Raw genomic sequence first — 187,847 nt, 5'->3', positions numbered from 1 at the left:
TCCCCGGCTGCGGTGCCGGACCCGGCGGCGCACCCGCCAGCCCCGGCGGCCCCGAGCGCAGTACCGGGCTCGGCCGCGCATCCGGCACCCGCCCCGGCACGGCCCCCGGGGGCGTACCCGACCCCGGGCTCGTACCCGGCTCCGGCAGCGACGCGGTCCCCGGCTGCGGTGCCGGACCCGGCGGCGCACCCGCCAGCCCCGGCGGCCCCGAGCGCAGTACCGGGCTCGGCCGCGCATCCGGCACCCGCCCCGGCGCGGTCCCCGGGCTCGTACCCGGCTGCCGACTCGTACCCGGCCTCGGGTGCGGTACGGCCCCCGGGCTCCTGTCCAGCCCCAGGGTCGTACCCAGCCCCAGACTCAGTGCGGTCCCCAGGCTCGTACCCGGCTCCGGACGCGTATCCGGCCTCGGCCCCGGCGCGGCCCCCGGCCGTCTGACCGGCCCCGCGCCCGGCGCCGGACTCGGCGCGGCCCCCGGGCTCAGGCTCGTACCCGGTGCCAGCCCCGGCGCGGCCCCCGGCCACGCCTCCGGCCCCGGACCCGGCGCGGTTCCCCGGCTCGTACCCGGCCCCGGGGCCGGCGCCGAAACTCGCCCCCGCCCCGGGGCCGAATCCGCTTCGGGTGTCGAGCGCCTGGCGGTGCAGGCGTTGCAGCTCCTCCCCCGGTTCGATGCCCAGCTCCTCGGCGTACCGCTGCCGGGTGGCGCGGAACAGGGCGAGGGCGTCGACCCGGCGCCCCGACCGGCACAGCGCCTCCATCAGCAGGGCCACCGAGCGCTCGCGCAGCGGGTGTTCGGCGACGAGCGCGGACAGCTGGGTGACGGCCTCGTGGTGGCGCCCGGCTCGTACGTCGATCGCGGCGCACTCCTCCACCGCGGCCCGCCGCTCCTCCTCCAGCCCGGCCCCGACGGTGTCGGACAGCCAGTCGCCCGCCACGTCGGCGAGTGCGGGTCCGCGCCACAACTGGAGCGCGGCGCGCAGCAGTTCCGCGGCCCGGTCGTCGTGCTCCGCACGGGCCTCGCGCACCAGGTCCCGGAAGCGGTGCAGGTCGACCGCCGCACGCGGGGCGGTGAGGCAGTAGCCCTTGGCGGAGGTGGTCAGTTCGGCCTCGGGCAGTGCGGCGAGGATGCGGCGCAGCTTGGATATCTGGACCTGGACGGCGTTGCGCGCCGAGCCCGGCGGGTCCTCGCCCCACACGGCCATCACCAGCCGGTCGACGGAAACCACCCGGCCCGGTTCCAGCAGCAGCATCGCCAGAACGGAACGCTGTTGCGCGGCGGTCGGGCCCAGCAGCTGGTCGTCCCGCCATATCCCCACGGGCCCCAAGAGGCGTAACCCGGTCCCGTCCACGCGCTGCCCCCGTCGGTACCAGAGATTCACTTCGACAATGCAGCCTACCCACCGGCCAGGTCAGCGAGGCATCAGCCGCACATCAGCGGCTCGTAGGACGCTGGGCATCATGACCACGGCCGGACGCACCCGCCGCAGCCCCCGGATAGGGGATCTCGTCTACGACATCGAGCGCGAGGCCATCGGCCGCGTGGCGTACATCGACACCGGTGGCAATATCGCGTGGGTCAAGCCGCGCAACGGCGGCCCCGAGTGGACCGCGCTCCCCGAGCAACTGCGTCCGGCGGCGGATGGAGAGGGCTGACCACCCTCCCCTGATTCGGGTGTCCCGTGTTCTGCCACGGGGGGAGGACGCGGGGCACCGATGCTGTGAACAGGCCGGACACGACCGCGGCCCTGCCCCGATTCAGGAGGGCAGGGCCGCGGGGGCGTGGGGTGTCAGGCAGGCACGTGCTCCTTGGCCGTGTCACTGTCACGCTGCTCGGGGAGCGCCTTGGTGTCGGCGTCCTCGGAGCCGTCGGCGGCCGGGCCGTGGCCGCCGCCGTTCGCCGCGAAGGCCGCGGTGTCGAACGGCAGCTCTCCGGCGAGGACCTGCTTCATCCGGTCCTTGTCGATCTCCTTGGTCCAAGTGCCGACCAGGACGGTGGCGACCGCGTTGCCCGCGAAGTTGGTGAGGGCGCGGGCCTCGCTCATGAAGCGGTCGACGCCGACGACCAGGCCGACGCCGCCGACCAGGTCGGGCCGGTGCGACTGCAGACCGCCCGCGAGGGTCGCCATACCGGCGCCGGTGACACCGGCCGCGCCCTTGGAGGCGACGATCATGAACAGCAGCAGGGATATCTGCTCGCCGATCGCGAGCGGCTTGCCCATGGCGTCGGCGATGAACAGCGACGTCATGGTCAGGTAGATCGCGGTGCCGTCCAGGTTGAAGGAGTAGCCGGTCGGCACGGTGATGCCGACGACGGGACGGCTGACGCCCGCGTGCTCCATCTTGGCGATCAGCAGCGGCAGCGCCGACTCCGAGGAGGACGTCGAAAGGATCAGCAGGAACTCCCGCGCCAGGTACTTCAGCAGCGAGAACAGGTTCACGCCGGCCACCAGGCGCAGGATCGTGCCGAGCACGACGAACACGAAGAGGATGCAGGTGGTGTAGAAGCCGATCATGATGACGGCCAGCGCCTTGAGCGCGTCCAGACCCGTCTCGCCGACCACCGCGGCGATCGCGCCGAAGGCACCCACCGGGGCCAGCCACATGACCATCGACAGCAGCTTGAAGACGAGCTGCTGTATGTGGCCTATGCCGCGCAGCACCGGCTCACCGGACTTGCCCATGGCCTGCAGACCGAAGCCCACGAGGAGGGCGACGAACAGGGTCTGGAGCACCTGCTCCGAGGTGAACGCGGAGACCAGGGTGGTGGGGATGATGCTCAGCAGGAACCCGGACAGGCCCTCGGTCGTTCCGCTCTCGACCTGCTCGTGACCGGTCTTCGCCACTTCCTGGCTGAAGTGCAGCCCGCTGCCGGGGTCGAGGATGTTGCCGACGATGAGGCCGATGCCGAGGGCGACGGTCGACATCACCATGAAGTAGCCGAGCGCGAGACCGCCGACCTTGCCGACCTTGGCGGCCTTCCGTACCGAACCGACGCCGAGCACGATCGTGCAGAAGATGACCGGCGAGATCAGCATCTTGATCAGGTTCACGAAGCCGTCGCCGATGGGCTTCAGCTCGACCGCCGTGTCGGGGGCGACGAAGCCCACGAGGATCCCCAGCGCCACCGCGCCGATCACAGCGAGGTAGAGGTAGTGGATCTTTTCCTTCTTCTTCGCCTTCGGCCGCTCCGGCTCTGTACGTCCCGATGCGGGCGGCGTGATCTCCGCAGCCACGGTGCTGCCTCCTTCTCTATGGCCGTCCAACTGTCCCGGCGCTGTACCGTGTGCGGCTCGCACACCGCCTTGAACGGTTCCGGCGACTATGCCCGACGCCTGTGACGGGGGTCACCCTTCCGTTCATTTCGTTCACACAAAGATTCGTGTGCAGACTGATGGACATGCGCATCCCCCACCCGCGGAGCCTGGCCGGGCAGCTCTTCGCGATGCAGGTCGTGCTGGTCGCCGCGCTGGTGGCCGGATGTGCCGTCTTCGCGTACATCACCGACCGCAACCAGGCCACGGCCGCCGCGCGCAGCCAGGCGACGGCTGCCGCCGCTGCGATCGCCGACTCCCCCTCGGTGGCCGATGCCGTACGGACCGACGACCCCACCGCCCGGCTCCAGCCGTACGCGGAGAAGGTGCGCCGGGACACCGGCGTCACCTTCGTGACCATCATGAACCCGCGTGGCATCCGTTGGACACACCCCGATCCGTACAGGATCGGGGAGCGCTACCTCGGCCACATCGAACCCGCGCTGCGCGGCCGGATCTTCCCCGAGACGTACACCGGCACCCTCGGCGCCTCGGTGCGGGTGATCGCCCCGGTGCGCGACCAGCGGGCCGGGGGCCGGATCACCGCGCTGGTCAGCGCTGGGATCACGGTGGAGACCATCAGCGCCCAGGTGCGGCGCCAACTGCTGGCCCTGCTCGGCGTCGCGGCCGGCGCGCTCGCCGTCGGGGGCCTGTGCGCGTACGTCATCAACGCCCGGCTGCGCCGCCACACCCACGGTATGAACGCCACCGAGCTGAGCCGCATGCACGACTACCACGAAGCGGCGCTGCACGCGGTGCGCGAGGGGCTGCTGATGCTGGACGGGCAGCGGCGGATCGCGCTCATCAACGACGGCGGCCGGGAGCTGCTCGGGCTGCCCGACAACGCGGTCGGCCGCTACGTCTCCGAGCTGGGCCTGCCCAGCCCGCTCACCGGAGCCCTGCTGGCCGCCGAGCCGCGCGTGGACGAACTGCATCTGACCGCGGAGCGGGTCGTGGTCGTCAACACCTCCCCGGTGAGCAGCGGCGAACAGCGTGGCACGGTCGTCACGCTGCGCGACCACACCGAGCTGCAGGCGCTGTCCGGCGAGCTGGACTCCGTACGCGGCTTCGCCGAGGCGCTGCGTTCCCAGGCCCATGAGGCGGCCAACCGGCTGCACGCCGTCGTCTCGCTGATCGAGCTGGGCCGGGAGGACGAGGCGGTCGAGTTCGCGACGGCCGAGCTGGAGCTGGCCCAGGCCCTCACCGACCAGGTGGTGGCGGCCGTCGCCGAACCCGTGCTGGCCGCGCTGCTGCTGGGCAAGGCTGCCCAGGCCAGCGAGCGCGGCGTCGAACTCGTCCTCACCCCCGACAGCCGTATCGACGACGGTCTGCTGCCGCCCGGGCTGGCCGCCCGCGACCTGGTGACCATCGTCGGCAACCTCGTCGACAACGCGATCGACGCCGCCACCGAGGGCGTCGGCAGCGGCGCCGCCCGCAGCGCCCGCGTCACGGTCACCGTCCACGCGGAAGACGACGAGCTGACCCTGCGCATCGCGGACACCGGCGCCGGTCTCGACCCGGCGGCGACCGAGGACGCGTTCCGCCGCGGCTGGTCCACCAAGTCGCAGGGCCGCGGCCTGGGACTGGCCCTGGTCCAGCAGGCCGTACGGCGCAACGCGGGCACCGTGGACGTGGCCGGAGCGCCCGGCTCCGGCGCCGAGTTCACCGTCCGCCTGCCGCTCGCCACCGGGGCCCCCGCGCCGTGAGCGCCCGCCGATGACCGGGCCCGGGACCACGCCCGGGACCACACCCGTCGGATTCACCGGGCCGTAACCCTGGCCACCCTTCATTACGCTCCGTAAATTGGGCCCCCGAGCTTTTTGCCTGCCCCTGATCTACCCGCCCCCGACCTGCACGCCGCTGATCCGCCCGCCCCCGAGCTGCACGCCGCTGATCTGCCCGCCCCGAGAGGAACCCGACCCATGAGCCCGCCGCAGGCGAACTCGGCGACCCCGACCCCGGGGCCGATCCGGGTACTCGTCGTCGAGGACGACCCCGTCGCGGCGGACGCGCACCGGATGTACGTCGAGCGCGTCCCCGGATACGCCGTCGTCGGCACCGCGCGCACGGGCAGTGACGCCCAGCGGCTGCTGGAGCGGACACCCGCCGACCTCATCCTCCTGGACCTCTACCTGCCCGACGGGCACGGCCTCCAGCTGGTGCGGGCGCTGCGCGCGGCCGGGCACGCGGCGGACGTCATCGCCGTCACCTCGGCCCGGGACCTCGCCGTGGTCCGGGACGGGGTCTCGCTCGGGGTCGTCCAGTACGTGCTGAAACCGTTCACCTTCTCCACCCTCCGCGACCGGCTCATGCGGTACGCCGAGTTCCGGTCGACCGCGGGCGAGGCCAGCGGGCAGGACGAGGTGGACCGGGCGCTGGCCGCGCTGCGCGCACCGCAGCCCGCCTCGATGCCCAAGGGCCTGACCCAGGCCACCCTGCACGCGGTCACCGAGGCGCTGCGCGGCGCCGATGACGGCGTCTCGGCCGCGGCGACGGCGGAGGCGGTGGGGATCTCACGGATCACCGCGCGCCGCTATCTGGAACACCTGGTGGAGGCGGGCCGCGCCGTCCGCACTCCGCACTACGGGCAGATCGGACGCCCGGAGCTGGTCTACCGCTGGCTCAACGAGCACTGAACACCCTGCCGGGCGAAACGCCGAGCGCGTCCACCGGGCGACCATTAGGAAAGTTTCCTATCCGCCATCTTGTCGCAGACATGACGGCTCGCTACGTTCAGTCGCACATCCCCCAGGAGGACGCCCCATGCAGCTCCCCCGGCGACACCACAGACGCACCCTGGCCGCCGCGGCCACCGGGCTGGCCGCCCTGCTCACCACGGGCGCGGCCACCACCGCGCAGGCCACGTCCCACCCCCAGGCGACGGCCGCGGCCGTCGGCCAGACCGGTCCGTATCTCTACCTCGGCTGGGGCAACCCGCCCAAGGCCACGGACGTGATGTCGGCGACCGGCACCCGGCAGTTCACGATGGCGTTCATGCTCTCCGACGGCGGCTGCGCCCCCAAGTGGGACGGCTCCCGCGCCCTCACCGGCGGCACCGACCAGTCCACCATCAACGCCATCCGCGCGGCCGGTGGCGACGTCACCATCTCCTTCGGCGGCTGGAGCGGCAACAAGCTCGGCGAGAAGTGTTCGTCCGCTTCCGCACTCGCCGCCGCGTATCAGAAGGTCATCGACGCGTACCGGCTCAAGGCGATCGACATCGACATCGAATCGACCGAGTTCGAGAACGCGACGGTCCGGCAGCGGGTGATCGACGCGCTGAAGACCGTGAAGCAGAAGAACAGCGGCATCAAGGTGTACGTCACCTTCGGCACCACCACGACCGGGCCCGACGCCAACGGCACCGACCTGGTCAAGCGCGGCGCAAGGGCCGGGCTCGACGTGGACGGCTGGACGGTCATGCCGTTCGACTTCGGGCAGGGCTCCGTCGACATGGCGGCGGCCACCAAGTCGGCGGTCGACGGCCTGAAGACCACCGTCGCGAGCGCCTACGGCCTCTCCTCGGACGCCGCCTACCGCAAGGTCGGCCTCTCCTCGATGAACGGCAAGACGGACGTCGCGGGCGAGACGGTGACCCTGGCGAACTTCAATTCCATGATCTCGTACGCCAAGAGCCACCATCTGGCCCGGGTCAGCTTCTGGTCCCTCAACCGCGACCGCAAGTGCGGCTCCGGCACGGACGCCGACGCGTGCAGCGGCATCAACCAGGGGACGTACGACTTCACCAAGGCGCTCGCGGGCTATACCGGCTGAACTGCCGCTCACCGCACCCGAGTTCGACCGACAACATCCCGGTTCACGGGGATTGACCTTGCGTTGAGGGCGACCTTACGGTCGGCCCGCAGCCCATAGAGGCCAGCAAGGAGGTCGTGCCGTGCGCCCCACCACCGCCCCACTGATCCTCACCGCCGCCGCCCTCGTCGCCACCGCCGGGCTCACCGCCTGCGGTGGCGGCTCGGGCAGCGACCCGGACACCGTCAAGGTCGCGTACAACCGCAGCACCGACAACAAGATCCGCTTCAAGGACAACCACCTCGCCGCGGTGAAGAAGCAGTTCGAGAAGGCGAACCCCGGCAAGAAGGTCAAGCTGATCCCGATCCAGGCGCAGGACAACGACTACGCCACCAAGGTCCAGCAGATGATGCGGTCCCCGAAGACCGCGCCCGACCTGGTCTACGAGGACACCTTCCGGATCAACGCGGACATCAAGGCGGGCTATCTGCGGCCGCTGGACGACTATCTGGCCAAGTGGAAGAGCTGGGACCAGTTCGTCGACACGGCGAAGACGGCGGCCAGGGCCGAGGACGGCAAGACGTACGGCGTCCCGGACGGCACCGACACCCGCGGGCTGTGGTTCAACAAGGACATCTTCGCGAAGGCCGGGCTGCCCACCGACTGGGCGCCGAAGAACTGGGACGACATCCTGAAGGCCGCCCGCGCCATCAAGAAGAAGGTCCCCGGCGTCACTCCGCTCAACGTCTACACCGGCAAGGCCCCGGGCGAGACCTCCGTCATGCAGGGCTTCGAGATGCTGCTCTACGGTACGGGCAAGGCGGGCGCCGAACCGCTCTACAACCCCCAGGCGAAGAAGTGGGTCACCGGCGGCCAGGGCTTCCGGGACGCCCTCGCCTTCCAGCGGACCGTCTACTCCGAGAAGCTCGGCCCCGACATCTCCGACGCCCTCGACCCCAACGTCGGCACCACCGTCTTCAGCGAATGGCTGCCCGAGGGCAAGCTCGCCATCGCCCTCGACGGCTCCTGGCTCGGCCAGAACTGGCTGAAGACCGGCGGCAAGCCATGGCCCGAGTGGTCGAAGACCCTCGGCCAGGCCCCGATGCCGACGCAGCACGGCCAGGCGCCCGGCAAGGTCAGCATGTCCGGCGGCTGGACGTGGGCGATCAGCTCGAAGTCCAAGAACCCCGATCTGGCCTGGAAGTTCATCGAGCAGTTCCAGACCAAGGAGAACGCGGTCCGGTGGGACATCGTCAACGCCCAGATCGCCGTCCGCGAGGACGTGGCGAAGGACCCCGCATACCTCTCCTCCATGCCCGGCATCCGCTTCTTCACCGGCCTGGTGAAGTACACCCACTACCGCCCGGCGCTCCCCGTGTATCCCCAGGTCTCCTCGGCCATCGGCGAGGCCATGGAGGCGGCGACCACGGGTGACTCCTCGCCGAGCGGCGCGGCGAAGCGTTACGACGAGCAGCTGAAGTCCGTCACCGACGGCGCCGTGGGCCGATGACCACCGCGGCCAAGGTCCCGGTGGCGGTCTCCCCCGTACGCCGGGGCCGCCCCCTGCGCTGGCTCCCCCTCGCCCCCGCGACCGCCCTGCTGCTGCTCTTCCTCGGCGGGCCGATCGCGTACTGCTGCTACATCGCGTTCACCAACATGCAGCTGACCGGCACGGCCACCACGGAGTTCACCGGCCTCGCCAACTTCCGCCGCGCCTTCGGGGACGACGACTTCCGCAACGCGGTCGTCCTCACCCTCGTCTTCACGGTCGTCTCGTCCCTCCTCGGCCAGAACACCCTGGGCCTGGCCCTGGCCACCCTGATGCGGCGCGCCTCCAAGCCGGTGCGCACGCTGATCGGGTCGGTCGTGGTCGCGGCCTGGGTTCTCCCCGAGATCGTCGCGGGCTTCCTGCTCTACGCGTTCTTCCGCCGCGAGGGCACGCTCAACGCGCTCCTGGACGGACTGGGCCTGCCGTCCCAGAACTGGCTCTACACCCTGCCCATCCTCGCCGTGTCGTTCGCCAACGTCTGGCGCGGCACGGCCTTCTCGATGCTCGTCTACTCCGCCGCCCTGTCGGAGATCCCCCAGGAGATCACCGAGGCGGCGGAGGTCGACGGCGCGGGCGGCCCGCGCCGCTTCTGGCATGTCACCCTGCCGATGATCCGCCGCTCCATCGGCACCAACCTGATGCTCAACACCCTGCAGACGCTGTCGGTGTTCGGCCTCATCTGGGCCATGACCCGCGGCGGCCCCGGCAACCGCAGCCAGACGCTGCCCGTGTTCATGTACGACCAGGCGTTCAACAAGTCCCTGATCGGCTACGGCACGGCGGTGGCGCTGTTGCTGCTGCTGGTGGGTGCTGCGTTCTCGGTGGTGTATCTGCGGTTGATGCGCGAGGAGGTCTGACGTCCACCGGGGCGGTGACGGGTCCCGCCTCTCGTACGCCGAGGCCGGACCCGGGGGCCGCGAGCGCGGCCCCCGTCAGCGCCGCCGAGACCAGCAGGGTGCACAGCGCGGCCGTGGAGGTCTTCGACGGCATCGTCATCAGCCCGCCCGCGAGGGCAGCTGCTTGTTGCCGTCGACGACCGCGCGCTGGGTGATGGCACTGGTGAAGGTGACCGTGCCGACCTTGAACACCCCGCTCTCGTCGGGCTTGACCTGGACGCTGCGCTCACCGAGGAATTCCAGGCTCTTCTTGTCGAAGATCCACTCGGTGCGCCGGCCGTCCTGTTCGTTCAGCCGCGCCACCGCGATCCCGTGACGGCCCGTGGCGTCGACCGCGTCGTCCACCGTGACGACCCCGGGGATCCTGGCCGCGGCCCGGTAGATGGCGGCGGTGAGCTTCGCGGGCGGGTAGCTCTCGGTCAGCAGATCGCCGAGGGCGACGAAGGCCGCCTGGTCGTGGGGGACCTCCTTGTCCCGGTTCTTCTCGACGTCCTGGTTGATCTGCTTCAGCAGTGCGTCGGGGGTGGTGGGCAGCTTGGCGAGGCTGTCGTACGCCGAGCTGCTCGCGTATTTGCCGGCCAGGGTGATGCCCTCGTCGCCGGTCTCGCCTTGCTCGATCAGCCAGCCGTCCTTTCCGTCGCGGGACTGCCAGACCTGACGGTCGTGCAGCTCCTGGCTGACCACCGTGGTCCTGTCGTCCACCGTCCTGGGGTACGTGTTGGCCACCTTCGAGGCGATGTAGACGAACTGGCCGTCGCGCACCGTGGGCCCGGAGGCCTCGGCGGCGGCCAGTGAGATGCGGTCCAGCAGCTGGGGGCCGCCCTTGGCGTCGACGGTGCCGAGCGGTGTCGTCAGCGCGGGGCCGGTGGCCAGGGGCGTCGTACCGTCCCCGCTGTTGTCTCCGTACAGGGCGAAGCCGCCGGCGACCGCGCCGGCCAGGGCGCAGGCCGCGGCGGGCAGCAGGATCGTCCGCCGGAGGAACGGGTTGCGCTGCCGCACGGGGGTGGGGGCAGGGGTTCCGGTGTTCCGGATGTCGTCACGGATCTGGGCCATCAGGTGCTCCTTGTGCAACGCATGGCGGCCCGCCGGCAGACCCCGCTCCTCGGTGTCCCGAAGCTCTCGGGCCTCCGGCCACTCAGCCGGGTGCGGCTGGGAGGGGCTGGCGTTCATCGGTTTCCTTCCTCTGCGGACCGGATCGCGTAGCCGCGATCACCTCTTGTCTGCCGGGCGGGAGAGGTGAGTTCCCGTTTTCGCACCTGAAGTTCGGCATCGGCGAGTTTGCGCAGCTTGGTACGGGCGCGCGACAGTCTGGAGCGGACGGTTCCGATGGGGATGCCGAGGGTGCGGGCGACGTCGGCGTACTCCATGCCCTCCCACAGGCACAGCGTCAGCACCTCGCGCTCGGCGCGCTTCAGCGAACCGAGCGCGGTCAGCGTGGCGTTGATGCGCCGCCGGTCGTCCACCCGGCCCGCCGTCTCCTCGGCGTGGTCCGGAATCCGCTGGGCCTCGGGCCCCGCCTCGGCGGCAGCGGCGGCAGCGGCCCGGTAGCGCCGGTTGCTACGGCAGTGGGAGCGGGCGACGTTGGTGGCGACCCCCAGCAGCCAGGGCCGCAGCGAACCCCCTTCGGCCTCGACCGACGCACGGCGCCGCCACGCCTCCAGGAACGTCGCCGACATGACGTCCTCGGCCACGGACCAGTCGGCCGTCAGCCGGAAGGCGTGGTTGTAGACCGCGCGCGCGTAGTCGTCGAACAACTCCGCGAAGGCGCCCGGATCCCCGGCCCGCACCCGGGTTCGCATCTCTGTGGTCACACCTTCAACTGGCGTGCCGCGGCAGGTGAGTTCCGGTGACGTGCGTCACATCCCGGAGTCGGCGCCGGCGATCCGGTCGAGCCATTCCCGCATGAGGGCGCTCTCGGACGCCGTCAGGGCGTTGGTGCGCGGCAGTACGGCGCGGAGGGTGACGGCGGCCGCGGCGGGTCCGGGCTCGGGGGCGGCGGGGGCGTCGGTGGTGATCGCGGCAAGGACCGCCTCGCGGGCGGCGCGGGAAAGCTCCGGGTCGCGCGCGCCCTCGGGCGTGGCGATGAGCGCGAGCGTCGTACCGGATCCGGCGGCGTGCACGAGGGCCGCGGCGCGGTCCTCGGGGATGCGCAGCCGGCCCGCCTCGGCGATGCGCCGGATGTGCCCGGCGAGCACGTCGAAGGCGGCGAGGGCCGCCGGGGAGGACGCCCCGGAGCGCTGCTGACCGTACATCAGCCCGTACAGCGCCGGGTTGGCCAGACCGAGGCCGACGTGGAGATCCCAGCCGGCGCGGAGATCCTCGACCGGGTCGCCGGTGGGCTCCGCGGCGGTCTTCTCGGCGAGGTACGCGGCGAAGCCGTGCGCGACGACGGCGTCGAGCAGGCCCTGCTTGTCGCCGAAGAGCCGGTAGATGGTCGGCGGCTGCACCCCGGCCGCGGTGCTCACCGCCCGGGTCGAGACCGCGTCGGACCCTCCTTCGGCGAGCAGCCGGGCGGCGGCCGCGACGATGCGTTCCCGGTGTCCGTCAGTCTCCATGTTTCCAACGATAACAGGATCGCGTTAGCGACCCTTCGTTTCCGGTGCTACGCTTCCGACGTTATCACTGGAAACACGAAGGGATGCATCGTGATCATCATCACCGGAGCCAACGGCAAGCTGGGCCGGGCGGTCGCCGAGCGACTGCTGGAACGCGTCCCCGCCGAGGAGATCGGCGTCAGCGTGCGCGACGTGGAGAAGGCACACGACCTCGGCGACCGGGGCGTTCGGGTCCGCCGCGGCGACTTCACCGACCCGTCGAGCCTCGCGCACGCCTTCGAGGGCGCCTCGCAGGTCCTGCTCGTCTCCACGGACACCACCGGCGAGACGGCCCTACGCGCGCACCGCGCGGCCATCGAGGCCGCGGCGGCGGCCGGGGCGGGCCGCATCCTCTACACCAGCCACATGGGCGCGGACCCGTCCTCGCCCTTCGCGCCGATGCCCGACCACGCCGCCACCGAGGCGGCGTTGCGGGCGTCCGGCGTCCCGTTCACCTCGCTGCGCAACGGCTTCTACGCCTCGACGACCCTGATGCTGCTCGGCGCCGCCCTCGACACGGACGAACTGGCCGCACCCGAGGACGGCCCGGTCGCCTGGACCGACCACGCCGACCTCGCCGAGGCGGCGGCCCTCGCCCTCACCGGAGGTTGTGACGACTTCGACGGCGCGACCCCCGCCCTCACCGGCCCCGAGACGATCGATCTGGCCGGTGTCGCGGCCCTCGCCACGCGGCTCACGGGCCGCCCGGTCCGCCGAGTCGTCGTCTCCGACGCCGACTACCGCGCGCGCCTGCTGGCCCACGGCCTGCCCGAGGCGCAGGCCGACCTGCTCGTCGGCCTGTTCGCGGCGAGCCGCCGGGGCGACTTCGCCCCGGCCGACCCGACACTCGCCCGCCTGCTGGGGCGGCCGACGACTCCCCTGGCGGACATCCTGAAGGCGGGCCTGAAAGAGACGGCCACGCCGACCGGATGAAACGGCCCTATGCCGAGTGCTCGACGTACTCGAAGACGACGCCGCCGGGGTGCCGCACGATCGCGTTGCGGCCGGTCGGCACGTGGTTCGGCCCGGACAGAAGCTCACCGCCATGAGCGTCGAGCAGTTCCGGCAGCCCGTCCAAATCGTCCACGAGGACCGTGCTCTGCACCTGACGGAACGGGGCTAGCGCTTCATCGCTGCCGGCCACCACCAGAAAGCCGCCGATGCTCGCGACCTCAACACCGCCATGGTGGAATCGCATACGCGTCTCCTGGCCGGTCAAACTGCGCAGCGTGGGCAGCGCACGGTCCATGTCGTCCACGTACAGCCGGGCCAGCGTCGCCAGCGTCCTCATCCTGCCCCTCCCGAGGTCAATTCGATTTTTCTCGCATTGTCCCTGCGCCGGACCGAACGCGACGCCCGCTGGCGGGGCGGGTCAGGGTCCGGCGGAGACGGGGGTGCGGGACAGGGCGGTGCGCAGGGCGAAGGCGCCGAGCAGACCACCTGCCGTGAACCGTTGGGCGGCCATGACGCGGGGCCGGGCGGCCAGGAACCCCGAGACCCGTGCCGCACCCAGCATGATCAGCGCGTTCACGGTGACCGCCACGACAATCTGCACGCCACCGAGCTGGAGCAACTGCGCCCAGGCCGGGCCTCCCTGAGGGTCCAGGAACTGGGGCAGCAGCGCGGCGTACATCAGAGCGATCTTGGGGTTGAGCAGGTTGGTCAGCAGCCCCATCGAGAACAGGCGGGCGTCGGAGACCGGGGGCAGATCCTGATCCGGGGCGAAGGGCGAGCGGCCGCCGGGCTTGACCATGCCCCAGGCGAGGTAGGCCAGGTAGGCAGCCCCGGCGAGCTTGACCACCGTGAACGCCACCGGCACCGCGGCGAACAACGCGGACAGGCCCGCGGCCGCGGCCAGCAGGTAGCACAGGAACCCGACGGCGGTCCCGCTGAGGCTGACCAGGCCCGCCCGTCGGCCTTGGGTGATCGCGCGGGAGACGAGGTGGACCATGTTCGGTCCCGGAATCAGGACCATGCCCAGTTCCACCAAGGCCACCCCTCCCACCGCGGTCAGAGTGATCACCGGTCAACCTCCTGGTCGCTCCTGACTGGCCTGCTGCAGTTTACGGCCCTGCCGCCCGGGACCTACCGATCGTTTGCGCGCGATGTGACTCACCAGTTGGTAGTAAAGAGTTCGCCAAGAAGGGCCAGATCGGCCACGTGCGGCGGCCCTATCTTCTTCCCTCGTGACCAGTCGGCGACGCTCAACTCACCACCCATTCGACCTTCTTGATGAAGGAGTAGTTGTGGAACGTCGCAATTTCCTGCGCGGAGCAGTCATCGGAGCCTCCGCCGCCGCCTTCGGCGGCACCCTCATGCACGGTGCCGCCTACGCGGCCCCCGCGCAGACGGGCCCCGGCCCGTACGGTGCTCTGCTCGCTGCCGACGCCAACGGCATCGCGCTGCCCAGCGGCTTCACCAGCCGGGTGATCGCCCGGTCCAGCCAGACGGTGTCCGGCACCTCGTACACCTGGCACAGCGCTCCCGACGGCGGCGCCTGCTTCGCCGACGGCTCGGGCTGGATCTACGTCTCCAACTCGGAGATCAACCCCAGTGGCGGCGCGAGCGCCGTCAAGTTCAACTCCTCGGGCTCCATCACCGGCGCCTACCGCGTCCTGTCCAACACCCGGCAGAACTGCGCGGGCGGCGCCACCCCGTGGAACACCTGGCTGTCCTGCGAGGAGGTGTCCCGCGGCTACGTCTACGAGACCGACCCGTGGGGCGTGAACGCCGCCGTCCGCCGTGACGCCATGGGCCAGTTCAAGCACGAGGCGGCCGCCGCCGACCCGGTGCGCAAGGTGATCTACCTGACCGAGGACGAGACGGACGGCCGCTTCTACCGGTTCGTCCCGACCACCTGGGGCAACCTGGCCTCCGGCCAGCTCCAGGTGCTGGTCGCCGGCACCGCCACCTCCGGATCGTTCAGCTGGGCGAACGTGCCCGACCCCGACGGCTCCCCCACCGTCACCCGCGACCAGGTCTCGGCCGCCAAGATCTTCAACGGCGGCGAGGGCTGCCACTACGCCAACGACACCGTCTGGTTCACCACCAAGGGCGACAACCGCGTCTGGCAGCTCAACCTGGCCAACAGCACGTACGAACTCGCCTACGACGACAGCCTGGTCAAACCCGGGCCGGCGCCCCTGACCGGCGTCGACAACGTCACGGGCTCCTCCTCCGGCGACCTGTTCGTCGCCGAGGACGGCGGCAACATGGAGATCTGCATCATCACCCCGGACGACATCGTCGCGCCGTTCCTGCGCATATCCGGCCAGTCCGGCTCGGAGATCACCGGCCCGGCCTTCTCTCCCGACGGCAAGCGGCTGTACTTCTCCAGCCAGCGCGGCACGACGGGCAGCTCGTCGGCCGGCATCACCTACGAGGTCACCGGGCCGTTCCGCGCCTCGGCCTGATCGTGATCCGGTGATGGTTGGGCGGTACGGCGGTGCCGCCCAACCATCAGGATCGGGGGTCTCGCTCGTTGAGCGCGTCGAACTTGCGTACCTCATTGCGCATGCGCGGGCCCCACTTGGCGAAGAGCGCCATGACCTCCGGTGTGGCAAGGTGCCGATCGAGCGCCTTCTGGGAGGCCCACTGCTCGAGCACCGTGACGGTCCCGGCCGCCGCGTCCTCCACGCAGAACGAGATCAGTACGTTTCCCGGATTCGCCGCAGCGATCGGGTAGGTGGCCTGCGCCTCGGCGATGAACGTCTCGATGTCGTCGGCAGGGACGAAGACCCGGCCGGCAACGATGATGGACGTCTGCTCCATGTTCAACGTTTCTACCTTCGCCTTCCGATGCGGAGCGGGACCGGCCCCGCGCCCGTGCAAGGTAGACCCTGACGTCAGCGTCAGCCGCAAGAGCCCAGTTGTGCCGCCCCGATCCGCCCGCCGACGAGGGCATCCCGGAAGTCCGCCCAGGCGGCGGGGGTGAGGCGGAGTATCGGCCCGCCGGGGTGCTTCGAGTCGCGTATCGCCACGGTGCCAGGCATGTTGGTCGCCACCTCCACGCATTCGCGATCGGCAGTGCTGAAGCTGGACTTGCGGTACACCATCCCGGTCACCGCTCAACCCTCCCGTGCAACCGCGGCCTGGAAGGCCGCCCATGCGGCAGTCGTGAAGCGGAGTATCGGCCCGTCCGGGTTCTTGGAGTCGCGTATCGCCACGGCGGCGGGGATGTTGGTCGCCACCTCGACGCATTCGCGCTCGGGGTCGCTGTAGCTGGACTTGCGGAAGGTGAAATCAGACATCGTCACAGTTCTCTACTGAGGCGGGTGATGAGTTCCAAGGAGTCGCGCTCACTGAGGGCTCGCGTGGCGATTCTCTCGAACAACTCGTCGTGCTGTGCAGCCGCTTCCCCGCCTTCCACCCAGAGCCGGTTGAACGGGACTTCCATGTAGACCACGTCCATGGCGCCCGGCTCGGCAAACGAGATGATGTTGAAGGTGCAGTTCATCCCGTGACGGGCTCCCGTGCTGAACGGAAGCACCCTCAAGCTAACGCTGTCCTTCGCTGCCGCGTTGGCCAGATGGTCCAGTTGCTCCCGCATCACATCCGCGCCACCGATCAGGTTCCGCAACGCGGCCTCGTAGACCACCGCCCGCAGTGAGAGCTGCGGCGGCTCGTCGAGGCGCCGCTGGCGTGCGAGCCGCGCCGCAACGAACTGCTCGTGGTCGCTACCTTCCGCCGATGGGGCGTCATCGCGAAGTGCGTGAATGTAGGTGGGAGTCTGCAGCAGTCCTGGGATGAAGGTCAGCTGCCATGCCTTGATGGCGGTCGCCGCGCTCTCCAGAGCGACGTACTCCTGCATGTCGCCGAGGTTCGGGAACTCGTTCCACCAACCCTTCGCCTTGCGACGCTCGCGGTCGACGCGGGCCAGCTCCAGCAGCCCGCCCACGACCGCCGGATCGCTCACGCCGTACAACTCGCACAGCGCACGGATGTCCGGGTCCCGCATCGGAACCCAGCCGCCCTCCATCTTCGCGACCTTGGTCGTGGACCCGGTGAGGGCCTTGGCGGCGTGGGTCTGCGTCAGGCCCGCCGCCGCGCGGAGCATCGTCAGCTCCCCGCCAAGCCTGCGTCCCAGAACGGTCGAGGTGCTGTTCCCCTGCATGGGCTGACTCGTCGTCACGCGCACAGTCTGTCGGCCTCCAACCGCCGCCGCAAACCAGATCGGGGGAATTCCTCCAAGAGGAACTTGTGCGGATGTCGCACCCAAGGCTACGGTCCGTGATGAACCGCTTGCACAGGGACGTCAGTTGGCGGATGTGCTCCGCCCTGCCCGCACGGAGGTACGCGATGGAACTCGCGCCCCAAGACCCCGTCGTCCACGAGGACCGCATCGACTACGTCCCGACGCCGATAAGCGTGACCCGCGCCCGGCGGCACGCCGCACGGTCGCCGAGTGGGGCCACCCCGCACTGGCCGACGACGTCGCGCTCATCGTCTCCGAGCTGGCAGGCAACGCCGTACGGTACGGCCGCATCCCCGGGCGACTGTTCCGCGTCCACCTCACGCTGACGAAAACCGCGCTGCGCATCGCCGTCGCCGACCCAAAGGGCGAACGGCTCCCCCAGCCCCGTCAGCCCACCCCCGACGACCGGCACGGCCGCGGGTTGCTCATCGTCCGCGCGCTCGCGACCCGCTGGGGCGTACGGGAGCGCACCGTCGGCAAGGAGATCTGGGCCGAACTCGACCTGACCACCTCGCTCCCCACCGACCAGTGCTCCGACAAGCCGTAGTCAGCCGCGTTGTCGGCGAGCGCGCAGGGCGGCCCAGTGGCGCAGGTGCTCGGTGATCTGGGCCTCGTAGCCGTTACGGGTGGGCTGGTAGTACGTCTCGCGGTCCATACCGCTGGGGAAGTAGTCGGCGCCGGAGAAGCCGTCGGCGGTGTCCGGGTCGTACTGGTAGTCCTTGCCGTAGCCGAGGTTCTTCATCAGCCGGGTCGGGGCGTTGAGGATGTGGGCGGGTGGCATGAGTGAGCCGGTGCGGCGGGCGGCGCGGTGTGCGGCGTTGAAGCCGCGGTAGACGGCGATGGATTTGGGGGCGGTGGCGAGGTAGACGACGGCCTGGGCGATCGCCAGCTCGCCCTCGGGGGAGCCGAGCCGCTCGTACACGTCCCAGGCGGCGAGAGCCTGCTGGACGGCGTGCGGGTCGGCCATGCCGATGTCCTCGTTCGCGAAACGGACCAAGCGGCGGGCGACGAACAGAGGGTCCTCGCCGCCGTCGAGCATGCGGACGAGCCAGTACAGGGCCGCGTCCGGGTCGGAGCCTCGCATCGACTTGTGCAGCGCGGAGATCAGGTTGTAGTGGCCCTCCTGCGCCTTGTCGTACAGCGGGGCGCGTTGCTGGATGTGGTGGGCGAGCGCGGTGGTGTCCATGGTGGTTTCGGTGTCGGGGAGGGCCTGGAGCTGTTCGGCCATGTTGAGGAGGTAGCGGCCGTCGCCGTCGGCCATGGCGATCAGGGCGCGGCGGGCGTCGTCGTCCAGGGGCAGCCGGTGGCCGGTGAGCTGCTCGGCGCGGTGGAGCAGCGTGGACAGGGCGGCTTCGTCGAGGCGTTTGAGGACGAGGACCTGGGTGCGGGAGAGGAGGGCGCCGTTGAGTTCGAAGCTCGGGTTCTCCGTGGTGGCGCCGATCAGGGCGATCGTGCCGTCCTCGACGTAGGGAAGGAAGCTGTCCTGCTGGGCGCGGTTGAAGCGGTGGATCTCGTCGACGAACAGCAGGGTGCCCTGGCCGATGCCACGCCGGCTTCGTGCGGCGACGAAGACCTTCCGCAGCTCGGCCACGCCGGAGAAGGTGGCCGACACCGGTTCGAAGGCCAGGTTGCTGCCGTCCGCGAGGAGCCGGGCGATGGTCGTCTTCCCGACGCCGGGCGGCCCCCACAGGATGGCGGAGCCGAGGCGCTGCTGGGCGACCATGCGGCCCAGCGGGGCGTCCGGGGCCAGGAGGTGGTCCTGTCCGACGACATCTTCCAGCCGTGTGGGGCGCAGGCGGTCGGCAAGTGGCCGGGCGGGCTCCTCGTCGAAGAGCGGCAGGGTCGGTTCCATCGGTCTCTCGGATCGGTGGCGGACATGTGCGGGCGTGGCGAGCCTTGCACGGGGCACTGACAGGCGTTGGCTCAGCCGCTGGTGGGAAGGCTCGTGGTGCTCATCGGGCTCGGGGGCGGTCGCGTCGTGGCAGCCGCTCGACGACGAGGTCGTAGGAGTCTTCGACCGCCTCGGTGACCAGTCGCTCGGTGATGCCGGGGCCCGGCCCCAGCGAGATCCAGTGCCGTTTGTCGAGATAGCGGCCCGGTGTGATCGAGGCGTAGCCGTGTACGTGCGCGCGGGCGTGTTCGGGTTCGCACTTGACCGTGATGATCTGCTCGTCCGGGTCGTCGGTGACGATCAGGAACACCTTGCCCGCGACCTTGTACACGTCGAGTCCGGGGGTGAAGGGGCGTCCGTGGCTGACGTCGGGGAGGGCCAGGGCCGCCCGGCGGGCGGTGTCCTGGAGCCGGTCACCGTCCGCGCTCACCGGGCCGCTCGCGTTCCGCTGCCGTAGGTGTGCGGGTCGACGGGCTGCTCGGCCCTGGGCAGGTGAGCCACGACGAGCCGGTAGGACTCGGTGACGAGCTCCCTGACGAGCGACTCGTCGATGCCGTCCCCGCCCTCCAGCGTGATCCAGTGCTTCTTGTTCATGTGGTAACCGGGGGTGATGTGCCTGTTGTGTTCCCGCAGGGCGAGGGCCTCGCCGGGGTCCGACTTGAGGATCACGACGGGACGCCCGGGGACCTCGGTCATCAGCATGAACACCTTGCCTCGTACCTTGAAGACCTCCCAGTCGGGGCCGAAGGGATGCTCCAGCTGGGCTCCGGGAAGTTCCTCGGCGCTGTCGGCGGCGGTCTGCTGCAGGGTCGGTCCGTTCATGGGGCGTTGTCTTCCTTGATGGGGTGACGGGGTGCGGCGTCGAAGGACGCGGAGGGCGTGCCGCGCGGTCGCGGCGGCACAGCCCATCCTTTCCCTGAACCAGACGAAACGGGCAGTAGGCTGCGGACACGTGATGGTCGACAAGCGACACCCCGGGCCGAGCGGCCAGGCCGGACCGGCCGCGGTTCCGCTGTACGGTTTCCAGCCCCCGGTCGGCACTCCGTACGGGCTGGAGGTGAGTACCATCGAGGACTTCTTCGCCCAGCACGACGACTGGCCGTGGAACCCGCCCCGTCCGGGCCGCGCCACCTTCCACTACCTCATCCTGGTCACCGAGGGTGAGCTGCGGCACGACGTCGACTACGTCACGCGGACCGTCGCCCCCGGCCAGTGGCTGTGGGTGCGTCCCGGACACACGCAGTGCTGGCATCCGCCCGGCGCCGCCCGCGGCCCGTTCATCTTGTTCGAGCCCGACGTGCTGCGGTCCGACATCGCCCGCCTCCTGGCCCCGCTCACCGCGCACGAGGCCCCTGCCGTACTGAGCCCGCACCCCGGCGACGCCGCCTGGCTCCAGCAGACAGTCCTCCAGCTCCTGGACGAACACCGAGCCCTCGGGCGCCGCCCCCTCGATGTCCACCACGCCCTGCGCCGCAGCCTGCTCGAATCACTGCTGCTGCGCCTCGCCAGCGCCCCCGGCATCACCCCCACCGACACGTCGGCCGGCACGGGCCGCGGTGACACGTACGGACGGTTCGTGGACGCCCTTGAGCTGCACTTCCGCGAACTGCACCGGGCCGCGGACTACGCCGAACTGCTCGGCTGCTCGGTCCGTACCCTCAGCCGCGCCGCCCGGGACACCACCGGCAAGGGGGTGCGTGAGCTCATCGACGAGCGGCGCCTCCTCGAAGCCCGGCGCCTGCTGGGAGGCGCCCGGTGGGACGCCCGGGCTGTGTCTGTTCATCTCGGTTTCTCTGATCCCGCGAACTTCGGCCGCTTCTTCCGCGGACACACCGGTCTCACCCCGGCCGCCTTCGCGGCCGACGAAGGGAGGACCGGTACGTGAGGCGAGCGCGGCGGAGGCCCGCCCCCCCACATGGCCGACCCGGACCTGCTGCCGCAGCGGACCGTCACGACCCGACCGGCCGAGCCGGAGAGTCGAGCGCCTCGCACGCCTCTGGACAGCGGCGGGATACCGGTGTGCCTGACGGAGAGGGCGGTGGCGCCGTGGAGGTTCCGGATCAGGCCCTGATCGGTGCGGCGATGAAGTCGTCCAGGGCGGTTTCGGCCGCCTCCAGGGCGTCGGCTCCGTTGTCGATCGTGTCGTAGGCCACGCGCGCCGTGGCGTCCTCGACACCGCAGTACCGGGAGATACCGGCGGTCAGGTGGTGTTCGAGCAGCCCGTGCACGCCGCCCTCGACGAAGGTGTCCTCCGCTCCGCCCGCCAGGCCCAGCCACAGCAGGCGCTTGCCGCTGAGCCGGGACGGGCGTACACCGTACGCGAAGCCGTGGTTCCAGACCCGGTCGATCCAGCCCTTGAGGAGGGCCGGGAGGCCGTACCACCAGACGGGGAAGATCACGACGATCTCGTCGGCGGCCTCCACGCGCCGCATGTGCGCGCGAACCTCGGCCGAGTAGACCTTCCCGGGCGTGGAGAAGTCGGGTTCGTCCTCGAGGGACATCCGCGGGTCGAAGCCCTCCGTATGCAGGTCGAGGAAGTCAACCGTGCGGCCGCCGGCCTCCAGCCGGCGCAGGGCCCGGTCGGCGACCTGCGCGGTGAGGGACGACTCGCGCGGGTGGGCGAGAACAAGCAGGGTGTGCATGGAATGCCACATTTCCGGTGGTGGGGATCGCTCCGGCTCGAAGGCCCGTAGGCCCCGTCGCGGTCAGGAAGCGATCTTTTCGGTCACGGTCTGGGAGAAGGCCCAGTTGGAGTGCACGATGCGCCACTGGCCGTCGATGAGCTGGTAGCCGTGGGAGGCGTTCCAGGAGCGCAGCTGCTTCTCCTTGCCGTTCTCGTCGAGGACGTAGGTGTGCAGGTTGTACGCCAGGACGGCGACGTCACCTTCGTCGCTGACGTGCACCTGCGGGTTGAGGTATTCGCTACGCACGATGTGCGGGTTGGAGTAGAGGGAGTTGATCCATGCGATGACCTTGTCCCGGCCGACCAGAATGTTCTCGAGGATCGGGTCGAAGTAGCTGACCTCGTCGGCGAACGCGTCGAGGTAGCCGGTGTTGTCGCCGGCGCTCCACCGCTCGTTGAACGACTTCTCCAGTTCGATGATGGTCTTGCTGATTTCTTCCTTGTGGACGCCCATGGCGTTTCCTCTCGTACAAGGCCCGACCGGCCGGCTCTGGCCTGAGGGGCGCGTCAGATGTGTGTTCTCAGTCGTCGAGGAGCACGACGTGCTTGCCCGGTGAGGTACCGGCCTCGACGCCGGCCTGAGCGGAGCGAACCTGCTCCAGGCCGTGGTAGACCTTCGCCACCGGGCCCTTGAGCCGCCCTTCGGCGATGGCTTGCAGCTGGTGCTGGAACACCTCCGCGGGCAAGTCACTGGCCTCGCCCGCGTAGGCGGTCAGCCGCACTCCGCCCGGGATCATGAACGGGGTGAAGTCGGGGATCGTCCATTGGCCCGCCAGTGCGCCGGTGAAACAGACGGTGCCGTGCGCGCGCACGCACCCGAAGGTGTCCGGCAGGACTGTGCAGCCCACCAGTTCCAGCGCGGCGTCCACGCCCTTCGGCGCGAGGTCCCGGACCTTCTCGGCGATCTTCCCGTCGTCCACGATCGGATGGTCGATGCCCATGGCCCGCAGTTCGTCGGCGCGATCGGCCTGACGCGTGGTGGAGATGACCGTGACGCCGAGGTCTTTCGCGATCGTGGCCGCGCTCAGCCCGACCGTGGAGGTGCCGCCGCGGATCAGCAGAGTCTGCCCGGCCTTGAGGTCCAGGCCGGTGGTCAGCGATCCGTACGCGGTCTGGAACATCTCCGGCAGCGCGCCGACCACGTCCCACGGCAGGCTGGTCTCGAACGGGATGACCTGAGTTACGGGGACGGTGACGTACTGGGCGTAGGAGCCGTCGAAGGAGCGGCCCATGCCGCCCATCATGGTCGCCACCTGCTGCCCCGGGCGCAGCCCGCTGTCCTCCGGGGCCTGATCGATTACCCCCACACCCTCGATACCGGGGACGCGCGGGTAGGTGACCTCCGGGTCCGACTCGCCCTTGCGGGTGGTGACCTCGGATTCGTTGACGCCGAACGCCTTCACCTTGATCCGCACCCAGCCCGGCCGGAGTGCGGGCACCGGCGCATCCTTGATCTCGAGTGCGTCGAGGTCGCCGGGCCGGGTGACGACGACGGCTCGCATCGTCGCAGGTGCGGCGTCGCCGACGGCTGTCGGTTGGCTCATGGCAAGCTCCTTGATCGGCCGGCGGCGGCCTTGTGCGGTTCCGTATCGCCTGAGGACCGTCAGGGGCGGTCGATGCCCTCATACCGGTCGAGGACGGACTGGTAGTGCTCGCCGGCCTCGACGGGAAGGTTGCCGACGCCTTCCGCGCTGGGGCGGTCGATGACGGCGGGCCACAGCCGGGTCCGCCGACCCGTGGCGAAGTCGAGCACGATGTCGCGGATACGCGTGTCACGCTCGGCCTGCTCGGCGCTGCGGCCCGGCTGCTCCTGGCCGACCAGGGCGTACATCTCGGTGCCGTGCACGGCGGGCGCGCCCGCGGAGGGTCCCATCAGGAGGAGATGGGCGTTTCCGCCCGCAGCGGCGTGGGCCAGGGCGCCGCGGGCCGCGGACACGGCGTAGGTGTAGTCCGTCAGGTAGGCGGCGCGGACCTCGGCCGGGGTGCGGCCGTCCCTGTCGTAGGCGTCGACGATCTTCTGGGCGCGGGAGCGGGCGATGCGCCATCCGGCGATTTCGTCGACGACGGCCTCGACGGTGTGCGGGTCGAACCGGTCGAGGTCGTTCGCCACCCACCAGCCCATCTCGTCACTGGCCACGCTCAGCAGGATGTCCACGTCCCGGTGTGTACCGGAGGCCAGCACGTCCATGGGATGGGCACGCAGCACCGCTCCGGGCTGTCCGGCGTCCAGGACGACACCGATGCTCGTGCCCAGCATCCCGCCACGGATGCCCATGTCTGTCGGGGTGACCTTGCGCACGGCGGCCACCAGCGTGGCCGTGTCGAGGTCGAGGAGCTTTTCCGGGTTGTCCGCGACTCCGAGTTCGGTGACGAACCGGTGCGCGTGCTCCTCGGCCCACCAGGCCGGCTGGATACGCGAGGGGCCTCCGGAGAATCCGGCCAGGCGCGTGTACAGGCCGTTGGCGGCAGGGGCGCCGAGGAGCCCGAAGGCGGAAAAGGCGCCGGCGCTGTGGCCGTAGACGGTGACGTTGCCGGGGTCGCCGCCGAAGTGGGCGATGTTCTGCTTGATCCAGGTCAGCGCGGCGATGACGTCCTGCAGACAGAGGTTGCTGGCCTCGGCGAGAGCGCCGCCGTATTGCGACAGCGAGACCGCGCCCAGGGCGCCGAGCCGGTAGTTGATCGACACGCCCACCACGCGCCCTGTCGCGGCGAGACCGGAGGCGTTCGAGGTGATCTGCGTGTTGGCGCCGTACTCGAATCCGCCGCCGTGGATGTACACGGCCACCGGGAGTGCCTCCCCGGCAGGCTCTTCGGGGGCCCACACGTTCAGGTTCAGGCAGTCCTCGCCCGTCCCGCTGTCCGCTTCGAGCCAGTCGCCGCTGTCGGGCTGCACGGAGACGACGCCCTTGCGGTCGTAGGGGAGGCCCGGATCGAAGTCCGCGACCACGGGGCGGCGGTATCGCTCGGCGGTGGCATACGGGATTCCCCACCAGGACCGCACCCCTGGTGCGGTCGGGGCCTTGGGTGCGGTGTTGGTCATGGGATGTCCTTCCGGTGCGGTGCAGGAGTTCCGCGAGGTGTCGGCGGCGGGTTGCGCGCTCTCAAATCGTCACCCGGGATCCGCCGAAGCGTCCGGCGGACAGCGGTCACCCGGTGGTCACCAGGTGACACTTCTCTGATCCCTCCTTTCGTAGCCCAGGCCGCCGCGGGTCCGCTGGGGCGACCCGAGGTCTGCCGTCAGCGGGCCCGCTGGATCTCGGGCCGGGCGAAGCCGGGCTAGCAGGCACAGCGCGGCGGGCGTGGGGCGGTCGTGGCGGCTGACAAATCCCAGGGCGGGTGGACTACTCGAACTCAGGCCGTCGCGTCGGACGGGGACCGGAAGATCAGGTCGCGCTGCCACCCGTCCTCCAGCCACTCCCGGCAGATCCGGAGGTACTCGACCGGCCCGCCGGGATACCCGGAGCTGATCAGTCCCCCGTAAGGGGTGGGTGCGCAGCCGAAATCCACTGCGGGAATGCCCGCGGCCCTTTCCTTGATCTGCTGCGCCCAGCGCTCCTCCGCCTCCGGGTGGACCTCGACGCTCGTGAAACCCTCGTCGAGGCAGCGCTTGACGAGGGTGGAGACGTAACTTCCCTGCCCGTACAGGAGATACGCGTAGTTGTTCGGGAACGCGGCCTGGGCGGGGCTGCCGACCAGGAACAGATTGGGAAAGCCGACGGCCAGGATGCCGTGCAGCGTGCGTACGCCGCCGGCCCACTTGTCGGACAGCGACTCCCCGCCCCGTCCGGTGATGGGAAAGCGGGCGGCGTCCAGCACGAAGCCGGTGCCGAAGATGACGCAGTCGACCTCGTGCTCGACACCGTCGACCACCAGGCCCTTGGCGGTGAGCCGTTCGATGCCACGGCCCTCGGTGTCCAGCAACGTCACGTTGGGGCGGTTGTACGCCTGCAGATAGGTGTCGCTGAACTGGGGACGGTTGCACCCCAGGTTGTAGTACGGCATGAGCTTCTCCGCCGTGTCCGGGTCATTGACGATCGATGCCATGCCGGCCCGGATCTTCTCCATGGCCGCGTAGTTGGTCGTCAGCGCCCGGGTACCGTAGTCGGCTCCCTCGAGGAGGCCGGACAGCTCCGGCGGCGGGGTGCGGGTCATCTTGCTCAAGCTGGTGGCCGAGTCGTTGATGATGTCGTGCTCGGGTGGCGTCTCTCCCGGGGGAGTCTGGGTGATCGCGCTGAAGTTCTCCGTCCGCTCCATCTGCCAGCCGCGGGGCTGGCCGCGGAACCAATCGGGATCGGTGGGCTTGTTGTTGCGCGGCATGACGACGACCGGGGTGCGCTGGACGACGGTCACCTGCCGTGCGTACTCGGCCAGTTCCGGGATGTACTGGATCGCGGAGGCGGCGGTGCCGACGACCGCCACCCGCTTGCCCGCGAGTTTGGTCAGGTGTCCGTGTTCGTTGCCGCCGGTGTAGTCGTAGTCCCAGCGGCTGGAGTGGAAGACATGGCCCTCGAACTGGTCGAGGCCGGGCACATCCGGGATGCTCGGATTGTCCAGCGCCCCGCCGGCCAGGCAGACGAACCTCGCGCGGATCTCGTCTCCGCGATCCGTCGTGACGGTCCAGAGGTCGGCCGGCTCGTCCCAGCGCATCGCGGTCACCCGGGTCTGCAGACAGGCGGCCTCGTCCAGGTCGAACGTCTCGGCGAGCGCTTGGCAGTGCGCACGGATCTCGTCCCCCATGGTGTACTTCTCACTCGGCATCGTGCCGACGTCCTCGAGCATCGGCATGTAGATGTAGGCGTCGATGTCGCAGCGGATGCCGGGGTAGCGGTTCCAGTACCAGACTCCGCCGAAGCCGCCGCCCTTCTCGATGAGGCGCACCAGCGGGACACCTGCCTTGCGCAGGTGAGCGCCCGTGACCAGACCGGTGATGCCACCGCCGACGACCACGACATCGACCTCGTCGCGCAGTGGCTCCCGCTCGAATCCCGGTTCGACGAAGGGGTCCTCGACGGAGGCGACAGCGCTCTCCGCGACCGCCCGCCTCGTCGGCGGACTCGCCGATCGCCGCTTCTCACTCTCCTCCAGGTACGTGCGGCGAATCGCCTCAGGATCGAAGCCCGGACCCTCTCCGACGGGTGGAGTGGACCTGCTCATGCTCATCTCCTCGGGGTCAGCGTTGATGTGCGTACGCCGAGGGGATCCGCGGACCGTTTCACGCGGACTCCACCCACGTTCGTGGCGTGCCGCTCGACGTGAGCCCCACTCTCACCGCTGACCAGGGCTCTGGGGAATGAGAGATCGCCGATGACGCACATCGACGAAACCGATACCGCCATGGGGGCCGGCCCAGTGGCCTGCGCGAGGCCCTCCGCGCTCTTCCGGAGCAGGGGCAAGGATCAGCCGTGTGATGTGCCCGGGTGTGCGGTCTCTGTCGTGCTCGTGGCGACCAGTCGGCCGGCCTCGCTCGCTGTCTTCCGCAGCCAGATGTGCGCGGGGTCACGTTCGTACTGGGGATGCCACCACAGGGATTCCACCAGCCGCCCCAGGTCGAAGGGCAGCTCCAGGACGACCGTGCCGCTATCGGCGGGAAACAGGCGGGCGGCGCGTTCGGGGACCACACCCACCCGGTCGGTTCCGGCGACCAGGTGCGGAATGGTGAGGAAGTCCTCGACGGCGATCTCGACCCGCGGTTCGATGCCCCGGATGTGCAGCTGGTGCAGAGCCGAGTAGCCCTTCGTCGGGACCTGGTAGGGCAACACCCAGGGACGTGAGGCGAGTTCCTGCGGAGTCGGCGGCGCCGGTGTGACGGTGTCGGACGCCACGACGCACACCCAGCGGTCCTCGTACAGATCGACGGCCGGTACATGTGCCAAGAGGCCCTGCGGCAGCAGCATGCCGTCCACGGTGCGCAGATGCTCATCAGCGCGGCGGATGATCTGCGGGATGAGGTGTTGGAAGCGCAGCCGCACCCCCGGCGCCGTGTCGCGCACCAGGGCGGCCAGCGTCCGGCCGAAGGTCGCCAGATGCACGTCGGTCACCACCAGGGTGAACTCGCGCCGCGCTTGGGCGGGGTCGAAGTCGGGGCGGGTCTGGAAGACCCGGTCCGCCGAGCCGAGCGCCTGCGCGGTCTGCTCGGCCAGGCGCTCGGCCAGCGGGGTGAGCTCGTAGGCGTTCCCCACGCGGGTGAGCAGTTCATCGCCGAAGTGGCGGCGCAGCCGGGCCAGTGCGGCGCTCACGGTGGGTTGGCTCAGACCCAGCCGCTGGGCCGCCCGCGTCACACTGCACTCCTGCAACAGCGCGTCCAACGGCACCAGCAGGTTCAGATCCAGACCCACGACGCCAGCCTCCGCCCACTATCGATCTTGCCCGGACCAGCTTAGGCGGGACGGGTGCGGTTCCTCCCGAAGACACGGGTGCTGCTGACCCACCGGACGGTGCCGACCGGGAATGAGCCGAGCAGGATCTGTCGCAGCTCGCCACGCCGCACCTCGGGGCGTCCGCCCGCGCCGTCGTCTGCCGTGTCGAGCAGAACGGTCCGCCACTATGCGTGGCACCTTCCGGACGGGCGCCGTCGGCCTCTGTAGACCTCGTGGTCGCGACTCCTTACCGGGCCGGGGCCCCGCGGCCCGTCGCGGAGGCGAAGCCCAGCCAGGTGTGCCGGTTGCCCGCCCAGCACCAGCCGACCTTCGGGGCGTTGCGGCGCTCGCGGCCGTCCCGCCCGGTGCCGTTGCTGATCCAGATGGCCGGGGTACGGGCGTCCAGGGCGCCGCCTGCCTTGCGCAGCCGGGAGCCGATGGTCATGAAGCAGCGGTTGCGCTCCAAGGCGGCGGGTTGCTGCATCACCCAGTGGATGCCCTCGGTGAGCAGCAGCGGGGTGCGGGCCTCCGCGGTGAGGGCGGGCAACGCCTCGTTCGGGCTCCAGTTGGCCATGTGGTCGCCGCGGTCGAGGCCGGTGAGCAGGTAGAGCGGGGCGTCGGGTACGGCGACCGTGTCGAGCGGGGCGAACAGGTCGACGTCAGGCATGTCGGTGACGACGAAACCCGGCATGCCGTCGTGGCGGAGCAACGGCGCGAGGGCCGAGGCGGGGGCGCGGTCCGGGTGCACGGCGAGCAGGGCACCGTCACCGCCCGCGTGGGCCTCGGCGGCCGCGGCGAAGGCACGAAGCTCGGCGGCGGGCAGCCCGGCGATCTCGTGCACCCCCAGCTCGATCAGCCGCTCGGCCTGCGCGCTCAGGGCCGGGAGTGCGGGGAGAACGGTGGAGGCGGCGGGCGTGGTTTCGGGCACGATGCTCCTCGGGTCAGCGACGCGTACGGCCCAGGGCCAACGGGCCGACCCACCCGGAACGTTCCCCACCGCCGTGTCAGGAGCAACTGCTTGAATCCCCCGCATGGAACCGAACGCCACGCTCACCGCCCTGCGCGACTTCTGCGCCGAACGCCTCGGCGCGGACCTCGCGGACCGCTTCGTCCGCCTCGCCCGCCCCGGATTCGTTCTCACCGAGGCCGGGCCGGGTGAGGCCGCCGGGCGCAGTCGGTTCGGTGGGCGGGCGTTGCTCGAACCGGGCACGGAGTGGCCGACCTGCGACGGCTTTCCGCTGAGCCTGCTCGCCGTCCTCGACACCGACGCCCTGGCCCCCTGGCTCGACGGCGTCCTCCCGGCCGGGACGGGCCTGCTCAACTTCTTCTCCCTCGACAGCGACTCCGAGAACGCCGGTCCGGCCTCCATGGACCTCTCCCTCAAGTACGGCTGCCTCGCCCCGGAGCTGGGGCGGGTGATCGCGGCCCGCTCCGCGCACGCCGTCGAGACGGAGCCGCCCGCCCGGTCGAGCGTCTTCGCACCGGTCCCGTGGGCGGCGGCGCCCGGCTTCGCCTTCCCCGACTCCTTCGATCCCGCCTGGGACGACCTCGACCTGGGCCCCGGGTTCGACGACATGGCCCGGGCCATGCCCGCCATGCACCTGGAGGGCCTGTTGACCGAGTGGTCGCAACGACCGGGCGCGCTCGACTCGTCGGAGGACCTCGCCTTCGGCAGGCCCCAATTCCCCACCGGAAGCTCACCGATGCTGCCGAACCACGAAGACCCGAACCTCTACCACCACCTGCTCCAGCTGTCCGGGCAGGACGAGTGGTACATAGGCGGCGACGGCGGCTGGATGCACTGGTCGATCCCCACCGAGGCGCTACGGGACGGAGACTTCAGCCGGGCGATACCGACCCCCGACATCTGGTGACAGCTCCCTCATAGGCCCTCCACAGCCGGCAGCGGAATGGCCTATACCTCCGTCACCGGTGGCCAAAATCGGGCTTGTTGCATGTCACCGCCCGGTTAAGCATGGTGCTCAAGATGCTCAGTGAGCATTTCGAGACACATGGGGGAACAAATGATGCGAAAGATGCTTAAGGCGGGCGCCGCCTGCATGCTCGCGCTGGGCGCCGTGGCGGCCACCCAGGCCACTGCCCAGGCCGACGACGGGAAGCCCAAGCTCAGCTACGTCGTCAGACCGCACGTCGCCCAGAGCCCGTACGTCGCGGTGGACATCTACGCCAACGGTGCCTACGCCGGGACGGGCTTCTGGAGCCAGGACCCGGGCGGTGACATCAACGGGGACGGCAGCACCGACCCCGGTGACGCCCTCATCGCCTACGACGGCGCCGCCGACGGTTGGGGTGTCGAGGCCCGCCTCGACACCGGTCGCGTGGCCTCGACGCGCGGTCACGGCTCGCCCTACTGGAGCCCCTGGGCCACCGGCAACCTCGCCGAGGGCTCCAGGCACTCCATGAAGGTCTGCGTGGTCAAGGGCGATTCGGAATCCTGCCTCTCGGCGGTCAGCGTCACCGCCTAACCCCGGCGTCAGCCGGCCCGCACGCCGCGCGCCCCTCCGCTTCTCCGATACCGGGAAGCGGAGGGGCGCGCGGCGTTGAGTGGCCGAGGAGAGCGCGAGGGACTACGGACCCGAGGGCGGCGCTCCCCCGGTATCGGCGCTTGCCGGATTCGTCAGGATCGCGCTCGCGACGACGTCGAAGAGGTGGTCGGCGCGCGACGCGAGCGAGGGTTGATCACCGAGCCAGGCGAGCGCCGCGATCAGCGCGAAGAGATCGGTGCCGTCGATGTCCGTCCGCGCCGCGCCCGCGTCCTGGGCACGGGTGAGCAGCCGCGTGCCGGCCGCGCGGAGGGTGACGCACGAAGCGTGGAGTGCGGATTCGGTGTCCTCGATGGCGGCTGCCATCAGCACGGTCACGCCCCGGTACTCGGTTGTCCACGCGACACAGTCGCGCACCCACGACACCAGCGCGTCCTCGGGCGCACTCGACGTTTCGAGCTGACCCGCCCGTGCCGTCAGCTCGTCGAAGCTCGTGCGCAGCAACGCCTCGAGCAGCGCCTCGCGTGTCGGGAAGTGACGGAGCAGCGTCGCGAGCCCCACGTCGGCCCTGCGTGCGATGTCGCGCAGCGACGCGTCGACGCCCTGCTCGGTGATGACGGTGCCCGCAACGGCGAGCAAGTGGTCGCGATTCTTCCTGGCGTCGGCCCGCATCTGCCCCTCTTGACTATCCGGATCAGCGACCCATATATTCGGACCACTGATCCGGATAATATGGATCACTGATCCGATAAGCGTATCCCCCGGTAGGGGCAGGAGAGAACTGTGCCGACACACACGATGAGGGCGATCCGGCTGCATGAGTACGGCGGCCCCGAGGTGCTGCGTTATGACGAGGTGCCGATTCCCGAGCCGAGGCCGGGTGAGGTGCTCGTGCGCGTGCACGCGGTCGGCCTCAACCCGCCCGACTGGTACGCACGCGAGGGAATGCCCGACGTGCCTGCCGAGCTGAAGCCCCCGGTCGATCTCCCCCTGATCCCCGGGACCGATGTCTCCGGCGTCGTGGAAGCCGTCGCCGCCGACGTCGACGGCTTCGCGGCCGGAGACGAGGTGTTCGGCCTCCTGCGCTTCCCCACCGCCCTCCAAGGCAGCGCGTACGCCGAGTACGTCACCGCACCGGCGTCCGACTTCGCCCGCAAACCGGCCGGCGTCGACCATGTGCACGCCGCCGGCCTGCCCATGTCGGGGTTGACCGCGTGGCAGTTCCTGATCGAGCTGGGGCACGACCATCCCTCGCCGTTCCAGGAGGCCCGGCACCGCCCGATGGCACTCGACGGCGGGACCACGGTGCTCATCAACGGCGCCGCCGGTGGCGTGGGGCACCTCGCTCTCCAGCTGGCCAAATGGAAGGGAGCGCACGTCATCGCCGTGGCCTCCGGCGCCCACGAGACGTTCCTGCGCGAGCTGGGCGCCGACGAGTTCATCGACTACACCAAGGAGCGGCCCGAGGACGTCGCCCGGGACGTCGATCTCGTCCTGGACACCGTCGGAGGCCCCGACAGCAGGCGCTTCCTGCGCACTCTCAAGCGCGGCGGATCCCTCTACCCGGTGTACTTCGGCGCGTTCGACGACGAGGAGAACGCGAGGCTGGGCGTCACGGTCACTGCCACCCAGGTCCGCTCGAACGGCGCGCAGCTCGCCGAACTGGGACGCCTGCTCGACGCGGGCACGGTGCGCGTCGCGGTGGACAGCACGTATCCGCTCAGCGATGCCCGGGCGGCACACGAACGCGCCGCCCGAGGGCACATCCAAGGCAAGATCGTGCTCACGGTCGCCCAGCGCGTCAGCGGCGGGTGAACCAGGTGACCGTCACGCCGTTGTCGAACGACTCGCGGTCGGTCACCCGGAAGACGGTGGGGTCGAACTCACCGCGGAAGGCGGGGATTCCGGCTCCGGCGACCACCGGGTAGCTCTTGACGATCAGCCGGTCGATCTCCGGCAGCAGCGCCCCCGCGAGTCGGCCTCCACCGCACAGCCAGATGTCCTGGCCCTCCTCCCGCTTGAGGCCGCGGGCCAGGGCGAGCGGGTCGCCGTCGACCACGGTCACCGCCGGGTCGGGGCTGGGACCGAGGGTGGTGGAGACGACGTACTGGCGCAGGTGGGCGTACGGGCTGGTGATGCCGGCGTCCAGCGCGGGGCGGTAGGCGCCGAGGCCCATCAGGATGGTGTCGAAGTGCTGGTTGGGCGCGTCGGCGACGCCGTGGGCGGCGCGCAGGGCGGTGGGGACGGTCTCGGGGTAGCGCTTGTTCATCGAGCCCATGTAGGCGGCGGTCTGCGCCTCGTCACCGCTGGGATAGAAGTCGTACTCCCCGCCGGGTCCGGCGATGCAGCCGTCGATGCTGACGGCGAGGTAGTAGACGAGTTCTCGCATGTGGTGAATCACTCCATTCGTAGTACTCTGGTCGAGGTGGTGTGAACGTAGTACTACAACTGGAGTGGTGTCAATGGTGCGCAGGAACGACGAGCGAAGGGCGGCCCTCGTCGACGCCGCGATCGAGGTGCTGGCCGCGGAGGGCGCGCGGGGGCTGACCTTCCGGGCGGTGGACGGCGAGGCCGCCGTGCCCGCCGGGACGGCCTCCAACTACTTCGCCAACCGCGACGACCTGCTCACCCAGGCCGGTGCCCGGGTCTACGAACGGCTCCAGCCCGACGAGGCGACCATCGCCCGGCAGCGGGCGAGCACCCGGGACCGGGAGGGGTACGCGGCGCTGATGCGCGAGCTGGTCGGCCGGATCAGCGCCTTCCGCACCGGCTATCTCGCGCTCCTCGAACTCCGGCTGGAAGCCACCCGGCGGCCCGCCCTGCGCGCGGTGCTGACCGAGCGCGTCCGCGCCGACCTGGAGGCCAACGTGGCCTATCACGAGGAGTCCGGCCTGCCCGGTGACGCGACGGCGGTCCGGCTGCTGTACCTGGCCCTCAACTGGCTGATCGTGGAGCAGCTCACGCTGCCGGACGTACTCTCGGAAGGCCAGCGGGACGCCCTCGTGGCGGCCGCCGTCGAGCGCATCGTGACGCCGTAGATCCAGCACGTCGTGGCGGCGGCGATGAGTTTCCCCGGGCCGGGCGGTCCCACCATCGTCGACCCCCTACAGGAGGACCTCCATGACGCAGCTGCTGAGAGTCCAGAACTTCAACGTCTCGCGGGACGGGTTCGGCGCCGGTGAGCACCAGACCCTGGAGAGACCGTTCGGCCACGCCGATCCCGGGGAGATGTTCGCCTGGGCCGGGGCCACCGCGAGCTGGCCCCTGCGCACCGACCCGGGTGGGAGCCGTGGTCTGGACGACTACCTCACGCGGGACTATGCCCGGAACATCGGCGCCGAGATCATGGGCCGCAACAAGTTCGGGCCGCAGCGCGGGCCCTGGAGCGACTACGAGTGGCGCGGCTGGTGGGGCGACGAGCCCCCGTTCCACACCCCGGTGTTCGTCATGACGCACCACCCGCGCCCTTCGTTCACGCTCTCCGACACCACGTTCCACTTCGTGGACGCCGACCCGGCCACCGTCCTCGCCCAGGCGCGGGAGGCGGCGCAGGGCAAGGACGTGCGGCTCGGCGGCGGGGCCACGATCATCCGGGCGTTCCTCGACGCCGATCTTGTCGACACCCTGCATGTGGCGGTCTCGCCGTTGGAGCTGGGGTCCGGGTCACGGCTCTGGGAGTCCCCCGATGAGCTGCTCGACCGGTTCCACCTCGACATCGTGCCCAGCCCGAGCGGCGCCGTGACCCACCACCTGTTCTGGCGGACGTAGGCCGGGGGTGTCCCTCAGCTGAGCGCGGCGGCGAACATGCCGGTCTCGTACGACCCTCCCCGCTGGTGGACGATCACGGCGAGCCGGTTGGCCGCGTTGATCAGGGCGACCAGCGAGACCAGCGCGGCGACCTGGTCGTCGTCGTAGTGCTTGCGCACCCAGGCCCAGGTCTCGTCGGACACGCCGGGGTGGGCGTCGGCGAGCCGGGTGCCCTCTTCGGCGAGCGCCAGCGCGGCCTGCTCGGCCTCGGTGAACACGGTGGACTCGCGCCAGGCGGCGACCAGGTGGAGCCGGGCCGCCGTCTCTCCGGCGGCCGCGGCCTCCTTGGTGTGCATGTCGATGCACCAGCCGCAGCCGTTGATCTGGCTGGCGCGCAGCGACACCAGCTCCTGCGTGGACTTCGGCAGCGACGACTGGTGGATCACCAGACCGGCGCCTGCGAACCGCTTGGCGAACTTGGCGGCCAGCTCGTTCTCGAACAGGTTGAATCGGGCGTTCATGGCTGCGTTCCTCTCTCGTGGTGTCGCACTGGACGAACACGAGATGCCGCCGCCCCGCTCCGTGTGACGGCGTGGCCGTGTGACGTGCGCCACCGCCCGTGGATGTCACAAAGGCGCGGCGACCGGCGTCCTGTGCGCGTGACACCATCGCGAGCGAGCAGGCAGGAGCAGCCGGTGAAGAGCGAGCACACACAGGACACGGCCACCGAGGTGTTCGTCGCCCATCGCAATCTGCTGTTCACCGTCGCCTACGAGATGCTCGGCTCGGCCGCCGACGCGGAGGACGTCCTCCAGGAGACCTGGCTGCGGTGGGCGGGCGTCGATCTCGGCGCGGTACGGGACCAGCGCGCGTACCTGGTCCGGATCACCACGCGCCAGGCGCTGAGCCGACTGCGTACGCTCGGCCGCCGCAAGGAGTCGTACGTCGGCCCCTGGCTGCCCGAGCCGCTGCTGACCGCCCCGGACGTGGCCGAGGACGTCGAGCTGGCCGAAAGCGTCTCGATGGCGATGCTGCTGGTGCTGGAGACGCTGGCGCCGACCGAGCGGGCGGTGTTCGTGCTGCGCGAGGTGTTCGACCTCGGGTACGACGAGATCGCCGAGGCGGTCGACAAGAGCCCGGCCGCGGTCCGCCAGATCGCGCACCGGGCGCGGGCGCACGTCGCGGCGCGCCGGCCGCGCGGGGCGGTGTCCCCGGCCGAGACCCGCGACGCGCTCGACGCGTTCCAGCGGGCGGCCGACACCGGCGATCTGCAGAGCCTGCTCGACATCCTCGCGCCGGACGTCGTCTTCCTGGGCGACGGCGGCGGGATCAAGCAGGCCGTCCCGCGGCCCGTCGTGGGGGCCGACAAGGTGGGCCGCCTGCTGGCCGCCGGTCTGGGCAGGATGGCCGCCGTGGGGTCGCTGCTGCCCGCGCAGGTCAACGGCCATCCGGCGCTGCTTCTCCAGCAGGACGGCGCGGTCGACACCGTCCTGGCGATGCGCATCGACGACGGCCTCATCACCGGGCTCTACGCGGTGCGCAACCCCGAGAAGCTCTCGCACATGCGGCAGGAGACGGCCCTGCGCCGCTGAACCCGGATCCGGGGCCGAGCGGCCATGGCCGGGCCGCCGACGAACGATACGTGATCGGGCAGCCCCCAAGGGCGGCGTCGGCGGATTCTTATCCGTTGCCGCCGGTTCGGCCGGGCCGCTGAGCCGCCCTCACTACGGTGAGACCGTCTGAGCCGCGTGGGGCGGCCCGACCACCCGACCCAAGACATGCCACGGCGGCCGTGGCTCACGCGACCCTGACCCCTGGGGGACGATCCAGCCGATGAGCCACCCGATCCGAGGAGGCCGACACAGCCGGCCCCGTGACCCGCGCGCGCACTGGCTGCTGCTTTCCCTGATCCTCCCCATCATGTTCGGCCTGCTGATGTTCCAGGGCTGGACCACTCACGAGGTCGACGCCGCGAAGTCGCGGCCCGCCTGCACCACCCCGGTGCCGAAGGACATCGTCGGCGGCGGCCCGGTGGTGCAGATCAACAACGGCCAGGTCAGGACGGCGCGCATGCCCGCCGGGACGGTGGCGCTCACCTACGACGGCGGGCCCGACCCGCAGTGGACGCCGCGCATCCTCGACCTGCTGCGCAAGCACAAGGCACGCGCGACGTTCTTCCTCTCCGGCGCCAAGGCGGCCGAGCATCCGGATCTGGTGCGGCGGATCAGGGCCGAGGGCCATGAGATCGGCTCGAACACCTACACCGGCGCCGACATGGGCACGGCGTCGTCCGTGCGCTCCTCGATGGAGCTGTCGCTGACCGAATCGGCGCTCGCGGGCACCGTGGGCAGTGAGCCGCGGCTGATGCGGATGCCGCTGACCACCGACGTGGAGACGCTGTGCGGCGTCGAGTGGCAGGCGGCGCGGCGCGTCGCCTCGCAGGGGTACGCGCTGGTCGCCGCCGACAAGCCGTCGCAGCGCCCGTCGCAGGGGCTGGTCCGGCAGTTGCCCCAGACGGACACCGCGTACCAGGAGACGGAAAAGCTGCTGAAGAACCCCCGGGTGCAGAGGTTCACCACCGTCACGGGCGGGCTCGGGGTGCCTCCGGTCGAGGCCAAGTCGTCCACCCTCGGCCGCTGGCAGGGCCAGGCCCTGATCTGGCTGTCGGCCGTCGGCCGCGCCTTCGTGACGATCATGACGTGGGTGCTCGGCATCGCGGGCGCGCTGGGGGTGCTGCGGCTGGTGCTGCTCGTGGTGTTCGCCCGCGCCCATGTCCGGCGGCTCACCCGTTACGGGCCCGACGACCCGCCGCCACCGGTGGTGAACGAGCCGGTGACGGTGCTGGTGCCCGCGTACAACGAGGAGGCGGGCATCGAGGGCACCATCCAGTCGCTGCTGGCCTCCACCCACCAGAAGCTCCAGGTCATCGTGATCGACGACGGGTCGACGGACCGAACCGCCGAGATCGCCGCCGCGAGCAACGACTCCCGGGTGCTGGTGATACGCCAGCCCAACTCGGGCAAGCCGACCGCGCTCAACTCCGGTCTCGCCCACGCCAAGCACGACATCGTGGTCATGGTCGACGCCGACACCATCTTCGAACCGGACGCCATCCGCCAGCTCATCCAGCCGCTCGGGCAGCCGGACGTCGGCGCGGTGAGCGGGAACACCAAGGTCGGCAACCGGCGCAGCCTGCTGGGCAGATGGCAGCACCTGGAGTACGTCTTCGGGTTCAACCTCGACCGCCGGATGTTCGAGGTGCTGGAGTGCATGCCGACCGTCCCCGGCGCCATCGGCGCCTTCCGGCGGGAGGCGCTGACGGAGGTCGGCGGGGTCAGCGAGGACACCCTCGCCGAGGACACCGACCTCACCATGGCCCTGTGGCGGGCCGGCTGGCGGGTGGTGTACGAGGAGACCGCCGTCGCCTGGACCGAGGTCCCCACCTCGCTGCGCCAGCTGTGGCGGCAGCGCTACCGCTGGGGCTACGGCACCCTCCAGGCCATGTGGAAGCACCGGCGCGCCGTCATCGCCCGGGGCTCGGACGGGCGCTTCGGCCGCCGCGGACTGACCTATCTCGCGCTGTTCCAGGTCGTGCTGCCGCTGCTCGCGCCCGTGATCGACCTGTTCGCGGTGTACGGGATCCTCTTCCAGAACCCCACGGAGTCGGCCTGGGTGTGGCTCGCGTACCTCGGCATCCAGGTGGTGTGCGCCGGATACGCGCTCCGGCTGGACGGGGAGCGGATGCGGACCCTGTGGTCGCTGCCCTTCCAGCTCTTCGCCTACCGGCAGTTGATGTATCTGGTGGTCATCCAGTCCGTGGTGGCCCTGCTGCTCGGCACCCGGCTGAAGTGGCACCGCATCCAGCGCTCCGGGACGGCCGGCCAGACGCTCGGCGACTCGGCCGCGTATCAGAGAGCGTGACGCTGAAGAGCGTGACGTCAAAGGGCGTGACGCAAAGAGCGTGACATCACACCGCGCCTCGCGTCGAGATAACCGGCGGCCGCAGCCGTACCAGTAGTCAGCAGGCACAGGCATACGGACGTTTCCATCCGAAGGGAGGCTGCCCCCATGAGTGACCGTCGGAAAGGCTGGGCAGACGCGAACCGGCAGCAGGCCGACGGGGACCCCCCGTCGCACGCCACCCCGGGCGGGCAGCGGCGAGGGACGGCGGCGTACCTCCAGCAGCAGCCGACGAGAGACCGGGGAGAGGCATCCGCCCGGGAGACGGCCAACGCCCCGACCGAGTCGTTCCCCGCCGTGCCGCCGGCTCCCGCCCCGCCTCCTCCCCCGCCGCCGACTCCGGGCGTCGCCGGGCCTCCCCCGGGCGCCGCCGGGCCGGGGCCGGGCGCCACCCAGCGGGTCCCGGGCGTGTCCCGGCCGGACCCGGGCGCCCGGTCGATCCCGGCCGTCACCCAGCCGGTCCAGACCGACGCCGGGCTGTGGCGCCCGGACATCCCCGCGCGGCGCACCCCCCACCGGGGCGAGGTGGACGAGGAGCCTCCCGTTCTGCGGCGGCGCGCCCCCAAGGAGCCGCTGAGCCGGCGCCGCCGCCTCACCCGTATCGCGCTCGTCGCGGTGTCGGCGCTGCTCGTCGCCACCGGCAGCGCCTACATCTGGGTCGACACCCGGATGAACCGCGACGTCGACCTCGACGCGGCCCCCAACCGCCCTCCGCTCGGCAAGGGCACCAACTACCTCATCGTGGGCTCCGACAGCCGCGCGGGCCTGTCCGCCTCGGCCAAGCAGAGCCTGAGCACCGGCTCGGCCGAGGGCGGCCGCACCGACTCGATGATGGTGCTGCACACCGGCGCCAACGGCACCACGATGATGAGCCTCCCGCGTGACTCCTGGGTGAGAGTGCCGACGTACGTGCGCCCCGAGACCGGCAAGCGCTACGGCGAGGAGCAGAACAAGCTCAACGCGGCCTATTCGCGGGGCGGTCCCGGTCTGCTCGTGCAGACCATCGAGCGCAACACGGGACTGCACATCAACCACTACGCGGAGATCGGCTTCGGTGGCTTCGTGGACATCGTGAACGCGGTCGGCGGCGTACGGATGTGCGTGGACCGCGACATCAAGGACCCGAAGTCCGGCCTGGACCTGAAGAAGGGCTGCCAGACCCTCGACGGCGGCAAGGCGCTCTCCTTCGTACGGCAGCGCAAGCAGGAGGCCAACGGCGACCTGGGGCGGACCGCGAACCAGCAGAAGTTCCTGGCCGCCCTCGCGAAGAAGGCCGCCACCCCGGGCGTGCTGGCCAACCCCTTCGCGGCCTTCCCGACAGTCAGCGCGGGTCTCGACACGCTCATCGTGGACAAGAAGATGAACCTGGAGACCCTGATGTCCCTGTTCAAGGCGATGAAGGGCATCACCTCGGGCGCGGGCAAGCAGCTCAACGTCCCGGTGTCCAACACCAACCTCAAGACCTCCAAGGGCAGCGCCGTGCAGTGGGACACCGCGCAGGCGAGGCGGCTCTTCGACCAGATCCGCAACGACCAGCGGGTGGACGTGCCGTCCTCCCTGCCCGGGCGCCCGGCAGCGGCGGTGCGGTAGGCCGGAGGGGCGGGAGGGGTGCCGTTTTTCCGCGGACCGCCGTCTTCCCCTCCCGGCCCGGCGACCGCTTTCATGGGACGGGACTGCCGATCGACTGCGCTCGCGGGCGCGCGAGGAGGTCCCAGGGTGTCGGTGCTCTCCGTCCGTCCACGGTCCCGTCCCTCCCGGTCTCCCCGCCTCTGGTCCCCGCGGCTGCGCCGCCGGCTGGCGGCCGACGCCGCGCTGCTGGTCGTCGCGGCGGCCTTCGTCCTCCCGCTGGCCTGGCTGGTGCTCGCCTCGGTCGACGGCGACGCGACGTTACGGGTCTCGGCGCCCGGCACCCCGACACTCGACAACTTCTCGGCGGTGTGGACGGACGAGATCACGTTCACGCCGATGCTCAACAGCCTGGTGCTGTGCGGCAGCGCCACCGCGCTGACGGTCGCGTGCGCGGCGCTCGCCGCGTATCCGCTGTCGCGGTTCCGGTCGCGGCTGGTGCGGCCGTATCTGATGACGGTGCTGTTCACGACGTGTCTGCCGATCACCGCGATCATGGTCCCGGTCTACGGGCTCTTCGTGCAGGTCGACCTGATCGACACCATGTCCGGCACCGCGCTCTTCCTCGCCGCCTCGCAACTCCCCTTCGCGATCTGGCTGATGAAGAACTTCATGGACGGCGTGCCGGTGATCCTCGAAGAGGCGGCCTGGACGGACGGCGCGTCCTGGACGCAGAGCCTCACGCGGGTCATCCTGCCGCTGATGGGCCCGGGCATCACGGTCGTGATGATCTACAGCTTCATCATGATGTGGGGCAACTTCTTCGTCCCCTTCATGCTGCTGCTCACCCCCGAACAACTCCCGGCGTCCGTCTCCATCTTCACCTTCTTCGGCAACCACGGGCAGATCGTCTACGGGCAGCTCGCCGCGTTCTCGATCCTCTACTCCACCCCGGTGGTGCTGCTGTACGTGCTCATCGCCCGGCGGCTCGGCGGCGGCTTCGCGCTCGGCGGCGCCGTCAAGGGGTGACCTGTCAAGGGGTGACGAGCGCTTCGCAGCCGTGGTCCTCGGCCGACCGGGCGGCGAAGGCGGCCAGGGCCTCGCGTTCGTAGGCGAGGTCCGGGCGGGCGCGGGCGTCGCCGTCGGCGTCGTCGGCGCGGATCAGGTACAGGGCGCGCGAAGCGCCGCCCCCGCAGTCCGCGCCGGCCCAGTACGCGCTCCGGCCGAGCCGCCCGGCGGGCTTCTCGACGGGGGTCACGCCCTCGCCGTGGTCGCGGGGGTACTGGGCGCGGGCGTCCTCCGCGTACGGCCCGTAGTAGGCGTCCAGGCGGTAGCGGGGCGAACCGTCGCGGGCGCCGAGCGCGCAGATCTCGCGCGGGGCGCGGGCCCGGGCGGTCTCGCGGGCCGTGGAGACGGCGGAGCGGGCGGCGGTGGGAACGGTCGCGCAGGTGCCGGTGGCGCCGAGCAGCGGCTCGTACTCGTCCTCGTTCACCGGCAGGTCCACGCCGCGGACCGGCTTGCCCAGCCGGGCGCCGCACTTCCAGCGGGCGTCGGCCCGCCGCGCGGTCGCGAGGGCGGTGCGGACGAAGGCGGGACGGGTGGCGGGGTCGTCCAGGGTGGCGCCGCCGAGCGCGGTCTCGACGGTGATCAGCAGGCTGCGGCCGCCCCCGGCGCAGTCGAGCAGCACGGCCGCCGTCGCCTTGCCGTCCCCGGGGTCGCCCTGGCGGGCGTTGTCGGTGGCGAAGAGGCCGGACCAGCCGTGCCCTACGGGTACGGGGAGGGTGCCGCGGGCGGGTACGGCGGGGTACAGCTCGCCGGTCCCGTACGCGGCGCGGGGGCGCGGCGCCCCGTCGATGGTGACGTCGACCCGGCCCTTGCCCTCGACGATCGCCTCGCAGCGCACCTCCAGGGAGGTGCCGCGGTCGCCGCCGAAGGCGCCCTCGGTGCTGCTGGTCACGTCCACGCCGCTGTCGCCGAGCACCGAGCGGACCTCGTCCGCCGCGAGCGCCCCGCCGCACGCCTCGTCGAGCGCCCGGTCGCCGCTGCCGGCGAACCAGACCAGCACGCCGGTGAGGAGGGCCAGCGCGAGCGCGCCCGCCGTGATGCCGCGCACCTGCCGCCGGGTGAGCAGCGACCGCGGCCCGGTCGTCAGTGCCACTCCTCCACCTCTCCGAGCACCTTCGTGTCGCGGCAGCCCGCCGCCTTCGGCCAGCCGCCCTCGGCGCCCAGGTAGCGGGCCAGCAGCGTGTGCGCGGTCCCGGCGAGCGCGGCGCGCCGCGCGGGGCCGAGCGGGACCGTCTCGCCGTCGGGTATGTGCAGCCGGGGCAGCACGGAGACGCGGTGGTAGGTGACCTTGCCGCCGCACACCGACTGGGCCCACAGGGCGAGTTGGGGATGGGTGAGGTAGGACGGGACCCGGTCCACCCGGCCCCCCGGGTCCGGTTCCGTGTCGTCCGTACCCAGGGGTTCGGCCTCCGCGAGCCCGTTCTCCTCGCCCGCGCCCCAGCCGGGCACATGGCCCTCGCGTTCGTACGAGTCGTACGCGGACCGGCCCAGGACCCCCGTCCAGCTGGCCGCCTCGACCCCGGTGATCTGCCAGTCCCGCGGCGTCTCGCCCGCGTTGTGCCGGGCGCCGGCGTCCCAGTCGCCGACGCAGGCGCTCAGGGCGGTGGAGTTCTGTGCGTCGCCGCGCGTGGCCCACGCCCCGGACCTGAGCCCGGGCACCGAGGACGGGCTGATCCAGTCGCAGCGCCGCGAGGCGGGTCCGGCCATGCCCTCGCCGCCCCGGTCCGCGGCCGGGGCCACGACCTGGGACGGCGGATCCAGCGGGGGCCCGCCGCAACGCTGCGCCCTGGTGATGGCGTTGGCGACGTGGACGGCGGTACGGAAACCGGTGAGCGCGGTTCTGCGGTCGGCCCCGGCCGCTGCCCCGGCGCTTCCGTCGGTGACCTTGGCGGTGACGTACAGGTCGGTCGTCGGGCGGACCCGGCCGTTCAGCCCGCCCCGGCAGTCGGCGACCAGCCAGGCGCCGCGCGCGCCGTACCGGCCGGTGGTGCCGGGCGCGGTGAAGGTGCCACCGGGGCCCGGGTTCACGAGCTGGCGGGTCTCCATGCCCTGGGGCACGTCCGAGACCAGCGCCTCGGCGTGGACGGCGACTTCGTTGCCGCCGCCCCAGGACAGCGAGCAGTCGAGCAGGGAGCGGCTGTCCTGACCGGGGGCGAGCATCGTGCCGTGCTGCCGCAGCTCACCGGGCCGGGCGTCCCGCACCAGCCGCTCCAGGTCACCGTACGGCAGGGCACCGTCGCACGCCTTCCGTAACTGGTCGCGGTTGGCGGCGAGATGGCCGCCGCCCTTGTTGCCGATCGCGAGGACGGCACCCGTGACCAGTGCGGTGATCAGTGCGAAGAGGATCGCGTAGCGCAGCCACGTACGGTCCGTTAACCCGCCCATCCGCCGGTAACTCCCTCACCCCCTGTTCGACTCCGTCCCCCCGGGTCAAGGCGGGGACCGTACCAGGTGGTGCTCAGAAGACGGATTCGGCCTCGTCCATGCGGTGGGCCGGAACGGTCTTCAGCGCGGTGACGGCCTCGGCGATCGGCACCATGGTGATGTCGGTGCCGCGCAGCGCCGTCATCATGCCGAAGTCGCCGCGGTGGGCGGCCTCGACGGCGTGCCAGCCGAAGCGGGTGGCCAGCACGCGGTCGTACGCGGTGGGCGTGCCGCCGCGCTGGACGTGGCCGAGGATGACCGGGCGGGCCTCCTTGCCGAGCCGCCGCTCCAGCTCGGCCGCCAGCCGGTTGCCGATGCCGGCGAACCGCTCGTGCCCGTACTGGTCGATCTCGCCCTTCTGGTAGTCCATCGCGCCCTCGGCGGGGTGCGCGCCCTCGGCGACGCAGATGACCGCGAACTTCTTGCCGCGCGCGAAGCGCTCCTCGATCATCTTGACCAGCCCGTCGACCTCGAAGGGCCGCTCCGGGAGGCAGATACCGTGGGCGCCGCCCGCCATGCCGGACTCCAGCGCGATCCAGCCCGCGTGCCGCCCCATGACCTCGACGACCATGACCCGCTGGTGCGACTCGGCGGTGGTCTTGAGGCGGTCCATGGCCTCGGTGGCGACGCCGACGGCGGTGTCGAAGCCGAAGGTGCGGTCGGTGGAGGAGATGTCGTTGTCGATGGTCTTGGGGACGCCGACGATGGGCAGCCCCGCGTCCGACAGCATCCGGGCGGCGGTCAAAGTGCCCTCGCCGCCGATCGGGATCAGCACGTCTATGCCATAGTCACGGGCGTGGTCCTTGGACGTCTCGCAGGCCTCGCGCAGCCGGGCGCGCTCCAGCCGGGAGGAGCCGAGGATCGTGCCGCCGCGGGCCAGGATGCCGCTCACATCGTCCAGGTCGAGCTTGCGGTGACGGCCGTCGAGGAGGCCCTTGAAGCCGTCCTCGAACCCGATCACCTCGTCCCCGTGACCGGCGACCGCACGGTGCACCACCGACCGGATCACAGCGTTGAGGCCGGGGCAGTCGCCGCCTGCGGTGAGAACTCCGATGCGCATCGTGCTGTGTCTCCTGCTCCCTCAGGGTAGATGTGAGCCAGTCCGATTGTTTCATGGGCGGGGTGGTGCTGTGTCCCCCATGCCGCCGAGCGTCATAACCATGGGCGCAGGTATTGTCAAGAGGACTGGGCCGTAGAAAGTGGCCAATTTGTGTCCGAAAGGATGCATGTAAGGAAAACGCCGAGGAAACGGAGAGCACGCGTGACGCGCAGCGTGTACGTGACCGGGATCGAACGGGGTGACGGCAGGCAGGTCGTCGAGCTGGGGGTCATGGAGCTGCTGACCCGCCATGTCGACCGGGTCGGCGTCTTCCGCCCCCTGGTGCACGACGACCCCGACCGCCTCTTCGATCTGCTGCGGGCCCGCTACCGGCTCAGCCAGCCGCCCGCCTCGGCACGCGGCATGAGCTACGAGGAGGCGGCCGCCCTCCAGGCCGAGGAGGGCTCCGACGAACTGGTCTCGCGGCTGGTCAACCGCTTCCACGAGGTGGCCCGCGAGTACGACTACGTCCTCGTCCTGGGCAGCGACTACGCCGACACCAGCCTCCCGGACGAGCTGGGGCTGAACGCCCGGCTCGCCAACGAGTTCGGCGCCGCGGTGATCACGGTCGTCGGCGGCCAGGACCAGAGCGTGGAAGCCGTCAACGCCGAGACCCACAACGCCTACCGCGCGTACGAGGCGCAGGGGTGCGACGTCGTCGCCATCGTCGTCAACCGGGCCGCGCCGGGCGACCGCGCCGAGATCGCCGAGCGGCTGGCCGCGCGGCTCCCGGTGCCCGGCTACGTCCTGCCCGAGGACGGGGCGCTGTCGGCGCCCACCGTCTCGCAGATCGTGCGCACCCTCGGCGCCGACGTACTCCTCGGCGACCACGCCGGACTCTCCAGGGACGTCCGGGACTTCGTCTTCGGCGGCGCGATGCTGCCCAACTTCCTGCCCGCCCTCACCGAGGGCTGCCTTGTGGTGACGCCCGGCGACCGCGCGGACCTGATCGTCGGCTCGCTCGCCGCGCACAGCGCGGGCGCCCCCGCGATCGCCGGGGTGCTGCTCACCCTGGACGAGCGGCCAGGTCCCGACATCCTGGCGCTGGCGTCCCGGCTGGCCCCCGGCACCCCGGTGGCGGCGGTCGCGGGCGGCTCCTTCCCGACCGCGGCCGAGCTGTTCGCCATCGAGGGCAAGCTGAACGCGGGCGCGCCGCGCAAGGCCGAGACCGCCCTCGGCCTCTTCGAGCGCCACGTGGACACCGCCGCGCTGACCGACCGCATCGCGGTGGCCCGCTCCGGCCGGGTCACCCCGATGATGTTCGAGCACGAGCTGATCGAGCGGTCCCGGTCCGGCCGCCGCCGGGTGGTGCTGCCCGAGGGCTCCGAGGAGCGGGTGCTGCGCGCCGCCGACGTCCTACTGCGCCGCGATGTGTGCGACCTCACACTGCTGGGCGACGAGGACGCGATCCGCAAGCGCGCCGCCGAACTGGGCATCCAGCTCGGCGAGGCGCAGATCATCGACCCGGGGACCTCGCCGCTGCGCGAGCGGTTCGCGGAGATCTACGCGAAGCTCCGCGCCCACAAGGGCGTCTCCCACGAGCTGGCGTACGACGTGGTGGCCGACGTCTCGTACTTCGGCACCCTGATGGTCCAGGAGGGCCTGGCCGACGGCATGGTCTCGGGCGCGGTGCACTCCACCGCCGCCACCATCCGGCCCGCCTTCGAGATCATCAAGACCGCGCCGGGCGCGCAGATCGTCTCGTCCGTCTTCTTCATGTGCCTGGCCGACCGGGTGCTGGTGTACGGCGACTGCGCGGTCAACCCGGACCCGGACGCCGAGCAGCTGGCCGACATCGCCATCCAGTCCGCGACCACGGCCGCCCGGTTCGGGGTGGAGCCGAGGATCGCGATGCTGTCGTACTCCACCGGCACCTCCGGCTCCGGCACGGACGTCGACAAGGTGCGCAAGGCGACCGAGCTGGTCCGCGAGCGCCGCCCGGACCTGCTGGTCGAGGGCCCGATCCAGTACGACGCCGCGGTGGACGCGGCGGTCGCGGCGACCAAGCTGCCCGACTCGCAGGTGGCGGGCAAGGCCACCGTGCTGATCTTCCCGGACCTCAACACCGGCAACAACACCTACAAGGCCGTGCAGCGCTCGGCGGGCGCCGTCGCGGTCGGCCCGGTGCTCCAGGGTCTGCGCAAGCCGGTGAACGACCTGTCCCGCGGGGCACTCGTTTCCGACATCGTGAACACCGTCAGCATCACCGCGATCCAGGCCCAGTCCCAGACTCCCCCGATCACCCCGGCGGACCCCGCCGGCCCGACCGACCCGACACAGAAGGTGCACACCGCGTGAACGGCTCCCGCGTCCTGGTCCTCAACTCCGGCTCCTCGTCCGTCAAGTACCAGCTGCTGGACATGGCGGACGGCGCCCGGCTCTCCTCCGGCCTGGTGGAACGGATCGGGGAGGGCCCCGTCGCCGATCACACGGCCGCGCTCAAGCAGGTCGCCGAGGAGCTGGCGGGGCAGGGCCTGGGCCTGGACTCGCCCGAGCTGGCGGCGATCGGCCACCGAGTGGTGCACGGCGGCACCCGGTTCACCGAGCCCACCCTGATCACCGACGAGGTGGTCGAGGAGATCGAGAAGCTGATCCCGCTGGCCCCGCTGCACAACCCGGCGAACGTCACCGGCATCAAGGTGGCCCGGGCGCTGCGCCCGGACCTGCCGCAGGTCGCGGTCTTCGACACCGCGTTCCACGCCACGATGCCGGAGTCGGCGGCCCGGTACGCGATCGACACCGAGACCGCCGACCGGTTCGGCGTGCGGCGGTACGGCTTCCACGGCACCTCGCACGCGTACGTCTCCCGGGCGACGGCGAAGCTGCTCGGCAAGGACGTCGCCGAGCTGAACACGATCGTGCTGCACCTGGGCAACGGCGCCAGCGCCTCCGCCGTGCGCGGCGGGGTGTGCGTGGACACCTCCATGGGGCTGACCCCGCTGGAGGGCCTGGTCATGGGCACCCGCGCGGGTGACATCGACCCGGCGGCGATCTTCCATCTGTCCCGGGTGGGCGGGATGTCGACGGACGAGATCGACACCCTGCTCAACAAGCGCAGCGGGCTGCTCGGGCTGTGCGGGGACAACGACATGCGCGAGATCGGCCGCCGCATGGCCGAGGGCGATCCGGCCGCGCAGCTCGCGTTCGACATCTACATCCACCGGCTGCGGAAGTACGTCGGCGCGTACACCGCGGTGCTGGGGCGGCTGGACGCCATCGCGTTCACGGCCGGCGTGGGGGAGAACTCCGCGGCGGTGCGGGAGGCCGCGCTGCGCGACCTGCCCGCGTTCGGCATCGAGGTGGACGCGGTGCGCAACGCGGTGCGCGGCTCCGCGGCGCGGCTGATCTCCACCGGGGCCAGCCGGGTCGCGGTGGCGGTGGTGCCGACGGACGAGGAGCTGGAGATCGCGAGCCAGACGTTCGATCTGGTCGACTAGCCTTCGCCTCGGCTTCGACTGGACCTGAAAATATTCCGCTCCGAAACAAACCGATAGGATCAGCCACATGCGCCGTTCCAAAATCGTCTGCACGCTGGGCCCCGCCGTCGACTCCTACGACCAGCTCAAGTCGCTGATCGAGGCCGGTATGAACGTGGCCCGCTTCAACATGAGCCACGGAAGCCACCCGGAGCACGAGGAGCGCTACCACCGCGTTCGCAAGGCGTCCGAGGAGACGGGGCACGCCGTCGGCGTCCTCGCCGATCTCCAGGGCCCCAAGATCCGACTGGAGACCTTCGCGGACGGCCCGGTGGAGCTGGTCCGCGGGGACGAGTTCATCATCACCACCGAGGACGTCGACGGCGACCGGACCATCTGCGGCACCACCTACAAGGGGCTGCCGGGCGATGTCTCCAAGGGCGACCAGATCCTGATCAACGACGGCAACGTCGAGCTGCGGGTCACCGCGGTCGAGGGCCCCCGGGTGCGGACGATCGTCATCGAGGGCGGGGTGATCTCCGACCACAAGGGGATCAACCTGCCGGGCGCGGCGGTCAACGTGCCCGCACTGTCCGAGAAGGACATCGAGGACCTGCGGTTCGCCCTGACGATGGGGTGCGACATGGTCGCGCTGTCCTTCGTCCGGGACGCGGCCGACGTCCGCGATGTGCACCGGATCATGGACGAGGTGGGCCGCCGGGTCCCGGTGATCGCCAAGGTCGAGAAGCCGCAGGCCGTGGCCAACATGGCGGATGTCGTCGCCGCGTTCGACGGCGTCATGGTGGCCCGCGGCGACCTGGCGGTGGAATACCCGCTGGAGAAGGTCCCGATGGTGCAGAAGCGGCTGATCGAGCTGTGCCGCCGTAACGCCAAGCCGGTGATCGTGGCGACCCAGATGATGGAGTCGATGATCACCAACTCCCGGCCGACCCGCGCCGAGGCGTCCGACGTCGCCAACGCGATCCTGGACGGCGCGGACGCGGTCATGCTCTCCGCCGAGTCGTCGGTCGGCTCGTACCCGATCGAGACGGTCAAGGTGATGTCCCGCATCGTCCAGGCCGCCGAGGAGGAGCTGCTGTCGCGCGGCCTCCAGCCGCTGGTGCCCGGCAAGAAGCCGCGTACCCAGGGCGGTTCGGTGGCCCGCGCGGCATGCGAGATCGCCGACTTCCTGGGCGCCACGTCGCTGGTCGCCTTCACCCAGTCCGGCGACACCGCGCGGCGGCTCTCCCGCTACCGCGCCCAGCAGCCGATCGTGGCCTTCACCACGGACCCGGAGACCCGCAACCAGCTGACGCTGAGCTGGGGCGTGGAGTCGTACGTGGTGCCGTACGTGGAGCACACCGACGCGATGGTGGACCTCGTGGACGCCGAGCTGTCGAAGCTGGGCCGCTATACCGCGGGCGACATCATGATCATGACGGCGGGCTCGCCCCCCGGCGTCCCCGGCACCACCAACATGGTCCGGGTGCACCACCTGGGCGGCGAAAACCGATAGCCGGTTTGCTTGAGTTGAGCGGCCGGGCCCCTTTCGGGCCCGGCCGCTCAGCTCATGGCCCAGATGTAGCGGTCGTCGACGGACGGCTCATCGGCGGCCTGGTCCGTCCGGTCCGCGAACGACTCCGCGATGTGCCGCGCGTCCACGGTCTTCGCGACCCCGTCCGCGATCCGCACCCTGGCCCCCGCCTCGTCCAGGATCTCCACCTCGTCATGGGTGGGCTCGCCCACCGGAACGGTCTGGACGTACGCGCCGATGCCCTGGAGGGTGAGGTAGCTCGTGGGATCGGTGACGGCGATGATCCGCGGCTTCTGCCGCACGAGCCAGCGCAGCGCGTCGGCGTCGCCCGCCCGGACGTCGTCCAGGAACAGCACCGTGCGGTCCGGGTCCTCCACCGTCTCCTGGAGGGCCGTCGTGATGTCGACGGCCCACAGCCGCACCTCGGCCAGGCTCGCCGGTACGTCGCCCTGGGCGATGCGCTGGGCCAGCCCCGCGACGATCGACGTCCGCCCGGTGCCCGGCTCCCCCACCAGCAGGGCGTTGTTACGGGACTTGCGCATCAGGATCCGCATGATGTGCTGGATCTCCCGCTCGCGCCCGACGACCACGGGCGGCGGCTCCGGGGACCGGAGCGGGGGCGGGGGCGGTAGACAGGGTTTGAGGATGCGGAGGACCTCGGCCCGCACCTCAGACTGGGCGGCGAACCTGCGCAGCAGTTGCGCCCCGGTCCCCTCACCATCGCGTATCAGCCCCAACAGCAGATGCTCGGTGCCGATGTAGTCGTGGCCAAACGTCAGGGCGTCCCTCAGCGCCATCTCCAGCGCCTTCTTGGCCCGGACCGTGAACGGAATCGGGCCTTTCGGTTTTTTCGTACCGAATCCTGCCGTCTGGAACAGCCGCTCGTGGACCGCCTCTTGTGAGACGCCGAGGTTGCGCAGTGCGGTGGCGGCAATCCCCTCCACCGCGAACAGACCGAGCAGGATGTGCTCGGTCCCCAGATGGTTGTGCTTGAGCTCCCGCGCGGCCTCCTCCCCCTCCATCAGGGCCCGGCGCGCCCGGTCGGTGAACCGCTCGAAGAACTCGCCGGTCTCGCGGACCCGCTCCCGCATGGCCTCCAGATCGATGCCGTAGGCGCCCAGGACCCGGGTGGTGATGCCGTCCTGCTCCCGCATGAGGCCGAGCACCAGGTGCTCCTCACCCATGCGGTTCATGCCGAGCGCGATGGATTCCCGCATCGCGTCCTCCAGCGCCCGCTTGGCCTCGGGAGTGAAGGGGATTTGCCCGCTCAAGGACGTCGTGCCCTTGGGAAGGGTGTCCTCCACCATGTCACGCAGTCCGTCCACGTGCACCCCGAGGCTCGCCAGGAACTCCGCGCCGGGGCTCCGCTCCTCGCGGATCAGACCAAGCAGCATATGCGCCGTGCCGATGTACTCGTGCTTGTGCTCCCGGGCCTCTTCCTGGGCCAGAACCATCGCCCGGCGCACCCGGTCGGTGAGACCCTCGAACATCCCTCACCCCGCAGCCAGGAGTACGGACAGGTCCCGCCGGGCCCGCAGCGTGTGCGGATGGTCCGGGCCCAGCACCCGCTCCCGGTCCGCGGCCAGTTCGCGCAGGAGCGCCACCGCCTCGTCGCGCTCGCCCGTGCGGGCCAGGTTGTGGGCCAGGACGTGGCGGGTGCGCAGGGTCGCGGCGTCGTCGTCGCCCAGGACGCGCCGCCGGTCGAGCAGCAGCAGCCGCAGTATCCGTATCGCCTCCGGCCGACGCCCCGACTCGCCCAGGTTGACGGCGAGGAACTGGCGGCTGCGCAGGCTGTCCGGGTGGTCCGGGCCCAGCAGCCGGGCCTGCCGGGCGTGGATCTCCCGCAGCCGGTCCGCCGACTCCCCGGGCGCACCGGCCCCGCCGCGGGTGTGTGCGAGCCACTGGCGGGTGCGCAGCGTCGCCACGTGGTCGGCGCCCAGCAGGCTCTCCTGCTCCTCCAGAAGGGCGCTGAACGCCGCCACCGCCTCCGCGTACTTCCCCGCCTCGCACAGCGCCACCGCGGCCTCGTGGCGGGCCGGGTCGTCGGGGAGCCGATGGGCGCGGTTGCGGGCGAGGGCGAGCAGAGCGGCGTTCCGGGAGCCGCGCTGGAGGGGCGCGGGCAGGCCCTCCGCGGTCATGGTGGTCTGGAGCCGCCGGTAGAGCTCGTCGATGCTGAGCAGTTCGGGCCCGCCGGCCACGCCGTCCCGCAGCAGCCGGATCAGCCGGCCGGTGAACGCCGTGTTCTTCTCGCCGTCCCGGATCAGGGAGGGCTCGTTGCCCTGGGAGGACGCCATCACGTACGTGCCCGCCACATCGACCTGCCCCATCACGGCGGCCTCCGGCCCGGCCATGGTGCCGCTCAGCGCGCGGCCGGAGAAGCAGCAGTCGAGGATGATGACCTTCGAGGTGGCGCGGCTGTCGAGGACGACGTCGCGCAGTTTGCGGTATTCCAGGGAGCCGAACTCGGGATCCTCGTATTCGCTGTCGGCCAGCGACAGATACAAGTCCTGTCTGCGGGGCGCGATCAGGCCGTGGCCGACGTAATAGACCAGCAGCAGGTCTTCCGCCGCGGCCGCCGTCGCCCGTAAGGAACGGCCCACATGCTGGATGTCGCCCTTGTCCAGCAGCACGGTGCAATGACGGTCCGAGAGGCCGCCGTACGCGGGATCGGTGAGAGTCGCGGCCAGATCCTCGACGGTGTCGCGCACCGCCGGAAGGTCCGGAAGTTTTGGGTCGGAATAGCGACTTGTGCCGATCAGGACCGCCCGGGAACGCTCGGAATCGGGCAACCGCATGGGCTATTCCTCTTCCGCGCGCAGCGCCTGCCGGAGAATCTCCTCGACGGATTCCTTGGTCACATGCCGGGCGTCGATCTCCAGCCGCCGCCCGTCGGGGCGGTGGACCATGATCTTGATGCCGGAGCGGCGCGGCTGGGACAGCCAGGCCCGCAGCGAGCCCGCGAGGACGGAGAGGGCTCCGCCCGCGCCCAGCGACACCACGAGCAGTTGCGCGGCCGATCCCATCTCGCCGTCGCGCGGCGGCGGCGCCTGCGGCTTCACCCGGCCGGCCAGTTCGGGCTCGCCGCGCAGCCATTCGGCAAGCTGCTCCAGGCTTTCGTCCGGCTCCGGGCCGTCGACCGAAATATGGCTCTCCACCGCTGCCCCCGTTTCCCCCCGGCGCGCGCCAAGCGGCATGGTGCGCGTCCACGCGAACACTCAAGGTAAGGATAGAGCCAGGCACGGACAAACGCGCCCGCGGGCGCCGGGCCTTCGGCCTGGTGCCCGCGGGCGGTGCCCTCCGAGGAGGGCCTTGCGGCTCCCGAACAGGTATGTGGTTTTCCGGGTTATTCCCCGGTCTTGTACACGTGCATTCCCGGGATGGTCAGTTCGCCGCCGAACTGACCGGCCTGGGTGACCGTCACATCGGTGAAGAACACCTCGGGGATGTTCACCGGCGGCGGGGTCTCCGGGCTGAAGGTGATCGGGATGATGCCCAGGAGGTTGCCCTTCAGCTCCTCGGTGTACATCGTGACCGTGCCGTTGCGGAAGGTCGAGGTGGAGCCCTCGCGCGCCGCCACGTTGGTGGTGGTCCCGGCCGGGCCCTTGACCATCTGGTGGAGATCCTTGATGTCCACGCCGTCGGCGGTGAACTTGAGGACCTTCTTCGTCTGGCCGTTGTTCGTCTTGACCTCGACGATGCCCTTGTAGTCCAGGCCGTGCAGGGAGAGCATCGTGCTCTTGAGCACCCAGGGGTCGTCGGGCAGCGCGTTGGCGGTCGGCTCGTCCTTGGCGTTCTTGTACGCGTCGGCGTCGAACTCGGGGCAGGGGTAGCCCACCTTGCCGCCGTCCGCGGCGTCGTCACCGGCGGACGGGGAGGGCTTCGGCAGGGCCTTGTCGGCCTTGTCCTTGGCGTTCTCGGCGGCCTTCTTCGCCTTGTCCGTGGTGTCCTCGACACCCTTGCCGACCTTGTCCACCGTGTCCTTGACCGGGTCATCGGCCTTCGCGTCGGTGGACGGAGTGGACGGGGAGGGGCTGGGCTTGGCGGAGGACGGGGAGGGGCTGGGTGTGGCGCTCGGCTCGGCCGAACCGCCGTCCCCGTCGCCCTTGTCCGGGTTGAGGATGTCGCCCAGCTTGTCCCCGATGCCCAGCGGGTCCAGCGGGTTCTTGGTCTCGGACTCCGACGGGCTCGGCGACGCGCTCGACTCCGAGGACTTGTCGTCCCCGGAATCCGACGTGCCGGACGGGCTGGGGGTCGGGGTCGGCTTCGACGGTGCGGCGTCCCCGTCCCCGGACGGGGCCGAGGGGGCCTTCGACTCGGAACCGGACGTGCCGTCCTGGTCCCCGGAGCCCTGGTCCTTGCCGTCCTTACCGTCGGCGTCCTTGCTGTCGGACGCGTCCTTCTTGCCCTCGGCGTCGCCCTTGTCGGCCTCGTCCGGCTGGGAGACACACGGTCCGGCCTTGTAGCGGTCCTCGGCCCGCGTGTTCGCCGACGCCAGCTGCGGGGTCAGCCCCATGCCCATGAGTACGGCCGTCGGCATGGCGGCCAGCGCTATCGCTTTTCCCGCGGGCACCTGAAGGCGAGTGAGCATCGACTTCCTCGGCGCCGCATGCCGTGGGCCGGTTCTCGCCCGGCGCGGACTTCCGTCCGCGGCCTGCTCCGCTTCACCCCGCACGGTGCCTCCCATTCGTGGCTTCCTGGTCCGGCCCGGGTCCGGCCCCGGCCGGCTCCGGCACACCGCCATCGTCGGCGTCGCCCTCGGGCGTGGTTCCCGGGCCCTCGGCCGGCTGTGCCGAAGGGGCCTCGCCCGGTGCCCAGGCGACGCCCATGCCGCCGCCGAAGAGGGCGAGCAGGAATCCGATCAGGAAGCCGCCGATGTTGGACACGGGCAGCGACACCAGGCCGAGCAGGATCGAGGCAACCCCCGCGAACACCCGCACCATGGGCTGGAACCACATGGTCAGACCCAGCATCACCAGCAGTACGCCGATGATGAGCGAGGCGGATCCGGCGGTGGTGGACAGGTTGATCGTGAACCCGCCCGCGTTGAGGCTGTTGTACGGGAAGTACATGATCGGCAGCCCGGCCAGGGTGGTGAGCAGCCCCGCCCAGAACGGGCGCTGCCAGCGCCATGCCCTGAAGGTCTTCCGCCAATGGCTGATTCGGTCACGCGCCCCCGGCGACTCGGCACTCATTGAAAACAGCTCCCTGGGGCTGGCGATCCAGTCGAATCGCACGTCGTTCTACTGCGGTACTGAACTGCGCGGCGCGTCAGCGCTGCTGGGCGATGCCGGGTGAGGGGCAGCGCCGCGGCCCCCCACCCTTCCAGCTCAGCGCCTCAGAAACACTCGCTCTTGCCCTTACTGACCTTCATCGAAAGTCCGGAGAGCTTGAACGTGCCCGCGCTGGTCGCCCAGGCGGTCTGCTTCACACCGGTCAGCGTCGCCGAGTCGGCCTGCTGCGCGAACGAGCCGGGAAGGGCCTTGTCACCCTTGTTGATCCCCGGACCCTTGTTCGCGTCGCCTGCCGCCACACCGATGTCGATGCCACGGAACGTCGCGTCGGCATCGAGCTGGTCGAGGTCGATGAAGAGGTTCTTCGCCTCGACCGTCTTGCTGCCGTTACCGGCCGACAGCTTCAGCGACACGTCGCCGAAGACCGGGACCGGGACGACCACCGACTGACACAGACCCTTGAGCTTGGCGCTCTTGAACGCGGACACCGCGACCGGGATGTTCTTCCCGCCGTGCTGGGTGTCTATCGCGCCGTACTGGGCGAAGCCCGTACCGTCGAGCCGGTCGACCGCCACCTTGAACTGCTGGCCTGACACGTTGAACGAGGCCGCCAGCGCACCCTGTGACAGGGCGACGCCGATCGCGGCCGTGGCAGCAACGCTCGGGACCATGACAACGGCGAACCGCTTCCATCTGGTCCCGCCACGAGCCAGGGACTCCATGACTTTCCTCCTTCTCGGACGTACATCTCCGGCCGGGGCCGCGGCCCCGAACTGGGATGGGAGAAGTGCTACGTCCTCGGGAAGGAGAGCGCCCACGTCTCACAGGCGCTGACTGCACCCGCCGAAACACCGGCGATCACCCCCGAGCGACAACCACTGGCCACGCTTCTCGCGCAACCTCCTGGACAGGCCCTGCCCGTTGGGCAGGGACCCCCCTGTCCAAGGCCGACGCCACTGCCGCCGGCCTGCCCGGTGGGGACCCACCCGCAGCACCGCACCGACCGGTTGCCGGGCTTCGTTGAGGATGGACCGAGCTTGGCCGATCGTGGTCCATTCACGGCCGGGGCACAAGGGGTTCGTTACTAGCGAGTAACGGACCGATAACCGATCTGCGGCAGGGAGGTCGAGCCCGGGTACGCAGGGTCGCCGCTCGACTGCCAGAAAGAGCGGGAGATTTGACGCCAAGAACGGACAAAGCCCTGGCGTTCACTTACTACCAGTAACAGCAGCCGCGTTTACCAAGTTTTGGTAAAGCGCGGCCGCTGTTCCGTTTGAGAGCCGCGAGGTCAGAACAGGACGCGCGCCAACGCGCTACGCGCCGTGACCACTCGGGGATCGTCCACGCCGATCACATCGAAGAGGCTGAGCAGATGAACCCGCGCCGCCTCCCGGTCCTCCCCCACCGTGCGCCGCACCGTGTCGACCAAGCGACCGAAGGCGTCCTCCACATGACCGCCCACCAGATCCAGATCGGCCGCCGCCATCTGCGCCGCCGGGTCCGCCGGGCTGTCGGCGGCCTCCTTGCGCACCTGCTGCGCGTCCAGACCCTGCACCCGCTCCAGCAACTGGGCCTGGGCCAGACCGAGCTTGGCCTCCGCGTTGGCCGGGTCGTCGTTCAGCACGTTCTGGTACGCGCGGACGGCACCGCCCAGGTCGCCCGCGTCCAGCGCCTCATGGGCCGCGGCCAGCGCGCTGTCGTACGGGCCCGCGGGCACCGGGGCCTCCTCCTGCTCACCCTCCGCGTCCGCCGCCTCGGCCGGCGCGCCGACGATGCCGAACTGCTGCTCCGCGGCCTGGATCAGCTGATCCAGCACCTGGCGGATCTGCGCCTCCGGCGCCGCGCCCTGGAACAGCGGCACCGGCTGACCGGCGACCACCGCGAACACCGCGGGGATCCCCTGCACGCCGAACTGCTGGAAGAGCATCTGGTTGGCATCGACGTCGATCTTCGCGAGGACGAACTTCCCCGCGTACTCCCCGGCCAGCTTCTCCAGGATCGGTCCGAGCTGCTTGCACGGCTCGCACCACTCAGCCCAGAAGTCGATGACGACCGGTACTTCGGTGGAGCGCTGCAGGACCTCCTGCTGAAACCCCGCCTCGTCGACGTCGAAGACCAGACGCGTGGGCGCGGGCGCGCCCGTGCGGGCGGCGTCGGCCCGCGCCTTCTCCGCCTTCTGCTTCGCTTCCCCGGCCGCCTTCACCGCGGCGAGGTCGACCACTCCACTCATGGACATGTTCCGTGGCTGCATGGTCCTATCCTCCCCTCTCGACGCGGTGAATGGAAAAGCGCGTCGGCCGATCCGCCGGACAGACCGGTCTTACGCTACGAGCCGTAGCGTAACCGGCCGGGACACCGGCGTCTACCTGCGAGTAGGGTCATGCGCCATGAGCCCGCTCCAGCGGCGCACAGGGCGCCCACGCAGCGTCGAGGCGGACCGTGCCATCCTCGGCGCGACGCGCGCCGCCCTGGTCGAGCTGGGCTGGGGAAAGCTCACGCTGGGCGACGTGGCGGCCCGCGCCGGAGTCGCCAAGACGACCCTCTACCGCCGCTGGGCGGGCAAGAACGAGCTGGTCGTGGACGCGGTCGCGGCGGTCTTCGACGAGCATCTGAGGTCGGCCGACTGCGGCAGCCTGCGGGCGGACATCGAGAACGTGGTGGTGCGCTTCGCCGAGCTGCTGGAGCTGCCCGAGACCAAGACGGCGCTGATGGCCGTCCTCGCCGAGGCCACCCACGACGAGGCGCTGGGGGCCCGGGTGCGGTCCGCGATCGTGGACCGGCAGAAGCGGCTGGTACTGATCGGCCGGGAGCGCGCGCAGCTGCGCGGCGAACTGCCGCGCGAGGAGGATCCGGGTGCGGCGGCCCGCAACGCGGATCTGATCTTCGACGTGATCGCGGGCTCGGTGGTGCACCGGCTGCTGGTCAGCGCGGAGCCGGTGGACACGGAGTGGGCCCAGGGCTTCGCGACGCTGCTGCTGAACGGGCTCGCCGCGGCGGCGCTCCCCGACGCGACGGGGGCGCCGCCGGGCGGCGCGCCGGAGGATGGTGAGGGTGGTCAGAACCCGGCGGGCTCGGTGTAGATCCCCCATTCCTCGCGCAGCGCGTCACAGATCTCGCCGAGCGTCGCCTCGGCGCGCACCGCCTCCAGCATCGGCTCGATCATGTTGGAGCCGTCCCGGGCGGCCGCCATCAGCGCCTTCAGCCCCTCGGCGACCTCGGCCTCGTCCCGTCCGGCCTTGCGGCCGCCCAGGATCCGTACCTGCTCGCGCTCGACCTCGTGGCTGACCCGCAGGATCTCCAGATCGCCGGTGACCGAGCCGTGGTGGCAGTTGACGCCGACGACCTTCTTGTCTCCCTTCTCCAGCGCCCGCTGGTAGGTGAAGGCGGACTCGGCGATCTCCTCGGTGAACCAGCCGTCCTCGATGCCGCGCAGGATGCCGGAGGTGATCGGCCCGATGGGGTGCTGCCCGTCGGGTACGGCCCGGCGGCCGCGCTCCTTGATCTGGTCGAAGATCTTCTCGGCGTCGGCCTCGATCCGGTCGGTGAGCGCCTCGACGTACCAGGAACCGCCCAGCGGATCGGCCACGTTGAGGATGCCGGTCTCCTCCATCAGCACCTGCTGGGTGCGCAGGGCGATCTCGGCGGCCTGCTCGCTGGGCAGCGCGAGGGTCTCGTCCAGGGCGTTGGTGTGCAGCGAGTTGGTGCCGCCGAGCACGGCGGACAGCGCCTCCACCGCGGTCCGTACGACGTTGTTGTACGGCTGCTGGGCGGTGAGCGAGACCCCGGCGGTCTGGGTGTGGAAGCGCAGCCACTGCGCCTTCTCGGACGTCGCCCCGTAGACGTCGCGCATCCAGCGCGCCCAGATGCGGCGGGCCGCCCGGAACTTGGCGATCTCCTCGAAGAAGTCGACATGGGCGTCGAAGAAGAAGGACAGGCCGGGTGCGAAGGTGTTGACGTCCAGGCCGCGGGACAGGCCCAGCTCGACGTAGCCGAAGCCGTCGGCGAGGGTGTACGCCAGCTCCTGCGCGGCCGTCGACCCCGCCTCGCGGATGTGGTAGCCGGAGACCGAGAGCGGCTTGTACGCGGGGATGGAGCGCGCGCAGTGCTCCATCAGGTCGCCGATCAGCCGCAGATGGGGCTCGGGCGGGAAGAGCCACTCCTTCTGCGCGATGTACTCCTTGAAGATGTCGGTCTGCAGCGTGCCGTTGAGCACCGCGGGGTCCACGCCCTGGCGCTCGGCGGCGACCAGGTACATGCAGAAGACCGGGACGGCCGGGCCGCTGATCGTCATCGAGGTGGTGACGTCACCCAGCGGGATGTCCTTGAACAGGACCTCCATGTCGGCCGCGGAGTCGATGGCGACGCCGCAGTGGCCGACCTCGCCGAGCGAGCGCGGATCGTCGGAGTCGCGGCCCATGAGCGTCGGCATGTCGAAGGCGACCGACAGCCCGCCGCCGCCCGCCTTGAGGATCATCTTGTAGCGCTCGTTGGTCTGCTCGGCGTTGCCGAAGCCCGCGAACTGGCGGATGGTCCAGGCGCGGCCGCGGTAGCCGGTGGCGTAGAGGCCGCGGGTGTACGGGAACTCCCCGGGCCAGCCGATGCGCTCGAATCCCTCGACCGTGTCACCCGGCGCCGGGCCGTAGACCGGCGCGACGGGATCCCCGGACAGGGTGCTGAAGTCCGCGTCACGCTTGTGCGACGCGTCGTACCGGGCCTGCCAGCGACGGCGGCCTGCCTCAATGCCTTCGGCGTCCATGCTTCAAATTTACTAGGACGTCCTACTAACTGTCGACGGCTGACCGCGCCGATCGGGCCGACCGGGTGTCCGGCCGACCCGTTCCCGCAGGTCGGAGCGGGAGAGGACAGAGAAGCGAGAGGAGGTCTCAGGCGTCCGCGGTCTGCGGTTCGGCGCCGCTGACGAGCGGCTCCAGCTCGCGGGAGACCTTGCGCTCGACGAAGAAGGCCGCGGTCGGAATCGTGCCCGCGAGCAGCACCCAGGCCAGCTTGCCGAACGGCCACTTCGCCTTGGAGCCCATGTCGAAGGCGAAGACCAGGTAGAGGACGTACAGCCAGCCGTGCGCGATGCCGACGACGCTGGTGAACCCGGCCGCGCCGCTCACGTCCAGCAGATACTTGGCGATCACGCCGAGCGTCAACAGGATCAGCAGCACACCGGTGACGTAGGCCATCGTCCGATAGCGGGTCAGGACGGATCGTTTCATGCGGTTGAGCGTAACCGCCCGTTCCGGGGCGATCTCCGCCGCCCCCGGCCGGTTACGCGCCCTCTTCCCCGGTGTCCTCGAAGTCCTCCGCGGCGATCCGCAGCGGGCGCAGCATCCGGAAGATCTCCCCGCACTCGTCGGCGTCGTACACCCCGAGCCCGAAGTCCATCGCCATCAGGTCGCGGGTGGCCGACTCGACCACCTCGCGGCCCCGGTCGGTGATGGTGGCGAGGGTGCCGCGGCCGTCGGCCGGATTGGGGCGCTTGGCGACCAGACCCGACGTGACCAGGCGATCCACCGTGTTGGTGACCGAGGTCGGGTGCACCATCAGCCGCTCGCCGATCTTGGACATGGGCAGCTCACCGGACTTGGAGAAGGTGAGCAGCACCAGCGCCTCGTAGCGCGCGAAGGTCAGTCCGTACGGCTTGACCACCGCGTCGACCTGGCCGAGCAGGATCTGGTGGGCCCGCATGATCGAGGTGATGGCGGCCATCGACGGCACGGACCCCCATCGCTGCTTCCAGCGCTCGTCGGCGCGGGCGATGGGGTCGAACGGAAGGCTGAGCGGCTTCGGCACGGTACCGACCCTACCGGCCGGTCATATCGCGGTCAGCCCGTCTCACCCCTCGAACCCGGCCGGACCCGGCCCCGGCGCACCCCCGCGGACCGTACGCCGCACCTCCAGCGCCACCAGGAGTGAGCACGCGGCGCCGACGCCGCCCGCCAGTGCCGCCACGGCATGCACCGGCACGAACTCCGCGACCGCCCCCGACACCGCCATCCCCAGGCCCTGCGCGGTCATCAGCCCGGCCGTCAGCACGGTCATCGCCCGGCCCCGCAGCTCCTCCGGCACCGCCGCCAGGAACCACTGGTCGAGGCCGAGGCTGTACGCGACCCCGAAACCGGTCACCACCTGGAGAGCCAACGCCCATCCGAACGAGGGATCCCACGTGTACCCGACGGCGGGCAGCGCCGCCAGCACGCCCACCGGCAGCGTCAGCCGGGCCCGTCCGCGCGGCCCCAGCAGGGAGCCCGCCAGGACCTCGCTCACGACCGCGCCGACCGGCATCCCGCACATCAGCAGCCCCAGCCCGACCGAGTCGAGGCCCTGGGCGTCCGCGTACGGCGTCAGCAGCGCCTCCGGCATCACCACGAACATCGACGGCACCCAGGACAGCAGCAGCAGCGCCCGGACGCGGCGGTCGGCGAACAGCCGCCGGACGCCGCGCAGCGAGTCCCCGAGCAGCGCCCCGCCCGCTCCGGGCGCCACGCGGCGCGCGGGGCGGGGCTGGGTGCCGAAGCGGAGCAGCAGCGCCGAGCAGCACAGCGCCGCGGCCATGATCACCAGGACGACGCGTGGCGACACGGCGGTCAGCAGCAGCCCGCCCGCCGCGAACCCGGCCAGCTGGGCGCTCTGCGCGGTGATCCGGATGACCGAGCGGCCCAGCACGAACAGATCACCCTCGCCGACGATGTCGTTGAGCGTGGCCGCCCGGGTACCGCTGAACACCGGCGAGATCGCCGCGGGCACGCAGCGCAGCGCGAGCAGCACGGCCACCGGCATCCCGGGGACCGCCATGGCGGTCACACAGCCCGCGTGCACCAGATCGCACACGACGAGCACCCGGCGGGGCGGGTAGCGGTCGGCGACGGAGGACAGCAGGGTGCCGCCGATCACGTACGGCAGCAGCGCGGTCGCGAAGGTGAGGGCGCTGAGGAGGGGCGACCCGGTGAGCCGGTAGACGAGGACGGAGAGCGCGATCCCGCCCGCCATCTCGCAGGGCATCGAGATCAGGTGCGCGGCGAAGACCGTGCGGAACTCGGGGAAGGCGAAGACGGCACCGTAGCCGGTACGTAACGCGGCCGGGTCCGTCGCCTCGGACCCGGCCCCTGAAGTCGTCGTCATCCCCTCAGCCTGCCCGCGCGGGCGGCCCGGCTCCAGAGGGCGCTACGCGGGCGCTACTCCGAGAGGTGGCGCTCCACCGTGTCCACCTTCGATGTGAGGCCGTCCGTCACGCCCGGGCGGATGTCGGCCTTCAGGACGACGGAGACCCGCGGGGCACGCGCCTCCACCGCCGCCACGGCGCGCTTGACCACGGCCATGACCTCGTCCCACTCCCCCTCGACCGAGGTGAACATCGCGTCCGTACGGTTCGGCAGGCCCGACTCCCGCACCACTCGCACCGCGTCCGCGACGTACTCCCCCACGTCCTCGCCGACGCCCAGCGGGGTCACCGAAAACGCGACGATCATGTGTTGACCACGCCCTCGCGGCGGGCCCGGGCCGCGATCACACCGGACTCGCTCTCGCGCTTGAGCATGCGCTCGGCGAAGAAGCCGCCGGTGGGCAGGACGGAGAGGACGAAGTAGAGCGCGGCGGTCTTCCAGCCCCACTTGGTCTTGTTCCAGGCGTCCGCCCAGAAGACCACGTAGAGGATGAAGAGGACGCCGTGCACCATGCCCATCACCGGCACCGCGTTGAAGTCCGTCGTGCGCTTGAGCACCGAGCAGACGAGCAGCAGGAGGAAGGACACGGCCTCGGGCGCGGAGACCAGGCGGAGCCGGCGCAGCGCGGTGGCGGTCTTGAAGTCCACGAGAGCACCTTCACATGAGATCGGAACGAGCGCTTGTGAAGCCATGCACAAGCGCTCCTATTGTCGCAGCCCCACCCGCGATCGTTTCTCCAGGGTGGCGGGACCGATACCGTCGGCTCCGTGGCTCACTTTCGGCTCCAGGGATCCAGGGTGCTCGCCGTCGACTTGACCGGCGACTCCGTGAAGGCGAAGAACGGCGCGATGGTCGCGTACGAGGGGGACATGACCTTCAAGAAGAGGACGGGCGGCGGCGAGGGCTTGCGCGGGATGGTGACCCGGCGGCTCACCGGCGAGCAGATGGAGGTCATGGAGGTGAAGGGGCACGGCACGTGCTACTTCGCCGACCGGGCGAGCGAGATCAACCTGGTGTCGCTGCACGGCGAGAAGCTGTACGTGGAGGCCGGGAACCTGCTGTGCACCGACGCGGCCCTGCGCACCGGCACCTCCTTCACCGGGCTGCGCGGCTCCGCGCAGGGCAACGGGCTGTTCACCACGACCGTGGAGGGCACCGGCCAGGCGGCGATCGTCTCGGACGGCACGGCGATCGTGCTGCGCGTCACCCCGCAGATGCCGCTCCAGGTCGACCCGGGCGCATACGTGGCCCACACCGGCGGCCTCCGGCAGCACTTCCAGTCGGGCGTGAACTTCCGCGCGCTGATAGGCGAGAGCGGGGGCGAGTCCTTCCAGATCCGCTTCGAGGGCGAGGGGCTGGTGTACGTGCAGCCCAGCGAGCGCAACACGATCGGGGGCGAGATCTGATGCCGTTCACCAATCTCACCTCCCGCATGGTGGAGGCCCAGGTGACGCCCGGCCGGACGCTGTTCAGCCAGCGCGGCGCGATGCTGGCGTACCGCGGCCAGGTGCGGTTCACGCCGAGCATCACCGGCGGCCGGCACGGGGTGATGGGCATGATCGGGCGGCGGGTCGCCAACGAGGCGACGCCGCTGATGACCATAGAGGGCCAGGGCACGGTGATGTTCGGGCACGGCGGCCACCATGTGCAGGTCATCGACCTGGTCGGCGACACGCTGTACGTGGAGTCGGACCGGCTGCTGGCGTTCGACGGCTCGCTGCGCCAGGGCACGATGTTCCTGGGGTCGCAGGGCGGGGTGATGGGCCTGGTGCGCGGCCAGGTGACCGGCCAGGGGCTGTTCACCACGACGCTGGAGGGCCAGGGTTCGGCCGCGGTGATGGCGCACGGCGGGGTGATCGAGCTGCCGATCCAGCCGGGGCGTCCGGTTCACGTCGATCCGCAGGCATATGTAGCCCACCGGGGTGATGTTCGCAATAAGCTCTCGACGGCCCTCGGCTGGCGCGACATGGTGGGCCGCGGCTCGGGGGAGGCCTTCCAACTGGAGCTGTCCGGCACCGGCACGGTCTATGTCCAGGCATCGGAGGAGAAGCTGTGAACGGCCCCGTCATCCACGACGCGTACACGCTGCCGGCCGACGACAACGTCAATCCGTACGCCTTCAGCGTGGAGCTGGACGGGCAGTGGTTCCTCCAGAAGGGGAAGATGGTCGCCTACTACGGGCAGATCGACTTCCAGGGCATCGGGCTCGGCCGGCTCGACCGGCTCGTCGCGGGGAGCTTCCACTCACCCCTGCACGCCGCCGAGTGGGTGGTGGCCGAGGGCAAGGGCAAGATGGTGCTCGCGGACCGCGCCTTCGACGTCAACTCCTATGACCTGGACGACGGGAACCTCACCATCCGGTCGGGCAATCTGCTCGCCTACCAGCCGTCGCTGGCGCTGAAGCAGTCGATCGTGCCGGGCTTTCTGACGCTCATCGGGACGGGGAAGTTCGTGGCGGCGTCCAACGGGCCCGTGGTCTTCATGGAGCCGCCGATACGGGTCGATCCGCAGGCGCTGGTCGGCTGGGCGGACTGCCCCACGCCCAACCACCACTACGACCACGAGTACCTGCGCGGGATCATGGGCGGCATCCGGGCGCACACCGGGATCGGGGGCACGTCGGGCGAGGAGCACCAGTTCGAGTTCGTCGGCGCCGGGACCGTGCTGCTCCAGTCCACGGAGGAGCTGATGGCGGAGATAGCCGTCGGCGAGACAGGGGGTACCCGTTCGTGAGCGCGGAGACGCGGAGTGTAACGTCGAACAGGTGACCTCTAGCCCGATACATCCATTGGTTCGGAATTCAACTTCTATAGGTAGAATACATCCCATGGAGACCGAGAACGGCACGCGCTGGCTCAGCGACGAGGAACAACGCGCCTGGCGCACCCACCTGGATGTCAGCAGGCTGCTGACCTACCAGCTCGAACGGGACCTCCAGCCGTTCGGCCTGACCATGAACGACTACGAGATCCTGGTCAACCTCTCGGAGTCGGAAGAGCACCGGATGCGGATGAGCGACCTCGCGTCCGCGACGCTACAGTCCAAGAGCCGTCTCTCCCATCAGATCACCCGGATGGAGAACGCCGGGCTGGTCCGCCGCGAGAACTGCGAATCCGACCGGCGCGGGCTGTACGCCGTCCTCACCGAACAGGGCTGGGACACCATGCGCAAGGTCGCGCCCCACCACGTCGCATCGGTTCGCAAGCACTTCATCGACCTGCTCGCCCCTGCCGACCTGGAGGCGCTGTACGGGTCGCTGGTGCCCGTCGCCGACCATCTGCGCGCCCAGCGCGGCCGGGTCTAGGGCACCTCAGCCCGGCAGCGGCAGCCGCACCTCGAACAGGGCGCCGCCGCCCGGCGCCTCACCCACGGTCAGCGTGCCGCCGTGCCGCAGCACCACGTCCCGCGCGATGGCGAGGCCGAGCCCGGCCCCGCCATCGTCGCGGCTGCGGGCGTCGTCGAGCCGCACGAACCGCTCGAAGATCCGCTCCCGTTCGGCCTCCGGCACCCCGGCGCCGTCGTCGGCGACCGCGACCACGCCCTCGGCGCCGTCCGTACGTACCGACACCCGCACCTCGCCGCGCGCATGCCGCTGCGCGTTGTCGACCAGGTTGCCCAGCACCTGGGTGAGCTGCCCGCGCGAGCCCGTGGCGGCCACCTCCGTCAGGTCGGTGCGCACCGGCACCCGGTCCCCGGTCCGCTGCTCCACCGTCTCCCGCACCAGCGCGTCCAGCCGCACCCCGCTGTCGGCGCGGGGGCGCTCCCCCGCGTCCAGCCGGGCCAGCAACAGCAGATCGGCCGCCAGCCGCTGGAGCCGCACCACGTCCTCGACCGCGCCCGGCAGGTCCAGCAGTTCGGGGTGGGCCACGCCCACCTCCAGCTGGGTACGGAGCGAGGCCACCGGGGAGCGCAGCTCGTGCGAGGCGTCGGCGACGAACGCCCGCTGCTGCTCCACCGCCGCCTCCAGCGCGGTCAGCGTCTCGTTCGTCGTCCGGGCCAGCCGCGCCACCTCGTCGTGCGAGTCCGGCTCGGGCACCCGCCGGGACAGATCCGTGCTCGCCGTGATCGCGGACATCTCCCGCCGGATGCCCTCCACCGGGCGCAGCGCGCGCCGCGTCACCAGCCAGGTCACGGCGGCCACGACGAACAGCAGCAGCGGCAGCCCGATCAGCATCGCCTGCCGTACCGTGCCGACCGCGTCCCGCTCGGTGGCCAGCGGGGCGCCCGCGTAGACGGTGACGTCCTCGCCGCCCGGGTCGGTGGCCTCCACGGCCGCCCAGCGGTAGTCGGCGGTCGTGCCGTCGATCCGGGCCGAGCCGCTGACGTACCGCACGTCGCCGTCGACCTCGCCCTCGTTCCCGCCCTTCTCGCGCCCGGCGTCCGGGGCGACGGACACCGGGCGCACGGACGGGCTCGCCGTTCCCGTCACGGCCTGAAGGTCCTCGCTGACGGCCCGCACCCGGCGCTCGTCGTCCACCACCTGCACCGGGGTGTCGTCGTCGAGGTCCAGCTCCCGGTAGCCGGTCCCGGCGGCTATCTTCGAGGCCACCTCGCGCGCCTCCACCTGGGCGTGCAGCCCGGCCTGGTCCACCAGGTTGCCCTGGAGCACCCGCAGCACCGCGAGCCCCGCGGCCACCAGCGCGACGGCCACCACCACGGTCGCGCCCAGCGCGGCCCGGGCCCGTACCGAACCGAACGCCCTACGCACGGAGCCGGTACCCCGCTCCCCGCACGGTCTCGATGAACCCGGGCCCCAGCTTGCGGCGCAGCGCGCTCACGTACACCTCGACGATGTTGGGGTCACCGTCGTACGCGAAGTCCCAGACGTGCTCCAGGATGTCCGCCTTGGAGACGACGTCGCCGCCGTTCCTCGCCAGATGCTCCAGCACCGAGAACTCCTTGGCGGTCAGGGTCACCTCGTCCCCGTCCCGCTCCACCCGGCGCGCGCCCCGGTCCACCGCGAGCGCCCCCACCCGCACCACGAGCGAGGCCCCGGCGCCGCGCCGCCGCAGCAGCGCCCGCACCCGGGCGACCAGCACGACGTACGAGAACGGCTTGGTCAGATAGTCGTCGGCGCCGGTGTCGAGGCCCTCCGCCTCGTCGTACTCGCCGTCCTTCGCCGTGAGCATCAGGATCGGCACTTCGCTCCCGGCCGCCCGCAGGGTGGCGCAGACGCGGTAGCCGTTCAGCCCCGGCAGCATGATGTCGAGGACGATCAGGTCGTACGTGCCCTCCTGGGCCCGGTGCAGCCCTTCCCGCCCGTCGTGCACCACGTCGACCGCGAACCCCTCGGCCCGCAGACCCTTGGCGAGCGACAGGGCGAGCCGCCGCTCGTCCTCCACAATCAGCAAACGCATGGGGTCAGCGTCGCAGAGCCCACCTGAAGGATCCTTCAGGTGGGCTCCGGGACGCCGACTCCGCTACGGGCCTTCGGTGACGCCCGCCACCAGCTCGTCCGCCGCCGCGTACGGGTCCAGCTCGCCCGCCACGACCCGCTCCGCCAGCACGCCCAGCCGGCGGTCGCCGTGCAGATCGCCGATGCGGGCCCGCAGCGCGGTCACCGCTATCGTCTCGACCTCGCCCGCCGCCCGCCGCATCCGGCGCTCGGCCAGCACGCCGTGCTCCTCCATCCACGCCCGGTGCTTCTCCAGGGCCTGCACGACCTCGTCGATGCCCTCGCCGCGTGCCGCCACGGTCTTCACGATCGGCGGCCGCCAGTCCCCCGGCGAGCGGGCCTCGCCCAGGCCCAGCATGTGGTTCAGCTCGCGGACGGTGGCGTCGGCGCCCTCCCGGTCCGCCTTGTTGACCACGTACACATCGCCGATCTCCAGGATCCCGGCCTTGGCCGCCTGGATGCCGTCGCCCATGCCCGGGGCGAGGAGCACCATGGTCGTGTCGGCCTGGGCGGCGATCTCCACCTCGGACTGGCCGACGCCGACCGTCTCCACGATCACCACCTCGCATCCGGCCGCGTCCAGCACCCGGATGGCCTGCGGGGCGGCCCAGGCGAGCCCGCCCAGATGCCCGCGGGTGGCCATGGAGCGGATGTAGACGCCGGGGTCCGAGGCGTGCTCGGACATCCGGATCCGGTCGCCGAGGAGCGCGCCGCCCGAGAAGGGCGAGGAGGGGTCGACGGCGAGCACCCCGACCCGCTTCCCCGCCCTCCGGTACGCCGAGACGAGCGCGGAGGTCGACGTGGACTTGCCGACGCCCGGCGAGCCGGTCACGCCGACCACGTACGCGCCTTGCGCCAGCGGCGCCAGCGCGGCCATCACCTCGCGCAGCCGCGGGGAGTCGCCCTCGATGAGCGAGATGAGCCGGGCGACCGCGCGCGGCCGCCCCTGCCGGGCCTGCTCCACCAGCGTGGGCACATCAGGGTCAGCCATGGGTGCCGCGCTCCTCATCACTCGTACGGACGGACTGCACGGGCCGGTTATGCCCCCGGGACGCGGACGATCAGCGCGTCGCCCTGCCCGCCCCCGCCGCACAGCGCCGCCGCCCCGACGCCGCCACCGCGCCGCCCCAGCTCCAGTGCCAGGTGCAGCACGATGCGGGCGCCGGACATGCCGATGGGGTGGCCGAGGGCGATCGCACCACCGTTCACATTCACCTTTTCGGCGGAAAGGCCGAGGTCCTTCATTGACTGCACGGCGACCGCGGCGAACGCCTCGTTGATCTCGATCAGGTCAAGATCGTCGACCGTCAGCCCCTCCTTGCCCAGCGCGTGCGCGATCGCGTTGGACGGCTGGGACTGCAGCGAGTTGTCGGGACCGGCCACATTCCCGTGGGCGCCGATCTCGGCGATCCACTCCAGGCCCAGCTCCTCGGCCTTGGCCCGGCTCATGACGACGACGGCGGCCGCGCCGTCCGAGATCTGCGAGGACGACCCGGCGGTGATCGTCCCGTCGCCCGCGAAGGCCGGGCGCAGCTTGGCCAGGGACTCCACGGTGGTCTCGCCGCGGATGCCCTCGTCCTTGGCGAAGACGACCGGGTCGCCCTTGCGCTGCGGGATCTCGACCGGGGTGATCTCGGCGTCGAACAGGCCGTTCTTCTGGGCGGCGGCGGCGCGCTGGTGGGAGCGGGCGGCGATCTCGTCCTGCTCGCGGCGGCCGATACCGAGCCGGGTGTTGTGCGCCTCGGTGGACTCGCCCATGGCGACGTTCTCGAAGGCGTCGGTCAGGCCGTCGTGGGCCATGGCGTCGAGCATCTGGATCGCGCCGTACTTGTGGCCGTCGCGGGAGCCGGGGAGCAGATGGGGCGCGTTGGTCATGGACTCCTGGCCGCCGGCGACCACGATGTCGAACTCGCCGGCCCGGATGAGCTGGTCGGCCAGCGCGATCGCGTCCAGTCCGGACAGGCACACCTTGTTGACCGTGAGGGCGGGGACGCTCATCGGGATACCGGCCTTGACGGCCGCCTGACGTGCGGGGATCTGCCCGGCGCCGGCCTGGAGCACCTGCCCCATGATCACGTACTGCACCTGGTCACCGGTGACCCCGGCCCGCTCCAGGGCGGCCTTGATCGCGAAGCCGCCCAGGTCGGCGCCGGAGAACGAGCGCAGGCTGCCGAGGAGGCGGCCCATGGGGGTACGGGCTCCCGCCACAATCACTGAGGTCGTACGAGTCATGGTGCGTTCCTCCACGGGGAGAAGGAAGTTAACGAGGGTTATCGTCAATGTACTGACGAGTACCCGCCCGGTCACCGCCCCATCGGTGTGATCGCGCGCACGTTGCGTAACCGGCCGTGTAGCGGTGCACTAAGCCCATGCTGACGAGAATCGACCACATCGGGATCGCCTGCTTCGACCTGGACAAGACCGTCGAGTTCTACCGTGCCACGTACGGCTTCGAGGTGTTCCACACCGAGGTCAACGAGGAGCAGGGGGTCCGCGAGGCCATGCTCAAGATCAACGAGACCTCGGACGGCGGGGCCTCGTACCTCCAGCTGCTGGAGCCGACCCGGGAGGACTCCGCGGTCGGCAAGTGGCTGGCGAAGAACGGTGAGGGCGTCCATCACATCGCGTTCGGCACCGCGGACGTCGACACCGACTCCGAGGCCATCCGCGACAAGGGGGTCCGGGTGCTGTACGAACAGCCCCGACGTGGGTCGATGGACTCGCGCATCACCTTCCTCCACCCCAAGGACTGCCACGGGGTACTGACCGAACTCGTGACCGCGGCAACCCCCGGTGAAGCGGACCACTGAAGCGGACCACTGACCTACCCCTTCCCCGGCCGGTAGAGTGCAGGCTCGGCCGGGGTTCGGGAGTCGAAAGGGTTCGGGGTCCGGCCCGGGCTGAGCCGATGATCTGACACCATTTCTTCGGAAGGGCCAGCTCCGGTCCGCCCGGCACGCATCACGCCGGGTCGGGGCCGCGAGGGACCGCAAGGGACTACCAGGAACCGCGCGGTACGGAGCCGGCCGCCAACGCGACCAGGGGACGGATGGGACCGCGCAGTGCGGGGCTACGACCGCTACGAGCCTGACGATCACCTCTCGAAGTTCGAGGCCGAGATGGAGCGGCTGAAGAACGAGCGGGAGAAGGCCGTCCAGCACGCCGACGACCTCGGCTATCAGGTCGAGGTTCTGCGCGCCAAGCTGCACGAGGTGCGGCGCGCGCTGGCGAGCCGTCCTGCCTACGACAGCGGCAACCTCGGCTACCAGGCAGAGCAGTTGCTGCGGGACGCCCAGCTCCAGGCGGAGCAGGTGCGCGCCGACGCCGAGCGCGAGCTGCGGCAGACCCGTGCCCAGACCCAGCGGCTGCTCCAGGAGCAGTCCGAGCAGCAGGCCCGACTCGAAGCCGAGCTGCACGCCGAGGCGGTGGCCCGCCGTCAGCGCCTCGACCAGGAGCTGGCCGAGCGCCGCGCCACCGTCGAGTCGCACGTCAACGAGAACGTCGCCTGGGCCGAGCAGCTGCGCAACCGTGCCGAGGCGCAGGCCCGCCGGCTGCTGGACGAGTCCCGGGCCGAGGCCGAACAGGCGCTGAGCGCCGCCCGCGCCGAGGCGCAGCGCCTCGCCGACCAGGCCAGGGACCGGCTGGGCTCGGAGACCGAGACGGCCCGCGCCGAGGCCGAGGCGATCCTGCGCCGGGCCCGCACCGATGCCGAGCGGCTGCTGAACAAGGCGGCGTCGCAGGCCCAGGAGGCCACCGAGCGCGCCGAACAGCTGCGCACCTCCACCACCCAGGAGTCGGACCAGGCCCGCCGGCACGCCGTCGAGCAGACCCGCGCCGCGGAAGCGCGGATGCTGGAGGCCGAGACGCGGCTCCGCGAGGCGCGCGCCGAGGCCGAGAAGGTGCTCGGCGAGGCGAAGGACGCGGCGGCCAAGCGGGTTTCGGCCACGGATTCGGAAAACGAGCAGCGCGCCCGCACCGCCAAGGCGGAGGTCGCCCGGCTGGTCGGCGAGGCCACCAAGGAAGCCGAGGTCATCCGCGCCGAGGCCGAACAGCTGCGGGACGACGCCCGCGCCGAGGCCGAGCGGCTGCTCGCCGAGGCCGGTGACGACGCCCGGGCCAGGGTCGCCGAGGACTCGGCGGCGCAGCTGGCCAAGGCGGCGCGCAGCGCCGAGGAGGTGCTGTCCCGCGCCTCGGAGCAGGCGCAGGCCACCACCAAGGCGGCGGCCGAGGAAGCGGAGCGGATCCGGCGCGAGGCCGAGGCGGAGGCCGACCGGCTGCGCTCGGAGGCGCACGACAGCGCCAACCAGCTCAAGGGCGCGGCGAAGGACGACACCAAGGAGTACCGCGCCAAGGCCGCCGAGCTGCAGGAGGAGGCCCGCCGGCTGCGCGGCGAGGCCGAGCAGCAGCGGTCGGACGCGGTCGCCGAGGGCGAGCGGATCCGGGCCGAGGCGCGCCGCGAGGCGGTCGAGCAGATCGAGGAGGCGGCCAGCACCGCCGAGGACCTGCTCACGAAGGCCAAGCAGGACGCGGAGGAGACGCGTTCGGGCGCGACCACCGAGAGCGAGCGGGTCCGCACCGAGGCGATCGAGCGGGCGAACGCGCTGCGCCGGCAGGCCGACGAGTTGCTGAAGCGGGCCCGCGGCGAGGCCGACGAGCTGGTGACCTCGGCCGAGGAGCAGGCCGCGCGGGTCAAGGAGGAGGCGACCCGGGCCGCCGAGGAGCTGCGCGAGCAGGCCGAGCAGGCCGCCGAGGCGCGGCGCAGCGAGGCCGAGGCCGAGCTGACCCGGCGGCACGAGGAGGCGGAGGCGCGGTTCAGCTCCGCCGAGCAGGAGCTGAACGACGCGCGGGCCGAGGCCGAGCGGCTGCGCCGGGAGACCACCGAGGACATCGAGCGGCAGCGCGCGGAGTCCTCGGAGCGGCTGGAGGCCCTGCGTCAGCAGGCCGAGGAGGAGGCCGACCGGCTGCGCGACGAGGCCGCCGCGGACGCGTCCAACGCGCGCGCCGAGGGCGAGTCGGTGGCGGTGCGGCTGCGGAGCGAGGCCGCCGCGGAGGCCGAGCGGCTGCGGAACGAGGCGCAGGAGACCGCGGACCGGGTGCGGGCGGAGGCGGCGAGCGCCGCCGAGCGGCTCGGCGCCGAGGCCGCCGAGGCCCTGGCGGCCTCCCAGGAGGAGGCGGCGCGCCGCCGCCGCGAGGCCGAGGAGCTGCTGGGCGACGCCCGCGAGGAGGCGCAGCGGGAGCGTACGGCGGCGCGCGAGCAGGGCGAGGAGCTGCTGGCGGCGGCCCGGACCCGGGTGACCGAGGCGCAGGCCGAGGCGCAGCGGCTGGCCGAGGAGGCCGAACGGCACGCGGCGGACCTGGTGTCGGCCGCCGAGCAGCACGCGCAGGCCGTACGGGATGCGGTCGCGGGGCTGCACGAGCAGGCCGAGGCGGAGATCACCGGGCTGCGGCAGGCCGCCGAGCACGCGGCGGAGCGCACCCGGCACGACGCGCAGGAGGAGGCCGACCGGGTCCGCGCGGACGCCTACGCGGAGCGGGAGCGCGCCTCGATGGACGCCTCGCGCGTGCGGCGCGCGGCGCACGAGGAGGCGGAGGCCGCCAAGGCGCTCGCGGAGCGTACGGTCGCGGAGGCGATCGCCGAGGCGGAGCAGCTGGACGCGCGCTCCCGCGACGAGGCCAACCGGCGCCGCTCGGAGGCCGCGGAGCAGGCGGACCGGCTGCTCGGCGAGGCGAACCACGAGGCCGAGCGGCTGCGCGTCGAGGCCAACGAGACGCTGGACGAGGCGCGCAGGAACGCCAACAAGACCCGCGCGGAGGCCGCCGAGCAGGCCGACACGCTGGTCAGCGGCGCCACGGAGGAGGCCCAGCGGATCGTCGCCGAGGCCACCGCCCGGTCGCAGGCGCTGCGTACGGAGGCGGCGGAAGCGCGGGCGACCGCGGAGCAGGACGCGGCGCGTACCCGGGCCCAGGCCCGCACCGACGCCAACAACATCCGCTCGGAGGCGGCGGCCCAGGCCGACCGGCTGGTCACCGAGTCGTCGAACGAGGCGGACCGGCTGGTCAGGGAGGCCACCAACGAGGCGGAGCGGCTGCGCACCGAGGCCGCGGAGACGGTCAGCTCGGCGCAGCAGCACGCGGCGCACACCCGCGCCGACTCCGAGCGGATCGCGGCCGAGGCGGCGGCCGAGGCGGAGCGCATCCGCACCGAGGCGCAGAACGAGGCCGACCGGCTGGTCGACCAGGCGCGCACCGACGCCAACAAGCGCCGCTCCGACGCGGCCGAGCAGGCGGACCGGCTGGTCACCGAGTCGGCGGCGGAGGCCGAGCGGCTCACCGCTGAGGCGCAGGAGTCGGCGCTCCAGGCGACGGCCGCGGCCGAGGAGCAGGCGGACGTCATGGTGGGCGCGGCCCGCCAGGAGGCCGAGCGGCTGATCTCCGAGGCCACCGCGCAGGCCAATGGCCTGGTGGAGAAGGCCCGTACGGACTCCGACACCATGCTGGGCGAGGCCCGCGGCGACGCGACGGCCATCCGGGAGCGCGCCGAGGAGCTGCGCGCGACGACCGTGGCCGAGGTGGAGGAGCTGCACGAGCGGGCCCGCCTGGAGTCGGCGGAGCAGATGAAGGCGACCGGCGAGCGGGTCGACAAGCTCGTCGCGGCGGCGACCGCGCAGCTGATGAAGGCCGAGGAGAAGGCGAACTCGCTGGTCTCTGAGGCCGAGACCGAGGCGAGCCGGGTGCGGATCCAGGCCGTGAAGAAGGCCGAGGGGCTGCTGAAGGAAGCCGAGCAGAAGCGGGTCGAGGCCGAGAAGGACGCCGAGCGCACCAAGGCCGAGGCGACGGCGGAGGCCAAGGAGATCGTCGACGAGGGCAAGCGCGAGCTGGAGCTGCTCAAGCGCCGCCGCGAGGACATCAATGCGGAAATCACCCGTGTCCAGGACGTCCTGGAGGCGTTGGAGTCTTTCGAGACCCCCGCGTCGGGCGGCGCGGGCGGCAAGGAGAACGGCGGCGTGAAGACGGCGGCGGGAGCGGGTGCGACACGGTCGAGTGGAAAGCGGTCCGATGGGTAGGGGAACACGGTCCGACGGCTAGCTGTCATCGGCGTGTCGTGTCCGTATCATCCCGACGAGTGACAAGGTCTCCGTCTTACGTCCACTCAAAAGGCTGGACATTCTCCAGATCAAACGGACGTTGACTCGATGACACGCCGTTCGGCCCCCTAGGATTTGCTCTATCACCTCACCGGTCTCTTTCGACAGGAACCCCATGAGCGACACTTCCTCCCCCTTCGGCTTCGAGCTCGTGCGGCGTGGGTACGACCGCGGTCAGGTGGACGACCGCATTACCAAGCTCATCGCCGACCGCGACAGCGCACTGTCCCGCATCACCTCGCTTGAGAAGCGCATCGAGGAGCTGCACCTCGAAACGCAGAACGCTCAGGCCCAGATCAACGACGCGGAGCCGTCCTACGCGGGACTCGGCGCTCGCGTCGAGAAGATCCTGCGGCTCGCCGAGGAAGAGGCGAAGGACCTGCGCGAGGAGGCCCGCCGGGCCTCCGAGCAGCACCGCGAGCTGGCCGAGTCCTCCGCCCAGCAGGTCCGTAACGACGCCGAGGCGTTCGCCGCCGACCGCAAGGCCAAGGCCGAGGACGAGGGCGCGCGGATCGTCGAGAAGGCGAAGGGCGAAGCCGCCACGCTGCGTCAGGAGGCACAGAAGGACGCCCAGTCCAAGCGCGAGGAGGCGGACTCCCTCTTCGAGGAGACCCGCGCCAAGGCCGCGCAGGCCGCCGCCGACTTCGAGACGAACCTGGCCAAGCGCCGCGAGCAGTCCGAGCGCGACCTGGCCTCCCGTCAGGCCAAGGCCGAGAAGCGGCTCGCGGAGATCGAGCACCGCGCCGAGCAGCTGCGCCTGGAGGCCGAGAAGCTGCGCACCGACGCCGAGCGCCGCGCCCGCCAGACGGTGGAGACCGCCCAGCGCCAGGCCGAGGACATCGTGGCCGACGCCAACGCCAAGGCGGACCGCATCCGCAGCGAGTCCGAGCGCGAGCTGGCGGCCCTGACCAACCGCCGCGACAGCATCAACGCCCAGCTGACCAACGTCCGCGAGATGCTGGCCACGCTGACCGGCGCGGCCGTGGCCGCGGCCGGGAACCCGGGCGAGGAAGAGGCCGTCAACCGCGGCGTCCCGGCCCAGCAGACCCGGTGACGCTCGGTCACGACTTAGCGCTTCGTGCCCCGTGCCGCGAGAAGTAGCGGCGCGGGGCACGCGCATGCGGTGCGCCGACCTGCTGCGCCATCGGCGCGGGATGAGGAGCGCGCCCCTCGACGTACGCGGCGAGGCGCCGCCCACTCCATGCGGCCCCTGGCCACTGCCCGTGCGGGCGCCGCGCCGAGGGCCGCGCTCTGGGCGCACGCGGCGGATCGCCGCTCGGCCGCACGGCGCGCGATACCGCGCGCGGTGCGCCGACCTGCTGCGTGGTCGGCCGGGGTTGGGGGCACGCCACTCGCCGCACCCGGCGAAGCGCCGCCCCCATGCGGTCCCCGACCGCTGCACGCCCGGCGCCGCGCCGAGGCCCGCACGGCGCGGGGCACCGCCCGCTGCGAGGTCAGCGCCGGTCGGAGGTGCGCCGCTTCGCACGCAGCGGGGTGCCGTTCGGCCGTACAGCGCGGGATCCGCGCACTCGGCCTGCTGCACGGCCAACGCACGCCGGGGGGCCGCTCGCCGTGGGCAAGGAGTCGCACGCGGGTCCGCCGCTGGGGGCACGCGGCGCTCGCGTAGCCTCGGGAGGGTGGATGACCTCAGCCTCGCCGCACTCGGGTTCGGTGACGTGCCCGCCTTGGCGCCGCTCAGCTACCCCGGGCGGCCCGTCACCACCCCCGCGCTGCTCACCGGCGGCGAGTTGCGCCCCCTCGACCCGGCGCTGCTGGAGCGGTACCGGCACCGGCATCCCGTCATCGCGGTCGGGTCCAACGCCTCCCCCGCCCAGCTGCACTACAAGCTCAGCCGGCCCGGGCGCCCGGCGACCGTGCCCATGGTGCCGGTCCGGGTGCACGGCGTCGCGGTCGGCTGCTCGGCGCACATCGGGCGGTACGGGTACGTCGCCTCCGCCCCGTACGGCGACCCCGCCGCCTGTACGCCCCTTGTCGTCAGCTGGCTCGACGACGCGCAGCTCGACGTCGTGGACCGCACCGAGGTGCCCAACTACCGGCGGGCCCGGCTGCCCGGGGCGGACTTCCCGATGGTGATGCCGTCGGGGGAGCGGCTGGACGCGGCGTACCTCTACGTCAGCACGCACGGCGTGCTCACCGAGCCCGGCGACGGCGGGCGGCCCCTGCCGGGCGGCGGCGACCAGAGCGCGCTGCTGGCCGGGCTGCTCGCCTCCTCCGCGCGGCTGCGGGACCTCCTCGGCCCCGATCCCGCCGCCTGGGTCGGCCGGGCGGGCGCCGACGCGGCGGTGCGGACGGCGGGCACCCGGGTCTTCCACGACGAGGGCTGGGCCGGGCCACGGGGTCACGATCCGCTCTCGACCCTGCCGTGAGGGGAACCATCGAGCGGCCGTTAGGCTCCTAAGACTCACGGGGGCGAGGCGCCCCGACCCATTCGCACGAGGGGCGGAGCATGATCGAGGCAGTCGGCCTGACGAAACGCTACGGCGACAAGACGGCCGTGTACAACCTGTCGTTCCAGGTCCGGCCCGGCGCCGTCACCGGCTTCCTGGGGCCGAACGGTTCCGGCAAGTCGACGACGATGCGGATGATCCTCGGGCTCGACGAGCCCACCGCGGGACGCGTCACGGTCGGCGGCTACCCCTTCCGCAAACTGCCCAACGCCCCGCGCCAGGTCGGCGCGCTCCTCGACGCCAAGGCCGTGCACGGCGGCCGCAGCGCCCGCCAGCACCTGCTGTGCCTCGCCCAGCTGTCCGGCATCCCGGCCCGCCGGGTGGACGAGGTGCTGGGCGTGGTCGGCCTGCAGAACGTCGCCCGCAAGCGCTCCAAGGGCTTCTCGCTCGGCATGGGCCAGCGCCTGGGCATCGCGGCCGCGCTGCTCGGCGACCCGCAGGTGCTGCTCTTCGACGAGCCGGTCAACGGCCTGGACCCCGAGGGCATCCTGTGGGTCCGCAACCTCATGAAGCAGCTGGCCTCCGAGGGCCGCACGGTCTTCGTCTCCAGCCACCTCATGAGCGAGATGGCGCTCACCGCCGACCAGCTGATCGTCATCGGCCGCGGGCAGCTGCTCGCGGACATGAGCGTCAAGGACTTCATCTCGTACAACTCGGCGGACTTCGCCCGCGTCCGCACCCCCGACGGCGAACCGCAGCAGCGCGAGAAGCTGACCGCCGCGCTGAGCGAGGCCGGCGGCCAGGTGCTGCCGGAGCAGGACGGCGCCCTGCGGGTCACGGGGCTGCCGCTGCCGCGCATCAGCGACCTGGCGCACACGGCGGACGTCCGGCTGTGGGAGCTGTCCCCGCACCAGGCGTCGCTGGAGGAGGCGTACATGCGGATGACACAGGGCGCCGTGGACTACCGCTCGACGGTCGACCAGCGGGCCGGGCTCCAGCAGGCGGCCGCCGCGTACGGCCCGCAGGGCGGGGCGTACGGCTACGCGCCGGGCGCGCCGGGCGTTCCGGGGCAGCCGCCCGGGCCGTACCCGCCCGGGACCGTGATGCCGGGATACGCCGAGCCGCCCGCGCCGCCGCAGGGCGCCGCCCCCGCGCAGCCGCCGGCCGCTCCCCCGGTCCAGCCGCCCGCCGCCCCGGCCCAGCCCCCGGCCGCCGCACCCGCCGACCTGACCAAGCGCGACAACGAGGACGCCCGATGACGACGCCGTACCAGCAGCAGGGCCAGGCGCCCGTCCCGCCGCAGACTCCGCCCCACGCACCTCAGCAGCCGCCGCAGCAGCCACAGCACCCGCACGCACAGCAGCCGCCGCAGGCGCAGGCACCCCAGCACCAGGCGCCGCATCTGCCGCCGGGGTACGTGTCGCCGCCGCCCGGCGCCCCCGCGCAGCCGTACGCCGCCGTGGGCCCCTACACCTCGCCGATCCCGATCCAGCGCACCCACCTCGGGAACGCCCTCGCCTCCGAGTGGACCAAGATCAAGTCGGTGCGCTCGACGATCTGGACGCTGAGCGTCATGGCCGGGCTGGTCGTCGGGATCGGGTTCCTGACGTCGGCGAGCACCAACGACAGCGACTACACGAGCGCCCCCACCACCCTCCCCGGGTTCTTCGGCGCCCTGCTCGGTCAGCTGTGCATCGTCACCCTCGGTGTGCTGGTGGTCTCGTCCGAGTACGGCACCGGCATGATCCGCACCACCTTCACCGCCTCCCCGGCGCGCTCCCGCGTGCTGACCGCCAAGGCGCTGGTCTTCTTCACCCTCGCGTTCGTCACCACGACCCTTTCGCTCGCCCTCGTGGCGTTCATCAGCTCCGGGATGCACAGCGGCCCGGGGGTCACGGAGCCGACCGACGACCAGCTGATCGGCGCGACCCTCGGCGTCGGGCTGTATGTCTCCCTGCTCGGGCTGCTCTCGCTCGCCGTCGGCAGCATGCTGCGGCACTCGGCCGGTGCGATCACCACGATGCTGGGTGTGGTGCTGCTCCCGTCGATCCTCCCGGCGTTCCTGATGATGTCGCCCAGCCTGGCGGACCTGGGGGAGCAGATGCAGAAGTACTCCTCACCCTTCGCGCTGGCCGCGCTCTTCCAGATCGACGAGACGGTCGGCTCCGGCTGGTCGCAGCTGGGCGTCCTGGGGGGCATCACCGCGGCGGCCTTCGTCGGGGCGTACGCGCTGCTGGAGAAGCGCGACGTGTAACGGCGCCGAAGCAGCCGCGGGCTCAGTACCGCGGAGCGTTACGGGACCGCTGGAGCTTGGCGCTCCGGCGGTCCCGCGCATTCCAGCACGCCTTGTGCCAGTGGCGCCGGTCGTCCACGCCCATGTGCTGCTGCCAGGCCACCACATGCGGCACTCCGGGCGGGATCTCCTGGTCGCATCCGGGGCACCGGTAGTGCTTGCCCGCGGTCCCGCCGCCCACCAGCCGCACCACCCACTCCTCCCCCTGCCAGCACTCGGTGCGCTCCAGCCCGTAACGGTCCGTGCCCACGCGGTCTACGGACTTCTCGCCACCTCGCGGACGGTTTCGGCGTGGAGACACGGGGCACCTCGACAGGGCTGGGAGCTACTGACTGTGACCAGCGTACGCGCAACGGTCACCCAGCCGGTAAGTCGTCATCCACAACCACCCTCAGATCATCATGAAAAATACTTGCCAGGCCGTGCCCTTGGCACGTGTCAGACGTTATTGCCAGTGAGGGGGATGCCCACGTCGGCGATGGAGCCGCGACAAGGAGGCAGATGGCGATGCATGTGGGGGCTTTCATTCTGGCCGCTCAATTTCCCGGCCAAGGACAGGAGGAGGCGCTGCACCGGGCGGTCCGCTCGGCCGAACTGGCCGAGGACGCCGGGCTCGACGCGGTCTGGCTCGCCGAGCACCACTTCGTGCCGTACGGCGTGTGCCCGTCCGCCGTCACCCTCGCCGCGCTGCTGCTGGGACGTACCCGGCGCATAGGCGTCGGTACTGCGGTGAGCGTACTTCCAACGGTTCACCCCGTTGCGCTGGGTGAGCAAGCGGCACTGCTTCATCTCAGCTCCGGTGGCCGGTTCACCCTCGGCGTCGGCCGCGGCGGGCCCTGGGTGGACCTTGAGGTCTTCGGCGCCGGGCTGCGGGCGTACGAGCACGGCTTCCCCGAAGCGCTCGACCTGCTGCTGCGCTGGCTGCGGGAGCCCCGGGTGGGGGCGGACGGCGAGCGCTTCGCCTTCCGCGAGGTCCCCGTCGTACCGCGCCCGGACGACCCGGGCCGGACCGGCACCCCGCCCGTGATCATGGCGTGCACCTCGCCCGGCAGTGTGCGGCTGGCCGCCGAGCGCGGGCTGCCCATGCTGCTCGGCATGCACTGCGGGGACGAGGAGAAGGCCGAGGCGGTCGCGCTGTGGGAGAAGTCCGCGCTGGCCGCGGGCCGTTCCCCGGACGAGGTCGCGGCGGTGGCGGCGGAGCATGTCTCGGCCGGGGTGGTGCAGATCGAGGACACCCGCCCCACGGCCGTTGAGACCCTCACCAAGGCGATGCCGGGATGGCTACGGCAGGGTCTTGGCGCCCATGTCACGGTCGACGGCCGGGAGCGCCGGATGCGCGACCCGGTCGGCTACGCGGAGCTGCTGTGCGAGCTGCATCCGGTGGGCCCGCCCCGGCTGTGCGCCGACCGGCTGGCGGCCACCGCGGAGCGCACCGGCATCACGCGCTTCGCGCTGCTGGTGGAGGGGTCGGGCGATCTGGCGGCCACGGAGCAGAACGTGCGGCGTCTCGGTGGTGAAGTGCTGCCGCTCCTGCTCTGACACACCTCCCCCTGGTGGAGCGGCAGCGGACATCGCGTCAGCAGTCGCGCAGCTCGGGCGACTGGTTCAGCAGCTGGCCCCGGACCGAGGTGAAGCGGGCCAGGCGGTCATCCGCCGACGCGTCGAGCGGGAAGACCGCCACCCGGTGGCAGTTCTGGAAGGCCAGCCGCACCCCGAAGTGGCGCTGCAGCGCGCCACGTATCGCGTCACTCGCCAGCGCGCGGAGCAGCTGTCCGCGGGCCTGCTCGTCCGGCGGCGGCGTCTGGTTGTCGGCGAACTCCCCGCCGTCGACCTTCAGCTGGGCCACCAGAGAGCTGATCATCTCCCATGCGTACGGTAGGGAGTTCCGGACGCAGTCGACGAACGCGGCTTCGTCGACCTCGCCTCGCTCGGCCTGTTCGAGAAGGGCCGGTGAGACGTCGAGCGACATGGGTTCTCCTCTCGCGACCCCGAATGCGGGGTCTCAGGGATGGGATGGGCGGAGGGCGACGCAGCGTACGCGTCCGGCGACCGCCCGCTTCAAAGGTATTCCGGCCACTGTGCCCGCACCACCGATACGGGCACACAACCAGCCATTGCTGAACGGGTCCATCGACGGACGAATCGCGTGGACCCTCCGTGGTCGAGTAGCGTTGCCGACCATGCGTCTCGTCATCGCCCGGTGCTCCGTGGACTACGCCGGCCGCCTCACCGCCCACCTTCCCTCGGCACCCCGCCTGATCCTCGTCAAGGCCGACGGCAGTGTGTCCATTCACGCGGACGACAGGGCCTACAAACCCCTCAACTGGATGTCTCCGCCGTGCACGCTGAAGGAAGGCGATGACAATGTGTGGACGGTCGTGAACAAGGCGGGCGAGAAGCTCATCATCACCATGGAGGATGTCCTCCATGACTCCTCGCATGAACTCGGGGTGGACCCCGGGTTGATCAAGGACGGCGTCGAGGCGCATCTGCAGGAGCTGCTCGCCGATCGTATCGAGACACTGGGCGATGGCTGGACGCTTATTCGGCGTGAATACCCCACTGCCATTGGCCCGGTGGACATTCTCTGCCGTGACGCGGACGGCGCGACGGTGGCCGTCGAGATCAAGCGGCGGGGTGAGATCGACGGCGTCGAGCAGCTCACGCGCTATCTCGAACTGCTCAACCGGGATCCGCACCTGGCACCGGTGAAGGGCGTCTTCGCCGCCCAGGAGATCAAGCCGCAGGCCCGCGTCCTCGCCACCGACCGTGGCATCGGGTGCGCCGTCCTGGACTACGACGCGCTGCGCGGCATCGAGGACGACAAGCTCCGCCTCTTCTGACCCCCGGACCCTCTCATTCCGGCCACGGCGACCGCCCGCCCCTGGCCGGTTCCGGGTGCCTTCTCCCCAACCCCGCCCCTTCCCGCAGCACCGATATGCGGCTCCGCCGCGTGGGGGGGGCTCCGCCCCGGACCCCGGTCCTCGATCTCCCCCAGCTACCGCTGGGAGGTGCCCCCTGGACGGGCTGGATTTTCCAGCCCGTCCGGCGATTGAGGACACGCCCGAAGCGCGTGCGGGGGCCGGGGGCTTGCCCCCGGTTCGGGAAGGGGCGGGGTGGGGGAATACCCCCGGCTACGCGGACACGCGCGATGTCGTCGTCGAGGACGCCGAGTTGCTCGCGGGCGGGCCGCTGGCCGTGTTCGACGTGGTGTTCGTGGGAGACGTCGTCGGCGTATCCGTCGGAGTGTGGGACGGCGGCGTCGTGGGGGACGTCGGGTCATCCGTCGGGGTGTGCGTCGGCTCGTGGGTGGGGGCGTCGGTCGTCGGCGGCGTCGACGGCGACGATGGGGTCTCCGGCGCCGTCGGCTCACCGCTCGTGGACGGGTCCGCCGGCCCGGTCGGCCCGCTCGGGGTGCCGCTGCTCGACGGCACCGAAGACGGCGACGACAACGGCACATTGCTCAGCCCCGGCCGGGGCGCCCCCTGGCTGGGCGCGTCCGACGGCTCGTCTGCCGTCAGATCCTTGTCGTCGTCCCGCTGCGACGCCGACTCCCGCGGCTTGACCCGGTCGGGCGACTTCTTGTCGTCATCGTCGCCGAGGGCGCCGAGGGTCACGACGGCGCCGAGCACGGCCACCAGCAGCGCCCCCGCACCGGCTGCGGCCAGATTGCGCCGGGCGCCGGTCCGAGCGAGACCCCGTACGCCCTTCAGGCCGGGGAAAGGGCGCTTGGCGGGCGGCGTCGGCGTCGGCTTCGTCACATCGGGGGCAGCAGCGGCCGGCACCACCGACGTCACCGCCGTGGTGGCGACCGGGGGGATCTTCGCCGTCTCGCCCACCACCGGTGTGATGATCGTGGTGACGTTCTCCGCCGGATCCGGAGACGGATCCGGAGACGGATCCGGAGCCGCCTCCGGACGCGGGCGTATGACGCCCGGTCCGAACGCGCCGGGCATCGCCGCGCCCGTACGGTCGCTCACCAGCGCCAGCGCCCTGCGCCCCGCGACCGTTCCGCGCTTGTCGGCGAGGGCGCCGCGCAGCGCGATGGACGCCTCCAGCTCGGCGCGGGCCCGGTCGAGGTTGCCGGTGCACAGGGCGAGGACGCCCAGCTCGTGATGGAAGTACGCCTCGTCGGCGACCTGTCCGGCCAGCCGCGCCGCCTCCTGGCCGTGCCGCACGGCGCGTTCCCAGGCGCCCCAGTGCAGGGCCGCGGCGAAGGCGGGGGCGGCGGCCCGGGCCAGATCCACGGCGGCGTCGACGTGACCGGCTTCCCGGTCGGCGACCAGGGCGGCCATCGCGGCGAGGATCGCGTCGGCCTCGACGGCGACGCGCTCGGGGGCCACCGAGGGGTGACCGGCCCACCAGGTGTAGTGCTGGGCCACGGTGTGCGCCCGCCGGACGGACTCGGCCGCGTCGCCCGCGTACCCCTCCGCCGTGAGCTGGGCCGCGACCCCGTCCGCCAGCCGGTAGTGCGGGCCGACGGTGGTGACCAGGCCGTGGGCGAGCAGTTCGCCGAGGGCCGCGTCCGCGCGCGGATCGTCGGTGAGGGCGGGCAGATGGGCCTGGTGCGGGCATTCGCCGCCGAGCGCGACCGCGAACCGCAGGGCGTGGCGGGGCGCCTCGCCGAGCCCCGCGGTGAGCAGCGTGGCCGGGGCCGCGGCCGAGGTGAGCGAGGGCAGCGGCATCGCGTCCCGCGGCTCGGCGTCGGCGCCGTCGTCCCCGGCGGCGTCCGCCACCGCCGCCTCGCGCTGCCGCAGCAGCGCACCCGCTTGCACGAACCGCAGCGGCAACCCCTCCGACTCGAACCACAGGTCCGCCGCCCAGGCCGCCTCGTCCTCCTCCAACGGGCGCCGCAGCGCCCGCTCCAGCAGCTCCAGGCCGGCCGTGCGGCTCAGCCCGGAGAGGAAGACCTCTTCGAGGTGCGACGCGGCCGACGGGGCCGCCACATCCGGCGTGGCGGCGATCAGGAAGGCGCATTCGGGCGTCGCGTCGAGGAATTCGTCGAGCGCGGTGCCGCCGAACTCGATGTCGTCGAGGACGACGACCGCGCCGATCTCCTGCACCGCCTCCAGCAACTCCGCCCGCTCGGGCCGGTACAGCGGGGCGCGGTAGACGGCGGCGTAGAGGTCGTACAGCAGGTCGGTGGGGGTGCGGCGGTAGCCGAAGAGCCGTACGACGCCGTCGGGCGCCAGGCTTTCGCAGTCCGCGGCGACGGCCTCCAGCAGCACGCTGCGCCCGACGCCGGACGGCCCGGTGACCCGTACGGAGCGGCCGCGGGCCAGCAGCCGGGCCAGCCGCTCGCGCACCTCGTCCCGCTCCAGCATCGGCAGGTCGGGCACGACCGTGCCGGACGGCCGGGGCGCGGCCGCGGCCCGGCGCAGCTCGGCGCGCTGGTCGGAGGTGTGCCGCTCGGGCCGGGCGGACCGGGCGGACCGCTCGCCCGGCGGGCAGGGCTCTATCTCGCTGCCGTCGACCGGATTGACGGTCAGCAGGTGGTCGCCGGCGACGATGCGGACGGTACGGACGGGCCCGGGCTCCGGGGTGCCCTCCGCCGCGCCCGAGCCGCCACCACGGGCGGGCGGCGGCGCGGGCACGTCCGCGTCCAGCGGCGGCTGCGGCGCGGCGGCGGCGTCCGCGGAACGCGGGCTCGGGTCGTCCTGACCGTGCTCGTGCGGTGCGCGGTTGTGCTGCTCCATGGCCCAGTGCCCCCAGATGCGTGGCGCGCCCGTGTATGCCGCCGTAGGGATGATGCCCGGCGAGCGCCGGACAAGACCTCGTCACAGTATCCACCGGCCCCGGAACGGCCCGCGCCACCCCGGAGGTTCAGCAGGGATTTCTAGACGCGCGGCAGGCTCTCCGCCTCGAGCCCGCCCTCGATCGCCAGGATGCGGTGCAGCCGGGTGGCCACCAGCAGCCGCTGCATCTGGGGCGGCACCCCGCGCAGGACGAGCCGCCGGCCCGCGCGGCCCGCTCGCCGATGGGCCTCCATGATCACGCCGAGCCCGGTGGCGTCCCAGGAGTCCAGCTCGGTCAGGTCGAGTACGAGATCTCCTCCGCCGGTGTCAACGGCGGTGTGCAGGGCCGTACGGGCGTCCGCCGCGCTCCGGACGTCCAGTCGGCCTCCGACGACCATCTCGGCGTGGTCGCCCCTGATGTGCATATGCGCTCCCCTGGATGGTGCGTCGTCGTGTCGTCAATGCGCCATTTCTCTCCACAGAACTGACTGCCTCTCACCCGAGGAAGTTGCCGTCTGTAAGCGAACCGATACCGAATTCACCCGGGAGGGTGAGTTATGGGCCTGGCGCCGCACCAGGGCCCTCAGTAGCGGTAAAAGCCCCCACCGCTCTTGCGGCCGATGTCACCCGCGTCGACCATCCGGCGCATGATCTCCGGTGGCGCGAACTTCTCGTCCTGGGACTCGGTGTAAATGTTGTCGGTGGCGTGCAGCAGGATGTCCACGCCGGTGAGGTCGGCCGTCGCGAGGGGTCCCATCGCATGGCCGAAGCCCAGCTTGCAGGCGATGTCGATGTCCTCGGCCGTGGCGACCCCGGACTCGTAGAGCTTGGCGGCCTCGACCACGAGTGCCGAGATCAGGCGCGTGGTGACGAAGCCCGCGACATCACGGTTGACGACAATACAGGTCTTGCCCACGCCCTCCGCGAACTCCCTTGCCGCGGCCAGCGTTTCGTCGCTCGTCTTGTAGCCGCGCACCAATTCGCACAGCTGCATCATCGGGACGGGCGAGAAGAAGTGCGTGCCCACGACCCGCTCCGGGCGCTCCGTCGCGGCGGCGATCTTGGTGATCGGGATGGCGGAGGTGTTGGACGCGAGGACGGTGTCATCCTTGACCAGTCCGTCGAGGGTGCGGAAGATCTCCCGCTTGACGTCGATCCGCTCGAAGACGGCCTCCACCACGACATCCGCGTCGGCGGCGGCGTCGAGGTCGGTCGTGGTGGTGATGCGGGCCAGCGCCTGCTCGGCCTCCGCGGCGTCCAGCTTGCCCTTGGAGACGAACTTCTCGTACGAGGCACGGATTCCGTCGGTGCCGCGACGCAACGCCTCATCGGTCACATCGCGCAGGACGACGTCCCAGCCCGCCTGGGCGGAGACCTGCGCGATACCGGACCCCATGAGTCCGGCTCCGATGACCGCGAGCTTCTTGGCCACGACACACACCCCTTCGTCGACGTTCGGTGTGCGTGGACCTTAACGCCCGTTCACCCCTTGGGGCAGCCCTTAGTAAGGCGCGTCACGGTGTGTTCTTCACCGCATAGTTGAGCACCGTGTCGCTGAGAAGCGACTCCATGACGTCGACTGCCCGCAGGGCGTCCTCGGCGACCTCGTCCATGCCGCCGCCCTCCGTGAGTCCGCGGATGATGCCGCGCTGAACGGCGTTACGGAGCCCGACCAGTTGGTGGGCGACGAACTCGGGGGTCGGGTCCTGCGGCTCGGCGGCCGCCTCCTCGCGCAGGGTCACACCGAGATGGCTGACCGTCTTCCCCTGGATGGTGAAGAGCCTGGCCATCAGCGTCGGCGAGTCCACCATGACCTGGCGGAACCGCTCGTAGCCCTCGCTCAGCCCGACATACGGCTGACGCTCGCGGATGTCCCGGCGCAGCTGCTCCAGCAGCGCCTGCGCCGCCGACTGGCCGACCGCGCGCTCCCGTACGAGCCGGGAGGGGCGGTCGATGACCTCGTCCTCACGGTCGACGAAGAGGTCCTCCTTGGTCGGGAAGTAGTTGTAAACCGTGTTGACGGAGACCTCGGCCGCCTCGGCGATCTCCGCGATCGTGACCGCCTCGAAGCCGCGCTCCATGAACATCCCGGTCGCCACGTCCGAGATGTACTGCCTGGTCTGCCGCTTCTTCCGCTCCCTGAGCCCTTCCGCCATGCCGTCCATTCTAGCTTTGATGGGGTCGCTTGATTTTTGGAGTCATTGCGATTTTAGGGTGGTCCTGCTTTTCTTGGCGCATGCCAGTCCTCACCACGAGCGGGCTCGCCCGCACCTTCCGGACCAAACGCGGCCCCGTGGAGGCCGTCCGCGGCATCGACCTGACCGTGGAGGCCGGGGAGATCCTGGGCTTCCTCGGCCCCAACGGCGCGGGCAAGACCACCACGCTCCGCATGCTCACCACGCTGCTCCCGCCCACCGGCGGCACCGCCACGGTCGCCGGTCACGACCTCGCCACCGACCCGGCCGGGGTGCGCCGCCGCATCGGGTACGTCGCCCAGTCCGGCGGGGTCGACCCCACCGTCTCCGTACGGGAGGAACTCGTCACCCAGGGGCGGCTGTACCGGCTCCCCAAGCCGGACGCGGTCGCCCGCGCCGACGAACTGGCCCACGACCTGGACCTGACCGACCTGCTCGACCGCCCCTGCGCCGCCCTCTCCGGCGGGCAGCGGCGCCGCCTGGACATCGCGCTGGGCCTCGTCCACCGGCCCGGGATCCTGTTCCTGGACGAGCCGACGACCGGTCTCGACCCGGCCGGGCGCGCCGATCTGTGGGACCTGATCCGCCGGCTGCGCGCCGAGCACGCCATGACCGTCTTCCTGACCACCCACTACCTCGACGAGGCGGACGCCCTCGCCGACCGGCTCGTCATCGTCGACCAGGGCCGGGTGGCCGCCGAAGGCACGGCGGAGCGACTCAAGACCGAGTACGGCGGCTCGCCGGACGCCACGCTCCAGGACACCTTCATCGCCATCACCGGACGCCGCGCCGCACCGCGCGACCCCGCCGCATCGCTCGCCGTCTGACCCCGGGAGCCCCCATGCCTCACGTCATCTCCGACACGGCCCTGATCTTCCGCCGCCAGCTGCGCCAGACCCTGCGCTCCAAGCCCGCCATGGTCTTCGGCCTCGTCCAGCCACTGCTGTTCCTGGTCTTCTTCGGCCCGCTGCTCACCGACATACCGCTGGGCGGCGAGGGCAACTCCTGGCAGACCATCGTCCCCGGCATCCTCATCCAGCTCGGCATGTTCAGCGCCTCGTTCGCCGGGATCGGCCTCGTCTTCGAAAAGCGCATGGGCGTCATCGAGCGGATGCGGGTCACTCCGGTCAGCCGACTGGCCCTGCTCATGGGCCGGGTCCTCAAGGACGTCGTCCAGCTCCTGCTCCAGTCCGTGGTGGTCGTGCTCGTCGCCATCGCCATGGGGCTGCGCGCGCCGGTGCCGGGCATCCTGATCGGCTTCGCCTTCGTCGCCGCGCTCACCGTCTCGCTCGCCTCGCTCTCGTACGCGCTGGCCATGCGCGTGGAGTCGCCGCAGGAATTCGCCCCCGTCATCAACTCCGTCACCATGCCCGCGATGCTGCTCTCCGGCATCCTGCTGCCGATGTCGCTCGGCCCGCGCTGGCTCGACATCGCCTCGCACTTCGTGCCGTTCCGCTACCTCGTGGACGGCGTACGGGCCGCCTTCGCCGGGGACTACGGGGACGGCAGGATCGGGCTCGCCTGCCTGGTCGCCACCGGGCTCGCCGCCGTCGCCGTCACCCTCGGCACCCGCCTCTTCCGGCGGGCCGGGGCGTAGGCTCGGCTTCATGGTCAATCTCACCCGCATCTACACGCGCACCGGGGACAAGGGCACCACTTCCCTCGGCGACATGAGCCGCGCCGACAAGACCGACCTGCGGATTGCCGCGTACGCCGACGCGAACGAGGCGAACGCCGCGCTCGGTGTGGCCATCGCGCTGGGCGCGCTGCCGGCCGAGATCACCGACGTCCTGGTCCGGGTCCAGAACGACCTGTTCGACGTGGGCGCCGACCTGTCCACCCCGGTGGTCGAGAACCCCGAGCATCCGCCGCTGCGGGTCGAGCAGAGCTACATCGACCAGCTGGAGGCGGACTGCGACCGCTTCCTGGAAGACCTGGAGAAGCTGCGCAGCTTCATCCTCCCCGGCGGCACCCCCGGCGCGGCCCTGCTGCACCAGGCGTGCACGGTCGTACGGCGGGCCGAGCGGTCGACGTGGGCGGCCTTCGCCGAACACGGCGACTCCATGAACCCGCTCACCGCGACCTACCTCAACCGGCTGTCCGACCTGCTCTTCATCCTGGCCCGCTCGGCCAATAAGGAGGTCGGCGACGTCCTGTGGGTCCCCGGCGAAAACCGCTGACGCTGAGCCTCGCCGACCGGCGTCAGGGGCGCGGCCCCGGCGCGGTCCGGCGGTGGGACTCCCCGGTGAGAACCGCTGACGCGGGGTCTTCCCCACCCCGCCCCTTCCCGAACCGGGGCCGGCCCCGGACCCCGGACAGCCGCGGGCGTGTCAGGGCGCGGCCACAGCGGAGCCGGGGGCGGAAACCCCAGCCGGGGCCCGGGACGCAGCCCCAACGGGGTCTGGGGCGGGCCCCGGAGGCGCAGCCCCAGCCAAGGCCCGGCGGCTCAGCCTCAGCCCGGGACCAGGACTCCCCCAGGCTGACCAGAGGCACAACTCCGGCCGAAGCAGCCGGGGCGGGAGCGCAGTCCCAGGCGAGGGGCGAGGGCACAGCCCCGAAGGAGGCCGGGGGCAGGCCCGGGTGGCCCGGTGACGGACCGGGGGTCAGGGGCGCAGCCCCGGCAGGGGTCCAGGGGCGCAGCCCCAGGCAGGGGCCCGGGGGCGCAGCCCCAGACGGGGGCTCGGGGCGCAGCCCCAGACGGGGGTCCAGGGGCGCAGCCCCAGACGGGGGCCCGGGGGCGCAGCCCAAGGCGGGGGTCCGGGGGCGCAGCCCCAGACGGGCGCCCGGCAGCGCAGCCCCAGACGGGGGTCCGGGGGCGGAGCCCCCGGGTTCGGGGAGGGGCGGGGTGGGGACTTCCGCCGGAGGCGGCTAGTGCGCGTCCGACTTGGCGGGGGCGCGCTTGGGCCAGAGGGTGTAGCTCCCCGCGATGATCACGTTGATGCCGATCACGAGGAGCATCTTCGACTGCCACTCGCGCAGCGAGCCGCTGTCGCCGTCGTCGCCGACGTACCAGATCGCGCCCTGGAGCAGCGCCATCGCGATGACCGCCGCCAGGATCCAGCGGGCGGCGGTCTTCCATTCGTGGGCCGCCCGCGCCATGCCGTACTTCGGCGGCTTCACCGGCGGCGGGCCGTGGAAGAAGCGGTGGGCCACCCGGGCGTCGACCCACTGGATCGTCTGGTGGCCCAGGGCGGCCGAGTAGCCGATGTAGACCGCGGCGAGCCCGTGCTTCCAGTCCGGTTCGGCGCCGTTCTTGAGGTCGATCGCGGTCGCCACGAACAGCACCAGCTCCAGCATCGGTTCACACAGCAGCACGCCCACACTCGCGCGCGGCATCCTGGCCACGTACCGCAGGGCCAACCCCACGGCCAGCAGCACCCAGAAGCCGACCTCACAGGCGATGATCAGCGCGACAATCACGGTTTCGCTCCTCTCGGTTCCTCCTCCCTCACCGTTCCGTGCGATCCGGCCCTCCGCCTCGTCGCGGGCGACGAAACCCGACTGCATCCTTCGATGTACGCCGCGCACCGGCAGGCAGGACCCGGAGGGGAGGCCCGCGCCCCACGGCGCGTGCTGTGATGGGGGCATGCCGCACCGCCTGCCGCGCCCGCACCGCGACGACTTGCTGATCGGCCTCGCCGGGGTGCTCGGCGGGGGGCTGCTGTGGACGCTGGGGCTGCACAACAATCCGCCGTTCTTCGGGACGCCCCAGTGGCTCGGGCTGGTCGCACTGGCCGTCATCTCGGGGGCGGAGCTGCTGCGGCGTACGGCGCCGGTCGCGGGGCTCGTCATCGGGACCGGCGCCGTGGCCGCGGACCTCTGCAGCGGCGGGCTCGCCGCGACGCTCCTGATGTATACGGACCTGATCTACGCGGCCGTCATGTACGGCACCCCCGCCACCGCCCGCAACATCCCCCGCCTGTGCGTGCTGGTCACGGCGGTGGCGACGGCGGTGCCGCTGGCGGTCGTCCGCGAGCCCTGGACGCTGGTGATCGGCATGCTCGTCGCGGTGTTCACCATCAGCCCGGCGTGGACCGGCGTGCTGGTCCGCAACCACCGGGAAGAGGCCGCGGCCGCCCGCCTGGAGGCCGAACGCGTCGCGCTGCTCGCCGAGTTGGACCGCCGCGAGGCGGTCACCGCCGAGCGGGCCCGGATGGCCCGCGAGCTGCACGACATGGTGGCGGGCCACCTCTCCGCGATCGCCATCCACTCCACCGCCGCCCAGTCACTCAAGGACCCGGCCGCGACGGAGGAGGCGCTCGGCGTCATCCGGGAGAACAGCGTGCACGGGCTCGCCGAGATGCGGCGGCTGATCGGCCTGCTGCGCGACGCGCGCGACGACGAGGGAGAGGGCCGGCCGGCCGCCGCGCCCACCCTCGACGCCCTGGACAGCCTGCTGGAGCAGGCCAGAAGCACCAGTTCACCGGAAGGCCAGGACTTCGTCCTGCACGACGAGCGCCCGGCGGGCTCCGCCCCGCTGCCCGCCCCGGTCGAACTCGCCGCGTACCGCATCGTCCAGGAGTCCCTGACCAACGCCCTCAAGCACGCCGCGCCAGGCAGGGTGCACGTGACGCTCACGCATCCCGCGAACGGCGCCCTGGAGGTCAGCGTGATCAGCCCGTGCGGCCCGTACAGCGAGCAACCCACCCCACGGGCGCCCGGCACCGGCACCGGGCTGATCGGGATGCGGGAACGCGTCACGCTGCTCGGCGGCACCCTCGACGCGGGCCCCGTCCCCGGCCCCACCGGCACGGTGTGGCGGGTCCGGGCCGCCCTGCCGCTGAGGGATGACAACCAACCATGACAGCACAGGAGCCGCGGTGAATCAGCTACAGCCCACGCCCATCCGGGTGCTCGTCGCCGAGGACCAGGCCGCGGTGCGCTCCGGGCTCGTGCTCATCCTGCGGTCGACGCCCGGCATCGAGGTGGTCGGCGAGGCCACCGACGGCGAACAGGCCGTGGCGCTGGCCCGGGCGCTCCGACCCGACGTGGTGCTGATGGACGTCCAGATGCCCCGGCTCGACGGAGTCTCCGCGACCCGGCAGGTGGTCGCCGAGGGGCTGGCCGACGTCCTGGTGCTGACCACCTTCGACCTGGACGAGTACGTCTTCGGGGCGCTGCGCGCCGGTGCGGCCGGGTTCCTGCTCAAGGACAGCGACGCGGCACGGCTCGTCGAGGCGGTCCGTACGGTCGCGCGCGGCGAGGGGCTGATCGCGCCCGCGGTGACCCGCCGTCTGATCGCGGAGTTCGCCCGGTCGGGGGGCGGGACGGCGGCCGATCCCGTGGTGCTCGCCGCGCTCACCCCGCGCGAGCGCGAGGTGCTGGGCTGTCTCGGCCAGGGGATGTCGAACGCGCAGATCGCGGCGCACCTCACCATGGCGGAGGCGACGGTGAAGACCCACGTCAGCCGGCTGCTCGCCAAGCTGGAGCTGCGCAGCCGGGTCCAGGCGGCCGTCCTGGCACAGGAGTTGGGGGTGTGAACGAAACTCTCAGGCCACGTTGACGCGCTGGCCGGGCGGGGCGGCCTCCAGCCAGGCCAGGAAGCCGGTCAGGGCGTCCTCGCTCATCGCCAGCTCCAGCCGCGTACCGCTGTGCCGGCAAGCCAGGATCACCGCGTCGGAGAGCAGGGCCAGCTCTTCCTCGCCCTTGGGCGTACGCCGCTCCAGCACCTCGATCGAGGCGCGCTCCAGCGTGCGCCGGGGGCGGAACGCGTACGAGAAGACCCGGAACCACTCGATCCGGTCACCGTTGTAGCGGGCGATCCCGTACACCCACCCCTTGCCGCTGGGCTCCGCCTCGGGCCCGGGCGCGCCCCAGCGCATCGAACAGTCGAAGGTGCCGCCGGACCGCTGGATCAGCCGCCGCCGCAGCCCGAAGACGAAGAGTCCCGCCACCACCAGCGCGACGACCACGCCGCTCACGAGCAGAGCGAGGACCATCTTCACCGACCTCCTCGCCTCATCCGGAAAAACCGCACCTGCATCGCCTCAGCCGCGGACCGCTGAAGAGGAACTCCAGCGAGGTCCGCGGCTGAGGCTTTCCGACCGTACGTGACAGGCTCAGTGCACTCCCGCCACCGCACGCAGCCGGACGTCGGCGCGCCGCTCGGCGGCGGCGTCCGCCGCCGACTTGGCGCGCTCCAGCGCCCGCTCCGCGCGCTTGATATCGATTTCGTCGGACAGCTCCGCGACCTCGGCCAGCACCGAGAGCTTGTCGTCCGAGAACGAGATGAACCCGCCGTGCACCGCGGCGACGACCGTCCCGCCGTCGCTCGTACGGATGGTCACCGGGCCGGACTCCAGCACACCGAGCAGCGGCTGGTGGCCGGGCATGACGCCGATGTCACCCGATGTGGTGCGCGCGATGACCAAGGTGGCCGTGCCGGACCAGACACTACGGTCCGCCGCGACCATCTCGACGTGCAGCTCAGCAGCCAACGTGGCTCCTCGGGTCTGAAACCTGCCGGTTACGACAGGGCTTTCGTCAAAGAATAACGGGCGTGCGGAGAGGGGCGGGACCGGGCCCACCCCTCTCCTCAAGCTACGGGGCTCAGGAGACGCCCAGCTCCTTGGCCTTGGCCTTGAGGTCGTCCAGGCCACCGCACATGAAGAACGCCTGCTCGGGGAAGTGGTCGTACTCGCCGTCGGCGATCGCGTTGAACGCGGCGATCGACTCGTCCAGCGGCACGTCCGATCCGTCGAGACCGGTGAACTGCTTCGCCGCGTGGGTGTTCTGCGACAGGAAGCGCTCGATGCGGCGGGCGCGGAAGACGGTGAGCTTGTCCTCCTCGCCCAGCTCGTCGATGCCCAGGATGTTGATGATGTCCTGGAGGTCCTTGTACTTCTGCAGGATCGACTTCACGCGCGAGGCGCAGTCGTAGTGGTCCTGCGAGATGTAGCGCGGGTCCAGGATCCGGGACGTCGAGTCCAGCGGGTCCACCGCCGGGTAGATGCCCTTCTCCGAGATCGGCCGGGAGAGCACCGTGGTCGCGTCGAGGTGCGCGAAGGTGGTCGCCGGGGCCGGGTCGGTGAGGTCGTCCGCGGGGACGTAGATCGCCTGCATCGAGGTGATCGAGTGACCACGGGTCGAGGTGATGCGCTCCTGGAGGATGCCCATCTCGTCGGCCAGGTTCGGCTGGTAGCCCACCGCGGAGGGCATGCGGCCGAGCAGGGTCGAGACCTCGGAACCGGCCTGGGTGAAGCGGAAGATGTTGTCGATGAAGAACAGCACGTCCTGCTTCTGCACATCGCGGAAGTACTCCGCCATGGTCAGACCGGCCAGGGCGACGCGCAGACGGGTGCCCGGGGGCTCGTCCATCTGGCCGAAGACCAGCGCGGTCTGCGGGAGCACGCCGGACTCGGCCATCTCCTCGATCAGGTCGTTGCCCTCACGGGTGCGCTCGCCGACGCCGGCGAACACGGAAACGCCCTCGTGCAGCTTGGCCACACGCATGATCATTTCCTGGATGAGGACGGTCTTGCCGACGCCCGCGCCGCCGAACAGACCGATCTTGCCGCCCTTGACGTACGGGGTCAGCAGGTCGACGACCTTCAGGCCGGTCTCGAACATCTCGGTCTTGGACTCGAGCTGGTCGAAGGCCGGGGCCTTGCGGTGGATGGCCCAGCGCTCGGTGACCTCGGACTCGGCCTCGGGCTCGTTGAGGATCTGGCCGAGGGTGTTGAACACCCGGCCCTTGGTGACGTCGCCGACAGGCACGGTGATGCCGGTGCCGGTGTCGGTCACCGGGGCCTGGCGGACCAGGCCGTCGGTGGGCTGCATGGAGATGGAGCGCACCAGGCCCTCGCCGAGGTGCTGCGCGACCTCGAGGGTCAGGGTCTTCTTCGCCCCGTCCTGGGCCGGGTCGGCGATCTCGACGTGCAGGGCGTTGTAGATCTCCGGCATCGCGTCGACGGGGAACTCCACGTCGACGACCGGGCCGATGACCCGCGCGACGCGGCCCGTCGCCGTGGCCGTCTCAACAGTGGTGGTCATAGTTGTCAGTCACTCCCCGCAGAGGCGTCGGCCAGAGCGCTCGCGCCACCGACGATCTCGCTGATTTCCTGGGTGATGTCGGCCTGGCGGGCCGCGTTGGCAAGCCGCGTGAGCGACTTGATGAGTTCATCGGCGTTGTCGGTCGCCGACTTCATCGCCCGCCGGGTGGCCGCGTGCTTGGAGGCGGCGGCCTGCAGCAGGGCGTTGTAGATCCGAGCCTCGACGTACCGCGGCAGCAGGGCGTCGAGGACGTCCTCGGCCGACGGCTCGAACTCGAAGAGCGGCAGCAGCTCGCCCTTCTTCTCCTGCTCCTCCGCCTTCTCCTCGAGGCTGAGCGGCAGCAGCCGGTCCTGGACCGGGGTCTGCGTCAGCATCGAGACGAACTCGGTGAACACGATGTGCAGCTCGTCCACGCCGCCGTCGGCCGTCTCCTGGAGCACGGCCTCGATCAGCGGTCCGGCGATCTTCTTGGCATCGGCGTAGGTCGGGTTGTCGGTGAAGCCCGTCCACGACTCCGTGACCTTGCGCTCACGGAAGGTGTAGTAGGCGACACCCTTGCGGCCGACGATGTAGGTGTCGACCTCCTTGCCCTCGCCGGTGAGCCGCTCGGTGAGCTGCTCGGCCGCCTTGATGACGTTGGAGGAGTAGCCGCCCGCGAGCCCGCGGTCGCTCGTGATGAGCAGCACCGCGGCGCGGGTCGGGTTCTTGGCCTCCGTGGTCAGCGCGTGCTGGGTGGTGGAGCCCTTGGCCACGGCGCCGACCGCGCGGGTCAGCTCGGTGGCGTACGGGGTCGACGCCGCCACCTGACGCTGCGCCTTGACGACGCGCGAGGCGGCGATCATCTCCATCGCCTTGGTGATCTTCTTGGTCGCGGAGACGGACTTGATCCGCCTCTTGTAGACCTTGACCTGGGCACCCATACTCAGCCCTCGCCCAGCAGCTTGCCGTCCGAGGTCTCGAACTGCTTCTTGAAGCCGTCGACGGCCTCGCCCAGCGCCGCGATCGTGTCGTCGGACATCTTGCCGCCCTCGACGATGCTGGTCAGCAGCCCCTTGTGCTCACGGTGCAGGTAGTCCAGCAGCTCGCGCTCGAAGCGGCGGACGTCCTCGACCGGCACGTCGTCCATCTTGCCGTTGGTGCCGGACCAGATGGAGACGATCTCGTCCTCGGTGGAGAACGGGGCGTACTGGCCCTGCTTCAGCAGCTCGACCATGCGCGCACCGCGCTCCAGCGACGCCTTCGAGGCCGCGTCCAGGTCCGAACCGAAGGCGGCGAACGCCTCCAGCTCGCGGTACTGGGCGAGGTCCACACGGAGGCGGCCGGAGACCTGGCGCATCGCCCTGTGCTGCGCGGAACCACCGACTCGGGAGACCGAGATACCGACGTTGAGGGCCGGCCGCTGGTTGGCGTTGAACAGGTCGGACTCGAGGAAGCACTGACCGTCGGTGATGGAGATGACGTTGGTCGGAATGAACGCCGACACGTCGTTCGCCTTGGTCTCGACGATCGGCAGACCGGTCATCGAGCCGGAGCCCATCTCGTCGGAGAGCTTGGCGCAGCGCTCCAGCAGCCGGGAGTGCAGGTAGAAGACGTCGCCCGGGTAGGCCTCACGGCCCGGCGGGCGGCGCAGCAGCAGCGACACGGCGCGGTACGCGTCGGCCTGCTTGGACAGGTCGTCGAAAACGATCAGGACGTGCTTGCCCTGGTACATCCAGTGCTGGCCGATGGCCGAGCCGGTGTAGGGGGCGAGGTACTTGAAGCCCGCCGGGTCGGACGCCGGGGCGGCGACGATCGTCGTGTACTCCAGGGCGCCGGCCTCCTCCAGCGCGCCGCGCACGGACGCGATGGTGGAGCCCTTCTGGCCGACGGCGACGTAGATGCAGCGGACCTGCTTCTTCGGGTCGCCGGAGCGCCAGTTGTCACGCTGGTTGATGATCGTGTCGACGCACAGCGCGGTCTTGCCGGTCTGCCGGTCGCCGATGATCAGCTGACGCTGACCGCGGCCGATCGGGGTCATGGCGTCGACGGCCTTGTAGCCGGTCTCCATCGGCTCGTGAACCGACTTGCGGTCCATGACCGTGGGGGCCTGAAGCTCGAGGGCGCGGCGGCCCTCGGTCTCGATCTCGCCGAGGCCGTCGATCGGGTTGCCCAGCGGGTCGACGACGCGGCCGAGGTAACCCTCGCCGACGGCTACCGAGAGGACCTCGCCGGTGCGGTGCACCTGCTGGCCCTCCTCGATGCCGCTGAACTCGCCGAGGACAACGGCACCGATCTCGCGCTCCTCGAGGTTGAGGGCGAGGCCGAGGGTGCCGTCCTCGAACTTCAGCAGTTCGTTCGCCATGGCCGAGGGAAGACCCTCGACCCTCGCGATGCCGTCGCCGGCAACGCTGACCGTACCGACCTCCTCGCGCGAGGCCGCGTCCGGCTTGTACGCCTGGACAAAGTTCTCCAGCGCGTCCCGGATCTCCTCCGGCCGGATCGTGAGCTCCGCCATCTGGGTTCCCTGCTCTCCTTGTTGGGCCCGAAGTAAGTGACTACGGCCCAACTCGGGCCGCTTACATGCTTGTTGAGTTGGTGGCTGGATCAGCCGGCCATCCGTCGGCTCGCCTCTTCGAGGCGGTCCGCGATGGTCCCGTTGACGACCTCGTCGCCGATGCGTACCACGACCCCGCCGAGGACCTCCGGGTCCACGTCGAGGTTGAGGTGCACCTTGTGTCCGTACAGCTTCGCCAGGGCGTCGCCGAGGCGCTCCTTCTGCCGGTCGCTGAGCGGCACCGCCGAGGTGACGACCGCGACCATCCGGTCCCGGCGCGCCGCGGCGAGCCGGGACAGCTCGTCGAGACCCGCCTCCAGGCTACGTCCGCGCGGCTGGGTCACAAGACGCACGACAAGCCGCTCGGTGACCCGGTCGGCCCGGCCGCCCAGCAGCTCGCGGACCAGTCCGGCCTTGGCCGTACCGCTCGCGCGCCGGTCAGCCAGCGCCGACCGCAGCTCGGACGAGGAGGAGACGATCCGGGCGAACCGGAACAGCTCGTCCTCGACGTTGTCGAGGGTGCCGGCCCGCTGGGCCGCCACCAGGTCGGCGCTGCTCGCCAGCTCCTCGACCGCGTCCGCCAGGTCGCGCGAGCGCGACCAGCGGGAGCGGACCATGCCGGAGACCAGGTCCAGGACCTCGCCGCCGACCTGCCCGCTCAGCAGGCGCCGGGCCAGCTCGGCCTTGGCCTCGCCGGGCTGCGCCGGGTCGGTGAGGACCCGGCGCAGCGAGACCTCACGGTCGAGCAGCGCGGTGACGGCGGCCAGCTCGTCGGCGAGCTTCACCGCGTCGACGGACGTGTTGTCCGTCAGCGCGTCGAAGCGCTCGCGCGCGGCAGCCAGTGCCTCCCTGCTCGCTCCGTTCATCGTCCGGCCTCGGCCTTCGAGCCGTCGGCCGCCTTGGCCTCGAGGTCGTCGAGGAAGCGGTCGATGGTGCGGCTCTGCCGGGCGACGTCCTCGAGGGACTCGCCGACGATCTTGCCGGCCAGGTCGGTGGCGAGCTTGCCCACGTCCTGGCGCAGCGCCGTACCGGCCTGCTTGCGCTCGGCCTCGATCTGGGCGTGGCCGGCCGCGATGATCTCCTCGCGCTGCCGCTGACCCTCGGCACGCATCTCCGCGATGAGCGCGGCACCCTGCTCCTGCGCCTCCTGGCGCAGTCGGGCGGCCTCGTGACGGGCGTCGGCGAGCTGGGCGCGGTAGTCCTCGAGGACCTGCTGGGCCTCGGCCTGAGTTGCCTCGGCCTTCTCCATTCCGCCCTCGATCGCCGCGCGGCGCTCATCCAGAACACGGTTGATGTTCGGGAGGAGCTTCTTGGCGAAGAAGATGAAAACGATGGCGAAGGCGATCAGGCCGATGACAAGCTCTGGGATCGGCGGGATGAGCGGGTTCTCCTGCTCCTCCGCCAGGTGTACCAGGGCGTTCACATCCGTACCTTTCGTCGCAACAGCTATCGGCGAGCTGGAATTACTGGCCGTAGACGAACGGCATGACCAGACCGATCAGGGCGAGCGCCTCACAGAGCACGAAGCCGAGGATCTGGTTGGCACGGATCAGACCGGCGGCCTCGGGCTGGCGGGCCATGGCCTGGGTGCCGTTACCGAAGATGATGCCGACGCCGACGCCGGGGCCGATGGCGGCGAGGCCGTAGCCGATCGCACCAACGGAGCCGTGAACACCATCAGCAGCGAGGGACTGGAGAGCGGACATGCCGGTTCTTCCTTCTGTTTCATGGGCCGGTGGGGGTTGGCCACCGGATGTCTTGCGGACTGGGGCAGGGGCTCAGTGGTGCTCGGCGAGAGCGCCCTGGATGTAGCTGCAGGCCAGCAGGACGAAGACGTACGCCTGAAGGGCCTGGATGAAGAGCTCGAAGGCGGTCAGCAGGATGACCATCACGAACGAGACGCTCGCGTACGCGATCCCGATGCCGTTCAGCAGGTACCAGCTGCCGATCGTGAAGATCAGCAGCAGGACGTGACCCGCGAACATGTTGGCGAAGAGCCGGACGGCGTGGGTGAACGGCCGGATCAGCAGGTTGGAGAGCAGCTCCAGGGCCATGACCAGCGGCAGGACCGGGCCGATCGACTTGTCGTAGCCGGAGATGTTCTTCAGGGCGCCGACGAAGCCGTGGCGCTTGAAGGTGAGGCTCACCCACAGGATGTAGACGAGCGCGGCGAGTCCCGCCGGGAAGGCGATGATCGACGTCACCGGGAACTGGGCCAGCGGGATCACGGACCAGAGGTTCATGATCCAGATGAAGAAGAACAGGGAGACCATGAGAGGGACGTACTTGTCGCCCTCCTTCTTCCCCAGGGCCTCGTAGACGACGCCACGGCGCACGAAGTCGTAGCCCGCCTCGCCGACCATCTGGAGCTTGCCGGGGACGACCTTGGCCTTCCCGAAGGCGGCCCAGAAGAACGCCACCACGACGACGGTCCCGAGCAGGGCAAGCAGCATCGGCTTGTTGAATTCGAAGCCGCCGATCGTGGCGATCGGCTCGAACGTGAACGAGTGAAGCCCTGGGGCCGGAAAGCCGCACCCGTTGAAGATGTGGCAATCGGTCTCGAAGGCGAGCGTCTGGTCAGGACTCACCGCGAGCTCCTTCAGCGTGGCGCATGGGTACGGCAACCTCGATGTGTCGGCGCGGCGCATGGCCACGGAGCGGCACTGGACTGGTTCTTACGAATGTGGGGGCGGCTTGTGCGTACAAGACCGCAGGGCTCACGGGCAGCAGCTGCATGGGCCGCCGATTCCGCCCCGCGGATTCCGGGGGTTCAGCCGCCTGCGCCCGCTGTGCCTCAGATGAAACCGGACGATAGCAGGTGAGCGTGTGTGCCCTTATACCGGCCCTACAGATCACGATGCGGACCCGGCGGGGGAGGCCTCCTTCTCCCTCGCCGGCTTCCGTTCGTCCTCGGCTTCCGGCTGAACGTAGAGAATCTTGGCCTTCATGTGGGCACGGGTCTGCGCCGCGATCCACGTCAGTGTCGCAGCAAGCAGGGAGAACGCGAACGCGCGGGTGCTGAAGAGAGTGGTGTCCTTGAAGACGGCCAGCAGCACCGCGATGAGCAGGAACTGCACCATGTAGAGGGCGAGGGCCATCATCTGGAACAGCTGCGGAAGGTACTTCGCGGTGCGCTCGAGCACGATCAGGTCGATCGTCATGACCGCGGCCACGAGAAGCGCTCCGAAGGCGGCCCCGATCGCGCCCTTTCCACCGGCGAGCACAGAACTGGCGACAACGGCGACCACCCCGACCACGGCGGTGGGCACGGCGCAACTGAGCAGCGTTCTGGCGTCGTTGGACTGCATGAAGGGTTTCTCCGGCAAGAGTCGGGAGCAACGATTCGTCGTCGACGAGCGTATCCCCGGGGAAGGGAAGAACCTCACGGCGAAGGACCGTCGCACTACGGTCCTTGGGCTCTAGCACCGGGTTTAGTGAACGGTATCACAAACTATTTGATGAGGTCTTTACCCACCCAGTGTGCTGCACGTCACACGTGTGAGTTACAGCGGGTGTATGTGCTTGACGTGTTGCGTCACCGCTACTGCGGGGTTCCGATCTTCTTGCGGTGAGGAAAACGGGACCGGTCGCCGATCGCGGTGGCGCCGTTGAGCCGGGGCGGCACCGCCTCGGGGGCGGGCTTCTCCGGGTGCTCCGGCGGGGCCACCTGGGCGGCCGCGGCCGGCGCCGGTTCGGCACTCTGCGTGACCGGCGCGGCCTGCGCGGCCACGGGCCGACGCCGGTAGCGGGGCGGTACGAACGCCTCCGCCCAGCGCGGCACGCGAGGGGTGAAGCGCGGCAGCAGCAACAGCACCAGACCCACCGCGCTCAGGGCCACGATCGCGAGCACGAACCACACACCCGCCGAGTTCACCGAGTACGCGACCGCGCCGAAGGCGATCAGCGCCGACCAGAAGTACATGATCAGCACGGCCCGGCTGTGCGAGTGGCCGATCTCCAGCAGCCGGTGGTGCAGATGGCCGCGGTCCGCAGCGAACGGCGACTGGCCCCGCCAGGTGCGCCGGACGATGGCGAGCACCAGGTCCGCGAAGGGCACCGCGATGACGGTCAGCGGAAGCAGCAGCGGGATGTAGACCGGCACGGTGGCGTGCACCGCGGCCGTCTCGGATCCGGCGAACAGCTTCATCGCGTCCGGGTCCACCTGGCCCGTGATGGAGATCGCACCCGCCGCGAGCACCAGCCCGATGAGCATCGAGCCCGAGTCGCCCATGAAGATCCGCGCGGGGTGGGCGTTGTGCGGCAGGAAGCCCAGGCACATGCCCATGAGGACGGCAGCGAACAGGGTCGCGGGGGCGGCGGCCTCCAGCCCGTAGCCGAACCAGATGCGGTACGCGTACATGAAGAACGCGGCGGCGGCGATGCACACCATGCCGGACGCCAAACCATCAAGCCCGTCAACGAAGTTGACCGCGTTGATGGTGATGACGACCAGAGCCACCGTCAGCAGCGTGCCCTGCCAGGGCGTCAGTGAGACGGGTCCCACACCGGGGACCGGCAGCCACAGGATGGTCAGACCCTGGAGCACCATCACACCGGCGGCGATCATCTGGCCGCCCAGCTTGATCAGCGCGTCCACGCCCCACTTGTCGTCCAGCACCCCCAGCAGCCAGATGAGCCCGGCGCCGGAGAGCAGCGCGCGCGGCTCGTTGGACGTCTCGAAGACGTCCTTGAGGTTGGTGAGGTGAGCGGCCACCAGCAACCCCGCGCAGAGCCCGCCGAACATGGCGATGCCTCCGAGCCGCGGAGTGGGCTCACGGTGCACATCGCGGGCCCGGATCTCCGGCATCGCACCGGCGGCGATGGCGAACTTCCGCACCGGCCCGGTGAGCAAATACGTCACCGCGGCCACGATGCACAGAGTCAGCAGGTATTCACGCACCTATTCCCCAGACGTCGCGAGGCTGATCAGGGCCACACCTTAGGAGACCTCACCCTAGCCTGCTCCGGTTCCCGGTGTGCCGGGGACCGGCAGTGGCGCACAGGGCTCCCGGCACACGGTACGCGCCATGGCTCCGGGGGTTCGCGGCGGATGATCACTGAGGATACGGCGGAAACGCGGCGGCCAATTCCCTCACCTCCGCGCGCACCCCGCGCGTGCGGGGCGCCGACTCGTCCTCGCGCAGGGCCATCGTAAGCAACGCCCCGATCCGCTCCATCTCCCCCTCCCCCATGCCCTGCGTCGTCACCGCCGCGCTGCCCAGCCGCAAGCCCCGGACGCAGCCACCGGGTTCGGTGGCGGAGGCGAGCGCACACGTGTCCAGGATGATCCCGGCGGCCGCGCAACGGGCCTTCGCCTCACGGCCGTCGAGCCCCAGCGGGGACACGTCGACGGTGATCATGTGGGTGTCGGTGCCCCCGGTGGCCACCGTCAGCCCCGCCACCGCCAGCCCGTCGGCGAGGGTGCGCGCGTTGGCGACGACCTGCCGGGCGTACGCGGCGAACCCGGGCGTGGCGGCCTCGCCGAACGCCACCGCCTTGGCCGCCACGGTGTGCATCTGGGCGCCGCCCTGGGTGAAGGGGAACACGGCGCGGTCGACCCGCTCGGCCAGCTCCGCGCCGCACAGCAGCATGCCGCCGCGCGGCCCGCGCAGCACCTTGTGCGTGGTGGCGCACACCACGTCCGCGTACGGCACCGGGTTCGGCGCCGCCTTCCCGGCCACCAGGCCGATGGGGTGTGCGGCGTCGGCGACGAGGTACGCGCCCGCCTCGTCGGCGATGGCCCGGAAGGCGGCGTAGTCCAGATGGCGGGGGTACGAGATCGAGCCGCACACGATCGCCTTCGGGCGGTGGGCGAGCGCCAGCTCGCGCAGCCGGTCGTAGTCGATCAGCCCGGTGGCCGGATCGACGCCGTAGCCGACGAAGTGGAACCAGCGGCCGGAGAAGTTCGCCGGGGAGCCGTGGGTGAGGTGGCCGCCGTGCGGCAGCGCCATCGCCAGCACGGTGTCGCCGGGCCGCAGCAGCGCGGCGTACGCGGCGAGCACCGCGGAGGAGCCCGAATGGGGCTGCACATTGGCGTGGCTCGCGCCGAACAGCGCCGTCGCCCGGCCCTGGGCCACCCGCTCGGCGACGTCCACCAGCTCGCAGCCGCCATGGTGGCGTGCCCCGGGGTAGCCCTCGGCGTACTTGTTGGCCAGCGGAGAGGCCAGGGCGGCGAGCACCGCCCGCGAGGTGTAATTCTCCGCGGCGATCAGCTGGAGACCGCCCCGGACGCGCTCCAGCTCGCCCGTGATGATCCCGGCCAGCTCGGGGTCCTGCCGGGCCAGCTCGCCGAAATCCGGCCCCCAGGGAACCGCGCTGACGGCCATCGCGTGCTCACCTTCGTCGGGCGTCACCCCCAATGTAGGCCCGCACCGGCGGCAGCGCGCGCCGCGGCCGGAACCCGCGGCCCCGGGAACGAAGGCGCTACGCGGGGGCCGGAACCCCCGTCAAAGCGGTCACGACCGGGTCCAGCGCCTGATTGATCTCGTCGCCGATGGAGCGGAAGAAGGTGATCGGCGCCCCGTACGGGTCGTGCACCTCGTCCGCCTCCTCGTTCGGCGCCAGCAGCCAGCCGCGCAGCGCGGCCGCCGCCTGGACCAGGGAGCGGGCGCGCTCGACCACGCCGCCCACCTCCTCCGGATCGGGCAGCGTCGCGGGGTCTATGGCCCGTACCAGCCGGGTGAACTCCTTGAGCGTGAAGGTCCGCAAGCCGGCCGAGTGGCCCATCGAGATGACCTGGGCCCGGTGGTCGCGGGTCGCGGTCAGCACGAGGTCGGCGCGGATGACGTGCTCGTCCAGCAGCTCCCGGCCGAGGAAGCCGTCCGGGTCGGCGCCGAAGTCGGTCAGGACGGTGGCGGCGTGCGCCTCCATCGGCGCGCCCTCGTGCCCCCAGGTGCCGGCGCTCTCCACGATCAGCCCGCTGGTGCGGGCAGTGCCGAGCCGGTGGGTGAGGGCATGCCTGGTCAGCCGCTCGGTGATCGGCGAGCGGCAGACGTTGCCGGTGCTGACGTGGAGGATGCGGAACGAGGTCTCGGCGTGCTTCGCACGGTGTTCCGCTATGCCACGGCCCGTCTCCGGGGCTGTCAATTCGCCACCTCGAGGTCGGGTACGACCTCCCGGAGCTGCTCGGCGGAGAGTGCGCCCGCCCGCAGCAGCACCGGGACCTTGCCGGTGACGTCGACGATGGAGGAGGGCACCGCGGCCGGGGTGGGGCCGCCGTCGAGGTAGACCGAGACGGAGTCGCCCAGCATGTCCTGCGCGGCGTCGCAGTCCTGCGGGGACGGGTGTCCGGTGAGGTTGGCGCTGGAGACCGCCATCGGGCCGAAGTCGGTCAGCAGCTCGATCGCGACCGGGTGCAGCGGCATCCGTACCGCCACGGTGCCCCGGGTCTCGCCCAGATCCCAGGTCAGCGACGGCTGGTGCTTGGCGACGAGGGTGAGCGCGCCGGGCCAGAAGGCGTCGACCAGCTCCCAGGCCATCTCGGAGAAGTCGGTGACCAGACCGTGCAGGGTGTTCGGGGAGCCGACGAGGACGGGGGTCGGCATGTTGCGGCCCCGGCCCTTGGCCTCCAGCAGATCGCCGACCGCCTCCGCGTTGAACGCGTCCGCACCGATCCCGTAGACGGTGTCGGTGGGCAGCACGACCAGTTCGCCGCGGCGGACGGCGGACGCGGCCTCGCGCAGGCCGGTCTTGCGGTCGGTCGCGTCCCCGCAGTCGTATCGCCGTGCCATTTAACGGTCCTCCTCGTACGTGGCCAGTGTGTGGTGCGGTGCCGCGGTCACGGCATGGCCTTCCGCGCGGTGGCGAATCGGGGCCGTTTGTTCAGGTCGGGGTGGTCGGCGGCGTCCGCCCAGCCACGCTCCTCCGTGAAGATCCACGGCACCTGGCCGCCCTGGGTGTCTGCGTGCTCGATGACGACGACGCCGCCCGGCCGCAGCAGCCGGTGGGCCGTGCGCTCCAGGCCGCGGATCACATCGAGGCCGTCCTCACCGGAGAAGAGCGCGAGCTGGGGGTCGTGGTCGCGCGCCTCCGGCGCCACGTACTCCCACTCGGTCAGCGGGATGTACGGGGGATTGCTGATGACGAGATCCACCTGCCCGTCCAGCTCGGGCAGGGCCGTCAACGCGTCTCCTCGCTGAAGAACGACGCGGGACCCCTCGACGTTCTTGCGGGCCCACTGGAGGGCGCCCTCGTCCAGCTCCACGGCGTGCACCCGGGAGCGGGGCACCTCCTGGGCGAGGGCCAGGGCGATGGCTCCGGAGCCGGTGCACAGGTCGACGATGAGGGGTTCGACGACGTCCATGGCCCGGACCGCGTCTATGGCCCAGCCGACGACCGACTCGGTCTCCGGGCGCGGGACGAAGACACCGGGGCCCACCTGGAGCTCCAGGTAGCGGAAGAAGGCACGGCCGGTGATGTGCTGCAGGGGTTCGCGGGCCTCGCGGCGGGCCACCGCCTCCCAGTAGCGGGCGTCGAAGTCGGCGTCGAGCACGCCGTGCAGCTCCCCCCGCTTGACGCCGTGCACGAAGGCGGCCAGCTCCTCCGCGTCGAAGCGCGGGGAGGGCACGCCCGCGTCGGCCAGCCGCTGGGTGGCCTGGGCCACCTCGGCGAGCAGCACATTCACTGAATATTCCTCCAGCCGGTCCGTAGTTGCGAAGAGGAAGGTCCTACTGCGCCGCCGCGAGCTTCGCCGCCGCGTCGGCGTCGACACACGCCTGGATGACGGGCGCCAGCTCCCCGTCGAGCACCTGGTCAAGGTTGTACGCCTTGAAACCGACCCGGTGGTCCGAGATGCGGTTCTCCGGGAAGTTGTACGTACGGATGCGCTCGGAGCGGTCGACGGTGCGGACCTGGCTGCGGCGGGCGTCGGACGCCTCCCGCTCGGCCTCCTCCTGGGCGGCGGCCAGCAGCCGCGAGCGCAGGATGCGCAGCGCCTGCTCCTTGTTCTGGAGCTGGCTCTTCTCGTTCTGGCAGGAGACGACGATGCCGGTCGGCAGGTGGGTGATGCGCACCGCGGAGTCGGTGGTGTTCACCGACTGGCCGCCGGGGCCCGAGGAGCGGTAGACGTCGATCCGCAGGTCGTTGGGGCCGATCTCGACCTCGACCTCCTCGGCCTCCGGCGTGACCAGCACACCGGCCGCGGAGGTGTGGATGCGGCCCTGGGACTCGGTGGCGGGCACCCGCTGGACGCGGTGCACCCCGCCCTCGTACTTCAGCCGGGCCCACACGCCCTGGCCGGGCTCGATGGTGCCCTTGGCCTTCACGGCCACCTGGACGTCCTTGTAGCCGCCGAGGTCGGATTCGTTGGCGTCGAGGATCTCGGTCTTCCAGCCGATCCGCTCGGCGTACCGCAGATACATCCGCAGCAGGTCGCCGGCGAACAGCGCGGACTCCTCGCCGCCCTCGCCCGCCTTGACCTCGAGGATCACGTCCTTGTCGTCGCTGGGGTCGCGCGGGACCAGCAGCAGCCGCAAGCGGTCGGTCAGCTCCGCGCGGCGCAGCTCCAGCTCCTTGACCTCGTCGGCGAAGTCCGGGTCGTCCTGGGCCAGCTCCTGGGCCGTCCCGATGTCGTCCCCGGCCTGCTTCCAGTCGCGGTACGTGTCGATGATCGGGGTCAGCTCGGCGTAGCGCTTGTTGAGCCGCTTCGCCTCGCGCTGGTCGGCGTGGACCGCGGGGTCGGCGAGCCGCTTTTCGAGGGCGGCGTGTTCGCCGATCAGTTCCTCGACCGCCTCGAACATGAGGGCTCCCTGGGTGGGTCTGCGTGGACGCGGGGAATACGGGCCGGGCAGGACGGCCGACGGGTCGGCCGACGCAAAACGCCGGTCCGGTCGCCCCTGCGCGGGGGCGACCGAGGACCGGCGCCGTGCGGGTCGCTACTTCTTGGCGGACCCGGCGTTCTTGCCGAAGCGGGCCTCGAACCGCGCCACACGGCCACCGGTGTCGAGGATCTTCTGCTTGCCCGTGTAGAACGGGTGGCACTCGGAGCAGATGTCGGCACGGATGGTGCCGCCGCCCACGGTGCTGCGGGTGGTGAAGGACGCGCCACAGGTGCAGCTGACCTGGGTCTCGACGTACTCGGGGTGGATGTCGCGCTTCAAGGGATTCTCCTGGGTTCTCGGGAGGGCGCCGGGTCGACGGGCGGGTTTGCACGTCGTGAACCGGGACCGACGATCCAGTTTGCCAGCACTGGCCGCATCCCCCAAAACCGGGGGTGGGGCCGGGATATTCCCGGCCCCGTCCGACATCCGCCGAGCAGTCCTACTTGACCACGTTCCCGGCGTCGTTCGCGTCGCCCGCCGATCCCTTGCTGGCGGCCGCCGGGATCGGCTTGTCCGCCTTCAGCGCCTTCCAGATCAGCTTGGTCTTGGCCTCCATGGGCAGCACCCGGGCCGGGTCGTTCGGGTCGTACTGGACGGGCAGCGTGGTCATCTTCATGTTGCCCGAGCCGATGCCCTGGAGGCTCTTGGCGAAGCCCGACAGCTTGTTGACCGAGGCCAGCTCGGAGTCGGTGGTGAGCGCCTTGGTGGAGGTGTTCGCCAGGTCGTACAGCTTCTTCGGGTTGCCGAAGAGGTCGACGCTCTTGATCTGGTCGAGCAGGGCCTTGACGAACGCCTGCTGGAGCTTGATCCGGCCGAGGTCACTGCCGTCGCCGACGCCGTGCCGGGTCCGTACGAGGCCCAGCGACTGCTCGCCGTTGAGGGTGTGCGGGCCGGGCTCCAGGTCGAGGTGGCTCTTCGGGTCGTGGATCGCCTGGGTGGTGGTGATGTCGACGCCGCCGAGGTCGTCGATCAGCTGCTGGAAGCCGGAGAAGTCGACCTCCAGGAAGTGGTCCATGCGTATGCCGCTCATGGCCTCGACGGTCTTGATGGTGCACGCCGGGCCGCCCGCCTCGTAGGCGCTGTTGAACATCGCCTCCTGGACGGCGGGGGTCTTCTTGCCGTCCTTGAGGCACGAGGGGCGGTGCACGAGCGTGTCGCGCGGGATGCTGACCACGCTGGCCTTCTTACGGCCCTTGTAGACGTGGACGATCATCGCGGTGTCGGAGCGCGAGGTGCCCTCGTCCTTGCCGTACTTGGCGTTCTTCCCGGCCCGGGAGTCGGAGCCGAGGACGAGGATGTCCATCGAGCCGTTGTCGACGTTCTTGGGGCGGTTGGAACCCAGGGCCGCGTTGACGTCGACGCCGGTGAGGTTGCCGTTGAGCTTGAAGTAGAGGTACCCGGCCCCGGCGCCGCCGAGGATGAGTACGGAGGCGACCGACCAGACGGTGACGTGCGTGGCCCTGCGGCGCGCGCTGGGACGCTTGCGGCGGCGGCCGGAGGGGCGGCTGGAGGCGGCACCTCCGCGGGCTCGATGACGGCCCGGGTTCACCGGCGTGTTCTGCTGGTCGTCAGCCATGTGCTCCTCAGTCCTTGTATCCCGGGTACCCCCTGCCGTCACGGTCAGGCGTGGCGTCGCGGTGTCGACCTGACAGATGGCAGGCCGAGCGCCAGGGTTGCATACGGAGTTCCCCCCGTTTTCATCTGGGGCGGCCCGGGCGCCCTTCGTCCCCTTCGCCCGCCTTACCGCTCTCACCTGCGCTTTCGGCCACGATAAGGGCATCGAGACCGTTCCGTGACCGTCCCTTTTGGTGTGGTTCACCTCTCATAAAAACCGAGGCCTCCCCGCGGTGCGGGGAGGCCTCGGACCACGGAGCGTGACCGCTCCGTAGGAGATCCGTATGCGGTCAGTCGCCGTTGTTGCCCGGGCTGGGCGTGGTCTTGGCGATCTGCATCAGGAACTCGGCGTTCGACTTCGTCTGCTTCATCTTGTCCAGCAGCAGCTCGATCGCCTGCTGCGAGTCGAGCGCGTGCAGCACCCGGCGCAGCTTCCAGACGATGTTCAGCTCGTCCGGCGCCAGCAGGATCTCTTCCTTACGGGTGGACGACGGGTCGACGTCGACCGCCGGGAAGATGCGCTTGTCGGCGAGCTTCCGGTCGAGCTTGAGCTCCATGTTGCCGGTGCCCTTGAACTCCTCGAAGATCACCTCATCCATCCGCGAGCCGGTCTCGACCAGCGCGGTGGCCAGGATGGTCAGCGAGCCGCCGTCCTCGATATTCCGCGCGGCGCCGAAGAACTTCTTCGGCGGGTAGAGCGCCGTCGAGTCGACACCACCGGACAGGATGCGGCCGGAGGCGGGCGCCGCCAGGTTGTACGCACGGCCCAGACGCGTGATCGAGTCCAGCAGCACGACCACGTCGTGGCCCAGCTCCACCAGCCGCTTGGCCCGCTCGATCGCCAGCTCGGCGACGGTGGTGTGGTCCTCGGCGGGACGGTCGAAGGTCGAGGAGATGACCTCGCCCTTGACCGAGCGCTGCATGTCGGTGACCTCTTCAGGACGCTCGTCGACGAGGACGACCATCAGATGGCACTCGGGGCTGTTGCGGGTGATCGCGTTGGCGATCGCCTGCATGATCATGGTCTTACCGGTCTTCGGCGGGGCCACGATCAGACCGCGCTGGCCCTTGCCGATCGGCGCGACCAGGTCGATGATCCGGGTCGTCAGCCCGCCGGCCTCGCTCTCCAGGCGCAGCCTGTCCTGCGGGTAAAGCGGCGTCAGCTTGCCGAACTCGGGCCGCCCACGACCGGTTTCGGGCGCCATGCCGTTGACCGAGTCGAGCCGCACCAGCGCGTTGAACTTCTCGCGGCGCTCGCCCTCGCGCGGCTGGCGGACCGCACCGGTGACGTGATCGCCCTTGCGTAGACCGTTCTTGCGGACCTGGGCGAGCGAGACGTACACGTCGTTCGGGCCCGGCAGGTAGCCGGAGGTCCGGATGAACGCGTAGTTGTCGAGGATGTCGAGGATGCCCGCGACCGGGATCAGGACGTCGTCGTCGGAGACCTGCGGCTCGTTGCCGAAGTCGTCGCGGCCACGGCGGCCACGGCGGTCGCGGTAGCGGCCGCGGCGCCCGCGGCGCCCGCCCTCGAAGTCGTCATCGCCGTCGTCGGCGCGCTGCTGGCCCTGGCCGCGCCCGCCGTCGCGCTGCTGACGGCCGCCACCGCCCTGCTGGCCGTCGTCGCCCTTGCCGCCGCGGCCGCGGTCGCGCTGGCCGCCGCGCTCGCGGCGGTCGCCCTTCTGGCCCCGCTCCTGGCGCTCGCCGCCCTTGGCGCCCCTGCCCTCGGCGGTGTCCACCGCCGCCTCGCCCTTGGCGTCACCCTTGGTCTCGGCGCGGGCGTCGGCCCGCGTCTCCGTACGGGTCTCGACGGCGGTGGCCGTGCCCCCCGACTCGGCGGTCGCGGTGGCGGGCGCGGTCGCCCGGCGGCGACGCCGCTCACCGGCCGGCTGCTCGTCGGCGGCGGGCTCCCCGGGCTGGCCCGGGATGTCGATCTGCCCCTGCGTCGCGGCCTTGTCCGCCTTGCCGCCCTTGCCGGACTTCTCGGCATCCTTGGCCTGGACGGCCTTGCCGGCCTTGTCGGTCTTCTCCTGCTTACCCGCGTCCGCGCTGTCCTCGCCCGTACGGGCCTTGGAGGTCGTACGGCGCTTCGGCTTGGTCACCCCCTCGTCGGCGGACGGGGCGGCCTCGGAGCCCTGGGCTCCGCCGCCGGATGCGGCCTGCTTCTCCTTGATGACCTCGATCAGCTGGCTCTTGCGCATCCGCGCGGTGCCCTTGATGCCCAGGCTCGAGGCGAGCTGCTGCAGCTCCGCCAAGACCATGGCGTCAAGGCCGGTGCCCGAGCGGCGTCGCCGCGGGGCAGTGCCAGTGGCAGCACCGGTGGCAGGCGCGGAAGCGTCCGTAGCGGGCGCGGCGGCATTGCCGACACCGCTGTCGGAGGTGCCGGAGGCGTTCACGCCCATCAGATCGGTGGTGTCGCTCACGAAGGGTCCTTCCCTGGAGCGGGCGTCGGCCTGTCTGGCTCGGCGACCGGTTGTGCTGTCCGGCTGTGGTCCTTCCGTTACGGACCGGGCCGGGGCGGTGGTCCGCCGGTACGGCGGAGAGAACATTCATGGTTCCGACGCGGCAGAGTGGTTCGCTTGGATCCGCCACGCCGATTCCGGTGCGTGCACGCCACTGCTCAGGCAGGCTGCTCAGGCAGTGTGGGAGGCTCCCGGAAGAAGGGTGGTCCCGGATGGGGACACTGAGCACTGCGCCTCCGAGTACATCCAAGAGGCTTCGAGTGCAGACTTGAGGTTAACACTACCGGATCCAACAAACATTCCCCCTCTCCAACCGGCAATCGAGTTGTGCGGGGCCCGGGGGACGCCCCCGGGCGCTTGGGTCAGCTGAGCGGCAGGACGCTCGCCCCCCCGGCGTCGAGAGCGAGCCGGTTGGCCGCCCACCCCTCGCCCGCCAGTCGTGCGACCTTGTCGGCCGCACCGTCCTCGACCAGCGCGAGCACCGTGGGGCCCGCGCCGGAGACGACCGCGGGGACGCCGTCCGCACGCAGTCGGTGCACCAGGCTCACGCTGTCGGGCATCGCCGGAGCGCGGTATTCCTGGTGGAGCCGGTCCTCCGTCGCCGCGAGCAGCAGCTCGGGACGCCTGGTCAGGGCCTCCACGAGCAGGGCCGCGCGCCCCGCGTTGACGGCCGCGTCCACATGCGGGACGGTGCGCGGCAGCAGTCCGCGGGCGGTCTCGGTGAGCACCGGCTTCCCGGGCACGAAGACCACCGGAACGATGGAATCGGCAGGATCCATTCTGATCGCCCGGGCCGCTCCCGCGTCCGTCCAGGCGAGGGTGAAGCCGCCGAGCAGACAGGCGGCGACGTTGTCGGGGTGACCCTCGATCTCCGTGGCCAGCTCGACCAGCGCCTCGTCGTCGAGCTTTTCGGCGCCGCCTATCGTCACGGCGCGCGCGGCGGTGATCCCGGCGCAGATGGCGGCGGAGGAGGAACCGAGCCCGCGGCCGTGCGGAATGCGGTTGGCGCAGACCACCTCGAGGCCGCGCGGCTGCCCGCCCAGCAGGTCGAAGGCGGTGCGGAGGGACCGTACGAGCAGATGGCTCTCGTCGCGCGGCAGGTTCTCGGCGCCCTCGCCCGCGATGTCGACGTGCAGACCGGAGTCGGCCACCCGGACCACCACGTCGTCGTAGAGCCCCAGGGCGAGGCCGAAGGCGTCATAGCCGGGACCGAGATTGGCGCTCGAGGCGGGGACGCGCACTCGGACGGCGGCGGCGCGGAACGCTGGACCGGCCATCGCTCGATGACTCTCCTTGTGTTTACGTGAGATTGCTCGAAGAGGTACGGAACACCGCGGGGGCCACCGTGACAGGACGGCGACGCCATGAACGCTCTGCGTCGGGGCGGATTCAGTACAGCCTATCGAAGGAAGGTTCTGTCGCGACATAGGGCGCACGGGAGGCGCACGATGCGTGTCGCACTCCCTGTCGTCGACCGGGTCCACTCTACTGGAGGGTTCCCCTTGCCCTCATCGTTCCTGCGCATCTCATCCGCCACTTGAGTGGATCTTGAGATCGCCCGGCGGACGGTGGCCGCGGGGAGCGGCGCACGCCCCCCGCAGGGACCCGACGGCCCCTCACGACCCCTCCCCTCCGGGGGTATCACCCAGCCCCTCCGCCGTGGCAGCGGGGGTGTGGGGGCGGAGCCCCGGCGGGGGTGCGGGGCGGAGCCCCGCAGGGGGCCCGGGGGCTTGCCCCCGGTTCGGGGAGGGGCGGGGTGGGGGACGAAGCGCCGCAGGCGTACTCGCGCCGGAGCCGTACCCGCCTCGCGCGGGCTCCGCACATGCCCTGACGCGGGACCCGCAACGCTGCCTGACGGCGGGCCGCACAGCCCCTGACGTGGGATTCCACGGGTTCCACGGGCCGCGGGCCGGGGAGTCCGAAGACAGCACCCGGCCCACCGCGCGGCCCGTCGCACGCATGGCGCCGAGCCGGGAGGGCGACGCGAGCCCGAGCCGTAAGGCCGCAGGGCCGCACGTGCCGCGCCCCGTCCGAGCCGTACGGCCGCGAACTCTCGCGGCCCACGCCGGCCCTCGCGGCCCACGCCGGCCCTCGCGGACCACGCCGACCCTCGCGGACCACGCCGACCCTCGCGGACCACGCCGACCCTCGCGGACTACGCCAGCCCGAGCCGTACGGCCGCCGCGTCGGCGTCCACCGGCACGATGACCGGCTGCGGGGCGCCCGCGACCGCCCAGTCGGGGTCCTTCAGCCCGTTGCCGGTCACCGTGCACACGATGCGCTGGCCCGGGTCGACCTTGCCCTCCTCGGCCGCCTTCAGCAGCCCGGCCACGCTCGCCGCGGAGGCCGGCTCGACGAAGACGCCCTCCTGGGAGGCGAGCAGCCGGTAGGCGGCGAGGATCTGACGGTCGGTCACCTCGTCGATGAAGCCGCCCGACTCGTCCCGCGCCCGCTCGGCCTGCGACCAGGAGGCCGGGTTGCCGATCCGGATCGCGGTGGCGATGGTGGCCGGCTCCTTGACCGGCTCACCGCGCACGATGGGCGCCGAGCCCGCCGCCTGGAAGCCCCACATGCGGGGGGCGCGGGAGGCCGGGCCGCCCTCGGCCGCGTACTCCTGGTAGCCCTTCCAGTAGGCGGTGATGTTGCCCGCGTTCCCGACCGGCAGCACATGGATGTCGGGCGCGTCGCCGAGCATGTCGACGATCTCGAAGGCCGCGGTCTTCTGGCCCTCGATGCGGGCCGGGTTGACCGAATTGACCAGCGCCACCGGGTACTTCTCCGAAAGGCCGCGCGCGAGCGTCAGACAGTCGTCGAAGTTGCCGTCGACCTGGAGGATCTTCGCGCCGTGCACCAGCGCCTGACCCATCTTGCCCAGCGCGATCTTGCCCTGCGGGACCAGCACCGCGCAGACCATCCCGGCCCGTACGGCGTACGCCGCCGCCGACGCCGAGGTGTTTCCGGTGGAGGCGCAGATGACGGCCTTCGCGCCGGCCTCCTTGGCCGCGCTGATGGCCATCGTCATGCCGCGGTCCTTGAAGGACCCGGTGGGGTTCGCGCCCTCGACCTTGAGGTGGACCTCGCAGCCGGTGCGCTCGGAGAGCACCTGCGCGGGCACGAGGGGCGTCCCGCCCTCGCGGAGGGTGACGACGGGGCTCGTCGCGCCGACCGGGAGGCGGTCGCGGTACTCCTCGATGATGCCCCGCCATCCGTGCCACTGGCGGGTGCCGGACATTCGAGGCCCGGCGTCAGCAATTGCGTTCATGATTTCCCTTTTTCTCCGCTCGCCCTCTACTCGGCCTCTGCTCCGCCTTTGTCGGCCTGCTGTCGGCCTGCCGTGGTGTCGGCCGGCTATTCGCCCTCGACCCGCATGATGCTCGCGACATCACGGACAGTGTCGAGCCGGCGCAGTGTCTCGACGGTCGCCGAGAGTGCGGCATCGCTCGCGCGGTGGGTCACGACGACGAGGGACGCCTCGCCGTCCTTGCCCTGCTGCCGGACCGTATCGATCGACACGCCGTGTTCGGCGAAGACTGTCGCGACCTGAGCGAGGACACCCGGTTTGTCGGCGACATCGAGGCTGATGTGGTAGCGCGTGACGACCTCGCCCATGGGGCTCACGGGCAGCCGGCTGTACGCGGACTCGCCCGGCCCGGTGGCGGCCGCCAGCTTGTTGCGGCACGCCGCGACCAGGTCGCCGAGGACGGCCGAGGCGGTCGGCGAACCGCCAGCGCCCGGTCCGTAGAACATCAGCTGACCTGCGGCGTCGGCCTCCACGAAGACCGCGTTGTACGCCTCGCGGACCGAGGCCAGCGGATGGGCCAGCGGAATCATCGCCGGGTGCACCCGAGCGGTCACCGACCGGCCGTCGGCGGCCCGCTCGCAGATGGCGAGCAGCTTGACGGTGCACCCCATGCGCTTGGCGGAGGCGATGTCGGCCGCGGTCACCTCGGTAATGCCCTCACGGTGCACATCGTCGAGGGTGACCCGGGTGTGGAAGGCGATCCCGGCCAGGATCGCGGCCTTGGCGGCGGCGTCGAAGCCCTCGACGTCGGCGGTCGGATCGGCCTCGGCGTACCCGAGCGCGGTGGCCTCGTCCAGCGCCTCGGAGTATCCGGCTCCGCTGGTGTCCATCCGGTCGAGGATGAAGTTCGTGGTGCCGTTGACGATGCCGAGGACGCGGTTGATGTTGTCGCCGGCCAGGGACTCGCGCAGCGGCCGTACCAGCGGAATCGCGCCCGCGACCGCCGCCTCGTAGTAGAGGTCAGCCCCGCGCTCCTGGGCGGCGGCGTGCAGCGCGGCGCCGTCCTTGGCGACCAGCGCCTTGTTGGCCGACACCACGCTCGCGCCGTGCTCGAAGGCGGTGGTGATCAGCGAGCGGGCGGGCTCGATCCCGCCGATGACCTCGACCACCACGTCGATGTCCCCGCGCTTGACCAGCGCGGTGGCGTCGGTGGTCACCAGCTCGGCCGGTACGCCCTCACGGACCCGCCCCGGGCGCCGCACCGCGATCCCGGCCAGCTCGACCGGAGCGCCGATGCGCGCCGCGAGGTCGTCCGCGTGCGTCGTCATGATGCGCGTCACCTCTGAGCCGACGACTCCACAGCCCAGCAGCGCCACTTTCAGCGGACGCGTACGCATCATCCGACCTCGCTTCTCATCCATCTAGGTGTGCACCAGTCTCATGCACTGGAGGGGGTTTTCCGCCCCGGGTCCAGTATCCGAGATTTCCTTCTCGCCGACCGACACCGCCTTGCGGCATCGTCGGTCGTCAACCGACATCGAGCCGCAGAAGATCCTCCTCCGTCTCCCGCCGGACGATTTCCCGCGCCTGCCCGTCCCGGACGGCGACGACCGGCGGACGCAGCGCATGGTTGTAGTTGCTGGCCATCGAGCGGCAGTACGCGCCGGTGGCCGGGACCGCGATCAGATCGCCGGGCGCCAGATCGGCGGGCAGGAAGGCGTCCCGTACGACGATGTCGCCCGACTCGCAGTGCTTGCCGACCACCCGGGACACCATCGGCTCGGCCGTGGACGAACGGGAGACCAGCGCGACCGAGTACTCCGCATCGTAGAGCGCCGTACGGATGTTGTCGGACATGCCCCCATCGACACTGACGTACGTCCGCAGCCCCGGCAGCTCCTTGACCGTACCCACTTCGTACAGCGTGAATGCCGTCGGCCCGACGATCGCCCGCCCGGGCTCGACGGACAGCCGCGGCACCGCGAGGCCCGCTGCATCGCATTCCCGGTGGACGATCTCCCGCAGCGCCTTCGCGATGTCCTCCGGCTCACTCGGGTCATCATCCGGCGTGTACGCAATGCCAAGCCCACCACCGAGGTCGATCTCGGGCAGCTCGACCCCGTGCTCGTCCCGGACCTCCTTGAGCAGCCCCACGACGCGGTGGGCGGCCACCTCGAAGCCGGAGGTGTCGAAGATCTGCGACCCGATGTGCGAGTGCACGCCGATCAGCTCAAGACCGTCGAGCTTCAGCGCGCGCCGCACCGCCTCGGCCGCCTGCCCGCCCGCGAGCGGAATGCCGAACTTCTGGTCCTCGTGGGCGGTCGCGATGAACTCGTGCGTATGCGCCTCGACGCCGACCGTGACCCGGATCTGCACCTTCTGGCGCTTGCCCAGCCCCTGCGCGATGTGGGCGACCCGCACGATCTCCTGAAAGGAATCAAGCACGATGCGCCCGACCCCTGCCTCGACCGCCCTCTGAATCTCCCTACCACTCTTGTTGTTCCCATGCAGAGCGATCCGCTCGGCGGGCATCCCGGCGGCGAGGGCGGTGACCAGCTCCCCCTCGGAGCAGACGTCGAGGTTCAGCCCCTCTTCATGCAGCCAGCGCACGACGGCGCGGGACAGGAACGCCTTCCCGGCGTAGAACACGTCCGCGTCCTCCCCGAACGCCTCCCGCCAGGCCCGGCAGCGGGCGCGGAAGTCGTCCTCGTCGAGGAAGTAGGCGGGCGTCCCGAACTGCTCGGCGAGCGTGGCGACGTCGATCCCGCCGACGGTGAGGACGCCGTCGGCGTTCCTCGTCACGGTGCGGGACCAGACCCGGGCGTCGAGCTGATTGAGATCGGCGGGCGGCGCGGCGTAGTGCCCCTCGGGCAGAACATCGGCGTGACGGGGCCCGGCGGGGTGGGCGGAACGGCTCATGCTGTCTCTCTCATTGATCAAAGGCGTTTCGGGGCGCTGATGCCAAGCAGGCGGAGGCCATTGGCGAGCACGATGCGGGTGGCCTCGGCGAGGCGTTTTCGCCGGCTGTCGGCAAGGAACGCATCAGCAGTGGCAACAAGGTGGCGCGCAAGCCGATCGGGCGCGCGATGCCGAGCGGCGGCCTCGACGACACGAGGAAAGTCGGAGAGCAACCCAAGCAGCACCCCGTCGTGGGCACTGTCTCCCCCATCGACGGTGGTCCGCTGAGCCAGCGCATGCGCATACCGCACCCGGAAGAGCGGATTCCCCTCCCGCTGAGCCAACAGGCGACCGGGGTCAAGATCCGGAACATCGTGCGCGGCAGCCCGCAACAACCCCCACCGAGCAGCATCGCTCCCCAGCCGGGCCAGCAGCTCAGGAGCCCCCACCCCAGCGGCCCGCACAGAAATGCTCTCCCCGCCGGCCTCTACGACGACCGACCCCCCACACCCCTCAACAAGCCCCTTCACGACATGCAGCACCAGCGCGGCCCGCACCTCATCAGCGGGCGCGAAGCGCAAGCACACCCCCGCAAGCCCGTCCCCGAGCCCGTACTGATCCCCCTGCTCAAGGACGCTCTCGACCATCTGCTCATGGGAGTGCGCATCCAGGGTGATGTTGAGGAACCCGGGCCCAGCGATATCAACGGCGGCGATCCCGGGCGTACCGACGAGCCGCCGCCGCAAAACCTCGGCAATGCCGACGGCAGCCCCTGGGCCCCGCCCCCGAGCGAGCTGCAACGCCACATTGGTCGCATAGTCCCCGCACCCGGGCCGCGGCGGGGTCTGCACCTTCACCCGCTCCGGCACGGCGACGCACAGCTCGTCGGCCTCGACGGCACGACGCACGGTGTGCAGCACAGTGCGGGAGAGCTGGGCGGGTGTCACGGCACCAGCGTATGTGAGGAGAGGGGTGCCCCCGCGAACCGGTTTCGCCCTTCGGACGCCCGTGCGCCCCACAGTCAAACGGGCGCCCACCGGCCAACCCAAGACCTCGGCTAGCCGGTGGGCCCCACAGCCGGCTCAGCATCACCGGGCGCCGCCGCCCCAGCAGCCCCTTGTTTCATCAGCCGCCCCACGAGCTTCACCAGCTCGGCGGGCTCGAAGGGTTTCGCCAGAAAGGCATCCACGCCCAGCGCCTGCCCCCGGTCCACCTCCACCTGCGTACACGCACTGATCATCGCGACCGGCAACCGCCGGGTCCGCGCATCAGCACGCAACCTGGACGCCGTCTGCAGCCCATCCAGTCTGGGCATCACGACGTCGAGAGTGATCACATCGGGCCGCACCTGGTGAACGATCTCCAGGCACTCGGCACCATCGGCGGCGGTCACGACCTCGAAGCCCTCCAGCTCGAGGTTGACCCTGATCAGCTGCCGGATGACCTTGTTGTCGTCGACGACAAGGACCCGGCCGGACAAGCCAGGCACACCCTGAAGAGTAGGCGCGCCCCCGCCCCCGCGTCCGCGTTTTGCCCACTTCCACCACGTGCGAGGGACCTTTCCCCCACTCCCCTGCGCCCCGCCCTCCACATGCGGTATACCCCCCTCCGCTCCCGCCGGCCCCCTCGCTCACCCCTCTCCCGATAAGCGTTCATGACCACCCTCCACGAACTGGTAGTGTTCTACTCGTCGCCGCGAGACAGCAGCGACGGGCGCAAGCCCCCGTAGCTCAGGGGATAGAGCAACGGCCTCCGGAGCCGTGTGCGCAGGTTCGAATCCTGCCGGGGGCACCTCGAAGAAGGTGCCAGCAGACCCCGCCATCAGCCCAGCCGCTGACAGCGGGGTTTTTGCGTATGCATGGCCGATGCGATCAATGCAAGTGATCACTTAAAGATCTTGAAGGTCATCCGCCAAGGTCACCCACTACCCGGAGCGTCTCTGTCGATAGGTCGAGCCTCTACAACGTTACGAACAACAGCACGGCCTTCACCGGTCGGGGACACGCCCACCAAGCCGAGCGACCCGTCGGTCAACGCTCCCCAGGTGCGCTACCGCTACTCGACGACGACCAACCCCGGCGCGCGCCAAGTTTCCAAACCTCCGTTCCATGCCATATGGAGCGCGGACCACGCTGCGGGCAAGATTCTCACCAAACCATAGGAGGGCCTGCAGAGACGCGTCTCGCCATCGCCTCGCTCCTTCAAGTCCCCGCCGGTCGTGTACCCGCCGGAATCGGCCCACGCCGTGTCGGCTGTCGGGCTCGCCATTCTGAGCTCGAATCGCCCCCATTCGTGGGCACCTCGGCTTCGCCCCTGTACCAGGACCGTCTCGGCACGAGCAGCGGCCTCGGAGCAGCACGGGCACGATGCCTCGCCGCGGGTGGATACCCCGCTGGGTACATGGTTAGGGACAGCCCGCTCTGCCACCACCTCGACGTCCCGGCGCCTCACGGCACAACGGCCGCCAGCGACGGGCGAATCTCCTGGCGTCCAGACACCCCTGGCGCTAGGCTCGATGGTTCCTTTACTGCACTCGAGCAGCCTATGCCCCCGTCTTAAAGCAGCCCAGGAAGAGCGGTACCCATCTGATGAGCGAAGGTGGCGCGGCACAGACGCCAGACCTCAAACTCGCCGAACTCGCCCGCACATCACGTAACTTCGGTTTCCTGTACGACCATCTGCCGCTGCTCGTTGCTTACGGCTCGGGTGCCGAGGCCAACGTATTTACCGATCCAAATACTTCTCTACTCAAGTCCCGGCAGTTCGGTGAGGCTCTCGCCTCCGATCTGGTTCGCCGCGGCCGCGTCCAGTTCACCGGGAGCAAGCAGATTGAGCGCCTAGCCGCCCTCGACAGGGAAGGCTATCTGCACGGCAACGTGGGGGCTGCCTTCCACGAGGTCCGCGTGCTCGGCAACAAGGCCAACCACGACGACTACGATGACGTGGATGACGCTTTCCGGGGCCTACGGACTTGTCACCGACTCGGCGTCTGGTATCACCGCCTGATCACCGGTTCCCGCGAACAGAAAACCTTCGTTCCACCGGACCCGGCGCGCACCCCGGCCGCGCAGAACGTGACCCTGCGCACACAAATGGAAGAGACGCGGCGTGCGCTGGAGGAGGCACGTCTCACCTACGAGGGTCAGGCATCCCAGGCACAGGCAGAACAGGCCGCTCGCCTCGCAGCAGAAAGGGAACTTGCCGACGCTTCGGCGGAGCGCGAGGAACTGGCCCGCCAAGTGGCCGCCATGCACGATCAGCTCACTGCGCTGCAGCAGGCCCAGTCGGCTGCTGATACCCGGCTGCTGCGCGAGCAGGTCACGAGCTCCGCTGCGGCCTCCAAGGCGGTGGCCGAGCGAGCCCGTCTCCTGGAGAACGCCGAGCAGGCGGCCCGCGAGCCCCTCACCGAGGCCCAGGTACGCACCCGCCTCGACCAGATGCTCGCCGAGGCCGGCTGGAGCGTCCAGGACGCAGGCAACAACCTCAGCCTGTACGCGCAGGGCCGGTACGGCAACGGAGTCGCCGTCCGCGAGACGACCACCGCCACCGGCCGCGCCGACTATGCCCTGTATGTGGACCGCAAACTGGTCGGAGTGATCGAGGCCAAGCGGGAAGGCGCGGACCTGACGGCTGCCGAGAAGCAGGCCGACCAGTACGCCGACCACCCGACCGACGCCCAGCAGCGAATGATCGCTTGGCGTACTCCTCTGCCCTTCCGCTATGTGTCGGACGGCGGCGAGACCCGGTTCCGCAACACCCTCGATCCCGACTCCCGCAGCCGTCGAATTTTCTCCTTCCACCAACCCCGCACGCTCTCCCGCTGGATGCGCCAGGCCGACCAGGACCCGCAGGCGCCCTCGTACCGCTCCCGGCTGCGACTGCGGATGCCTGAACTCGACGAGCGCCCTCTTCGCCCTGCCCAGATCCAGGCGGTACGTGGCGTGGAGGAGTCTGTCGCACATGGCCGGGGCCAGCAGGGCACCGGCCAATCCCGCTCGCTGGTGCAGATGGCGACCGGAGCCGGCAAGACGTTCACGGCGGTGACGTTCTCGTACCGGATGCTAAAGCATGCCCAGGCCGAGCGCGTCCTTTTCCTGGTCGACCGGAACAACCTGGGCACCCAGGCTCAGAACGAATTCGAGAACTTCACCACCCCTGACACGCACCGCGTCTTCGCCGACCTGTTCAACGTGCAGCGCTTGGGCGCGGACGGCATGAACCCTTCCGCCAAGGTCGTCGTCTCCACGGTGCAGCGCCTATACATGGAGCTGACCGGGTCGACTGTGCCCTTCGTGACTGGTGAGGACGGCGAGGAGGAGTACGCCTATGACCTGCCGGGCGACATCAGCGTCGGCTACAACCCGCAGATTCCCCCGGAGTCCTTCGATCTGATCGTCGTCGACGAGTGCCACCGCTCCATCTACGGAAAATGGCGTTCCGTCCTGGAGTACTTCGACGCGCCCATCGTGGGGCTGACCGCGACGCCCATCGCCCAGACCTTCGGCTACTTCAACGGCAATCTCGTCAGTGAGTACACCTACCCCGAGGCCGTCGCCGACGGCGTCAACGTGGATTTCCAGGTGTACGAGATCCAGACGCGGATAACGGGCGAGGGCGGTGTCATCGCCCAGGGCACCATCCCGGTCCGCGACCGCCGCACCCGCCGTCAGCGCTACGAGGACTTCGACGAGGACATCACGTACGGCGCCACCGAGGTCGGCGTCGGTGTGATCAGCAAGGACCAGCTGCGCACGGTCATCCGCACCTTCCGCGAGCGACTCTTCACAGAGATCTTCCCCGAGCGCGCCAAGCAGAACGAAGAAACCGGTGATCTGCGTTGGGACGAGATGTATGTCCCAAAGACCCTTATCTTCGCCAAGAACGACAATCACGCCGAGGAAATCGTCGAGGTCATCCGTGACGTCTTCGGTAAGGGCAACGACTTCTGCACGAAGATCACGCATGCGGCGAAGAGGCCGAACGAGCGTCTCTCCGACTTCCGCAACCTCCCGCAGCTGCGCATCGCCGTAACCGTGGACATGATCGCCACTGGCACCGACGTCAAGCCGCTGGAATGCCTGCTGTTCCTGCGGGACGTCAAGAGCTGGGCCTACTTCGAGCAGATGAAGGGCCGCGGAGCACGGACTCTGTCCCTGACCGAGTTCGAGCGGGTCACACCGGGCGTCGGCCCGAAAACTCGTTTCGTGATCGTCGACGCGGTGGGCGTGACCCGGAAGCCGAAAGTCGACGCAGCGCCGATGGAGCGACACACAGAGAAGGACCTGAACCTGGAGAAGCTGCTGAGGCTCACTGCCCGCGGCGAGGCCGAGGAGGCACACGTCTCCACCCTCGCCTCCCGCCTCGCCAAGCTCGACCTTCAGATGACCGACGACGAGCACGCGGAGATCGAGGGGCTGAGCAACGGAGTGCCCCTGAAGAAAATCGTGCACGGCATGGTCGACGCTGTCGCAATCGACGAGCAGGTCAAGACCCGCGAGGCCGCCGAACGCCTCGGCCTCGACCCTGACCAGGCCGTCAGGGACATGATCGAACGCGCGCTGAAGCCCTTGGCGTCGAACCCCACCCTGCGCAGCCGACTCCTGGAAATGCGGCGCGCGAAAGACATCTTGTACGACGAGAACAGTCGCGACGATCTAGTGCGGGCTGGCGCAGTTCCTGAGGACGAGTCGGCGGCGCGCGGCACCGTGCGCGACTGGAAGGCGTACATCGAGGAGCACCGAGACGAGATCGCGGCACTCGCCATCGCCTTCTCACCCGATTCACCGGTACCGCCCCGCGACGCACTAAAGCGCCTCAAGGACCTGGCGCGCGCGGTGGCCCGCCCGCCCCGCGCATGGACCTCGGACAAGCTGTGGCGGTCGTACGAGCAGGTGGGCGAGGCGGTGGTGGCGAACCGCGCTGCCGCTCGCACCGCCGCTGACCTGCTCGCCCTGCTGCGATACGAACTGGCGGGCGGCGCGGAGCACGGCGTCCCTGCGCCCCGCCCGCACGAAGAGTCGGTACGGGAGCGGTACGCAGCATGGCTGGCCCGTCAGGAACAGGCCGGTGTGACCTTCACCAAGGCCGAGCGCTGGTGGCTCGATCACATCGCGGGTGCCACGATCGAGCGTGTACGCTTCGACACCGCCGACCTCGACTACCCCCCGTTCACGAAGATGAACGGCACCGACGGCTTCCTCGCGCAATTCGGCGAGACGAGGGCGGATGAGATCCTCGACGAACTGGACAGGGAGCTGGGCGCGTGACGCTGAGTTTGGATACGGAATCGGGGGAACTTCCGCCGGGGTGGGCCCGGGAAACGATCGCTAACCTATGCGACGTGAATCCCCGCGGGTTCGACGACGAGCCCGAAGACGATGATTTCGTCTCCCAAGTGCCCATGGCCTCCGTGGAAGCAGAAACGGGGCGCATGGACGCTTCGCTCCGAGTGCGCTACGGCGACTTCAAGAAGAAGTCCCTGACGCGCTTCCAGGAGAATGACGTCCTCTTTGCGAAGATCACGCCGTGCATGGAGAACGGAAAGATCACGAAGGCACGGGGTCTGGTCGGCGGACGCGCTCTCGGTAGCACCGAGTTCCACGTACTTCGTAGCCGCGGCGCGGTGCTCCCCGAATACTTGACGCACTACCTGTTGCAGCGCAACGTACGAATCACCGCCGAGCACCACATGTCCGGTGCTGTCGGTCAGCGTCGGGTACCGCGTCCCTACTTGGAGTCGTTGGAGATCCCTGTCCCGCCTCTCGCGGAACAGCGTCGCATTGTCGCCGCGCTTGACCACCAGATCGCCCGCATCGAGGCGGGCGCGGCTGCACTCGGCGAGGCTGAGCAGCAAATCTCAATCCTCGAAGCAACCTTGCTGGCAACGGCGACCAAGTCTCACCCTGATGTCTCTTCATGGGGTTCCACGACAATCGGGGAAATCGCCAACGTCTCCTCTGGCGCTACCCCCCTCAAAGGGAATTCGGCATACTACGAGGGTGGAACCGTTCCCTGGGTGACTAGCTCACTACTAAACTCTCCCTTCATCCATCAGGCAGATAAATTCATTACTGAACTCGCCGTGAAGGAAACAGCAGTTAGGGAGTACGATCCGGGCACGATTTTGGTAGCGATGTACGGCGAAGGGAAGACACGAGGAAAGTGCTCAGAGCTTCGCATTAACGCCACAACAAACCAGGCCTGCGCCGCAATTCAACTACATTCTGAAAATGAATCGCGTCGAGAGTGGTTGAAAGCTCTCCTCGAGTCGTTGTACGAGGAGAATCGCGCTCTCGCCTCCGGTGGTGTTCAGCCGAATCTCAGCCTGGCACTCATAAAGAAAATCCGAGTCCCCCTTCCGCCGTCGGCGCTACAGACGAAAATTCTGGAAGAGCTGGCTCAACGGAGAGCACAAGCCACAGCCATGGCAACGGCGCTGGCCACAGCTCGTGTACAAGCCCAGGAGCTCCGCTCCGCCCTTCTTCACTCCGCCTTCTCTGGCGCCCTCGTCCCCCAGGATCCCACCGACGAGCCAGCCTCAACTGTCCTCAACCGGATCCGCGCCGAGCGCGCGTCCAACACGAAGGCGCCGCGCAAGCGTGCCCCCCGTAGGCCTCGGACGGCCCCGCCCGGTCAGGAAGAACTTCCCCAGTGAGCACCACCACCGCGCCCATGAACACGGCCGCCCCCGACCTGCGGCGATCCGCTGGTGAGTCGACGTCGACTCTCGTCAACCGTCTCTGGTCGTACTGCGAGCTGCTGCGCCACTCCGGCGTGTCCACCCTCGACTACGTCGAGCAGCTCACATACCTGCTTTTCCTGAAGATGGCCGACGAGCGCGCGAACCGCCCGGCCAGATTCCGTCGGAACGCACCCGAAGAGCCTCTGATCCCTCAGGGGCTGGACTGGCCCAGCCTCACCAGCCGCTCTGCCGAGGACCTGGTGGAGCACTACGAGCACATCCTTCGCGAGCTCGGCCGCAAGGGCGGCACGATGCTCGGGGAGGTTTTCACCAAGGCCCAGAACAAGATCCATGAGCCAGCTGTCCTCGACCGGCTCGTCAAGGATCTGATCGACCCTTACACCTGGACGCACGAGAAGCAGGACCTCAAGGGCGACGCCTACGAGGGGCTTCTTCAGCGCGGCGCGGAAGACCGCAAGACCGGCGCGGGGCAGTACTTCACACCCCGGCCACTCATCGATGCCATGGTCGACTGCGTACAGCCCCGCCTTGGCGAGACGATCACCGACCCGGCCTGCGGCACCGGTGGCTTCCTCATCGCCGCGCACGCGAACATCGTCGAGCGTTACGAAGACAAGCTCTACGGCGACGAGGCACGCAAACTCCAGACCGGTGCGATCACTGGCTACGAACTGGTCCGCGAGACCGCTCGGCTCGCGCTGATGAACATGCTGCTGCATGGCATCGGCACCTCCGAGGCCCGCCCTCTGATCACGGTCCAGGACTCCTTGGCGAAGCCGCCGCAGAAGTTCTACGACATCGTGCTTGCCAACCCGCCCTTCGGCGTGGGCTCGGTGACCGGCGAGGCGTACACCGCCCGCAAGGACTTCTGGACGCAGACCACGAACAAGCAGCTCAACTTCGTCCAGCACATCTACACCCTGCTGAAGACGAACGGCCGAGCCGCTCTGGTCCTGCCGGACAACGTCCTCTTCGAGGGAGGTGCCGGCGCGGAGATCCGCCGCCGGCTGCTAGACCTCACCAACGTGCATACTCTGCTGCGTCTACCCACCGGCATCTTCTACGCCAATGGCGTCAAGGCGAATGTCCTGTTCTTCGACAAGTGTGCCCCCCGTCCAGGCGGGAAGCCCGCCACCAAGCAGCTGTGGGTCTACGACTTCCGCACCGACCAGCGCTTCACCCTCAAGCAGCGCGCACTGCGGCGTGGGCACCTCGACGAGTTCGTCGCGGCCTACCATTCCGGTGGCACGGACTACTCGGCTCGCAAGCCCAGTGAGCGTTTCCGACCGTACGCGTACGATGAGTTGATCGCACGTGACAAGGTCAATCTCGATCTGACGGTTCTCCAGTCTGCTTCCGCTTCTTCCGCGCCCCTCGCCCCTCCGGACGTGATCGCGCAGGAGATCGTAGACGGCCTGGAAACCGCCCTGGCCGAGTTCACCGCCGTCGCCCAGGCTCTGAAGAAGGCTGCGGGCATCCAGACGACCGGTTCCGGCCTCGCCACGAACGACAGTGAGAGCAACGTCAGTACCGAAGAGACAGACCAGGAGCGGTAGCCCGACGTCCCTTGTCCCGAGCCGACGCCCAGACGGGCCCGGTAAGGCCCTGAGGGGCGTTCCGGACCTGCTTGGGAACGGGACGGTTGGTCACTCGAATCCTGTTTGGAGGCGGGCGGCCTACCCGGAAATGACAGAGGACTGGGTGACACATGGCCAACGGGTTCGCGCACGGCAACGGCATGCGGCGCGAAGAGCGCTGGACCGGTAAGGACATCGCCGACCAGCTCCGGAAGTTCTACAACGAGAAGACCAGTACCCGCGCCATTACCCGTCTGCAGTTCGCGGAGCACTTCGGGTATCTGCTGTTCCTCAAGCTGGACCACGAGCGTTCGCAGCGTGTCGGCCGGTTCGCCAGGAAGCCCGTTGCCCCCGTCGATGCCTGGCCAAATCTGGTCATGCTGAGCGGTGACGCCTTGCATGAAAAGCTCGAAGCCCTCATGGACGAGCTGGGTAACCCGGCTCCCGCCGAGCGCCCCGACCGGCAGACCGCGAGCGCCGTCTTCCGCGACGCACAGCCCTGGGGCCTCAACCGCATGGCCGAGCTGACGAAGCTGATCGTCGAGGAGATCGCCCCGTACCACTGGTCGTCCGTTCCTCAGGCCGAGTTGGGCGATGCGTTCTCGCGGATGCTGCGGGAATGCCGTGACGACATCGACCTCAAGATCGAAACCGGCCAGACCCTCACTCCTCAGCCCGTCCTGAGTGCCATCACCAAGGTGCTCGGCGTGCACTCCGGTGACACAGTCATCGACCCCGCCTGCGGCACCGGCTCGACGCTTGTCGCGGCATACAACCTCATGTTGTCGCAGGGCGGGCATCTGCCCCCGAGCGCTCTCGCGGGGGCAGATCTCGACGCACAGATGTGCCGACTCGCCACAATGAACATCCTGCTGCACACCGGCCGCCCGTTCTCCGACCCGGCGCCGGTCCAGCTCGCTGACACCTTGACGCGCAGGGGCACGCCGGTCATGCGCGCCGATCTGGTGGTCGCCCCGACGGTGGCGATCTGCAACCCGCCATTCAAGAGCAGCGGCGTGCAGCCGGACGCCGACATGCGCGATGACTTCTGGGCCTACGGAGACTTCCCCACCAACTTCCTCCAGCATCTGGCCATCACCCTGCCGCAGGGAGCCCGGGCAGCCGTGTTCGTGCCTGATGGTGTCCTCTTCGGCGGCGGTGCGGCAGCCACCGTTCGTGAGGCCCTGCTGAAGAACTGCGACGTGCACACGCTGCTGAGGCTGCCCTCCGGCCTGTTCCACCGCAAGGGCGTGCAGTCGAACATCCTGTTCTTCACCAAGTCCGCCCCGAAGCCGAGTGGTGAGCCAGCCACGCAGAGTTTGTGGGTATACGACGCCCGCAGCGGCATCCACCACACAGACACTGGCAACCCGGTCGCCGAAGACGACTTCGACGAATTCCTGTCGGTCTGCCTGCCCGAGGGCGGTTTCGCGGCTCGTGACGAGTCGGTGTCGAAACGATTCCGCCGCTACCCAGTGGAGGAGCTGCTGGCCCGCCCGATGGCCAACCTGCACCTCATGGCCCATATCGCGCCCGAGATCGACGACCTGGGTGACCCGAAGGACGTCGCCCTTCAGGTTGCCGAGCACCTTGAGGAAGCGGCACGCCACTTCCGTGAGGTCTCGCAGACCCTGCCGTAATGAGAGCACGCACGCCTCAGGGCGCCGTCGGCACGCGGTCGACAGCGCCCCGAGGGGGTGCCCCGCTCGTCAGCGGCTGGCTGCGAAGTCCACAAAGGCCGCCCAGCTCTGCTGGGCGAAGACGAGGTGTGACCTCGTTGGCTCCTTGGAGTCCCGCACGTGCACAGCGTCGGGGGTGGTGGCCACCTCCACGCACGCACCGCCCTCGTTGCCGCTGTAGCTGCTCTTGAACCAAGCGAGTCGCGCGGAATCCTCAGTGCTCATCGTTGCGTCTGCATCCTCTCGATCAGCTCCAGGGACTCACTTGGCGTGAGTGCCTGGGCCCTGATGGTGCCGTAGCGTGCGGCCAGGATACGGACCTCTTCGGCATCCGTCGCCAGTCGCGCATGGTTCTGAGCCTCCATGTATCCGACCTGCGGTTTTCCCTTGGGGGTCAGCAGGATGAAGGGCCCGCCCATCCCGGCGTGCTCCGTGCGCTCCAGCGGCATCACCTGAAGTTCGACGTTGCGCAGCCGGCCCAGCCGGAGCAACTGGTCCAGCTGCTCGTTGTGTACCTCCCAGCCGCCGAGCGGCCTCCGCAGTACGGCCTCCTCCACGACAGCAGTCACCATCGGTGGGGGCCAGCGGGTCAGGATCTTCTGTCGATCGAGGCGAGAGGCCACTCGTTGCTCGATGGTCTCTTGGTCCAGCAACGGCTTTCGCATCTCGTACAGGGCCCACGCACGGAGTTCGGTCTGGAAGAGGCCCGGGATGTCGTGGCTGCTGTAATCGTTGATCTCGATGGCCTGCGCTTCCAGGCGTGCGTAGTCCCTGAACCACGCCGGGTGGCGCACTCGTGCCTTCGCCTTCGCCTGGGCGATGTCTTCCTTCATGACGCTCAACAAGCCCCCCGCGCCAAGAAGCTCGTCCGCGGCGTCAAGGAACTCCGGCTGCGGCGTTCGGCGGCCGCGCTCGATCGACGCGATCTGGTCTTCGCTGTAGCCGAGTCGCTTGCCGAGCTCCTTCTGAGTCCAGCCCATGCGTTCCCGGAGGAGCTTGATCTGCTTGCCCACGGCCCGGTTGAGATCCGACGCGCTTTCCGTGTCTTCCTGCGGTTCGGGCCGCCGTTCACCGTCCGGGCCGATCGCCGTATCCGTCACCCGAGTCACCACCCCATGTCGTACGCCTGCACGGTCACGCCCGCCGTCCCTGACAAGCAGCCGAACGTGCCGGTACCAGCACGCTGTGTACTGGCCGTCTTGCTGGTCAGCGTAGGAGCCTCCGGCCACGCTCTGTGACATGTCGCACGAAATTCACTCTCACCAACTCGTACAGGACTCCGACCGCTTCAGTCAGCGCCTCAGCCCCACGCGGCGGGGTGCACGACTCGCCCGTCGTCTCGCCGTGCAGCAACTCTCCGACTGGGGCTGGAGCCACGACGACGAGTCCACGCACAACGCCGCGCTGCTCGTTGCCGAGCTCGCCGCGAATGCTGTGCAGCACGGGCTTGTGCCCGGTCGGGACTTTCTGCTGGCTCTCGTCCTGACGAGGCCTGCATCAGGGGCCGCGACCTTGCGTATCGAGGTCGCGGACTGCCGGGACGAGCGGCTTCCCCGGCCGGTCTCCGTCACGCCCCCGGGGGCCGACGACGAGCATGGGCGAGGTCTGCTTCTCATCCATTCGCTGGCGACGCGGTGGGGCGTCGATCCCCGGCACCCGTGCGGCAAGACCGTGTGGGCCGAGATCCAGCTCAGCGCCGGTTCGCAGTCCGAGTGCTGATTCAGCTTGTCTCGGTCAGCCTGCGCTCGATGGCCTCGCGCACGGCTGCTGCTCGTGGGTCGCTGAAGTCGGCGAGGAGCGTCAGGGCCTGCGCCCAGTGTCGGTGGGCTTCCTCCGGGCGTTCGTCGAGTACCGCCGAGGCCAGGCCGTCTAGGGCCAGGGCCTGGTGCCACGTGTCGCCCAGGTCGCGTTGTGCCGAGGCGGCCTGGCGGTGGAAGTCGGCTGCCTCGGCATGACGTCCGAGGCGGTGGTAGACCTCGCCGACGCCCTGCCAGGCCAGGGCCTCTCGGCTGCGGTCGGCCAGGCGGCGGTGCAGGGTGGCGGACCGCTGGTAGGAGGTCAGGGCCTCGGCGTGCTGGCCCGCCGCCTGTTGGGCGGCACCGAGGGTCAGCAGCCAGAAGCCCTCCAGGCGCAGGTTGCGGAGGCTGAGGGCGATGTCCAGGGCGGCCTGGGCCGAGATCAGGGAAGCATCAATGTCGCCCTGCTCGCGTTGTACGTCGCTCAGCACGCGCAGGATGTTGCCCTCGCCGCGCTGATCGCCGAGCGCTCGGTGCGCTGTCAGGGCTTGGTCGATGACCGTGGCCGCCTCCGGGAGGCGTCCGGCGCGGTAGTGGGTGGTCGCGAGGTTGGACAGGGCAGTGGCGGCCCAGTGGGTGGCGTCCTGCTCCTGGAAGGCGGAGATGGCCTGCTCGAAGTGGTGAGCAGCGGGGTCGAGTCGTCTCGTGCGGAGGTGGTTCAGCCCGATCAGGTTGAGTGAGCGTGCTTCGCCCAGGCGGTCGCCCAGGTCGCGTCGGATCGCCAGCGCGTGCTGGTGGGATTCGAGGCTTTCGGCCAGGCGGTTGAGGCGGGTGTAGGCCATGCCTAGGTAGGTGTGGAGTGCGCCTTGTGCGGCGCGTTCTCCCAGCCGTTCGGCGGCCTCCAGCCCGATGCGGCCTACGGTCGGCCAGCCTGTGCCCGAGGCGGAGGGGAACTGGGCGTTCCACAGGACCGTGGCCAACTGCCACGCCAGGCGGTCGTGCCCGGCGTCGGCCGCCGTACGTACGGCCTGGAGCAGGTTGTCGTGCTCCCGCTCGGCCCAGTCCACGGCGGCGTCGTACTCGGAGAAGGTCAGCGGGCTGATGTCGCCCGAAGCGGGCGTGAGGGGCACGCGGTCCTCGGCGGGGTTGATGCAGCTCTGCGCGGCATCGGCGGTGTGCAGGTACCACTCCAGCACGCGGCACAGGGCTGCCTCCCGCTCGGCCGGCGGCTCCTCGTGCTGGGCCTGGTCGATGGCGTACGCGCGCAGCAGGTCGTGGAACTGGTAACGGTCCGGGGCGGTCTGCTCCAGCAGGTGAGCGCCGACCAACGAGTCCAGCAGCTGTCGGGACCGGCTGGTGCTGGTCGTCCCGGCCAGGGCCGCGGCGGCGCGTAGTCCAAACTCGGGTCCGGGGTGGAGGCCGAGCAGGCGGAACAGGCGGGCGGCTTGTTCGGACAGGGCGCGATAGGACCAAGCGAAGACGGTGCGGATGGCTTCGGCTTCCTCGTCGTCGCCCGTGCTCAGGGCGTCCCAGAGGGCGGATTCGTCGCGCAGATCGGCGATCAGGTCGTCCAGCCGTAGGTGGGGGTGACTGGCGGCGCGCTCTGCGGCTATGCGCAGGGCAAGTGGAAGGCGTGCGCACAACCGGGCCAGTTCGGCGAGCTGCCGTTCGTCGTCGGCCGGTCGGTATCCCGCGGTGACGGCGCGCAGCAGGGCAACCGCCTCCGGCTCCGGCAGCACGCCGAGGGTGAGTCGGCGAGCCCCGTCGCGGACGGCGAGGCCGGACAGGCGACTGCGGCTGGTGACCAGCACCAGGCTGTGTGCGCTTCCGGGCAGCAACGGCCTGACCTGGCCGACCGTAGCCGCGTTGTCCAGGACGACCAGGACGCGGCGGTCGGCCAGCAACGAGCGGTACAACGCGGCCGCCGCGTCGAGGTCCTGCGGTACGGCTTCGGTCCGGACGCCGAGCGAGGTCAGCAGGCGGTGCAGGGCCTCGCGTGCCGCGACCGGCTCTCCGGGGTCGTAGCCGCGCAGATTGGCGTACAGCTGCCCGTCCGGGAAACGGTCCCGGATCTGGTGGGCCCAGCGCAGGGCCAGCGATGTCTTTCCGGCACCGGCGGTACCGGCGATCACGTATACCGAGACGACGAGCGGACCGCCGTCCTCGCTTGTGAGGATGGCGTTCAGCTGGGCCAGTTCGTCGGTGCGGTTGACGAATCCGCCTGCGTCGGCCGGGAGCTGGCGTGGGACGGGGCTCTCGGCACGGCCCGGGTCCGTTGTGGGCTGCGCGTGGAAGTGGATGCCCCCGTGGACGCTCCTCGCCTGGACGACGTCCCGTGAGGACCCCGACAGCTCGGAGTGGGTGCTGCCGGAGTGCTCGTCGTCCTGTCCGCCTGGCGCTGCGATCGACCTACTCCCTTCCTGTGCCCGGTGTCGGCGGATCGAGGTGCGCCACCTCGCGGTCGAAGTAGGGGATCACGTCTTCGCCCGCGGTGTAGAGCGCCTTGATGTAGTTCTCCCAGCGCTCGACGAGGTCACGGTCGGTGTAGCGGATCGCGCCGTTCGCGACTCCCTCGTCGGTGTAGAGGACTTGGAAGAGGGCTTGGCCGCCGAGGACGACCACTTCCGGGAGCGGGCCGGTGTTTTCCGATGCGGCCACCTGTGCGGCGGAGACGATCCGGATCCGCTGACCGTGTTCGGCGCGCTGCCGCTGGGAGTGGAGTTCCCACTGCACGTACGGTGTGAGTGGCGTCTCGACCACCCGTACACGGTGAAAGGCGTACCCCCTGCGCTGCTCCTCCTGGGCAGCCGCGGCCAGGTTGTCGTGCCGGTCGGCGAGGAGTCGTAGCGCTTCCTCCCAGTCACCTCGGCGCAGGGCGTCGCGGCTCGGGCTGCCCTGCTCCTCGAAATGCTGACGGCGCTCCAGCTTCCAGGAACTCCCGTTGCGGATCGCGTCCTCGCGTTCGCGGAACTCCTGCTTGTAGGCGGGCCGGGTGAGCCGGTCGCCCTGCGCCGGGTCGAGAGCGGGGGCGAGGAGATCAGGCATCGGGGATGTCCTTCTTGGCCGCGCGGAGCATGTTCCCTGGGATGACGACCAGCCGTTCGTCCGGGGCGAGGTGCACGCCTTGCGGCAGGCGGGTGCCGTAGACGGCTGTCAGATCCCTGCCGATCACGGCCACGTCACCGTTGTCGAGCTGCCAGATGTCCGGGCACTCGTCATTGCCGTCGGAGTTTCCGAGCTCTGCGGCCGTTTTCCCCAGCCGACGCTCGAATAACGCGGACGGGTCGGCCTCCCAGGCGCGGGCCATGTCTGCCTCCGGTGGAGAGGGTCGAGCACGGTTTGGCTACCCACTGTATCCATGGCCGCAGCCGAAGGTGAGGGGTCGCCAGGGTCGCCCCTATGCTCCTGGCTGGCCAATGCGCGCCCTGTCCATGACATCGGTTTCTTGCTCTCCTGGTAGAGCGACCGTGCCGCTGGTCGGAGGGGGCAGGTGAGGCATGGGTACATCATCGCGATGGCCGGGGCCCGGCGGCCGTACGGGCATGGCGGGTGAGTGGAGTCGCGCGAGCGGACGTGTCTCCGCCTGGCGGCCGGGCGCTGACGCCATGGCGAAGCTGGACGACATCGCCGCGGAGCACTTAGCCGTACTCCACCGCACCCTTCGTGAGGAGCCGACGGCCTTCGGACTTTACGAGGCGGCCTGCGCTGCCGGGGAACGGCTGATCACCGCCGTGGACGACTGGGCACCGAGCCGGGACGGGGATGAATTCGCCGCCCTCTTCACCGCCACCGTGGGAGGCGAAGGCGGCACCGTGGCGGACGCCGCCGTACGACGGGCCGCCGCGGCATCCGCCCGTCGTCTCCTGGAGGAGCATCCAGAGGCTGGTAACCCCGGCGACAGCGGCTTATCCGGTGAGGTGTTTTGCCTTCTCTACCGGGGGTTCTTCGCCGATGTCGTGGCGGAGTTCCTACGTGCCGCGGTCGCCGAGAAGGTCAAACTCGTGGTCCCGCTGTTGCCCGCGCTCGATCCCGAGGACCACATCGCCGACTGGATAGCCGAGCACGTTCTGAGTCTGCTGCCGAACCCTTGCGAAGAAGCCGCACAGCGGGGGGAGTCGGAGGAGAAAGCGGATCAGGTCGCGTCAATTGCCGAGGATCCGCTCGGTTCTCTGCGGCTCGTCGCGCATGGACTAGTTCCGCGAGCGGCCGGCCGGGCGCTGGGACTGCTCTCCGAGGGACCGAGCGGGGACACGGACGGCACACCGTACGAGGGGGAACCTGCCGCATGACCGAACCGCACACACGGCTCTTCTGGCTCTCCCACCCGGACGTCGAGACACCGCCACCGCACTGGCAGCCCCTCCAGGACGCCGTGTACTGGGAACGCCCATCACGCGGACCCGATCGACGGCAGTTGTTCGCCCCGGCCCCGGACTGGGCGGATGATCTCCAGCGGGTGGCGCGCGCCGTCTTCGCGGCGGACCGGTACACCCGCCGCGTCGATGGATTCGACCGCTGGACCCGCCGCATCACCCTCTCCGTACCGGTCGCCCACCCCGAGCGGTGGGACCGTGCCTTGCACGCCCTGATGGCCGTCCTGGGGACCGTGACGGGGGACCTGTGGGAGGTCGTCTTCCGGCCCTTGCACGAGACGTCGGTCCGGGAAGGACCCTTCACCTTCACCGCCGAGGACTACGCGCACGACGTCGCCCTGTTCTCCGGCGGTCTCGACTCCCTCGGTTGGGCAGCCCAGCAAGCTGCCCTGCCCTCTCCTCGCGCTTTGCTGCTTGTCTCCTTCGAGGAACGGAACTTCGAAGCGCTGCAGGATCAGGTGTACGAGGCCGTACGAGGCCTCCGTCGACGCCCGGTACGGCGTCTCGTCCAGAGCCAGACGGTGCGCAAACCGCGTGGCAGCGGCATCAAGCTGGAACGCACCACCCGCTCACGCGGCCTGCTGTACGCGGCGTCTGCCGTGCACGCGGCCGCCGCGGAACGCATCCCCGTCGTCCACCTGCCGGAGAACGGTCAGCTCGCCCTCAATCCGCCGTTGTCCGCCGCCCGGGCCGGAGCCTGCTCGACCCGCTCGGTGCACCCATGGACGCTTCATCACCTCAACCGGGTGATATCCCAGGTCGCGGAGCCTGGATCCGCGATACGCGTCGAGAATCCGTTCGCGATGCTCACGAAAGGCGACGTCTGCGCGGTAGCGCGGGACGCGGGCCTGCCGCAGCGGGTGCTGGAGGCAACCTTGAGCTGCGGCACTCCCCCCGACCGTCATCCCGCTGGGCCCCCACTCGCCCACTGCGGCCTTTGCTACCCGTGCCTGGTGCGTCGCTCGGGCCTGCTGCGAGCCTTCGGCGACGACCGCACGCCGTACGCGGCCAATCCCTGGGACCTTGCCCTGAACGCAGACCGCGCTCGCAACTGGCATGCCCTGCGGCGATGGCTGGACACCGAGTGGAGCCTGCTCGACCTGGTGGCCGACGCCCCGTTGCCGCCCGATGCGGAGCCGGCCCGACTCGTGGAGGTGGTCGAGCGGGGCAGGGAGGAACTGCGGGCACTGATCACGTGGGCGGGCCGGAGGGCGCCGCGGAAAGCGTCGTGACCCGCGCCCGTCCCGTGCTCGGTCGGGGCCGACCTTGTCCGGCTCCGGTCGACGGTTGGCTGACTCGCACCTGAGATGCCACAGAGAGTGTTGGCGGTAGCATAAAGGGCATGAGTGAGCCTACGCAGAAGTACTCGATCACGATGCCGCGGGACATCGCGGAAGCCGCTCGCGCACGCAGTGGGCCGTCCGGCCTGTCCGCCTACGTCGCCGCGGCTGTAGCCCGCCAGATCGAGCGCGACAACCTCAACGAACTCATCGTGGTCGCCGAGGCCGAGCACGGGCCCATCGCGGACGAGGAGGTCCAGGCCCTCCGAGACCAGCTCCAGCAGGCCCGCAGTCAGCAGACCCACGACGGAGCGAACGCCGCGTGACTCGCTCCGCTGCCGTGCCCGGCGGCACCCTGGTCCTCGACAGCGAGGGACTGGCCAAGGCCGTACTGCGAGACCGCGCGGTCACCGGATGGCTCGCCCTGGCCCGCGCCGACGACATGCGGGTGATCACTAGCGCCGCCACCCTCGTGGAAGTGGTCCATCCTCGGATCAACCGGCCAGCCTTGGAGTGGACTCTCTCGCGCATCGTCGTCGAGCCGGTCACCGAGGTTGTCGCCCGCCACGCCGCCGAGCTCCTGGCCAACACAGGGCAGCACGGACACAAGTACGCCATCGACGCCATGCTCAGCGCCACCGCCCTCGCAGCCCCCGGGCCCGCCACGGTGCTGACCTCCGATCCCGAAGACCTCGCGGCGCTGTGCGACGGACGCATCACCATCATCAAGATCTGAGGTGCGCAATAGCGGGGACGGAGTTCCCAAGGGCAGTGCGCCGACGCCTCCGGCCTGCAGTGAAACAGGGTGGCTACGGACCTAGGGGCGATCTTACGTAGGTCGAATCTTACGTAGATGCTGGCTTACCTCGGGCGGATCCGGGATGCATCCCAGAGGTCGGCGCCGCACCGCGACCGTTAGCGGCACCGAGGGCGCGTACGCGGGTCACCCCGGCCCCGTGCGGGCACCGAGCAGGTCCCTCATCGACTCTGCGGCGCGGACGGCCGCGTCGGCGCAGCAGTTGTTGAACAGGGCGTGGACCTCGTCGGCCTGGTCGGCCATCTCGTGGAGGCGCGGGGCCCATTCCTCCAGTTCCTCGGACGTGTAGGTGTGGCGGAACCGCTCCTCCTTGGTGCCGGTGCCCCAGGCGTCGTTGCGGCCGTGGAAGCGGGCCACCGCCAGGCGGGGTGAGGTGACGGGGGTGACCGGGGGTATGGAGGTGGGCAGGGTCTGCGTCATGTCCACGGCTACGGCGGACATGCCCCAGTCCTTGAGCGTCGCCTCTGTCGCAGCGCGCTCGTCATTCGACCACCAGGCGGGGTGACGGAACTCCACGGCGACGGGCCATCCGGCCGTGCCGCGCGCGCATTTGTCCAGGAACGTCTTCGAGCGTGGGTCAGCGGGGGCGAACCACGGTGGGAACTGGAAGAGCAGGGTGCCGAGGCGTCGGGCCTGCTTCAGTGGTTCGAGGGCTCCGGTGAAGCGCTGCCACACCTCGTCGAGGAGTGCTGGATCCACGTCCCGGTAGCCCGATCGTCCGGCGAGGGCGGGGCGCAGGTCGAGGGGTAAGGCGTTCGGGGACGTCGGGTGGCCGGTGAGCAGGGAGAACGCCTTGACGTCGAAGCGGAATCCGTCCGGGGTGCGTTCGGCCCAGAGGGCGCTGTTGCGGGTGCTGGGCAGGGAGTAGTACGTGGCGTCGACCTCCACCACTGGGAACTGGGCGGCGTAGTGCCGGAGTCTGCCCGCCGCGTCGCGCTGCCCCGGCGGGTACCAGCCGCTGGACAGCAGTGCGCGATCCGTCCATGAACAGGTGCCGACCAGAATCTTGCCCATGCCCGCCGACTACCCCGGGGCATCCCGCATGTAGCCCTGGGGAGTTCGAGGTTTCGAGGACTTGCCGTCGGGCAAACTGCGACACTGGGAGCGCTCCCATATCTCTTCCACTCCCCCACAACGATGGAGGACGAGCGCGCAATGTTTTGTCATGAACGCGGCAATTCTTTACGTTGGGCCTCTCGTGCCCTCGGGTTGCTGGCAGCGATACTGCTCGGCCTGATCCCCTGGTCGGGCACCGCCAGCGCGCACGGATCGGTCATCGACCCCGCCTCCCGCAACTACGGCTGCTGGCTGCGCTGGGCCAGCGACTTCCAGAACCCGGAGATGGCGCAGAAAGACCCCATGTGCTGGCAGGCCTGGCAGGACAACCCGAACGCCATGTGGAACTGGAACGGGCTCTACCGCAACGGCTCCGCCGGCAACTTCCCGGCCACTGTGCCGGACGGGCAGCTGTGCAGTGGCGGGCACACCGAGCGCGGACGCTACAACTCCCTCGACACCCCGGGCGCCTGGAAGACCACGAACATCGGTAAGAACTTCACGGTGAAGCTGTACGACCAGGCCAGCCACGGAGCGGACTACTTCAAGGTCTACGTGACCCGGCAGGGGTACGACCCCACCACCCAGCCGCTGAAGTGGAGCGACCTGCAACTGGTCACCACGACGGGTAAGTACGGCCCCAGCCAGAACTACTCGATCGACGTCAGCACCTCCGGCTACACCGGCCGCCACGTCGTCTACACGATCTGGCAGGCCTCGCACATGGACCAGACGTACTTCCTGTGCAGCGACGTCAACTTCTCCTGAGTCACCTCCGTCTCCCCCGCCGGATGTCTCGCGTCTGGCGGGGGTCTCGTTCGGCGCTTCCGGGGCACTCGGTATCCCCAGCCGTTGAAGGGAGTTGGAGAGATGGCTCACTTAGCCAGCGGGATACGGGCGGGCGCGATCGGTGCCGTGGGACTTCTCGTGTGCGGTGTGCTGACCTCGTGCGGGGGCAACGGTGACGGAGAGAGCGAGGCCGGGAAGTCCTCGTCGTCGGCGAGTGGCGGCGCCGGAGGCACGACGGCGGTCCGTACCGCGTACGCCAAGACCGCCGAGGAGGAGACGGCGCGAATGACCCTCCGGACAGAGACGTCGGCCGCGGGAAAGTCGGCTGTCGCGGAGGGGAAAGGCGTCATCGACCTTGAAGATGGCGACAGCGCCATGGCCATCAAGGCCGGAGGGCAGAAGGTCGAGCAGCGCGTCGTCGACCAGGTCGTCTACCAGAAGCTTCCCGCTAAGCAGCGGGCGCAGGTTCCCGGCGACAAGCCGTGGATCAAGATCGACCTGAAAAAGGCGGCCGCCGAGCAGAACAGCGGCAGCAGCAACCAGATAAACGACCCTGCGCAGTCCGCGTCGTTCGGCAAGGGCATCACCGACCGGAACACGGAGAAGGTCGGCACGGCCAAGGTCGACGGGGTGAAGACCACGCGCTACCGGGTCACGGTCGACATCGACAAGCTCTCCGACTCCGCTGCGCTGAAGCGCCAGGTCGGTCCCACCGTCCCGATGGACGTCTGGCTGGACGACCAGGGCCGCATCCGCCGCCAGCAGGTCACCATGAACATCAAGCCCACAGACCGGGCGGACAAGTCCGCCGTCCCGGAGAAGATGACGGTCCGCACGCTGATCGAGTTCTCCGACTTCGGCACCGAGGTCGACGCGGACGCCCCACCGGCGGGGCAGACCACCGACGTGACGGGCAAGCTACCCGGCCAGCGGAGCTGACCGGGGGCTCGTGCCGCCTCAGCCCTCGCCGGGCAACCACCGACTGGCCTGATGGCGGCTGACGCGTGCCGCGTCGACGTACCAGAGGCGCTTCCAACCGTCCCATCGCGCCCGGAGCAGTTTCTTCGCCTCGTCCTTCTCCTCAAAGGGAACCTGGAGATAGAGCCGTCCGTCGACGACATCACCCGGGGAGACGCCATCGCGCGACGGTTTCGAAGACTCCTCCGTTCCGCGCCCGCGACCGCTGCCGCCGCTTGGTGCTGTGCGCGGGTTCCAGGCGGCGCGGTCCTTACGGGCCTGTTCGATGACACGGCTGACCCGCTCGCACGCCGCGGGGTCCGTGAACCGCATCATCAGGTCGGTCGGCCCTGTGTTGGCGAGGAGGTTGAGCGACCCATGCCAGAGCACCGCGCCGTCGAGGATGAGGACCTTCTCGTGCATACGCTCCCGGAAGTCCACTTCACAGCCGACCGATCGAAGCTGGTCGATCCTCTGCTGGTGGCGCGTGACCCCGGCGTCGTCGCGCTGCTCCTCGGCGGCCCGGGTGTAGACGATGACCTTGACGCCGTCGGCGGCCCGCCGACCCAGCAGGGCGGACCACTTGCGGACCGGTTGCGGGTCGAGGAACGGACAGTACAGCTCGATGCTGGTGGTCGCCCGCTCGATGTCCCATGTGACCGCCTCGTAGACCTCGTCCGCCGGGAAGAAGGCGGGCCTCGCCAGCTCTTCCTCGGAGAGGGATGAGAGCTGGGCGGCGTCCCGGGTGGGCACGAGCTGATCCGCGGACATCAGCTGCGCGTGGGCTTCCAGGTGGTCGAGCATGGACCGGGCCTCGCTGTGCGGGGCGAGGTGCCGTCGCAGATGGTCGACATCGGCCACCACGATCAGATGGTCCTGGGCCCGGCTGAGCCCGACGTTGAGCAGTCGGCATGTACTGGAGGACAGGCCGGTGCCCTGGTAGAAGAAGCCAGGGTTCTTGCCCGCCCCGACAGCCGTGTCGAAGACGACGATCGGGCGCTGGCTTCCCTGAAACCGGTGAATGGTATCGACGAGACCGTCGTAGTCCTCACCGAATCGGTAGGTGAGGCTGCTCTTCAGCGCCTTGACTTGTGCCTTGTAAGGGGTGATGACCCCCAGCCGGTCGGTCGCGCGCTCTCCGGGCGGGACGTCCTCCCACTTCCGGCCCGGAAGCACGCCCTCGTACTGAAGCCCGCGGACCAGTTCATGGACAACGGCCTCGTTCACCGTATTGGCCTTGTGGTCGGGCCCGGGAATGCGGTGCTTGGAGGTGTCGATCAGAATGACCGGCGCGTCGACCAGTCCGTTGAACGGGATGCGGCTACGGCTGTCACGCCCGGTGGAAAGCGGGGCATCCGGGTAGGCAACGGCATTGACGACATCACAGATCGGCTCGCGCATACGGTACTGCGTATCCAGAGCGACGAGCCGGGAGTCCTGACGGACCGACCCGGAATCGCCCACCAGGCCGGCCGCGTGAAAGGGGTCGCGGGATGCCCATTCCCGGGAGTGCGCACGCTCCTGCTCTGTCGCCTTCTGGTCGTTCTCGCCCTTGGTGACGGCGGGCAATTGCCGAAAGTCGCCGGCGACGACGACGCGTTTCCCGGCGAGTCCGGCGGCGAGCCAAGCGGACGGAAGGTTGACCATGCCCGCTTCGTCCATGACGACGACATCCACACGGTCCAGCAACTTCCGTGACTGGACGGCTTTTGCGACGGTGGCGCCCATCACACGGCACCGGGACCGCACCGTGTCATGAATCTTCCTGCGCTGCTGGTCGAGGTCGTCAACCTGCTTCTGCAGGGCTTCCGCTTGCCGCGCGAGCAGCGGACGTGCAGCCACGCCCGTCAGTCTGGCGCGTGCACCGGCCGTGCGCCCGGTCAGTTCGCCGATATCCGCGGCGGCCTGCGCCGCGTCGCGCTCCGCGTCCGCGATCTGCATCCGCGCGCCCTGGGAGGTGTTCTCGGCTGCTGCGAGGTCAGCACGCAAGGAGGCGAGTTGTGCTTCCTTCCGCTTCGCGAAGAACCCGCTGGGGGTGCCCAGCTGGCCGATCTTGAGGCGAAGCTCCGCGGCATCGCCTTCGGCGCGCCGCCCGGCCTCCTCAGCGCCCTCCTTCACCGTCGTCGCCGCGGAACGGGCCGCACGCGCCGAGGCAAGCGCCTGTTCCAACGACGCCAGCTCGTCATGCAGCGCGATGGCTGCGCGGGTGCTCTTCAACGCCTCCGTCGCCTGGGTGAGGCTTTCGTCGAGCTGGGCCGAGATCCGAGCGCTGATCCGGTCGGGATCGACGAATTCGCCGTATCGGTCGCGCAGGGACGGCACTTCGATATCCCCGGCGCGTTGAACAAGTCCCTCCGCGAAGCCTTCTTCCGCCTTGAGGAGGTCACACATCCGCTCCAGCGCCTGGTCGACGGCGACCTTCGTCGGCGCAAGGAACAAGACGTTGTGCCCTTGCCGGAAGCAGCCCTCGACGATATGGCCGACGACATCCGTCTTCCCCGTACCGGGTGGTCCCCAGAGGAAGAGGATCTGGCTGGCGAGGGCCTGTTCGATGGCAAGCCGCTGCCGGGAATTCAGCCTCAGCCCCTGCCAGTCGGACACCCAGCGCCCTGGATCGGTGTCCCTGGCGACGACGGGTTCGCCGCGTCCGACGATCCAGTCGGCGCTCTCGACCCGGACAGGGCTGTCGCCCTGTCCCACCGACTCCAGTCGCTCGGCCATCAGTACCAGACCGGCCGTATCGTCCTGCCGGATCTGGACGTGGGAAATGGATTTCCCCAGATCCTCAGTGGCGATCAGCCTGACCTTCCCGTCGGGCATACGGGACGCTTCCGCCGTCGCCCAAAGCCCACGGGAGCGCGAGGCGCGCACAAGCACGGGTACGCCTTCGAGAGACTGATTCCACTTCTTGCAGACGAAAATATATTCGAACCGCCCCGCGGAAGAAGAGGCAAGCCGACCGCCGGAGAGCGCTACTTTCTGCCCGTCCTGGCCATCACCGCGCCGCTCAGCCTGTATTTCCGCACGAACCGCCGCCAACAACTGCGCTACCGGATACGGCTGCTTGCCCTCCGCCATGCACGGCCCCCATGACTCCCACTTCAGTGCATTGTTTGCACATGCGATACAAGCATCTTTGAGTCACGTTTCAAAAGCACGCGGACGGCATAGCGGGCCAAACACGGCGGTTCTGTGTGATTCAAGCGCGGGGATCTATTCGCCGGGAGGCCGTGGGCACAGGAGGTCCGGGGCCGAGGGGTTTGGGGAGCAGGTCACTACCGCCAGGGAGAGGAAGGACGTGCGGCCTGCGTAGAAGCCCAGGGAGACGTCACCGCCTTGGGTGAGGCGTTCGGCGGCTGTGGCTACCAGGCGGGACAGGCGGGCGGCGTCGGCTTCCTGGCGGGAGTGGAAGCCGGGGGCGTGTTCGGTGAGCTGTTGGCCCAGCCAGGTGGCGGCGTCCTTGGGTTCTTGGAAGGTGGCGCGGATGAGGTTGGGGGTTTTGAGGAGCCAGTACGCCGTTTCCATGGGGGGCAGCTCGGAGCGGCGGAAGGTGTCGAGGGCGGTGCGGTAGTGCTCCTCGTCCTCCGCCGTGACCGGGGGCAGGGGGCGGTCGGGGAGGCGGCGCAGGGTTTCGCGGTCGAACAGCTCCTTCTCGCCCAGCCAGGAGTACGCGTGGAGGTGCACGCGTCAGCCGTTCCCCCTGGGGGGTGGAGGGGAAGGCCACTGTTGGGGTGATGGGGGTTTTAGGAGACTTCGATCTTGGCTGTCTTGTCGTAGAAGGCCAGGTGGTTCTTGATTTCGGCTACGGCGTCGATCGGCTGCGGGTACGCCCATACGACGTCGGGGTGCAGTTCGGCGCCGCTGTCCTTGCCGATGTACGTCCAGTACGCCGCCTCACCCTTGAAGGGGCAGGTCGTGCGGGTGTCGGTCGGCTCGAACAGGGTCAGGTCCACGTCCTCCGGCGGGAGGTAGTAGCGCACGGGCAGGCCGGTCTCGTGCAGCAGCAGCGGGCGGTCCGTCTCGGCGACTACCTGGCCGTCGATGGTGACCTTCACGTGCTGCGTGCCGCGCACTACCTCCACGCGGTGGCCCTCGCCTGAGCCGGTGTGGGGGTGGGGGGTCGACATGGGGTGTTCCTCCTTGGGTTCGTTCGGCGGAGGGGTTCGTGTTTGCGTCAACGCTTGGCCTCGGGCGCTGATTCCGGGGATTCCTCGCGGGGCCACGGGCGGCCGTCCTGGGCTTCCACCTCCCGGTTGAAGCGGGTCAGGACCTCGCCGAAGCGGGAGAGATCGTCTGGTGTCCAGTCTTCTAGGAGGCGGGCCAGGCTGCTGCGGCGGCGGTCGCGTTCGGCGGTGAGGGCTTCGGTGCCCCGGGCGGTGACTTGGAGCTTGCGGGCGAGGCCGCCGTCGGGGTCGGGGATGCGCTCGACCAGGCCGCCGCGCAGCAGGGCGCCGGTCTGGCGGTTGACGGTCGAGACGTCGAGCTGGAACGCGTCGGCGAGCTGGCCGATCGACATCGCGCCCTCCGCGTCCAGGCGGGAGAGGACCAGGTAGGCCGAGCGGTCCAGGCGGTCGGTCGGGCAGGGGTCACCGGCGGGCGCCTTGCGGTCCCGCGGCGTCAGGACGTGGCACCTGGCCACCAGCATCAGCTCGCGTTCCAGCAGTTCCAGCCGCTCCAGCACGCTTCCTCCTCGTCGCCCCCGCTCCATGAAACAGAAGTGTGCACGATACACAGCATGTGTAGGATGCACATCTCCCACTCATCCCTGTTGTACCGCTTGGAGGCCGCATCCGCATGGCCCAGTCAGCCCCACCCCGCGTCGAGGAAACCCTGAGCGACGCGCCGCCCGGCCCGTCGCTTCCGCAGCGCGAGGTCGGTGGCGGTTTCGTGGCGGTGCTCGCGTTCTGCGGCATCGCCGTATCGGTGATGCAGACGCTGGTCGTCCCGCTCGTGAGCGAGTTGCCGCAGCTGCTGCACACCACCAGCTCGAACGCGTCCTGGGTGGTCACCGCGACCCTGCTCGCCGGGGCCGTCTCCACTCCCGTCATGGGGCGGCTCGGGGACATGTTCGGCAAGCGCCGGATGCTGATGGTCGCGCTGACGCTGCTCGTCGTCGGCTCGCTGACCTGCGCCGCCACCTCCGAGCTGGTGGTGATGGTGGTCGGCCGGGCCATCCAGGGCGGGGCGATGGGCGCCATTCCGCTCGGCATCAGCATCATGCGGGACGAGCTGCCGCCGCAGCGGCTGGGCTCGGCGATGGCCCTGATGAGTTCCTCGCTCGGCATCGGCGGTGCGCTGGGGCTGCCGGCCGCCGCGTTCGTCGCGCAGCACACCAGCTGGCACGTGCTGTTCTACGGGGCCGCCGGGCTGGGCGCGATAGCGATGGCGCTGGTGCTCGCGGTCGTACCGGAGTCCTCCGTACGCACCCCCAGCCGCTTCGACCTGGTCGGCGCGGTCGGGCTGACGGCCGGGCTCGTCTGTCTGCTGCTGCCCATCACCAAGGGCGGCGACTGGGGCTGGGCGAGCGGCACGACGCTCGGGCTGTTCGGCGCCGCCGCGGTGATCCTGGTCCTGTGGGGCCTCTTCGAGCTGCGCACCGCCGAACCGCTGGTCGACCTGCGGACCACGGCCCGCCGCCAGGTGCTGCTGACCAACCTCGCCTCGATCATGGTCGGCTTCTCGTTCTACGCGATGTCGCTGATCCTGCCGCAGCTGCTCCAGCTGCCGGAGGCCACCGGCTACGGGCTCGGCCAGTCGATGGTCATGGCGGGGCTGTACTTCGCGCCGATGGGCGTGGCGATGATGCTGGTCTCGCCGCTGTCCGCGCGCATCAACGCCTCCCGCGGCCCCAAGACCTCGCTGATCAGCGGCATCATCGTGATTGGTGCGACGTACGGCGCGGGCCTGGTGATGATCGACCACATCTGGCAGATCGTGGTGCTGTCCACCGCGCTCGGCATCGGCATCGGCATCGCGTACTCGGCCATGCCGACCCTGATCGTCAGCGCCGTACCGGCCCGTGAGACGGGCGCGGCGAACGGTCTGAACACCCTGATGCGGTCCATCGGCATGTCCACCTCCAGCGCGGTGGTGGGGGTGATCCTCGCCCACCAGACGACGGGCTTCGGCAGGGTCACGCTGCCGAGCAAGGACGGCTTCCAGATGTCGTTCATGGTGGCGTGCGCGGCCTCGGTCGTCGGGCTGCTGATCGCCTTCTGTCTGCCGGCTCAGCGGCGTTCCGTTTCGGGGAGGCCCTCGTCTGCGCCTGCGACCACTCCGAAGACCGAGCCCGTCGCCGAGAAGGAGGACGTGGCTCCCGCCCTCGCCGGCAGCGTCATCCACGGCCGGGTCCTCGCCTCCGACGGCACCCCGCTGGCCGACGCCGCCGTCACCCTGATCGATACCGGCGGCCGCCAGCTCGGCCGTACGGTCAGCGGACGCGACGGCGGCTACACCGTGGCCGCGCCCGGCAGCGGGAGCGTCGTCCTCATCGGCTCGGCCCCCGGCCATCGGCCGCAGGCCGCCACGCTGCTGGTGGCGGACGTTCCAGTCGTCTGCGATCTACGGCTGGCCGGGGGCGGCGGGCTGACCGGGTCCGTGCGGGCCGAGGGCGGCGGGCCGCTGGCCGGGGCCACCGCCACCGCGACCGGCGCGGACGGCGAGGTGGCGGGCTCGGCGACGTCCGACGAGAAGGGCGAGTTCGCGCTTCCGGAACTGGCCTCCGGCGCGTACACGCTGACGCTCAGCGCCGACGGGCACCGTCCGCATGCCACCCAGGTCGAGCTGACCGCCGGTGAGCCGTTGCGGGTCGACGTATCGCTGCAGCCCGCGGCCCACGTGCGGGGCACCGTACGTGACCAGGGCGGACGGCCGCTGGAGGACGCCCGCGTGGCGCTGCTAGACGCCTCCGGCGATGTCGTCGGGCAGTCCCTCACGGGCGAGGACGGGGCCTTCGGTTTCGAGGGCCTGACCGGTGAGCACTACACGGTGGTGGCGAGCGGTTACGCACCGTCCACCCGGCCCGTCACGGTCGGCGGCGATGCGCGCGATGCCCGGGACGTGGACTTCATGCTCAGCCACGGCTGAGCCGGAGCGAACAGCCAGGGCCGCCCAGCCTCGTGCTGGGCGGCCCTGAGCACAACACACATAAGCCCCCGGCGGTGCCGGTCCCGCTCACTCCTCGGGCAGGCTCTCCCACGCCTCGCCCTTGCGGAACAGCTCGTATCCCTCCGTGTCCGCGATCGACTCGGCCTCCGCGCGGCTGCGCACGGAGATCTCGTACGTGTGGCTGTCGACCGTCGCGTGGACACCCTTGCCGTCGGTGATCGTCTCGATCGAGTGCGTCTCGTAGATGACGCGCCCCGGCTCGGTCTTGCTCCAGACCACGTGCATGCTCACTGCCATCGGATCACTCCCGAAGACGAGCCCCCTGGTTTCAGGGTCTCACGGCACGCGGCTACCGCCTTCCGAAGATCGCCACATGCGCCAGGGCCAGGACCGCGAGCGCTCCGCCGAACCACATCACGCCGACGAGCGCGATGCCGTCCGCCGCCCGGCCGCCGAGCAGCGCGCCCAGCGAAATCGCGATGTTGAAGACGCCGACGAACAGCGCCGAGGCCGCCTCCCGTGCCTCCGGCGCCGCGTGCAGCACCCAGGTCTGGGAGGTCACCGACACCCCGCCGTACGCCAGCCCCCACAGCACCAGCAGCGTGACCGCCCCGCCGAGGGTGCCGCCCGCTACGGGTACGAGCAGGACGGCGGTGGCGAGCGCGGTGAAGATGACCATGAGGGTGCGGCGCGGGTCGCGGTGGGCGGTGGCACCCGCCAGGAAGTTCCCGGCGATGCCCGCCACGCCGTACGCCAGCAGCAGGGTGCTGATCAGCCCCGTCCGTACGCCCGAGACGTCCTCCAGCACCGGGCGGACGTAGGTGTACGCGCCGAAGTGGCCGGTGACCAGCAGCAGCGTGGTGATCAGCGCGACCCGCAGCCGGGCGTTGCGGAACAGCCCCGGCACCTCGCGCAGCCGGATGGTCTCGGTCGCGGGCAGCGGCGGCAGGGTGACGGCGAGGGCCGCGGCGGTCGCCAGCGCCAGCGCGCCCATCCCGGCGAACGCGGCGCGCCAGAGGACCAGGTCGCCGATGAGCGTCCCGACCGGTACGCCCAGGACGGACGCGACGGCGATTCCGCTGAAGATGAGTGAGGTCGCGTGACCTGCGGACTTCTCCGGTACGAGCCGTACGGCGAGCCCCGCGGCCAGGGTCCACACCCCGCCGATGCACACCCCGACCAGCACGCGGGCCAGCAGCAGCACGCCGAAGCCGGGGGCGAGGGCCGAGGCCAGGTTGGCCGCCGCGAGGAGCACCATCAGGCCACACAGCACCAGCCGCCGGTCGAGGCGGCCGACGGTGACGGTCAGCAGGGGGGCCGCGACCGCGGCGACCAGGCCGGGCACGGTCATGGCCAGTCCCGCCGTACCGGGCGAGACCCGCAGCGCCGATCCGATCGAGGTGAGCAGGCCGACGGGGAGCATCTCGGTGGTGACGACGGAGAAGGTGCCGAACGCCACGGCGACGACGGCGAGCCAGGCTCTGAGCGGCGAGTGCGCGGGGGCGGCTGACTCGGATGCGCCTGCCGGAGCGGTGAGTTCCGTGGTAGTGGGCGTGGAATTCAACATGACTCAATTGACTTGCTTCCCCTTCCTGAAGGGAAGGGGAAGCCCTACAGCTTGCGCTGTAGAGGTTTCTGCTTCATCGCCGACCGCCCGCCCGGAATTCTCCGTTGAGGTCTTACACCGGCTCCACAGACAGACACCGCCAGCCCGGCGGCCAGAAGGTTTTTCGCCGCGTTCACATCCCGGTCATGGGTCGTGCCGCAGCCTGCGCACATCCAGGTACGGACGTGCAAGGGCATCGTTTCAGCAAGGGTGCCACAGTCCGAACAGAGTTTGGAGGAGGGGAACCAGCGGTCCACCGCGATCACTTCACGGCCGTACCACTGGGCTTTGTACTCCAGCATCCTGCGGAACTCGCTCCACGCTGCGTCGGAAATGGCGCGGGCGAGTGCCCGGTTCTTCACCATGTTCCGAACAGCCAGATCCTCGATCACGACCACTTGGTTTTCGCGGACGAGTCGAGTGGTGAGCTTGTGCAGTACATCACGCCTGCGGTCAGCGATCCGGGCATGGATCCGGGCGATCTTACGTCGCGCCTTTGACCCGGTTCGCCCCGTCACCCCCGGCTTTGCGCGCCAGGCTCCGCTGGGCCTTCGCCAGACGGGAGCGGTCACGGCGCTCGTGCCGAGGGTTGGCGATCTTCTCTCCGGTAGACAGGGTAAGCAGATGGTCAAGGCCGGCATCCACACCGATTGCGGTGTCCAAAGTGGCAAGCGGCCTCACCACCGGGTCTTCGCACAGCAGGGAGACGAACCACCGGCCCGCGCTGTCCTGCGACACCGTCACCGTTGATGGCCTGGCTCCCTCGGGCAGAGGCCTCGACCACACGACGGCCAGCGGCTCAGCCATCTTGGCCAAGGTGAGATGACCATCCCGGAACCGGAAGGCGGACGTCGTGTACTCCGCGCTGCCGCACGTCTTCTTCTTCGACTTGAAACGCGGATACCTGGACCGTTTCGCGAAGAAGTTGGTGAACGCTGCCTGGAGGTGCCGTAAGGCTTGCTGGAGGGGAACGGACGACACCTCGTTGACGTAGGCCAGTTCCTCGGTCTTCTTCCACGCCGTCAGCATCGCCGACGTCTGACCGTAGGTGACCCGCTCCTGACGCGCCCACGCCTACGTACGGGCAGCCAAGGCCATGTTGTAGACCTTCCGTACACACCCGAACGTCCGCGACAGCTCCACTGCCTGCGCGTCCGTTGGATAGAAGCGGTACTTGAACGCCCGCTTCACGGAAGTGGTCATAGCTCACATATTAATGCCTCATCATGTGACGTGCTTCGAGACCACCTCCCTGCGCATGCACACCCGTGGCCACCGGTCCAGCCCGTGCCCGGCCTCGCTGCGGCGGATCTGCCACAGCCCGGGGGTCAGCTCGTCCTCCGTCAGGGGCCGGAAGCCGCAACGGGCCGCGTAGTAGGGGGCGTTCCACGCCACGTCCACGAAGGTGGTCAGGGTCAGCGCGGGTACGCGGTCGGCGGCGGCCCGCGCGGCGACGTGTTCGATCAGCGCCCGGCCCACCCCGCGGCGGGCGCTGTCCGGGTGCACCGAGATCTGCTCGATGTGCGTGTTCCCGTCGACGGGGTCGGTGATCACGTAGGCCATGGCCCGGTCCGTGTCGTCCACCGCGACCCAGGCCCGCCCGGCGCGCTGGTAGCGCCCCAGCTCCGCCAGGGTCGGCGGCTCGTCGTCGGCGATCTCGTGCATCCCGATGTCCCGGAAGCACCGGCCTGCGGCGCGTTCTATGTCCTGGAGATGGGGAAGTTCCTCGATGGTGCTCGTTCGAATCCGCACACCACCATCATCCTCCGGATTCCACGGGCAAAGGTACGGACAAAGGGACAGGCAAAGGGGTGCCCTCCACCGCCGTGGAGAGCACCCTTTGGCCGTTCTTTCACACGACCGCCCCCGGCCCGGGCCATCCCCACATGACCTCGGCCGTTCCGGTGGCGGTGATCAAGAACCTAGCAAATCCCGTGTGAGGGGCCGGTGTTGGAGCGGTCACGGTCCCGCCACACGGCCGCGGGGCGCGGGGGATTTGCCCAGGCCGGGCCGGTGATCGGGGCGTTGGGGTACCGGCCAGGAGTGCATCAGCGGAGGCGGTCGCGGGCGAACAGCTCGTTCAGCTCGCCCTGCGGGATCTGGGACTCGGCGAACGTCAGCGTCCCCCGCTCCAGCAGTTCCCGGGCGCTGTCCCGTACGAAGCCCAGCGCGGCGCGTGCGATGCTGCCGCCGAGGCTGAGGCGGGCGACACCGGCGGAGCGGAGGGCGTCGGCGGTGAGGCTGGTGGCGCCGAGGCCCATCACCACATTGAGCGGGCCGTCGATCTCGGCCACCAGGGTGGTGATGCTCGCGAGGTCGTTGACGCCCGGTACGTAGAGGCAGTCCGCGCCCGCCTCCCGGTACCGGTTGGCGCGCCGGATCGCGTCGGCGAGCGCTACCGGGGAGCGCAGCATCAGGCCGTCGGTGCGGGCGGTGAGCACGAAGCCGGTGCCGTCGGCGTCCGCGGCCTCGCGGGCGGCGGCGATCCGGGCGACGGCCAGCCCCTCGTCGTACAGCCGCCCGTCCGTGAAGTCCTCGATGTTGCCGCCCGCGAGGCCCGCGCCGACGGCCAGCCGGACGGTCTCGGCGACCGCCTCGGGCTCCGCCCCGTACCCGTCCTCCAGGTCGCCGTTGACAGGCAGGTCCACGGCGTCGGTGATCTGGCGGACGCGGTCGAACATCTCGGCCCGGGAGACCGCCTTGCCGCCCTCCGGGATGGTGTGGTCGGGCCTGCCCAGCGAGAAGGCGATCCCGGCGCTGGTCGTCGCGAGCGCCTCGAACCCGGCCTCCGCCAGCACGATCGCGCTCCCGGCGTCCCAGGCGTTCGGCATCAGGAAGCCGGTGCGGCCCTCGTGGAGGCGGCGAAAGGCGGCGGCGTGGCGGCGGGTGGTCATGGTGCGGATCCTCTCCGTCGGGACGGCTCTCGCTCTCGGCCGAGGGAACCACACCGGACCGGCAACGCGTCGCAGCGATCATGAATGAGTTGCACGACTTGATCGACGACTACGAGTGCATATACCAGGGCTACTACCTGGGCGATGACGACGAGATCGACGCGGTGGTGACCGCGTGCGTGGACCGGCTCGAAGAGGCACGGGCCGCGCACGGCACCGGCTCCGCCGAGGTGGCCTTCCCGGCTCTCGGTCTGGTGCTGATGTACGGCCACGTGGAGTGGCGCGCGGCGCCCGAGGTGGCGGACCGGACCGCCGCCGCGCTGCGTGCCGTCGCGGCGGACGGGCACCGGGCGGCCTGTGACCACCCGGGGCACCCGAGCGACGCGGGCCTCGGCTTCGGGCCGCTGGGGGGCTTCCCCACGGTCCTGGAGCTGATCGGGGACCCGGCGAGCGAGGACGTGTCCTGGGACGAACTCACCTTGCGGTCCGCCGGGGTCGACGACTCCGGGGAACTCTCCCCCGCCGAGGTGGAATCCCGCTGGCGCTGCCCCCGCAGCATCGCCGGATTCGCGTCGGCGGCCGCGGAGGCCATCCGTCCGGCCCGGCCGGACCATCCGGTGGACGCCTGAGCCGCCTCAGTCCTCGGCCGCGCCCTGCGCGATGGCCTCCTCGACCTCGCCGGTCCGGGCGGCCTCCTCGGCGGCGAAGCGCTGGGCGTCCAGGCGCTGGGCGATCTCCTCGTCCTGGTTCATCAGCAGGTCCAGGTTGCTGTCGCCGAGTTCCAGGACGCCCATGTCGACGTAGGCGCGCTGGAGGCGTTCGCCCCACAGGCCGATGTCCTTCACGCACGGCACGATGCGGCTGAACAGCAGCTTGCGGAACATGTGGAGGTACGGGGAGCGCTCGGCGTACTCCTCCGCCTCGGCCTTCGGGATGCCCAGGTTCTCCAGGACCTCGACGCCGCGCAGCCGGTCGCGCATGAGGTAGCAGCCCTCGATGACGAACTCCTCGCGCTCGCGCAGCTCCGCGTCGGTCAGGTCGCTGTAGTAGTCGCGCAGCGCCATCCGGCCGAACGCCACGTGGCGGGCCTCGTCCTGCATGACGTACGCCAGGAGCTGCTGCGGCAGGGGCTTGTCCGTGGTGTCGCGGATGAGGCCGAAGGCGGCGAGGGCCAGGCCCTCGATGAGGACCTGCATGCCCAGGTAGGCCATGTCCCAGCGGGAGTCGCGGAGGGTGTCGCCGAGCAGCGCCTGGAGGTTGTCGTTGATCGGGTAGACCATCCCGACCTTCTCGTGCAGGAAGCGGCCGTACAGCTCGGCGTGGCGGGCCTCGTCCATGGTCTGGGTGGCGGAGTAGAACTTGGCGTCGAGGTCGGGCGCCGATTCGACGATGCGGGCGGCGCACACCATCGCGCCCTGTTCGCCGTGCAGGAACTGGCTGAACTGCCAGGAGGCGGCGTGGCGGCGCAGTTCGGCCCGCTCCCGCTCCGACATCCGGTCCCAGCGGGGCGTGCCGTAGAGGGCCAGGGCCTCGTCGGGGGTGCCGAGCGGGTCGTACGGGTCGACCTCCAGGTCCCAGTCGATCCGCTTGACCGCGTCCCACTGCTTGTCCTTGCCCTTCTGGTACAGGGCGAGCAGCCGCGCTCGGTGGTCGTCGTACTCCCAAGCGAACCGGGCGGCGCCGGAGGCGGGCACCTGCCAGTTCGGGTCGCCGGGGTCCATGGCGTAGAGCTCCTGCGTCGACACATCGTCTCCTTCGCCTCGCTGAGCCCGGGGGATTGACGGGCTTGCTGACACAGAGTCTCATAAGGGATGTCCAGCCGCGACCACTCCTCCGAGGTGTCTCCAGCCATGACGACCGCGACCGAACCAGCCGCGCCCCGGGACGCGCTCGGGCTCCTCAGGGACCGGGAAAAGGTGGCGGAGCGGCTGCTGCGGGCCTCCGCCCGGCACTCGTTCGACCCCGACACCGAGCTGGACTGGGACGCGCCGCACGAGCCGGACAAGTGGTTCTGGCCGCCGGAGCTGGTATCCCTCTACGACACCCCGATGTGGCGGCGGATGTCCGAGGAGCAGCGGATGCTGCTGTCACGGCACGAGGCGGCGGCGCTGGCCTCGCTCGGCATCTGGTTCGAGATCATCCTGATCCAGCTGCTCACCCGGCACATCTACGACAAGTCCCCGACCAGCGCCCACGTCCGCTACGCGCTCACCGAAATCGCCGACGAGTGCCGCCACTCCAAGATGTTCGCGCGGCTGATCGAAAAGGGCGGCACCCCCGCGTACCCGGTGTCCCGGCTCCACCAGAACCTGGGCCGGTTCTTCAAGACGTGCTCCACCACGCCCGGTTCGTTCACCGCCACCCTGCTCGGCGAGGAGGTGCTGGACTGGATGCAGCGGCTGACGTTCCCCGATGAGCGCGTCCAGCCACTGGTGCGCGGCGTGACCCGGATCCATGTGGTGGAGGAGGCACGCCATGTGCGGTACGCCCGCGAGGAGCTGCGCCGCCAGATGGTGCGGGCGTCGCGCTGGGAGAAGGAGCTGACCCGCGTCGGCTCGGGCGAGTTCGCCCGGCTCTTCTCGCTCGCCTTCGTCAACCCCCGGGTGTATACGGACGTCGGCCTCGACCGGCGGGCGGCCGTCGCCCAGGTGCGGGCGAGCGGCCACCGCCGCGAGGTGATGCGCGGCGGCGCCCGGAAGCTGACCGAATTCCTCGACGACGTCGGGGTCCTGCGCGGTGTGGGGCGCACATTGTGGCAGAGCAGCGGGCTGCTGTAGCGGCCTTCGGCAACGGGCCGACCCTCGGTATCCGTCCGAGGACCGTTACGCTGCCAGGCATGACGACGACCAGTGGCACCGCCCCGGCGGACGCGGACCGGGCGACCGCCGCGCCCCCGGCCACCGTGCGCCGCGGGGCGTACCGCAGGCTCAGCGTCGAGGCGCGGCGCGCCGAACTCATCACCGCCGCGCTCGGCCTGTTCGCCCACCACGCGCCCGAGGACGTGTCGCTGGACGACGTCGCCTCGGCCGCCGACGCCTCCCGTCCGCTCGTCTACCGCTACTTCCCCGGCGGCAAGCAGCAGTTGTACGAGGCGGCGCTGCGCAGCGCCGCCGACGAGCTGGAGGGGTGCTTCGAGGAGCCGCGGACCGGCCCGCTCAGCAGCCGGCTGGGCAACGTGCTGGACCGCTACCTCACCTTCGTGGACCAGCACGACGCGGGGTTCAGCGCGCTGCTGCACGGCGGCAGCGTGGCCGAGACCTCGCGGACGAGCGCCATCGTGGACGAGGTGCGGCGGGCCGCGGCCGAGCAGATCCTGCTGCATCTGGCGGTCGATGGGCCCGCCGAGGAACCCGGTGCCCGGCTGCGGATGATGGTGCGCACCTGGATCACGGCGGTCGAGGCGGCCTCGCTGATCTGGCTGGACGAGAACAAGCAACCGTCGGCCCGGGAGCTGCGGGACTGGCTGGTGGACCACTTCGTGGCGCTGCTGACCGCCACCGCGGCGACCGATCCGCAGGCGGCCCGGGTCATGCGGGCGGCGCTCGCCGCGGAGCCCGCGCAGGGCCCGGTGGGCGCGCTGGCGCGGCGCGTGGCGCCGGTGTTCGGCGCGGCGCGGCACCTGCTGTGATTCCCCGGACGCGGCGGAGGGTGGCCCGGTGAGGAGCGAGGAGACGCCGTTCGTCGGCGGGCCGCTGGACGGCCGGGTGCTGCCGGTGCTGGTCGGCGCCACGGGGCAGCCGCCGAAGACGTACGAGGTCCCGGTCCCGGACGAGGCCGGCGGACCGCCGACCGTGCACATCTACCGCCGCGTCCCGGCGGGCACGTCCCGGCGGCTGGGGCTGATCCGGGGATGGCGGTACGAGTACGACCCGGAGGGCCGGCCGGGCAGCGGACCGAAGTGGCCGTGGTCCAAGCCGGGCTGAACGTGCCGGGCTGACCGCGCCGGGCTGACTCTGCCCGGCCGACGCGCGCCCGGCCGAAGCATGCCCGGCCGAAGCGCGCCCGGCTGAACGGGCCCCAAGGCGGCTCCGGCGGCCGCGGCCGCCCTCCGCACGGGTGACCGTATTGGGCCGACTCGCCCATCATTCTCCGGAAGATACGACTGTCACGCCGCGCACCTGCTGAGGTGGTCGTCGGAGCCAGTTCCCGCAGCCGGAGGTGTGAGCCCGTGTCAGGACGGATCGTAGGCTCGGTCTGCGCGGCGGCGATCACCGCGACCGTCGCGCTCGTCCCGCCCGTCCCAGCGGCCACGGCCGCCCCCGCCCAGCCCTCCACCCGCCCCGCCGACCGGTCGGTCGCCGGGCTGCTCACCCAGCTCAAGACGCTGTACCGGAAGGCGGAGGAGGCGACCGAGGCGTACAACGCGACCGAGGAGAAGCTGCGCAAGCAGCGGTCGAAGACCCGGAAGCTGACCTACGACCTCGCCCGCAGCCGCACCCACCTGGCCGCGAGCCGGGACGACGCGGGGCGGCTGGCCCGCCAGCAGTACCAGGGCCACACCCAGCTCTCCACGTACACCTTCCTGCTGACGCTGCTCACCCCGCATCCGGAGGACGCCGCCGACCAGGCGCGCGAGCTGGACCGGGCGGCGGTCCGGGAGGCCGCCGTCGTGGAGCGGCTGATCAAGGGCGAGCGGCACGCCGACGCCCTCGCCACCCGGGCCCGGTCCGCCCTGGACAAGCAGCTGTCGCTGAGCGCGAAGAAGAAGAAACAGCGCGACAAGGTCAAGAAGCGGCTGAAGAAGATCGAGAAGAAGCTCGCCTCGCTGACCGCCCGCCAGATCACCCAGGTGGCGGAGAAGGAGCGCGAGGAGACCGAGAAGCGCCAGCGCAAGCTCATCGCCTCCGGGGCGCTGGGTGGTGCCCGCCGGGCCCAGAGCGCCGCCCCGCCGCCCCTCCCGGGCCCCGGCCAGGACCAGGGCGCGGGCACGGGCGGCGGCCAGGACACCGGCAGTGGCGGCGGCCAAGGCAACGGCAGTGGCGGCGGCCAAGGCAACGGGCAGGGCAGCGGTCAGGGCAACGGGCAGGGCTCGGGCTCCGCTCAGACCCCCAGCTCCCCGGCCGGGGGCGGGGGCGGCGGCGCGGCCACCACCCCCCAGGTGCCGAAGACCCCCGGGCGTCAGCCGATGGCCTCGGCGTCGGCCGGGCAGCGGGCGCTGCGGTGGGCGCTCAACCAGATCGGCAAACCGTACGTATGGGGCGCCGAGGGGCCGAACTCCTTCGACTGCTCGGGGCTGACCTCCCAGGCGTGGGCGCACGCCGGCCGGGTCATTCCGCGCACCAGCCAGGAACAGTGGCGCCGGCTGCCGAGGATCTCGCTCAGCCAGATCCGCCCCGGCGACCTGGTCATCTACAACAAGGGCGCGAGCCATGTGGCGATCTACGCGGGCGGCGGCCAGGTGGTGCAGGCGCCCCGGCCCGGCACCACGGTCCGGCTCTCGCCGCTCGCGTCCAATCCGATCCAGGGCGTGGTCCGTCCGGGCCCGGCCCGGGGCTAGGCCCCCTAGGACTCCAGGGTGGCCAGGTAGGCCGCCGTCTTCTCCGGCTCGTAGAAGAAGTGCTCGAAGTCGGACGGGTCGTCGAAGCCATTGGCGATCCGGTCGGCCACCGGGGGCAGGCCGCCCGCCGCGCCGAGCAGTTCCACGATGTGGTCGGGCGGCGGGGCGAGCATCGCGTTGGTCCACTTGGTGACGTGCCGGGCGGTCGCCCAGTAGCGGTCGAAGGTGTCCCGCATCCACGCGGCGTCGAACGGCCGGTCGCCGTGGGCGACGATGCTGTCCAGGTAGGAGGCGGCGCACTTGGCGGCCGAGTTGGAGCCCTGGCCGGTGATCGGGTCGTTGGCGACCACGACGTCGGCGACGCCGAGCACCAGGCCGCCGCCGGGCAGTTCGCCGACCGGGTTGCGTACGGTCGGGGCGTACCGCCCGGCGAGCGTGCCGCCCGCGTCGGTCAGCTCGACCCTGGTGGCCCGCGCGTACTCCCAGGGGGTGAACCGCTCCATCAGCTCCAGCGTGGTGGCCAGGTGCTCGGAGGGGTCGGTGACGCCCTGGAAGACATCGGCCGGACCGCCCGGGACGCCCTCCCAGAAGAGGATGTCGGCGCGCCCGCTGCCGGTGAGGGTCGGCATGACGAACAGCTCGCCGACGCCGGGGACCAGATTGCAGCGCACCGCGTCGAAGTCGGGGTGCTCGGGGCGCGGGCCGAGGCCGTGCACATAGCTGACGGCCAGCGCGCGCTGCGGGGTGTCGTACGGGGAGCGGGCGGCGTCGCGGCCGAAGAGCGAGACCAGTTCGCCCTTGCCCGCCGCCACCAGCACCAGATCGTAGTTCTGGGTGAAGAAGTCCAGGTCGGAGACGGCCACCCCATGGATGACCAGTTGGCCGCCGCGCTGTTCGAACAGCTCCATCCAGCCCGCCATCTTGAGCCGCTGGTCGACGGACTGGGCGTACCCGTCGAGCCGTCCGACCCAGTCGATGGCGCGGGCGTGGGGGCCCTCGGGCGTCGGGGGTCCGGCGACGGACACGCCCAGGCCCTCGATGCGCGGCGCCTGCTCCTCCCAGAAGTTGAGCTTCAGGTCGCGCTCGTGCTGGAGCGCGGTGTGGAACATGCACTGCGTGGACATGACGCGTCCGGAGCGGATCTCGTCAGCCGTGCGGTTGGCCATCAGGGTGACCTCGTACCCCTCGGCCTGGAGGCCGAGGGCGAGTTGGAGACCTGACTGTCCGGCTCCGACGATGAGTATTTTCCGCATGACTGTGGCTCTCTCTCAGGCTCAGGACAGGAAGAGGAACGGGGCATTCCATTCCCCGAGCGGAGCCGAGGTTAGTTCACTCGGGTGAAACGTCAACGGCGTGGCCCACCAGGGCGAGCAGCGCGTCCACCACGGTGACCCGCTGCCGCGCGTCCATGGTCACCACCGGCACCTCGGGCTTGACGGAGAGCGCGTCCCGGACGTCCTCGGGGCCGTAGAGCGGGGTCCCCTCGAAGTGGTTGACCGCCACCACATACGGCAGGCCGAGACTTTCGAAGTAGTCCAGCGCCGGGAAGCTGTCCTCCAGCCGCCGGGTGTCGGCCATCACGACCGCCCCGATCGCCCCGCGCATCAGGTCGTCCCACATGAACCAGAACCGCTGCTGGCCCGGGGTGCCGAAGAGGTAGAGCACCAGATCGGATTCGAGCGTGATCCGCCCGAAGTCCATCGCGACGGTCGTGGTGAGCTTCTCGGGCGTCGCGCCGAGGTCGTCCACGTCCTCGCCGGCCTGCGTCATCAGGGCCTCGGTCTGGAGCGGGGTGATCTCCGAGACCGATCCCACGAACGTCGTCTTCCCGACGCCGAAGCCCCCCGCTATCACTATCTTGGTGGCGATCGGCGCCCGCGAGCGGTCCGTCTGCCAGCTTTGAAGCCGTTCTTCGGCGCCGGGTATACCGGCGCCGGGTATCTCCGACACATGCGGCGGCGTCACCGTCATCGTCTCAGAGTCTGCGAAGTCCAACGAGCACCCTTTCGAGCAACGCGCGATCCGGCTGTCCGGGGCCCCGCCCGGTGCCGTACACACGGATCTTTCCCTGGTCGGCGAGGTCGCTGAGCAGGACGCGCACCACGCCCAGCGGAATCTTGAGCATCGCGGAGACCTCCGCGACCGAGCGCATCCTGCGGCACAGCTCGATGATGGCCCGTATCTCCGGGGGCATCCGCGCCCCCGGGGCGGCGTTCGGTAACGGATCCAGCGGCCCGTCCACCGGCCCGTCAGCGGGCTCCAGCGATGCCACGAACGTCTCCACCAACAGCACGTGCCCCGAGCGGGTGCGGCCGCCGGTGAGCGAATACGGGCGCACCCGGGCCGGCCTGCGAGCGGCCCGGCCGGACCCTGCCGTCACTGCGCCGACTCCAGCGACCTCCGTAGTTCGGAACGCAGCTCGGGGGTGAGCACATGGCCGGCCCGGCCCACGAACAGCGCCATGTGGTACGCGACGACGGACATGTCGCAGTCCGGGGTGGCGTGCACGCCCAGCAGCGAACCGTCGCTGATCGACATGACGAAGAGACTGCCCTCGTCCATCGCCACGACCGTCTGCTTGACGCCGCCACCGTCCATCAGCTTCGCCGCGCCGAGCGTCAGACTGCCCAGCCCCGACACGATCGTCGCGAGGTCCGCGGTGGAGCCCTTCGGGCCGTCCTGGACCGTCGGGCCCGCGGGGGCGGCGGTGTGCCGCGCGTCGGAGGACAGCAGCATCAGCCCGTCGGACGAGACGACGGCCACCGAGCGGACGCCCGGCACCTCCTCGACCAGGCTCGACAGCAGCCAGTGCAGATTACGGGCCTGGGAACTCAACCCGTAGGTACTACTGGGCGCATTCACCCGCGTGCCTCCTCAACCGTGCCGCCCCCGTCCTGCGCCCCCGTTTGCGCCGTGCCCCACGGCCCGGCCGTGCCCTGCTGTTCTGCCGTGCCCTGCTGTTCCGTGCCCTGCTGTCCGGCCGCGCCGCGTGCGGCGATCTCGGCCTCCGCGTCCCGGTGGCCGTCCCGCGCACCGCGCTGAAACCCGCCCAGCCTACGCCGCAATTCCTCCGCGTTCACCGACCCCGTGCGCTCCTGCGGGTCGGGGTCGCGGCGGGCCACGTTCCGCGGTGTCCGCTTGGGAAGTCCCCTGCCGGTGCGGGGCACTTCGCCGGTCGGCTCCGGGGCGTGGGAGTGCTGGTCCGGGCCGATCGCGTACGGGTTGCCGGGCTCTTCCGCCGACCGCTCCGGCTGCTCCGCGGGACCCGCCGGGCCCCAGGCGTCCGCCCCGGCGGGCCGGACGGCGCGGCTGTCGAACGGCTGCTCGGCGCCGGGCACGGTCAGTTCCATCGTGCGCTCGGCGACGGGCGGGGCGGGCTCGTCGGTCTCGTCGTCGGCCCGGGGAGTCTTCGGGGTGCGCTTCGGCAGGACCGGCAGCTCCTCCCCCGTGCCGGGGGCCGGATGCCCGCGCGGCGGGGTCGGCTCGATGACGTACGGATCCTCGTCCGCGCCGCCCGCCCACGCCTCGCCGGGGGCCGCCCACGACACCGCCTCGGGGCCCGCGTCCCGCGCGGCGGGTGCGTCGGGTGCCGGGTCCGGCTCCTCGGCTCCGGCCACCGGCGCGGTGGGCGCCCACGCGCCCCCGGTCGCGCCCCACGGCGGCGCGTCCGCGTCCGTGGCGGACGACGCCTCGGGGGCCAATCCGCCGTCCATGGGCTCCGGACGGCGCTGGCCCGGTACGCCGTAACCGCCGCCGAGCGGCGGCGCGGCCGCGTCGCCGGGCACCCCGGCGTCGCCCGGCTCGTCCGCCCTGGACGTGGCCGACTCCCACCCCGCACCGCCGGAATCCGCAGCCCCCGGCCCCGGATTGCCGCCGAGGGGCCGGGTCGCCACGTCATCGAGCGCGTCCGCGCCCTCGGCGGAGGGCTCGCCGGGCCCGGGCTCCGTACGGTCCGCATCGCCGAAGTCCGCCGCGGCGGCCGCCGGACGGCGTCGGCCCGGCACGCCCGGCGCATCCGGACCGCCCCGGCCCTCCGTCTCGGCGGCACCGGCGGCGGCCCGGGCCCCCGGGCGGTCGTGGGACGGGAGGGCGTTGCCGTTGGCCTCGGCCGCGGCGCCCGGGAAGGCAGCCAGGCCGGTGCCGCCCGCGGCCGCCGGCGGGGCGGGCGGGAGTCCGGCGCCGGGCGGGCCCGTCGGGAGGATCCGGGTGGGCAGCACCACGACGGCGGCCACCCCGCCCGGCTGCTGCTCGCGCAGCGACACCCGTACGCCGTGCCGTGCGGCGAGCCGGGTCACCACGTACAGGCCGAGCCCCAGCGGATCGTCCGGCTGCGGGCCCTGGCAGTACTCGGGGACCGGGTCGGCGAGCCGTTCGTTCAGCTCCGCGAGGCGCTCGGGCGTCATGCCGATGCCCTCGTCCTGGACGGAGAGCATGACCTCGCCGCTCTCCAGCAGCCAGCCGGACACCTGTACCGCGACATCCGGCGGCGAGAACGCCGTGGCGTTCTCCAGCAGTTCGGCGATCAGATGGCTGATGCTGTCGGCCGCGAACCCGGCGACCTGGGCGTGCGGCGGCAGCGACTGGATGTGCACCCGGTCGTACCGCTCGACCTCGCTGATCGAGGCGCGCAGCACGTCCAGCAGCGGCACCGGCCCTGGATGGTTCGCCTGGTGCTCGGAGCCCGCGACGATCAGCAGGTTCTCGCCGTAGCGACGCATGCCGGTGGCGAGGTGGTCGAGCTGGAAGAGCGTTTCGAGCCGGTCCGGGTCCTGCTCCTGCTCCTCCATGGACTCGATGATCGCCAGCTGGCGCTCGATCAGCCCGAGGCTGCGCAGCGCCAGGTTGACGAAGCTGCTGTGGACCCGGGCGCGCAGCCCCTCCAGCCGGGTGGCGACCGCGTCCCGTTCGGCGCGCAGCTCGGCCGCCTCGTCGGCCAGTTGCCGCCGCTCATCGGCCAGCCGAACGCGTTCACCGTCGAGCCGGGTCAGGCTCTCGCTCTGGCGCAGCGCGGCCTGGTGGAGTGCGTTGACGGCCCGTACGGCGTCGGCGAACTCGTCGTTGCGGCCCTTGAAGGCGATCGGCTCCTCGGCGGCCGGGTCGGCGGCGACCCGGCGGGCGCCGAGCCGCAGCGCCGCCAGCGGACGGGTCATCGAGCGGGCGCTGTGGATGCTGGTGCCGAGGGCGAGCAGCAGACAGGCACCGGCCAGGGCGATGCTCACCTCAAGGGCGCTGACGTCGTCGTCGCGCAGCTGCCCGAGGCGGGTGATCTCGGCGGAGGCGAGCGCGGACTCGGCCCCGCGCATCCGGTCGATGCGGGCGGTCAGGGCCGCTTCGAGGCGGCTCGTGCCGACGGACAGCTCCTGGCCGGAGAGCCGGGGCTGATCGGTGAGCCGGGCGAGGTAGCGCTCGGCGGTGGTGACCTCGGTGCCGTTGACCGTGCGGTCGTAGGCGTCGCGCGCGGAGGCCGGAGCGAGCTGGTGGAAGTCGGCGAGCGCGGACTGCTCGCGCACCTGGGTGCGCTGGGCGGCCGCGGCCAGCCGGGACCGGCCGTCGCGGTCGGCGAACGCGGCGAGCAGCAGCCCGCGGGTGGCGGACGCCTCCTCCACTGCGCGGCCGAGCGGGGCGAGCGCGGGGGCCGGGCCGGTGTCGGCGTCGGCCGGGAGCTTGCGGGCGAGGGTGTCGGCGACCCGGTTCAGCGCCTGGACGGCCTCGGTGTACGCGTCGAAGACATCGAGCGAGGAGCCCTTGCCGGTCAGTGCCTGCTGACGGATCTCGGGAAGGGTGCCCAATAACGCGGCGAGGGCGACCGGGACCTGGCCGCGCACCTCCGCGACCTGCCGGTCGACGCGGGCGCGCTGCTCCTCGGAGACACCGCCCCCGGCCGTGGTGGTGCGGCCCGCGGCGACGAACGCGGTCATGGCGTCGCGTTCGTCGGCGAGGGAGTGCGCGAGGGCCACCGTGCCGCGGTTGGCCTCGGCGAGGTCGACCAGCTTCTGCGCCTCGGTGGCGTCGTCGAGGGCGCTGAGCACGGCGGGGGCGCCGGCGGCGAGGACGGCGACGGAGACGAGGGCGACGGACGCGGTCAGCCGGTTGCGCACCCGCGCGGTGCGCCCCCGCGGCGGCTGTGGGGCCGGGGCCTGCTCGTGCTGATCGCGGGGCTCACTGATGTGCTCGCGCTTGGTGCCCCGAAGCCGCTTCTTCCGCACCGGTGCTCACCATCTTTTCTCGCCCGACCGCTGTGGTTCCAGACCGCTGTGGTTCCAGAGGTGACGACGGATCGACATTGCCTTTCCCCACCCCCGGTGGGGATTCCGACCCTTGCAGGGACGGCTCCGGAGCGGGTACGCATCACCCCATCGGCCCACCCGAACGAGTGAACCGCATTGCGTAGTTGAGCACCAACTTTCGTCACGGACCATACCCGGCGGCCGATTTCCCCGGGGTGGAAAAGGCTTGCCCGTCCTGGCAGGATGCCCATCCCCCTGCCCACCTTCCGCGCCCGCTCCGCACGGCCGCGCCCCAGGACGGGAGCGGCCGGTGGCCGTCCGGCAGACTGACGGCATGCGCATCGAACTCGCGACCGCCCCCGGCGATCCGCGGCGCCCCAACGAGGACTACGCGTCCGTGGCCCTGCCCGCGTCGGGACACGGCGGCGCGCTCGTGGTGCTGGACGGGGTGACGCCGCCGCCCGACGGCGACGCCGGATGCGCCCACGGCGTGCCCTGGTACACCGCCCGGCTGGGTGGCGCGCTGCTCGAACTGGCCGGTTCGCGGCCGGATACGTCCCCGGCCGACTGCCTGGCCTACGCGATCGCGCGCACCGCCGAGGCACATCGTTCAACTTGTGACCTTTCTCACCCCCTCACCCCCCAGGCGACCGTGGTCGTGGCGCGCTGGGACGCGGACCGGGTCGAGTATCTGGTGCTGTCCGACTCCGTCCTGCTCATCGAGCGGACCGGGGGCGCGGTGACGGCGGTGCTGGACGACCGCATCGACCGGCTGCGCGCCGAGGGGCGGCGGGTCGCCCCGCTGCGCAACGTCGAGGGCGGCTTCTTCACCGCGGCGGCCGACCCGGCGGTCACCGCCAAGGCGGTCACCGGCAGCCTGCCGCGTACGGAGGTACGGGCGCTCGCGGCCCTCACCGACGGGGCGTCGCGCTGGGTCGAGGTGTTCCGCGAGGGCGACTGGGCCGCCTGCCTCGGGCTGCTGCGCAAGGAGGGACCGCAGGCGCTGATCGACCGGGTGCGGGCGGCGGAGCTGGCCGACCCCGACCGGACGGCCTTCCGGCGGGGCAAGGCCCACGACGACGCGGCAGCCGTCCTCGTCGAGCCGTAGCGGCCCGCGCTCGCGCGACGGCCCGCCGACCGGTCGGACTGCGGACAGCCTCACTCGCGGGCCCCTGTCCGCGGCCCCGGTTCACGACCCTTGTTTGCGACCTGAGCGGCCTCTCCCCTGGCGGCCGCCCACGCCGGGCCGTGACGCCCGTCCGTGCCGGCCCGCGCGGCCGCGCTCGTGGCAGCCGCCCTCGCCGGGCTCTCGGCGGGCGCCGGATGCCGCCGTCTTCGGTAATCGGGTACCGCAGTCGCCACACCCACGTCGCCGGATCTGCGCGGCTCGCGGATCCTGACGTACATGAGCGCCCTACTGGTCCCGCTCCGGGCGGGCCGCCTGCCCGGGCTCGTCGGCTTCCTGCGTGCTGTTCAACTGGTGCAGCAGCCGCGCGAGTTCGGCGACCTCGCTGCGCTCCCAGGCGGCGAGCCGGCAGGCGTACCGCGCGCGCCGGGCGCCCCGGACCCGCCGGAAGCGGGCCCGGCCCTCGTCCGTCAGCTGCACCAGGAAGGCCCGGCCGTCCGCCGGGTCGGGCGCCCGGGTCACCAGCCCGAGCCCTTCCAGCGCGCGCAACTGACGGCTCATCGTCGCCTTGCCCACGCCGATGTAGGCCGCGAGGTCCGTCGCACGCTGCTCCCCCGCGTCCTCCAGACGCATCAGCAGCCCGTACGCGGCGGCCTCCAGGTCGGGGTGGACCTCGCGGGCCAATTCGCCCGAGGAAGCGCGGGCGCGGCGCAGGAAGACCGCCAATTCGCGCTCCAGCGCCAGGAACGCATGGTCCACACCAATTCCGCCCGCGATGCCACCCTCGCCCTCCTCGGGGGGCGTTGCCCCGTTGTTGTGCACGTCAGAGCCCTCTCCGGGTTTTCACATCGTGAAACTTTCTTGCACGCGCGGCTGTTACCGCAGCTCCATCAGTATTTCGCAGGATTAGACCAACGGCAGCCCGCCCCGACTCTTCCCCGTTGCTATCTACGCCCGTAGCGTCATTTATGACATGGCCATCCCAACCGCATTGTCTTCCCGTTCCCCCACCGAGGCTTCGGAGGCACGCCATGCCTGTGCACAGACCCGGCTCGATCCGGCGCTCCCCCAGCGCGCTGATCGGCCTGCTCGCCGCCCTCCTCTCCGCTCTCCTCTCCGCGTCCTTCGCCCTGTCCGGCCCCGCGTCCGCCGACGACGACCCGGGCGCGGGCGTGGCCGCGGACGGCGCCACGAAGACCATCCCCCACCCCGAGGACGACTGGGCGGGTTCGCAGATCCTCAAGCACGAGGGCGGCTCGACGACCGGTGAACAGCCGTCCAACGTGCTCGCCACCGTCGAAGGTGTGGACGTCAGCAGCCACCAGGGCAACGTCGCCTGGTCGACCCTCTGGTCGAGCGGGGTCAAGTTCGCCTATGTCAAGGCGACCGAGGGCACCAGCTACACCAATCCGTACTTCGCCCAGCAGTACGACGGCTCGTACGACGTCGGCATGATCCGGGGCTCGTACCACTTCGCGCTGCCGGACAACTCCTCCGGCGCGGCCCAGGCCAACTACTTCGTCGACCACGGCGGCGGCTGGAGCAAGGACGGCAAGACGCTGCCGGGCGCCCTGGACATGGAGTACAACCCCTACGGCGCCACCTGTTACGGCAAGAGCGCCAGCGGGATGGTCAGCTGGATCAAGGACTTCACCAGCACCTACAAGTCGCGCACCGGCCGCGACCCGGTGATCTATACCTCCACCAGCTGGTGGAAGAGCTGCACCGGCAACTCCAGCGCCTTCGGCAGCATCAACCCGCTGTGGATCCCGCGCTACGGCTCCTCCGTCGGCGAGCTGCCGGCGGGCTGGGACTTCCACACCATCTGGCAGTACACCTCCTCCGGCCCGACGGTCGGCGACCACAACCTGTTCAACGGCGCGATCGACCGGCTGAAGGCGCTCGCCAACGGCTGAGCCGCGCCACCCGCCCCCGGCGTTCCTCGCCCTCCAGTGCACGGACAGGTCTGTCTGTACGCTGGAGGGCATCGGCCGTATCCTCCGGCCACCCCTTGCCCCACCCGAGGAGCGTCACCATGAGCAGCGCCCGGCTCCCCGCCCGCGAGCGGATCCTGTCCACCGCGACCGGGCTGTTCAACGCCCACGGCGTGCGCGGCGTCGGAGTGGACCGGATCATCGCCGAGTCGGGCGTGGCCAAGGCGACGCTGTACTCCCACTTCCGCTGCAAGGACGATCTCGTCCTGGCCTATCTGCGGGAGTCGGACATCCACTGGCGCGGTGCGCTGACCGAGGCCGCCGAGGCGGCCGGGCCCGATCCGCGCGACCAGCTCACCGGCCTCTTCGACGCGCTGGGCGCGGCGACCCTGCGGGACGGCTTCCGCGGCTGCGCGTTCATCAGGACCGCGGGAGAGACGGAACCGGGCAGCGCCACGCACACCGCGACGGCCGAGCACAAGCGGGCCGTACGGGCCTGGCTGACCGAGCTGGCCCGGGCGGCCGGTGCCGCCGACCCCGCGCGGCTCGCCCTCGGGATCTCCCTCCTCGTCGACGGCGCGATGGCCGCGGCGGCGCTGGAGCCCCGGCCGGAGTTCGCGGAAGCGGCGCGGGAGGCGGCGCGGGCGCTGATCGCGGAGGCGTGCCCGGCGCGGGTGTAGGCCCTCGGGTGCGGCCCTCGGGTACGGAAAGGGCCCGGCCGCAGTGTGCGGCCGGGCCCTTTCCGTCGAACGTCACGCGGCGGCGAGGTCCTTCTCGCGCGGCGCCCCGGACGCCAGCAGCGCGCGGTAGCGCTCCTGGTACGCGGCGAGCGCCGCGTCGTCCAGCCCATGCGTGCCGTGGACGACGAACGGCTCCTCGTAGTGCATGCCGGTGATGTTCGCGGTGGCGTCGAAGGGCTTGAGCAGGTCGACGACCGGGAAGCGCTTGACCCCCTCGGGGCGGTACATCTCCTCCGTGGCGCCCGCCGTGGTCGCGACGAGCAGCGCCTTGCCGCGCAGCGCGGTGCCCTGCGAGCCGTACGCGAAGCCGCGCAGGAACACCTCGTCCAGCCACTTCTTCAGCAGCGGCGGCGCCGAGTACCAGTAGAAGGGGAACTGGAGCACGATCCGGTCGTGCTCCAGCAGCAGCCGCTGCTCCCGCTCGACGTCGATCCGCAGGTCCGGATAGGCGGCGTACAGGTCGTGCAGCGTGACGCCGTCCACCGGGCGGGCGGTCTCGGCGAGGGCGGCGTTGACGCGCGAGGCGGCGAGGTCGGGGTGGGCGAGGACGACGAGAGTGCGCACGGCTTTCCTCCACGGGAGCGCGATACGAACAGACAGGTCCGTCTGGTTGCCGTCAAAGCTACCAGACAGACCTGTCTGCCTACCCCATGGCGTCCGTCACGCCGCCACGGGAATCTCCTCGGTGTTCGCCGAGGCGGGCTGAAGGGCCAGCTCCAGGACCTGGCGGACGTCCGAGACCGGGTGGACGTCGAGCTTCTCCAGGACCTCGGCGGGCACGTCGTCCAGATCCGGCTCGTTCCGCTTGGGGATGATCACGGTGGTCACCCCGGCCCGGTGCGCCGCCAGCAGCTTCTGCTTGACGCCGCCGATCGGCAGCACCCGCCCGGTCAGCGAGACCTCGCCCGTCATCGCCACGTCCGGCCGCACCTGGCGGCCCGACAGCAGCGAGGCCAGTGCGGTGGTCATGGTGATGCCCGCGCTCGGACCGTCCTTGGGCACCGCGCCCGCCGGGACGTGGAGGTGGATGCCGCGTTCCTTCAGGTCACCGACCGGAAGCTCCAGCTCCGCGCCGTGGGAGCGCAGGAACGACAGGGCGATCTGGGCGGACTCCTTCATGACGTCACCCAGCTGGCCGGTCAGGGTCAGCCCCGCGCCGCCCGTCTCGGCGTCCGCGAGCGACGCCTCCACGTACAGCACGTCGCCGCCCGCGCCCGTCACCGCGAGCCCGGTCGCGACGCCCGGCACGGAGGTGCGGCGCTCGGCCGGGTCCTGCGCGGACTCCGGGGTGTGGTGCGGCCGCCCGATCAGCGGACGCAGCTCCTCCACCCCCAGGCGCACGGGCAGTTCACGCTCGCCCAGCTCGTGCTGGGCCGCCACCTTGCGCAGCAGCCGCGCGATGGAACGCTCCAGGGTCCGTACGCCCGCCTCCCGGGTGTACTCCCCCGCGAGCTTGCGCAGCGCCTCGTCCGCCACCTCGACCTCGCCCGGCTCCAGACCGGCGCGCTCCAGCTGCCGGGGCAGCAGGTGGTCACGGGCGATGGTGACCTTCTCGTCCTCGGTGTATCCGTCCAGGCGCACCAGCTCCATGCGGTCCAGCAACGCCTCCGGGATGGCCTCCAGGACGTTGGCCGTGGCCAGGAAGACCACGTCGGACAGGTCGAGTTCGACCTCCAGGTAGTGGTCGCGGAAGGTGTGGTTCTGCGCCGGGTCCAGGACCTCCAGCAGGGCCGCGGCCGGGTCGCCGCGGAAGTCGGAGCCGACCTTGTCGACCTCGTCCAGGAGGACCACCGGGTTCATCGAGCCCGCCTCCTTGATGGCCCGTACGACCCGGCCGGGCAGCGCGCCCACGTACGTACGCCGGTGGCCGCGGATCTCCGCCTCGTCGCGGACGCCGCCGAGCGCGACCCGGACGAACTTCCGCCCCATCGCGCGGGCCACGCTCTCGCCGAGGCTGGTCTTCCCGACGCCGGGCGGGCCGACGAGCGCCAGCACGGCCCCGCCGCGCCGGCCGCCCACGACTCCGAGGCCGCGGTCGGAGCGGCGCTTGCGCACCGCCAGGTACTCGGTGATCCGCTCCTTCACGTCCTCCAGGCCCGCGTGGTCGGCGTCGAGCACCGCCTTGGCGCCCTGGATGTCGTACGCGTCCTCGGTGCGCTCGTTCCACGGCAGCTCCAGGACGGTGTCCAGCCAGGTGCGGATCCAGCTGCCTTCGGGGCTCTGGTCGCTGGACCGCTCCAGCTTGTCGACCTCCTTCAGCGCCGCCTCGCGCACCTTCTCGGGCAGCCCGGCGGCCTCGACCCGGGCCCGGTAGTCGTCCGACTCGTCCTCGGGATCGCCGTTCAGCTCGGCCAGCTCCTTGCGCACGGCCTCCATCTGCCGCCGCAGCAGGAACTCGCGCTGCTGCTTGTCGACGCCCTCCTGGACGTCCTTGGCGATCGACTCGGCCACGTCCTGCTCGGCCATGTGGTCGCTCAGCCAGGTCACGGCCAGCTTGAGCCGGGCCACCGGGTCGGCGGTCTCCAGGAGCTCCACGCGCTGGGCGACGCTGAGGAAGGGCGAGTATCCGGAGTTGTCCGCGAGCTGCGAGACGTCGTCGATCTGCTGCACCCGGTCCACGACCTGCCAGGCGCCGCGCTTGCGCAGCCAGCTGGTGGCCAGCGCCTTGTACTCCTTCATCAGCTCGGTGACGGCACCGGGCAGCGGATCCGGAACGATCTCCTCGACCGTGGTGCCCTCGATCCACAGCGCGGCCCCGGGCCCGGTCGTCCCGGCCCCGACCCGCACGCGCCGCACCCCGCGAATGAGCGCCCCGGGATCACCACCGGACAGCCGGCCCACCTGTTCGACGGTGCCGAGCGTGCCGATGCCCGCGTACGTCCCGTCGACACGCGGCACCAGCAGCACCCGTGGTTTCCCGCCGTCGGACCGCGCGGCGGCCTGCGCGGCCTCCACCGCGGCGCGTACATCGGTATCGGAAAGGTCCAGCGGCACCACCATGCCGGGCAGCACGACCTCGTCATCGAGAGGCAGAACGGGCAGGGTGAGCGGTGCGGACAGCGAAGCCATGATCTCCCCTTCGGCAGGCAAGTTGAGCTATGCAGACTCAATGCACAGGAGGCCCCAGGTGTTCCCGACCGCGTGTTCGCTGTGAGCGATCACGGGGGCCGCCTGCCGTGAACCGCGGAAGGGCTCCCGAGCGATAGAGGGAGCGTGAGACCGTTACGCCCCCTGGGGGCCCACCCGAGCGACGCGGAACTCCTGCGCGCGGTCGCGCGGGGCGACGCCGACGCGCTCGCCACGCTGTACGACCGGCACGGCGGCTGGCTGCACGCCCGGCTCACCCGGCGCTGCGCCGACCCCGAGACCGTGCAGGAAGTCCTCCAGGACACCTTCGTCACCGTCTGGCGGTCCGCCGCCTCGCACGACGGCGGCGAGGCGGGCGGCTGGCTGTGGACCATCGCGGCCCGCCGCCTCGTCGACGCCCGGCGCACCGCCGTCCGCACCGCCGAGGCGCAGTCCGCGCACGCCCGCCACGACCCCGCCGCGGCACGTGCGACCACGCCCTCGGCGGAGGACCGGGTGCTCGACGCGCTGGAGTACGGCACCGTCGGCGCCGCCCTGGACCGGCTCTCCCCCGAACTGCGCGCCGTCCTGCGCGCCACGGTGGTGGACGGGCTCACCACGCGCGAGGCCGCGCAGCTCCTCGGCATCCCCGAGGGCACCGTCAAGTCGCGGGCCCGGCGCGCCCGCCGCGAACTGCGCTCGGTGCTGGCCCAGCTGTCCCCGCTGCCCGCGCCGCACCCGCTGGGAGGCACCCCATGACCCTTGCCTGGCATGTGACCGCCGCCCAGGCGGCGTCGTACGCCGACGGTTCGCTGCCGGGACTCGACGCCTGGTCGGTCGAGAAGCACCTGGAGGCGTGTACGCCCTGCGCCGCCCGCGTCTCGGCCGCCGCCAGGTCGGGCGCGGCGGCCCCCGCGCTGGCCACGGTACGGGCGTCCTTGCTGGCCACCGTGACGGCGCCGGACGCCGCAACTCCCGGCCAGGCGCCCGCGCGGCCCCTCCGGCGCGGCCGGTCGGCGCGGTGGGCCGGGTCCGACGGCCCCGGCGGCCCGGCTCGCGGGGGTGCCGCCGCGGATGGCAACGGTCCCGGACGCAGCGACGGAACACCGGCGGCCACGGCGGCGCCCAGCACCCGGCCCACCGGCCCAGCGGCCGCGGCGGCTGGGCCGACCGCCGGTCCTGGCACGCCGACGGCAGCCAGCAGCCCCGGCACACCGCCCGTGGCCGCAGGGCGCAGCGACGGCGCACGGGGGGCCGTCGCGGCCCGGCACGCCGTGGGGCGCCGGGGCGGCCTCCGGGGGCGGCTCGCTTGGGCCGCGGGGCCCGCTCTGTGGGGGCCCTGGCTGATCTCGCTGCTGGTCGTGGCCGTCGGGGCGGTGTGTGCCGCCCGGGCCGCCGGGATCGGCGGGGTGCGGCCATTCCTGCTGCTGCTCGCTCCCGTCCTGCCGTCTCTCGGCGTCGCCGTGTCGTACGGGCGGCACGCCGACCCGATGCACGAAATCGCCGCCTCCACACCGTCCGGCGGGCTGCGGCTGCTGCTGACCCGTACGGCCGCGGTGCTCAGCGTCTCCGTACCGCTGCTCACCCTCGCCGGGCTGCTGCTGCCCGCAACCGCCGGGGCTCCGGGGGCCGCGGCCTGGCTGCTGCCGGGCCTCGCGCTGACGCTCGCCGCGCTCGCCCTCGGCTCGTACGTCGGCTGCCGCGCCGCCACCGGCGCGGTCTCCATCGGCTGGCTGCTCGCCGTCGGCGCACCGGCGGCCGCGGCGCCCGGCGGGCCGCCGGGCGTCCTGACCACCGGCGCGCTGGCCGACTCCCTGGCCACCGTCCTGTCCGGCCCCGCCGCACAGGGCGGCTGGGCCGCCGCCGCGGCCGGGTGCGCCGGGCTGCTGGTGCTGCGCCGTACCTCCTTCGACCATCTGGAGCGCATATGACGACCACCGTGTCGGTCGGCGGGCTGACGGTCCGGCACCGCCGGACCACCGCCCTCGACGCCGTCGACCTCGGCTTCGGCACCGGAGTGCACGGCCTGCTCGGACCCAACGGCGCGGGCAAGACCTCCCTGATCCGCGTCCTGGCGACCGTCGCCGCACCCACCGCGGGCCGGGTGGAGCTGCTCGGCCACGATGTGTCCGGGCACGCGGGCCGCACCGCCGTGCGGCGTCGGCTCGGCTATCTGCCACAGGAGTTCGGCCACTACCCGGGCTTCACGGTGCGCGAGTTCGTCGGGTACGTGGCCTGGCTCAAGGAGATGTCCGGCGCGGCCGCCGCGGCCGCGGTCGAGCGGGCCGTCGCCCGGGTCGGGCTCGCCGACCGCATCGACACCAAGGTGCGCCGCCTGTCCGGCGGCATGGTGCGGCGCGTCGGCATCGCCCAGGCCATCGTCAACGAACCGGACGTGCTGCTGCTCGACGAGCCCACGGCCGGGCTCGACCCCGAGCAGCGGGTGGACTTCCGGGCCCTGTTGCGGGAGCTGGGCACCACCTCCACGGTGATCGTCTCCACACATCTGGTGGAGGACGTCGCCGCGGCGTGTACGGAGGTGACGCTGATGGAGTCCGGCCGGGTGGCCTACCGGGGCACCCCGTCCTCCCTGGCGGAGTTGGGCGAGGCGGCGGAGGCGGCGGACATCGGCGACAACTCCATCGAACGCGGCTACGCCACGGTCCTGCGGCGCCACCGCGCCGGGGACGGCACGGTGGCCGGCCCGGAGACGGCGGTGTCCCGATGACCGTCCGGGAGCAACAGGAGGTGTCCGCCGTACAGGGGTCGGCGGACCCACAGGCTCGGGCGGACGGCCCGGCGCGGCGGCCACGCCCCTTCCGTGGTCCGCTGCGGGCCGAACTCACCCGCTGGTTCGGGCCCGTAGCGGGCGCCACCGTGCTGGTGGCCCTGCTGTTCGCCATGGCCGACAAGGCGGACCTCTGGCTCATCGAGTGGGTCTCCACCGCCGAGCACCTGCGGACGGCCGGGCTGCTGGTCGGCGGCCCGCTGACGGCCGCCGCCGCATGCTGGCAGGGCGGGCGGGAGCGGCGGCGCGGCACCCGGGATCTGCTCGCCACCATGCCCCGTACGCCCCTGCGCAGGGCCGTGTTCGCCGCCGCGCCGACCATCCTGTGGCCGGTCGTCGGGTATCTGCTCACCGCCGCCGCCTGCCTGGTCGCGACGTGGCGGTACGCGAGTTACGGCAGTCCGTGGGTGTCTCTGATCGCGGCCGACGCGACGGCGCTGGGGGCCCTCGGGGTGCTCGGCTTCCTCGCGGGCCGCGTCGTCCCGTGGCGGCTCGCCCCGCCCGTGGTGGCCGTGGGTACGTATCTCGCCCTGGGTCTGCCCGGGTACTCCGAATCCGCCATCGCCTGGCTGTCCCCCGCTCTCGACTACTCCTCCCCCTGGGGCCGCCCGCTGTGGTGGTACGCGCCGGTCTCCATGGCGTGGACGGCCGGGCTGGCCGGGGCGGCCCTGCTGGCGTACGCCGCCCGTCGCCGCGTCACCGCGCTCGTGCCGCTCGCCGCGGCCGCCACGGCGGCGGCGCTGCTGATGCAGCTGGGTGACGAGGGCCCGTGGCGGCCCGACCCGGCCGCCTCCGCGCTCGTGTGCGACGACGGAACGCCCCAGGTGTGCGCGTCGCGGGTGCACGCCCGGATGCTGCCCGGTGCGTCGGCGGCGCTGGCGGGGCTGTTTTCGAAGCTGCGGGGCGTACCGAACGTCCCCGCCCGCGTCGTCGAGAGCGAGTCCTCGGAGGCCCACGGGACCGACGCACCGGTGAGCGGCTGGGACACCTACTTCCGGCGCAACCAGGTCACCCAGCCGGAGCTGTTCGCGCTCAACGCGGCTGCGGGCGTGGCGGATCCCGCCTTCTTCTGCCCGACTTCCGACACCCGCACCCCGGCCGACGACATCAGTTCGGCCGTCATCGACTGGCTGGCGCCGATTCCGGGGCGGGACGACCCACTCGCCGCGCCGCCCCCACCGCTCTACACCCGCACCCTCACCCGGCTGCGGACCATGCCCGAACGGGAACGCACCCGCTGGCTCGGCGGCTACCTCGCCACGGCCCACTCCTGCCACCTCCAGCGGGTGACGGCCCCATGAGCGCGCTGCTGTACGCACGGTCGCGGGCCCTGCCGCTGACCGCCGCCTCCCTGGTCGCGGCCGCCGCGGCGACCGCCTGGTGCGCCGACTGGCTGATGTCCCGGCCCGAGTTCGGCGCGGGCGCGCGGCTGCCGGTCGTCGTCCTCGCGCCGCTCTTCGCCTCGGCGGCGATCGGGGCGAGCCTGTACGCCCACTCCGAGGAGCTGGACCGCACCGCCGTACGCCCCTGGTGGGCCCGTCGCCTCTGCCATCTGCTGCTGCTCACGGCGCTGGCGGCGGCGCTGCTCGCGGCGGGGGTGCGGGGCCATCCGGAGCAGTTCGGGGTGCCCGCGATGGTCCGCAACACCATGGCCGCGACGGGGGTGGCGGCCCTCGCCGCCGCCCTGATCGGCGCCCGGCTGAGCTGGCTGCCGGTGCTGGCGCACACCAGCGCGGTCTATCTGACCGCGGGTGGCGAACCGGGTGGCCGGCGCGCGGTCTGGGCCTGGTCGGTGCAGCCGGGCCCCGAGCGGGCGGCGTGGTGGGCGGCGGGCGTGGCGTTCGCCCTGGGCACGGCCGTCTACTCGGTACGGGGTGCCCGCCCGGAGGGCCCGGCACCGCGCCGCTGAGCAACCCCGCGGACGTACGGCCAGCAGGCGACGCCGATCAGCAGGGCGAGGGCGTGGCCCCAGTCGGTGAGCGGGTCGAAGTGGACCAGGCTTCCGGCGACCAGCGCCGCGCCGATGCCGCCGGTCAGGGCCCATCGGGGCCGGGGCGGCAGGAGCCCGGCGAGGGCGCCGGCGCAGGCGAGGAGGCCGTAGCTGACGCCGTAGTCGAGGCGGCGCAGGGAGCTGTTGGGGAGGTTGCCGACGGCGACGGACGCGGCGACCGGGATCTCGGTGAGCAGCGTCGCGAGGACGTGGCCGAGCAGGAAGACCCCGGCGGTGCGCAGTCCGCCGACGCGTCGTTCGAGCGCGCCGAGCACGAGGAGGAAGACGACGAGATACGGCGAGGTGATGCCGCCCACCACCCACAGCCCGCTGGCCAGCAGGGTCAGCAGCGGCCGCTGGGAGAGGTTGGAGACGTCGGTGCTGGAGCCGGTGAGCAGGGCGTGGACGGTGTGGGGGTCGCCGAGGTGGGCGTAGAGGCCGGTGCCGAGGAGGATCAGGGAGTAGCAGAGCGCGAACGGCGTCCCGGTGGGGGTGGGCAGAAGGCCCCGGAGCCGGGACCACCCGGGGTTATGGGGGCGGCAGGCCGGAATCCGGGGCGTACCGGCGTCGGGGGCGACCGGGGTTGCAATGGGATGGCCGCTGGGCGGGGCGGCCGGGTGGGGTGGGGGAAGCTTCGCGTCGGCGGGCGCTCCGGCCCGTTCCACCGATGTCGTCACCGCGGGCCCCTCTCTGGTCACGGGCCGTTCCCGGCCGCTGTGCGGCGCGTTTCCGCTCAGACGCCTCAACAATCATCGGCTCGTGAGTCATCTCACCGGTGGCGCGATGTGAAGGTCACCACATATTTCGGTTGGACCGGCGGGGGGCGCGGCGCGAGGATGAGGCCGTCAGCTCACCGAGGAAGCCCGGGAGGACCCGCCCCCATGCAGTCGCCGTACGACATCGCCGATGACCGGCCGGTGACGGTCGACCGCCGCCAGGGCCCCTACGGCGAGGTCGTGCTGCGGCGCCGGAACCGGGGTGGCGCGAGCGGCGGGGGCGCGGTCGGTGAGGGCGGCCGCGGAGAAGGGACCGTCTTCGAGATCATTGCCAACGGGTGCTTCCTCATGGACACCTCCGACGGCCGCTCCGAGCGCCTGCTGATCCGCGCGGCGCTCGACGCGCTGCCGCCAGGACGCCGCTCCCCCGCGCTGCTCATCGGCGGCCTCGGGGTCGGATTTTCGCTGGTCGAGGCGGTGTCCGAGCCCCGGTGGGGGCGGATCGCGGTGGTCGAGCGGGAGGCGGCGGTGATCGACTGGCATCGCGAAGGACCGCTGGCGGCGGTGTCCGGCGAGGCGCTGACCGATCCGCGCACGGAGATCGTCCACACCGATCTGGTCGCGCATCTCCGCGCCGGTACGGAGGGCGCGGAGCCCTACGACGCGCTGTGTCTGGACATCGACAACGGCCCCGACTGGACCGTCACCGAGGACAACGACGGGCTGTACTCCCCCGCCGGGCTCGCCGCCTGCGCGAGCCGTCTCACCCCCGGCGGAGTGCTGGCCGTGTGGTCGGCCCAGCCGTCGCCCGCATTCGAGCGAGCTCTCCGGAATGCCGGGTTCACATCGGTGCGTACGGAAGAGATCGCCGTTGCCCGGGGTGTGCCCGACGTGGTGCATCTCGGGATTCGAGGCGCGTAGCCGAGCCGCGTAGGCTGCCCTTACGCTTGCTTGCCTACGAAAAGTGGCCGGTAAACGACCAGGCACCGAGGCGTGGGTTTCGCCACACGTGTGACGGTAGGCGGCCGCGGATTCATGGGAACGACGCAGGGGCGGGCGTATGGAGCAGATGCACAACGGCCACAACGGGGGCGCCACGACCACCCCGGGCGCGCAACGCCGGATCCTCGTCGTCGAGGATGACCCGACCATAGTGGACGCCATCGCGGCCCGGTTGCGCGCCGAAGGATTCCAGGTGCAGACGGCCTCGGACGGCCCGGCGGCCGTGGACACGGCCGAGGCGTGGCAGCCGGATCTGCTGGTCCTCGACGTGATGCTGCCGGGTTTCGACGGCCTGGAGGTCTGCCGCCGGGTGCAGGCGCGGCGGCCGGTGCCGGTCCTGATGCTGACCGCGCGGGACGACGAGACCGACATGCTGGTCGGGCTCGGCGTCGGCGCCGACGACTACATGACCAAGCCGTTCTCGATGCGCGAGGTGGCGGCCCGGGTGCATGTGCTGCTGCGCCGGGTCGAACGGGCGGCGCTGGCCGCGAACACCCCGCGCAGCGGGATCCTGCGCCTGGGCGAGCTGGAGATCGACCACGCCCAGCGCCGGGTGCGGGTGCGCGGCTCGGACGTCCATCTGACGCCGACCGAGTTCGACCTGCTGGTCTGCCTGGCGAACACCCCGCGCGCGGTGCTCTCGCGGGAGCAGCTGCTGGCCGAGGTGTGGGACTGGGCGGACGCCTCCGGCACCCGGACCGTGGACAGCCACATCAAGGCGCTGCGCCGGAAGATCGGCGCGGAACGGATCCGTACGGTGCACGGCGTCGGCTACGCCCTGGAGACGCCCGCGGCATGAGGAAGCCTCCCGGGACCCCTTGGGATCTGGACCGGCACCTCCGGCGGGTCCGGAGCCTCTCCCGGAGCGAGCGGATCCGCTCCACGTGGGCCCGGGTCTGGGAGGCGCTGCGGCCGTTCGACCCGTACCGCTCGGTCAAGGCGGCCCTGGGCGCGCTGGTCATCGGGTCGGTCATCATCACGACCCTGCTGGTGTTCGCGGCGATGCACTCGGACACCGAGCTGCGCGTGATCACGGTCTTCTCGATCATCGCGTCGCTGCTGATCACCCAGTTCGTGGCGCACGGGCTGACCGCCCCGCTGGACGAGATGACCCTGGTCACCAAGGCGATGGCGCACGGCGACTACACCCAGCGGGTGGGGGCCGCCCAGCGCCGGGACGAGTTCGGCGACCTGGCCAGCTCGTTCAACCGGATGGCGGCCGATCTGGAGGCGGTGGACACCCACCGCAAGGAGCTGGTCGCCAACGTCTCGCACGAGCTGCGCACGCCGATCGCGGCGCTGCGGGCGGTGCTGGAGAACGTCGTGGACGGCGTCTCGGAGGCGGATCCGGAGACGATGCGGGTCGCGCTGCGCCAGACCGAGCGTCTTGGTCGGCTGGTCGAGCAGCTGCTGGATCTGTCGCGGCTGGACAACGGGGTGGTGCCGCTGCACGCGCGCACCTTCGAGGTCTGGCCGTATCTGGCCGGGATCCTCAAGGAGGCCAGCATGGCCAAGGGCGCGGACGCGGGCTCGGGCAAGCACACCCGTAAGGACGTCCATCTCGACCTGGACGTCTCCCCGCCGGAGCTGTCCGCGTACGCGGACGCCGAGCGGCTGCACCAGGTCATGGCCAACCTGATCGACAACGCGATGAAGCACAGCCCGGCGCACGGCCGGGTCAGTGTGCGGGCGCGGCGCGGCGAGGGGCCGGGGAGCCTGGAGCTGGAGGTGCAGGACGAGGGCCCGGGCATCCCGGAGGCGGAGCGGCACCGGGTGTTCGAGCGCTTCAACCGGGGCAGCCTCTCCCCGAACCCGGCAGGCCCGGCGCCCGGCGCCCGCCCGCGGCCCGGTCAGGGCAGCGACGGGGGCACCGGCCTGGGCCTGGCCATCGCGCGCTGGGCCGTCGATCTGCACGGCGGACGCATCGGGGTGGCCGAATCCTCTCGGGGCTGCCGGATCAAAGTCACCCTTCCGGGGGACGTCCAGAGATCAAAATTGACGTAAAGTCGGTGACGGAAGCGCACATCTGAGCGGTGTGGGTGCACTTTTGCGTTCCCACATCCCGGACGGTCACAGCGGAACCACGTGTGCTTCCCGCCACGTCATGCCCTGAAACCCGTCGATGAGTGTGACATAGACGACGTTGACCAGTGCGGCCTGCACGTAAGGGGTCAAGAGGCGTAGCCTTTATTCCCGCTGTCCACCACCTTGTGAAGCGGAAGAGGGCGGTTACCGCCGTGTCGCCACAGTCCCCCAACACCTCGAGCGTCTCGACCGACGAGCAGGACGGGCAGGGAAGTAGCCCTGCCGCCGCCTTCGGACCCAATGAGTGGCTCGTCGACGAGATTTACCAGCAGTACCTCCAGGATCCGAACTCGGTCGACCGAGCCTGGTGGGACTTCTTCGCCGACTACAAGCCGGGCCAGGACACCGGCTCCGCGGTGGCCGCGCCACCGCAGGGAGCGACCGGAGGCGCCGCCCCGGCTCCCGCCGCGGGGGCACCCGCCGCCGCTCAGCCCGCGAAGGCCCCGGCCCCGGCCAAGCCGGCGGACGCCAAGCCCGCGGACGCCAAGCCGGCCGCCGCCGCACCGGCGCCCGCGAAGCCCGCCGCGGCCCCTGCGGCTCCCGCGGCGCAGGCTCCGGCCCCGGCCAAGCCCGCGCCGGCCAAGCCGACCCCCGCCGAGCCCACGGCCGCCGCCAAGCCGGCGAAGGCCGAGCCGGCCGCCGGCCCCGAGCTGGTCACGCTGCGCGGCCCCTCCGCGGCCGTCGCGAAGAACATGAACGCGTCGCTGGAGCTGCCGACGGCCACCTCGGTCCGCGCGGTCCCGGTGAAGCTGCTGTTCGACCAGCGCATCGTGATCAACAACCACCTCAAGCGCGCCCGCGGCGGCAAGGTGTCCTTCACGCACCTCATCGGCTACGCCATGGTGCAGGCGCTGAAGGCGATGCCCTCGATGAACTACTCGTTCACCGAGAAGGACGGCAAGCCGACCCTGGTCAAGCCGGAGCACGTCAACCTCGGCCTCGCCATCGACCTGGTCAAGCCCAACGGCGACCGCCAGCTCGTCGTCGCGGCGATCAAGAAGGCCGAGACGCTGAACTTCTTCGAGTTCTGGCAGGCCTACGAGGACATCGTCCGCCGCGCCCGCGCGAACAAGCTGACGATGGAGGACTTCACCGGCGTCACCGCCTCCCTCACCAACCCCGGCGGCATCGGCACCGTGCACTCCGTGCCGCGGCTGATGCCCGGCCAGGGCCTGATCGTGGGCGTCGGCGCGATGGAGTACCCGGCCGAGTTCCAGGGCACCTCCCAGGACACCCTGAACAAGCTGGGCGTCTCCAAGGTCATGACGCTGACCAGCACCTATGACCACCGGGTGATCCAGGGCGCCGCCTCCGGCGAGTTCCTGCGGGTCATGAACCAGCTGCTGCTCGGCGAGAACGACTTCTACGACGAGATCTTCAAGGCGCTGCGCATCCCCTACGAGCCGGTCCGCTGGCTCAAGGACATCGACGTCAGCCACGACGACGACGTCACCAAGGCGGCCCGGGTCTTCGACCTGATCCACGCCTACCGGGTCCGCGGCCACGTCATGGCCGACACCGACCCGCTGGAGTACCGCCAGCGCAAGCACCCCGACCTCGACATCATCGAGCACGGGCTCACCCTGTGGGACCTGGAGCGCGAGTTCGCGGTCGGCGGCTTCGCGGGCAAGTCCATGATGAAGCTGCGCGACATCCTGGGCGTGCTGCGCGACTCGTACTGCCGCACCACCGGCATCGAGTTCATGCACATCCAGGACCCGAAGCAGCGCAAGTGGATCCAGGACCGCGTCGAGCGCAGCCACGACAAGCCGGAGCGCGAGGAGCAGCTGCGCATCCTGCGCCGGCTCAACGCGGCCGAGGCGTTCGAGACCTTCCTCCAGACGAAGTACGTCGGCCAGAAGCGGTTCTCCCTGGAGGGCGGCGAGTCCAGCATCCCGCTGCTGGACGCCGTGCTGGACGCGGCCGCCGAGTCGCGCCTGGACGAGGTCGTCATCGGCATGGCCCACCGCGGCCGGCTCAACGTCCTCGCCAACATCGTCGGCAAGTCGTACGCGCAGATCTTCCGCGAGTTCGAGGGCAACCTCGACCCGAAGTCGATGCACGGCTCCGGCGACGTCAAGTACCACCTGGGCGCCGAGGGCGTCTTCACCGGCCTCGACGGTGAGCAGATCAAGGTCTCGCTCACCGCCAACCCCTCCCACCTGGAAGCGGTGGACCCGGTCGTCGAGGGTGTCGCGCGCGCCAAGCAGGACATCATCGGCAAGGCGGGCACGGACTTCACCGTCCTGCCGGTGCAGCTCCACGGCGACGCCGCCTTCGCCGGCCAGGGCGTGGTCGCCGAGACGCTGAACATGTCGCAGCTGCGCGGCTACCGCACCGGCGGCACCGTGCACATCGTCATCAACAACCAGGTCGGCTTCACCGCCGCCCCGGCCGCGTCCCGCTCCTCGATGTACGCCACCGACGTGGCGCGCATGATCGAGGCGCCGATCTTCCACGTCAACGGCGACGACCCCGAGGCCGTCGTCCGCGTCGCCCGGCTGGCCTTCGAGTTCCGCCAGGCGTTCAACAAGGACGTGGTCATCGACCTCATCTGCTACCGCCGCCGCGGCCACAACGAGACCGACAACCCCGGTTTCACCCAGCCGCTGATGTACGACCTGATCGACAAGAAGCGCTCGGTGCGCAAGCTCTACACCGAGTCGCTGATCGGGCGCGGCGACATCACCCTGGAAGAGGCCGAGCAGGCGCTCCAGGACTTCCAGGGCCAGCTGGAGAAGGTCTTCACCGAGGTCCGCGACGCGATCTCGACCCCGGCCCAGCCCGAGGTCCCCGAGCCGCAGCCGGAGTTCCCGGTCACGGTGCAGACGGCGGTCTCCCAGGAGGTCGTCAAGCGGATCGCCGAGTCCCAGGTCAACACCCCCGACCGGATCACCGTCCACCCGCGGCTGCTCCCGCAGCTCCAGCGGCGCGCGGCGATGATCGAGGACGACACGATCGACTGGGGCATGGGCGAGACCCTCGCCATCGGCTCGCTGCTCATGGAGGGCACCCCGGTCCGGCTCGCCGGCCAGGACTCCCGCCGCGGCACCTTCGGCCAGCGCCACGCGGTGCTCGTCGACCGCGAGACCGGCGACGACTACACCCCGCTGCTCTACCTCTCCGACGACCAGGCCCGCTACAACGTCTACGACTCGCTGCTCAGCGAGTACGCGGCGATGGGCTTCGAGTACGGCTACTCGCTGGCCCGCCCGGAGGCGCTGGTCCTGTGGGAGGCGCAGTTCGGTGACTTCGTCAACGGTGCGCAGACCATCGTCGACGAGTTCATCTCGTCCGCCGAGCAGAAGTGGGGCCAGACCTCCGGCGTCACCCTGCTGCTGCCGCACGGCTACGAGGGCCAGGGCCCGGACCACTCCTCCGCCCGCATCGAGCGCTTCCTCCAGCTGTGCGCGCAGAACAACATGACGGTCGCCATGCCGACGCTGCCGTCGAACTACTTCCACCTGCTGCGCTGGCAGGTCCACAACCCGCACCACCGGCCGCTGGTCGTCTTCACCCCGAAGTCGATGCTGCGCCTGAAGGCCGCGGCCTCGAAGACCGAGGAGTTCACCACCGGCGCCTTCCGCCCCGTCATCGGCGACGAGTCGGTGGACCCGGCGGGCGTCCGCAAGGTGATCTTCTGCTCCGGCAAGGTCTACTACGACTTGGACGCGGAGCGTCAGAAGCGCGGTGCGACGGACACGGCCATCATCCGGCTGGAGCGGCTGTACCCGCTGCCGGGCGCCGAGGTCCAGGCCGAGATCGCCAAGTTCTCGGGCGTGGAGAAGTTCGTCTGGGCGCAGGAGGAGCCGGCCAACCAGGGCGGCTGGCCGTTCATGGCCCTCAACCTGATCGACCACCTCGAGCTGGCGGTCGGCGAGGACGTCCCCGCGGCCGAGCGGCTGGTCCGCGTGTCGCGTCCGCACTCGTCCTCGCCCGCGGTGGGGTCGAACAAGCGGCACCAGACGGAGCAGCAGGCGCTGGTGAGCGAGGCCTTCGACATCTGAGGCCCCGTTCGTTCCGTTCCGGAAGGCCCGGCCCCCGCATCGCGCGGGGCCGGGCCTTCCAGCGTAGGGCTCAGCTCCCGGCACTCCGGCCTCACATGCTCGGGTATCGGCTTCAGATCCCCGATGCGCGGCTCCTCGGGCACCAGCTCACCGCCGACCATCTCGTACGTCATGGCCTCTCCCCCGTTGCGGCCGCCTGCAACGCGTGCGGCCTGCCGCAACGCACCACGCTCCGCACATCGTGAAGGTACCGCCGGCGCCCCTCGCCGGTCTCACGAAAGCAGGACGAAGATGCCGAACCGCCGCCCCTGGCTCCTCAGCCGAACGACGGAATGACCGCGCCGGGGCTGCCGAGCCAGGGGGTCTGGCGGTCGGCGGTGACGGTGAGGCCGAAGTCGTACAGCTCCGGCGAACCGGCCTCCCGCCACCACTCGTACGCCCTCTCCAGCTCGCCGAACAGGTCACGCGGGCCCCACTGCTGGACGTGCCCGTCCCGGACGTACGCCCAGGAGTCGGTGGTGGCGAGCCATCCGTCGTCGGCCCAGTGCACGCCGGGAAGCCGGAGCCCCAGGGCGAAGCGGGCGTGGAAGTCCGTGTCCAGGAAGGACAGATCGAGGTCGGTCCGGCTGTCGCGGCTCTCCTCCCAGGACGCGGCGGAGTACACCGCACCGAGCGGCGACTCCGGCCGGCGCTGGCCGCGCAGATCCATGAACGACATCGGCCGACCGAAGTGGCCACACGCCGAGGTGCCGTCGTCCGCGACGCGCAGGCGCACCATCCCATGCGGCTGGAGCGTCGTCTTCCACGGCGTGACGATGAGCCCCCCGGGGCGGGTCTGCTCCACCCAGGCGAAGGGGACACGCTGGAGCGAGGCCGTGCACAGCACCCGGTCGTACGGGGCCCCGGGCGGCCAGCCGCCTTCCCCGTCCGCGGTCACCACGCGGGGGTGATACCCGGCCTCGGCCAGCCGCCAGGTGGCCGCCTCGGCGAGCCCGGCGTCCACCTCTAAGGACGTCACGTGCGCCGCCCCGGTGCGCTCGCACAGCAGGGCGGCGTTGTAGCCGGTGCCGGTCCCGATCTCCAACACCCGCATGCCAGGCCGCACATCCGCGGCGGCGAGCATGGTGAACACGGCGTCGGGAGCGCTGATGGAACTGGTCGGCAGTGCGCCCTCGGCCTCGGCCGCCCCGTCGTCGACCTGCGTGACGACGGACGCCAGCGGATCGTGGACCAGCGCAGCCCACGCTCCGGGGTCATCGGCGGCACGCAGCGGGCGGTAGGCGTCGTCTCGCCAGACCCATACCGTTTCGGGGACGAAGGCATGGCGCGGCACTTTGAGAAACACCTCCCGCATCCACGGCTCGGCGAACCCCTCCAGGCCGTCAAGGGTCTCGGCGGCCTGGGCCCGCATGTCATCGAGGCTCATTTCCGGTGCGTCCCGCCTCCGGGCTTCGACACATCCGGATGCTGGCTGTCGCTGTCGCGGGGCGACGGCTGCTGAGGCGGCGGGTTCGGCGCCGGCGGCTTTCCGTGATCGCCCATGGAGTTGATCCCTTCGATAGCCAGAATCACCAGCATGGCGCTTCGGGGAAGCTCCCGATGCCCCATCAGGAGTATCCCCATGATGGGTACAATCCGGCTTGAGACTGCTGATATCCCCATCTCGTCACCGAATCTTGGGAATCACATGTCCAGCTACCTCTCGCCCGCCGCGCTTCCTCCCCACGTTCTTGAACGATCCGACGTACGGAGGCTTCTGGAGCGCCATGATTGCCCGGGTCGAGGGTTCGATCACGACGTACGAGAAGATCACGCAGATCCCACGATTGGGCCATGGAGGCGGCCGACGCCGACATGGCGGCCCAGATGGAGGCCCGGGGGTACGCGCTGAGCGGCGAGGCCGACGCGGCCCATCGTCTGCTGGACGAGGCACAACACCTCATCGCCCGCGCCGCCGAGCAACCAGAGGATGAGCCGCCGTGGAGGTATTTCTACGGCGAGAACTGGTACACCCTTCAGCGCGGCATGGCCGAGATGCACCTCCGCCGCTGGGACACCGCCGTCGATCTGCTGCGCACCGGCGTTGACGCGCTTCCCACCCAGTACCGGCGCGATCGATCCTGGTTCAGTGCGTGCCTCGCGCACGCGCTCGCCGCGGCCGGTCATGCCGACGCGGCCGTACACACCGCGCTCGGCCGCACCGCCGACGCCTCGACCGTCGGTCGGCCCCACGCCTGGAACGAGTTGCGCACCACCGCCGCGCTGCTCCTCCGGCGCGGGGCGCCCCAGGCGCGGGGGCTGGTCGACGCGCTGGGCGACTGCGGCTGAGCGTCCGGGCCAGGGCGCATATCCTGGGGCGGTAGATCCGCCTCACCCATACCCGGAGCGACCCTTGTACTTCACCGACCGCGGCATCGAGGAGCTGGCACGGCGACGCGGCGAGGAGGAGGTCACCTTGGAGTGGCTCGCCGAGCAGCTGCGGACGTTCGTCGACCTGAACCCGGACTTCGAGGTTCCGGTGGAACGGCTGGCGACCTGGCTGGCCCGGCTCGATGACGAGGACGACGACATCTGACCAGGGGTACGGGCGGCCTCAGACCGCGTAGCCGCCGTCCACGTCGAGGGTGGTGCCCGTGACGTACGCGGCGTCGGGGCTCGCCAGGTAGGCGACGAGGCCCGCCACTTCGTCGGCCGTGCCGTAGCGGTGCACCGCGAGGTGCGGGAGGACGGATGCCGCCATCGGGCCGTCGGACGGGTTCATGTCGGTGTCGACGGGGCCGGGCTGGACGGTGTTGACGGTGATGCCGCGGCCGCCGACCTCGCGGGCCAGGGCGCGGGTGAACCCGGCCACGCCCGCCTTGGTCAGCGCGTAGAGGCTGGCGCCGGCGTAGGTGACGCGGTCGGCGTTGATGCTGCCGATCGTGATGATGCGGCCGCCGTCGCCGATATGGCGCAGGGCCTCCTGGGTGGCGGCGAAGACGCCGCGCAGGTTCACGGCGGCGACGTGGTCGTAGTCCGCGTCGGTCAGCTCCTCGATCGGCCGCACCGCGCCGACTCCCGCGTTGTTGACCAGGATGTCGAGCCGTCCGAGCCGGTCGGCTACCTCCGTGACGGCCGCCCGGAGGGACGCACGGTCCGCGGCGTCGGCCCGGACGGCCAGCGCCCGCCCTCCGTCCGCGACGATCTCCTTCACCAGGGCTTCCGCGCGGTCCGCGGAGGCGTTGTAGGTGACCGCGACCGCGGCGCCCTCCCGGGCGAGACGGCGCGCGATGCCCTCGCCGATTCCCCGCGAACCGCCCGTGACCAGCGCGACCTTGCCGTTCAGCATGATGCTCTCCCTCATTTTTTGAATGCTCACTCAAGATGTCACGCCGATCACCACCGCGCAACTGTTATCTTGAACGCACACTAAAAAACCAGGAGGACCGGCATGGCGAAGGGACGGCCCCGCGAATTCGACGTCGAGCAGGCCCTGTCGGCGGCGCTCGGCGTCTTCTGGGCCAAGGGATACGAGGGCGCCACGATGGCGGATCTGTCCGCCGCCACCGGGCTGAAGCCGGGCAGCATCTACGGCGCGTTCGGCTCGAAGGCGGGCCTGTTCGGGCAGGTCGTCGACCACTACACCCGCACCGTCTTCGCGTACGGCCCGAAGGCCCTGGAGGCCGGGAGCGTACGGGAGGTCGTGCGGCGGTGGCTGGAGGGCGCAGTCGAGGCCACGACGGGTGCCGACACCCCGGCCGGGTGCCTGATGGTCCACGGCGCGCTGGCCACCGGGGACGCGGCGTGCGAGGCGAAGGCGGAGGTGCGCACCCGCCGCCGGGCGGGGGAGGTCATGCTGACCGAGCGCTTCGCCGACGCCCAGCGGTCCGGCGATCTGCCCGGGGCCGTCGAGCCGCGGGACGCGGCGCGCTATGTCCTCGCGCTCACCGCGGGGATCGCCGTCCAGGCCGCGTACGGCGCCTCCCGCGCCGATCTGGAACGGCTCGCGGAGCTGGCCCTGATCCGGCTGCCCTGGGAGCAGGAAACGGCGTAGCCGTTACGCCACCACCGGGCCACGGCCCGGGGCGCCCGCTTCGTGGTCGAGGCGGGGGTCGGAGACCAGGACGGCCTGCTGGAGGCGCTGGAGCTTGGCGGAGGGTTCGAGACCCAGTTCCTCGGCCATGGTCATGCGCAGCCGCTGGTAGACCCCGAGGGCGCGGGTGCGCTGTCCGGAGCGGTGGAGGGCCAGCATGTACTGGCTGTGCAGCCCCTCGTGGAAGCGGTGTTCGACGACGAGCGAGGCGAGGTCGCTCAGCACCTCCAGATGGGCGCCGAGCCGCAGCCGGGTCTCGATGCCGCGCTCGGTGACGGTGAGCCGGGACTGTTCCAGCCGGGCGACCTCGGCCTGGAGCGGGCGGCCGTGCGGGGTGACGTCGACCAGGGCGGGGCCCTGCCAGAGGGCGAGGGCCTGCCGGAAGGCGGCGTCGGCGGCCCGTTCGTCGCCGACCTCCAGGGCACATTCGGCCCGGCCGACGAGGGCGCGGTAGTCGTGGGCGTCGAGCTGACCGGGGCGCAACGCTAACGCGTAGCCGCCGGGCCTGGTCTGGAGGACGTCACGGGTGACCGCGGCGGAGGACGTGCCGAGCACCTGGGCGAGCAGTTTGCGCAGGTGCAGGATGTATGTCTGCAGGGTGGTGAGCCCGGTGCGCGGCGGCTGGTCGCCCCACAGCTCGGTCATCAGCGCCTGCACCGGCACCATGCGGCCGTCGCTGAGGAGCAGCAGGGACAGGACTTTGCGCGGCTTCATCGCGCTGGGGACTCCGGACAGAGCGCCGTGGCTCAGGGTCAGCGGTCCGAGAACGTTCGCACGCATGGGTGCCACCTCCTCGCACGTCATGTGCGGTACGCGCGGACAATCAGGTCGGCGGCCTTCTCGCAGATGGCCGTGGCATCGACGGCGGCGATCGGGCGGGTGCCGTACATCGACTGGTACAGGCCCTGCTGGACGACGAGGGCCACGAACTGCTGGGCGGCGGAGGCGGGGGCGGGGACGTCCAGCTCGCCCCGGTCGGTGCGGCGGCCGAGCATTTCGGCCAGGTATTTCACCAGTTGCTGGGGCTCGCCCTCGGCGCAGGCCGGGCGCAGCGCGGGGTGACGGGCGACTTCGGCGATGACCAGGCGGCGCAGCGCGGAGGCGCGCTCGTCGAGGAGTACGTCGAGGACGCGGTGGCCGAAGGCGGTGAGGGCCGTGCGGACGTCCGCCTCGTCGTCTTCCGCAAAGGGCGACGCGGGGGCGAAGCCCGCGGCGACCCGCTCCCGTTCGCCGTCGACGGCGGCGAGGAACAACCGTTCCTTGTCGCCGAAGTGGTTGTAGACGGTCTGCTTGGAGACCCGGGCCCGGTCCGCGATGACGTCGACACCCGCCCGGGTGTAGCCCTCGCGCAGGAAGACG

The 187,847-nt window shown here is 70.9% G+C and carries 177 protein-coding genes, 1 tRNA gene and 2 pseudogenes (1 of these 180 cut by a window edge); 73 read left to right on the top strand and 107 right to left on the bottom strand.

Annotation, left to right across the window (positions count from 1 at the left end; genetic code table 11):
- Nucleotides 1-1,313: BTAD domain-containing putative transcriptional regulator (locus tag ACH4SI_RS11165; RefSeq protein ID WP_398295084.1), on the bottom strand; the 1,313-nt coding region annotated here is incomplete at its 3' end.
- Between the two features lie 142 nt (nt 1,314-1,455).
- Here ACH4SI_RS11165 and ACH4SI_RS11160 point away from each other — a divergent pair.
- Nucleotides 1,456-1,650 carry a hypothetical protein gene (locus ACH4SI_RS11160; protein WP_398295082.1) on the top strand — a complete coding sequence of 65 codons (195 nt, stop codon included), beginning with the start codon at nt 1,456-1,458 and terminating at the stop codon, nt 1,648-1,650.
- 134 nt (nt 1,651-1,784) lie between these two features.
- On the opposite strand, the gene ACH4SI_RS11155 is transcribed toward ACH4SI_RS11160, so the two are convergent.
- Nucleotides 1,785-3,230 carry a cation:dicarboxylate symporter family transporter gene (locus ACH4SI_RS11155; protein ID WP_398295080.1) on the bottom strand — a complete coding sequence of 482 codons (1,446 nt, stop codon included), beginning with the start codon at nt 3,228-3,230 and terminating at the stop codon, nt 1,785-1,787.
- Nucleotides 3,231-3,394: 164 nt separating this feature from the next.
- On the opposite strand from ACH4SI_RS11155, the gene ACH4SI_RS11150 reads away from it, so the two are divergent.
- The 5 genes from ACH4SI_RS11150 to ACH4SI_RS11130 all read left to right on the top strand — a co-directional run bounded on the left by ACH4SI_RS11150 (nt 3,395) and on the right by ACH4SI_RS11130 (nt 9,467).
- On the top strand, nt 3,395-5,014 hold the full coding sequence (locus ACH4SI_RS11150; RefSeq protein ID WP_398295078.1) for an ATP-binding protein: 1,620 nt from the start codon (nt 3,395-3,397) through the stop codon (nt 5,012-5,014).
- A 216-nt stretch (nt 5,015-5,230) separates the two neighbouring features.
- Complete coding sequence (locus tag ACH4SI_RS11145) at nt 5,231-5,944, top strand: response regulator (RefSeq protein WP_398295076.1); 714 nt, start codon at nt 5,231-5,233, stop codon at nt 5,942-5,944.
- Between the two features lie 127 nt (nt 5,945-6,071).
- Nucleotides 6,072-7,082, top strand: a complete 1,011-nt coding sequence (locus tag ACH4SI_RS11140; RefSeq protein WP_398295074.1) for a chitinase — start codon at nt 6,072-6,074, stop codon at nt 7,080-7,082.
- Nucleotides 7,083-7,203: 121 nt separating this feature from the next.
- The gene (locus ACH4SI_RS11135; protein WP_398295072.1) at nt 7,204-8,571 is read left to right on the top strand and encodes an ABC transporter substrate-binding protein; all 1,368 of its coding nucleotides are present in this window, start codon (nt 7,204-7,206) and stop codon (nt 8,569-8,571) included.
- Nucleotides 8,568-9,467, top strand: coding sequence for a carbohydrate ABC transporter permease (locus ACH4SI_RS11130; protein WP_398295070.1), 900 nt, complete (start codon nt 8,568-8,570; stop codon nt 9,465-9,467). Before ACH4SI_RS11135 ends, ACH4SI_RS11130 begins: the two co-directional genes overlap by 4 nt.
- 138 nt (nt 9,468-9,605) lie before the next feature.
- Here the strand turns inward: ACH4SI_RS11130 and ACH4SI_RS11125 are convergent, their stop codons facing one another.
- From ACH4SI_RS11125 to ACH4SI_RS11115, 3 genes are read right to left on the bottom strand one after another with little or no spacing between them, the layout of a single operon-like run.
- The gene (locus ACH4SI_RS11125; RefSeq protein WP_398295068.1) at nt 9,606-10,676 is read right to left on the bottom strand and encodes a CU044_5270 family protein; all 1,071 of its coding nucleotides are present in this window, start codon (nt 10,674-10,676) and stop codon (nt 9,606-9,608) included.
- Nucleotides 10,673-11,305: an RNA polymerase sigma factor gene (locus ACH4SI_RS11120; RefSeq protein WP_398295066.1), complete on the bottom strand. Its 633-nt coding sequence runs from the start codon at nt 11,303-11,305 to the stop codon at nt 10,673-10,675. The genes ACH4SI_RS11125 and ACH4SI_RS11120 overlap by 4 nt, the downstream gene beginning before the upstream one ends.
- Before the next feature lie 57 nt (nt 11,306-11,362).
- Nucleotides 11,363-12,061, bottom strand: coding sequence for a TetR/AcrR family transcriptional regulator (locus tag ACH4SI_RS11115; RefSeq protein ID WP_398295064.1), 699 nt, complete (start codon nt 12,059-12,061; stop codon nt 11,363-11,365).
- 90 nt (nt 12,062-12,151) lie between these two features.
- Here ACH4SI_RS11115 and ACH4SI_RS11110 point away from each other — a divergent pair, with 90 nt between their 5' ends.
- Nucleotides 12,152-13,033: an NAD(P)H-binding protein gene (locus ACH4SI_RS11110; protein ID WP_398295062.1), complete on the top strand. Its 882-nt coding sequence runs from the start codon at nt 12,152-12,154 to the stop codon at nt 13,031-13,033.
- Between the two features lie 7 nt (nt 13,034-13,040).
- Here ACH4SI_RS11110 and ACH4SI_RS11105 read toward each other — a convergent pair whose 3' ends face one another.
- Both ACH4SI_RS11105 and ACH4SI_RS11100 read right to left on the bottom strand, forming a co-directional pair.
- A complete protein-coding gene (locus ACH4SI_RS11105) occupies nt 13,041-13,391 on the bottom strand; it encodes a VOC family protein (RefSeq protein WP_398295060.1) in 351 nt (116 codons plus the stop codon).
- 81 nt (nt 13,392-13,472) lie between these two features.
- Nucleotides 13,473-14,123, bottom strand: coding sequence for a LysE family translocator (locus tag ACH4SI_RS11100; protein WP_398295058.1), 651 nt, complete (start codon nt 14,121-14,123; stop codon nt 13,473-13,475).
- Nucleotides 14,124-14,346: 223 nt separating this feature from the next.
- Here ACH4SI_RS11100 and ACH4SI_RS11095 point away from each other — a divergent pair, with 223 nt between their 5' ends.
- Nucleotides 14,347-15,513, top strand: a complete 1,167-nt coding sequence (locus ACH4SI_RS11095; protein WP_398295056.1) for an alkaline phosphatase PhoX — start codon at nt 14,347-14,349, stop codon at nt 15,511-15,513.
- 46 nt (nt 15,514-15,559) lie between these two features.
- On the opposite strand, the gene ACH4SI_RS11090 is transcribed toward ACH4SI_RS11095, so the two are convergent.
- From ACH4SI_RS11090 to ACH4SI_RS11075, 4 genes are all read right to left on the bottom strand, one after another.
- Nucleotides 15,560-15,871, bottom strand: a complete 312-nt coding sequence (locus ACH4SI_RS11090) for a putative quinol monooxygenase (RefSeq protein ID WP_398295054.1) — start codon at nt 15,869-15,871, stop codon at nt 15,560-15,562.
- Nucleotides 15,872-15,951: 80 nt separating this feature from the next.
- Nucleotides 15,952-16,155 carry a DUF397 domain-containing protein gene (locus ACH4SI_RS11085; RefSeq protein ID WP_398295247.1) on the bottom strand — a complete coding sequence of 68 codons (204 nt, stop codon included), beginning with the start codon at nt 16,153-16,155 and terminating at the stop codon, nt 15,952-15,954.
- A gap of 12 nt (nt 16,156-16,167) precedes the next feature.
- Nucleotides 16,168-16,350, bottom strand: a complete 183-nt coding sequence (locus ACH4SI_RS11080) for a DUF397 domain-containing protein (protein ID WP_398295052.1) — start codon at nt 16,348-16,350, stop codon at nt 16,168-16,170.
- Between the two features lie 2 nt (nt 16,351-16,352).
- Entirely contained in the window at nt 16,353-17,231 is an 879-nt protein-coding gene (locus ACH4SI_RS11075) for a helix-turn-helix domain-containing protein (protein WP_398295049.1), read from the bottom strand.
- 136 nt (nt 17,232-17,367) lie between these two features.
- On the opposite strand from ACH4SI_RS11075, the gene ACH4SI_RS11070 reads away from it, so the two are divergent.
- Complete coding sequence (locus tag ACH4SI_RS11070; RefSeq protein ID WP_398295245.1) at nt 17,368-17,841, top strand: ATP-binding protein; 474 nt, start codon at nt 17,368-17,370, stop codon at nt 17,839-17,841.
- Here the strand turns inward: ACH4SI_RS11070 and ACH4SI_RS11065 are convergent, their stop codons facing one another.
- From ACH4SI_RS11065 to ACH4SI_RS11055, 3 genes are all read right to left on the bottom strand, one after another.
- On the bottom strand, nt 17,842-19,146 hold the full coding sequence (locus tag ACH4SI_RS11065) for a replication-associated recombination protein A (RefSeq protein WP_398295047.1): 1,305 nt from the start codon (nt 19,144-19,146) through the stop codon (nt 17,842-17,844). It lies immediately after the preceding gene.
- A 100-nt stretch (nt 19,147-19,246) separates the two neighbouring features.
- A complete protein-coding gene (locus tag ACH4SI_RS11060; protein ID WP_361478450.1) occupies nt 19,247-19,615 on the bottom strand; it encodes an MmcQ/YjbR family DNA-binding protein in 369 nt (122 codons plus the stop codon).
- A complete protein-coding gene (locus ACH4SI_RS11055) occupies nt 19,612-20,007 on the bottom strand; it encodes an MmcQ/YjbR family DNA-binding protein (protein WP_361478453.1) in 396 nt (131 codons plus the stop codon). Before ACH4SI_RS11055 ends, ACH4SI_RS11060 begins: the two co-directional genes overlap by 4 nt.
- Before the next feature lie 130 nt (nt 20,008-20,137).
- Between ACH4SI_RS11055 and ACH4SI_RS11050 the strand changes: the two genes are divergently transcribed.
- Nucleotides 20,138-21,070 (top strand): helix-turn-helix domain-containing protein, encoded by a 933-nt coding sequence (locus ACH4SI_RS11050; protein ID WP_398295044.1) that lies wholly within the window; start codon nt 20,138-20,140, stop codon nt 21,068-21,070.
- 175 nt (nt 21,071-21,245) lie between these two features.
- On the opposite strand, the gene ACH4SI_RS11045 is transcribed toward ACH4SI_RS11050, so the two are convergent.
- From ACH4SI_RS11045 to ACH4SI_RS11010, 8 genes and pseudogenes are all read right to left on the bottom strand, one after another.
- A complete protein-coding gene (locus ACH4SI_RS11045) occupies nt 21,246-21,827 on the bottom strand; it encodes an NAD(P)H oxidoreductase (RefSeq protein WP_398295042.1) in 582 nt (193 codons plus the stop codon).
- A 63-nt stretch (nt 21,828-21,890) separates the two neighbouring features.
- Entirely contained in the window at nt 21,891-22,322 is a 432-nt protein-coding gene (locus ACH4SI_RS11040; RefSeq protein ID WP_361478462.1) for a nuclear transport factor 2 family protein, read from the bottom strand.
- A 67-nt stretch (nt 22,323-22,389) separates the two neighbouring features.
- The gene (locus tag ACH4SI_RS11035) at nt 22,390-23,412 is read right to left on the bottom strand and encodes an alcohol dehydrogenase catalytic domain-containing protein (RefSeq protein ID WP_398295039.1); all 1,023 of its coding nucleotides are present in this window, start codon (nt 23,410-23,412) and stop codon (nt 22,390-22,392) included.
- A 59-nt stretch (nt 23,413-23,471) separates the two neighbouring features.
- Nucleotides 23,472-24,908 (bottom strand): carboxylesterase family protein, encoded by a 1,437-nt coding sequence (locus ACH4SI_RS11030; protein WP_398295037.1) that lies wholly within the window; start codon nt 24,906-24,908, stop codon nt 23,472-23,474.
- 311 nt (nt 24,909-25,219) lie between these two features.
- Complete coding sequence (locus ACH4SI_RS11025; protein ID WP_398295035.1) at nt 25,220-27,022, bottom strand: flavin-containing monooxygenase; 1,803 nt, start codon at nt 27,020-27,022, stop codon at nt 25,220-25,222.
- A 242-nt stretch (nt 27,023-27,264) separates the two neighbouring features.
- A complete protein-coding gene (locus ACH4SI_RS11020) occupies nt 27,265-28,203 on the bottom strand; it encodes a LysR family transcriptional regulator (RefSeq protein ID WP_398295033.1) in 939 nt (312 codons plus the stop codon).
- Nucleotides 28,204-28,259: 56 nt separating this feature from the next.
- Nucleotides 28,260-28,403: pseudogene (locus tag ACH4SI_RS11015) on the bottom strand (FAD-dependent monooxygenase); the annotation flags it as partial.
- A 68-nt stretch (nt 28,404-28,471) separates the two neighbouring features.
- Nucleotides 28,472-29,152 carry a DUF5701 family protein gene (locus ACH4SI_RS11010; RefSeq protein WP_398295031.1) on the bottom strand — a complete coding sequence of 227 codons (681 nt, stop codon included), beginning with the start codon at nt 29,150-29,152 and terminating at the stop codon, nt 28,472-28,474.
- A 103-nt stretch (nt 29,153-29,255) separates the two neighbouring features.
- On the opposite strand from ACH4SI_RS11010, the gene ACH4SI_RS11005 reads away from it, so the two are divergent.
- Nucleotides 29,256-30,098 carry a DUF1963 domain-containing protein gene (locus ACH4SI_RS11005; RefSeq protein WP_398295029.1) on the top strand — a complete coding sequence of 281 codons (843 nt, stop codon included), beginning with the start codon at nt 29,256-29,258 and terminating at the stop codon, nt 30,096-30,098.
- A 162-nt stretch (nt 30,099-30,260) separates the two neighbouring features.
- A complete protein-coding gene (locus tag ACH4SI_RS11000; RefSeq protein ID WP_398295027.1) occupies nt 30,261-30,710 on the top strand; it encodes a hypothetical protein in 450 nt (149 codons plus the stop codon).
- Between the two features lie 102 nt (nt 30,711-30,812).
- On the opposite strand, the gene ACH4SI_RS10995 is transcribed toward ACH4SI_RS11000, so the two are convergent.
- Entirely contained in the window at nt 30,813-31,400 is a 588-nt protein-coding gene (locus tag ACH4SI_RS10995; protein WP_398295243.1) for a TetR/AcrR family transcriptional regulator, read from the bottom strand.
- Between the two features lie 126 nt (nt 31,401-31,526).
- Between ACH4SI_RS10995 and ACH4SI_RS10990 the strand changes: the two genes are divergently transcribed.
- Nucleotides 31,527-32,543: an NADP-dependent oxidoreductase gene (locus tag ACH4SI_RS10990; protein ID WP_398295240.1), complete on the top strand. Its 1,017-nt coding sequence runs from the start codon at nt 31,527-31,529 to the stop codon at nt 32,541-32,543.
- Here ACH4SI_RS10990 and ACH4SI_RS10985 read toward each other — a convergent pair.
- Nucleotides 32,530-33,117: a dihydrofolate reductase family protein gene (locus ACH4SI_RS10985; protein WP_398295025.1), complete on the bottom strand. Its 588-nt coding sequence runs from the start codon at nt 33,115-33,117 to the stop codon at nt 32,530-32,532. The two genes, ACH4SI_RS10990 and ACH4SI_RS10985, sit on opposite strands and share 14 nt — an antisense overlap.
- 73 nt (nt 33,118-33,190) lie before the next feature.
- Between ACH4SI_RS10985 and ACH4SI_RS10980 the strand changes: the two genes are divergently transcribed.
- Both ACH4SI_RS10980 and ACH4SI_RS10975 read left to right on the top strand, forming a co-directional pair.
- Nucleotides 33,191-33,766, top strand: a complete 576-nt coding sequence (locus ACH4SI_RS10980) for a TetR/AcrR family transcriptional regulator (RefSeq protein WP_398295023.1) — start codon at nt 33,191-33,193, stop codon at nt 33,764-33,766.
- Between the two features lie 82 nt (nt 33,767-33,848).
- Nucleotides 33,849-34,496, top strand: coding sequence for a dihydrofolate reductase family protein (locus ACH4SI_RS10975; RefSeq protein WP_398295021.1), 648 nt, complete (start codon nt 33,849-33,851; stop codon nt 34,494-34,496).
- Nucleotides 34,497-34,510: 14 nt separating this feature from the next.
- Here ACH4SI_RS10975 and ACH4SI_RS10970 read toward each other — a convergent pair whose 3' ends face one another.
- A complete protein-coding gene (locus ACH4SI_RS10970) occupies nt 34,511-34,996 on the bottom strand; it encodes a carboxymuconolactone decarboxylase family protein (RefSeq protein ID WP_398295019.1) in 486 nt (161 codons plus the stop codon).
- A gap of 174 nt (nt 34,997-35,170) precedes the next feature.
- On the opposite strand from ACH4SI_RS10970, the gene ACH4SI_RS10965 reads away from it, so the two are divergent.
- The 4 genes from ACH4SI_RS10965 to ACH4SI_RS10950 all read left to right on the top strand — a co-directional run bounded on the left by ACH4SI_RS10965 (nt 35,171) and on the right by ACH4SI_RS10950 (nt 41,030).
- Nucleotides 35,171-36,067 carry an RNA polymerase sigma-70 factor gene (locus ACH4SI_RS10965; protein WP_398295017.1) on the top strand — a complete coding sequence of 299 codons (897 nt, stop codon included), beginning with the start codon at nt 35,171-35,173 and terminating at the stop codon, nt 36,065-36,067.
- A gap of 241 nt (nt 36,068-36,308) precedes the next feature.
- Nucleotides 36,309-38,396, top strand: coding sequence for a bifunctional polysaccharide deacetylase/glycosyltransferase family 2 protein (locus ACH4SI_RS10960; protein ID WP_398295015.1), 2,088 nt, complete (start codon nt 36,309-36,311; stop codon nt 38,394-38,396).
- Between the two features lie 147 nt (nt 38,397-38,543).
- Nucleotides 38,544-40,025: an LCP family protein gene (locus tag ACH4SI_RS10955; protein ID WP_398295013.1), complete on the top strand. Its 1,482-nt coding sequence runs from the start codon at nt 38,544-38,546 to the stop codon at nt 40,023-40,025.
- A 126-nt stretch (nt 40,026-40,151) separates the two neighbouring features.
- Entirely contained in the window at nt 40,152-41,030 is an 879-nt protein-coding gene (locus tag ACH4SI_RS10950) for a carbohydrate ABC transporter permease (protein ID WP_398295008.1), read from the top strand.
- A 4-nt stretch (nt 41,031-41,034) separates the two neighbouring features.
- Here ACH4SI_RS10950 and ACH4SI_RS10945 read toward each other — a convergent pair whose 3' ends face one another.
- From ACH4SI_RS10945 to ACH4SI_RS10935, 3 genes are all read right to left on the bottom strand, one after another.
- The gene (locus tag ACH4SI_RS10945) at nt 41,035-42,159 is read right to left on the bottom strand and encodes a hypothetical protein (protein ID WP_398295006.1); all 1,125 of its coding nucleotides are present in this window, start codon (nt 42,157-42,159) and stop codon (nt 41,035-41,037) included.
- Nucleotides 42,150-43,451 carry a hypothetical protein gene (locus ACH4SI_RS10940; RefSeq protein ID WP_398295004.1) on the bottom strand — a complete coding sequence of 434 codons (1,302 nt, stop codon included), beginning with the start codon at nt 43,449-43,451 and terminating at the stop codon, nt 42,150-42,152. Before ACH4SI_RS10940 ends, ACH4SI_RS10945 begins: the two co-directional genes overlap by 10 nt.
- A gap of 73 nt (nt 43,452-43,524) precedes the next feature.
- Nucleotides 43,525-44,550, bottom strand: coding sequence for an ATP-dependent 6-phosphofructokinase (locus ACH4SI_RS10935; protein WP_398295002.1), 1,026 nt, complete (start codon nt 44,548-44,550; stop codon nt 43,525-43,527).
- A 201-nt stretch (nt 44,551-44,751) separates the two neighbouring features.
- On the opposite strand from ACH4SI_RS10935, the gene pta reads away from it, so the two are divergent.
- The 3 genes from pta (at nt 44,752) to pyk (ending at nt 49,521) form a co-directional block, all read left to right on the top strand.
- Nucleotides 44,752-46,887, top strand: coding sequence for a phosphate acetyltransferase (gene pta / locus ACH4SI_RS10930; RefSeq protein WP_398295000.1), 2,136 nt, complete (start codon nt 44,752-44,754; stop codon nt 46,885-46,887).
- Complete coding sequence (locus ACH4SI_RS10925; protein ID WP_398294998.1) at nt 46,884-48,026, top strand: acetate kinase; 1,143 nt, start codon at nt 46,884-46,886, stop codon at nt 48,024-48,026. Before pta ends, ACH4SI_RS10925 begins: the two co-directional genes overlap by 4 nt.
- Before the next feature lie 67 nt (nt 48,027-48,093).
- Entirely contained in the window at nt 48,094-49,521 is a 1,428-nt protein-coding gene (pyk, locus tag ACH4SI_RS10920; protein ID WP_398294996.1) for a pyruvate kinase, read from the top strand.
- Nucleotides 49,522-49,568: 47 nt separating this feature from the next.
- On the opposite strand, the gene ACH4SI_RS10915 is transcribed toward pyk, so the two are convergent.
- The 7 genes from ACH4SI_RS10915 to ACH4SI_RS10885 all read right to left on the bottom strand — a co-directional run bounded on the left by ACH4SI_RS10915 (nt 49,569) and on the right by ACH4SI_RS10885 (nt 57,021).
- Nucleotides 49,569-51,029, bottom strand: a complete 1,461-nt coding sequence (locus ACH4SI_RS10915; protein WP_398294993.1) for a Clp protease N-terminal domain-containing protein — start codon at nt 51,027-51,029, stop codon at nt 49,569-49,571.
- 3 nt (nt 51,030-51,032) lie between these two features.
- A complete protein-coding gene (locus tag ACH4SI_RS10910; protein WP_398294991.1) occupies nt 51,033-52,247 on the bottom strand; it encodes a tetratricopeptide repeat protein in 1,215 nt (404 codons plus the stop codon).
- Between the two features lie 90 nt (nt 52,248-52,337).
- The gene (locus ACH4SI_RS10905) at nt 52,338-52,694 is read right to left on the bottom strand and encodes a hypothetical protein (RefSeq protein ID WP_398294989.1); all 357 of its coding nucleotides are present in this window, start codon (nt 52,692-52,694) and stop codon (nt 52,338-52,340) included.
- 188 nt (nt 52,695-52,882) lie between these two features.
- Nucleotides 52,883-54,223: a hydrogenase expression protein HypF gene (locus ACH4SI_RS10900; RefSeq protein WP_398294987.1), complete on the bottom strand. Its 1,341-nt coding sequence runs from the start codon at nt 54,221-54,223 to the stop codon at nt 52,883-52,885.
- Complete coding sequence (locus ACH4SI_RS10895; protein ID WP_398294985.1) at nt 54,201-54,731, bottom strand: DUF6114 domain-containing protein; 531 nt, start codon at nt 54,729-54,731, stop codon at nt 54,201-54,203. The genes ACH4SI_RS10900 and ACH4SI_RS10895 overlap by 23 nt, the downstream gene beginning before the upstream one ends.
- Before the next feature lie 143 nt (nt 54,732-54,874).
- On the bottom strand, nt 54,875-55,492 hold the full coding sequence (locus ACH4SI_RS10890; RefSeq protein WP_398294982.1) for a DUF6230 family protein: 618 nt from the start codon (nt 55,490-55,492) through the stop codon (nt 54,875-54,877).
- A gap of 566 nt (nt 55,493-56,058) precedes the next feature.
- Nucleotides 56,059-57,021 carry a tetratricopeptide repeat protein gene (locus tag ACH4SI_RS10885; protein WP_398294980.1) on the bottom strand — a complete coding sequence of 321 codons (963 nt, stop codon included), beginning with the start codon at nt 57,019-57,021 and terminating at the stop codon, nt 56,059-56,061.
- Nucleotides 57,022-57,157: 136 nt separating this feature from the next.
- On the opposite strand from ACH4SI_RS10885, the gene ACH4SI_RS10880 reads away from it, so the two are divergent.
- The gene (locus ACH4SI_RS10880) at nt 57,158-57,850 is read left to right on the top strand and encodes a TetR/AcrR family transcriptional regulator (RefSeq protein WP_398294978.1); all 693 of its coding nucleotides are present in this window, start codon (nt 57,158-57,160) and stop codon (nt 57,848-57,850) included.
- Here ACH4SI_RS10880 and ACH4SI_RS10875 read toward each other — a convergent pair.
- The 6 genes from ACH4SI_RS10875 to ACH4SI_RS10850 form a co-directional block, all read right to left on the bottom strand.
- Entirely contained in the window at nt 57,826-59,526 is a 1,701-nt protein-coding gene (locus ACH4SI_RS10875) for a methylmalonyl-CoA mutase (RefSeq protein WP_398294976.1), read from the bottom strand. The genes ACH4SI_RS10880 and ACH4SI_RS10875 overlap by 25 nt on opposite strands.
- 127 nt (nt 59,527-59,653) lie before the next feature.
- Nucleotides 59,654-59,992, bottom strand: coding sequence for a DUF3817 domain-containing protein (locus ACH4SI_RS10870; protein WP_398294974.1), 339 nt, complete (start codon nt 59,990-59,992; stop codon nt 59,654-59,656).
- A 52-nt stretch (nt 59,993-60,044) separates the two neighbouring features.
- Complete coding sequence (locus ACH4SI_RS10865; protein ID WP_398294972.1) at nt 60,045-60,569, bottom strand: MarR family winged helix-turn-helix transcriptional regulator; 525 nt, start codon at nt 60,567-60,569, stop codon at nt 60,045-60,047.
- A 42-nt stretch (nt 60,570-60,611) separates the two neighbouring features.
- A complete protein-coding gene (locus ACH4SI_RS10860) occupies nt 60,612-61,898 on the bottom strand; it encodes an MFS transporter (RefSeq protein ID WP_398294970.1) in 1,287 nt (428 codons plus the stop codon).
- A 53-nt stretch (nt 61,899-61,951) separates the two neighbouring features.
- Nucleotides 61,952-62,245, bottom strand: coding sequence for an MTH1187 family thiamine-binding protein (locus tag ACH4SI_RS10855; protein ID WP_398294968.1), 294 nt, complete (start codon nt 62,243-62,245; stop codon nt 61,952-61,954).
- A complete protein-coding gene (locus tag ACH4SI_RS10850; RefSeq protein WP_398294966.1) occupies nt 62,242-62,586 on the bottom strand; it encodes a DUF3817 domain-containing protein in 345 nt (114 codons plus the stop codon). Before ACH4SI_RS10850 ends, ACH4SI_RS10855 begins: the two co-directional genes overlap by 4 nt.
- A gap of 120 nt (nt 62,587-62,706) precedes the next feature.
- On the opposite strand from ACH4SI_RS10850, the gene ACH4SI_RS10845 reads away from it, so the two are divergent.
- The 4 genes from ACH4SI_RS10845 to ACH4SI_RS10830 all read left to right on the top strand — a co-directional run bounded on the left by ACH4SI_RS10845 (nt 62,707) and on the right by ACH4SI_RS10830 (nt 65,243).
- Nucleotides 62,707-63,345: an AIM24 family protein gene (locus ACH4SI_RS10845; protein WP_398294964.1), complete on the top strand. Its 639-nt coding sequence runs from the start codon at nt 62,707-62,709 to the stop codon at nt 63,343-63,345.
- Nucleotides 63,345-63,995: an AIM24 family protein gene (locus ACH4SI_RS10840; RefSeq protein ID WP_398294962.1), complete on the top strand. Its 651-nt coding sequence runs from the start codon at nt 63,345-63,347 to the stop codon at nt 63,993-63,995. Before ACH4SI_RS10845 ends, ACH4SI_RS10840 begins: the two co-directional genes overlap by 1 nt.
- Complete coding sequence (locus tag ACH4SI_RS10835; RefSeq protein WP_398294960.1) at nt 63,992-64,672, top strand: AIM24 family protein; 681 nt, start codon at nt 63,992-63,994, stop codon at nt 64,670-64,672. The genes ACH4SI_RS10840 and ACH4SI_RS10835 overlap by 4 nt, the downstream gene beginning before the upstream one ends.
- A 94-nt stretch (nt 64,673-64,766) precedes the next feature.
- Entirely contained in the window at nt 64,767-65,243 is a 477-nt protein-coding gene (locus ACH4SI_RS10830; RefSeq protein ID WP_398294958.1) for a MarR family winged helix-turn-helix transcriptional regulator, read from the top strand.
- Between the two features lie 6 nt (nt 65,244-65,249).
- Here ACH4SI_RS10830 and ACH4SI_RS10825 read toward each other — a convergent pair whose 3' ends face one another.
- From ACH4SI_RS10825 to ACH4SI_RS10810, 4 genes are all read right to left on the bottom strand, one after another.
- Nucleotides 65,250-66,647, bottom strand: coding sequence for a sensor histidine kinase (locus ACH4SI_RS10825; RefSeq protein WP_398294956.1), 1,398 nt, complete (start codon nt 66,645-66,647; stop codon nt 65,250-65,252).
- On the bottom strand, nt 66,640-67,296 hold the full coding sequence (locus tag ACH4SI_RS10820; RefSeq protein ID WP_398294954.1) for a response regulator transcription factor: 657 nt from the start codon (nt 67,294-67,296) through the stop codon (nt 66,640-66,642). Before ACH4SI_RS10820 ends, ACH4SI_RS10825 begins: the two co-directional genes overlap by 8 nt.
- A 63-nt stretch (nt 67,297-67,359) precedes the next feature.
- The gene (gene meaB / locus ACH4SI_RS10815) at nt 67,360-68,325 is read right to left on the bottom strand and encodes a methylmalonyl Co-A mutase-associated GTPase MeaB (protein WP_398294952.1); all 966 of its coding nucleotides are present in this window, start codon (nt 68,323-68,325) and stop codon (nt 67,360-67,362) included.
- A 47-nt stretch (nt 68,326-68,372) separates the two neighbouring features.
- Nucleotides 68,373-69,548: an acetyl-CoA C-acetyltransferase gene (locus ACH4SI_RS10810; protein ID WP_398295238.1), complete on the bottom strand. Its 1,176-nt coding sequence runs from the start codon at nt 69,546-69,548 to the stop codon at nt 68,373-68,375.
- 155 nt (nt 69,549-69,703) lie between these two features.
- On the opposite strand from ACH4SI_RS10810, the gene mce reads away from it, so the two are divergent.
- The 6 genes from mce to ACH4SI_RS10780 all read left to right on the top strand — a co-directional run bounded on the left by mce (nt 69,704) and on the right by ACH4SI_RS10780 (nt 79,141).
- On the top strand, nt 69,704-70,144 hold the full coding sequence (gene mce / locus ACH4SI_RS10805) for a methylmalonyl-CoA epimerase (protein ID WP_398294950.1): 441 nt from the start codon (nt 69,704-69,706) through the stop codon (nt 70,142-70,144).
- A gap of 252 nt (nt 70,145-70,396) precedes the next feature.
- Nucleotides 70,397-74,398 carry a polarized growth protein Scy gene (gene scy, locus ACH4SI_RS10800; RefSeq protein WP_398294948.1) on the top strand — a complete coding sequence of 1,334 codons (4,002 nt, stop codon included), beginning with the start codon at nt 70,397-70,399 and terminating at the stop codon, nt 74,396-74,398.
- A 196-nt stretch (nt 74,399-74,594) separates the two neighbouring features.
- Nucleotides 74,595-75,533, top strand: a complete 939-nt coding sequence (locus ACH4SI_RS10795; RefSeq protein WP_398294946.1) for a cellulose-binding protein — start codon at nt 74,595-74,597, stop codon at nt 75,531-75,533.
- Between the two features lie 583 nt (nt 75,534-76,116).
- Nucleotides 76,117-76,866, top strand: coding sequence for a hypothetical protein (locus tag ACH4SI_RS10790; protein WP_398294944.1), 750 nt, complete (start codon nt 76,117-76,119; stop codon nt 76,864-76,866).
- 80 nt (nt 76,867-76,946) lie between these two features.
- The gene (locus ACH4SI_RS10785; protein WP_398294942.1) at nt 76,947-78,146 is read left to right on the top strand and encodes an ABC transporter ATP-binding protein; all 1,200 of its coding nucleotides are present in this window, start codon (nt 76,947-76,949) and stop codon (nt 78,144-78,146) included.
- The gene (locus tag ACH4SI_RS10780; protein WP_398294940.1) at nt 78,143-79,141 is read left to right on the top strand and encodes an ABC transporter permease; all 999 of its coding nucleotides are present in this window, start codon (nt 78,143-78,145) and stop codon (nt 79,139-79,141) included. Before ACH4SI_RS10785 ends, ACH4SI_RS10780 begins: the two co-directional genes overlap by 4 nt.
- A gap of 22 nt (nt 79,142-79,163) precedes the next feature.
- On the opposite strand, the gene ACH4SI_RS10775 is transcribed toward ACH4SI_RS10780, so the two are convergent.
- Nucleotides 79,164-79,481, bottom strand: a complete 318-nt coding sequence (locus ACH4SI_RS10775) for an ATP/GTP-binding protein (RefSeq protein ID WP_398294938.1) — start codon at nt 79,479-79,481, stop codon at nt 79,164-79,166.
- A gap of 206 nt (nt 79,482-79,687) precedes the next feature.
- Between ACH4SI_RS10775 and ACH4SI_RS10770 the strand changes: the two genes are divergently transcribed.
- Entirely contained in the window at nt 79,688-80,719 is a 1,032-nt protein-coding gene (locus ACH4SI_RS10770; RefSeq protein ID WP_398295236.1) for an LLM class flavin-dependent oxidoreductase, read from the top strand.
- 37 nt (nt 80,720-80,756) lie between these two features.
- Here the strand turns inward: ACH4SI_RS10770 and ACH4SI_RS10765 are convergent, their stop codons facing one another.
- Entirely contained in the window at nt 80,757-81,149 is a 393-nt protein-coding gene (locus ACH4SI_RS10765; RefSeq protein ID WP_123106473.1) for an SCO5389 family protein, read from the bottom strand.
- Between the two features lie 211 nt (nt 81,150-81,360).
- Here ACH4SI_RS10765 and nucS point away from each other — a divergent pair, with 211 nt between their 5' ends.
- Complete coding sequence (nucS, locus tag ACH4SI_RS10760) at nt 81,361-82,023, top strand: endonuclease NucS (protein WP_398294935.1); 663 nt, start codon at nt 81,361-81,363, stop codon at nt 82,021-82,023.
- Nucleotides 82,024-82,314: 291 nt separating this feature from the next.
- Here nucS and ACH4SI_RS10755 read toward each other — a convergent pair whose 3' ends face one another.
- From ACH4SI_RS10755 to ACH4SI_RS10740, 4 genes are all read right to left on the bottom strand, one after another.
- Nucleotides 82,315-84,876 carry an ATP-binding protein gene (locus ACH4SI_RS10755; RefSeq protein ID WP_398294933.1) on the bottom strand — a complete coding sequence of 854 codons (2,562 nt, stop codon included), beginning with the start codon at nt 84,874-84,876 and terminating at the stop codon, nt 82,315-82,317.
- A gap of 140 nt (nt 84,877-85,016) precedes the next feature.
- A complete protein-coding gene (locus ACH4SI_RS10750; protein WP_398294931.1) occupies nt 85,017-85,340 on the bottom strand; it encodes an STAS domain-containing protein in 324 nt (107 codons plus the stop codon).
- Nucleotides 85,341-85,498: 158 nt separating this feature from the next.
- On the bottom strand, nt 85,499-86,347 hold the full coding sequence (locus ACH4SI_RS10745; protein WP_398294929.1) for a 3-hydroxyacyl-CoA dehydrogenase family protein: 849 nt from the start codon (nt 86,345-86,347) through the stop codon (nt 85,499-85,501).
- 82 nt (nt 86,348-86,429) lie between these two features.
- Nucleotides 86,430-87,071, bottom strand: coding sequence for a TetR/AcrR family transcriptional regulator (locus tag ACH4SI_RS10740; RefSeq protein ID WP_398294927.1), 642 nt, complete (start codon nt 87,069-87,071; stop codon nt 86,430-86,432).
- An 80-nt stretch (nt 87,072-87,151) separates the two neighbouring features.
- On the opposite strand from ACH4SI_RS10740, the gene ACH4SI_RS10735 reads away from it, so the two are divergent.
- The 3 genes from ACH4SI_RS10735 to ACH4SI_RS10725 are packed head-to-tail and all read left to right on the top strand — an operon-like array spanning nt 87,152 to nt 89,290.
- Nucleotides 87,152-87,937, top strand: coding sequence for an ABC transporter ATP-binding protein (locus ACH4SI_RS10735; protein WP_398294925.1), 786 nt, complete (start codon nt 87,152-87,154; stop codon nt 87,935-87,937).
- Between the two features lie 14 nt (nt 87,938-87,951).
- Entirely contained in the window at nt 87,952-88,707 is a 756-nt protein-coding gene (locus tag ACH4SI_RS10730; protein ID WP_398294923.1) for an ABC transporter permease, read from the top strand.
- Between the two features lie 10 nt (nt 88,708-88,717).
- Nucleotides 88,718-89,290, top strand: coding sequence for a cob(I)yrinic acid a,c-diamide adenosyltransferase (locus ACH4SI_RS10725; protein ID WP_398294921.1), 573 nt, complete (start codon nt 88,718-88,720; stop codon nt 89,288-89,290).
- A 688-nt stretch (nt 89,291-89,978) separates the two neighbouring features.
- Here ACH4SI_RS10725 and ACH4SI_RS10720 read toward each other — a convergent pair.
- Nucleotides 89,979-90,530 carry a hypothetical protein gene (locus tag ACH4SI_RS10720; protein ID WP_398294919.1) on the bottom strand — a complete coding sequence of 184 codons (552 nt, stop codon included), beginning with the start codon at nt 90,528-90,530 and terminating at the stop codon, nt 89,979-89,981.
- Between the two features lie 166 nt (nt 90,531-90,696).
- On the opposite strand from ACH4SI_RS10720, the gene ACH4SI_RS10715 reads away from it, so the two are divergent.
- Together ACH4SI_RS10715 and ACH4SI_RS10710 are read left to right on the top strand one after the other, a co-directional pair.
- On the top strand, nt 90,697-91,914 hold the full coding sequence (locus ACH4SI_RS10715) for a sensor histidine kinase (RefSeq protein WP_398294917.1): 1,218 nt from the start codon (nt 90,697-90,699) through the stop codon (nt 91,912-91,914).
- Nucleotides 91,898-92,590 (top strand): response regulator, encoded by a 693-nt coding sequence (locus tag ACH4SI_RS10710; RefSeq protein ID WP_398294915.1) that lies wholly within the window; start codon nt 91,898-91,900, stop codon nt 92,588-92,590. Before ACH4SI_RS10715 ends, ACH4SI_RS10710 begins: the two co-directional genes overlap by 17 nt.
- A 9-nt stretch (nt 92,591-92,599) precedes the next feature.
- Here ACH4SI_RS10710 and ACH4SI_RS10705 read toward each other — a convergent pair whose 3' ends face one another.
- The 25 genes from ACH4SI_RS10705 to ACH4SI_RS10585 all read right to left on the bottom strand — a co-directional run bounded on the left by ACH4SI_RS10705 (nt 92,600) and on the right by ACH4SI_RS10585 (nt 119,154).
- Nucleotides 92,600-93,049, bottom strand: a complete 450-nt coding sequence (locus tag ACH4SI_RS10705) for a DUF2550 domain-containing protein (RefSeq protein ID WP_398294913.1) — start codon at nt 93,047-93,049, stop codon at nt 92,600-92,602.
- A 120-nt stretch (nt 93,050-93,169) separates the two neighbouring features.
- A complete protein-coding gene (locus ACH4SI_RS10700) occupies nt 93,170-93,547 on the bottom strand; it encodes a F0F1 ATP synthase subunit epsilon (protein WP_398294911.1) in 378 nt (125 codons plus the stop codon).
- A gap of 112 nt (nt 93,548-93,659) precedes the next feature.
- Nucleotides 93,660-95,102, bottom strand: coding sequence for a F0F1 ATP synthase subunit beta (atpD, locus tag ACH4SI_RS10695; protein WP_398294909.1), 1,443 nt, complete (start codon nt 95,100-95,102; stop codon nt 93,660-93,662).
- Nucleotides 95,103-95,107: 5 nt separating this feature from the next.
- Nucleotides 95,108-96,022, bottom strand: a complete 915-nt coding sequence (locus ACH4SI_RS10690; protein WP_398294907.1) for a F0F1 ATP synthase subunit gamma — start codon at nt 96,020-96,022, stop codon at nt 95,108-95,110.
- Between the two features lie 2 nt (nt 96,023-96,024).
- Complete coding sequence (gene atpA, locus ACH4SI_RS10685; protein WP_398294905.1) at nt 96,025-97,596, bottom strand: F0F1 ATP synthase subunit alpha; 1,572 nt, start codon at nt 97,594-97,596, stop codon at nt 96,025-96,027.
- A gap of 89 nt (nt 97,597-97,685) precedes the next feature.
- Nucleotides 97,686-98,501, bottom strand: coding sequence for a F0F1 ATP synthase subunit delta (locus tag ACH4SI_RS10680; RefSeq protein ID WP_398294903.1), 816 nt, complete (start codon nt 98,499-98,501; stop codon nt 97,686-97,688).
- A complete protein-coding gene (locus tag ACH4SI_RS10675; RefSeq protein WP_055547699.1) occupies nt 98,498-99,058 on the bottom strand; it encodes a F0F1 ATP synthase subunit B in 561 nt (186 codons plus the stop codon). The genes ACH4SI_RS10680 and ACH4SI_RS10675 overlap by 4 nt, the downstream gene beginning before the upstream one ends.
- Nucleotides 99,059-99,098: 40 nt before the next feature.
- Nucleotides 99,099-99,341, bottom strand: a complete 243-nt coding sequence (atpE, locus tag ACH4SI_RS10670; protein ID WP_398294900.1) for an ATP synthase F0 subunit C — start codon at nt 99,339-99,341, stop codon at nt 99,099-99,101.
- Between the two features lie 72 nt (nt 99,342-99,413).
- The gene (atpB, locus tag ACH4SI_RS10665; protein WP_398294898.1) at nt 99,414-100,223 is read right to left on the bottom strand and encodes a F0F1 ATP synthase subunit A; all 810 of its coding nucleotides are present in this window, start codon (nt 100,221-100,223) and stop codon (nt 99,414-99,416) included.
- Nucleotides 100,224-100,487: 264 nt separating this feature from the next.
- Entirely contained in the window at nt 100,488-100,943 is a 456-nt protein-coding gene (locus ACH4SI_RS10660; RefSeq protein ID WP_398294896.1) for a hypothetical protein, read from the bottom strand.
- A gap of 233 nt (nt 100,944-101,176) precedes the next feature.
- The gene (locus ACH4SI_RS10655; RefSeq protein ID WP_398294894.1) at nt 101,177-102,535 is read right to left on the bottom strand and encodes an MraY family glycosyltransferase; all 1,359 of its coding nucleotides are present in this window, start codon (nt 102,533-102,535) and stop codon (nt 101,177-101,179) included.
- A gap of 154 nt (nt 102,536-102,689) precedes the next feature.
- Nucleotides 102,690-103,961 carry a serine hydroxymethyltransferase gene (gene glyA / locus ACH4SI_RS10650; RefSeq protein ID WP_398295234.1) on the bottom strand — a complete coding sequence of 424 codons (1,272 nt, stop codon included), beginning with the start codon at nt 103,959-103,961 and terminating at the stop codon, nt 102,690-102,692.
- A 97-nt stretch (nt 103,962-104,058) separates the two neighbouring features.
- Nucleotides 104,059-104,721 (bottom strand): protein-tyrosine-phosphatase, encoded by a 663-nt coding sequence (locus ACH4SI_RS10645; RefSeq protein ID WP_398294892.1) that lies wholly within the window; start codon nt 104,719-104,721, stop codon nt 104,059-104,061.
- A complete protein-coding gene (locus tag ACH4SI_RS10640; RefSeq protein WP_398294889.1) occupies nt 104,718-105,365 on the bottom strand; it encodes an L-threonylcarbamoyladenylate synthase in 648 nt (215 codons plus the stop codon). Before ACH4SI_RS10640 ends, ACH4SI_RS10645 begins: the two co-directional genes overlap by 4 nt.
- 47 nt (nt 105,366-105,412) lie before the next feature.
- Nucleotides 105,413-106,258 (bottom strand): peptide chain release factor N(5)-glutamine methyltransferase, encoded by an 846-nt coding sequence (gene prmC, locus ACH4SI_RS10635; RefSeq protein ID WP_398294887.1) that lies wholly within the window; start codon nt 106,256-106,258, stop codon nt 105,413-105,415.
- A gap of 43 nt (nt 106,259-106,301) precedes the next feature.
- Nucleotides 106,302-107,372: a peptide chain release factor 1 gene (gene prfA / locus ACH4SI_RS10630; protein WP_398294885.1), complete on the bottom strand. Its 1,071-nt coding sequence runs from the start codon at nt 107,370-107,372 to the stop codon at nt 106,302-106,304.
- Nucleotides 107,373-107,507: 135 nt separating this feature from the next.
- Nucleotides 107,508-107,732 carry a 50S ribosomal protein L31 gene (gene rpmE / locus ACH4SI_RS10625; protein WP_030823398.1) on the bottom strand — a complete coding sequence of 75 codons (225 nt, stop codon included), beginning with the start codon at nt 107,730-107,732 and terminating at the stop codon, nt 107,508-107,510.
- A gap of 160 nt (nt 107,733-107,892) precedes the next feature.
- A complete protein-coding gene (locus tag ACH4SI_RS10620) occupies nt 107,893-109,029 on the bottom strand; it encodes an LCP family protein (protein ID WP_398294883.1) in 1,137 nt (378 codons plus the stop codon).
- Between the two features lie 328 nt (nt 109,030-109,357).
- Nucleotides 109,358-111,487 carry a transcription termination factor Rho gene (gene rho, locus ACH4SI_RS10615; RefSeq protein ID WP_398294881.1) on the bottom strand — a complete coding sequence of 710 codons (2,130 nt, stop codon included), beginning with the start codon at nt 111,485-111,487 and terminating at the stop codon, nt 109,358-109,360.
- 401 nt (nt 111,488-111,888) lie between these two features.
- Nucleotides 111,889-112,803 carry a homoserine kinase gene (gene thrB, locus ACH4SI_RS10610; RefSeq protein WP_398294879.1) on the bottom strand — a complete coding sequence of 305 codons (915 nt, stop codon included), beginning with the start codon at nt 112,801-112,803 and terminating at the stop codon, nt 111,889-111,891.
- 878 nt (nt 112,804-113,681) lie between these two features.
- The gene (gene thrC / locus ACH4SI_RS10605) at nt 113,682-114,788 is read right to left on the bottom strand and encodes a threonine synthase (protein WP_398294877.1); all 1,107 of its coding nucleotides are present in this window, start codon (nt 114,786-114,788) and stop codon (nt 113,682-113,684) included.
- Between the two features lie 86 nt (nt 114,789-114,874).
- Nucleotides 114,875-116,167, bottom strand: a complete 1,293-nt coding sequence (locus ACH4SI_RS10600) for a homoserine dehydrogenase (protein WP_398294875.1) — start codon at nt 116,165-116,167, stop codon at nt 114,875-114,877.
- 127 nt (nt 116,168-116,294) lie between these two features.
- Entirely contained in the window at nt 116,295-117,686 is a 1,392-nt protein-coding gene (lysA, locus tag ACH4SI_RS10595; protein ID WP_398294873.1) for a diaminopimelate decarboxylase, read from the bottom strand.
- Between the two features lie 17 nt (nt 117,687-117,703).
- Nucleotides 117,704-118,612, bottom strand: coding sequence for an arginine--tRNA ligase (locus tag ACH4SI_RS10590; protein WP_398294871.1), 909 nt, complete (start codon nt 118,610-118,612; stop codon nt 117,704-117,706).
- A gap of 110 nt (nt 118,613-118,722) precedes the next feature.
- Nucleotides 118,723-119,154, bottom strand: a complete 432-nt coding sequence (locus tag ACH4SI_RS10585; RefSeq protein WP_398294869.1) for a response regulator — start codon at nt 119,152-119,154, stop codon at nt 118,723-118,725.
- 230 nt (nt 119,155-119,384) lie between these two features.
- Between ACH4SI_RS10585 and ACH4SI_RS10580 the strand changes: the two genes are divergently transcribed.
- From ACH4SI_RS10580 to ACH4SI_RS10560, 5 genes are all read left to right on the top strand, one after another.
- Nucleotides 119,385-119,456: transfer RNA gene (locus ACH4SI_RS10580), tRNA-Arg, on the top strand.
- Nucleotides 119,457-120,253: 797 nt separating this feature from the next.
- On the top strand, nt 120,254-123,931 hold the full coding sequence (locus ACH4SI_RS10575) for a DEAD/DEAH box helicase family protein (RefSeq protein ID WP_398294867.1): 3,678 nt from the start codon (nt 120,254-120,256) through the stop codon (nt 123,929-123,931).
- On the top strand, nt 123,928-125,319 hold the full coding sequence (locus ACH4SI_RS10570; protein WP_398294864.1) for a restriction endonuclease subunit S: 1,392 nt from the start codon (nt 123,928-123,930) through the stop codon (nt 125,317-125,319). Before ACH4SI_RS10575 ends, ACH4SI_RS10570 begins: the two co-directional genes overlap by 4 nt.
- Nucleotides 125,316-126,923, top strand: coding sequence for an N-6 DNA methylase (locus ACH4SI_RS10565; RefSeq protein ID WP_398294862.1), 1,608 nt, complete (start codon nt 125,316-125,318; stop codon nt 126,921-126,923). Before ACH4SI_RS10570 ends, ACH4SI_RS10565 begins: the two co-directional genes overlap by 4 nt.
- Nucleotides 126,924-127,075: 152 nt before the next feature.
- The gene (locus ACH4SI_RS10560; protein ID WP_398294860.1) at nt 127,076-128,584 is read left to right on the top strand and encodes a class I SAM-dependent DNA methyltransferase; all 1,509 of its coding nucleotides are present in this window, start codon (nt 127,076-127,078) and stop codon (nt 128,582-128,584) included.
- A gap of 69 nt (nt 128,585-128,653) precedes the next feature.
- Here ACH4SI_RS10560 and ACH4SI_RS10555 read toward each other — a convergent pair whose 3' ends face one another.
- Together ACH4SI_RS10555 and ACH4SI_RS10550 are read right to left on the bottom strand one after the other, a co-directional pair.
- Nucleotides 128,654-128,848, bottom strand: a complete 195-nt coding sequence (locus tag ACH4SI_RS10555; protein ID WP_398294858.1) for a DUF397 domain-containing protein — start codon at nt 128,846-128,848, stop codon at nt 128,654-128,656.
- On the bottom strand, nt 128,845-129,723 hold the full coding sequence (locus ACH4SI_RS10550; protein WP_398294856.1) for a Scr1 family TA system antitoxin-like transcriptional regulator: 879 nt from the start codon (nt 129,721-129,723) through the stop codon (nt 128,845-128,847). Before ACH4SI_RS10550 ends, ACH4SI_RS10555 begins: the two co-directional genes overlap by 4 nt.
- 139 nt (nt 129,724-129,862) lie before the next feature.
- Between ACH4SI_RS10550 and ACH4SI_RS10545 the strand changes: the two genes are divergently transcribed.
- A complete protein-coding gene (locus ACH4SI_RS10545; protein WP_398294854.1) occupies nt 129,863-130,342 on the top strand; it encodes an ATP-binding protein in 480 nt (159 codons plus the stop codon).
- A 1-nt stretch (nt 130,343) separates the two neighbouring features.
- On the opposite strand, the gene ACH4SI_RS10540 is transcribed toward ACH4SI_RS10545, so the two are convergent.
- From ACH4SI_RS10540 to ACH4SI_RS10530, 3 genes are all read right to left on the bottom strand, one after another.
- On the bottom strand, nt 130,344-132,659 hold the full coding sequence (locus ACH4SI_RS10540; RefSeq protein WP_398295232.1) for an ATP-binding protein: 2,316 nt from the start codon (nt 132,657-132,659) through the stop codon (nt 130,344-130,346).
- Nucleotides 132,660-132,768: 109 nt separating this feature from the next.
- Nucleotides 132,769-133,404, bottom strand: coding sequence for a DUF6879 family protein (locus tag ACH4SI_RS10535; protein ID WP_398294852.1), 636 nt, complete (start codon nt 133,402-133,404; stop codon nt 132,769-132,771).
- Nucleotides 133,397-133,666: a hypothetical protein gene (locus ACH4SI_RS10530; RefSeq protein ID WP_398294850.1), complete on the bottom strand. Its 270-nt coding sequence runs from the start codon at nt 133,664-133,666 to the stop codon at nt 133,397-133,399. Before ACH4SI_RS10530 ends, ACH4SI_RS10535 begins: the two co-directional genes overlap by 8 nt.
- Before the next feature lie 298 nt (nt 133,667-133,964).
- On the opposite strand from ACH4SI_RS10530, the gene ACH4SI_RS10525 reads away from it, so the two are divergent.
- From ACH4SI_RS10525 to ACH4SI_RS10510, 4 genes are all read left to right on the top strand, one after another.
- Nucleotides 133,965-134,648, top strand: a complete 684-nt coding sequence (locus tag ACH4SI_RS10525) for a hypothetical protein (RefSeq protein WP_398294848.1) — start codon at nt 133,965-133,967, stop codon at nt 134,646-134,648.
- A complete protein-coding gene (locus tag ACH4SI_RS10520; RefSeq protein ID WP_398294846.1) occupies nt 134,645-135,964 on the top strand; it encodes a 7-cyano-7-deazaguanine synthase in 1,320 nt (439 codons plus the stop codon). Before ACH4SI_RS10525 ends, ACH4SI_RS10520 begins: the two co-directional genes overlap by 4 nt.
- Nucleotides 135,965-136,074: 110 nt before the next feature.
- Nucleotides 136,075-136,338 carry a CopG family transcriptional regulator gene (locus ACH4SI_RS10515; protein ID WP_398294844.1) on the top strand — a complete coding sequence of 88 codons (264 nt, stop codon included), beginning with the start codon at nt 136,075-136,077 and terminating at the stop codon, nt 136,336-136,338.
- The gene (locus tag ACH4SI_RS10510) at nt 136,335-136,748 is read left to right on the top strand and encodes a type II toxin-antitoxin system VapC family toxin (RefSeq protein WP_398294842.1); all 414 of its coding nucleotides are present in this window, start codon (nt 136,335-136,337) and stop codon (nt 136,746-136,748) included. The genes ACH4SI_RS10515 and ACH4SI_RS10510 overlap by 4 nt, the downstream gene beginning before the upstream one ends.
- A 207-nt stretch (nt 136,749-136,955) precedes the next feature.
- Here ACH4SI_RS10510 and ACH4SI_RS10505 read toward each other — a convergent pair whose 3' ends face one another.
- Nucleotides 136,956-137,843 (bottom strand): DUF72 domain-containing protein, encoded by an 888-nt coding sequence (locus ACH4SI_RS10505; RefSeq protein WP_398294840.1) that lies wholly within the window; start codon nt 137,841-137,843, stop codon nt 136,956-136,958.
- Between the two features lie 141 nt (nt 137,844-137,984).
- On the opposite strand from ACH4SI_RS10505, the gene ACH4SI_RS10500 reads away from it, so the two are divergent.
- Both ACH4SI_RS10500 and ACH4SI_RS10495 read left to right on the top strand, forming a co-directional pair.
- Nucleotides 137,985-138,653: a lytic polysaccharide monooxygenase gene (locus ACH4SI_RS10500; RefSeq protein WP_398294838.1), complete on the top strand. Its 669-nt coding sequence runs from the start codon at nt 137,985-137,987 to the stop codon at nt 138,651-138,653.
- Between the two features lie 102 nt (nt 138,654-138,755).
- Entirely contained in the window at nt 138,756-139,613 is an 858-nt protein-coding gene (locus ACH4SI_RS10495; RefSeq protein ID WP_398294836.1) for a hypothetical protein, read from the top strand.
- An 18-nt stretch (nt 139,614-139,631) separates the two neighbouring features.
- On the opposite strand, the gene ACH4SI_RS10490 is transcribed toward ACH4SI_RS10495, so the two are convergent.
- The 4 genes from ACH4SI_RS10490 to ACH4SI_RS10475 form a co-directional block, all read right to left on the bottom strand.
- Nucleotides 139,632-142,709 carry an AAA domain-containing protein gene (locus tag ACH4SI_RS10490; RefSeq protein ID WP_398294834.1) on the bottom strand — a complete coding sequence of 1,026 codons (3,078 nt, stop codon included), beginning with the start codon at nt 142,707-142,709 and terminating at the stop codon, nt 139,632-139,634.
- A gap of 135 nt (nt 142,710-142,844) precedes the next feature.
- Entirely contained in the window at nt 142,845-143,315 is a 471-nt protein-coding gene (locus tag ACH4SI_RS10485) for a hypothetical protein (protein WP_398294832.1), read from the bottom strand.
- 59 nt (nt 143,316-143,374) lie between these two features.
- On the bottom strand, nt 143,375-143,758 hold the full coding sequence (locus tag ACH4SI_RS10480; RefSeq protein WP_398294830.1) for a DUF427 domain-containing protein: 384 nt from the start codon (nt 143,756-143,758) through the stop codon (nt 143,375-143,377).
- A gap of 47 nt (nt 143,759-143,805) precedes the next feature.
- Nucleotides 143,806-144,276 (bottom strand): MarR family winged helix-turn-helix transcriptional regulator, encoded by a 471-nt coding sequence (locus ACH4SI_RS10475; RefSeq protein WP_398295230.1) that lies wholly within the window; start codon nt 144,274-144,276, stop codon nt 143,806-143,808.
- A gap of 149 nt (nt 144,277-144,425) precedes the next feature.
- On the opposite strand from ACH4SI_RS10475, the gene ACH4SI_RS10470 reads away from it, so the two are divergent.
- Entirely contained in the window at nt 144,426-146,717 is a 2,292-nt protein-coding gene (locus ACH4SI_RS10470) for an MFS transporter (RefSeq protein WP_398294828.1), read from the top strand.
- Nucleotides 146,718-146,804: 87 nt separating this feature from the next.
- On the opposite strand, the gene ACH4SI_RS10465 is transcribed toward ACH4SI_RS10470, so the two are convergent.
- From ACH4SI_RS10465 to ACH4SI_RS10445, 5 genes and pseudogenes are all read right to left on the bottom strand, one after another.
- Entirely contained in the window at nt 146,805-147,035 is a 231-nt protein-coding gene (locus ACH4SI_RS10465; RefSeq protein WP_398294826.1) for a hypothetical protein, read from the bottom strand.
- A gap of 52 nt (nt 147,036-147,087) precedes the next feature.
- Nucleotides 147,088-148,305 (bottom strand): MFS transporter, encoded by a 1,218-nt coding sequence (locus ACH4SI_RS10460; RefSeq protein ID WP_398294824.1) that lies wholly within the window; start codon nt 148,303-148,305, stop codon nt 147,088-147,090.
- Between the two features lie 44 nt (nt 148,306-148,349).
- A pseudogene (locus tag ACH4SI_RS10455) lies at nt 148,350-149,547 on the bottom strand (RNA-guided endonuclease InsQ/TnpB family protein).
- 21 nt (nt 149,548-149,568) lie between these two features.
- Entirely contained in the window at nt 149,569-150,096 is a 528-nt protein-coding gene (locus tag ACH4SI_RS10450) for a GNAT family N-acetyltransferase (RefSeq protein ID WP_398294821.1), read from the bottom strand.
- 296 nt (nt 150,097-150,392) lie between these two features.
- Entirely contained in the window at nt 150,393-151,238 is an 846-nt protein-coding gene (locus tag ACH4SI_RS10445) for an isocitrate lyase/phosphoenolpyruvate mutase family protein (protein WP_398294819.1), read from the bottom strand.
- 89 nt (nt 151,239-151,327) lie between these two features.
- Between ACH4SI_RS10445 and ACH4SI_RS10440 the strand changes: the two genes are divergently transcribed.
- A complete protein-coding gene (locus ACH4SI_RS10440; protein WP_398294817.1) occupies nt 151,328-151,867 on the top strand; it encodes a hypothetical protein in 540 nt (179 codons plus the stop codon).
- A 6-nt stretch (nt 151,868-151,873) separates the two neighbouring features.
- On the opposite strand, the gene ACH4SI_RS10435 is transcribed toward ACH4SI_RS10440, so the two are convergent.
- Complete coding sequence (locus ACH4SI_RS10435; protein ID WP_398294815.1) at nt 151,874-152,983, bottom strand: ferritin-like domain-containing protein; 1,110 nt, start codon at nt 152,981-152,983, stop codon at nt 151,874-151,876.
- Between the two features lie 105 nt (nt 152,984-153,088).
- On the opposite strand from ACH4SI_RS10435, the gene ACH4SI_RS10430 reads away from it, so the two are divergent.
- The 4 genes from ACH4SI_RS10430 to ACH4SI_RS10415 all read left to right on the top strand — a co-directional run bounded on the left by ACH4SI_RS10430 (nt 153,089) and on the right by ACH4SI_RS10415 (nt 156,735).
- Complete coding sequence (locus tag ACH4SI_RS10430; RefSeq protein ID WP_398294813.1) at nt 153,089-154,015, top strand: diiron oxygenase; 927 nt, start codon at nt 153,089-153,091, stop codon at nt 154,013-154,015.
- A 59-nt stretch (nt 154,016-154,074) separates the two neighbouring features.
- Nucleotides 154,075-154,866, top strand: coding sequence for a TetR/AcrR family transcriptional regulator (locus tag ACH4SI_RS10425; RefSeq protein ID WP_398294811.1), 792 nt, complete (start codon nt 154,075-154,077; stop codon nt 154,864-154,866).
- 28 nt (nt 154,867-154,894) lie between these two features.
- Nucleotides 154,895-155,161, top strand: coding sequence for a hypothetical protein (locus ACH4SI_RS10420; RefSeq protein ID WP_398294809.1), 267 nt, complete (start codon nt 154,895-154,897; stop codon nt 155,159-155,161).
- A gap of 245 nt (nt 155,162-155,406) precedes the next feature.
- Nucleotides 155,407-156,735: a C40 family peptidase gene (locus ACH4SI_RS10415; protein ID WP_398294807.1), complete on the top strand. Its 1,329-nt coding sequence runs from the start codon at nt 155,407-155,409 to the stop codon at nt 156,733-156,735.
- A gap of 5 nt (nt 156,736-156,740) precedes the next feature.
- On the opposite strand, the gene ACH4SI_RS10410 is transcribed toward ACH4SI_RS10415, so the two are convergent.
- From ACH4SI_RS10410 to ACH4SI_RS10390, 5 genes are all read right to left on the bottom strand, one after another.
- Nucleotides 156,741-157,988, bottom strand: coding sequence for a styrene monooxygenase/indole monooxygenase family protein (locus tag ACH4SI_RS10410; RefSeq protein ID WP_398294805.1), 1,248 nt, complete (start codon nt 157,986-157,988; stop codon nt 156,741-156,743).
- Between the two features lie 76 nt (nt 157,989-158,064).
- Nucleotides 158,065-158,706, bottom strand: coding sequence for a GTP-binding protein (locus ACH4SI_RS10405; RefSeq protein WP_398294803.1), 642 nt, complete (start codon nt 158,704-158,706; stop codon nt 158,065-158,067).
- A gap of 4 nt (nt 158,707-158,710) precedes the next feature.
- Nucleotides 158,711-159,115, bottom strand: coding sequence for a DUF742 domain-containing protein (locus tag ACH4SI_RS10400; RefSeq protein ID WP_398294801.1), 405 nt, complete (start codon nt 159,113-159,115; stop codon nt 158,711-158,713).
- Nucleotides 159,112-159,597, bottom strand: a complete 486-nt coding sequence (locus ACH4SI_RS10395) for a roadblock/LC7 domain-containing protein (protein WP_398294799.1) — start codon at nt 159,595-159,597, stop codon at nt 159,112-159,114. Before ACH4SI_RS10395 ends, ACH4SI_RS10400 begins: the two co-directional genes overlap by 4 nt.
- Nucleotides 159,594-162,941, bottom strand: a complete 3,348-nt coding sequence (locus tag ACH4SI_RS10390) for a nitrate- and nitrite sensing domain-containing protein (RefSeq protein WP_398294797.1) — start codon at nt 162,939-162,941, stop codon at nt 159,594-159,596. The genes ACH4SI_RS10395 and ACH4SI_RS10390 overlap by 4 nt, the downstream gene beginning before the upstream one ends.
- Nucleotides 162,942-163,296: 355 nt before the next feature.
- On the opposite strand from ACH4SI_RS10390, the gene ACH4SI_RS10385 reads away from it, so the two are divergent.
- A complete protein-coding gene (locus tag ACH4SI_RS10385) occupies nt 163,297-164,070 on the top strand; it encodes a protein phosphatase 2C domain-containing protein (protein WP_398294795.1) in 774 nt (257 codons plus the stop codon).
- Nucleotides 164,071-164,376: 306 nt separating this feature from the next.
- Here the strand turns inward: ACH4SI_RS10385 and ACH4SI_RS10380 are convergent, their stop codons facing one another.
- Complete coding sequence (locus tag ACH4SI_RS10380; protein WP_398294793.1) at nt 164,377-164,910, bottom strand: MarR family winged helix-turn-helix transcriptional regulator; 534 nt, start codon at nt 164,908-164,910, stop codon at nt 164,377-164,379.
- Between the two features lie 209 nt (nt 164,911-165,119).
- Between ACH4SI_RS10380 and ACH4SI_RS10375 the strand changes: the two genes are divergently transcribed.
- Together ACH4SI_RS10375 and ACH4SI_RS10370 are read left to right on the top strand one after the other, a co-directional pair.
- The gene (locus ACH4SI_RS10375) at nt 165,120-166,004 is read left to right on the top strand and encodes a lysozyme (RefSeq protein ID WP_398294791.1); all 885 of its coding nucleotides are present in this window, start codon (nt 165,120-165,122) and stop codon (nt 166,002-166,004) included.
- A gap of 119 nt (nt 166,005-166,123) precedes the next feature.
- Complete coding sequence (locus tag ACH4SI_RS10370) at nt 166,124-166,702, top strand: TetR/AcrR family transcriptional regulator (RefSeq protein WP_398294789.1); 579 nt, start codon at nt 166,124-166,126, stop codon at nt 166,700-166,702.
- A gap of 72 nt (nt 166,703-166,774) precedes the next feature.
- Here the strand turns inward: ACH4SI_RS10370 and ACH4SI_RS10365 are convergent, their stop codons facing one another.
- Entirely contained in the window at nt 166,775-167,326 is a 552-nt protein-coding gene (locus ACH4SI_RS10365; protein WP_398294786.1) for an NAD(P)H-dependent oxidoreductase, read from the bottom strand.
- A gap of 96 nt (nt 167,327-167,422) precedes the next feature.
- Entirely contained in the window at nt 167,423-169,831 is a 2,409-nt protein-coding gene (gene lon / locus ACH4SI_RS10360) for an endopeptidase La (protein ID WP_398294784.1), read from the bottom strand.
- Between the two features lie 144 nt (nt 169,832-169,975).
- On the opposite strand from lon, the gene ACH4SI_RS10355 reads away from it, so the two are divergent.
- From ACH4SI_RS10355 to ACH4SI_RS10335, 5 genes are read left to right on the top strand one after another with little or no spacing between them, the layout of a single operon-like run.
- A complete protein-coding gene (locus ACH4SI_RS10355; RefSeq protein WP_398294782.1) occupies nt 169,976-170,587 on the top strand; it encodes an RNA polymerase sigma factor in 612 nt (203 codons plus the stop codon).
- Nucleotides 170,584-171,759 (top strand): zf-HC2 domain-containing protein, encoded by a 1,176-nt coding sequence (locus tag ACH4SI_RS10350; protein WP_398294779.1) that lies wholly within the window; start codon nt 170,584-170,586, stop codon nt 171,757-171,759. Before ACH4SI_RS10355 ends, ACH4SI_RS10350 begins: the two co-directional genes overlap by 4 nt.
- Nucleotides 171,756-172,556, top strand: a complete 801-nt coding sequence (locus tag ACH4SI_RS10345) for an ATP-binding cassette domain-containing protein (RefSeq protein WP_398294777.1) — start codon at nt 171,756-171,758, stop codon at nt 172,554-172,556. Before ACH4SI_RS10350 ends, ACH4SI_RS10345 begins: the two co-directional genes overlap by 4 nt.
- Nucleotides 172,553-173,917 (top strand): hypothetical protein, encoded by a 1,365-nt coding sequence (locus tag ACH4SI_RS10340; RefSeq protein WP_398294775.1) that lies wholly within the window; start codon nt 172,553-172,555, stop codon nt 173,915-173,917. Before ACH4SI_RS10345 ends, ACH4SI_RS10340 begins: the two co-directional genes overlap by 4 nt.
- Entirely contained in the window at nt 173,914-174,525 is a 612-nt protein-coding gene (locus tag ACH4SI_RS10335; RefSeq protein WP_398294773.1) for a hypothetical protein, read from the top strand. Before ACH4SI_RS10340 ends, ACH4SI_RS10335 begins: the two co-directional genes overlap by 4 nt.
- Here ACH4SI_RS10335 and ACH4SI_RS10330 read toward each other — a convergent pair.
- Nucleotides 174,477-175,304 (bottom strand): rhomboid-like protein, encoded by an 828-nt coding sequence (locus ACH4SI_RS10330; RefSeq protein ID WP_398294771.1) that lies wholly within the window; start codon nt 175,302-175,304, stop codon nt 174,477-174,479. The genes ACH4SI_RS10335 and ACH4SI_RS10330 overlap by 49 nt on opposite strands.
- A 183-nt stretch (nt 175,305-175,487) precedes the next feature.
- Here ACH4SI_RS10330 and ACH4SI_RS10325 point away from each other — a divergent pair, with 183 nt between their 5' ends.
- The 4 genes from ACH4SI_RS10325 (at nt 175,488) to ACH4SI_RS10310 (ending at nt 182,416) form a co-directional block, all read left to right on the top strand.
- Nucleotides 175,488-176,243 carry a spermidine synthase gene (locus ACH4SI_RS10325; RefSeq protein WP_398294769.1) on the top strand — a complete coding sequence of 252 codons (756 nt, stop codon included), beginning with the start codon at nt 175,488-175,490 and terminating at the stop codon, nt 176,241-176,243.
- A gap of 139 nt (nt 176,244-176,382) precedes the next feature.
- Nucleotides 176,383-177,123 carry a response regulator transcription factor gene (locus ACH4SI_RS10320; protein WP_055547848.1) on the top strand — a complete coding sequence of 247 codons (741 nt, stop codon included), beginning with the start codon at nt 176,383-176,385 and terminating at the stop codon, nt 177,121-177,123.
- A complete protein-coding gene (locus tag ACH4SI_RS10315; RefSeq protein WP_398294767.1) occupies nt 177,120-178,328 on the top strand; it encodes a sensor histidine kinase in 1,209 nt (402 codons plus the stop codon). The genes ACH4SI_RS10320 and ACH4SI_RS10315 overlap by 4 nt, the downstream gene beginning before the upstream one ends.
- A 233-nt stretch (nt 178,329-178,561) precedes the next feature.
- Nucleotides 178,562-182,416, top strand: a complete 3,855-nt coding sequence (locus ACH4SI_RS10310) for a multifunctional oxoglutarate decarboxylase/oxoglutarate dehydrogenase thiamine pyrophosphate-binding subunit/dihydrolipoyllysine-residue succinyltransferase subunit (protein WP_398294765.1) — start codon at nt 178,562-178,564, stop codon at nt 182,414-182,416.
- A gap of 316 nt (nt 182,417-182,732) precedes the next feature.
- Here the strand turns inward: ACH4SI_RS10310 and ACH4SI_RS10305 are convergent, their stop codons facing one another.
- Nucleotides 182,733-183,842 carry a methyltransferase domain-containing protein gene (locus ACH4SI_RS10305; protein WP_398294763.1) on the bottom strand — a complete coding sequence of 370 codons (1,110 nt, stop codon included), beginning with the start codon at nt 183,840-183,842 and terminating at the stop codon, nt 182,733-182,735.
- On the bottom strand, nt 183,839-184,039 hold the full coding sequence (locus ACH4SI_RS10300; RefSeq protein ID WP_398294761.1) for a hypothetical protein: 201 nt from the start codon (nt 184,037-184,039) through the stop codon (nt 183,839-183,841). Before ACH4SI_RS10300 ends, ACH4SI_RS10305 begins: the two co-directional genes overlap by 4 nt.
- A gap of 210 nt (nt 184,040-184,249) precedes the next feature.
- Between ACH4SI_RS10300 and ACH4SI_RS10295 the strand changes: the two genes are divergently transcribed.
- On the top strand, nt 184,250-184,744 hold the full coding sequence (locus ACH4SI_RS10295; protein WP_398294759.1) for a hypothetical protein: 495 nt from the start codon (nt 184,250-184,252) through the stop codon (nt 184,742-184,744).
- A gap of 64 nt (nt 184,745-184,808) precedes the next feature.
- Nucleotides 184,809-184,991, top strand: a complete 183-nt coding sequence (locus ACH4SI_RS10290; protein WP_398294757.1) for a DUF6104 family protein — start codon at nt 184,809-184,811, stop codon at nt 184,989-184,991.
- An 18-nt stretch (nt 184,992-185,009) separates the two neighbouring features.
- Here ACH4SI_RS10290 and ACH4SI_RS10285 read toward each other — a convergent pair whose 3' ends face one another.
- Nucleotides 185,010-185,759 (bottom strand): 3-oxoacyl-ACP reductase family protein, encoded by a 750-nt coding sequence (locus ACH4SI_RS10285; RefSeq protein WP_398294755.1) that lies wholly within the window; start codon nt 185,757-185,759, stop codon nt 185,010-185,012.
- A gap of 87 nt (nt 185,760-185,846) precedes the next feature.
- On the opposite strand from ACH4SI_RS10285, the gene ACH4SI_RS10280 reads away from it, so the two are divergent.
- Nucleotides 185,847-186,449 (top strand): TetR/AcrR family transcriptional regulator, encoded by a 603-nt coding sequence (locus ACH4SI_RS10280; protein WP_398294753.1) that lies wholly within the window; start codon nt 185,847-185,849, stop codon nt 186,447-186,449.
- A 3-nt stretch (nt 186,450-186,452) separates the two neighbouring features.
- Here the strand turns inward: ACH4SI_RS10280 and ACH4SI_RS10275 are convergent, their stop codons facing one another.
- Both ACH4SI_RS10275 and ACH4SI_RS10270 read right to left on the bottom strand, forming a co-directional pair.
- Nucleotides 186,453-187,268 (bottom strand): BTAD domain-containing putative transcriptional regulator, encoded by an 816-nt coding sequence (locus ACH4SI_RS10275; protein WP_398294751.1) that lies wholly within the window; start codon nt 187,266-187,268, stop codon nt 186,453-186,455.
- Between the two features lie 20 nt (nt 187,269-187,288).
- Nucleotides 187,289-187,847: the 3' portion of a TetR/AcrR family transcriptional regulator gene (locus ACH4SI_RS10270; protein ID WP_398294749.1), read on the bottom strand. The gene runs 95 nt beyond the window's last position; the window shows 559 of its 654 coding nt (coding positions 96-654); its start codon lies beyond the right edge, outside the window; it ends in the stop codon at nt 187,289-187,291.

Origin of the sequence: Streptomyces sp. NPDC021212 (genome assembly GCF_044332925.1) — a bacterium.
Lineage (GTDB): Bacteria > Actinomycetota > Actinomycetes > Streptomycetales > Streptomycetaceae > Streptomyces.
This window is presented reverse-complemented; position numbering and strand designations above follow the sequence as displayed.

Excerpts from the sequence above, each read along its gene's own strand:
- ACH4SI_RS10280 (WP_398294753.1), top strand. The coding sequence starts at position 185,847 with ATGGCGAAGGGACGGCCCCGCGAATTCGACGTCGAGCAGGCCCTGTCG.
- ACH4SI_RS10460 (WP_398294824.1), bottom strand. The coding sequence starts at position 148,305 with ATGTTGAATTCCACGCCCACTACCACGGAACTCACCGCTCCGGCAGGC.
- ACH4SI_RS11035 (WP_398295039.1), bottom strand. The coding sequence starts at position 23,412 with ATGAGCCAACCGACAGCCGTCGGCGACGCCGCACCTGCGACGATGCGA.
- ACH4SI_RS10970 (WP_398295019.1), bottom strand. The coding sequence starts at position 34,996 with ATGAACGCCCGATTCAACCTGTTCGAGAACGAGCTGGCCGCCAAGTTC.
- ACH4SI_RS10535 (WP_398294852.1), bottom strand. The coding sequence starts at position 133,404 with ATGCCTGATCTCCTCGCCCCCGCTCTCGACCCGGCGCAGGGCGACCGG.
- ACH4SI_RS10320 (WP_055547848.1), top strand. The coding sequence starts at position 176,383 with ATGGAGCAGATGCACAACGGCCACAACGGGGGCGCCACGACCACCCCG.
- ACH4SI_RS10335 (WP_398294773.1), top strand. The coding sequence starts at position 173,914 with ATGAGCGCGCTGCTGTACGCACGGTCGCGGGCCCTGCCGCTGACCGCC.
- ACH4SI_RS11105 (WP_398295060.1), bottom strand. The coding sequence starts at position 13,391 with ATGAGGACGCTGGCGACGCTGGCCCGGCTGTACGTGGACGACATGGAC.
- ACH4SI_RS10385 (WP_398294795.1), top strand. The coding sequence starts at position 163,297 with ATGCGCATCGAACTCGCGACCGCCCCCGGCGATCCGCGGCGCCCCAAC.
- ACH4SI_RS11130 (WP_398295070.1), top strand. The coding sequence starts at position 8,568 with ATGACCACCGCGGCCAAGGTCCCGGTGGCGGTCTCCCCCGTACGCCGG.
- ACH4SI_RS10445 (WP_398294819.1), bottom strand. The coding sequence starts at position 151,238 with ATGACCACCCGCCGCCACGCCGCCGCCTTTCGCCGCCTCCACGAGGGC.
- ACH4SI_RS10505 (WP_398294840.1), bottom strand. The coding sequence starts at position 137,843 with ATGGGCAAGATTCTGGTCGGCACCTGTTCATGGACGGATCGCGCACTG.
- ACH4SI_RS10465 (WP_398294826.1), bottom strand. The coding sequence starts at position 147,035 with ATGGCAGTGAGCATGCACGTGGTCTGGAGCAAGACCGAGCCGGGGCGC.
- ACH4SI_RS10960 (WP_398295015.1), top strand. The coding sequence starts at position 36,309 with ATGAGCCACCCGATCCGAGGAGGCCGACACAGCCGGCCCCGTGACCCG.
- ACH4SI_RS10955 (WP_398295013.1), top strand. The coding sequence starts at position 38,544 with ATGAGTGACCGTCGGAAAGGCTGGGCAGACGCGAACCGGCAGCAGGCC.
- ACH4SI_RS10705 (WP_398294913.1), bottom strand. The coding sequence starts at position 93,049 with ATGGTCCTCGCTCTGCTCGTGAGCGGCGTGGTCGTCGCGCTGGTGGTG.
- atpE (WP_398294900.1), bottom strand. The coding sequence starts at position 99,341 with ATGTCCGCTCTCCAGTCCCTCGCTGCTGATGGTGTTCACGGCTCCGTT.
- ACH4SI_RS10475 (WP_398295230.1), bottom strand. The coding sequence starts at position 144,276 with ATGCTGGTGGCCAGGTGCCACGTCCTGACGCCGCGGGACCGCAAGGCG.
- ACH4SI_RS10755 (WP_398294933.1), bottom strand. The coding sequence starts at position 84,876 with ATGGAGCAGCACAACCGCGCACCGCACGAGCACGGTCAGGACGACCCG.
- ACH4SI_RS10750 (WP_398294931.1), bottom strand. The coding sequence starts at position 85,340 with ATGCACATCAGGGGCGACCACGCCGAGATGGTCGTCGGAGGCCGACTG.
- ACH4SI_RS10780 (WP_398294940.1), top strand. The coding sequence starts at position 78,143 with ATGACGACGCCGTACCAGCAGCAGGGCCAGGCGCCCGTCCCGCCGCAG.
- thrC (WP_398294877.1), bottom strand. The coding sequence starts at position 114,788 with ATGAACGCAATTGCTGACGCCGGGCCTCGAATGTCCGGCACCCGCCAG.
- ACH4SI_RS10740 (WP_398294927.1), bottom strand. The coding sequence starts at position 87,071 with ATGGCGGAAGGGCTCAGGGAGCGGAAGAAGCGGCAGACCAGGCAGTAC.
- ACH4SI_RS10305 (WP_398294763.1), bottom strand. The coding sequence starts at position 183,842 with ATGAGCCTCGATGACATGCGGGCCCAGGCCGCCGAGACCCTTGACGGC.
- ACH4SI_RS11065 (WP_398295047.1), bottom strand. The coding sequence starts at position 19,146 with ATGGAACCGACCCTGCCGCTCTTCGACGAGGAGCCCGCCCGGCCACTT.
- nucS (WP_398294935.1), top strand. The coding sequence starts at position 81,361 with ATGCGTCTCGTCATCGCCCGGTGCTCCGTGGACTACGCCGGCCGCCTC.
- ACH4SI_RS10855 (WP_398294968.1), bottom strand. The coding sequence starts at position 62,245 with ATGATCGTCGCGTTTTCGGTGACCCCGCTGGGCGTCGGCGAGGACGTG.
- ACH4SI_RS10325 (WP_398294769.1), top strand. The coding sequence starts at position 175,488 with ATGCAGTCGCCGTACGACATCGCCGATGACCGGCCGGTGACGGTCGAC.
- ACH4SI_RS11085 (WP_398295247.1), bottom strand. The coding sequence starts at position 16,155 with ATGGTGTACCGCAAGTCCAGCTTCAGCACTGCCGATCGCGAATGCGTG.
- ACH4SI_RS10470 (WP_398294828.1), top strand. The coding sequence starts at position 144,426 with ATGGCCCAGTCAGCCCCACCCCGCGTCGAGGAAACCCTGAGCGACGCG.
- ACH4SI_RS10640 (WP_398294889.1), bottom strand. The coding sequence starts at position 105,365 with ATGGCACGGCGATACGACTGCGGGGACGCGACCGACCGCAAGACCGGC.
- ACH4SI_RS10500 (WP_398294838.1), top strand. The coding sequence starts at position 137,985 with ATGTTTTGTCATGAACGCGGCAATTCTTTACGTTGGGCCTCTCGTGCC.
- ACH4SI_RS10480 (WP_398294830.1), bottom strand. The coding sequence starts at position 143,758 with ATGTCGACCCCCCACCCCCACACCGGCTCAGGCGAGGGCCACCGCGTG.
- ACH4SI_RS10275 (WP_398294751.1), bottom strand. The coding sequence starts at position 187,268 with ATGCGTGCGAACGTTCTCGGACCGCTGACCCTGAGCCACGGCGCTCTG.
- ACH4SI_RS11025 (WP_398295035.1), bottom strand. The coding sequence starts at position 27,022 with ATGAGCAGGTCCACTCCACCCGTCGGAGAGGGTCCGGGCTTCGATCCT.
- ACH4SI_RS10340 (WP_398294775.1), top strand. The coding sequence starts at position 172,553 with ATGACCGTCCGGGAGCAACAGGAGGTGTCCGCCGTACAGGGGTCGGCG.
- ACH4SI_RS10660 (WP_398294896.1), bottom strand. The coding sequence starts at position 100,943 with ATGCAGTCCAACGACGCCAGAACGCTGCTCAGTTGCGCCGTGCCCACC.
- ACH4SI_RS10545 (WP_398294854.1), top strand. The coding sequence starts at position 129,863 with ATGTCGCACGAAATTCACTCTCACCAACTCGTACAGGACTCCGACCGC.
- atpD (WP_398294909.1), bottom strand. The coding sequence starts at position 95,102 with ATGACCACCACTGTTGAGACGGCCACGGCGACGGGCCGCGTCGCGCGG.
- ACH4SI_RS10405 (WP_398294803.1), bottom strand. The coding sequence starts at position 158,706 with ATGACGGTGACGCCGCCGCATGTGTCGGAGATACCCGGCGCCGGTATA.
- ACH4SI_RS10315 (WP_398294767.1), top strand. The coding sequence starts at position 177,120 with ATGAGGAAGCCTCCCGGGACCCCTTGGGATCTGGACCGGCACCTCCGG.
- pyk (WP_398294996.1), top strand. The coding sequence starts at position 48,094 with ATGCGCCGTTCCAAAATCGTCTGCACGCTGGGCCCCGCCGTCGACTCC.
- ACH4SI_RS10300 (WP_398294761.1), bottom strand. The coding sequence starts at position 184,039 with ATGGGGATACTCCTGATGGGGCATCGGGAGCTTCCCCGAAGCGCCATG.
- ACH4SI_RS10375 (WP_398294791.1), top strand. The coding sequence starts at position 165,120 with ATGCCTGTGCACAGACCCGGCTCGATCCGGCGCTCCCCCAGCGCGCTG.
- ACH4SI_RS10560 (WP_398294860.1), top strand. The coding sequence starts at position 127,076 with ATGGCCAACGGGTTCGCGCACGGCAACGGCATGCGGCGCGAAGAGCGC.
- mce (WP_398294950.1), top strand. The coding sequence starts at position 69,704 with ATGCTGACGAGAATCGACCACATCGGGATCGCCTGCTTCGACCTGGAC.
- ACH4SI_RS10730 (WP_398294923.1), top strand. The coding sequence starts at position 87,952 with ATGCCTCACGTCATCTCCGACACGGCCCTGATCTTCCGCCGCCAGCTG.
- ACH4SI_RS11090 (WP_398295054.1), bottom strand. The coding sequence starts at position 15,871 with ATGGAGCAGACGTCCATCATCGTTGCCGGCCGGGTCTTCGTCCCTGCC.
- ACH4SI_RS10980 (WP_398295023.1), top strand. The coding sequence starts at position 33,191 with ATGGTGCGCAGGAACGACGAGCGAAGGGCGGCCCTCGTCGACGCCGCG.
- ACH4SI_RS10350 (WP_398294779.1), top strand. The coding sequence starts at position 170,584 with ATGACCCTTGCCTGGCATGTGACCGCCGCCCAGGCGGCGTCGTACGCC.
- ACH4SI_RS10735 (WP_398294925.1), top strand. The coding sequence starts at position 87,152 with ATGCCAGTCCTCACCACGAGCGGGCTCGCCCGCACCTTCCGGACCAAA.
- ACH4SI_RS11040 (WP_361478462.1), bottom strand. The coding sequence starts at position 22,322 with ATGGGCGTCCACAAGGAAGAAATCAGCAAGACCATCATCGAACTGGAG.
- ACH4SI_RS10715 (WP_398294917.1), top strand. The coding sequence starts at position 90,697 with ATGCCGCACCGCCTGCCGCGCCCGCACCGCGACGACTTGCTGATCGGC.
- ACH4SI_RS11120 (WP_398295066.1), bottom strand. The coding sequence starts at position 11,305 with ATGCGAACCCGGGTGCGGGCCGGGGATCCGGGCGCCTTCGCGGAGTTG.
- ACH4SI_RS11145 (WP_398295076.1), top strand. The coding sequence starts at position 5,231 with ATGAGCCCGCCGCAGGCGAACTCGGCGACCCCGACCCCGGGGCCGATC.
- ACH4SI_RS11080 (WP_398295052.1), bottom strand. The coding sequence starts at position 16,350 with ATGTCTGATTTCACCTTCCGCAAGTCCAGCTACAGCGACCCCGAGCGC.
- glyA (WP_398295234.1), bottom strand. The coding sequence starts at position 103,961 with ATGGCCGTCAGCGCGGTTCCCTGGGGGCCGGATTTCGGCGAGCTGGCC.
- ACH4SI_RS10345 (WP_398294777.1), top strand. The coding sequence starts at position 171,756 with ATGACGACCACCGTGTCGGTCGGCGGGCTGACGGTCCGGCACCGCCGG.
- ACH4SI_RS10725 (WP_398294921.1), top strand. The coding sequence starts at position 88,718 with ATGGTCAATCTCACCCGCATCTACACGCGCACCGGGGACAAGGGCACC.
- ACH4SI_RS10940 (WP_398295004.1), bottom strand. The coding sequence starts at position 43,451 with ATGGGCGGGTTAACGGACCGTACGTGGCTGCGCTACGCGATCCTCTTC.
- ACH4SI_RS10680 (WP_398294903.1), bottom strand. The coding sequence starts at position 98,501 with ATGAACGGAGCGAGCAGGGAGGCACTGGCTGCCGCGCGCGAGCGCTTC.
- ACH4SI_RS10895 (WP_398294985.1), bottom strand. The coding sequence starts at position 54,731 with ATGAGTGCCGAGTCGCCGGGGGCGCGTGACCGAATCAGCCATTGGCGG.
- ACH4SI_RS10530 (WP_398294850.1), bottom strand. The coding sequence starts at position 133,666 with ATGGCCCGCGCCTGGGAGGCCGACCCGTCCGCGTTATTCGAGCGTCGG.
- ACH4SI_RS10935 (WP_398295002.1), bottom strand. The coding sequence starts at position 44,550 with ATGCGCATCGGAGTTCTCACCGCAGGCGGCGACTGCCCCGGCCTCAAC.
- ACH4SI_RS10765 (WP_123106473.1), bottom strand. The coding sequence starts at position 81,149 with ATGTCGCTCGACGTCTCACCGGCCCTTCTCGAACAGGCCGAGCGAGGC.
- ACH4SI_RS10840 (WP_398294962.1), top strand. The coding sequence starts at position 63,345 with ATGCCGTTCACCAATCTCACCTCCCGCATGGTGGAGGCCCAGGTGACG.
- ACH4SI_RS10575 (WP_398294867.1), top strand. The coding sequence starts at position 120,254 with ATGAGCGAAGGTGGCGCGGCACAGACGCCAGACCTCAAACTCGCCGAA.
- thrB (WP_398294879.1), bottom strand. The coding sequence starts at position 112,803 with ATGGCCGGTCCAGCGTTCCGCGCCGCCGCCGTCCGAGTGCGCGTCCCC.
- ACH4SI_RS10285 (WP_398294755.1), bottom strand. The coding sequence starts at position 185,759 with ATGAGGGAGAGCATCATGCTGAACGGCAAGGTCGCGCTGGTCACGGGC.
- ACH4SI_RS10520 (WP_398294846.1), top strand. The coding sequence starts at position 134,645 with ATGACCGAACCGCACACACGGCTCTTCTGGCTCTCCCACCCGGACGTC.
- ACH4SI_RS10490 (WP_398294834.1), bottom strand. The coding sequence starts at position 142,709 with ATGGCGGAGGGCAAGCAGCCGTATCCGGTAGCGCAGTTGTTGGCGGCG.
- ACH4SI_RS10990 (WP_398295240.1), top strand. The coding sequence starts at position 31,527 with ATGAGGGCGATCCGGCTGCATGAGTACGGCGGCCCCGAGGTGCTGCGT.
- atpA (WP_398294905.1), bottom strand. The coding sequence starts at position 97,596 with ATGGCGGAGCTCACGATCCGGCCGGAGGAGATCCGGGACGCGCTGGAG.
- ACH4SI_RS11005 (WP_398295029.1), top strand. The coding sequence starts at position 29,256 with ATGGAACCGAACGCCACGCTCACCGCCCTGCGCGACTTCTGCGCCGAA.
- meaB (WP_398294952.1), bottom strand. The coding sequence starts at position 68,325 with ATGGCTGACCCTGATGTGCCCACGCTGGTGGAGCAGGCCCGGCAGGGG.
- ACH4SI_RS10515 (WP_398294844.1), top strand. The coding sequence starts at position 136,075 with ATGAGTGAGCCTACGCAGAAGTACTCGATCACGATGCCGCGGGACATC.
- ACH4SI_RS10370 (WP_398294789.1), top strand. The coding sequence starts at position 166,124 with ATGAGCAGCGCCCGGCTCCCCGCCCGCGAGCGGATCCTGTCCACCGCG.
- ACH4SI_RS11140 (WP_398295074.1), top strand. The coding sequence starts at position 6,072 with ATGCAGCTCCCCCGGCGACACCACAGACGCACCCTGGCCGCCGCGGCC.
- ACH4SI_RS10880 (WP_398294978.1), top strand. The coding sequence starts at position 57,158 with ATGAGCCCGCTCCAGCGGCGCACAGGGCGCCCACGCAGCGTCGAGGCG.
- ACH4SI_RS10860 (WP_398294970.1), bottom strand. The coding sequence starts at position 61,898 with ATGACGACGACTTCAGGGGCCGGGTCCGAGGCGACGGACCCGGCCGCG.
- ACH4SI_RS10525 (WP_398294848.1), top strand. The coding sequence starts at position 133,965 with ATGGCGAAGCTGGACGACATCGCCGCGGAGCACTTAGCCGTACTCCAC.
- ACH4SI_RS10770 (WP_398295236.1), top strand. The coding sequence starts at position 79,688 with ATGCATGTGGGGGCTTTCATTCTGGCCGCTCAATTTCCCGGCCAAGGA.
- ACH4SI_RS11030 (WP_398295037.1), bottom strand. The coding sequence starts at position 24,908 with ATGACCAACACCGCACCCAAGGCCCCGACCGCACCAGGGGTGCGGTCC.
- ACH4SI_RS10795 (WP_398294946.1), top strand. The coding sequence starts at position 74,595 with ATGAGCGACACTTCCTCCCCCTTCGGCTTCGAGCTCGTGCGGCGTGGG.
- ACH4SI_RS10410 (WP_398294805.1), bottom strand. The coding sequence starts at position 157,988 with ATGCGGAAAATACTCATCGTCGGAGCCGGACAGTCAGGTCTCCAACTC.
- ACH4SI_RS11000 (WP_398295027.1), top strand. The coding sequence starts at position 30,261 with ATGCTTAAGGCGGGCGCCGCCTGCATGCTCGCGCTGGGCGCCGTGGCG.
- ACH4SI_RS10830 (WP_398294958.1), top strand. The coding sequence starts at position 64,767 with ATGGAGACCGAGAACGGCACGCGCTGGCTCAGCGACGAGGAACAACGC.
- ACH4SI_RS11125 (WP_398295068.1), bottom strand. The coding sequence starts at position 10,676 with ATGAACGCCAGCCCCTCCCAGCCGCACCCGGCTGAGTGGCCGGAGGCC.
- ACH4SI_RS11115 (WP_398295064.1), bottom strand. The coding sequence starts at position 12,061 with ATGGAGACTGACGGACACCGGGAACGCATCGTCGCGGCCGCCGCCCGG.
- ACH4SI_RS10915 (WP_398294993.1), bottom strand. The coding sequence starts at position 51,029 with ATGTTCGAGGGTCTCACCGACCGGGTGCGCCGGGCGATGGTTCTGGCC.
- ACH4SI_RS10555 (WP_398294858.1), bottom strand. The coding sequence starts at position 128,848 with ATGAGCACTGAGGATTCCGCGCGACTCGCTTGGTTCAAGAGCAGCTAC.
- ACH4SI_RS10495 (WP_398294836.1), top strand. The coding sequence starts at position 138,756 with ATGGCTCACTTAGCCAGCGGGATACGGGCGGGCGCGATCGGTGCCGTG.
- ACH4SI_RS10870 (WP_398294974.1), bottom strand. The coding sequence starts at position 59,992 with ATGAAACGATCCGTCCTGACCCGCTATCGGACGATGGCCTACGTCACC.
- ACH4SI_RS10975 (WP_398295021.1), top strand. The coding sequence starts at position 33,849 with ATGACGCAGCTGCTGAGAGTCCAGAACTTCAACGTCTCGCGGGACGGG.
- ACH4SI_RS10430 (WP_398294813.1), top strand. The coding sequence starts at position 153,089 with ATGACGACCGCGACCGAACCAGCCGCGCCCCGGGACGCGCTCGGGCTC.
- ACH4SI_RS11045 (WP_398295042.1), bottom strand. The coding sequence starts at position 21,827 with ATGCACACCCTGCTTGTTCTCGCCCACCCGCGCGAGTCGTCCCTCACC.
- ACH4SI_RS10620 (WP_398294883.1), bottom strand. The coding sequence starts at position 109,029 with ATGGCTGACGACCAGCAGAACACGCCGGTGAACCCGGGCCGTCATCGA.
- ACH4SI_RS10785 (WP_398294942.1), top strand. The coding sequence starts at position 76,947 with ATGATCGAGGCAGTCGGCCTGACGAAACGCTACGGCGACAAGACGGCC.
- ACH4SI_RS10875 (WP_398294976.1), bottom strand. The coding sequence starts at position 59,526 with ATGGACGCCGAAGGCATTGAGGCAGGCCGCCGTCGCTGGCAGGCCCGG.
- ACH4SI_RS10995 (WP_398295243.1), bottom strand. The coding sequence starts at position 31,400 with ATGCGGGCCGACGCCAGGAAGAATCGCGACCACTTGCTCGCCGTTGCG.
- lysA (WP_398294873.1), bottom strand. The coding sequence starts at position 117,686 with ATGAGCCGTTCCGCCCACCCCGCCGGGCCCCGTCACGCCGATGTTCTG.
- ACH4SI_RS11150 (WP_398295078.1), top strand. The coding sequence starts at position 3,395 with ATGCGCATCCCCCACCCGCGGAGCCTGGCCGGGCAGCTCTTCGCGATG.
- ACH4SI_RS10890 (WP_398294982.1), bottom strand. The coding sequence starts at position 55,492 with ATGGAGTCCCTGGCTCGTGGCGGGACCAGATGGAAGCGGTTCGCCGTT.
- ACH4SI_RS10820 (WP_398294954.1), bottom strand. The coding sequence starts at position 67,296 with ATGCGTTTGCTGATTGTGGAGGACGAGCGGCGGCTCGCCCTGTCGCTC.
- ACH4SI_RS10885 (WP_398294980.1), bottom strand. The coding sequence starts at position 57,021 with ATGCAGCCACGGAACATGTCCATGAGTGGAGTGGTCGACCTCGCCGCG.
- ACH4SI_RS11055 (WP_361478453.1), bottom strand. The coding sequence starts at position 20,007 with ATGAACGGACCGACCCTGCAGCAGACCGCCGCCGACAGCGCCGAGGAA.
- ACH4SI_RS10425 (WP_398294811.1), top strand. The coding sequence starts at position 154,075 with ATGACGACGACCAGTGGCACCGCCCCGGCGGACGCGGACCGGGCGACC.
- prfA (WP_398294885.1), bottom strand. The coding sequence starts at position 107,372 with ATGTTCGAGGCGGTCGAGGAACTGATCGGCGAACACGCCGCCCTCGAA.
- ACH4SI_RS11160 (WP_398295082.1), top strand. The coding sequence starts at position 1,456 with ATGACCACGGCCGGACGCACCCGCCGCAGCCCCCGGATAGGGGATCTC.
- ACH4SI_RS10295 (WP_398294759.1), top strand. The coding sequence starts at position 184,250 with ATGGAGGCGGCCGACGCCGACATGGCGGCCCAGATGGAGGCCCGGGGG.
- ACH4SI_RS10600 (WP_398294875.1), bottom strand. The coding sequence starts at position 116,167 with ATGATGCGTACGCGTCCGCTGAAAGTGGCGCTGCTGGGCTGTGGAGTC.
- ACH4SI_RS10900 (WP_398294987.1), bottom strand. The coding sequence starts at position 54,223 with ATGGGAGGCACCGTGCGGGGTGAAGCGGAGCAGGCCGCGGACGGAAGT.
- ACH4SI_RS10690 (WP_398294907.1), bottom strand. The coding sequence starts at position 96,022 with ATGGGTGCCCAGGTCAAGGTCTACAAGAGGCGGATCAAGTCCGTCTCC.
- ACH4SI_RS10710 (WP_398294915.1), top strand. The coding sequence starts at position 91,898 with ATGACAACCAACCATGACAGCACAGGAGCCGCGGTGAATCAGCTACAG.
- lon (WP_398294784.1), bottom strand. The coding sequence starts at position 169,831 with ATGGCTTCGCTGTCCGCACCGCTCACCCTGCCCGTTCTGCCTCTCGAT.
- ACH4SI_RS10985 (WP_398295025.1), bottom strand. The coding sequence starts at position 33,117 with ATGCGAGAACTCGTCTACTACCTCGCCGTCAGCATCGACGGCTGCATC.